Source organism: Lederbergia lenta NBRC 16444, from assembly GCF_001591545.1.
Classification (GTDB): Bacteria; Bacillota; Bacilli; order Bacillales; family Bacillaceae_C; genus Lederbergia; species Lederbergia lenta.
This window is the reverse complement of sequence record NZ_BCVC01000001.1, coordinates 807,396-1,038,081: the sequence shown is the minus strand read 5'-3', so window position 1 is coordinate 1,038,081 and position 230,686 is coordinate 807,396. Positions and strand designations below refer to the sequence as shown.

At 36.4% G+C, this 230,686-nt stretch carries 231 protein-coding genes, 3 pseudogenes and 5 riboswitches (2 of these 239 only partly in view); of the genes and pseudogenes, 42 read left to right on the top strand and 192 right to left on the bottom strand.

Going from position 1 to position 230,686, the window contains the following annotated elements; translation table 11 throughout:
- The 6 genes in view from BLE01S_RS04765 to nikR are tightly spaced (at most 42 nt apart) and all read right to left on the bottom strand, a layout consistent with a single transcriptional unit that may run on beyond the window.
- On the bottom strand, window positions 1-597 hold the 5' portion of the coding sequence (locus BLE01S_RS04765) for an ABC transporter ATP-binding protein (RefSeq protein WP_066137721.1). 12 nt of this gene lie to the left of the window's left edge; 597 of the gene's 609 nt are visible here — the first part of the coding sequence; it begins with the start codon at window positions 595-597; its stop codon lies beyond the left edge, outside the window.
- On the bottom strand, window positions 587-1,510 hold the full coding sequence (locus tag BLE01S_RS04760) for an ABC transporter ATP-binding protein (protein WP_066137719.1): 924 nt from the start codon (window positions 1,508-1,510) through the stop codon (window positions 587-589). Before BLE01S_RS04760 ends, BLE01S_RS04765 begins: the two co-directional genes overlap by 11 nt.
- Window positions 1,511-1,550: 40 nt before the next feature.
- Window positions 1,551-2,402, bottom strand: a complete 852-nt coding sequence (locus BLE01S_RS04755) for an ABC transporter permease (protein ID WP_066137717.1) — start codon at window positions 2,400-2,402, stop codon at window positions 1,551-1,553.
- On the bottom strand, window positions 2,399-3,400 hold the full coding sequence (locus tag BLE01S_RS04750; protein WP_274379896.1) for an ABC transporter permease: 1,002 nt from the start codon (window positions 3,398-3,400) through the stop codon (window positions 2,399-2,401). The genes BLE01S_RS04755 and BLE01S_RS04750 overlap by 4 nt, the downstream gene beginning before the upstream one ends.
- A 1-nt stretch (window position 3,401) precedes the next feature.
- Window positions 3,402-5,021 carry an ABC transporter substrate-binding protein gene (locus BLE01S_RS04745; protein ID WP_066137715.1) on the bottom strand — a complete coding sequence of 540 codons (1,620 nt, stop codon included), beginning with the start codon at window positions 5,019-5,021 and terminating at the stop codon, window positions 3,402-3,404.
- 42 nt (window positions 5,022-5,063) lie between these two features.
- Window positions 5,064-5,483 carry a nickel-responsive transcriptional regulator NikR gene (gene nikR, locus BLE01S_RS04740; protein WP_066137713.1) on the bottom strand — a complete coding sequence of 140 codons (420 nt, stop codon included), beginning with the start codon at window positions 5,481-5,483 and terminating at the stop codon, window positions 5,064-5,066.
- 650 nt (window positions 5,484-6,133) lie between these two features.
- Between nikR and ppc the strand changes: the two genes are divergently transcribed.
- The gene (gene ppc / locus BLE01S_RS04735; RefSeq protein ID WP_066137711.1) at window positions 6,134-8,884 is read left to right on the top strand and encodes a phosphoenolpyruvate carboxylase; all 2,751 of its coding nucleotides are present in this window, start codon (window positions 6,134-6,136) and stop codon (window positions 8,882-8,884) included.
- 83 nt (window positions 8,885-8,967) lie between these two features.
- Here the strand turns inward: ppc and BLE01S_RS04730 are convergent, their stop codons facing one another.
- The 4 genes from BLE01S_RS04730 to BLE01S_RS20700 form a co-directional block, all read right to left on the bottom strand.
- The gene (locus BLE01S_RS04730; RefSeq protein ID WP_066137709.1) at window positions 8,968-9,708 is read right to left on the bottom strand and encodes a prepilin peptidase; all 741 of its coding nucleotides are present in this window, start codon (window positions 9,706-9,708) and stop codon (window positions 8,968-8,970) included.
- 544 nt (window positions 9,709-10,252) lie between these two features.
- Complete coding sequence (locus BLE01S_RS04725) at window positions 10,253-10,804, bottom strand: DJ-1/PfpI family protein (RefSeq protein ID WP_066140897.1); 552 nt, start codon at window positions 10,802-10,804, stop codon at window positions 10,253-10,255.
- A 291-nt stretch (window positions 10,805-11,095) separates the two neighbouring features.
- Entirely contained in the window at window positions 11,096-11,239 is a 144-nt protein-coding gene (locus BLE01S_RS20705) for a hypothetical protein (RefSeq protein ID WP_157419482.1), read from the bottom strand.
- 50 nt (window positions 11,240-11,289) lie between these two features.
- The gene (locus tag BLE01S_RS20700; RefSeq protein ID WP_169800014.1) at window positions 11,290-11,421 is read right to left on the bottom strand and encodes a hypothetical protein; all 132 of its coding nucleotides are present in this window, start codon (window positions 11,419-11,421) and stop codon (window positions 11,290-11,292) included.
- Between the two features lie 308 nt (window positions 11,422-11,729).
- Here BLE01S_RS20700 and gsiB point away from each other — a divergent pair, with 308 nt between their 5' ends.
- Window positions 11,730-12,134, top strand: a complete 405-nt coding sequence (gene gsiB / locus BLE01S_RS04720; RefSeq protein WP_066137707.1) for a glucose starvation-inducible protein GsiB — start codon at window positions 11,730-11,732, stop codon at window positions 12,132-12,134.
- 259 nt (window positions 12,135-12,393) lie between these two features.
- On the opposite strand, the gene BLE01S_RS04715 is transcribed toward gsiB, so the two are convergent.
- The 11 genes and pseudogenes from BLE01S_RS04715 to BLE01S_RS04670 form a co-directional block, all read right to left on the bottom strand.
- Window positions 12,394-13,800, bottom strand: coding sequence for a DHA2 family efflux MFS transporter permease subunit (locus BLE01S_RS04715; protein ID WP_066137705.1), 1,407 nt, complete (start codon window positions 13,798-13,800; stop codon window positions 12,394-12,396).
- A 202-nt stretch (window positions 13,801-14,002) separates the two neighbouring features.
- Window positions 14,003-14,950 carry a bile acid:sodium symporter family protein gene (locus tag BLE01S_RS04710; RefSeq protein WP_066137703.1) on the bottom strand — a complete coding sequence of 316 codons (948 nt, stop codon included), beginning with the start codon at window positions 14,948-14,950 and terminating at the stop codon, window positions 14,003-14,005.
- Window positions 14,951-15,611: 661 nt separating this feature from the next.
- A pseudogene (locus BLE01S_RS21360) lies at window positions 15,612-15,806 on the bottom strand (MetQ/NlpA family ABC transporter substrate-binding protein); the annotation flags it as partial.
- Between the two features lie 12 nt (window positions 15,807-15,818).
- Window positions 15,819-15,995: a hypothetical protein gene (locus BLE01S_RS21025; RefSeq protein ID WP_197713569.1), complete on the bottom strand. Its 177-nt coding sequence runs from the start codon at window positions 15,993-15,995 to the stop codon at window positions 15,819-15,821.
- A 121-nt stretch (window positions 15,996-16,116) separates the two neighbouring features.
- Window positions 16,117-18,405: a 5-methyltetrahydropteroyltriglutamate--homocysteine S-methyltransferase gene (metE, locus tag BLE01S_RS04700; protein ID WP_066137701.1), complete on the bottom strand. Its 2,289-nt coding sequence runs from the start codon at window positions 18,403-18,405 to the stop codon at window positions 16,117-16,119.
- Between the two features lie 40 nt (window positions 18,406-18,445).
- The gene (locus BLE01S_RS04695; RefSeq protein ID WP_066137699.1) at window positions 18,446-20,299 is read right to left on the bottom strand and encodes a bifunctional homocysteine S-methyltransferase/methylenetetrahydrofolate reductase; all 1,854 of its coding nucleotides are present in this window, start codon (window positions 20,297-20,299) and stop codon (window positions 18,446-18,448) included.
- Entirely contained in the window at window positions 20,283-21,458 is a 1,176-nt protein-coding gene (gene metC, locus BLE01S_RS04690; protein ID WP_066137697.1) for a cystathionine beta-lyase, read from the bottom strand. Before metC ends, BLE01S_RS04695 begins: the two co-directional genes overlap by 17 nt.
- Window positions 21,459-21,552: 94 nt before the next feature.
- Window positions 21,553-21,662, bottom strand: a riboswitch (SAM riboswitch).
- A gap of 485 nt (window positions 21,663-22,147) precedes the next feature.
- Entirely contained in the window at window positions 22,148-23,146 is a 999-nt protein-coding gene (pdxA, locus tag BLE01S_RS04685) for a 4-hydroxythreonine-4-phosphate dehydrogenase PdxA (protein ID WP_066140895.1), read from the bottom strand.
- Between the two features lie 20 nt (window positions 23,147-23,166).
- Window positions 23,167-24,456, bottom strand: a complete 1,290-nt coding sequence (locus tag BLE01S_RS04680; protein WP_066137695.1) for a four-carbon acid sugar kinase family protein — start codon at window positions 24,454-24,456, stop codon at window positions 23,167-23,169.
- Between the two features lie 70 nt (window positions 24,457-24,526).
- Window positions 24,527-25,504 (bottom strand): 2-keto-3-deoxygluconate permease, encoded by a 978-nt coding sequence (locus BLE01S_RS04675; RefSeq protein ID WP_066137693.1) that lies wholly within the window; start codon window positions 25,502-25,504, stop codon window positions 24,527-24,529.
- Window positions 25,505-25,658: 154 nt separating this feature from the next.
- Window positions 25,659-27,356, bottom strand: a complete 1,698-nt coding sequence (locus BLE01S_RS04670) for a sigma-54-dependent Fis family transcriptional regulator (protein WP_066137691.1) — start codon at window positions 27,354-27,356, stop codon at window positions 25,659-25,661.
- A gap of 151 nt (window positions 27,357-27,507) precedes the next feature.
- Here BLE01S_RS04670 and BLE01S_RS04665 point away from each other — a divergent pair, with 151 nt between their 5' ends.
- Both BLE01S_RS04665 and BLE01S_RS04660 read left to right on the top strand, forming a co-directional pair.
- Complete coding sequence (locus BLE01S_RS04665) at window positions 27,508-28,764, top strand: YeeE/YedE family protein (protein ID WP_066140892.1); 1,257 nt, start codon at window positions 27,508-27,510, stop codon at window positions 28,762-28,764.
- A gap of 257 nt (window positions 28,765-29,021) precedes the next feature.
- Window positions 29,022-29,738, top strand: a complete 717-nt coding sequence (locus BLE01S_RS04660) for a 3-ketoacyl-ACP reductase (protein ID WP_066137689.1) — start codon at window positions 29,022-29,024, stop codon at window positions 29,736-29,738.
- Window positions 29,739-29,885: 147 nt separating this feature from the next.
- Here the strand turns inward: BLE01S_RS04660 and BLE01S_RS04655 are convergent, their stop codons facing one another.
- The 5 genes from BLE01S_RS04655 to BLE01S_RS04635 form a co-directional block, all read right to left on the bottom strand.
- Window positions 29,886-30,341, bottom strand: a complete 456-nt coding sequence (locus BLE01S_RS04655) for a DUF2663 family protein (RefSeq protein WP_066137688.1) — start codon at window positions 30,339-30,341, stop codon at window positions 29,886-29,888.
- A 76-nt stretch (window positions 30,342-30,417) separates the two neighbouring features.
- Window positions 30,418-31,170 carry a LysM peptidoglycan-binding domain-containing protein gene (locus BLE01S_RS20695; RefSeq protein ID WP_066137686.1) on the bottom strand — a complete coding sequence of 251 codons (753 nt, stop codon included), beginning with the start codon at window positions 31,168-31,170 and terminating at the stop codon, window positions 30,418-30,420.
- Between the two features lie 25 nt (window positions 31,171-31,195).
- Window positions 31,196-31,768: a CPBP family intramembrane glutamic endopeptidase gene (locus tag BLE01S_RS04645; protein ID WP_066137684.1), complete on the bottom strand. Its 573-nt coding sequence runs from the start codon at window positions 31,766-31,768 to the stop codon at window positions 31,196-31,198.
- Window positions 31,761-33,224, bottom strand: coding sequence for a RecQ family ATP-dependent DNA helicase (locus tag BLE01S_RS04640; RefSeq protein WP_066137682.1), 1,464 nt, complete (start codon window positions 33,222-33,224; stop codon window positions 31,761-31,763). Before BLE01S_RS04640 ends, BLE01S_RS04645 begins: the two co-directional genes overlap by 8 nt.
- Entirely contained in the window at window positions 33,221-34,276 is a 1,056-nt protein-coding gene (locus BLE01S_RS04635; protein ID WP_066137680.1) for a YpbB family protein, read from the bottom strand. The genes BLE01S_RS04640 and BLE01S_RS04635 overlap by 4 nt, the downstream gene beginning before the upstream one ends.
- A gap of 267 nt (window positions 34,277-34,543) precedes the next feature.
- Here BLE01S_RS04635 and BLE01S_RS04630 point away from each other — a divergent pair, with 267 nt between their 5' ends.
- Window positions 34,544-34,792: a ferredoxin gene (locus BLE01S_RS04630; protein WP_066137678.1), complete on the top strand. Its 249-nt coding sequence runs from the start codon at window positions 34,544-34,546 to the stop codon at window positions 34,790-34,792.
- A gap of 72 nt (window positions 34,793-34,864) precedes the next feature.
- On the opposite strand, the gene BLE01S_RS04625 is transcribed toward BLE01S_RS04630, so the two are convergent.
- The 14 genes from BLE01S_RS04625 to BLE01S_RS04560 form a co-directional block, all read right to left on the bottom strand.
- Window positions 34,865-35,446, bottom strand: a complete 582-nt coding sequence (locus tag BLE01S_RS04625; RefSeq protein ID WP_066137676.1) for an ECF transporter S component — start codon at window positions 35,444-35,446, stop codon at window positions 34,865-34,867.
- 158 nt (window positions 35,447-35,604) lie between these two features.
- A riboswitch (FMN riboswitch) is annotated at window positions 35,605-35,743 on the bottom strand.
- 107 nt (window positions 35,744-35,850) lie between these two features.
- Window positions 35,851-37,017, bottom strand: a complete 1,167-nt coding sequence (locus tag BLE01S_RS04620) for an RsiX family anti-sigma factor (protein ID WP_066137674.1) — start codon at window positions 37,015-37,017, stop codon at window positions 35,851-35,853.
- Window positions 37,010-37,543 carry an RNA polymerase sigma factor SigX gene (locus BLE01S_RS04615; protein WP_066137672.1) on the bottom strand — a complete coding sequence of 178 codons (534 nt, stop codon included), beginning with the start codon at window positions 37,541-37,543 and terminating at the stop codon, window positions 37,010-37,012. The genes BLE01S_RS04620 and BLE01S_RS04615 overlap by 8 nt, the downstream gene beginning before the upstream one ends.
- 272 nt (window positions 37,544-37,815) lie before the next feature.
- Window positions 37,816-39,594 (bottom strand): ATP-binding protein, encoded by a 1,779-nt coding sequence (locus BLE01S_RS04610; protein ID WP_066137670.1) that lies wholly within the window; start codon window positions 39,592-39,594, stop codon window positions 37,816-37,818.
- Window positions 39,591-40,307 (bottom strand): response regulator transcription factor, encoded by a 717-nt coding sequence (locus BLE01S_RS04605; protein ID WP_066137668.1) that lies wholly within the window; start codon window positions 40,305-40,307, stop codon window positions 39,591-39,593. Before BLE01S_RS04605 ends, BLE01S_RS04610 begins: the two co-directional genes overlap by 4 nt.
- A gap of 89 nt (window positions 40,308-40,396) precedes the next feature.
- Window positions 40,397-41,584, bottom strand: a complete 1,188-nt coding sequence (gene ccsB / locus BLE01S_RS04600; RefSeq protein ID WP_066140889.1) for a c-type cytochrome biogenesis protein CcsB — start codon at window positions 41,582-41,584, stop codon at window positions 40,397-40,399.
- Window positions 41,565-43,241, bottom strand: coding sequence for a cytochrome c biogenesis protein ResB (resB, locus tag BLE01S_RS04595; protein WP_066137666.1), 1,677 nt, complete (start codon window positions 43,239-43,241; stop codon window positions 41,565-41,567). The genes ccsB and resB overlap by 20 nt, the downstream gene beginning before the upstream one ends.
- 15 nt (window positions 43,242-43,256) lie before the next feature.
- Complete coding sequence (resA, locus tag BLE01S_RS04590) at window positions 43,257-43,796, bottom strand: thiol-disulfide oxidoreductase ResA (protein WP_066137664.1); 540 nt, start codon at window positions 43,794-43,796, stop codon at window positions 43,257-43,259.
- 109 nt (window positions 43,797-43,905) lie between these two features.
- A complete protein-coding gene (locus BLE01S_RS04585) occupies window positions 43,906-44,643 on the bottom strand; it encodes a pseudouridine synthase (protein WP_066137662.1) in 738 nt (245 codons plus the stop codon).
- 115 nt (window positions 44,644-44,758) lie between these two features.
- The gene (locus BLE01S_RS04580) at window positions 44,759-45,292 is read right to left on the bottom strand and encodes a spore maturation protein (RefSeq protein ID WP_066137660.1); all 534 of its coding nucleotides are present in this window, start codon (window positions 45,290-45,292) and stop codon (window positions 44,759-44,761) included.
- Between the two features lie 2 nt (window positions 45,293-45,294).
- Complete coding sequence (locus BLE01S_RS04575) at window positions 45,295-45,888, bottom strand: nucleoside recognition domain-containing protein (RefSeq protein ID WP_066137658.1); 594 nt, start codon at window positions 45,886-45,888, stop codon at window positions 45,295-45,297.
- 1 nt (window position 45,889) lies between these two features.
- A complete protein-coding gene (locus tag BLE01S_RS04570; RefSeq protein WP_066137656.1) occupies window positions 45,890-47,014 on the bottom strand; it encodes a D-alanyl-D-alanine carboxypeptidase family protein in 1,125 nt (374 codons plus the stop codon).
- A 569-nt stretch (window positions 47,015-47,583) separates the two neighbouring features.
- Window positions 47,584-48,159 (bottom strand): SMC-Scp complex subunit ScpB, encoded by a 576-nt coding sequence (scpB, locus tag BLE01S_RS04565; RefSeq protein WP_066137654.1) that lies wholly within the window; start codon window positions 48,157-48,159, stop codon window positions 47,584-47,586.
- Window positions 48,140-48,910, bottom strand: a complete 771-nt coding sequence (locus tag BLE01S_RS04560; protein WP_066137651.1) for a segregation/condensation protein A — start codon at window positions 48,908-48,910, stop codon at window positions 48,140-48,142. Before BLE01S_RS04560 ends, scpB begins: the two co-directional genes overlap by 20 nt.
- 167 nt (window positions 48,911-49,077) lie before the next feature.
- On the opposite strand from BLE01S_RS04560, the gene BLE01S_RS04555 reads away from it, so the two are divergent.
- Window positions 49,078-49,617 carry a DUF309 domain-containing protein gene (locus BLE01S_RS04555; RefSeq protein WP_066137649.1) on the top strand — a complete coding sequence of 180 codons (540 nt, stop codon included), beginning with the start codon at window positions 49,078-49,080 and terminating at the stop codon, window positions 49,615-49,617.
- Window positions 49,618-49,676: 59 nt separating this feature from the next.
- Here BLE01S_RS04555 and BLE01S_RS04550 read toward each other — a convergent pair whose 3' ends face one another.
- The 15 genes from BLE01S_RS04550 to BLE01S_RS04480 all read right to left on the bottom strand — a co-directional run bounded on the left by BLE01S_RS04550 (window position 49,677) and on the right by BLE01S_RS04480 (window position 63,587).
- Window positions 49,677-50,048, bottom strand: coding sequence for a GNAT family N-acetyltransferase (locus BLE01S_RS04550; protein WP_066137647.1), 372 nt, complete (start codon window positions 50,046-50,048; stop codon window positions 49,677-49,679).
- Window positions 50,049-50,651: 603 nt separating this feature from the next.
- Window positions 50,652-51,974, bottom strand: coding sequence for a diaminopimelate decarboxylase (lysA, locus tag BLE01S_RS04545; RefSeq protein ID WP_066137645.1), 1,323 nt, complete (start codon window positions 51,972-51,974; stop codon window positions 50,652-50,654).
- Between the two features lie 149 nt (window positions 51,975-52,123).
- Window positions 52,124-53,614, bottom strand: a complete 1,491-nt coding sequence (locus BLE01S_RS04540; protein WP_066137644.1) for a spore germination protein — start codon at window positions 53,612-53,614, stop codon at window positions 52,124-52,126.
- A 99-nt stretch (window positions 53,615-53,713) separates the two neighbouring features.
- On the bottom strand, window positions 53,714-54,472 hold the full coding sequence (gene sigF, locus BLE01S_RS04535; RefSeq protein WP_066137642.1) for an RNA polymerase sporulation sigma factor SigF: 759 nt from the start codon (window positions 54,470-54,472) through the stop codon (window positions 53,714-53,716).
- Window positions 54,473-54,484: 12 nt separating this feature from the next.
- Entirely contained in the window at window positions 54,485-54,925 is a 441-nt protein-coding gene (gene spoIIAB / locus BLE01S_RS04530; RefSeq protein ID WP_066137641.1) for an anti-sigma F factor, read from the bottom strand.
- A gap of 3 nt (window positions 54,926-54,928) precedes the next feature.
- Window positions 54,929-55,279, bottom strand: coding sequence for an anti-sigma F factor antagonist (gene spoIIAA, locus BLE01S_RS04525; RefSeq protein ID WP_066137638.1), 351 nt, complete (start codon window positions 55,277-55,279; stop codon window positions 54,929-54,931).
- Window positions 55,280-55,487: 208 nt separating this feature from the next.
- Window positions 55,488-56,651, bottom strand: a complete 1,164-nt coding sequence (locus tag BLE01S_RS04520) for a D-alanyl-D-alanine carboxypeptidase family protein (RefSeq protein WP_066140886.1) — start codon at window positions 56,649-56,651, stop codon at window positions 55,488-55,490.
- A 134-nt stretch (window positions 56,652-56,785) separates the two neighbouring features.
- Complete coding sequence (locus tag BLE01S_RS04515; protein WP_066137636.1) at window positions 56,786-57,598, bottom strand: purine-nucleoside phosphorylase; 813 nt, start codon at window positions 57,596-57,598, stop codon at window positions 56,786-56,788.
- A 5-nt stretch (window positions 57,599-57,603) separates the two neighbouring features.
- Window positions 57,604-58,797 carry a phosphopentomutase gene (gene deoB, locus BLE01S_RS04510; RefSeq protein WP_066137634.1) on the bottom strand — a complete coding sequence of 398 codons (1,194 nt, stop codon included), beginning with the start codon at window positions 58,795-58,797 and terminating at the stop codon, window positions 57,604-57,606.
- Window positions 58,798-59,155: 358 nt separating this feature from the next.
- Window positions 59,156-60,049, bottom strand: coding sequence for a site-specific tyrosine recombinase XerD (gene xerD, locus BLE01S_RS04505; protein ID WP_066137632.1), 894 nt, complete (start codon window positions 60,047-60,049; stop codon window positions 59,156-59,158).
- A gap of 6 nt (window positions 60,050-60,055) precedes the next feature.
- Window positions 60,056-60,283 carry a YqzK family protein gene (locus BLE01S_RS04500; RefSeq protein WP_066137630.1) on the bottom strand — a complete coding sequence of 76 codons (228 nt, stop codon included), beginning with the start codon at window positions 60,281-60,283 and terminating at the stop codon, window positions 60,056-60,058.
- Window positions 60,284-60,460: 177 nt separating this feature from the next.
- Window positions 60,461-60,934, bottom strand: coding sequence for a ferric iron uptake transcriptional regulator (gene fur, locus BLE01S_RS04495; RefSeq protein ID WP_066137629.1), 474 nt, complete (start codon window positions 60,932-60,934; stop codon window positions 60,461-60,463).
- A gap of 194 nt (window positions 60,935-61,128) precedes the next feature.
- Entirely contained in the window at window positions 61,129-61,776 is a 648-nt protein-coding gene (gene spoIIM, locus BLE01S_RS04490) for a stage II sporulation protein M (RefSeq protein ID WP_066137628.1), read from the bottom strand.
- Window positions 61,777-61,862: 86 nt separating this feature from the next.
- Entirely contained in the window at window positions 61,863-63,038 is a 1,176-nt protein-coding gene (locus tag BLE01S_RS04485) for an endonuclease Q family protein (protein ID WP_066137626.1), read from the bottom strand.
- Complete coding sequence (locus BLE01S_RS04480) at window positions 63,039-63,587, bottom strand: NUDIX hydrolase (RefSeq protein ID WP_066137624.1); 549 nt, start codon at window positions 63,585-63,587, stop codon at window positions 63,039-63,041. It lies immediately after the preceding gene.
- 127 nt (window positions 63,588-63,714) lie between these two features.
- Here BLE01S_RS04480 and BLE01S_RS04475 point away from each other — a divergent pair, with 127 nt between their 5' ends.
- Together BLE01S_RS04475 and BLE01S_RS04470 are read left to right on the top strand one after the other, a co-directional pair.
- Complete coding sequence (locus tag BLE01S_RS04475) at window positions 63,715-64,641, top strand: aldo/keto reductase (RefSeq protein ID WP_066140883.1); 927 nt, start codon at window positions 63,715-63,717, stop codon at window positions 64,639-64,641.
- Between the two features lie 94 nt (window positions 64,642-64,735).
- Entirely contained in the window at window positions 64,736-65,065 is a 330-nt protein-coding gene (locus tag BLE01S_RS04470) for a helix-turn-helix domain-containing protein (RefSeq protein WP_066137622.1), read from the top strand.
- A 111-nt stretch (window positions 65,066-65,176) separates the two neighbouring features.
- On the opposite strand, the gene BLE01S_RS20330 is transcribed toward BLE01S_RS04470, so the two are convergent.
- The 3 genes from BLE01S_RS20330 to BLE01S_RS04460 form a co-directional block, all read right to left on the bottom strand.
- A complete protein-coding gene (locus tag BLE01S_RS20330; protein ID WP_231955916.1) occupies window positions 65,177-65,320 on the bottom strand; it encodes an anti-repressor SinI family protein in 144 nt (47 codons plus the stop codon).
- A 29-nt stretch (window positions 65,321-65,349) separates the two neighbouring features.
- Window positions 65,350-65,442: riboswitch (cyclic di-GMP riboswitch) on the bottom strand.
- Window positions 65,443-65,591: 149 nt separating this feature from the next.
- Entirely contained in the window at window positions 65,592-66,308 is a 717-nt protein-coding gene (locus tag BLE01S_RS04465) for a metallophosphoesterase family protein (RefSeq protein ID WP_066137618.1), read from the bottom strand.
- 124 nt (window positions 66,309-66,432) lie between these two features.
- Window positions 66,433-68,595 (bottom strand): right-handed parallel beta-helix repeat-containing protein, encoded by a 2,163-nt coding sequence (locus tag BLE01S_RS04460; RefSeq protein ID WP_066140880.1) that lies wholly within the window; start codon window positions 68,593-68,595, stop codon window positions 66,433-66,435.
- Window positions 68,596-69,277: 682 nt separating this feature from the next.
- On the opposite strand from BLE01S_RS04460, the gene BLE01S_RS04455 reads away from it, so the two are divergent.
- Window positions 69,278-71,332: a right-handed parallel beta-helix repeat-containing protein gene (locus BLE01S_RS04455; RefSeq protein ID WP_066137613.1), complete on the top strand. Its 2,055-nt coding sequence runs from the start codon at window positions 69,278-69,280 to the stop codon at window positions 71,330-71,332.
- 857 nt (window positions 71,333-72,189) lie between these two features.
- On the opposite strand, the gene BLE01S_RS04450 is transcribed toward BLE01S_RS04455, so the two are convergent.
- The 30 genes from BLE01S_RS04450 to BLE01S_RS04310 all read right to left on the bottom strand — a co-directional run bounded on the left by BLE01S_RS04450 (window position 72,190) and on the right by BLE01S_RS04310 (window position 103,004).
- Window positions 72,190-73,731, bottom strand: coding sequence for a lipopolysaccharide biosynthesis protein (locus tag BLE01S_RS04450; RefSeq protein ID WP_066140877.1), 1,542 nt, complete (start codon window positions 73,729-73,731; stop codon window positions 72,190-72,192).
- A gap of 13 nt (window positions 73,732-73,744) precedes the next feature.
- A complete protein-coding gene (locus BLE01S_RS04445; RefSeq protein WP_066137611.1) occupies window positions 73,745-75,010 on the bottom strand; it encodes a peptidase in 1,266 nt (421 codons plus the stop codon).
- An 18-nt stretch (window positions 75,011-75,028) separates the two neighbouring features.
- Window positions 75,029-76,015 carry a polysaccharide pyruvyl transferase family protein gene (locus BLE01S_RS04440; RefSeq protein WP_066137607.1) on the bottom strand — a complete coding sequence of 329 codons (987 nt, stop codon included), beginning with the start codon at window positions 76,013-76,015 and terminating at the stop codon, window positions 75,029-75,031.
- A 121-nt stretch (window positions 76,016-76,136) separates the two neighbouring features.
- Window positions 76,137-76,475 (bottom strand): helix-turn-helix domain-containing protein, encoded by a 339-nt coding sequence (locus BLE01S_RS04435; protein WP_066137603.1) that lies wholly within the window; start codon window positions 76,473-76,475, stop codon window positions 76,137-76,139.
- 34 nt (window positions 76,476-76,509) lie between these two features.
- Window positions 76,510-77,673, bottom strand: a complete 1,164-nt coding sequence (locus BLE01S_RS04430) for a DegT/DnrJ/EryC1/StrS family aminotransferase (RefSeq protein WP_066137600.1) — start codon at window positions 77,671-77,673, stop codon at window positions 76,510-76,512.
- Window positions 77,674-78,318: an acetyltransferase gene (locus BLE01S_RS04425; protein WP_066137596.1), complete on the bottom strand. Its 645-nt coding sequence runs from the start codon at window positions 78,316-78,318 to the stop codon at window positions 77,674-77,676. It abuts the gene before it with no gap.
- Window positions 78,315-78,929 (bottom strand): sugar transferase, encoded by a 615-nt coding sequence (locus tag BLE01S_RS04420; protein ID WP_066137594.1) that lies wholly within the window; start codon window positions 78,927-78,929, stop codon window positions 78,315-78,317. The genes BLE01S_RS04425 and BLE01S_RS04420 overlap by 4 nt, the downstream gene beginning before the upstream one ends.
- A gap of 18 nt (window positions 78,930-78,947) precedes the next feature.
- A complete protein-coding gene (gene galE, locus BLE01S_RS04415) occupies window positions 78,948-80,066 on the bottom strand; it encodes a UDP-glucose 4-epimerase GalE (RefSeq protein ID WP_066137593.1) in 1,119 nt (372 codons plus the stop codon).
- A gap of 14 nt (window positions 80,067-80,080) precedes the next feature.
- On the bottom strand, window positions 80,081-81,280 hold the full coding sequence (locus BLE01S_RS04410; RefSeq protein WP_066137591.1) for a glycosyltransferase: 1,200 nt from the start codon (window positions 81,278-81,280) through the stop codon (window positions 80,081-80,083).
- Window positions 81,281-81,299: 19 nt separating this feature from the next.
- The gene (locus BLE01S_RS04405) at window positions 81,300-82,445 is read right to left on the bottom strand and encodes a glycosyltransferase family 1 protein (RefSeq protein WP_066137589.1); all 1,146 of its coding nucleotides are present in this window, start codon (window positions 82,443-82,445) and stop codon (window positions 81,300-81,302) included.
- Between the two features lie 186 nt (window positions 82,446-82,631).
- Window positions 82,632-83,711: an EpsG family protein gene (locus BLE01S_RS04400; RefSeq protein ID WP_066137587.1), complete on the bottom strand. Its 1,080-nt coding sequence runs from the start codon at window positions 83,709-83,711 to the stop codon at window positions 82,632-82,634.
- Between the two features lie 43 nt (window positions 83,712-83,754).
- Window positions 83,755-84,645: a glycosyltransferase family 2 protein gene (locus tag BLE01S_RS04395; protein WP_066137585.1), complete on the bottom strand. Its 891-nt coding sequence runs from the start codon at window positions 84,643-84,645 to the stop codon at window positions 83,755-83,757.
- A gap of 4 nt (window positions 84,646-84,649) precedes the next feature.
- Entirely contained in the window at window positions 84,650-85,759 is a 1,110-nt protein-coding gene (locus tag BLE01S_RS04390) for a glycosyltransferase family 1 protein (protein ID WP_066137583.1), read from the bottom strand.
- The gene (locus BLE01S_RS04385) at window positions 85,744-86,895 is read right to left on the bottom strand and encodes a glycosyltransferase family 4 protein (protein ID WP_066137581.1); all 1,152 of its coding nucleotides are present in this window, start codon (window positions 86,893-86,895) and stop codon (window positions 85,744-85,746) included. Before BLE01S_RS04385 ends, BLE01S_RS04390 begins: the two co-directional genes overlap by 16 nt.
- Before the next feature lie 9 nt (window positions 86,896-86,904).
- A complete protein-coding gene (galU, locus tag BLE01S_RS04380) occupies window positions 86,905-87,783 on the bottom strand; it encodes a UTP--glucose-1-phosphate uridylyltransferase GalU (protein WP_066140874.1) in 879 nt (292 codons plus the stop codon).
- Window positions 87,784-87,799: 16 nt separating this feature from the next.
- Window positions 87,800-89,632: a polysaccharide biosynthesis protein gene (locus BLE01S_RS04375; RefSeq protein ID WP_066137579.1), complete on the bottom strand. Its 1,833-nt coding sequence runs from the start codon at window positions 89,630-89,632 to the stop codon at window positions 87,800-87,802.
- A gap of 541 nt (window positions 89,633-90,173) precedes the next feature.
- Window positions 90,174-90,836, bottom strand: a complete 663-nt coding sequence (locus tag BLE01S_RS04370) for a CpsD/CapB family tyrosine-protein kinase (protein WP_066137576.1) — start codon at window positions 90,834-90,836, stop codon at window positions 90,174-90,176.
- A complete protein-coding gene (locus BLE01S_RS04365) occupies window positions 90,823-91,563 on the bottom strand; it encodes a YveK family protein (protein ID WP_066137574.1) in 741 nt (246 codons plus the stop codon). Before BLE01S_RS04365 ends, BLE01S_RS04370 begins: the two co-directional genes overlap by 14 nt.
- Window positions 91,564-91,746: 183 nt before the next feature.
- Window positions 91,747-93,540, bottom strand: a complete 1,794-nt coding sequence (locus tag BLE01S_RS04360) for an ABC transporter ATP-binding protein (RefSeq protein ID WP_066137572.1) — start codon at window positions 93,538-93,540, stop codon at window positions 91,747-91,749.
- A 13-nt stretch (window positions 93,541-93,553) separates the two neighbouring features.
- Complete coding sequence (locus tag BLE01S_RS04355; protein WP_066137571.1) at window positions 93,554-94,729, bottom strand: nucleotidyltransferase domain-containing protein; 1,176 nt, start codon at window positions 94,727-94,729, stop codon at window positions 93,554-93,556.
- Window positions 94,722-95,204, bottom strand: coding sequence for a lasso peptide biosynthesis B2 protein (locus tag BLE01S_RS04350; RefSeq protein WP_066137569.1), 483 nt, complete (start codon window positions 95,202-95,204; stop codon window positions 94,722-94,724). Before BLE01S_RS04350 ends, BLE01S_RS04355 begins: the two co-directional genes overlap by 8 nt.
- Window positions 95,205-95,227: 23 nt before the next feature.
- Window positions 95,228-95,533 carry a lasso peptide biosynthesis PqqD family chaperone gene (locus BLE01S_RS04345; protein WP_066137567.1) on the bottom strand — a complete coding sequence of 102 codons (306 nt, stop codon included), beginning with the start codon at window positions 95,531-95,533 and terminating at the stop codon, window positions 95,228-95,230.
- Between the two features lie 4 nt (window positions 95,534-95,537).
- Window positions 95,538-96,464, bottom strand: coding sequence for a phosphoenolpyruvate carboxykinase (ATP) (locus BLE01S_RS04340; protein WP_066137565.1), 927 nt, complete (start codon window positions 96,462-96,464; stop codon window positions 95,538-95,540).
- A gap of 86 nt (window positions 96,465-96,550) precedes the next feature.
- Complete coding sequence (locus tag BLE01S_RS21255) at window positions 96,551-96,733, bottom strand: paeninodin family lasso peptide (protein ID WP_066137563.1); 183 nt, start codon at window positions 96,731-96,733, stop codon at window positions 96,551-96,553.
- A 14-nt stretch (window positions 96,734-96,747) separates the two neighbouring features.
- A complete protein-coding gene (locus BLE01S_RS04330) occupies window positions 96,748-98,700 on the bottom strand; it encodes an asparagine synthase-related protein (protein ID WP_066137561.1) in 1,953 nt (650 codons plus the stop codon).
- 126 nt (window positions 98,701-98,826) lie between these two features.
- Entirely contained in the window at window positions 98,827-98,961 is a 135-nt protein-coding gene (locus tag BLE01S_RS20690; protein WP_111703442.1) for a paeninodin family lasso peptide, read from the bottom strand.
- A gap of 14 nt (window positions 98,962-98,975) precedes the next feature.
- Window positions 98,976-100,910, bottom strand: a complete 1,935-nt coding sequence (locus tag BLE01S_RS04325; protein WP_066137559.1) for an asparagine synthase-related protein — start codon at window positions 100,908-100,910, stop codon at window positions 98,976-98,978.
- Between the two features lie 444 nt (window positions 100,911-101,354).
- Entirely contained in the window at window positions 101,355-101,600 is a 246-nt protein-coding gene (locus tag BLE01S_RS04320; protein ID WP_066137555.1) for a YqkE family protein, read from the bottom strand.
- Window positions 101,601-101,634: 34 nt separating this feature from the next.
- Complete coding sequence (locus tag BLE01S_RS04315; protein ID WP_066137553.1) at window positions 101,635-102,297, bottom strand: 3-oxoacid CoA-transferase subunit B; 663 nt, start codon at window positions 102,295-102,297, stop codon at window positions 101,635-101,637.
- A gap of 17 nt (window positions 102,298-102,314) precedes the next feature.
- Window positions 102,315-103,004, bottom strand: coding sequence for a CoA transferase subunit A (locus BLE01S_RS04310; RefSeq protein WP_066137551.1), 690 nt, complete (start codon window positions 103,002-103,004; stop codon window positions 102,315-102,317).
- Between the two features lie 231 nt (window positions 103,005-103,235).
- On the opposite strand from BLE01S_RS04310, the gene BLE01S_RS04305 reads away from it, so the two are divergent.
- The 3 genes from BLE01S_RS04305 to BLE01S_RS04295 all read left to right on the top strand — a co-directional run bounded on the left by BLE01S_RS04305 (window position 103,236) and on the right by BLE01S_RS04295 (window position 106,184).
- Window positions 103,236-103,892 (top strand): 5-bromo-4-chloroindolyl phosphate hydrolysis family protein, encoded by a 657-nt coding sequence (locus BLE01S_RS04305; RefSeq protein ID WP_231955915.1) that lies wholly within the window; start codon window positions 103,236-103,238, stop codon window positions 103,890-103,892.
- The gene (locus BLE01S_RS04300) at window positions 103,889-105,067 is read left to right on the top strand and encodes a toxic anion resistance protein (protein WP_066137549.1); all 1,179 of its coding nucleotides are present in this window, start codon (window positions 103,889-103,891) and stop codon (window positions 105,065-105,067) included. Before BLE01S_RS04305 ends, BLE01S_RS04300 begins: the two co-directional genes overlap by 4 nt.
- A 211-nt stretch (window positions 105,068-105,278) precedes the next feature.
- Entirely contained in the window at window positions 105,279-106,184 is a 906-nt protein-coding gene (locus tag BLE01S_RS04295; RefSeq protein WP_174521704.1) for a hydroxymethylglutaryl-CoA lyase, read from the top strand.
- Here BLE01S_RS04295 and BLE01S_RS04290 read toward each other — a convergent pair.
- Window positions 106,176-106,511, bottom strand: a complete 336-nt coding sequence (locus BLE01S_RS04290; RefSeq protein WP_231955914.1) for an iron-sulfur cluster biosynthesis family protein — start codon at window positions 106,509-106,511, stop codon at window positions 106,176-106,178. The two genes, BLE01S_RS04295 and BLE01S_RS04290, sit on opposite strands and share 9 nt — an antisense overlap.
- 125 nt (window positions 106,512-106,636) lie before the next feature.
- Here BLE01S_RS04290 and BLE01S_RS04285 point away from each other — a divergent pair, with 125 nt between their 5' ends.
- The 3 genes from BLE01S_RS04285 (at window position 106,637) to BLE01S_RS04275 (ending at window position 108,759) form a co-directional block, all read left to right on the top strand.
- Window positions 106,637-106,855: a CDGSH iron-sulfur domain-containing protein gene (locus tag BLE01S_RS04285; RefSeq protein WP_066137545.1), complete on the top strand. Its 219-nt coding sequence runs from the start codon at window positions 106,637-106,639 to the stop codon at window positions 106,853-106,855.
- Window positions 106,856-107,069: 214 nt separating this feature from the next.
- A complete protein-coding gene (locus BLE01S_RS04280) occupies window positions 107,070-108,302 on the top strand; it encodes a DNA polymerase IV (protein WP_066137543.1) in 1,233 nt (410 codons plus the stop codon).
- Between the two features lie 112 nt (window positions 108,303-108,414).
- Complete coding sequence (locus tag BLE01S_RS04275) at window positions 108,415-108,759, top strand: YolD-like family protein (protein WP_066137541.1); 345 nt, start codon at window positions 108,415-108,417, stop codon at window positions 108,757-108,759.
- Window positions 108,760-108,820: 61 nt separating this feature from the next.
- On the opposite strand, the gene map is transcribed toward BLE01S_RS04275, so the two are convergent.
- The 3 genes from map to BLE01S_RS04260 form a co-directional block, all read right to left on the bottom strand.
- Window positions 108,821-109,564, bottom strand: a complete 744-nt coding sequence (gene map, locus BLE01S_RS04270; protein WP_066137539.1) for a type I methionyl aminopeptidase — start codon at window positions 109,562-109,564, stop codon at window positions 108,821-108,823.
- A 62-nt stretch (window positions 109,565-109,626) separates the two neighbouring features.
- The gene (locus BLE01S_RS04265) at window positions 109,627-110,424 is read right to left on the bottom strand and encodes an SDR family NAD(P)-dependent oxidoreductase (RefSeq protein ID WP_066137537.1); all 798 of its coding nucleotides are present in this window, start codon (window positions 110,422-110,424) and stop codon (window positions 109,627-109,629) included.
- Window positions 110,421-111,407 carry an MBL fold metallo-hydrolase gene (locus tag BLE01S_RS04260; protein WP_338034366.1) on the bottom strand — a complete coding sequence of 329 codons (987 nt, stop codon included), beginning with the start codon at window positions 111,405-111,407 and terminating at the stop codon, window positions 110,421-110,423. Before BLE01S_RS04260 ends, BLE01S_RS04265 begins: the two co-directional genes overlap by 4 nt.
- A 452-nt stretch (window positions 111,408-111,859) precedes the next feature.
- Here BLE01S_RS04260 and proC point away from each other — a divergent pair, with 452 nt between their 5' ends.
- Window positions 111,860-112,693 (top strand): pyrroline-5-carboxylate reductase, encoded by an 834-nt coding sequence (gene proC, locus BLE01S_RS04255; protein ID WP_082788585.1) that lies wholly within the window; start codon window positions 111,860-111,862, stop codon window positions 112,691-112,693.
- A gap of 78 nt (window positions 112,694-112,771) precedes the next feature.
- Window positions 112,772-113,788, top strand: a complete 1,017-nt coding sequence (gene namA / locus BLE01S_RS04250; protein ID WP_066137533.1) for an NADPH dehydrogenase NamA — start codon at window positions 112,772-112,774, stop codon at window positions 113,786-113,788.
- A 113-nt stretch (window positions 113,789-113,901) separates the two neighbouring features.
- Here namA and rnz read toward each other — a convergent pair whose 3' ends face one another.
- Entirely contained in the window at window positions 113,902-114,849 is a 948-nt protein-coding gene (gene rnz / locus BLE01S_RS04245; protein WP_066137530.1) for a ribonuclease Z, read from the bottom strand.
- A 178-nt stretch (window positions 114,850-115,027) separates the two neighbouring features.
- Here rnz and zwf point away from each other — a divergent pair, with 178 nt between their 5' ends.
- Together zwf and BLE01S_RS04235 are read left to right on the top strand one after the other, a co-directional pair.
- Entirely contained in the window at window positions 115,028-116,530 is a 1,503-nt protein-coding gene (gene zwf / locus BLE01S_RS04240) for a glucose-6-phosphate dehydrogenase (protein ID WP_066137528.1), read from the top strand.
- A 320-nt stretch (window positions 116,531-116,850) separates the two neighbouring features.
- Entirely contained in the window at window positions 116,851-117,294 is a 444-nt protein-coding gene (locus BLE01S_RS04235; RefSeq protein ID WP_066137526.1) for a YueI family protein, read from the top strand.
- A 3-nt stretch (window positions 117,295-117,297) separates the two neighbouring features.
- Here the strand turns inward: BLE01S_RS04235 and BLE01S_RS04230 are convergent, their stop codons facing one another.
- The 5 genes from BLE01S_RS04230 to mce are packed head-to-tail and all read right to left on the bottom strand — an operon-like array spanning window position 117,298 to window position 122,214.
- A complete protein-coding gene (locus BLE01S_RS04230) occupies window positions 117,298-118,512 on the bottom strand; it encodes a DNA polymerase IV (protein ID WP_066137524.1) in 1,215 nt (404 codons plus the stop codon).
- Window positions 118,513-118,566: 54 nt separating this feature from the next.
- The gene (locus tag BLE01S_RS04225; protein ID WP_082788584.1) at window positions 118,567-119,037 is read right to left on the bottom strand and encodes a chemotaxis protein CheW; all 471 of its coding nucleotides are present in this window, start codon (window positions 119,035-119,037) and stop codon (window positions 118,567-118,569) included.
- Window positions 119,038-119,091: 54 nt separating this feature from the next.
- Window positions 119,092-120,213, bottom strand: a complete 1,122-nt coding sequence (locus tag BLE01S_RS04220) for a M20/M25/M40 family metallo-hydrolase (RefSeq protein WP_066137522.1) — start codon at window positions 120,211-120,213, stop codon at window positions 119,092-119,094.
- 35 nt (window positions 120,214-120,248) lie between these two features.
- Complete coding sequence (locus tag BLE01S_RS04215) at window positions 120,249-121,799, bottom strand: acyl-CoA carboxylase subunit beta (protein WP_174521703.1); 1,551 nt, start codon at window positions 121,797-121,799, stop codon at window positions 120,249-120,251.
- Window positions 121,792-122,214, bottom strand: coding sequence for a methylmalonyl-CoA epimerase (gene mce, locus BLE01S_RS04210; RefSeq protein WP_066137517.1), 423 nt, complete (start codon window positions 122,212-122,214; stop codon window positions 121,792-121,794). The genes BLE01S_RS04215 and mce overlap by 8 nt, the downstream gene beginning before the upstream one ends.
- Before the next feature lie 157 nt (window positions 122,215-122,371).
- Between mce and prli42 the strand changes: the two genes are divergently transcribed.
- Window positions 122,372-122,464, top strand: a complete 93-nt coding sequence (prli42, locus tag BLE01S_RS20685; RefSeq protein WP_157419481.1) for a stressosome-associated protein Prli42 — start codon at window positions 122,372-122,374, stop codon at window positions 122,462-122,464.
- A 52-nt stretch (window positions 122,465-122,516) separates the two neighbouring features.
- Here the strand turns inward: prli42 and BLE01S_RS04205 are convergent, their stop codons facing one another.
- From BLE01S_RS04205 to BLE01S_RS04160, 10 genes are all read right to left on the bottom strand, one after another.
- The gene (locus BLE01S_RS04205; protein WP_066137514.1) at window positions 122,517-123,023 is read right to left on the bottom strand and encodes a L,D-transpeptidase; all 507 of its coding nucleotides are present in this window, start codon (window positions 123,021-123,023) and stop codon (window positions 122,517-122,519) included.
- 185 nt (window positions 123,024-123,208) lie between these two features.
- Window positions 123,209-123,646: a BrxA/BrxB family bacilliredoxin gene (locus BLE01S_RS04200; RefSeq protein WP_066137512.1), complete on the bottom strand. Its 438-nt coding sequence runs from the start codon at window positions 123,644-123,646 to the stop codon at window positions 123,209-123,211.
- Window positions 123,647-124,037: 391 nt separating this feature from the next.
- Window positions 124,038-125,066: a methylmalonyl Co-A mutase-associated GTPase MeaB gene (meaB, locus tag BLE01S_RS04195; protein ID WP_066137510.1), complete on the bottom strand. Its 1,029-nt coding sequence runs from the start codon at window positions 125,064-125,066 to the stop codon at window positions 124,038-124,040.
- Window positions 125,059-127,230 (bottom strand): methylmalonyl-CoA mutase, encoded by a 2,172-nt coding sequence (scpA, locus tag BLE01S_RS04190; protein WP_082788582.1) that lies wholly within the window; start codon window positions 127,228-127,230, stop codon window positions 125,059-125,061. The genes meaB and scpA overlap by 8 nt, the downstream gene beginning before the upstream one ends.
- Window positions 127,220-129,082 carry a methylmalonyl-CoA mutase family protein gene (locus tag BLE01S_RS04185; protein ID WP_066137508.1) on the bottom strand — a complete coding sequence of 621 codons (1,863 nt, stop codon included), beginning with the start codon at window positions 129,080-129,082 and terminating at the stop codon, window positions 127,220-127,222. Before BLE01S_RS04185 ends, scpA begins: the two co-directional genes overlap by 11 nt.
- 345 nt (window positions 129,083-129,427) lie before the next feature.
- Window positions 129,428-130,705, bottom strand: a complete 1,278-nt coding sequence (locus tag BLE01S_RS04180) for a dihydrolipoamide acetyltransferase family protein (protein WP_066137505.1) — start codon at window positions 130,703-130,705, stop codon at window positions 129,428-129,430.
- Between the two features lie 34 nt (window positions 130,706-130,739).
- On the bottom strand, window positions 130,740-131,723 hold the full coding sequence (locus BLE01S_RS04175) for an alpha-ketoacid dehydrogenase subunit beta (RefSeq protein WP_066137504.1): 984 nt from the start codon (window positions 131,721-131,723) through the stop codon (window positions 130,740-130,742).
- Window positions 131,724-131,738: 15 nt separating this feature from the next.
- On the bottom strand, window positions 131,739-132,734 hold the full coding sequence (locus BLE01S_RS04170) for a thiamine pyrophosphate-dependent dehydrogenase E1 component subunit alpha (RefSeq protein ID WP_066137502.1): 996 nt from the start codon (window positions 132,732-132,734) through the stop codon (window positions 131,739-131,741).
- Between the two features lie 32 nt (window positions 132,735-132,766).
- Window positions 132,767-134,191: a dihydrolipoyl dehydrogenase gene (gene lpdA, locus BLE01S_RS04165; protein WP_066137501.1), complete on the bottom strand. Its 1,425-nt coding sequence runs from the start codon at window positions 134,189-134,191 to the stop codon at window positions 132,767-132,769.
- Window positions 134,192-134,298: 107 nt separating this feature from the next.
- A complete protein-coding gene (locus BLE01S_RS04160; protein WP_066137499.1) occupies window positions 134,299-135,396 on the bottom strand; it encodes a Glu/Leu/Phe/Val dehydrogenase dimerization domain-containing protein in 1,098 nt (365 codons plus the stop codon).
- Window positions 135,397-135,612: 216 nt separating this feature from the next.
- Here BLE01S_RS04160 and BLE01S_RS04155 point away from each other — a divergent pair, with 216 nt between their 5' ends.
- The gene (locus BLE01S_RS04155) at window positions 135,613-135,849 is read left to right on the top strand and encodes a DUF2627 domain-containing protein (RefSeq protein WP_066137498.1); all 237 of its coding nucleotides are present in this window, start codon (window positions 135,613-135,615) and stop codon (window positions 135,847-135,849) included.
- 55 nt (window positions 135,850-135,904) lie between these two features.
- Here BLE01S_RS04155 and BLE01S_RS04150 read toward each other — a convergent pair whose 3' ends face one another.
- The 28 genes from BLE01S_RS04150 to BLE01S_RS04015 all read right to left on the bottom strand — a co-directional run bounded on the left by BLE01S_RS04150 (window position 135,905) and on the right by BLE01S_RS04015 (window position 160,283).
- Complete coding sequence (locus BLE01S_RS04150; protein WP_066137496.1) at window positions 135,905-136,657, bottom strand: glycerophosphodiester phosphodiesterase; 753 nt, start codon at window positions 136,655-136,657, stop codon at window positions 135,905-135,907.
- A 226-nt stretch (window positions 136,658-136,883) separates the two neighbouring features.
- Window positions 136,884-137,672 carry a sporulation transcription factor Spo0A gene (gene spo0A, locus BLE01S_RS04145; protein WP_066137494.1) on the bottom strand — a complete coding sequence of 263 codons (789 nt, stop codon included), beginning with the start codon at window positions 137,670-137,672 and terminating at the stop codon, window positions 136,884-136,886.
- Window positions 137,673-137,938: 266 nt separating this feature from the next.
- Entirely contained in the window at window positions 137,939-139,228 is a 1,290-nt protein-coding gene (spoIVB, locus tag BLE01S_RS04140) for a SpoIVB peptidase (RefSeq protein WP_066137493.1), read from the bottom strand.
- 109 nt (window positions 139,229-139,337) lie between these two features.
- Entirely contained in the window at window positions 139,338-141,029 is a 1,692-nt protein-coding gene (gene recN / locus BLE01S_RS04135) for a DNA repair protein RecN (RefSeq protein WP_066137491.1), read from the bottom strand.
- Between the two features lie 20 nt (window positions 141,030-141,049).
- Window positions 141,050-141,499 (bottom strand): transcriptional regulator AhrC/ArgR, encoded by a 450-nt coding sequence (gene ahrC / locus BLE01S_RS04130; protein ID WP_066140854.1) that lies wholly within the window; start codon window positions 141,497-141,499, stop codon window positions 141,050-141,052.
- A 108-nt stretch (window positions 141,500-141,607) separates the two neighbouring features.
- Window positions 141,608-142,435 (bottom strand): TlyA family RNA methyltransferase, encoded by an 828-nt coding sequence (locus BLE01S_RS04125; protein WP_066137489.1) that lies wholly within the window; start codon window positions 142,433-142,435, stop codon window positions 141,608-141,610.
- A 3-nt stretch (window positions 142,436-142,438) separates the two neighbouring features.
- Window positions 142,439-144,331, bottom strand: a complete 1,893-nt coding sequence (gene dxs, locus BLE01S_RS04120; protein ID WP_066140851.1) for a 1-deoxy-D-xylulose-5-phosphate synthase — start codon at window positions 144,329-144,331, stop codon at window positions 142,439-142,441.
- A gap of 9 nt (window positions 144,332-144,340) precedes the next feature.
- Window positions 144,341-144,955 carry a hypothetical protein gene (locus BLE01S_RS04115; protein ID WP_066137488.1) on the bottom strand — a complete coding sequence of 205 codons (615 nt, stop codon included), beginning with the start codon at window positions 144,953-144,955 and terminating at the stop codon, window positions 144,341-144,343.
- Between the two features lie 684 nt (window positions 144,956-145,639).
- On the bottom strand, window positions 145,640-146,512 hold the full coding sequence (locus tag BLE01S_RS04110; protein ID WP_066140848.1) for a polyprenyl synthetase family protein: 873 nt from the start codon (window positions 146,510-146,512) through the stop codon (window positions 145,640-145,642).
- 8 nt (window positions 146,513-146,520) lie between these two features.
- Complete coding sequence (gene xseB, locus BLE01S_RS04105) at window positions 146,521-146,751, bottom strand: exodeoxyribonuclease VII small subunit (protein WP_066137487.1); 231 nt, start codon at window positions 146,749-146,751, stop codon at window positions 146,521-146,523.
- Window positions 146,748-148,100, bottom strand: coding sequence for an exodeoxyribonuclease VII large subunit (gene xseA, locus BLE01S_RS04100; RefSeq protein WP_066137486.1), 1,353 nt, complete (start codon window positions 148,098-148,100; stop codon window positions 146,748-146,750). Before xseA ends, xseB begins: the two co-directional genes overlap by 4 nt.
- A gap of 98 nt (window positions 148,101-148,198) precedes the next feature.
- Window positions 148,199-149,065 (bottom strand): bifunctional methylenetetrahydrofolate dehydrogenase/methenyltetrahydrofolate cyclohydrolase FolD, encoded by an 867-nt coding sequence (gene folD, locus BLE01S_RS04095; RefSeq protein WP_066137485.1) that lies wholly within the window; start codon window positions 149,063-149,065, stop codon window positions 148,199-148,201.
- A gap of 14 nt (window positions 149,066-149,079) precedes the next feature.
- Window positions 149,080-149,469, bottom strand: coding sequence for a transcription antitermination factor NusB (gene nusB / locus BLE01S_RS04090; RefSeq protein ID WP_066137484.1), 390 nt, complete (start codon window positions 149,467-149,469; stop codon window positions 149,080-149,082).
- Between the two features lie 377 nt (window positions 149,470-149,846).
- The gene (locus BLE01S_RS04085) at window positions 149,847-150,269 is read right to left on the bottom strand and encodes an Asp23/Gls24 family envelope stress response protein (RefSeq protein WP_066137483.1); all 423 of its coding nucleotides are present in this window, start codon (window positions 150,267-150,269) and stop codon (window positions 149,847-149,849) included.
- A 15-nt stretch (window positions 150,270-150,284) separates the two neighbouring features.
- Window positions 150,285-151,640, bottom strand: a complete 1,356-nt coding sequence (accC, locus tag BLE01S_RS04080; RefSeq protein ID WP_066137482.1) for an acetyl-CoA carboxylase biotin carboxylase subunit — start codon at window positions 151,638-151,640, stop codon at window positions 150,285-150,287.
- A 12-nt stretch (window positions 151,641-151,652) separates the two neighbouring features.
- Window positions 151,653-152,165, bottom strand: coding sequence for an acetyl-CoA carboxylase biotin carboxyl carrier protein (gene accB, locus BLE01S_RS04075; RefSeq protein ID WP_066137481.1), 513 nt, complete (start codon window positions 152,163-152,165; stop codon window positions 151,653-151,655).
- A gap of 141 nt (window positions 152,166-152,306) precedes the next feature.
- Window positions 152,307-152,852 (bottom strand): SpoIIIAH-like family protein, encoded by a 546-nt coding sequence (locus BLE01S_RS04070; RefSeq protein ID WP_066137480.1) that lies wholly within the window; start codon window positions 152,850-152,852, stop codon window positions 152,307-152,309.
- The gene (gene spoIIIAG / locus BLE01S_RS04065) at window positions 152,853-153,512 is read right to left on the bottom strand and encodes a stage III sporulation protein AG (protein ID WP_066140845.1); all 660 of its coding nucleotides are present in this window, start codon (window positions 153,510-153,512) and stop codon (window positions 152,853-152,855) included.
- Window positions 153,487-154,119, bottom strand: coding sequence for a stage III sporulation protein AF (gene spoIIIAF / locus BLE01S_RS04060; protein WP_066137479.1), 633 nt, complete (start codon window positions 154,117-154,119; stop codon window positions 153,487-153,489). The genes spoIIIAG and spoIIIAF overlap by 26 nt, the downstream gene beginning before the upstream one ends.
- A 12-nt stretch (window positions 154,120-154,131) precedes the next feature.
- Window positions 154,132-155,328 (bottom strand): stage III sporulation protein AE, encoded by a 1,197-nt coding sequence (spoIIIAE, locus tag BLE01S_RS04055; RefSeq protein WP_066137478.1) that lies wholly within the window; start codon window positions 155,326-155,328, stop codon window positions 154,132-154,134.
- 27 nt (window positions 155,329-155,355) lie between these two features.
- Complete coding sequence (gene spoIIIAD / locus BLE01S_RS04050; protein WP_082788581.1) at window positions 155,356-155,742, bottom strand: stage III sporulation protein AD; 387 nt, start codon at window positions 155,740-155,742, stop codon at window positions 155,356-155,358.
- 21 nt (window positions 155,743-155,763) lie between these two features.
- Entirely contained in the window at window positions 155,764-155,967 is a 204-nt protein-coding gene (gene spoIIIAC / locus BLE01S_RS04045) for a stage III sporulation protein AC (protein WP_066137476.1), read from the bottom strand.
- A gap of 17 nt (window positions 155,968-155,984) precedes the next feature.
- On the bottom strand, window positions 155,985-156,500 hold the full coding sequence (spoIIIAB, locus tag BLE01S_RS04040; protein ID WP_066137475.1) for a stage III sporulation protein SpoIIIAB: 516 nt from the start codon (window positions 156,498-156,500) through the stop codon (window positions 155,985-155,987).
- Window positions 156,493-157,425: a stage III sporulation protein AA gene (gene spoIIIAA / locus BLE01S_RS04035; RefSeq protein WP_066137474.1), complete on the bottom strand. Its 933-nt coding sequence runs from the start codon at window positions 157,423-157,425 to the stop codon at window positions 156,493-156,495. Before spoIIIAA ends, spoIIIAB begins: the two co-directional genes overlap by 8 nt.
- A gap of 196 nt (window positions 157,426-157,621) precedes the next feature.
- Window positions 157,622-158,179, bottom strand: coding sequence for an elongation factor P (gene efp / locus BLE01S_RS04030; RefSeq protein WP_066137473.1), 558 nt, complete (start codon window positions 158,177-158,179; stop codon window positions 157,622-157,624).
- A gap of 22 nt (window positions 158,180-158,201) precedes the next feature.
- Entirely contained in the window at window positions 158,202-159,263 is a 1,062-nt protein-coding gene (locus tag BLE01S_RS04025) for a M24 family metallopeptidase (protein ID WP_066137472.1), read from the bottom strand.
- 1 nt (window position 159,264) lies between these two features.
- On the bottom strand, window positions 159,265-159,711 hold the full coding sequence (aroQ, locus tag BLE01S_RS04020) for a type II 3-dehydroquinate dehydratase (RefSeq protein WP_066137471.1): 447 nt from the start codon (window positions 159,709-159,711) through the stop codon (window positions 159,265-159,267).
- A gap of 80 nt (window positions 159,712-159,791) precedes the next feature.
- Window positions 159,792-160,283, bottom strand: a complete 492-nt coding sequence (locus BLE01S_RS04015) for a YqhR family membrane protein (RefSeq protein ID WP_066137470.1) — start codon at window positions 160,281-160,283, stop codon at window positions 159,792-159,794.
- Window positions 160,284-160,430: 147 nt separating this feature from the next.
- Between BLE01S_RS04015 and BLE01S_RS04010 the strand changes: the two genes are divergently transcribed.
- Both BLE01S_RS04010 and BLE01S_RS04005 read left to right on the top strand, forming a co-directional pair.
- Window positions 160,431-161,366 carry a DUF1385 domain-containing protein gene (locus BLE01S_RS04010; RefSeq protein ID WP_066137469.1) on the top strand — a complete coding sequence of 312 codons (936 nt, stop codon included), beginning with the start codon at window positions 160,431-160,433 and terminating at the stop codon, window positions 161,364-161,366.
- A gap of 62 nt (window positions 161,367-161,428) precedes the next feature.
- Complete coding sequence (locus BLE01S_RS04005; RefSeq protein WP_066137468.1) at window positions 161,429-161,794, top strand: SA1362 family protein; 366 nt, start codon at window positions 161,429-161,431, stop codon at window positions 161,792-161,794.
- A gap of 303 nt (window positions 161,795-162,097) precedes the next feature.
- Here BLE01S_RS04005 and BLE01S_RS04000 read toward each other — a convergent pair whose 3' ends face one another.
- The 6 genes and pseudogenes from BLE01S_RS04000 to BLE01S_RS03975 all read right to left on the bottom strand — a co-directional run bounded on the left by BLE01S_RS04000 (window position 162,098) and on the right by BLE01S_RS03975 (window position 169,378).
- On the bottom strand, window positions 162,098-162,982 hold the full coding sequence (locus tag BLE01S_RS04000) for a patatin-like phospholipase family protein (RefSeq protein WP_066137467.1): 885 nt from the start codon (window positions 162,980-162,982) through the stop codon (window positions 162,098-162,100).
- A gap of 468 nt (window positions 162,983-163,450) precedes the next feature.
- Window positions 163,451-164,158: a M23 family metallopeptidase gene (locus tag BLE01S_RS03995; protein WP_066137466.1), complete on the bottom strand. Its 708-nt coding sequence runs from the start codon at window positions 164,156-164,158 to the stop codon at window positions 163,451-163,453.
- A gap of 13 nt (window positions 164,159-164,171) precedes the next feature.
- Window positions 164,172-164,465 (bottom strand): annotated as a pseudogene (locus BLE01S_RS03990) (heteromeric transposase endonuclease subunit TnsA); the annotation flags it as partial.
- Window positions 164,466-164,817: 352 nt separating this feature from the next.
- Entirely contained in the window at window positions 164,818-165,450 is a 633-nt protein-coding gene (locus BLE01S_RS03985; protein ID WP_066137465.1) for a type 1 glutamine amidotransferase family protein, read from the bottom strand.
- 76 nt (window positions 165,451-165,526) lie between these two features.
- Complete coding sequence (locus BLE01S_RS03980; RefSeq protein WP_066137464.1) at window positions 165,527-166,489, bottom strand: helix-turn-helix transcriptional regulator; 963 nt, start codon at window positions 166,487-166,489, stop codon at window positions 165,527-165,529.
- Between the two features lie 330 nt (window positions 166,490-166,819).
- On the bottom strand, window positions 166,820-169,378 hold the full coding sequence (locus BLE01S_RS03975; protein WP_066137463.1) for a vitamin B12-dependent ribonucleotide reductase: 2,559 nt from the start codon (window positions 169,376-169,378) through the stop codon (window positions 166,820-166,822).
- Between the two features lie 463 nt (window positions 169,379-169,841).
- Here BLE01S_RS03975 and BLE01S_RS03970 point away from each other — a divergent pair, with 463 nt between their 5' ends.
- From BLE01S_RS03970 to BLE01S_RS03960, 3 genes are all read left to right on the top strand, one after another.
- Entirely contained in the window at window positions 169,842-170,225 is a 384-nt protein-coding gene (locus BLE01S_RS03970; protein ID WP_066137462.1) for a rhodanese-like domain-containing protein, read from the top strand.
- A gap of 209 nt (window positions 170,226-170,434) precedes the next feature.
- A complete protein-coding gene (locus BLE01S_RS03965; protein ID WP_066137461.1) occupies window positions 170,435-172,135 on the top strand; it encodes a DEAD/DEAH box helicase in 1,701 nt (566 codons plus the stop codon).
- Window positions 172,104-172,898, top strand: a complete 795-nt coding sequence (locus tag BLE01S_RS03960) for a YqhG family protein (RefSeq protein ID WP_066137460.1) — start codon at window positions 172,104-172,106, stop codon at window positions 172,896-172,898. The genes BLE01S_RS03965 and BLE01S_RS03960 overlap by 32 nt, the downstream gene beginning before the upstream one ends.
- A gap of 36 nt (window positions 172,899-172,934) precedes the next feature.
- Here the strand turns inward: BLE01S_RS03960 and BLE01S_RS20325 are convergent, their stop codons facing one another.
- From BLE01S_RS20325 to comGA, 8 genes are all read right to left on the bottom strand, one after another.
- Entirely contained in the window at window positions 172,935-173,111 is a 177-nt protein-coding gene (locus BLE01S_RS20325; RefSeq protein ID WP_082788580.1) for a YqzE family protein, read from the bottom strand.
- 40 nt (window positions 173,112-173,151) lie between these two features.
- Window positions 173,152-173,655, bottom strand: a complete 504-nt coding sequence (locus BLE01S_RS03955) for a shikimate kinase (protein ID WP_066137459.1) — start codon at window positions 173,653-173,655, stop codon at window positions 173,152-173,154.
- A 244-nt stretch (window positions 173,656-173,899) separates the two neighbouring features.
- The gene (gene comGF / locus BLE01S_RS03950; RefSeq protein WP_145981925.1) at window positions 173,900-174,382 is read right to left on the bottom strand and encodes a competence type IV pilus minor pilin ComGF; all 483 of its coding nucleotides are present in this window, start codon (window positions 174,380-174,382) and stop codon (window positions 173,900-173,902) included.
- Window positions 174,327-174,638 carry a type II secretion system protein gene (locus BLE01S_RS03945; protein WP_066137457.1) on the bottom strand — a complete coding sequence of 104 codons (312 nt, stop codon included), beginning with the start codon at window positions 174,636-174,638 and terminating at the stop codon, window positions 174,327-174,329. The genes comGF and BLE01S_RS03945 overlap by 56 nt, the downstream gene beginning before the upstream one ends.
- Window positions 174,625-175,080, bottom strand: a complete 456-nt coding sequence (gene comGD / locus BLE01S_RS03940; protein WP_066137456.1) for a competence type IV pilus minor pilin ComGD — start codon at window positions 175,078-175,080, stop codon at window positions 174,625-174,627. The genes BLE01S_RS03945 and comGD overlap by 14 nt, the downstream gene beginning before the upstream one ends.
- 10 nt (window positions 175,081-175,090) lie before the next feature.
- Window positions 175,091-175,405, bottom strand: a complete 315-nt coding sequence (comGC, locus tag BLE01S_RS03935) for a competence type IV pilus major pilin ComGC (RefSeq protein ID WP_066137455.1) — start codon at window positions 175,403-175,405, stop codon at window positions 175,091-175,093.
- Between the two features lie 15 nt (window positions 175,406-175,420).
- Complete coding sequence (comGB, locus tag BLE01S_RS03930; protein ID WP_145981924.1) at window positions 175,421-176,434, bottom strand: competence type IV pilus assembly protein ComGB; 1,014 nt, start codon at window positions 176,432-176,434, stop codon at window positions 175,421-175,423.
- A gap of 1 nt (window position 176,435) precedes the next feature.
- Window positions 176,436-177,494: a competence type IV pilus ATPase ComGA gene (gene comGA / locus BLE01S_RS03925; RefSeq protein WP_066137453.1), complete on the bottom strand. Its 1,059-nt coding sequence runs from the start codon at window positions 177,492-177,494 to the stop codon at window positions 176,436-176,438.
- A gap of 264 nt (window positions 177,495-177,758) precedes the next feature.
- Here comGA and BLE01S_RS03920 point away from each other — a divergent pair, with 264 nt between their 5' ends.
- From BLE01S_RS03920 to BLE01S_RS03910, 3 genes are all read left to right on the top strand, one after another.
- Window positions 177,759-178,001: a DUF2626 domain-containing protein gene (locus BLE01S_RS03920; RefSeq protein ID WP_066137452.1), complete on the top strand. Its 243-nt coding sequence runs from the start codon at window positions 177,759-177,761 to the stop codon at window positions 177,999-178,001.
- Window positions 178,002-178,266: 265 nt separating this feature from the next.
- Entirely contained in the window at window positions 178,267-179,211 is a 945-nt protein-coding gene (locus tag BLE01S_RS03915; protein WP_066137451.1) for an ABC transporter ATP-binding protein, read from the top strand.
- Window positions 179,208-180,026 carry a DUF2705 family protein gene (locus tag BLE01S_RS03910; RefSeq protein ID WP_066137450.1) on the top strand — a complete coding sequence of 273 codons (819 nt, stop codon included), beginning with the start codon at window positions 179,208-179,210 and terminating at the stop codon, window positions 180,024-180,026. Before BLE01S_RS03915 ends, BLE01S_RS03910 begins: the two co-directional genes overlap by 4 nt.
- A 176-nt stretch (window positions 180,027-180,202) precedes the next feature.
- Here the strand turns inward: BLE01S_RS03910 and BLE01S_RS03905 are convergent, their stop codons facing one another.
- Window positions 180,203-180,829, bottom strand: coding sequence for an MBL fold metallo-hydrolase (locus BLE01S_RS03905; protein WP_066137449.1), 627 nt, complete (start codon window positions 180,827-180,829; stop codon window positions 180,203-180,205).
- A 229-nt stretch (window positions 180,830-181,058) separates the two neighbouring features.
- Between BLE01S_RS03905 and BLE01S_RS20320 the strand changes: the two genes are divergently transcribed.
- Window positions 181,059-181,235, top strand: coding sequence for a DUF2759 domain-containing protein (locus tag BLE01S_RS20320; protein WP_082788578.1), 177 nt, complete (start codon window positions 181,059-181,061; stop codon window positions 181,233-181,235).
- A 50-nt stretch (window positions 181,236-181,285) separates the two neighbouring features.
- On the opposite strand, the gene BLE01S_RS03900 is transcribed toward BLE01S_RS20320, so the two are convergent.
- The 5 genes from BLE01S_RS03900 to thiS all read right to left on the bottom strand — a co-directional run bounded on the left by BLE01S_RS03900 (window position 181,286) and on the right by thiS (window position 186,872).
- Complete coding sequence (locus BLE01S_RS03900; protein ID WP_066137448.1) at window positions 181,286-182,419, bottom strand: YqgU-like beta propeller domain-containing protein; 1,134 nt, start codon at window positions 182,417-182,419, stop codon at window positions 181,286-181,288.
- A 196-nt stretch (window positions 182,420-182,615) separates the two neighbouring features.
- A complete protein-coding gene (locus BLE01S_RS03895; protein WP_411825152.1) occupies window positions 182,616-184,505 on the bottom strand; it encodes an LTA synthase family protein in 1,890 nt (629 codons plus the stop codon).
- A 372-nt stretch (window positions 184,506-184,877) separates the two neighbouring features.
- Window positions 184,878-185,903 carry a ThiF family adenylyltransferase gene (locus BLE01S_RS03890; RefSeq protein ID WP_066137447.1) on the bottom strand — a complete coding sequence of 342 codons (1,026 nt, stop codon included), beginning with the start codon at window positions 185,901-185,903 and terminating at the stop codon, window positions 184,878-184,880.
- Window positions 185,903-186,667, bottom strand: coding sequence for a thiazole synthase (locus tag BLE01S_RS03885; protein WP_066137446.1), 765 nt, complete (start codon window positions 186,665-186,667; stop codon window positions 185,903-185,905). The genes BLE01S_RS03890 and BLE01S_RS03885 overlap by 1 nt, the downstream gene beginning before the upstream one ends.
- A 1-nt stretch (window position 186,668) precedes the next feature.
- Window positions 186,669-186,872 carry a sulfur carrier protein ThiS gene (gene thiS, locus BLE01S_RS03880; protein ID WP_066137445.1) on the bottom strand — a complete coding sequence of 68 codons (204 nt, stop codon included), beginning with the start codon at window positions 186,870-186,872 and terminating at the stop codon, window positions 186,669-186,671.
- Window positions 186,873-186,968: 96 nt separating this feature from the next.
- A riboswitch (TPP riboswitch) is annotated at window positions 186,969-187,079 on the bottom strand.
- 150 nt (window positions 187,080-187,229) lie between these two features.
- A riboswitch (TPP riboswitch) is annotated at window positions 187,230-187,338 on the top strand.
- An 85-nt stretch (window positions 187,339-187,423) separates the two neighbouring features.
- Between thiS and BLE01S_RS20315 the strand changes: the two genes are divergently transcribed.
- Window positions 187,424-188,029, top strand: a complete 606-nt coding sequence (locus BLE01S_RS20315; protein ID WP_082788662.1) for a thiamine phosphate synthase — start codon at window positions 187,424-187,426, stop codon at window positions 188,027-188,029.
- Entirely contained in the window at window positions 188,013-189,077 is a 1,065-nt protein-coding gene (locus BLE01S_RS03875; protein WP_066137444.1) for an FAD-dependent oxidoreductase, read from the top strand. Before BLE01S_RS20315 ends, BLE01S_RS03875 begins: the two co-directional genes overlap by 17 nt.
- A gap of 87 nt (window positions 189,078-189,164) precedes the next feature.
- Here BLE01S_RS03875 and BLE01S_RS03870 read toward each other — a convergent pair whose 3' ends face one another.
- From BLE01S_RS03870 to rpmG, 6 genes are all read right to left on the bottom strand, one after another.
- Entirely contained in the window at window positions 189,165-190,136 is a 972-nt protein-coding gene (locus BLE01S_RS03870) for an ROK family glucokinase (RefSeq protein ID WP_066137443.1), read from the bottom strand.
- A 20-nt stretch (window positions 190,137-190,156) separates the two neighbouring features.
- Entirely contained in the window at window positions 190,157-190,354 is a 198-nt protein-coding gene (locus BLE01S_RS03865) for a YqgQ family protein (RefSeq protein WP_066137442.1), read from the bottom strand.
- Window positions 190,355-190,385: 31 nt separating this feature from the next.
- Entirely contained in the window at window positions 190,386-191,900 is a 1,515-nt protein-coding gene (locus BLE01S_RS03860) for a rhomboid family intramembrane serine protease (RefSeq protein WP_066137441.1), read from the bottom strand.
- Window positions 191,901-192,193: 293 nt separating this feature from the next.
- Window positions 192,194-192,373 (bottom strand): protein YqgO, encoded by a 180-nt coding sequence (gene yqgO / locus BLE01S_RS03855; RefSeq protein WP_066137440.1) that lies wholly within the window; start codon window positions 192,371-192,373, stop codon window positions 192,194-192,196.
- A gap of 65 nt (window positions 192,374-192,438) precedes the next feature.
- Window positions 192,439-192,996 carry a 5-formyltetrahydrofolate cyclo-ligase gene (locus BLE01S_RS03850; RefSeq protein WP_082788576.1) on the bottom strand — a complete coding sequence of 186 codons (558 nt, stop codon included), beginning with the start codon at window positions 192,994-192,996 and terminating at the stop codon, window positions 192,439-192,441.
- A gap of 75 nt (window positions 192,997-193,071) precedes the next feature.
- Complete coding sequence (gene rpmG, locus BLE01S_RS20310) at window positions 193,072-193,221, bottom strand: 50S ribosomal protein L33 (protein WP_082788575.1); 150 nt, start codon at window positions 193,219-193,221, stop codon at window positions 193,072-193,074.
- Between the two features lie 186 nt (window positions 193,222-193,407).
- On the opposite strand from rpmG, the gene BLE01S_RS03845 reads away from it, so the two are divergent.
- Both BLE01S_RS03845 and BLE01S_RS03840 read left to right on the top strand, forming a co-directional pair.
- Window positions 193,408-193,755 carry a hypothetical protein gene (locus tag BLE01S_RS03845; protein ID WP_066137439.1) on the top strand — a complete coding sequence of 116 codons (348 nt, stop codon included), beginning with the start codon at window positions 193,408-193,410 and terminating at the stop codon, window positions 193,753-193,755.
- Window positions 193,756-193,757: 2 nt separating this feature from the next.
- Window positions 193,758-194,213 carry an endolytic transglycosylase MltG gene (locus tag BLE01S_RS03840; RefSeq protein WP_066137438.1) on the top strand — a complete coding sequence of 152 codons (456 nt, stop codon included), beginning with the start codon at window positions 193,758-193,760 and terminating at the stop codon, window positions 194,211-194,213.
- A 48-nt stretch (window positions 194,214-194,261) separates the two neighbouring features.
- Here the strand turns inward: BLE01S_RS03840 and BLE01S_RS03835 are convergent, their stop codons facing one another.
- The 9 genes from BLE01S_RS03835 to BLE01S_RS03795 all read right to left on the bottom strand — a co-directional run bounded on the left by BLE01S_RS03835 (window position 194,262) and on the right by BLE01S_RS03795 (window position 203,584).
- On the bottom strand, window positions 194,262-196,313 hold the full coding sequence (locus tag BLE01S_RS03835; RefSeq protein ID WP_082788661.1) for a peptidoglycan D,D-transpeptidase FtsI family protein: 2,052 nt from the start codon (window positions 196,311-196,313) through the stop codon (window positions 194,262-194,264).
- Window positions 196,314-196,431: 118 nt separating this feature from the next.
- Entirely contained in the window at window positions 196,432-197,646 is a 1,215-nt protein-coding gene (locus BLE01S_RS03830) for an MFS transporter (protein WP_066137437.1), read from the bottom strand.
- A 157-nt stretch (window positions 197,647-197,803) separates the two neighbouring features.
- Complete coding sequence (locus BLE01S_RS03825; protein ID WP_066137436.1) at window positions 197,804-198,160, bottom strand: Na+/H+ antiporter subunit G; 357 nt, start codon at window positions 198,158-198,160, stop codon at window positions 197,804-197,806.
- Window positions 198,138-198,422, bottom strand: a complete 285-nt coding sequence (locus tag BLE01S_RS03820; RefSeq protein ID WP_066137435.1) for a Na(+)/H(+) antiporter subunit F1 — start codon at window positions 198,420-198,422, stop codon at window positions 198,138-198,140. The genes BLE01S_RS03825 and BLE01S_RS03820 overlap by 23 nt, the downstream gene beginning before the upstream one ends.
- Entirely contained in the window at window positions 198,422-198,904 is a 483-nt protein-coding gene (locus BLE01S_RS03815; RefSeq protein WP_066137434.1) for a Na+/H+ antiporter subunit E, read from the bottom strand. Before BLE01S_RS03815 ends, BLE01S_RS03820 begins: the two co-directional genes overlap by 1 nt.
- 46 nt (window positions 198,905-198,950) lie before the next feature.
- Window positions 198,951-200,435, bottom strand: a complete 1,485-nt coding sequence (locus BLE01S_RS03810; RefSeq protein ID WP_066137433.1) for a Na+/H+ antiporter subunit D — start codon at window positions 200,433-200,435, stop codon at window positions 198,951-198,953.
- Entirely contained in the window at window positions 200,428-200,763 is a 336-nt protein-coding gene (locus BLE01S_RS03805) for a Na(+)/H(+) antiporter subunit C (RefSeq protein ID WP_066137432.1), read from the bottom strand. The genes BLE01S_RS03810 and BLE01S_RS03805 overlap by 8 nt, the downstream gene beginning before the upstream one ends.
- Window positions 200,764-200,766: 3 nt before the next feature.
- The gene (locus BLE01S_RS03800; RefSeq protein ID WP_066137431.1) at window positions 200,767-201,189 is read right to left on the bottom strand and encodes a Na(+)/H(+) antiporter subunit B; all 423 of its coding nucleotides are present in this window, start codon (window positions 201,187-201,189) and stop codon (window positions 200,767-200,769) included.
- On the bottom strand, window positions 201,176-203,584 hold the full coding sequence (locus BLE01S_RS03795) for a Na+/H+ antiporter subunit A (RefSeq protein WP_066137430.1): 2,409 nt from the start codon (window positions 203,582-203,584) through the stop codon (window positions 201,176-201,178). Before BLE01S_RS03795 ends, BLE01S_RS03800 begins: the two co-directional genes overlap by 14 nt.
- A 465-nt stretch (window positions 203,585-204,049) precedes the next feature.
- Between BLE01S_RS03795 and BLE01S_RS03790 the strand changes: the two genes are divergently transcribed.
- Window positions 204,050-204,739, top strand: a complete 690-nt coding sequence (locus BLE01S_RS03790; protein WP_066137429.1) for an adenine nucleotide alpha hydrolase family protein — start codon at window positions 204,050-204,052, stop codon at window positions 204,737-204,739.
- A 61-nt stretch (window positions 204,740-204,800) separates the two neighbouring features.
- On the opposite strand, the gene sodA is transcribed toward BLE01S_RS03790, so the two are convergent.
- Both sodA and BLE01S_RS03780 read right to left on the bottom strand, forming a co-directional pair.
- Window positions 204,801-205,409: a superoxide dismutase SodA gene (sodA, locus tag BLE01S_RS03785; RefSeq protein ID WP_066137428.1), complete on the bottom strand. Its 609-nt coding sequence runs from the start codon at window positions 205,407-205,409 to the stop codon at window positions 204,801-204,803.
- Between the two features lie 109 nt (window positions 205,410-205,518).
- Complete coding sequence (locus BLE01S_RS03780; RefSeq protein ID WP_066137427.1) at window positions 205,519-206,004, bottom strand: DUF456 domain-containing protein; 486 nt, start codon at window positions 206,002-206,004, stop codon at window positions 205,519-205,521.
- 306 nt (window positions 206,005-206,310) lie between these two features.
- Here BLE01S_RS03780 and BLE01S_RS03775 point away from each other — a divergent pair, with 306 nt between their 5' ends.
- The 4 genes from BLE01S_RS03775 (at window position 206,311) to BLE01S_RS03760 (ending at window position 209,267) form a co-directional block, all read left to right on the top strand.
- Window positions 206,311-206,832 carry a DUF1189 family protein gene (locus BLE01S_RS03775; protein ID WP_066137426.1) on the top strand — a complete coding sequence of 174 codons (522 nt, stop codon included), beginning with the start codon at window positions 206,311-206,313 and terminating at the stop codon, window positions 206,830-206,832.
- Between the two features lie 207 nt (window positions 206,833-207,039).
- Window positions 207,040-207,357, top strand: a complete 318-nt coding sequence (gene yqfZ, locus BLE01S_RS03770) for a protein YqfZ (protein WP_066137425.1) — start codon at window positions 207,040-207,042, stop codon at window positions 207,355-207,357.
- A gap of 105 nt (window positions 207,358-207,462) precedes the next feature.
- Window positions 207,463-208,590, top strand: coding sequence for a flavodoxin-dependent (E)-4-hydroxy-3-methylbut-2-enyl-diphosphate synthase (ispG, locus tag BLE01S_RS03765; protein ID WP_066137424.1), 1,128 nt, complete (start codon window positions 207,463-207,465; stop codon window positions 208,588-208,590).
- 92 nt (window positions 208,591-208,682) lie between these two features.
- On the top strand, window positions 208,683-209,267 hold the full coding sequence (locus tag BLE01S_RS03760; RefSeq protein WP_066137423.1) for a 5' nucleotidase, NT5C type: 585 nt from the start codon (window positions 208,683-208,685) through the stop codon (window positions 209,265-209,267).
- Here the strand turns inward: BLE01S_RS03760 and BLE01S_RS03755 are convergent.
- The 3 genes from BLE01S_RS03755 to BLE01S_RS03745 are packed head-to-tail and all read right to left on the bottom strand — an operon-like array spanning window position 209,264 to window position 211,333.
- The gene (locus tag BLE01S_RS03755) at window positions 209,264-209,686 is read right to left on the bottom strand and encodes a Fur family transcriptional regulator (RefSeq protein WP_066137422.1); all 423 of its coding nucleotides are present in this window, start codon (window positions 209,684-209,686) and stop codon (window positions 209,264-209,266) included. The genes BLE01S_RS03760 and BLE01S_RS03755 overlap by 4 nt on opposite strands.
- A 9-nt stretch (window positions 209,687-209,695) precedes the next feature.
- On the bottom strand, window positions 209,696-210,547 hold the full coding sequence (locus BLE01S_RS03750) for a metal ABC transporter permease (protein ID WP_066137421.1): 852 nt from the start codon (window positions 210,545-210,547) through the stop codon (window positions 209,696-209,698).
- Window positions 210,548-210,565: 18 nt separating this feature from the next.
- The gene (locus tag BLE01S_RS03745; protein ID WP_066137420.1) at window positions 210,566-211,333 is read right to left on the bottom strand and encodes a metal ABC transporter ATP-binding protein; all 768 of its coding nucleotides are present in this window, start codon (window positions 211,331-211,333) and stop codon (window positions 210,566-210,568) included.
- Between the two features lie 184 nt (window positions 211,334-211,517).
- On the opposite strand from BLE01S_RS03745, the gene BLE01S_RS03740 reads away from it, so the two are divergent.
- Window positions 211,518-211,772: a DUF2624 domain-containing protein gene (locus tag BLE01S_RS03740; RefSeq protein ID WP_066137419.1), complete on the top strand. Its 255-nt coding sequence runs from the start codon at window positions 211,518-211,520 to the stop codon at window positions 211,770-211,772.
- A 216-nt stretch (window positions 211,773-211,988) separates the two neighbouring features.
- Here BLE01S_RS03740 and BLE01S_RS03735 read toward each other — a convergent pair whose 3' ends face one another.
- On the bottom strand, window positions 211,989-212,891 hold the full coding sequence (locus tag BLE01S_RS03735; RefSeq protein ID WP_066137418.1) for a deoxyribonuclease IV: 903 nt from the start codon (window positions 212,889-212,891) through the stop codon (window positions 211,989-211,991).
- Between the two features lie 16 nt (window positions 212,892-212,907).
- Window positions 212,908-214,233 (bottom strand): DEAD/DEAH box helicase, encoded by a 1,326-nt coding sequence (locus BLE01S_RS03730; RefSeq protein WP_066137417.1) that lies wholly within the window; start codon window positions 214,231-214,233, stop codon window positions 212,908-212,910.
- A gap of 206 nt (window positions 214,234-214,439) precedes the next feature.
- Here BLE01S_RS03730 and vrrA point away from each other — a divergent pair, with 206 nt between their 5' ends.
- Both vrrA and BLE01S_RS03720 read left to right on the top strand, forming a co-directional pair.
- Window positions 214,440-214,937, top strand: a complete 498-nt coding sequence (vrrA, locus tag BLE01S_RS03725) for a VrrA/YqfQ family protein (protein WP_066137416.1) — start codon at window positions 214,440-214,442, stop codon at window positions 214,935-214,937.
- 111 nt (window positions 214,938-215,048) lie between these two features.
- The gene (locus BLE01S_RS03720; protein ID WP_066137415.1) at window positions 215,049-216,005 is read left to right on the top strand and encodes a 4-hydroxy-3-methylbut-2-enyl diphosphate reductase; all 957 of its coding nucleotides are present in this window, start codon (window positions 215,049-215,051) and stop codon (window positions 216,003-216,005) included.
- A gap of 45 nt (window positions 216,006-216,050) precedes the next feature.
- On the opposite strand, the gene BLE01S_RS03715 is transcribed toward BLE01S_RS03720, so the two are convergent.
- The 14 genes and pseudogenes from BLE01S_RS03715 to era form a co-directional block, all read right to left on the bottom strand.
- Complete coding sequence (locus tag BLE01S_RS03715; RefSeq protein WP_066137414.1) at window positions 216,051-217,169, bottom strand: Nif3-like dinuclear metal center hexameric protein; 1,119 nt, start codon at window positions 217,167-217,169, stop codon at window positions 216,051-216,053.
- Window positions 217,166-217,871, bottom strand: a pseudogene (locus BLE01S_RS03710) (tRNA (adenine(22)-N(1))-methyltransferase). Before BLE01S_RS03710 ends, BLE01S_RS03715 begins: the two are co-directional and overlap by 4 nt.
- An 86-nt stretch (window positions 217,872-217,957) precedes the next feature.
- A complete protein-coding gene (gene cccA / locus BLE01S_RS03705; protein WP_066137413.1) occupies window positions 217,958-218,314 on the bottom strand; it encodes a cytochrome c550 in 357 nt (118 codons plus the stop codon).
- Between the two features lie 146 nt (window positions 218,315-218,460).
- On the bottom strand, window positions 218,461-219,603 hold the full coding sequence (locus BLE01S_RS03700) for an acyl-CoA dehydrogenase family protein (RefSeq protein ID WP_066137412.1): 1,143 nt from the start codon (window positions 219,601-219,603) through the stop codon (window positions 218,461-218,463).
- A gap of 114 nt (window positions 219,604-219,717) precedes the next feature.
- Window positions 219,718-220,260: a hypothetical protein gene (locus BLE01S_RS03695; RefSeq protein ID WP_066137411.1), complete on the bottom strand. Its 543-nt coding sequence runs from the start codon at window positions 220,258-220,260 to the stop codon at window positions 219,718-219,720.
- Window positions 220,261-220,450: 190 nt separating this feature from the next.
- Window positions 220,451-221,581, bottom strand: coding sequence for an RNA polymerase sigma factor RpoD (gene rpoD / locus BLE01S_RS03690; RefSeq protein ID WP_066137410.1), 1,131 nt, complete (start codon window positions 221,579-221,581; stop codon window positions 220,451-220,453).
- A gap of 41 nt (window positions 221,582-221,622) precedes the next feature.
- On the bottom strand, window positions 221,623-223,437 hold the full coding sequence (gene dnaG, locus BLE01S_RS03685; protein ID WP_066137409.1) for a DNA primase: 1,815 nt from the start codon (window positions 223,435-223,437) through the stop codon (window positions 221,623-221,625).
- A 51-nt stretch (window positions 223,438-223,488) separates the two neighbouring features.
- The gene (locus tag BLE01S_RS03680) at window positions 223,489-223,932 is read right to left on the bottom strand and encodes a YaiI/YqxD family protein (protein WP_415783366.1); all 444 of its coding nucleotides are present in this window, start codon (window positions 223,930-223,932) and stop codon (window positions 223,489-223,491) included.
- Window positions 223,933-224,217: 285 nt separating this feature from the next.
- Window positions 224,218-225,024 (bottom strand): pyruvate, water dikinase regulatory protein, encoded by an 807-nt coding sequence (locus BLE01S_RS03675; protein ID WP_326255677.1) that lies wholly within the window; start codon window positions 225,022-225,024, stop codon window positions 224,218-224,220.
- A 322-nt stretch (window positions 225,025-225,346) separates the two neighbouring features.
- A complete protein-coding gene (glyS, locus tag BLE01S_RS03670; protein WP_066137406.1) occupies window positions 225,347-227,410 on the bottom strand; it encodes a glycine--tRNA ligase subunit beta in 2,064 nt (687 codons plus the stop codon).
- Window positions 227,403-228,299, bottom strand: a complete 897-nt coding sequence (gene glyQ / locus BLE01S_RS03665) for a glycine--tRNA ligase subunit alpha (RefSeq protein ID WP_066137405.1) — start codon at window positions 228,297-228,299, stop codon at window positions 227,403-227,405. Before glyQ ends, glyS begins: the two co-directional genes overlap by 8 nt.
- 341 nt (window positions 228,300-228,640) lie before the next feature.
- Complete coding sequence (gene recO, locus BLE01S_RS03660) at window positions 228,641-229,393, bottom strand: DNA repair protein RecO (protein WP_066137404.1); 753 nt, start codon at window positions 229,391-229,393, stop codon at window positions 228,641-228,643.
- Between the two features lie 56 nt (window positions 229,394-229,449).
- Complete coding sequence (locus BLE01S_RS20305) at window positions 229,450-229,593, bottom strand: YqzL family protein (protein WP_082788573.1); 144 nt, start codon at window positions 229,591-229,593, stop codon at window positions 229,450-229,452.
- A 186-nt stretch (window positions 229,594-229,779) separates the two neighbouring features.
- A protein-coding gene (era, locus tag BLE01S_RS03655; RefSeq protein ID WP_066137403.1) for a GTPase Era crosses the window boundary here: on the bottom strand, window positions 229,780-230,686 show its 3' portion. The gene runs 11 nt beyond the window's last position; only the last 907 of its 918 coding nucleotides appear in the window; its start codon lies beyond the right edge, outside the window; the stop codon is at window positions 229,780-229,782.

The following is a 230,686-nucleotide window of genomic DNA, read 5'->3' as shown; positions in this document are numbered from 1 at the left end:
TTGATTAAAATCAATTACGCGTTCACAAAGTCTTTGTATAAGTTTAGCTTCATGACTTACAATAATGACTCCCATCTCTCTCTTTTTTGCGATGTGAAGAACAGCGTGCCAGATTTGTGCTTGGGTGATTGCATCAAGCATCGTTGTCATTTCATCAGCAATTAGAAACCGCGTGTCCGGACCTAACGCACGAGCTAAACAAAATCTTTGTAATTCTCCTCCAGACAGCTCGTTGGGCCAACGCGATAGCCATTCCTTTTCAATTCCTAACGAGGCTAACAACGCTTGATCAGGCTTCCAACCTTCGTTAAGTGTCTTGTGCATTTTCCAACGCGGATTGATTGCTTTTTCCGGATGCTGAAAAACTAATTGAACAGGGTGATAACTGTTTTTCCGTATGGGTTTCCCATTAAAAGTCACGGTCCCTTCCACTGGTTGCTCAAAACCCGCTAATAGCCGACAAAAAGTTGTTTTCCCTTGTCCACTTGGTCCTGTAATGCCAACAATCTCTCCTGGCTTCACTACTACGTTTATCCCGCGAAATAACCATGGACCGTTTCCATATCGAAATCCCATGCCTTTTGCTTCAAGTTGCATGTATACACCTCACCCTTCCACCCCTAAGTTCTCTTATTTCTGGTTGGTTACTCTGACACTCTGGGGTTGCTAGTGGGCATCTCGGTGCAAACAAACATCCCGGCGGTAAGGCGCTTGAGTGAGGTTGCGAACCAGGAATTGGAATAAAGTCATTTTGGGGTAATGCCCTCCACAAAGCCTTACTATATGGATGTCGTAAATCTTCACCTTTACCGGAAAAGTTATTTACTGGAGCAATCTCTACTGTCGTTCCAGCATAAAATACAGCAATTTCATCTGCAATAGTAAGAGCCGATTCAATATCATGGGTAATTAACATGACAGCACAACCCGCGTCAGCCAATTCTCTAAAATTGTTTAACGCTTCCTTCATGACTGTCGGGTCAAGCCCAGGTGTTGGCTCATCTGCAATGATGACCTTAGCTCCACTTACTATAGCTGTTGATAATAATGTTCTTCTAGCCATCCCTCCAGAGAGTTGAAATGGATACATGTTTTCAACCTCTGGCTTTAGACGATATCGTTTAAAAACCATTTTTTGTGCCGTAACTGCAGCTCCGCTTTTTACAGCTGTTCGAACTTGCTTTCCAACTCGCATGAGGGGATCTAAATAATTGACTGATTGTGGTACGAGTGCAATCTCTTTCCCTCTTAATGCCATTTTTCGATCAGGAGTGAGCTCTTCTCCGGCATATTTCATTTTCCCGCTTATACTTGCATTATCGGGGAGTATTCCAAGTATCGCATGTGCGAGTAAACTTTTTCCCGAACCACTCGCACCTACGACAGCAAGAATCTTACCAGCTTTCAATGTAATACTTAAATTTGATATTACCTGATGATTTTTCTGCCGTAATCCACTTGTATATTGCTTAAATGATACCGATAAATTTTCCACTTCAAGAATAGACATTTGTAAACTCCTCTAAAAAAATTAAACAGAATATATCTAGTTAGTCGTGAGCCCTAGTAGGATCTATAAGCATACGCAGGTTTTCTCCAATTTGGTCAAATGCCCGTACGATAATTAGCAAACAAAGCCCTGGAAAAAAGGCGAGCCACCACATACCTGAAGATAAGTACTTCATCGATTCTGAAAGAATGATTCCAATAGCAGGTTCATGAGGCGACAGTCCCAACCCTAAAAATGTAACTGCTGCTTCATGTAAAATAACATGAGGAAATAATAACATAAAGCCAATTAGGATTTGGGGAATTATATGAGGAAAAATGTGGTGTAATGCAATCCACCAACGAGATTTACCCATTTGCTTCGACACTTGGACATATTCTGCCGAACGTATTTGCATTACTTCTGCTCTAATAACACGGGCAAGACTTGGCCAATGTGTGAGCATCAGTCCCATCACAATTCCTTTAAATCCTCCACCTAAGGTAAAAGCAATTAAAATCAGAGTGACCAAATGTGGAACGCTTAGAAATAGGTCGATGAGCCAAGAAATCAAGCGATCTGCCATTTTCCCCATAGAAGCGGCTATGCCAAGAATGAGGGCAATTAATGCACTTCCAGTCGCACCAATTAATCCAACCCCCATACTTAACGAAAGCCCCATGACTGTTCGTGTAAACATATCTCTTCCTAACCAATCCGTACCAAAAAAATGGTCAAGGGATGGAGGTGAGTTTCGATTAGTAAGATTCGTAGTAATCCTACCTTCATCAAGGAAAATACCAGCCAATACAACACTTACTAAAAATATAGTTGCAATAAGAATCGTAATAAGCGTTCGCTTTCTTCTATTTAAGAAAAACTTCTTGTTTTTTTCTTGGAGGGTAGCTTTCATATCGTTCGTCCCTCCTTCATTCTTGGGTCTAATAAGAGATAAATTAGATCAGCTAGTAAATTTCCGACAAAGACAAATAATGTACTAAAAATAACTAATCCTAATAAAAGTGGAACATCTCCTCTTATACCTGCCTCTACCGTTGCCTGTCCTAAACCAGGATAGGAAAAAACTTGCTCTGCGAGGACTGCTCCCCCAAACAATTCACTAAAAGCAGCAAATTGTAAGGTAATCGCAGGCAAAGCAACATTCCGCAATCCATGTCTCCAGAACAAAGTGAACCCACGCTCCCCTCTCGCTCGAGCAAATAAGATATAATCACTAGATAATACATCTATTAATTTTTGGCGTGTATGTAACGCCACATTTGCAACACCAACCATACTAAGCGTTATTGCAGGAAGGATAAGATGTTTCATTTTATCTAGCACGGTTACATCTTCTGCAAGTACCCCAGCTGGAATCGCCATGCCGATTGGGAACCATCTTAACCACACAGCAAAGACAATCAGTACTAAAAGTCCCATCCAAAAAGTTGGAGTGGATGCTAGTGTGTAACAATACCATTTTATCACTCGGTCAAGCCAAGTATCCTTTTTCATTGCTGAGACTACTCCCATAACAAAACCGATGATCCCTGATAATGCCCAAGCAGTCATCATAAGTACAAGCGAGTTTAGGAATCGTTCACCAATAATTTCAGAAACTGGACGCCTGAATATCATCGATGTTCCCAAATCACCTTTAAGTAACGCAGATCCCCAGTTTAAAAACTGAACAGTAACTGGTTGATTGACTCCCCAATATTCAGCTATTTTCTCTCGTTGTTCAGGACCTACTTTCAACATATCCGCGCCAATATACGCCTGAATTGGATCAATCGGAGAATTTTTAATTAATAGAAAGGAAATTAAACAAATGGCGAATAATAATGTAGCCATTCTTACACCTTTCAATAGTAGAAAGATACCAATCTTCCCGAATCTATTTTTGTTCACATTAATTACTCCATTTCCAGTCAACAATATTATCTGTTGCAGGCCAACCATGCCCATGCACATGAATTCGTTGTTCTCCTATATCAAGGCCGTCTTTTACTAAATATAGATGGTCAATATTTACTAACCACGCCCATGCAGCATCGCCTTTCGCACTTAAACCAGTTGTTCCGTCCCACTGTGCTTTTTTCCAAAACTCAATTGCTTCTGTTTCACTTGCAGCGCCAATCGCGTTTTGAAAATATTCATCGACCTTTTTATTTTCATAAAAACCAGTGTTATAATAGTCTATTCCAGCGTTTTCACTACCATAAATATTAAACATTTCATGAGGATCATGGCTTCCCCATCCCATTAGAACAGCACTTGAGTACATATTATTTCCGATGACATCCCAGCTTGCTCCCTCTATTTTGATATTTATTCCAAGTGGTTTCATCATATCTGCAACACTAATAGCAAGGGATTGTCTAATCTCATCATTTGCTAAGTAATAAAGAGTAAACTCGGCTTTCATTGAGTCTTTATCAAGAATGCCGTCACCATCAGTATCTTTCCAACCTGCTTTTTCTAAAAGTTTGCGCGCTCCATCTAAATCTGCATCTTCAATAACTGTATCTGGATTCCACCATGGAAGTCCGTCTACTGAAGTATAAGCAGGTGTCCCGTAGCCCTCCAAAACACCATCGACAAGTGCTTGACGGTCAATTGCGATATTAATCGCATGACGTATAGCTGGATCAGCTGTTATATCATTACCAATTGGTAAGCCATCTTCCGTAAAGTTACCTGATTTTACAAACGGAAAGACAATTCCACGATTATCAACTGTTTCTACTGCTTCTAACCTCATGCCCGGTACTTCTCGATTACTGAATGCAGCTGGTATATAAGCAATATCCACTTCACCTGCTTGAGCAGCTGCAAATGAAGCATCTTCACTTAAAAATAAAAAAGTCACCTGTTTAAAATAAGGCTTTTTACCATAATAATTTGGATTAGCCTTTACAATGAGTTGCTGTCCTTTATCCCATTGAACAAATTGATATGGGCCCGACCCTATCGGATTTTCTGCATAGTCTGCACCATAAGCATGTTTTGGCACAATTCCTGTCGCTGCTAGTGTATTAATAAATGTTGATTGCGGTTCTTTCAATGTGAACTTCACTGTTAACTTATCTAATGCTTCCACTTTTTCCATGACATTAAGATCTACAACTGATCCATTTTTAGTAGCTGTTTCAAATGTGAATACAACATCCTCTGCTGTCAAAGGTTCACCATCTGAAAACTTTATATCATCGCGTAATTTTACAGTCCAAATTTTGCGGTCTTCTTTGTCTACCTCATAACTGACAGCAAGATCATTTACAATTTGAAGCTTATCGTCTCTTTTTAAAAGAGTACTTTGAAATAAAGGTGAGCCATAACGCCCCCATCCTGTCGTTGGATCAAACCCTGTTTCAGGCTCAGAACCAAAAGCCATCATAAGCTCATCTTTTTTACTATCAGCCACATTATCCCCATCATTCTTCTGTTTAGGTTTCGATTGATTACATCCTATTAATATAATAGAGGAAACCATCATGGTTAATAATATGATCCCTAACATTTTTTTCATTTACTTCTCTCCATTATTTATGTTTTACTTGCCCTAAATAAATTATATTTTTTCTACCGGTGCTAATGTGAACTTTCCATAGTCAACACCTTTTATACTCGTTAATTTATTGCTTAGTTGCTGAATTTCTCTTGCTTTTCCCTTTACTATAATGAGCTCCAAACAACTGGCATGATTTAAATGAAAATGCGTAGTCGCCAAAATATTATCATGCATACTATGTTGAATTTGTGTAAGCTCTTCAAGTAGGTTTCTTTGATGATGGTTGTAAAATAAAAGGATGCTACCTGCAACAATTTGATCATCCTTTTCCCATGAATGTTGGATGAGAGCTTCTCGAACGAGGTCACGAACAGCTTCAGAACGGTTTTCATACCCCCTAAGTTGGACTAGATCATCGAACTTTCGAAGCAAATGACCTTCCATTGATATCCCAAATCTTTTTAAAGTAGAATCTTCCATTGCCAGCACTTCCTCTCTTTCATTACATATTTACATATAAGTAACACGTTTATGTGTTTTTGTAACACTGTATGTCGCAGTTATATTTGCATACATAATAAAATGGCATTTCTACTCTATCATGATGAAGTCATCGAATCAATGTATAAACCCAAACTAGATAAGAAAAATTCTAATCAATAAAGATTAGCAGCCAAAAAGGAGTGTTACATTATTTAAAAATCGTAGCATCATCATTCGCAAACTGTTACCATCTTATGTTATTTACAATCCGTTTTAGTTTATTCCTCTATTTTAGATGTAGAATGCTTTCTTTTTAAAACCGATATGCTGATCACAAAATTCTTTATAATTAGTGTTATTTTCATTCTTTTTTTAAGAATGAGATGACTTGAACATATTTAAGAGATGATACTATTTAATACTTGTGATAAAATATTATGTACTTCCATGTGGGACATAATTCTACATTGCATGGACAATTTACACCCCATTTGTCGATTAATCTTGAAATTCCTTATCCTTTTAAGTGAGAATTTTCAATTAATCAGTTAAATTATACACTCGTCCACTTCCTAAATAAAATGGTTACTAATATGCCTTTATGGGGAATAAAGAGATGGAGTAAGTGAGAACAGGAGGAAGACATGATGAACCAAACAGTCGATCATAATGCACTTTTACGAAGTGATGTGAAAAAACTAGGTAATATTTTGGGGGAAATTTTAGTTCATGAAGGTGGACTAGAATTATTTAATACTGTTGAAACCGTCAGGGAAAAAACAAAAGCTTTACGCAAAGAGTACAATGAAACAACTTATCAAGAATTAAAAGATTTAATTAGTAGTCTAGAAGTAACAATGCGTCAACAAGTCATAAGGGCTTTTTCAATCTATTTCCACTTAATCAATATCGCTGAACAAAATCACAGAATTCGTCGCAAAAGACACTATCAGGTTGATGAGCAAGGTGTACAACCTTTCTCACTGGAAATGGGAGTTTCGAAAGTAAAGGATTACCAATTACCAACAGATGTACTGAAGCAAGTAATTGACGATTTATCCATCGAGTTGATTATCACAGCTCACCCAACGGAAGCAACAAAGCGAACTGTATTAGAGATACAAAAAAGAATTTCTAACATTCTCGAGAAAATAAATAACCCATTGGCTACACAAAAAGAGCGATTAGGCTTTGAAGATAGCTTATTTAATGAGGTTATAGCATTATGGCAAACAGATGAATTACGACATCGCAAACCAAAAGTGCTTGATGAAGTGAAGAACGGGCTTTATTATTTTGATCAAACGTTATTCGACACACTCCCTGCTGTTCATCAAGAGTTGGAGTTACAGTTAAACCATCATTTTCCTGAACAAAAATGGGAAGTCCCAAATTTCCTTCATTTTGGATCTTGGATAGGTGGGGATCGAGACGGAAATCCAAATGTCACACCTGAAATTACTTGGGAAACATTACAAATGCAACGCGAGCTTATTCTCAAAAAATACGTAAAATCAATGACTGAACTAATGAAAAGATTTAGCCAATCCATTAACCGAGTTAGTATTAGCCAAGAATTAGTTGATTCTGTAGAGCATGATGAATCAATTTATCTTGAAGAAGATGAAAAATGGCCTATTGAATCTGAATTGTACCGCAGAAAATTCGCAATTATTTTAAAGCGTCTTCGAGATGTTGGTAAATCTGAAGCTGGGTATGTCACTTCTGAAGAATTATTAACCGATTTGATTCAGATAAGAGATAGTGCTGAAAAACATCAGCCTGCTCAAAGGAAATTGAAAGCTATCCGAACAATCATTAGACAAGTGCGACTATTTGGATTCCACCTAGCAACGCTAGACATAAGAAATCACAGTGGTGAACATGAATTTGCAGTGAATGAAATCTTAAAATCCGTCAACGTTGCTGATAACTATTCAAATCTTACAGAAGAAGAAAAAATAAGTATACTTGAAGAAGCTTTAAATGACCCGAGATCCCTATTACTACCTGAAGATGGGTATTCTCAAGAAACACAAGCAATTTTAAAGGTCTTTAAATTAATCAAAGAGGCACATGCAGAGTTCGGAAAACGTTCCATAGAAGTTTATTTGATTAGTATGACCCAATCACCGAGTGATTTACTTGAGGTCCTTCTTCTAGCTAAGGAAGCAGGTATTTATCGTCTTTATTCTGATGGTCATGTAGAAAGTGATTTACATATCGCTCCTTTATTAGAAACAATTGATGATTTACGTGCTGGTCCAAAAATCATGCGAACATTATTTGAATCAGACGTTTATCGCGAGCAAGTGAAGCAACGCGGAAATCATCAGGAAATCATGTTGGGTTATTCAGACGGGAGCAAGGATGGCGGTACGCTTACTGCTAACTGGAAGCTGTTTAAAGCCCAAGAGGAAATTCATAATATGGCTAGAGAATTCAATATTCACTTAAAGTTTTTCCACGGACGAGGCGGATCATTAGGTCGTGGAGGTGGATCTTTAAACACGAGTATCCTCTCACAACCAGTTGAAACCTTAGGTGATGGTGTGAAAATTACGGAACAAGGAGAAGTACTTTCTTCTAGATATTTACTGAAAGACATCGCTTATCGTAATTTAGAACAAGCTGCTTCGGCATTACTTGAAGCATGCTCAAGAGTACAAACTACTTCTAATCACGGATATTCTCGTGAAAAAGAATGGGAACTTGCAATGGAGGAAATTTCTACCCATTCATTAGAAAAATATCAGTCCCTTGTATTCGGTGATCCAGATTTCTTAACTTATTTTAACCAAGCAACCCCATTGAATGAAATTGGTGCCCTTAACATCGGGTCAAGGCCGATGAGTAGAAAAAACAGTCAACGTTTTGAGGATCTACGGGCAATCCCTTGGGTGTTTGCATGGACACAATCAAGGCATATGATCCCTGCTTGGTATGCTGCCGGTTCAGGATTTGAAGCGTATATTAATCAGCATCCAGATAACCTCTTGCTGTTGCAATCAATGTATGAAAAATGGCCGTTCTTTCATGCTACAATAAATAATTTACAAATGGCTTTAATGAAGGCAGATATGAAAACCGCGAAGGAATATTTAACATTAGTGGAGGATCCTGTGATCGCGGAACGAATCTTCCAAGATATTGCAGATGAATACAATCGGACTCGAACTGCGCTCTTGCAAATATCAGGTAATCAAGAATTATTGGACCATTCTCCAAATATTCAAGAATCTGTGCAAAGACGTAATCCATATGTTGATCCTTTAAATTTCTTGCAAGTTGACTTAATTCGCCAATTAAGAGAAACCGAAAATCCATCGGATGAGCTTGTAACCCAAGTTCTTCTCACGATAAACGGCGTCGCAGCAGGATTAGTTAATACCGGTTGATAACGAAAAGGAGCCATTTCTCTGTTTGGGAAATGGCTCCTTTTACTATACAATCATTTTAATAGAGGCCATTTGCTGTTAGTCTAAAAAAATGATATATACCATGATAGGATCGTTTCATCGAAAAAATAAACAATCAATGTACCCACTGCAATAAAAGGGCCGAACGGTATCGGTTTTTTTCTTTCAAAGAAACCAATTGTCATCCCTATCAAACCGTAAGTTGTGCCGATCAAGTTTGCGAGAAAGAAGGCCACAAGTACGGGTTTCAAACCAAGTACGAAACCAATGACAGTATATAGTTTTATATCTCCCCCACCCATCCCACCTTTAGAGACAATTGCAATAATAAGAAGGAGTAGAAAGGCAACAGTGGCACCAATGATTGAGTCCCACCATGGAGCGAGTGGTTGGACAACGCGTAAAATAATAAAGATGCCTGCAAATACAAGCAAGATTTTATCCGGTATGAGCATATAGGTAAAATCAGAAATGGAAATGATCACTAATAAGGAGATTAATGCCCAAGCAACAACTAATTCAAAAGACCAACCGAGTTTAATATAAGCAAAAAAGAATAAACTAGCTGTCAATAATTCTATCATCGGATAGATTGGGGAAATCCTTTTTCCACATTTCCTACATTTTCCCTTTTGAATGATGAATGATAGTACAGGTATGAGTTCTCTAATGGATAGCGCCCAGCCGCATTCCGGACAAGCCGAGCGTGGACGAACAATAGATTGTTTCAATGGAATGCGTAATCCAACGACATTGTAAAATGATCCAAGTAATAGTGCGTAAATAAAGATAATTAGTTTCATCGGCTATTAATAGTAGTGAGACTCATTCCCACAAATTTCAATTAACATAGCGCTTTTTTCATTTTGTATCTTTAGACATACTTTTAATTTTCCCATGCTAATATCGTCTCCTCCCAGGTATCGAGCCATAATTTGTATTTAGATGGATCATTATATGTTTGTTTAATATATGTGGCGTTTGATACATTTTAAGATTGCTTATTAGTTTTAGCAGATTGAGTAAAATAGTTAAGATTGTTACGACAACAATGGAGTATAGTACTTCAAGCAAAGACATTCCGCTTTCTAAATATTCCCCCCAAAACATTAACTAGTATTCTATACACCTATATAGAGAATCGAGCCTTAAGTCCGATTATATTATAACTATATCAAATCGCGAAATATATCTCTGACTATTCCACCATTTCAAAACCTTTCATAAATATTTCAATATTTTTAACATATGAAAGAGAAGACCAAATAAATCATTTAGGATCTATCTTGTCTCCCCTATTCCTCTGTTATACATATAAGACTGTATTTATAACCTTTTTAGCCTTACCTATTTCAACAACTGAATAAATTCACGCATGAACCCTGGTAAATCTGGCCATGCATGACCAGAAACCAGATTTTTATGCACGTGCAATGGATCATCTATATAAGTAGCTCCGCATGCAATCACATCTGGCTTGCATGCAATATATGCAGTTAACTCTCGTCCCTCCATCAAATCCGGTATGATAGACAATACTTGAGTCGCGTGACAAATGGCACCAACTGGTTTATTTTCCTCGAAGAAATGACGGACGATTTTTGGAAGGTCTTCATCTAAACGAATATATTCAGGGGCCCGTCCGCCTGGGATTATTAACCCATCATAATTAAAAGGATCGACATCAGCAAAAGCAGCATGAGAATCAAGGCCATATGCCGGTTTTTCCACATACGTTTCCTTTCCTTCTATAAAGTCGTGAGTTACAGTATACAATTTTTTTACAGAAGGTGATGCAATTGTCACTTCAAATCCTTCTTCGAGACATCGATAATATGGATAAAATATTTCAAGTGCCTCTACGGCGTCTCCCGTAACAATTAATACTTTTTTACTCATGAACATAACCTCCGTAACTATTTTATATTCAGTGATGTGATGTCCACTTTCATGTTGTTCTTCCATCTATATATCTATTTCGACAATCCTTTATGAATTCCTCCCAAAATCATCGTTATTCACGCTTGTAAATTTGCTAATCATCTTTTTGCAAATAAAGCTTGAACAACATAAGCTTTTCCTGTGTGCAAACGACCTTCCATTCTTTTTACTTCCTCAATGTAAAAATGATGAATAAAGAAATCTTTTAAATTATTTAATAGAGTTTCCGGAGCGCAGAGTATTTATATATTATTTAGACCACCAGTTCCATAATGAAGCTGTTTTAATTCCTTCAAAGGTTTTATTGAAAACAGGCTTAGGTAAGTGACCGAATATATGAACAATCGCATTCCACTCTTGCTCCATCCACTCTACTTTTGCTAAATCATGCAATTCCGTTATAACTCCCATACCTCGAACTTTGGCAAGTTTATTTATTTTGTTCAGACCGCAGATGCGTAATCCCAGACAGTCACATTCAATCCTTGCTCCGCAAGGTATACAGAGTTTCTTCCCTGACCTTCTGCAATACAAAAAGCTTTACCTTTTTGTAAAAAGGAACTAAATTCCTTCACAAATATATTCCATATACGTACTCCTCCTGTTGAAAATCGTTCATGCCCATTATAAATTACTCTATCTTTATTATTTTCCTATCCATTTAAAAGTTTGGTAAAACTTCGGTTTTCTTAATTTCCAATCCATTACTACTTTTTTACATTCTCTTAGTCCTAGCATTCCTCATATTAAAATAATATTACAAATATTTCTGTTGTGTTAAATCAAGGGTTATATTTTAAATGTTAGTTTAGTAGTTAGATTTTAAAGGAAGAGTAAGTATGTACAAGACAAAGTAACCAAAACAATAGAGGAGGAATTTTAAATGGCTAACAATAACAAAAACAATAATGGGAAAATGTCATTAGAAGAAGCAGGACGTAAAGGTGGAGAAGCTACAGCAAAAAATCATGACAGAGAATTTTATGAGGAAATCGGCCAAAAAGGCGGAGAAGCTACTTCAGAAAATCACGACAAAGACTTTTATCAGGAAATCGGCCAAAAAGGTGGAGAAGCTACTTCCGAAAATCATGACAAAGACTTTTATCAGGAAATCGGTAAAAAAGGCGGAGAAGCTACTTCCGAAAACCACGACAAAGACTTTTACGAGAAAATCGGCCAAAAAGGTGGAGAAGCTACTTCTAAAAACCACGACAAAGATTTTTATGAGGAAATTGGAGAAAAAGGCGGAGAAGCCCGCGCTAAACAACGTAATAATGATGACGATTGATAAGATAGATACCATCAAAAAATCAAAAAGAACGAAAAGGATGGCCCCCCTTTCGTCCTAATGAAAACTGATTAAATGATACCTTTATTGTACTCCATCTCCCTCCCTTTTGCCTATAGGCAAAAGGGAGGGTTTTTCATATTTGTTTTTTTGCTAACCTACACCTGACCAATGCGTAATTATTACTTAGTGTTATACTTATTTTTAAATCTACATTAACCGTCTGACTTATTTACAGTTTAATCGCATATTATTGTATTTATCCCCGATCGTTTTTATCTCTAAGCATAAAGGAAATTGGCAGTGCCAATATAAGCGGGATGAGCGAATAAAGAAATACATCTCCAGCAGCTAGAGCGGATGCGGCAGATGCATTGTCCCCTGTTTGTATATAGGAAGAAGATCTGAAAGCGAGCAATGCTGAAAAAAGTGCGATCGATAACGATGCAATACACTGACGAGTCCAGTTATTCAAAGCGGATGCGTACCCAGTTATATCCAATGGGATAGAAGACATACCCGCATTGGTGATTGGCATGTTACAAAGCGCAATACCAATATAGCGAATTGATGTCCAGATAATAATGTATAAAGCAGTTGTTTCTATCGATAAGTTTCCCATCATATAAGTCCCTATTATCATAATCGATATTCCTGAGACAATCAGTCGAACTGGGCCAATTTTATCATACAGTTTCCCAGTTACTGGAGTGATTATTGCCATCATAAAGGCTCCCGGCATCATAATCATCCCCGTTTCAAATGCGCCAAGTTGAAGTGATGTTTGCAGAAAGATCGGCACTAAAAAAGCTCCAGCATATAAACCGATCGATAACACGGCGTTTAAGAATAAACTATAAGTGAAACGCCGATGTGATAATACAGTAAAATTTAAGAGTGGAAACTCGACTTTAAGTTCCCTTCTGATAAATAAACATAACAGTAGTATACCAGCACTTATAGTGAATAACGTTTTCCAATCCAACCATCCCCATGACCCTGCTTCCGCAAATGCCGTTAATAATAAAATACTGCCCCCGAATGAAAATAGAAGTCCTGGGAAATCAAATGGTGTTTTGCTTCCCTTTACTGTAATTGGAAGGAATTTTACAGCAGCAACAATCGCTGCTATCGCGATTGGTAAATTCAAATAAAATAACGCGCGCCAGTCGAATAAATCAATTAAAAACCCAGCAAGAACTGGACCAATTGCTGGCGCAAGTACCGCCGACAAACTCCATAGACTCAAACCATATGCTTGCCTACTCTTATCAATTGATTGATATATAAGCGTCATCGTAGTCGGCATTAAAATACCACTACACACTCCTTGCAGCATTCGTGAAACAATTAACACCTCGACTGTCCAAGAAAATATGCAAGCCAGTGAAAAAACAAAAAATCCACATAATGCTCCGATATAAACTTTTTTATACCCAAATCTCGTTCCAAACCAACCAGCAGAAGGAGCGGCTGCACCAGCTGCAAGCATAAATCCCGTAACCGTCCATTGAGCCCTTGGCAGCTCTGCCGAAAATTGTTCCATTAAAGAAGGTATCGCAACATTCACTGTCGATGTGTTCATTACCGCCAAAAAGTTACCGAAAAAAACAGCAAAAATAATCGACCAAAATGCCTTTTCATTGACTTTAGGCTTTTCTGCCATACTGTCACCTGATTTCTATATAATTAATCTTTCTAAGGTAATATAAAGTGAATTACCACAATAAGATTTCCATTTCTATAACTTAATTAAAATTAGTTATTCCCTATCATAAAGAGAATATCTCACATCATAGAATTGTTAATGTATGCAATAGAAAAATATTTCAACCCATTTCAAGAGTTATTTATTTTTTCAAGCTTTTTCACATACCGCTCGAGTCTGCTCCTTCCAACTTATTAAAATAGTTGGCGATATGAGCACCTATCGATAAATTGAATATCATATTTAAAATTGGGGCAATCGCACCAAGCTCTCCTATAAATTTAAAAGCCAAAATAGCAGCAAGTGATGTATTACATAATCCCACATGGAATAATATTGCTCTGCTATCTCCTTCACTAATATGAATTTTTCTAGCAATGAAATAAGCAGCTACCATCGGAAGTATTACTTGTAAGAATGTCGCAACTGCTATTAGAGGAAGTGAGCTTATTTCAGAAGAAATGGTATCTTTCCCACCACCTACAATCGTATGGACGATTAATAATAATGCAATAGAAGAACCAAATTTTGTGGCAGATTTAGAATACACCTCAGAACCTGGCCAAGTCTTTTGAGTAAATAATCCAATACCTAGTGGTAGAACTACGATCAATAGAAATGATTGTAATAAACTAAAAAAGGAAATATTTATATGTTCATTAAACATTCCCATCATAGAAAGTGGTGCAACAATTGGACTAATCACTACATCTAAAAGTGATGCTGCAATGACTAACGATGTATTTCCACCTGCTAAAAAGGTGTAGACTGTTGCTGAAGTGGCACTTGGTAGTGTTCCTGACAAAATCAGCCCAGCAGCAATTTCTGGCTTGGAAGCAAAGAAAATATATGCAAGGCCAATAGAGATAATGACGGAGATCGTCCATTTTAGTATAGTTGCTGCCAGTAACTCTCTTTTTTTTGTTCTCATTTTTTTAAGCGATGCAATATTCATAGATAAACCTGTAAAAAATATCACGACCCCAAGTAAAAAGCTCGGAACCCATGTTGCTACTTTCCAATAAAATGGTGAAAAATAAGTTCCAATAGCTACTAATAAAATGAGGAATGGTAATTTTTTAGAAAGTATATTACTTATTAGCTTCATTTCTCTTACTAGCCTCTTTTCCATCTCTAAAACCTTATTATGTAATAACGTAACACACTAGATAGCCATTTCGAAAAATCTCGTATTTTCTTAGTTTTTATAGTGGCTCTCCCTTTACCTTCTTTACGAATATTCATTATACTCTCTTTTTCTTCAAAATAAAGCAAGTCCCATCGGTCATAAGCTCCTGATGGGACTTGCTAATTTTTATGTCATTTTTAATTCCTCAGGAATAAACCAGTAATTTTCTTCATTATTTTCTTCATTATACATTTTAAATTCATCAGTTTGATATGCGTCTATTACATCTTGGGCCCCTTGGGTATCCTAGTTTGTTTCGTCCACAACACGCAACTAATTCTAATTGTTTTAACACATCCTCTGATACTAAACTAGTTGCAGGATCGGAGTCGGCGGAGTAAACGATACTTCCTGGTATAACTCCGTAGTCCAAGTCAGCTAAACCACGGGTAATTTGTGCGGAGTCTATTTCTATTATATCTAGTTAAAATGGATTTTCTTCCATATCTTTTTTACCTACATTTACCAATTCAATCCCTCCCTTAACTTAATCAAATCTACTTTCTCGAGAAGGGCATAGGCTCGGGCGGCATTTGAAGGATCCTTTGGAATGCCAATTACACATCTTCTGCTATGTCAGCTAAGGCGCTCTTTTCCTCTGGAAAAATCCCGCTGGTACCATTGGAATCGGTGTTAAACTTGTAAGTTTAGCACCTCTTACCTTATTAAATTTACTAAAATAAGCAGTATGCTGATCCATATTAAGATCTATTGATCCTTCATTAATCGCAACATTTACAAGTAGTAACTCGGAGAATTTAACAACTTTAATTGTATAACCTGTTTTCTATGAAGTCGGTTTCACTGCATTTAAAAATAGCTCGCTATACAGACCTGACGATGTTCCAACATTGATTATTTTCTTTTCTGCCCCAGCTGCAGATTTATTATTACTATTACAAGCCGATAAAATAAACATTGTCAAAATTAAGGTGGATAATAATATTATTTTAGGTTTCTTCATTTTTCACCTCTTCTCAAAATATTAACTCTTTTGGAATAGTCGTTTTTAAAACAAAAGCTCTGTGAATGCTCAATAGCACTCACAGAGTTTAAATGGATCTGTTCATTTCCGTATTTCTTAGTTAATTATCTTGAACAGCAGCAAATTGCTCATTTCTTACTTCAATTGCAGCTTCAACCATTAGTTTCAATGCGGCAATCGTTTCTGCTTCTTGTCTTGTTTTCAATCCGCAATCTGGATTGATCCAAAATTGATTTGCCGGTATTGTTTTAAGTGCGCGGTTAATATTTTCTTTGATTTCTTCTTTACTTGGCACCCGCGGACTATGAATATCATATACACCGAGGCCAATTTCTTTGTCGTATGTGTTATCCTCGAACGTTGAAATTAGCTCGCCATGACTTCTAGATGTTTCAATGGAAATGACATCTGCATCTAAACCGCTGATTGCATCGAATATATCTCCGAAACTCGAATAGCACATATGTGTATGAATTTGTGTGCTATTTTCTACTGAAGCTGTCGATAATTTAAATGCATAAACAGCTGCATCCAAATATTCATTCCACTTATTTCGTTTAAGTGGCAGCCCTTCACGAAGTGCAGGCTCATCAACTTGAATGATTTTTATATCATTTTTTTCTAACTCTTCTATTTCACTACGTAACGCAACCGCAATTTGATTCAATACATCATACCTAGAAATATCATCCCTTACAAATGACCAGTTTAAAATGGTTACGGGACCAGTTAGCATTCCTTTTACTCGTCTATCTGTTAAAGATTGGGCGTAGATACTTTCTTTCACTGTCATTGGTTCATCAAAAGATACCTCACCAAAAATAAGTGGTGGTTTTACACAGCGTGAACCATACGATTGCACCCACCCAAACTTTGTTACTTGAAAACCATTCAATTTTTCACCGAAATATTCAACCATATCTGTACGTTCAAATTCACCATGTACTAAAACATCAATTCCGATATCTTCTTGGATCTCAATCCATTTTTTCGTTTCCGCTTCAATATATTGTTCATATTCACGGTCAGTAATGTCACCTTTACGCCATTTCAACCTTTGCTTTCTTACTTCTGTTGTTTGAGGCAAGCTTCCGATTGTTGTTGTTGGCAATAAAGGTAGTTGTAATATTTCCTTTTGAACTGATATTCTTTGTGAAAATGGTAATGCTCGATCAGCACTCAATTCACTTGGATTAATTTGACTAGCTGTTTTTTTACGGTATTTCGAATTATTTAATGTATCGATTGCTTGAACACTATTCTCAAGTTCTTTTACGATGCTTGCTTTTCCATTTTCTAAACCTTTAGCAAGAGCTACAACTTCTTCTAGCTTTTCATCTGCAAAAGACAATGCATCTTTAATAATAGGATCTAGCAATTTTTCCGAACTTTTCGTTACGGGTACATGAAGTAAAGATGAGGAAGGTTGAACAATAATCCGATCTTTATCTACTATTTGCTTAATTGTTTCTAAAAGACCGAGCTTATTTTCCAAGTTTTGACGCCATACGTTTCTTCCATCAATAACTCCGGCAGCAAGAACCTTGTCCTTGGGGAAACCATATTGACGTAGAGCATTAAGTGCATCACCATGGACAAAGTCTAGGCCAATACCCGCAACTGGTAGGCTCACTATATCCTCATAGAAATCAACGGATTCAAAATATGTTTGAATAATAAGATTAATTCCCGGAATAGCCTGAGCAATAGTTTCATACGCTTTTTTAATTTGTTCAAGATCTGAGCTCGTTAAATTTGTACCCAAGATTGGCTCATCCACTTGAACCCACTGTACACCTGCTTCTTTTAGCTCCTGTAAAACTTGGATATACAAAGGCAAAAATGTGTTTAATAGTTTAGGAAAGCTTTCGTCTTTATAACCTTTTCCGAGTTTTAAAAATGTGATCGGGCCTAATATTACCGGTTTACCTTCGATACCTAACGCTTCTTTTGCTTCTTTATAAAAAGTTAATGGTTTATTTTCAGTTAAAATTGGTTTTACATGATCAAATTCAGGAACAATGTAATGATAGTTTGTATTAAACCATTTTGTCATTTCTGATGCGACAGCATCTTTTGTTCCACGCGCAATCGCAAAATATGTTTCCAAAGCTGATGTTGCTCCGCTATTTTGAAATCTTGTTGGAACGACACCAAACATGAGCGATGTATCCAACACATGGTCATACAAGGAGAAATCTCCAACTGGGATGAGGTCGATCTCTTTTTCTTGTTGCTTCTTTAACCCTTGTAAACGCAAGGCTTTCGTTTCTTTTAAAAGCTCATCCTCTGTAATCTTCCCACTCCAATATTTCTCCAATTCCTTTTTCCATTCACGTTGTTCCCCAATTCTTGGATAGCCTAAATTTGAACTAAATACTTTTGTCATTTTATTTCCCCCAACTTCTATCAAATTTTTAAAAAAATTATTAAATCACAAATTGCGATTTTTTACTTTTAGCTAATTCCTTTTCTTTCCTCTGAATATATTTTGTTAATTCAACAGTTAAGTCATAACGGATAAAGGGAGTGATTAGGTAAATTCCATTAAAATGTTCCATCGCTGTATCAATTAGTTCCTTGGCGATTGATAATCCCTCCTGTATTGCTCGATCTGATGACTGTGCAGTTGCTGCCATCCGTAAACGAATTTCATCAGGCAATTTGATACCAGGTACCTCATTATGCAAATATTCTGCATTTCTAGTAGAAACGAGTGGCATAATTCCAATATAAATCGGTGCAGTAATATGTTTGGTAGCCTCACTCACTTCGATAAGTTTTTCCTCACTAAAGACTGGTTGTGTAACAACATAATCTGCCCCATAGCCAATTTTTTTCTCTAATCGCTCCACAGCTCTCCCAACATTCCGAACATTCGGGTTAAAGGCTGTGGCAATATGAAAATTTGTTTTTTCTTTGAGTGATTTACCCGATAAAGAAATTCCTTCATTAAATTGTTTAATTAGCTTAATAAGCTCAAATGATGTGACGTCATATACAGATGTCGCTCCCGGAAAATCACCAATCTTTGTTGGATCCCCTGTGATCGCTAATAAATCTCGAATTCCTAGCGTATGTAAACCCATTAAATGTGATTGTAAGCCAATTAAATTTCTATCACGGCATGTGATATGGACGAGAGCCGGCAAATCAATTTCTCTATTCACAATAGAAGCCATTGTCATATTACATATACGTGGTGAGGCAAGCGAATTATCTGCAAGCGTTAGACCATCAATTCCCACTTCTTTGAGCGCCCTTGCCCCTTCAAAAAATTTCTTTGTATCTAAATGTTTCGGGGTATCTAGCTCTACGATGATCGAACGCTTCGTTTTCACTTTCTCAAATAAAGTTTGGCCATCCTGCTGTGTTATTTTTGCTACCTCTATTGTTCTTTGCTTTTTCACCTCCTTTTCCTTTAGTGGCTTCAATCCTTTTATTCCTTCTGATAAGGCCCTAATATGTTCTGGTGTAGTTCCGCAGCATCCACCGATTAAACGGACTCCCTCATCACGAAAATTGCGTGCGAATTTTTTAAAGTAATCTGGCTCCGTTTTATAGAGAAGTTTTCCATCACGGTATTCAGGTGAGCTCGCATTCGGATAGACGGAAAGATAAGCTTTTTGAGGGATTGGAATAGATTCCAATGCTTTTACCATATGATAAGGACCTAATCTACAATTCACCCCAATTATATTTGCCCCTAAATCTTCTAAGCTTACTATTGCATCTGACAAATGAATCCCATTTTCCAATACACCAGGCTCATGCATCGACACATTTGTAATAATTGGCAGATCTGTTTCTTCCCGAGCAATTTTTAATACAGTCGTTAATTCTTCCAAGTCATAATATGTTTCGAGTAAAAGTCCATCAACACCTCCGAGTAGTAGACAGTAAAGCTGTTCTCTAAAGCTACGTTTTATTTCTTCTGTCTTACCAAAACGTATACCTGAACCGTGAATCCCACCAATCGTACCAAGAACATAAGCATCGTTTCCTACAGTCTCTCTTGCAATGCGAACAGCTTCACTATTGATCCTTTTTACATTTTCCTCCAACCCATATCTTGATAGCTTGATATAATTAGCACCGTAAGTATTCGTTTGAATCACATCGGATCCAGCATCAAGGTATGCCCTATGAACTCGAGCTACCTCTTCTGGATGAGTAAGATTTAACTCTTCAAAACAGCGATCAATTCCATGTGAGTAAAGTAAGGTTCCCATCGCACCATCACCAATTAAAATTTGCTCTTGTAAACTAGATAGTAGCGTCAACAAGTTTACCTCCCTTCTCTATTTTCAATAGTGTCTGCTCAATATCTCTAATTAAATCATTAGGATCTTCCAAACCAACAGACAATCTAAGTAACCCATCTGTAATTCCGCGTTTTTCCCTTTCATCTTTTGGCATTGCTGCATGCGACATTTTAGCAGGATAGGACAGGATCGACTCCACGCCACCGAGACTTACTGCGAATAAAGGGAGTTTAATATTTTCCTTGAATTGCCGTACTGCATTCTCATTTTCCAGCCGAAACGAGAGTACCGCTCCGGCTGAAGATGATTGATATTTATGAATATCGTACCCTGCATGCGTTGATATCCCTGGATAATAGACATGTTCTATTCCTATTTGACTATTTAAATATGTAGCAATTTTTGCTGCTGATTGAGACGATGCTTCCATTCTCACATGTAAAGTTTTGATCCCTCGTAGAAGTAACCATGAATCATATGCGCCTAAAATTCCTCCAAATGAATTTTGTGAAAAAGCTAACTGCTCGGCCAATCCTTCCTCCTTCGCAACAGCTAACCCAGCTATGACATCACTATGGCCAGAGAGAAATTTCGTTGCACTATGGAGAATTAAATCAGCACCTAGTTCAAGCGGTCGTTGGAAAACAGGTGTCATGAACGTGTTGTCAACGAAAGTGAAACAATTATTTGCTTTAGCTAATTTAGAAATACCACGAATATCTGTGATTTTCAGAGTCGGATTTGAAGGTGTTTCAATATAAATCACTTTTGTATTCGATTGAATCGCGGCAGCAACTTGATCAAGATCTGTCGTATCAACAAATGTATGCTCAATACCGTAACGGTCTAATACTTGTGATACTACTCTGTATGTTCCACCGTATACATCTTCCGAGACAATCACATGATCATTTTGTGATAAAAGTAAAAATGCAGTAGATATAGCTGCCATCCCTGACGCAAACGCAAATCCCTGTATACCATTCTCAAGAGAAGCAATCGCATTCTCTAACACTTCACGGGTCGGATTTTGTGAACGACTATAGTCGTATTTTCCATATTGATCAAAATCAAATTGGTGAAATGTAGACGATAGATAGAGTGGTACATTCACGGATCCAGTATTTGGATCAATACTCGTCGAATCTTGAATTATTTTTGTTTGCAAAGTTGTCATTTTCCCATCCCCTTCAGTTCTTATTCATGAGAAGGATTTTCCCAACAAAAAGAGCCTTCTCAACAAGAAGAAGACCCTAAAAATCACAGGTTTCTTCTCATCTCTCAAGTTGTTTCCAACTTGCTGGAATTAGCACCTTTCCGTAATTAAACGGTGGTTGCTGAGGTGTCATAGGGCCATTCCCTCAACCTCTCTCGATAAGAATAAAATTGTACATATTTGGTTTTGTTAATACTTAACAAAGGATTAACACTCGCTTTCGAGTAAATCAAAAGACCATTTTCATACAATAAAAAAACAACCAGAAATACGTCTCTTAATAAAAGGGAGTATTTCCGGTTGTCCGGTCAGTACTGTATATGTGATTCATTCGTTTTTCGTTTGTTAAGTTAATTTGTATTATAAACATGTATTTTTTATAAGTCAAGATCATTTTTAAAAGTAATGCAAATATTTCATGTGAGTCATTTTTCAAGGTTTATAAAAGGCTGCTTTTCGGTGAGCTTCCCCGTCGATGCGCCACAGGATCTCACCCCTGACGATGATCGCCACCTTACATTCGATCAACTTTTTTATCAATCTTTTGCTTCTACAAAAACTTTTTAATGTGCAACAATCTTTTAGAAAGGAGCCCTATAAACGGAAAAGCCTTCCGATTTTTTACAGAAGGCCCTTTGCTATCTATTCTTTTAACGTTTTTTTGGTGCTAATTCAATTGCAGAGTTAATAGCTGCTATCATGCTTTTTGAGTCGGCAATATTTTTTCCCGCGATATCAAATGCAGTACCATGGTCTACTGATGTTCTAATAATGCCACCTTTTAGACCTACTGTAATATTTACACCTTCTTCAATCCCCATTACTTTTATGGGAGCATGGCCCTGGTCGTGATAACAAGCGACAACCATATCAAAATCTCCTCTGCCAGCACGGAAAAACAACGTATCTGCTGGATGAGGACCAGATGCATTCATTCCTTCTTGTTTCGCTCTTTCAATACCTGGTATTAATTTCTCTTCTTCTTCTCCATTTCCGAACAAGCCATTTTCTCCAGCGTGAGGATTAATCCCACAAACAGCAATACTAGGATTGTCAATTCCCGCTTTTGATAGGGTATCATGAGCTAGTTTAATTACTTTATATGTTCGTTCAGGCGTAATACTCTGTATTGCATCAATCAATCCCATATGAGTTGTTAGATGTATAACCCTTAAATTAGGCGTTGTTAACATCATTGAAAAATCTTCTGTCTCCGTTAAAGCAGCTAAGATTTCTGTATGACCTGGATACAGATGTCCGCCTTTATGCATCGCTTCTTTATTTAATGGTGCTGTACAAATAGAATCAATCATTTGATCTTTCGCTAATTCCACTGCTTTAGCTAAATATTGATAGGCGGCATTTCCTGCTTCACTAGATACTTCTCCGAACGGAAGATCGATAGGCAATAAATCTAAATCAAATACATCAATTGTTCCATATTGGTTCTTTGCTTTTGATATATGGTCAATAGAATGAATGGCCAAATCAGCATTTACAATTGGTTTCACACGTTCAAGCATTTTGGCATCACCAATAACAACAGGCTGACATTTATCATAAATAGTAGGATCCATGAGTGATTTAACAATAATTTCAGGGCCTATGCCTGCAGCATCTCCCATTGTAATACCAATAATAGGTTTCACAAAATTTGTTGTATCCATAATTAAATAGCTCCTTTTAATTTATTCATTGCATCTATAAATACTGTTTCTTTTCCGAATCCACCAGCTTTTGTTATGACAAACATATCATCAATACCAATAAAGCTAGAAATTGGTACACCGATTTCTAATTCATCGTATAAGTGGAATCCTTTTACATCCCATAATTCACTTACTTGTTTAGCGGTGTCTCCACCCGTCATAACGATTCCTTTAAATAAATGCTCTTCGATTAATACAGAGATAATTCCACCTAACATATGAACAATTTCATTGCTGGTCTCTGTATGATTAAACCCTCTCGATTCTCCAATCTCGCGAGCTTTTCCTATATCTTCTTGATTACCCGATGTATATATTACTACGTCTAATCCTTTTTCTGCTGCTTTTTTTGCTTCTGAAAAAACCCTAGACATTTCTTGTTTTCGTGTTTCTTGTTCCATAACCGCATAATAGGACGCCATTTCAATACCGACAATATTAGGTTCTTTTAAAAGTAAACGCAACTGTTTACGTGAATTAATATTTACACTCCCTACTATCGTTAAGATTGGATCTTCATGTCGCGGAATCTGCAACGTTTTATCTTTCATTGTTAGGCCATAGTGAGCTGGAAGGTAATTAGCCAAACCTGCGGAACCTACCCATGAGATTGTATAATCCAACATTTTGGTATAATGCAAAATGGACTCTAGGTCTTCTTCCATTTCAGAATCAACGACAATATAAGATATATTCATTTTCTTAAACTCTTCTAGTTTTTTCCGGATCGCTGTTTCCCCTGCTCTTAATGTGTGCAGTTCTATGTTCCCGACATCTTCCCCTAGCTCTTTACTTAATAAAGTAGGGATATGTGACTCTGTAACAGGTGTTTTAGGGTCCCGAGCAATTTCAGTTTGATTTAATAAAATTCCATTTAAATAATGATGACCTTTACTTACAGTACGACCGTTTTTAGGATAACCCGGTACAATAAATAAAAAATCTGTGTTTAACACTTCTTGAAACGCCTTTATCTCAGAAGCGATATTTCCTCTCATCGTAGAATCAATTTTTTTATAAAGATGATTAAACCCATGATTAGTAAAATACTCTGTAACTTCCTTCACTTTTTCATACGCTTCTGATTTACTTATAGAGCGGCTATTCGTATCGAATACAACTGCTTCAGATTCTATTAATGTTTCTTTATCTAATGCCAAGAATACCGATGTTTTCAAACCATATTTAGCTAATTGTACTCCGCTATCATTGGCCCCTGTTAAATCATCGGCAATAATTGCTAATCTCATCTTACACACTCCTCGTTCATAAAAATAGAGAAAAAGCTATTCAAGAATAGCTTCTCTTTTACTAAGCGATTTAAAGGAAATCTGTTTCTGCCTTTTTCCCTTTTCGTTCTAATCTTTTCACTAAGAAGCCGATGAAAAGAGGCAATAATATAGCTGTCGTCACAACGCTTGCAGCCACCTGGACAGTTGCTAAATCTACATTTGTAGCAAAGGCTGGACTTGCAGCAGCAATAACTGCTGGTGTCGCTACAGCATTCCCTGCAGTAGAACCTTCTGAAGCTCCAACAACTGGATTCCATTTAAACATTTTAAATACAAGATACCCTGCTGTTCCTGTCAATAATACTGTAGCAACTCCTAGAAGAACTCCAGATAGTCCACCTTTCAAAATTGCTTGAAAATCGATGTTCATCCCAAGAGCAAAGGCAAAGAATGGAATTAACATATCACTGCCTTTAGTAAAGAATGCTTCCATTTCGCTATCTAAATTTCCAATAACCATCCCAATCACGATTGGTAATAATACCGATATGAATGATGTGATCGAAAATAAACCGTCAACAAATCCCATTGCTCCAAAGATGGATAAAGCGATCATCGTAAGAAATGGTCCATCATTTAAAGCTAAAATAGAATAGGCGGCTTTATCATCTGATTTGCCATATTGACCAACTAATGCAACATACAGTCCGCCATTACTATTAGTCATTGCTGCAATAATTGCAATCGGTGCTAAACCAAGAAATAATCCTTGTGTTCCTGCTACTGCATAAGCAAGTAAACCAACTCCTGCTCCTACAATCCACTTAACTGTTAAAAGCGTAGCCCCTTTTCCTAGAGAAACACCAACATTTCTTAAATTAATTTGTGCGCCTGCACAAAATAGAAATAATGCGATAAGCGTGCTGGCACCGTTTACAAACAGTGCTTCCGTGAAATTACCTATTCTTAATAGATTAGGAGCTATTGTATTAATAGTAGCCGCGATTAATAAAGGTACTACCATCATCCCGCCTGGGATACGATCAAGTGTTGCTTTCATTCTCATCTTGTTTTCCTCTTTTCGTACGTAATAATTGATTGATAATGCTTACATTTATTATTGTACGATCAATAGGTTAAAAATGCAACATAATAATTACATAAAATAATAATAGTTTAATTTTGCAACACTAAGTGCGAAAAAAATACGCAAACTTAAATTATTCTTTAAGTTTGCGCCATAATGTTGCTCTGTTTATTCCTAATCGTTTTGCTGCCCGGGTTTGATTTTGTTGTTCTTCCTCTAATGTCGCTAAAATAATCTGCTTTTCTATTTCTTTTAATGTTCCATTGGTTAACAAGAATCGAAAGTCTTGATTAGCATTATTTAATAAAAGCTTTTTTATTGCTTCCGTTTCAATTACATATCCTCTTTCATTCATTGCGACCGTTTTTATGCATCCTTTTAGCTCACTAACATTCCCTTTCCACTGATGATTTTGCACTAAATCTAATGCTTCTTTTTGTATTCGGACAGGATGAGTTGCTAGAGACTGATTGTAATAAGCAATAAAATGCGTCACTAATTCGGGAATATCCTCTTTACGTTCCGATAAGGAAGGCACGAATAAAATATTTATTTTAGAAAGATTGTCATTCGGTAATTTTTCTATTTGAATAGATTCAGACGACATAACTAAAAATAGATTTCTAACCTTACAAAATTGGATGAGTTGTTCAATATTTCCTAAAGTTAATTCATTCGTCCAATGAATGGAATGAAGATATATTGTTTTAACATCTCTAAAAATGCATGTATTAAGCAAATACAAATCCACATTGCGACAATCGATATAAGCTATATACCCCTTTTTTACATGTAGGTTGTGTATGTAATGTGCTAAAAGCGCCTTACCTGTACCTTTTTCTCCAACTAAAAAAATTGGATGCCGGGCCATATCGTGGTTATTTATATTTTTAAGTAAATGCTGCATTGCTTCACTTTGGTGAATAATATTCTCTGTATTTCCATTTTCCTTAATTTGAAGCCACCCATAATTACTCCATTCTTTTATTCTTTTTTTAATAGATAAAACGGCAACTTTTTGATCATTATCATCTATTAATTTACCTGATACCTCTAAATGATGTTTTTCTTTTGGAATGGTTTTTGATAAAGATCCATCTGTGAATACCTCATTTATTAGCATATCTATATCTTCTCTATTCAATGGTCTTGAATCAAATGAATTCCACTCTTCAAAGATAAATTCCCCAGTCTGACTGATCATACATATGTCTTTTTCATTTTCCATTAAAGTCTGACGCATTAAGCTTATCAAGTGCTGGGCTTTTCTATTAAAATTATAATCTGAAAGGGCTGCTTCGAATGCTGCATAGATCGCTTCTCTTCCGGAATGAATTAATAATCCTTCCACTCCGTATTTAGTTGATGTTTCAACTGTTACTACATCCCCTATAATTTTTTCATATCCTTCATTTTTCAATTTAAGAATAAGTGGCCCTACTTCTTCTGCTGCTTCAATCGTATAAGCTCTCATCGGTAACTCTAACAAATCAATAATAGACTGGGCCCCCATTGTTACGTTAGAAAAACCAACGATTGCTTTTTTTCCGTGAAAATCATTCGCAAGAGTGAGCGCACGGAGCATATCATATCCCGACATATGGACATCAATGACTAGGATAGAAACAGCTTTTCTAATCATTTTAGCAGTCCCACCACGGCTAATTATTACTTGGCATCCTTCTTTTTCTGCTTTTTGAGCGATTTTTACTCCCTTTTCTAGATCGCCAACATCTATATGTATATCCAAATCAGGAAACTTATCAATACATTCTTTAACTAAAGGTACCATTGCTGAATATGGGGTTATTACATGTGTTTTGATCTTCATTATACCCACCTATCTTTTTTCTTCTTCACTTAATTCTTACCATAATGATCATCTACTTTCAATAATCAAAGTGTTTACAGTCTAGCTTCCACATACTATAATAGTATTAGATTTTAATTCATACTAATTTGATAAGAAAAAGGTGATTGAAATAGCACAAACGAATGTATCTCCATTAACAAAATGGAATCAAACGCCAACAACTATTACAACAGAACTCAAACCTGTTCAAAAACCACTTGTTGTTATTGGCATATTTGCAGCCATTATTTTATTTATTTCCATTGTCATTGTCACAAACATGACTCAAGGTCTATTGTTTATTATTGGTCTTCTGCTAGGTATGACCTTATTACATGCACGCTTCGGCTTTACATCTGCTTTTAGACGGTTGATGTCGGTTGGCAATGTACAAGGCTTACAAGCACATATGTTAATGCTTGCGATCGCATCTACTTTATTCGCACTTATACTTGCTAATGGTTTTAGCTTTACAGGAATTACACCTACTGGATATGTGTCTCCTGTGGGGATGAGTGTTTTATTCGGTTCATTTATTTTCGGAATCGGTATGCAGCTTGGTAATGGGTGCGCCTCTGGAACATTATATTCAGTTGGTGGCGGAGCATCATCAATGATTTTAACCTTGATCGCCTTTATTGCAGGGTCTCTGTTAGGGGCCTACCATTTCACATTTTGGATGGAAGATACACCTTCCTTACCACCTATATCACTTGCTGAATCTACTGGGTTAGGCTATTTTGGAGCTTGGTTGCTCCAAATGATATTATTTGGAGCTATATACTGGATCACGACCAAAATTGCAAAAAAGAAAAATCCACCGATGATGAAACCACTTCCTACCGTACAAGGATTTAAAAAAATTATTCGTGGTTCTTGGCCCCTATTTGCAGCAGCGATTATTCTAGCTATATTAAATGCATTAACATTAACAATCAGAGGTAATCCTTGGGGCATTACTTCCGCTTTTGCTTTGTGGGGTGGAAAAGCGCTTATGGCAGTGGGAGTTGATGTCACAAGCTGGGGCTATTTTTCAGGAGCAAATGCGACTGCGCTTAGCCAAACTGTTTTAGCAGACTCCACCAGTGTGATGAACTTCGGAATTATTTTAGGCGCATTTATTTCGGCGGCAGCACAAGGCACATTTAAACCTAAAAAAATAAAGCCGGGGATTGCTGGAGCTTCCATTATCGGTGGAGTTTTAATGGGATATGGCGCTCGACTTGCATTTGGTTGTAATATTGGAGCTTATTTTGGTGGTATTTCTTCCTTTAGTTTACATGGTTGGGTTTGGATGGTTATGGCAATGCTTGGAACATTTCTTGCTTTGTTCATCCGACCACTCTTTGGACTTAAAAATCCAAAACCAACAGATTCAATTTGTTAAAACGAAAATACGTTCGATTTTTTAAAACCTTCCTTATACTGGGAAGGTTTTGCATTTATTAAGATAAGATATCTAAAATTAAAAGAAATTCGGTAAGTAATGGGACTATTTTTGTTTTTTCTAAACAGGAATGATAGTTCCTTACGAAAATGCCAATATATATATATATAAGCTAATTATTTAGGAATCTTATTGTGAATTTGATATACTGACTTATGCATTACAAACAGATGACGCTTATAGAAGGAGAATATATTATGCAAAATTTACAAGGAAAGAACGCATTGATTACCGGAGGCGGAAAAGGTATTGGACGAGCTACTGCCATCGCTTTTGCTAAAGAAGGTGTTAACGTAGGATTGATCGGTAGAACGTTCTCGAATCTTGAGAATGTTGCTAAAGAACTTGAAGAGTATGATGTGAAAGTTACCGTTGCTGTTGCTGATGTGTCCGATAATGATTCTGTTGTCGCTGCAGTCGATCATATCAAATCTGAACTCGGATCTATTGATATTCTAATCAATAATGCCGGTATCGGAAAATTCGGTAAGTTCCTTGAGCTTTCACCAGAAGAATTCAAAAACATTATCGATGTAAATTTAATGGGTGTTTATTACGTTACAAGAGCTGTATTACCTGAGATGATTGAAAAGAATGCTGGAGATATCATTAACATTTCCTCTACCGCTGGACAAAAAGGTGCACCTGTAACAAGTGCATATAGTGCTTCAAAATTCGGTTTACTCGGGCTTACTGAATCACTTATGCTCGAAGTAAGAAAACATAACATCCGTGTGAGTGCACTGACTCCAAGTACAGTCGCTACCGATTTAGCTTACGCTGAAAACCTTACGGATGGCAATCCTGAAAAAGTAATGCAACCGGAAGATTTGGCAGAAGTTATGCTTGCACAGTTGAAATTACACCCTCGAATCCTTGTGAAGTCTGCTGGATTATGGTCAACGAACCCTTAATTTATATCGTAATTTGAATCGCCTGCCAATACTTTTGGCAGGCGATTTGCTTTTATAAGTCTAGCCAGTAGGATTGGATAAGGAAAATTATTTGAATTGAATATAATTACACTTTTCTTATCACAAAAAGCAAGTAACTGCATATCGTCACTTGCTTTCATGGTAAAGGTTTATATCATATGTTGATTTCAGGTACTTATAAACTTTATGGCGCTCTCCCCAACTATCATTTTTCCAGAGATCCTTACTTTTGTCGATAATCTCACATCTTAGTTCATGAAATTCTTTTTCTGCTTTTTCCTTTTTATCAAAATATATTTTTACTGATCCAAATAATAAAAAACCACAAAAAAGAAAAAATAAGATAAATTCATTTGCTAAAAAAACCGAAAATATATCTAATAGTGTATAACTATATGGTTTAATTATTTGTGAATAAAGCACATATAGTGCAATGAATCCATATAACATAGCTATTATAAGCAATGTAAAATGAATGGTTTTATAGCGAGTGTGCTTCACTCTTTTATTAATTAAGCTCTGCAACATTTGCTTTGTTACTACATCCGTGTGTTCGTCCATCATTAGAAGAAATGAATCCATGAATAGCTCCTCCAGACTCGTTTCTTCTATAATTATGAACTAAAAAAAAATTTATGAACTTTATTATTTTTCATTGTTATTTTGGGATGACTAACTTTTGGCCGACGGATATCTCATTACCTGATATTCCATTTGCTTGTCGAATTTTTTCTATTCCACTTTGATTCTGATAGTAGTTCATCGCAATTCGATATAGTGTTTCTCCTTGCTGAACAGTATGATACTCCATTTGTTGTTGCTTATTTTCTTCCTCTTTCGCCCTGCGTTCAGCTTCTTCTTGTGCCTTTTTTTCTGCTTCTGCTTTGTCTTTCGCTATTCTTTCAGCTTCCTCTTTTTCTTTTCTCTCAGATTCTTCCTTAGCTTTTCTTTCTGCCTCTTCTTTTGCTTTTTTGTCCGCTTCTTCTTTCGCTTTCTTTTCTTTTTCTGCCTTTATTTGTTCCTCATCGGCTTTATTCTTGTCGTCTGAATCTTCATCGTCAGACTTTTGTTTTTCCTCTTTATTAGATGAATTATTAGTTGTAAATGAGATCTCTTCCCCTATACTGTTCACTATTCCAGACGCAGTAGAGTTATCTTTTTTTGTAATAATATAATAGCTGATGGAGCTAATAGGCAATAATAATATTATTAGCAACAATATAAATGGTATAGATACTTTTCTTTTTTCTTTTTTAGGTTGTTTATTATTTTCCTTTTTAGGTTGCTCAATAGGCTCTTTTTTACTATTCTTTTTCTTTTTGTATTTATGACCGTGAAGATCCACTCTTGATGTCTGAGAAGCTAGTGAGTGTTTTTGTGTTTCTTGCAGATCATTTTTCTTTTTTGTCATCTAAAATCCCTTCTCCTTGAATGTATTAGGATTTACTTCGCCTAATATACAGGCCAAGAAAAAAATCAATTGTAAAATGCATAGATATTGTTGCCAATAACTGTTGCCCCGACCATATATATATGTAGCCAAGAAAAAAACTTAATATTATTACGTTAGCAAGTAAATACCAATGTTTCCAATAACGGATATGGATGAGTGCAAATATAAGGCTTGCTATAAACACACCAAACTGAGTTTGAATAACACCACGGAACAACATTTCTTCTGCTAGTGCTATAAATAGAGAAACTAAAGCAATTTTCCAAACAGGCATGTTGGAAAATATCTTCTCGTTGAGCCCCCCGTCATCGTAATAACGTTTAGGCAGTGTTTTCATTAATAATAGATCAATGAAAACTACAAATAAACCAGATAAGAAGCCAATTACCATCCAAGTTAAATCGAAATGGAATAATTGTAAAACATCGGATAAACTTGAAAACATAAAGAAACTTAGGATGATAGACATCAATAATAATAGAAACTGTGTTAAATATAAGTGAAATTCTAATTCTTTCCCAGTCATTTTTTTCATTAATTCATCTTGTTTATTCATTTACAGTAGCCGGCAACAGCAATTGCTGAAGAATTTCTTCCCAAGACAATATTTGTTTATCTATTTGTTTGGTTGTATCTCGATAATGTGTAATATCAAATCCACATAGATCACAACATAAATTAGGTGGTTGTTTACTGTCTTCCCCAAATAAAGCTAATATATGACTTCGTCTACAATTTAATTCTTCCAACCAATTTTTCATTTGCTTCAATTTTTTCATTTTATGATCAATACGTAGATCTCTTGCATTTTTAATATGATCTACCATCTCTACTCGATTTTTTATAGATGTAAAATGATGTTCTAAAAAGCGTGTTTGTGTTTCGCTCATATTTACATTTGACATTAATTCTTCTTTTCTATTAGAAGCGATCATAGCAACATACGATTCTATATGGCTATCGTCAGGAAGCTCATAATTCATTAATTGGTAATGTAAGTGTTCATCACCAGGACTATAAAGTAAAATTGCTATACTGGCTTCCCCATCCCTGCCAGCTCTACCGATCTCCTGCACATAAGATTCCATTTGACTAGGCATATGGAAATGAATGATAAAGCGAATATTTTCTTTATTTATCCCCATTCCGAAAGCACTTGTTGCACAAATTATATTTAATTGGTCATGTATAAATTGCTGTTGTATTAAGATCCGTTGTTCTTGATCCATTCCACCGTGATAAGCCGCAACTCCGCCTATTCCCTGGTCACTTAAATAATCAGCAGTTTCCTCCGCAAGGCGTTTACTGGAAAAATAAATGATTCCTGGCTTTTTTAAAGATGTCGCATGCCTTAACAAACTTTTCCTTTTTTCGAAAAAACTATTCGTTTTTTCTACGAGGATACTGATATTATCTCTATCAACGGAATAAATAAATTCATCGGTGTGATGAAGTTGCAAGAATTCTTTAATGTCTTCACGAACTTCTTTCACTGCAGTTGCTGTTAGTGCTAATGCAGGTGGATTTCCAATTTCTGCTCTCACATGACCTAGATTTAAATAATCAGGCCGGAAGTCATGACCCCATTGGGATATACAATGCGCTTCATCAATCACAAATAGGGAGATATTCATCTTCTTTAATTTTTCTCTTACTTGCAAAGACCGAAGCATTTCAGGTGAAACATACAGAAATCTATACTCTTCCAGGTTTCTTATTACATTTCTTTTCTCATCTGATTTGAGAAAAGAATTTAAAGCGACTGCTTTACGCTCTCCCATCATGCGTAGTTGCTCCACCTGATCATGCATTAAAGATATTAATGGAGAAATAATAAGCACTGTACCCCCAAGTAAATATCCTGGCAATTGATAACATAAGGATTTTCCCATTCCAGTTGGTAACATCGCTAAGACGTTTTTTTTATCAAGAACAGCGTCTATCACTTCTTCTTGCCCTGTTCTAAATTCAGAAAAACCAAACATCTTTTTCAACACATCATATTTGTTCATATTCTTTCTCCTAACCTAGCCAATACTAGCCGAATTTGAAAATATGAGACATGTTCAATGTTTTCCATGATCGGTTTTAGCTTTTTCTTACCAAGTAGTTTTACAGCCTCTATAATCTCTTCTCTTTTTTGAGAATCTATCAAATGATCTATTGAAAACTGTTGATCCATTAGTGCTATTTCAATAACATGGTCTTCAATCGTACTTCTTCTTAACCTGCGTACCTTAGCAACCTGATCAATCGTCATATTATTTTGAAGCAGTTCGTATGTCTTTAATGTTGATTTAGTGTACGGAACTGATTGGAATATATCTGAAATAATGATATGTACTAGTGGAAATTTTTCTTTTTGATTGATTGTCTGTTCAATGATGAAATGAAGCGCATTTAGAAATCTAAAATGACATTCGGTTTCTTCCATCCTTAATGTATCTGCAACTTGCTTATTAGTCATTCCTATTAATTGGCGGCCGGTTAGCCTTAATACAACCAATAGTGGGTTATCCGGGAAATTCCCAGAAAAGATTTGATGCAATTCAGCATATAAATCTGCTGATAGGTTTCTTCTTCCACCTTGATACTTTTTCAGAAATTGCTTGATCCATTTATAAACGTCAGGATCTCTCTGAATAGCTTGATAACGATTATCTTGATGATTTAGATGAGAAACCGTTTGAACAAGCAATGTGAGTCTTTTCCACAATAGAATGGCTGTATCTTGATACTTCCACCCATTCAGGTGGGGAAGTTTAGGTCCCTGATACAAAATACTTCTTAACTTTTCCTCTCCCAGTTCTGTTACTTTATATTTTTGCGAATCATCTAATTGAAATATAAAACCGGATTCTGCCAACCATGTAATATTAAAATTATAGTCCATACGATTCATTTGAGGGATCGTTTTAAAATAATGATCAAGTTGAAAAAGATGGGCATCTTGAATAGTTTGGGAGGATTTTTTACCACTTAGCAAATGATAAATAGAATAAATTGTTCTTTCCTCATTAATTTTTCTTAAACATTCCAATATCACAGCTTGCAAAAAAGTCATGATTATCGGTTCCCCTCTTACGTTTCATTGCATTAATTTTATCATGAAAACAGTCTTTCGACTACTTCTATCTTATTTCTCCAGAAATCGCCATAATTTACTTTCTTCATAACTAAATAGAAAAAGTTTTAATTAATTATACTGATTAGGCAATTTTTGTTGAAATGTTCATTGCAGAACATTAATATAATAGATGGGGATACTAATGTTGAATATCCATTTTCCAAAAAAGTAAGGTATAATTGAGTTAGAGTAGGAGGTTATCCCATGCCAAAATACACCATAGTGGACCAGGATACTTGCATCGCATGTGGAGCTTGTGGAGCTGCAGCGCCTGACATATATGATTATGATGATGAAGGAATTGCATATGTTATCCTTGATGATAATAAAGGGACAGAAGAAATCCCAGAGATTCTTGAAGAAGATATGATTGATGCTTTTGAAGGGTGCCCAACAGATTCAATTAAAGTGGCAGATGCACCGTTTGATGGCGACGCTTTGAAATATGAATAGTATAAACTAAAGCCACTCATTTCTTGAGTGGCTTTGTTATAACATAAAAGTAGCGCCACATTGGCGCTACTTTTATGCGTTTTTATATGTTTTCTGTTTATTTAGCCATACTTGAAGCCGACTATATAACAGGAGAAAAATCATCGTTATTAAAAGGCCTTTAATCACATTAAATGGTAGAATTGCCGCCACAACAACTTGACGCATCGCAGACGTGGACATTGGATCCCACCCTAATAAAATAGTGTACGCTGGCAATACCCATAAATAATTCATGATACTCATAATAATTGCCATCACAATTGTTCCGGCAACCATAGACAGCGCTAAGCCTTTTTTCATTTTCAAGTGTTTATGAACATAATATACCGGTAAAACAAATGTAACACCCGCTAGAAAATTAGCCATATTACCTATCGGCAATCCAGCTTCACTTCCAATCATTACGTAATCTAACACATTTTTAAATAATTCTACCAATACAGCAGCAAGTGGACCAAACAATAATGCAGCGATTAATGCAGGTATATCACTGAAATCTACAGTCAACCATGCCGGAAACGGTGGAATAGGAAATTTGATCAGCATTAAAATAAAAGATAGACTGCTCAACATTCCAATTGCAACAAACGATTTCACACTAAATTTCTTCATACTTCCTCTCTCCTTAGAGATTCATCTCTTCTTGAAGAGAGGTTGACCTCTGTTAATACATATCCAAATAAAAACCCTCAAAGAAAGATTCTTTGAGGGAGAATTATCAGGCATGCTTTAACAAGCGTTCAAAACCTGCATTTTGAACACTAGGCAACCTCCATCTTCTCCCATCCAGACTATACTGTCGGCTTTGGAATCTCACCAAATCCTGCCTTAAAAAAGGCTCGCGGGCTTATAAGCAAATACTGCCTCATTACCGCCGGTCGGGAATTTCACCACGCCCCGAAGATGAATCGTATTTTATTGTACATAGAAATTATACACTATTTCTTTACAATTGTGAAGGACTAAGCATCTATTTCTACAAATACCATCTATCCATAGGTTGGTTCTTGCGTTGGCTATCTTATTGTCAGATTAGCGGAGTAAGGAACATCTATAGGCCTATTAAAATCAAAGCCTTGCCAAACCAATGGCTCAATGTTTTCAAATTGGACAGTTTTATATCCATATTCTTTTGCTGTTAATAACATCCCCTCGATCATTCTGATTTTAGCAGCTACATCTCCTTCATCAAGCAATAACCTTTCATTAAATGCTATGAGCGCTTCTCCATTCACATTTTCCCCGGCTGAAAATGTCACTTCTTTCGGAATTAAAGTCTGGTAAAAATCATTAGGCGGTTTTTTCATATTGGCAACTGCGTCAGAAAAATGAGCAGACTCTAATTTGAATGGAACAAGATAGCTACTAGCATTCATTCCTGCTTGTTTATACAGGTAATAAGCTTTTTTAGCTTTATTTCTAAGATCCAAATTAGGTATGATTCCAAAAGCACCAAGCTCAACTGGCTCATTTTCTCCATTAATAAATGCTACTTTTTCAACATCTTGTAAACCCACAGTGTACTCGATCATTTCCATTATTTGCTTTTCATATTTAAGGAAAAACTCCTCGTTATTAGACGTTATTTTGACGTGCAAGATTCTACGATCTTGATCATAGGACATTGCCGATAATAACGGCGATAAATCTTTAAACCCTAATGCCTCCCAATCAATTAGTTGCGCGGATGCTTTAAAAGTAGACAACCAGTCTCTTTGAATCTCTTCTGTCCTAATGCTTATTGGAATGACAATAGCATCAGCTGTAACAACACCTAACGTAACGATAGCGTTTGTTTGTATTTCCTCGTTATAAACAGAAGTAATCATATTCGGCTCTTCAGACGATTGAATTATCTCAGATTCACTTCTATCCATATTCCTTTTCGTCTGAATAGACCTATCGGCCTTCTCCTCAGAAACAATTGAAAAATCCTCCTGCTTCGCTTGTTCCGTATTAAACTTTCCTTTATACTGTTGGATTAACATTGGAGTTGTAAATGCAAAGAGCGATACTACCGCTACCATAGCTAAAGCCGGAAGGACCATTGCTTTCTTTTTCTTTCTTTGCATGCCATTTTTCACTCTTTGGTATACGTCATCCTTAGATCTTTCATCCTCTATATGGGGAAATTTCTCTAGTAGTTTTATTATTTTTTTATCTATTTCATCCTTATTATTCAACTTCATCGCCCTCCTTTCTCCGTACATTCTCCATTAGTATTTTGAGGGAATTTAACGCTCGATGTTGAGTAGTTTTTACTTTGCTCACGGACCAATTCAATACTTCTGCAGTTTCAGCAACCGAAAAACCATTCAAAAACCGCATGACAAGTACAAGACGCTGGTTTGTAGAGCATTTATCTAAACAAGAATATAAATAGCGGATATCTTCATTTTTTAGTACTTCTTCTTCAGGTAGTGCCGCTGTATCTTTCATTTGATGCAGATCCCAGTCAAATTTTTCGTATATTCTTTCTTTCCATCCTTTTTGTTTACGAAAATGATCCATTGCAACATTTTTCGCGATAGAAAATATCCAGGTTTTTTCCGTGCTTTTCCCTTCGAACTTTTGATAAGATCTTATCACCCTAATATATACTTCTTGCACTAAGTCTTCCGTTTCTTCACGACTTTTTAGCATATAAAATAAAAAACGAAATAAATCTTGATGGTACTTTTCATATATATCGTGGAAAACGGAGTCCATGTATTCCCCTCCCCGTCCATAGTTAGTCGTATAATCGATTAATAAAGTTACACTAAAAATAAAATATATTATCACTGATCACTTTACATGACCTTATAAATATATCACCATTTCATACCAGTAACTAAAAAAAAGCAGATGTACCATTCCTATTTCAGGTTGGTCCATCCACTTATAATTATTATTTCATTCGCAGGGAGCAATTGTATAGAAGTATTGCTGTAAAATCTATGTTTCTCATGGAACAAGATTTCGCGTCAAATTTCAACAGTTTATACTCTTCTGTATGGTAGAAAGAAACTAAATGTCGTCCCTTGACCTTTTTTACTCTGCACATTAATAAAGCCATTATGAGCTTCGATAATATTTTTCGCAATAGCAAGACCAAGTCCAGTGCCTGCTCTACCTCTTGTTCTTGCTTTGTCCGCTTTATAGAATCGTTCAAAAACAAAAGGAAGGTCTTCTTCTGGAATTCCTGATCCATTATCTTTCACAGAAATTGTAATACCCTTATCTTCTTTCGTTTGTACAATCATAATTGTACCATTTTCATTCGTGTGCCTCATTGCATTATCAATCAAATTTGTTAACACTTGCTCAATTTTATCGGGATCTAACTTGAATGTTAGATCTTTTGATTCAATTTCGGCATCCAAGATAACATCATTATCACGGGCAACCCCTTTAAATTTATACATGATACGATGTATGTATTCCTCAATATCAACCTCTTCATCATTTAAATGGATATGCCCTGCTTCCATTCTCGCGAGGTCTAATAATTCGTTTACTAATCTACCTATTCGTAAAGATTCATCGTAAATGATTTTCGCTAATTCTTTATTTTCTTCTTCTGACCCTGCAATATCATCTACGATTGCCTCACTATAACCCTGTAGCATGGAAATTGGCGTTCTTAGCTCGTGTGACACATTAGATACAAAGTCAATGCGGAGCTTATCTAGACGGCGTTCTTCTGTCATATCACGAATTACTGCAACTGCACCACGAACACTCTCTTGGTTCTGTGTATAAAGCGGGCTTACAATAATGACATAATACCTACCTTGAAGCATTAATTCACCAGACTGTTCCTTTTCCGTCTTAATTGCCTGCGTTAATAATTTATCCAGTTCAGTCGGAATAGCGCTCTCGTTTTCACTTTCATAATGCCATTGTTGCAAAAACCTTTCCGCTGGTGGATTTGTAATTAATATGGATCCGTCTTGATTAAATGTCATCACACCGTCTGCCATACTACTTAATATACTTGTTAGCTGTTCTTTTTCTTGACTTAACACATTCATATTAAACTTGAGCCTTTTCCCCATTTGGTTAAAAGCAATGGCTAATTCACCAATTTCGTCATGGCTCAAAAAAGGAACTTTCGTATCAAATTTGCCTTTAGAAACCTCAAATGCTGCTTCCTTCATTTTTCGGAGTGGAGCCGTAATTCTTGTAGAAAGAAAAAAGGCAAAAATCGTTGTTAACACAATCGCTATTCCAGCCGCTAGCAAGATTATTCTAGTCGTCTTTCGCGTTGTTTCTTTTAACAGTGCCAAAGATTGATAAGTAAATATCGCACCATTGTCTTCCCCTTCAATTTTTAACGGTACACCCGCCACAATATAATTTTCAAATCTACTTCCATGTCTTTCAACATCTGTTAGTGATAATTCCTTTTTAATAGATATTCTCTCGGAAAAGACCTTTGATAAATCTTCGTCTTCCAAAAGGACTGTTCTAGGTATCCATCCTTCCGTACCTCTTCCAGATGAAAAGATAATATTATCTTTACTATAAGCAACCGCAACGCCAACTGGATCATCTACTATTTCAAACACAATTTCCTCACCCATATTATCATTAGCATGTGATTCAATAATATTTGATATCTTTTTAGCTTGGTCTGATAATGATTGCTCAATTTGGTTCACATGATACTTTTCAAAGAATTCTAGTAGAAACATTGTTAATATAATGAGAACAAATGAAACAAGTAACAGGATTGTCATCCATAGCTTTCCTACAACACTACGCCACAGTCTCATTCATGACCTGCCTCAAATTTATAACCGACTCCCCAAACTGTAACAATCATACCAGCGGCTTTGTCTGAGACGCGATTTAATTTTTCTCGAAGTCTTTTCACATGAGTATCGACTGTTCTTAAATCGCCAAAAAACTCATATTGCCAAACCTCTTTTAAAAGATGCTCACGATCAAACACTTTATCTGGTGATTTAGCAAGGAAATGAAGAAGCTCATATTCCTTAGGTGTTAAGTTCACTTCTTTGCCATCTGCCGAAACTCGATGTGCATCGTGATCAATAGATAAATGTGGAAATACAATTATATCTCTTGCAGTAGCACCCGCTTGCATGTAATTTGTTTGTGTCGCTCTTCTTAATAAAGCTTTCACTCGTAATACTACTTCTCGTGGACTAAATGGCTTAACGATATAATCATCTGTTCCAACCTCAAAACCTTGCACTCTATTTGTTTCTTCCCCTTTTGCCGTTAGCATAATTACCGGTGTTGTTTTTTCCTCGCGAAGTTCCTTACATACTTCAATACCGTCTTTACCCGGCATCATTAAATCGAGAAGAATACAGCTATAATCATTCTGTAGTGCTAGTTCTAACGCTTCTTCACCATCTGCTGCCTCATCTATCACATAATTTTCTCTCTCCAAATACATCTTTAACAATCTTCGAATACGATCTTCATCATCCACTACTAAAATTCTCACTTCTGATTCCATCTTTGAACCCCCTCATAACTTATATATAAGTATATTGTATAGGAAAAAGCCCCGCACCTAAAGAGTGAGGGCTTGTATAACATTTTTTATCAGTTAGCCGCATATGAATGCAGACCGAACAAGATCAAGTTTACTGCCACTAGGTTAAACATGATAATTGCAAAGCCGATAACAGCAAGCCATGCTGATTTTTCTCCATGCCATCCTTTTGATAGTCTTAAATGCAGGAATGCTGCATAGAATAGGAATGTAATAAGCGCCCATACTTCTTTCGGATCCCATCCCCAAAAACGTGTCCATGCAATCTGCGCCCATATCATTGCAAATACTAGGCCACCTAAAGCATAAACAGGGAAACCAATTAATACTGAACGGTAGCCAATTTCATCCACTAAATCAAGATTTACCTTTTTAACGAGTGGTTGTAATAAAGTAATAATTCGATTTCTGAAAATTAGTCTAATCAATAAATATAGCAGTGTACCAATGATCAAACTCCAAATCATTGTATTAAACTTTTGCGCATCAATAATAGCAGGCATGTTGAATAATGGTTGCATTTTACCGTCTGTAATCAATTCTCCATCATGAGGCCCAACTAATGCTGGAAGAGTATATGCCGCAACCTTCTCTTTCCCTTCTTTATCAATCCAGTTTAAATCTGCTTTGTAATCGACAAATGAAAAGGCGGAAGTAATAATAATAAATCCAATCGCAATAACTACAGAATACATAATCGCTTCCAACCAAAAGGCACGTTTATCTTTTGCTTTTGTATCGACAGCTTTGAGTAAATACATAATACCCGCTACGAAACTTATGATAAGAATCGCCTGTCCAATCGCTACTGTCGTTACATGAATATAAAGCCAATGACTTTGCAGCGATGGAATGAGAGGACTAACATTACTTGGAAACATACTTGCAAAAGCAATCATTAACATTGCAAGTGTTAACGCAAATATACCTAATGCATTTAACTTGTATATAAAGTACAAAATAATGAAAGCGCCAACTACCATCATTCCAAAGAATGTGGTAAATTCAAACATATTACTAACTGGTGCATGTCCGCCTGCGATCCATCGAGTAATAAAATACCCAATTTGTGAGGCAAAACCAATCAGCGTTAAGCTAATAGCAATTTTCGACCATTTATTAGGGCCAGCACTTTTTTCCAAACCCCTTTTATCACGTATTCCTCCGCCGAAAAATAAGGTAGCAATCAAATATAAGATAAATGCAGCTTCTAATAAATTACTGCTTATCTGTATCAAACTCGGCATTCTTATTCCCTCTTTCTTTGACATTATTTTTCTTTTCTTGCTGATCAATCGGCTCAGGGATAGAAGTACCTTTTACGATAGTAGCAATTTCATTTCTTAAACTATGCCAGTTTTTGTTTGTATGGCCTGCAATTAAAACTTCATCTTTTTCTTTTTGCAACCATATCCGACGATGATTCCAATAAGAACCTTGAATAACCCCAATCATAAATATCGATCCCCCGAGGATAAGAACCCAGAGAGTCAAATCTTTCCTTACAGTAAGCCCAGTCGCATTACGTGTCGTAACTTCTTTGAATGTCATTTTATAATCTGTTTCTCCAAGTGGTTCAGCCGTTTGTTTAATGGCAGTGAAGCTCATTTCACCATCTGGATGATCAGGTGAAATCATATTGAATAGAAAAGCTGGATTATTTGGTGTCGGCGAATCAGAAACTGGTTCTCCATTTTCAGCAAACCCAGAAAAATCTGGATAATAACCCACTAATTCAACTTTATAACCATCACCAAAATCATACTCGTTCTGTGGATCGAATAAATCAATCGTTACTTCTCCAACAGTTTCTTCACTTTTTTTATTTATTAAATTAAATGACATTGTATTTAACTCATTCAGCTTATAATCCATTTGATACAAAGCGTAATCATCAAATTTCAAAGGTTCATTTACACGAATCTCTGCCTCTGTTATTTCTGTTAAATCGTTTTCTTCTCCAATTGTTTTGTCTAGATCCCGCTTATACAGAACAACATCAGATTGGAAACTCTTAACAACAGATCCAACTCTGTCGAGCGTTGCTTCATATACGGCATTTTCATCGTCTTTATTATAAAGTTCCATGGTGAACTTCTTGTTTTCTAATACATACTCCTTATGTGTTCCAGGAATCGTTGCCGTCTCCCCTTCTCGAATCCATAGAAATTCATCCACATACATTCCAGGAACAAACCTTAACATGCCACCAATTAAAAATATAATAAGACCAATATGATTGACGTAAGGACCCCAACGTGAAAAACGATTTTTTTCAGCTAAGATATTTCCATTTTCCTCACGAATTTTATATTTTTTCTTTTTTAGATTTGCCTTCACTTGTTCAAAATCTGTTTCCATCTGACTGTCAGCAGCAGCTCTTTTAAAAAGTCTTTGTCTTTTTAAGAATCCTTCATGTCTGCTTACTTTCTGATTTTTCAGCGCTCGATATAAAGGAAACACTCTATCAATACTACATATAACTAGGGATACGCCTATTGCTGCAATCATTAACAAATACCACCAAGAACTATACATATCATGTAGTCTCAGAATATAAAATATATCGCCACCTATACCGTACTTTTCACCGTAATACACAGCCGGATCTGCATTTTGCGGAATGTACATTACTTGCGGCAAAAATGTACCAAGCGCGGAGGCAATCAATGTAATGACAATAAGCCATATTCCTACTTTGACCGACGAAAAGAAATTCCATATCTTATCGACAAATGTTCGATTATATGTTTGGGATCTACGTGCACTTCCTTCATAACGCATATCGTGAAGTTTTTCTTTTTTTGCTTCTTCAGTCAATGCACGGCCACATGATTCGCACAATATCGTACCAATCGGGTTAATATGCCCACAAACACACTTTACTTCTTTCATATCTAAACTCCCCTATTAACTATTAGGTTTAATACTTTCCATCATTCCCTTAATTTTGGCTTCTGTTAATTCACCCACTTCAACTTGGGTGATCTTCCCATCCGGATCAACTAAAACTGTGACTGGCATATTTGTTATCCGATACATATCTTTTACATCTTTCGTTTTATCTCGCAAAATCGGAAACGAAAGATCATGGCTGTTCACAAAATTATTTATTTGAAATTCCGTGTCGCCTATATTAACTGCTAAGATTTCAATTCCCTGATCTTTATACACTTGATACTGGCTGTCCATATCAGGCATTTCTCTTTTACAAGGTGGACACCATGTTCCCCAAAAGTTTAAAAAGACGCCTTGTCCTTTATATTCGGATAATTGGTGCTTTTTCCCTTCCATATCAGTTAGTACAAAGTCAGGTGCATCATCGCCTATTTCAAGTTTGGCATGTTTATCTTTCGTGAAATTTGCATAAAGCGTATACGCAACAGCGACTACCATGACAGACAATATAATTGTCCTTATATATAAGCGCCGCTTTTTCTTTTCAACCATTTGTAAATGATTACCTCCTTGCAATTTTGATACTTTAACATATTAATTATACCATTTGGTTAAAGCCTACTAGGCACTGGTATTTTGAAGGTTATGTGAAAGATTGATGTTATCTAGGTAATCCCTTACCTGTTTCAGCTAATGTCCGTAGCTGTTTCACCTCATGTGGCGTTAACTCCCTGCTATCACCTGAGTTTAATCCATATAAATTAAGCGTTCCGTACTGCTCTCTTTTAAGTTTCAAAACTGGATGCCCGATTGCTTCCATCATACGACGTACTTGTCGATTACGTCCTTCATGAATGATAATTTCCACAATTGAATTGCCTTTTCGTTTATCCAATGACTTCATTTTCACTTTGGCTGGTGCAGTCTGACCATCCTCGAGATTTATTCCAGTTTCCAACTTCTTAAGCGCCTCTCTAGATGGGATACCTTGCACTTTTGCAATATATGTTTTTTGGACTTCATAACGCGGATGCGCAAGTAGGTTGGTAAATTCTCCATCATTTGAAAGTAGAAGTAAACCTGATGTATCATAATCTAGTCTGCCGATCGGATAAATCCTTTCCTTCACATGTGGAAAGAAGTCAGTTACTACCTTTCTACCTTTGTCATCCTTTACCGCTGAAATAACCCCTCTTGGTTTATACAAGAGAAAATATCTCTTCCCTTCTTGCTCGAGTGGTACGCCGTTCACTTCAATTCTATCTGAATTAGTTACTTTGGTCCCCAACTCTTTCACAACTTTTCCATTTACTGATACCATGCCTTGTGCGATCATTTCTTCTGCTTTCCTTCTTGATGCGACTCCAGCATGTGCAATTACTTTTTGTAAGCGTTCCATTTCTTCCACCTCTTCATAATTACGGGCTTTTACTGTATGAATTATTACATATGTAAGCCAAAATTCAAAGAAAGTCTACTTTCTAATCCCACAAAATAACAAAAAAATGTCCAGATTAAGAACTGAACATGAAAGAAATGATCATTATAGCTGCTGATATACCGACAAGATCCGCTAGAAGACCTACTTTTAATGCGTCTCCCATCTTTTTAATTCCTACCGCTCCAAAGTAGACAGTTAAAACATAAAATGTAGTATCTGTGCTCCCTTGAATGGTCGAGGCAAGCTTTCCTATATAAGAATCAGGGCCATGCACAGAAAGAATATCACTCATTAATCCTAATGCTGCTGTACCCGATATTGGTCTTATCAATGCCAATGGTACAATTTCTGCTGGGATACCTAACATATATAACATCGGTTGTATTAAATGAATAAAAAAGTCTAAAGCGCCCGAAACTCTAAATACCGATATCGCAACGAGCATTCCAACTAAAAAAGGAATAATAGAAATAGCAATCTTTATTCCTTCTTTCCCCCCCTCAACAAAATGCTCGTACGTAGGGACCTTTTTAAATGTACTGTAGATTAATATGACACCAATAATGATAGGTACAATCCATAGCGAAATAACTGAGATTAATTGCATCGTTATTTCAGATCCTTTCTCCTTCTCCGATGATAGAAATATCGATCAAATAATATTGCAGCGGCAGTGGCAATAATTGTTGCCACTAATGTTGGGCCAACTATATCAGTCGGAGAAGTGGAATTATAACTCATTCTTATCGCAATCACGGTTGTTGGGATTAATGTCAACCCAGAAGTATTCAAAGCCAAAAAAGTAACCATTGATCTACTTGCTGATGATTTTCCGCCATTTAGTGACTTTAACTGTTCCATTGCCTTTATACCTAATGGTGTCGCTGCGTTTCCTAGGCCGAGCATGTTAGCGATCATATTTGATAGTATATATCCAACAGCTGGATGGTCACTAGGCACATCTGGAAATAACTTTAGGATAAGTGGTTTAAAAAGCGTCGAAAGCTTATCTAAAAGTCCTGATTCTTGTGCAATCCTCATAATTCCAAGCCAAAATACAAGAATACTTATAAGACCAATACATAAGGTAACGGCTTCATTAGCGGAAGAAAAGATTGCCTCATTTACTTCCTTCATTTTCCCGTTGATAATCGCAAAAATTAAACCGATAACCGTCATTGCAACCCATATATAGTTAATCATGCTACATCACACTTCCATGATTAAAAAAGAAATCTTTCATTTTTTCCCACCTACTTTTTTCATTATGAACTTTTTCTTTTACAAAAATAGGGACTTTACGAACCGCTTCACTTTGAAAGTATAGAATAGCAAGTCCAACTTCTCCTTTTGTTTTTTTACGTATTTTTTTTTGATCTAACATTTGATATTCAACTTTAATATCCGCTAACTCTTTTTCGGTTAATGGATAGTAAACATTATTTTCAAAAAACAGCTCTTTATTTTCCATCCCTTCTAATTTTATTGATAAAGATCCCTTGTTGAAAATCTTTTTTAATTGAAAATTTTTAAAGCCATACTCATACATTGAAATATGATCATTCCAATCATCTGGTCCATCTAATGTTACTGAGATGAGGTCTAAACCGTCTTTTGAAGCGGTTGTAACAAGTGTTCTACCTGCTCTTTTTGTAAAACCTGTTTTACCGCCTGTACAATACTTATATTTTTCTGTTAACAATCGGTTTTTATTTTTCCATTGCTGTGGTCCTTCTTCACGTTCAAATTTATATACTTTTGTACCGGAAATAGTTTGATATGTTTCATTTTCCATTACATATTTCGTTAAAATCGCCATATCAAAAGGTGTGGAGTAATGTTTTTCATGATCATCTAATCCATGTGGGTTAGAAAACATTGTATTTTCCATCCCTAGTTCTTCTGCTTTTTGATTCATAAGAAAAACAAACCCCTCTTCGCTCCCCCCAACATGCTCTGCTATAGCAGTCGCAGCGTCATTACCAGAGCGGAGCATTAATCCATACACAAGATCTTGTAGCTTGATAGATTCTCCTGGTGTGAGATAGACCGATGAACCTTCCGTGTATACCGCGTTTTTGCTCACTTTTACGGTATCATTCATTTTTCCTGATTCGATTGCAATAATTGCCGTCATGATCTTTGTAATGGAAGCGATTCTTCTAATCTCGTGAGAATTATTTTCATATAACACTCTTCCAGTTTTTTGCTCCATCAAGATTGCACCTGAGGAGCTAACAGAAAAAGCGGCTGCTTTTGTCGGCATAAAAGCCGTTACTAGTAAAACGGCGACAAGACTGATAAATGCCAGCTTTCTCTTTGCTTTCATCGTTTCGCCTCTCATTCTTTGTTGATATAGTTTCAAATGGACAAATATGTCTATTTAGGATTAGAAAACAAAACTAAAAATTACAAAACAACATAAACATTTCATAAAACTAATCGAGTAAAAAAACTCCCCCCACTCCATTTGTACAAGTCTATGCACTTATTTTGAACGATATGATAAGAAAAGTGGAAGACGTCCGTTTAGGGAAGTACAAACTGGACCGACATGATGCGGGCTTCCGAAGTTGCCAAAGTACATGGCGATTTTAGTCGAGGAACTATTTATTTCATACGATATAAAGGAAACACGGCAAGCCATGAAAGGCGAATCGATTGTGACTTATCGTTGGAAGAATTCCGAAGTTTGCTAGTCGTTGAGTGCGGCACTCATTTATAGGTGACAAAGTTTCTTTTTAATGTGTTGGAATCAAGAGATATAACGACAAAGTGTGGTAATGGAATATGGCTCTCATCATTGCGCACAATATATAGGCACTTGTTTCCTTTCAATATTTATCGTTAAACAAGAAAAGAGCTGTCCAATTATAATTGGACAGCTCTTTTCTTTCTTTAATCATCAAAGGAAGAAAAAAACAAATCAGCTTCTTCCTGTATTCCCTCTTCTTGAGTCAAATCTTCCAATTCAGGTAATTCTTGAAGATCTTCTAGTCCGAAATAATCGAGAAATTCTTTTGTAGTACTATAAAGAATTGCTCTCCCTGATCCCTCTACACGTCCAGCCTCATTTATTAATCCTCTAGACATTAACGTTTGCAATGGTCGTTCAGTTTTAACTCCTCTAATCTCCTCAATTTCCATTCTAGTAATTGGCTGTTTATAAGCAATGATTGCGAGTGTTTCTAAGCTAGCCTGTGATATTGATGTATTGGCAGGAGCCTCAGCTAACTTACGCAAAAATTTTGCATGTTTACGCTTTGTAGTTAGCTGGTAAGTTTTAGCAATGTAAATCAGAGTGATGCCTCTTTCATCATCGTTCTCATATTCTGCTCGAAGGCTTTCTATTAACTGTTGTGCATCCTCTACCGTTGTATCCATCGCTTCGCATATTTGTGCAAGCGATAAACCTTCATCTCCTGCGGCAAACAGTAAACTTTCGATGATTCCTTTATGCATGGATTCTCCCATCTACAGAAGCCCCCTTTCTTGCTGCTAGAAAAATATCCTCAAAGTTCCCTTCTTGATCAACGATAATTTCTTTACGTTTCATCAATTCAAGCATAGCTAAAAAAGTTACCACAATATACTGTCTATCTTCAGTTGGAAAGAAGGAGAAAAAGGGTACCCTCGTATGACTCTTAGTTAAATCTGCCAAAACTTCAGCCATTCTGGTTTCTATCGATATTTCTTGTTGAGAAATCTTTGTCGCTAATGGTTTCTTTAACTTTTTTCTTCTCAATAATTTATGATAAGCACCTAACATATCAAAAATAGTTACTCCCAAATCAGTATTACTTTGATTAGCTTTTTCTGCATACGCCGAAAGATCACTAGGCGGTTTCATAAAAATCTCGCCTCTTTCTCTCTCTTTTTCTTTCAAAGCTAATGCCGCTTCTTTGTATTTTTTATACTCGATTAAGCGTTCCACAAGTTCATCCCGCGGATCATCTTCCTCAAAAAACACTTCATCGTCATCAGTTTCTTCTTCATGTTTTGGGAGAAGCATTTTACTTTTAATAGCTAAAAGAGTGGCAGCCATTACTAAATACTCACTAGCATCATCTAATTTCAATTCTGACATCGCATTAATATAAAGTAAATATTGCTCTGATATTTCTGCCATTGGTATATCATAAATATCAATTTCCAATCGGTTTATCAAATGAAGCAATAGATCTAAAGGACCTTCGAACGCTTCAATTTTTACCTCGTATCCCATCTAATCACCAATTCTAAACTCAAATATATTTTGCGCCATCATCTATCATATTACAGTAAAGCAAGAATTTGAAGAAAAAACATTTCTCAATAGGCTACATAAAGAAAAATAAAAATATGTGTTATACTTACGAAAGGTAATATCTAGTTTAAGAAAGGAGCATTTTCTTGCAATTTCCAGCACGTTATTTGGATTTTTTATTTCACTTTCATGGAGATAGGGATTATTTTGAATGTCATGAAGTGCTCGAGGACCATTGGAAGGATAATGGTATGGAGCGTAATTCTATATGGGTAGGGCTTATCCAAGTTGCTGTAACTTTTTATCATTATCGCCGCGGTAATATAAAAGGAGCGTTAAAAATGATAGATAAGGCTCTAATTCAATTAAAAGATAAACAAGAAGAAACATATTCTCTCGGAATACAGTTTTCTGTTTTAATAGATGAACTTGCAAAAATACGATTAAAGATTATAACTAATCAACCATATAAATCTTATCATATTCCGATATATAATCCGACACTATTACATTTATGCCAAGCACGATGCGAAGAGGCTGGATTCCCTTGGGGTGTTACTTCCACCTCTGTTTCTCAAACTATTGTTAATAGGCATTTAACCCGTGATCGTTCTCAAGTTATAGAAGAACGCGAACAAGCACTAGCTACAAAAAATGCTAGTCGTTCATTTTTATTGACCTCTTAATCATCTGTACATTTTCAAACTCGGGTTAAAGTTAGATAGAAAAAACAGTACTGAATGCGTTATGCATCTGTACTGTTTTTTCCTTCGTTCTCATCACATTTTTCAAAAAAAGAAGCGGTATATTCATTCGGAAAAAACTCTTTATCCTCATGCAGGTCTTTCACCGACTGTAACATACACTTCCCAATTCCCTCATGACGATGCGATGGATTAACAGAAATATGTTGAACTTCCACCTTATCTCCATCAATAATCACACCAATGACTCCAACAATGTCATCTTCTTTTTTCCATAAAAAAAGTTGCCATCCAGCCTCTGTTTCATACATCTTCATTGAAATTTGTAATTTTTTTAAATCTTTTTCATTGGGCATAAATGATAGAAGCCCCATCGCAATTTTCTCATAGGCTTTCTTATATCGTATTAACATAAATGATCCCTCGTTATTCTTTTTTCCACACATAGCCTTAAATGAATCTTACTAGCCAGTTGACATACTTATACACACGTCAATCTGTTGGATTAATCATTAACGGTTTGGTGCAATAAAAAGCCAATAACCCATTCCCCAGGCGATCGCTACGATGAAAATTAATGCAAATAAAATAATGTTTTTTTTATTCAATTCCAGATTCCCCTTAATTTGGACAAGAACGACATTAAAAATAATCTTCATTATTATTGTAACATCATTATTAATAATCGCAACTTTACGGGATAAACGTCGAATGAACGATCAAAAATTTTCTTCTGTTTGGATACTTCCGTGTTTCCTTTATCCTCGTATCAATAAGGTTAATAAGGTTTCTCGCCTAAACTCGCCGCATCCTGTGGCAACGTCGAGGGACCCGCATCATGCGGGCCCAGTTTGTACGTCGCTTAACGAGCGCTTACGCTTTTCGTGATGTCCAGCTCCAGCGCTCAACGACTAGCAAACTTCAGGTTTCTTCCTACGATAAGTCAACATCGGCTCGCCTTTTAGGCTTGCCGTGTTTCCTTTATCTCGTCAGAACCCCTCCAGTTTGTACGTCGCTTAACGAGCGCTTACGCTTTTCGTGATTGGAAGGTCTAGTCGGACTAGATCTTCGTATGTTTCTCTTTTAACTACTAATTTATCTTCGCCTTCTTCTACAAATATAACTGGTGGTCTAGGAATACGATTATAATTATTAGCCATTGAATATCCATATGCCCCTGTACAGAAAACAGCGAGTATATCGTTTTTATCCGCTTCTGGCAGCTGAAGATCCCATATAAGCATATCACCTGATTCACAACATTTACCCGCAATAGATACCAGCTCGGAAGGCTGTTCATTTGCTCGGTTTGCGAGAATGGCTTCATATTTAGCGTCATATAAAGCGGGTCGCAAATTATCTGTCATACCGCCATCAACGGCCAAATATTTACGCACATTAGGGACATTTTTACTTGAACCTAATGTATATAAAGTTGTTCCTGCATCGCCAACTAGCGATCTACCAGGCTCTATCCAGATTTCAGGCATTGGTAATTTTAATCGTGCTGTCTCTTTCTGTACCTCGTTGATCATTTCTTGGACATAATTTTCTGGAGCGAGTGGTTCGTCTTCCGCAGTATAACGAATACCAAATCCGCCACCTAAATTCAACACTTGTGGAGTAAATTCAAATGCAGCATGCCATTCAGCCATTTTTTCTAAAATTTTGTTTGCTGCCAATATAAATCCTGTAGTTTCAAATATTTGAGAACCGATATGACAATGTAAACCAAGTACATTTATATATTCACTTTCAAGCGCCTTTAAAAGGGCAGATTCCGCTTGACCATTTTGCAGATCAAAACCAAATTTTGAATCTTCTTGTCCAGTCAAAATATAATCATGCGTATGCGCTTCAATACCGGGAGTTACCCTGATTAGTATATTAACTACTTGCTTTCTCTCAACTGAAAGATCACTTAGTATTTCCAATTCATAAAAATTATCTACAACGATACAACCAACATGATGGTCCAAGGCCATAATTAATTCCGCTTCACTTTTATTGTTTCCGTGAAAATGGATTTTTTCTGCAGGAAATTCAGCTTTTATAGCTGTATATAATTCCCCACCCGATACAACATCGAGCGAGAGCCCTTCTTCCTTAATTAACTGCAACATCGCCACAGTAGAAAAAGCTTTACTTGCATATGCTACTTGGGCTTTAATACCAAGATTATCGAATGTCTGTTTAAATGCACGTGCCCTTTCACGAATCAATGAAGTATCATAAACATATAGAGGTGTCCCGTACTTCTCAACTAGTTTGACTGTATCTATACCACCAATTTCTAAGTTACCAGTAGTATTTATCGTTGCGGTACCATAAAGATGCATTTCTTTTCCTCCAAATCCGAATATATAAAATATTAATAAAGCAATCGGAAAATACCGATTGCTTGCATTTACGTCCATACAGAAAAGTTAGATTATTTAACAATCTATTAAGTAGGATAAACTTTATCATATTTTTCATTTTTCTGCAATTAGTGGTCAGACTTTGGTGGTTGTCGGAATTTATTTCTTGGATGAACGATACTTGGACGAAATATGGAACCCGGAACTGGTCTCCTAATTAGGATATGGGTAAAAGCTGATGGATTAAAAGGCAAAACCGGCCATAAGTAAGGAGCATTTAAAGGTCTAAGCTGAGTTAGGAATAGAATAAATACTGTCGTACCAATAATCAAACCTGGTGCTTTAAATAAGGCTACAGCAATTAATAAAATCATTCTAACCATTTTATTCGCTACACTTAATTCATAACTTGGTGTTGAAAACGTACCAATTGCCACTATTGATATATACAATATGATCTCTGGACCAAACAAACCAACGTCAACGGCAATTTGTCCGATTAAGACTGCAGCAATAAGCCCCATGGCAGTAGATAGTGGTGTCGGTGTATGAATTGCAGCAATCCGTAAAAATTCAACACCTAAATCCGCTGCAAGCAATTGAATGATGATCGGTATTTCCGAAAGTTCATTAGGTCCAATATAGGATAGAGTAGCAGGAAGCATAGAAGGTTCAAGCACAAATAAATACCATAATGGCAATAAAAAGAGTGAAACCCAAATACCTAAAAAGCGTGTCCAACGGACGAACGTCCCTACTGCCGGGGACTGACGATATTCTTCAGCATGCTGCACGTGATGAAAATAAGTAGCTGGGGTAATCATCACACTTGGAGATGTATCGATAAATATTAATACATGCCCTTCAAGTAGATGAATCGATCCAACATCTGCTCTTTCCGTGTAGCGAACAAGAGGAAATGGGTTATACCCTTGCTTCATTATATATTCCTCTATCGTCTTATCAGCCATCGTAATGCCATCCACATCGATATTCGAAATTTCTTTTCTAATTGTCTCTACAAGTCCTGGATTAGCTATATCTTCTATATATCCGATAGCAACATCTGTTTTGGATCGTTCTCCAACTTTAAACATTTCGAACCGTAAGTGCTCATCGCGGATTCTTCTTCTAGTTAATGCTGTATTAATAATAATGTTTTCAACATACCCATCCCTCGAGCCGCGAACTACTTTTTCTGTATCAGGCTCTTCTGGTTGCCTACCTGGATAACTACGCACATCAATGATTAGAGCTGATTCTTCCCCTTCAATGATGATCGCAATTAATCCAGATAAAACTTGATCTACGACTTCATCCATTGTATTAACAGGATCTACCGATTCATGTACCAAGCGATTCTTAATCAAACTACCAATAGCTTTTGTCGGTTTTTCCTTATCATTTAAATTAACTAGTTCTTTTATAATTTCAACGATGTAAAGTGTGTCACATAATCCATTTACATAATATATTTGAATCTCTTTCCCTAACACGTTTAATTTTCGGATGCCCAAATCGAAGCTTGTGCCTAGCCCAACTTTTTCTTTAAAAAATTGTTCTATTGTATCTAACCCTTGGTCTAATATATCTTTTTCTTTATTATTGCGTCTACGCATTCATATCTGCTCCTATTCACATTGGAGTGTAAAGTCTTTTATTCAACTAGTATGTTGCAAATCATTGGTTTTCATACAAAAAAGAACACATGAAAACCGTTAGGTGTCCATGTGTTCTTTCATTTGTTCCAGTATTTTCTTTTCAATCCGCGAGACCTGAACTTGAGAGATACCGAGCCGTTCTGCTACTTCTGTTTGGGTTCGATCTTTATAGTACCTAAGATATACGATTAGACGTTCCCTTTCTCCAAGGCCCCTAATTGCTTCTTTAAGAGCAATGTTATCAAACCACTTTTGCCCGTTTTGATCTGCTATTTGATCCATTAATGTAATGGGATCGCCATCGTTCTCATATACTGTTTCATGAATAGAAGCTGGGGATCGACCCGCATCTTGTGCCATGACAATTTCTTCCCTAGAAACGTCTAAATATGCAGCTATTTCATTCACAGTCGGCGTTTTACCATATTGTTTTGTTAGATCATCTCTAGCTCTTCTAATTCTGTTTCCTAATTCCTTCAAGGAACGACTTACTTTTACCGTTCCGTCATCACGAATGAATCGTTGAATCTCTCCAATGATCATCGGTACTGCATAAGTTGAGAATTTAACATCATATGAAAGATCAAATTTATCTACTGACTTTAACAGCCCGATGCTACCAATCTGGAATAAATCATCGGGTTCGTAGCCCCTGTTAAGAAAGCGTTGAACAACAGACCATACTAGCCTAACATTTCTTTCAACTAATAAATCACGGGCGCCCTGATCTCCCGCCTGACTTCTTTTAATATATTCCTTGACCTCAGCATCTTTTAAAAATCCCTGTTTCGTCTCTTTCTTAAGTTCCACATCCATAGGCGCGGCTCCTTAATTGCATAACGCTTTGTTTTTCGTTAAATATTTTATTAAACGAATTGTTGTGCCTGAACCTTGGTGTGATTCCACTTCCAGATGATCCATGAAATTTTCCATTATCGTAAAACCCATCCCGGATCTTTCCAAATCTGGCTTCGTGGTGAACAAGGGTTGCCTTGCTTCATCAATATCTGTAATGCCAACCCCGTTATCTCGTATGATTAAATCGATCATTCCATCTTCAATTGCCACTGATATATGCACGATACCAGTCGGATTTTGTTCATAGCCATGAATAATTGCATTAGTCACTGCTTCAGATACAACCGTTTTGATTTCTGTTAGCTCATCAAGAGTTGGATCTAACTGGGCAATAAAAGCTGCCACTGTCACACGAGCAAAGGATTCATTCTCGCTGAGAGCACTAAATTGAATCTGCATTTCATTTCTCATCGATTATGCAACCCCCAATCTTTCAAGCGCAAATTGTTCTGAGGTTTCAAGCTTTACAATTTTAAATAGTCCAGACATTTCAAACAAGCGTTTTACTGGTGGGGAAATTGCGCAAACAACCATTTCACCATGCTTTAATTTTATTTGTTTATATCTTCCTAGGATAACCCCCAATCCCGAACTATCCATAAATGTGAGTTTCTCCAAGTTCAAGATAAGATGGATAATTTGGTGTTTTTCAATTGCTGCAGTTACTTTTTCTCTGAGATATTCAGCTGTATGATGATCCAATTCCCCAGCCAAACGAATGCATAACGCTTCTTGCTTCACTTCTAAATCAACTGTAAGACTCACTATCCTAAGCCTCCTTGTTTATTTATGCTTTCGCTTTCCTTGATGCCTAACTTCAGCATCTGCTTAGTATGAACTTAGATTTCACCATTTCTGTTCATATCCCTAAACAGACGCCTCCGTTTATAGGTATAGTGAGTAATTCTATTTAGACCTTCTTGATTCCTTCCACATGACAAAACTAGAAGCAATTCGCTAAAATTTTCACCTTTTATCTAGATTGAGTAAACAAACCAAAAGCACGTTTATAAAGTTCCCACCAAGTTGCTTTTTTTACATCCTTTTCAGCAACTAGTGGTGTTTTAGACAATTCTTTGTCTTCTTTTTTAATAATAATTGTGCCAATCTGCTCGCCTTTCTTTATTGGAGCATTTAATTGTTTATTTATTTTTATTTCTGTTTTTAATCCATCTGTCTTATCGCCTTTTTTCGTTAATACAGAAACTTGATCCCCTGTAATCGCATTTATCTCTTTGTGATTGCCTTTGCTCACTTTTACTTTTTCTATTACTTTTCCTTTTTTATGAATAGAATGCGTAGCATATTGCGCAAAAGCATAGTCTAACATTTTCGTTACTTGGGCATTCCTGCTTTTAGATGTAGTAGCTCCGAAAACTACAGCTACTACACGCATATCGTCTTTTTTAGCGGTAGCAGTTAGACAATACTTGGCCTCTCCTGTAAAACCAGTTTTAAGCCCATCTACACCCGGATAAAACTTCACAAGTTTATTTGTATTTACAAGCCAAAATTTCTTATCCGTATTTTCGCGCAAATATGATTCATATTGCTTTGTGAAATCAGTAATATCTTCATATTTTAATAATTCTTTTGCCATCATAGCCATATCATAAGCAGTACTATAATGATCTTCTACTGGTAACCCTGTTGTATTATTAAATTTGGTGTTCTTGAGTCCTAGTGATTTTACCCGTTTATTCATCATATCGACAAACGCTTCTTCACTTCCTGCAATTTTTTCCGCCATTGCTACAGATGCATCATTTGCTGAAGCAAGCGAAATTGCGAGAAGCATTTCTTTCACTTTCATTTCTTCCCCGGGTTCCAAGAATATTTGTGATCCTCCCATAGATGCTGCATATTCACTTGTTCGCACCTTATCTTCCATGGTCAGTTTCCCACTATCAATTGCTTCCATGATCAAAAGCAACGTCATTATCTTTGTCATAGATGCAGGAGGAAGCTTTTCATGGCTATTTTTATCATATAAAATGGCACCTGTATCTTTTTCAATTAAAATTGCGGATTTCGAATCGTCTGAAAGCTCAGCATGCTTTTCCTCTGCTAATACAGTTTGGGAAAATAAAGTGAATATCATTACTAGGCAAATTATATTACGAACAAAGCTTTTCATTTTAACCCCTCCAATTATGCCGTTCAAAACGGGAATGTTTTCCATAGCCCCATTCTCTCCTTTCGTAATTTTTTTATACCATTACATAGAAAAAAGCCAAAGATCTGAGATCTTCGGCTTTTTCAATACTTTTATTACATCGCTTCAACTAGTGATTTTACAAACCGTAAAAAATCGGCTCTCACTTTTTGAGTAGTCTCTATCACTTCTTCGTGTGTTAAAGGCTGGTCAAGCATCCCGGCGGCAAGGTTGGATATACAGGAGATACCCATGACTTCAATGCCTGTGTGACGTGCTACAACTACCTCTGGTACCGTAGACATACCAACAGCATCTCCACCAAGTTTCCTTATCATTCTTACTTCTGCTGGAGTCTCATATAGCGGTCCAGTATTGCCAAAATATATTCCTTCTTGAACGGATATTCCTTGTTTTTTAGCTGTTTCTTTCGCTAAATCAATTAATTTCTTGCTATACGCCTCTGACATATCAGGAAATCTAGGACCAAGACGTGCATCATTAGAACCAATTAGTGGATTTCCGCCCATATGATTAATATGGTCTGTTATGATCATTAGATCCCCCGGCTGAAAATTCTCATTCACGCCACCAGCGGCATTGGTGACGATCATTTGGTCTACTCCGAGTGATTTCATTACCCGCACAGGAAATGTTACTTCTTGAAAATCATAGCCTTCATAGAAGTGAAATCGTCCCTGCATAGCAATTACCTTTTTGCCATTCAAGTTTCCTAGTACTAGTTGTCCAGTATGTCCTTCCACCGTTGATACTGGAAAATGTGGTATTTCTTCATATGGAATTTTTATCGACTGGTCGATTTCTTCAGCGAGAATACCCAGCCCAGAACCAAGAATCAAACCGATATCAGGACGCTCCCCATATTGATTTTTAATATAAGTTGCTGCCTCTTGAATTTTGTCAAACATTCACATTACTCCTTACTCATTAAGTTCTCTAAAAAGCTTACACCTGCTCCTTGCCATTTTACATTAAAATTATCTGCAATTGTAGCGCCAACATCAGCGAAAGTTTTACGAAGTGGCAATTCGCCACCACTCGAAAAGCTTGGTGAGTATACGAGTAATGGCACAAATTCTCTCGTATGATCTGTTCCATGATGGATTGGATCATTTCCGTGGTCCGCTGTAATAATAAGAAGATCATCTTTTTGCATTTTTTCCATTACCTCAGGTAAGCGTTCGTCGAATTCTTCTAATGCCTTTCCATAGCCTTCTGGATCACGACGGTGACCATATAAAGCGTCAAAATCTACAAGATTAATAAAACTCATACCTGTAAATTCTCTGTCAAGGACATCTATCCATTTATCCATTCCATCCATATTTGAAGTGGTTCTTACAGCATCTGTAATGCCCTCACCATCATAGATATCGTGAATTTTACCAATAGCGATTACGTCTAAATCACTATCTTTTAACTCATTCATCACTGTGTTGCTAAATGGTTTCAGTGCATAATCATGACGATTTGCGGTTCGTTTAAAATCACCCGGTTCACCAATAAATGGTCTTGCAATGACACGCCCTACTTTATACTCATCTACCATTGTTAATTCTCTAGCCTGTTCACATATTTGATACAACTCCTCGATTGGAACAATATCTTCATGTGCAGCTATCTGTAAAACAGAGTCTGCCGATGTGTAGACAATTAATGCGCCTGTTTTCATATGATCTTCACCAAGCCGATCAATAATTTCCGTTCCACTTGCTGGGACATTTCCAATTACAGTACGTCCTGAGGCGCGTTCTAACTGTGTAATTAGTAATTCTGGAAAACCATTTGGAAATACTTTAAATGGATGGCTTGTTATAAGACCCATCAATTCCCAATGTCCCGTCATTGTATCTTTACCCCTAGACGCTTCCTGCATTTTTGTATAATACGCAAGTGGTTTTTCTGCTTTCTTAATCCCTTTAATTTCTTTAATATGTGAAAGACCCAATTTACCCATGTTTGGCATATTTAGTCCATTCATCTTTTCAGCAATATGGCCAAGAGTATCTGCCCCTGAATCACCAAATGCTTCCGCATCCGGCGCCTCCCCAATACCTACTGAATCTAGTACAATTAAATGAATTCTTTTGAATGTTGAATAATGCATCCAACCGCCTCCTCAACTAAATAAATACATTTTGTTATGCTATATGTATATCATACCCACTTTAAGAAAAGCATAAGCGCCCGTTAAGCGACGTACAAACTGGACCCGCATGATGCGGGTCCCTCGACGATGCCACAGGATGTGGCGAGTTTAGTCGAGGAACCTTATTGATACGAGATAAAGGAAACACGGTAAGCCTAAAAGGCGAGCCGATGTTGACTTATCGTAAGAAGAAACCGGAAGTTTGCTAGTCGCTGGGCCCTGAAGCTAGACACTAAAAAAACCGCAGCTTGCGGCTTTGTTTCATCTAACAGTATACAGTATGTTACAGTTTACATCTGCCAACACTTCTTATTTTTCAAGCACGAGGATGATATTTCGTATATACATCCTTTAATCTTGTTTTTGTTACATGTGTATAAATTTGCGTTGTAGAAATATCAGCATGGCCAAGCATTTCCTGCACAGCACGTAAATCCGCACCGTTTTCTAGTAAATGAGTGGCAAATGAATGACGAAGCGTATGTGGGGTCAATTCTTTTTCTATCTTAGCTTCTGCAGCAAGCTTTTTAACAATCTTCCAATAGCCCTGTCTCGTTAATCTATTTCCATGGTGATTAAGAAAAAGTGATTCTGTTTTATATTTAGGGCTTCTTAGTTTTGGTCTTGATTTCTCTAAGTATGCTTCAATCACTTCAGTCGCATATGTGCCGATCGGAATAATTCTCTCCTTATTCCCCTTACCGACACAGCGAATAAACCCCATCGTCAAATGAACAGAATCTAAGTTAAGATTTATGAGTTCGCTCACTCTTATTCCTGTTGCATATAATACTTCAAGCATTGCACGATCTCGTAAACCAATAGACGTTGCCATATTAGGTGCCTCTAACAATGACTCAACTTCCGTAAAACTTAGTACCCTTGGTAAATTTTTTTCCATTTGTGGTGTTTCAATATGAACAGATGGATCTTGGTCCACAGCTTTTTCTCTCAGTAAAAATTGGTGAAAAGAGCGAATTGATGCAATATGGCGTGCGAGCGTCTTCGCCGACTTTCCCTGTTTTTTTAGATGACCTAGAAATTGAACAATATGCACACGTGATACTTCATTAAGAGAATTTAGCTGTTCCACTTTCTGTATATACTGAAGATAATGCTTTAAATCTCGTTCATACGAAATAATCGTATTCTTAGCCAAACCTTTCTCCACTATCATAAAGTGACTAAAATCCTGTAATTGATCATGCATTAAACATTACTCCCCATTTCGATAAAAAAGCAGAAGACGATCAAACCAGCCATTATCTTTATCTCCCATTGGTTGAAAAGCCTTGACCGCCGTTCCTTCCGGCTCATCATAACGCCGGTAATTTTCATATTCCTGATTTATCCACATGATACCATAATAAAAGAGGACTGTGCATCCCGTAAACAACAAAAATAAGCGCATCGACTGTAAGAAAACTTGTACAATTTTCTTCATGTTTTACCATTCCTTTTCGATCATACTAAATTCGGTTGTTAACATCATATGCCCAGTCCTACTTACATTATTCAGTATTTGCGAATTTTTATTAAAGGCCAAGTAAACAATATCCTTGATCGAGTTTGTCATTCTGATTTCAAGAAAAAAAAGCCTTCCTCCTAATAGGAATAGGCTTTAATCACGATCTTCGTCTTCTTTTTTCTCTTTTTGCTTTTCATGACAACGCCAGCAAATACCATGAAAAGTAAGTCTATGATCCTTTATTTTAAAGTTCCAGTCACGTTCCACGATTTTCTCAACATCGCCTAATAAATCGTCTTTAATTTCATCTACAGCACCGCATTCAATACACACTAGATGATGATGAAAATGTGCGGCACCTTCTTGGCGTAAATCATATCGTGATACCCCATCGCCAAAATTAATTTTATCGACTACCTTTAATTCTGTTAAAAGTTCTAAAGTTCGATATACAGTTGCCAAACCAATTTCAGGCGATTTCTCTTTGACTAATAGATATACATCTTCCGCGCTTAAATGATCTTCCTCATGTTCAAGCAACACCCGAACCGTGGCTTCACGCTGGGGAGTAAGCTTATAGCTTGCAGAATGTAATTGTTTTTTTATACGATCAATGCGACTTTCCATACATATGTATCCTCCCTCGCCACTATCCATTTAATTATAGCAGAAGCATGGGTATAATCAAACTAAAATGATTATAATTAGGATGTACATATTTTACCAACCAAAACAGAAAATCTGCTTTTGTATTGACGTACAATCTATGCCATTGGGCTCGATGCTCATAGGCTACTAATTAAAGCTATGATGTTATTTCTTCAATTGGATATGGAAGTAATAATTGTTTTCATTAGTGCCGGAGCGATATACGCTTCAACACTGGCCGCAATCGTAAGAATAGCAACAGCAGCAATGAAAGCCAATATATATTTAGAAAAAATAGGAGTAAGTTGAAAAGTGATGCTTTTTCTGATAAATATCTTTCTGATTAGCATCATCGAAAACCCAACTGAGCATGCTCCAATAAATATGATGACAGGAATGATGAATAAATTTTGCGGAAATAATGATACAAATGAAAGAAGTAATCCATTCCAGCCCATCTGATTTACAAGAAATCCAACTGAGAACCCAACAACGATTCCTTTAATAAATATTAAAATAAAGATAAGTGGAAACCCAATTATTGAAATACCTAATACCCACATTAGCCCAGTAAATTTAATATTATGCAGCAAACTAAGTTTGAACAGCTCTTCTGATGATGCGGTTTCTCCAGCTGATACTTTAGTAAAATATTGGTTTAAATAATAAAATAGATCTTCTTTTTGAGGAGCTGATAAACTATTTACAAGTACCGCCCCAAAAATGATACCCATTAAAAATAAAACCATGATGAATGTATAAATGGAAGAATAATCCCTTATATGACGAGTAATTAAATTAGAAGAGAATCGATTGCGCATTCTTTGCTTCCCCCTGTTCTGCGATTAATACATGTTATGAGGGACAAGCAGTAGATATGACAATAATAAAATTACTCCACACCTATTTATATAGATTTTACTTTTTTAACTTTTCCATATTTACCGCCTCCACCTGCTGCAATGTGGAGAGTGCCAGAACGGGCCTTACTAATCATCAATGCTAATTCTGGTTTAACTGTATCTATGAGCGCTTTTTCAGTAACATGGTGCAAAATATTCATTTCTGTTCCAAAGTGATCGAGAAGCTTGTCTAACGTTTTAGGTCCGAGACCTGGTATAAAATCTAATGGCACTTGATGAATATAGGATGGTCTTTTTGGCAAATCGTCCACCCCGGAGCTTGCCAATTCTCCAATTCGCTCAGATACCCCTTTTGTAAACTTTTTCGATCCGCATTTTTTACACACATCTGCCTCTTGAGGGGTAAAACATTTTGCACATGCTGTTCGATAATACTTCCCTAGAAAAGGATTTAACCCATAGTTTGCTTCAATATAATTTCCATTTCTTCTTTTCAAAGCATCGGCAAGAGCATTAAATGTAGGAGCTTCAAGCCACATCTTTTGATATTCCCTAGCAATTTTCGGTAAGGAATGGGCATCAGAGTTGGAAACAAATGTATAGTGATGTAATTCAGAAATTTGATCTGCCATTTCTGTATTGGAGCTTAGCCCAAGTTCTACTGCGTCAATGAGTTCGGGATTCAAGATTTCTGTAAGTGACTCTTCGACCCCTTTACCATACAAACTTTTAAATGGAGTAAAGATATGGGCAGGAATAAACAACCCGCCAAGCATTTTCACCTGTTCTTGTAACGCTTGAGCATCTTCATACATTCTTTGTGTGCTAAGTTGAATATTCGTCACTCGATTAGATAACCACTGAGAAAATTCCTTTACAGTTATGAAGCTTGGGAAATAAACTAGTAGATGAATTGGGCCATGACAACGCTCATCATATACTTCTATTTCCGTACCAGGAATGAGCGTTACTTCATCTTCAAAACGAAAGCCGCCCTCTTCCATTTCCACCAGTTCTCCTTTTTCTAATAAGCCTTCCATCTCTTCGATTACTTCAGGCGAATGACAATCAATCACACCAATAATATCTAACCCTTTTGGAAACTTTGCTGTTTTTAAAATGTTTGTTAATGTGAGATTACGTGCAGCTGTTATTTTTACCGGTTTATCTTTGTAAGTCCTTCCAATATGCACATGAAGATCTGCAAAATAAGTATTCATCTAATTCATCCCCATTTTCAATTGTAAATAAAGAACCGCATAGACTGTTTTCGCATCATAGATTCGTTTTTCCTCCACATATTTTATTGCTTGTTCCAACGTAACCTCTTCAAGTTCAACAAACTCATCTTCATCTCCACTGAGAGGATGTTCAACCTTTTGTAAATCAGTAGCGATATAAAGGTGGATCAATTCGTCCGCAAAACCTGGTGAGGTATAAAAGGAAATTAAGTGTTCAAGTTTTCCTGCTGCATAGCCAGTTTCCTCCTCTAATTCTCTAACGACTGATAACTCCGGCTTTTCTCCTGGTTCTAGCTTTCCCGCTGGAATTTCGAGTAGCGAACGTTCCAATGGTTTACGGTATTGTTCCACCATGACTATTTTATTTTCTGTTGTCAGAGCAATGACCGCAACTGCCCCGGGATGTTTTACGATTTCACGTTTAGCTATTTTTCCATCTGGAAGTTCTACCTCATCTACTTGTAAGTTAATGATTTTTCCTTCAAAAATTTTGTTTGTATTCAATGTCTTTTCTTCAAATTTCTTCATTTATGTCCAGCTCCCTATTTAATATATTCCCAATAATCATTTATAATATCATACAGATTCTCAAACATTAACTTTGGCTAACTTCTACTAATCCGTTAATATAAAGACAAAGGAAGGCGTGATGGATGTGGAGAAAAGGAAACTAGGACTTTCAAATTTACAAGTTTCAAAATTAGGACTCGGCTGTATGTCACTGGGGACGGATGAGCAAAAAGCCACTAAGATAATCGAAGCAGCATTGGACGAGGGAGTTAATTATTTTGACACAGCTGATTTATACGAATATGGTGTGAATGAAAAACTTGTCGGAAAAACTCTTTCAAGCATACGCGATCAAGTAGTTATTGCTACAAAAGTGGGCAATCGTTGGGGCGAAGATAAAGATGGTTGGGAATGGGACCCTTCTAAAACTTATATAAAAAAAGCTGTCAAAGATAGCCTCCATCGTCTAAACACAGACTATATTGATTTATATCAACTTCACGGAGGTACGATTGATGACCCAATTGAAGAAACAATTGAAGCATTTGAAGAACTGCGTTCAGAGGGGCTAATTAAATATTATGGCATCTCTTCTATTCGCCCTAATGTTATTCGCAAGTTTGTCGAGGATTCATCACTTGTCAGTGTCATGATGCAATATAGTTTGCTCGACCGTCGTCCAGAAGAAACTTTAAAGCTATTAAATAAAAATAATATCAGTGTCGTCACAAGAGGTTCTGTCGCCAAAGGGTTATTAAGTGATAAAATGCTCGAAATCATGGATACAGGTAAATTACTTGAAGAAGATTATCTTGAATATAATGGAGCGGATATAAAAGATTTACTGCAAAGTATTCGATCCAAATTGTTAGTAGGCTCACGAACAATAAACGAAATCGCCTTGCAATTCAATCTGTCTAACAATGCCGTCGCATCTGTTGTAACTGGCGCCAGCTCTGTTGAACAAATACAGGATAATGCGCGTGCAGTAAACGCTTCACCTCTAACGGATGATGAAATTACTTTTTTAAAAATGATTACAAAAGCAACCACATATAATCAACACCAATGATCATGTAATTTTATTATTTAAATTCAAGTGTTCTAAATATGAAACAAGCCTTCGTTATATGGTATAATTTTTCTTAAGGAAGGTGACATTTTGCATGATTGGCGAACGAATACAAGAATATCGAAAACAAAAAAATATGTCCTTATCAGAATTAGCTGATAAAGCAGGGGTTGCAAAATCTTATTTAAGTTCAATTGAACGTAAGATCCAATCAAATCCCTCCATACAATTTTTAGAAAAAATTTCATCGGTATTGGGCATCCCTGTGAACTACTTACTTCACGGTGAAACAGATAATGAAAACAATGAGCAACTTGATCAAGATTGGGAATTACTCGTTCGTGAGGCGATGGCTTCCGGCGTCTCCAAACAAGAATTCCGTGAATTTCTCGAATTTAATAAATGGAAAATAGAAAACAAATAAAAAAACGTTATATGACTTAAGTCATATAACGTTTTTTTATTTGTTTAGAAAATTTATGATACCAGTTGTTTTATATTGCTACAGCCGAACAAATACAAGGTAAGCGTAAGGTTAAAGCAAACCTAGGTCTTTAACACGCTTTTTTTCGAGAAATTGCCTAATTTCTTCCTTAGCAATCCCTAAATTTTTCGCCTCAATTATTAGCCACATCCACTCCTTATCCATCCCCTTCATACTCACCTTTGTCTCAATCACGCTCTTCCCCCCAAAATACAAATCGTATTTAAGGCAATCCAGCCATCTTAGTATTTTACAATCAATACCTTAGACCTGTGACTTTGCGTCCCCATCTTTCAACGAGTTTGCCTTTTTCTATGCCTGGCGAACCACATAATTACTCCCATACATGTATCTTACAGTTTAATTTTGCTTTTCTTGTTATAATTTGTCGGTTCAATAAAAAATTTACACAAGCTTTTTAGGGTAAACACGACATAATCTTATGTATTCTAACTTTATAAAACTGTTATAGTTTTGCATTTTTCAATACATTAGTCATGTTTTCAACATTAGGATAATCAGACTCACTAAATTGATTAATCACTTGATTCACATCATAATCTACTCTTACAATTGACGTTTGTATACCATCACCATTAATGTCAATGATAGAATACGAGGACTTATTCACTCCATCGAATGGTAATCCTACACTACCTATATTGATTAGACATTTACCATTTATATACCTAATATAAGGTTTGTGAATATGAGCATATATGTATACATTAGCTTCACGGGTCATTAATTTCTTGCTCAAACTATCATCACTTTCGAACGGCTGAATGACTTCAAATAAACTATTTGGGGTTGCATGGAAGGTATGAAAATTAACTCCTTCCACTTCAAACGTTAATTCCGTTGGGAGGCTTCCTAAATATTTGATACTATCCTCATCTAAATGCGAAAAAGTCCACTCACGTTCTTCCGTCATTATCCCTAGAGCCTGATCTGGTACCTCTCCTTTTTCTATTCCCCGAACCACCCATTCATCTGCGTTTCCTTTAATAACTTTACAGTTTAGAGATCTAACTAAATTAAGCGAACGCTGTGGTTCAGGCCCACGGAAACTAATGTCACCTAGAACATATATTTTATCCACATTTCTCTCTTTCATATCCCGTATGACTGCATCTAAAGCAATAGCATTGCCATGGATATCTGAGATAAAAGCAAGTTTCATTAAAAAATCCTCCTTTCATTTCTCATAATATAATTTTCGTTTGAATCAAATTGATTAACTCTCTAACCAATGGTAAAATTCTAAAAAACAACACTCCTCCTTTTTTTAGGAGGAAGAATCCTTTTCACTTTTGCATTGTTTTATTATTATTTTTAATGTCTTTTGAAGTCAATTTTAACTTAGCGTTATATAATTTATTATCTTGCACTTGATAAGCTGGTGCATTTGTGCCGGCATTAGAAGTGTCCACACCGATGACAGAGCTTTTAGTATAGAGATCATTCCCTATAATCTTCACCCCAAATACATCAGTAGGTTTCGGCTTCCCGTATGGGCCAATTTTAATAAGTGGAAATTTGCTAACGCTACTTTTTGCTGAAACTATACTATCCAACAGTTCAAAATTTTTGCTCCCTGAAACATAGACGGCAGCCCCATATCCAATGTTTTCTGTAATTTCTAGTTTAGAGTTTTTAACAGAGACATTCGGTTTCCCATATATACTATTGATTGTCAGCAGGTTTTCCTTATCCTTTAAAATACAATCATCTAATACGTATGTACCAACACGATTAATCTCCAGACCACCTGCCTCGAAGGAACATTGGTTATACGTACCTGCAGGTAGAATGGTCCCTTGCCGATCACTGTCTATCACTGTGAGCCGTTCATAGACACTTTGGCTGTTCCCCGTTCCGAGAATGAGACCCTTACCTTTCGTTTTTGCTTTAATTTCCACATCTTTTAAATCTACTGCTTGGTCCCCAATATATAGAATTCCAGGTTGAACACCATTATGTTCAATACTTAAATTAGATATCTTTTGGTCCACTTCATTTCCTGCGCTTAAGCTTACATCTACTAATAAGGAATTACTAAAAATGATATTTTTTCCAAGGAGTTTTACCCTACCATTCTTGAATTGATTACCATCTGCTTTTGCATTCTCCGCATATAAGGTTAATCCTGAGCCAATGAAATTGTTATTGTTTACAACTACTTCTCCCCTAAAACCTTTATGTGCATGTACACCGATGCCTTCTTCCATATTTTGTTCAAATTGGTTATCTTCTATCGTTACATTCTCTCCATAAGCAAGAACAATTTGAATTTTATTGTCAGTAAAAGTATTTCCTGTAATGATTGTGTTTTTCCCTGGAAAAAAACCTGGTTCAATATCAATACCACTTTGTGGGGCAGTTCCATTCGTATGATGAATATGATTGTTAATAATTTGCACCCCATCCGAACCAACCAAGCTAATACCTTGCCTTCGATTGTATCCAATATCAGAGTTCATAATTGTAACATTTTTTGAAACGTCAACAGTCATTCGATTCACTTTAACTTTTTTAATTGACGGAGCTTCAAAAACAGCGTGAAAAAAGTCAGCTTCATTTGGGATTATCGACTCACCCGAATAGAATTTTATTTGTTTATCCGCTTTGATAAAACTTCCATCTTTTCGATAATAATATACATCTACCTTACTTCCATCTGTAATTCCTTCCGGAAGCCAGAAATGAATATTCTTAAATGTTTCGTATGCAGGATCCTCAAAATGGGTGACTTCTCGATTTTTGGTACGAATCTTTCCTTCGGCTTTTACAGGTTGTCCTTTTTCGTTAAAATCCCCTAACTCTAAAGATGTCTCTTCAATAGTTGACCCCGTCACATTGGTTCCGCTCACAAAAATCCCATCACCTGTAAACTCTTTCGTATTCACCCCGTCAATTACTACATTCTCGGCACCAATGATTTCAATGCCATTTCCCCATTCATGTGTCCCTCCAGTATCTGGACCCTTTTTTGAGTAATCATGATGATTACGATCCCCTAGAAAAGTTCCCCCTTTGATCGTAACATTCTTTACATCTGGACCAATATAAAGGACAGAATAAATTTCAAATTCATTGGCCTCTTTTTGCAGGATCGTCTTTTCATTCAAATGTAAATCCATGTCACTAACCATATTGATTCTTGATTCAGAATCTCTTTGTTTTGTCCCTTTGGCAATAAGATATGTCCCGTCCGGAATGTTAAATGTTTTATAACCTTGTTCCTTCGCCCATACAAGCGCGGAATTGATACCTTTAGTCGTTTCTAGCGGATGAGTCCCATCGTTATGTACACCCCATCTACTTAGATCCAGCTCATAGACTGGAGTTTTCATAGTACTTTTTGTATCCGGCATTAATACAGCTGTCGTTTTAAAAGCAGTATTAACCAGAAACACTACTCCGATCATAGACACTAACACTGCCGATATAATAATCCACTTTTTCATCACATCATATCACTCCCTAAATAAAAAGATTTTCATCATCAGTAATGTTTAATCTTTATTTATTAAAATACAGGGGAAATGGGATTTCGGGGTTAAAAACGTATTTAGAATATTCATGATACCTAGGGTTTTGTCGTGTCTTACATAGAACGATATATTGGGCTTAGAATACTATTTTCATTGCATAACCCAACAAATAAATAACTTTCTAAAAATGCTCCTTTTAGATAGAAGGTTATCGTAGGAGGTTTATCACCCCTCACTTAGCTTGTTCTTAAACAACACTTTTATTGTTATTTCATCGTGCATAATATTGTCTGCATCGAGAGTAACTGGTATAAGAGATGTGCTAGTTCGATAAACGATTCACCTTTTTGCATCGTATTTTAAACTTAATAAAGAATCATCCGTTCTTAATAAAGAATTGCACATTGTTAATATATAGTCTTTTTGGTTTAGAGTCAATAAGTGCTTTATTAATATAATTGCATATTCTGGAGGCTAATTTACTTGCATTAATAATTTCTAATCAGAGTATAGCCCTTACTTTCAGATAATTATTGAATATTATTCTAATAAGGGGATTCTTCAAATTAAAAAATGAATGGGGTAATTTAATGATGATAAAGAAAACTATAATTCGGATAACAAAACACTGTTTGTGCACAGGAAGTGATCTTTTATGTCCATAGGTTCTTATTTAGTTGAATTGAGCCGTTGGAATATTAAAAATGACGCAACTGATTCTATTAATACATCGAAAGGATTAAATGATGCCTTAACATGGGCGTCTCTAGAGGGATACTCAGAAGTCATCTTGCCAGATGGCACCTATTTAATTGATGAAAATAACCCAATCCAACCCCAAAGTTATATGACATTCAATTTAGGCGGTGCTACGTTAAGAATTAGGGATAATAACCTGCCTAAATATGCAATTATCTTATTCCACCAAAAACAGCAATATTCAAGAATTACTAACGGTAAGATTGAAGGCGATCGATATACTCATAGTTATACAGGTGATCATGTTCATGCATTCGGTGTTGGCGTGGAGCTAAGATATGGAGTTCAATATATTACTCTTGATAATTTGGAAATATTTAATACAATTGGCGATGCCATTTTAGGTATTACCTCATACGGGAGTATTAGTGGTAATCCTTACAAACTTGCAGGTAATTTAGAATCCGGAGGCATTAATACCTCCAATGGGACATTAACCACTAATAAAAATCGTATTCGCTCAAAAGTAAATATACCGATGGTCAAGCAAATAACAAATCTTGGTTATTTCGGTCTGTACGGTAGTAGTTTCGGAAGCATAGGTAATGACATATCGACAAACACTTTTGATGTAATCTTTTATAAAAGTAATGATACTTTTTTATCTTCAGTGACAGACCTTCATTTCTTTGATGAAATAGAAGTTCCAATAGATGCTAGCTATGCAAAAGTCGTATTACACCAAGCTACCATTCCTTCTTATGCAGGAAATACAATACTGGTCCGAACTCCCGAGTTTCCAAAACATGTATATATAAAACAATGCAATCTACATCATTGTCGGAGATTAGGAATAGCGATTTGTGGAATTAAGCATATCTATGTAAGCGGATGCGAAATACATCATATTAGTGGGGTAGCACCGCAAGGAGCGATAGATATTGAAGATGGGTATGATATCAATCAATATATTTTTATTGATGGGAATAACATTTACGGAAATGAAAATTACAATATTATCGCTGTAGCAGGAAAGCATATTACCATTACGAACAACAAAATTCAATCCGGAATTTTTGCAATTAATGCTGGAGTCGATAAATCGATTGTTGACAAAAATTTTTTTCATGATTCTGTCTCTCTCCTTGCAGGCGATACACTATTTTCTAATAACCACCTATATGACTGCAGAATACGCCTTCTAGGAACTACGCAAGCTTCTATAGATCATTGCATTTTCCATAATAGTCCAATCAACTTTGTTAAGCAAAAGTCCTATGTAGTACAAATTAGCAATTGTAAGTTCTATTATGACAATGATTTTTATACGGCCTCCACAAATCCTGGTGCCCCGCTCATATTTAGCGCTGAACCTCAAAGCATTTCAAACTCTACCTTTGAAGGTAGTGGAGTAGAAGCATTTACTGTAGTGCCAGAGGGAGCACATGATTGGATTTTAAACGGAGTCTCGTTCATTAACATTAAGCATAAAGAAAATCGAATTACAAGATTACCCCCTGGTGTGTATAATGGATGCAGGTTCATTAATAGTGGTAGACTAGGTGATATATTTAAAGGGGTAAATGCTAAATATGATTTCAATAATTGCTATTTTGAATGGGACGATCTAAGTCTATTTTACTTAGGCGAAGGTACAATGGTTGATTTCTTCAAAATAAGCAATAGTTTTTTTAAAAATCCAACTGGCTCAGATTCGGCTCTATTTATAAATGGAAATTGGGGAAGTTTTCACCTTTCTGAAAATACATTCTCCTTTCCAAATGGAAATAAAAATCCAATCATTGATATTCGCAATACCACAGTTGCTGACCTCATTCGTATTAGCGGCAATACCTTTATGTCAAATACCTTGGTAACAGCGGTAAAAGCCGATAAATCTCCAAATATCCCAGTAATTTTTAAAGATAACTACCTACAAAAGGCAAATATAGAACTGAATAATACTCATATAAAGTTCGATAATATAATTAACAATATCCATATACCTTAATACTTTACTAAGGCATACTATCTTATCGATTGTCTTAATAATTGCAAATATTACTTAATTTAACTACCTCCAACAAATCTGTTACTGCCCCGGATCAGAGAGATTTATATGTTATTATTTTAACATGATGACTTTCGTCTGTAACATCAGTTATCCCCAAAACACGATGAAAATATAGATAATTAAATTAAAGTAACACCAATGAAATATCCCTACCTTCAATAAAACTTGGAAAAAGGTCTAAGAAATAAAACGATTCCTCCATTTTTGGTCGAGCCGCTATAATATGCAATATTAAGTAAGCTATTTAATACAAGGTAAAACGGTTAATATATCATACCAAAGATCCTCTATCCTACTCTTATATTAATGTTGGTCAATAAAGTTAAAAAAATTAGCAAAGTACATTAAGGATAATTGATACTTTTCAACCTTATTTGCAATATATATTCCACAAAAAGATATATAACAAATAGAGTTGAATAATGATCAAACCAAATTTCAAAATAATAATATTCCATAAACACATTTTTTAAAACTACGGTCAATATCGATTTTATATCTAAAATGGTAGATGCGGTAGCTTAAAAAATAAGGTTTATCTGAAATATATATTTAATATATTTCAGATAAACCTTATTAGGAGAGGGTTAGTGAAGAAACATCTCATTATATCAAAGCTAAACATTGCAAACTAAATATAATGCCTAAATAAAATTGCTAGGCAAGCTTTAGGCCCTAGATAAATCCATTAAAACTGGATTTTTCTTTTAGATAGTTTCTTTTTTCTATAAGTAACAATCCCTTCCCAATAGATTATCTGAGAAATTTTACGGAGCTATGGTCCCATTGTACATCTACATATTATATGACTTTTTAACAAACAGTTTATTTTTAATCTTTTTCATAATGTCTAATAAATACTTGAATTCTTCAGAATTCCTAAATAAGAAATACACAATTATATTCAGGATGCTTACACACAGAATACATCTTAGTGCAAAATTTACAAACTTCTGATGAAGGAATATATTACTAGCGAGCAAATCAGTAACAAATGAAGCAAAAACCACAATAAATGTAAATAAAATATATTTAACGAAATGTATTCCTACAGACTTTTGAAATACATATTTAAAAATGACGTACGGATCGTACCAAAAATAAGTACAAAGCCTACTGATAACAGTGCCTAAAAAAACACCGGCAATTCCTATTTGTTTCGCAAGAATGATTGAAACAACTATATTTATTCCTGCTGCTAATATAGGTCTGTATTTCCCTTTTTTAAATAAGCCTGTAGTTTCCCTAAAAGTGGTAGAGGCATTCTGCATACCGGCAGTAAAAAAATTTAATACTATCGCAAAAACTACAAATTTATTAAATACATATTGTTCACCAAGCCATATTGTGATAAATGGATTTAACAAATTCCATAGACAAACTGTGCAGAATCCAAAAATCCAAAAATTCAAAAAGTTAATTACTCGAAAAATAAAGTACTTCTTATCAAGACTTTCAGTAACAACCAAATTTCCAACACTTGCAGTAACAGAATAAAACACATATCCCAGTAATGTAGATAATGTAGTAATAATTAATAGATAATTTGAGTAAATCCCTACATATGTAATGCCAATAAATAGAGAGATTACAATATTATCCGTTCCATTAATTACAACACCACTTATTTTATACAAAAATAGGGAATATAGGTTTTCATAAAACAGTTTACTATCCTTTTTAGATAGCTTTGCAGTATTTTTTTCTTTTAAGAATGGATATAATCTGGTAGCTTTTTTTGCAATATAAGCATTTTCAATTATTCTAAACACTAATTGCATACTTAGTACTACTATATAATTTCCTACTGAAAGCAAAATTATAATTTGCACAAAATTCGAGATAATAATAAATACGCTGTGAATTTTTGAAATAATATGATTGCGTTGATCTGCTATTATAATAGACTGTTTGTATACAAAATAATAAGAAGAAGCAGATTGGATCAAGAATAACATATAAATAATGTGTATATGTTCAATATTAGTAGACCCATTCATAATGTAGGGAAGAAACGGTATCAGTAACAAACCTATTAGTAAAACAATGAACCCTATGATTCTATATGCCTTTTTATACAGGTTCATCAGAGCCTGTATTTTGTACTTATCCTTTTCAGCTAAAGGCCTATACAAACTGTAAACCATTGCAGTATCAAACCCTAAGTTAGCAAGTGATAACATAATTAATATACTAGAAAAAAGACCGTCTACTCCCAAATATTCAATACCCAGCGTATAGATAAACACCGTACGGACGATGAAACTCATGATCATACTAATAAATTGTCCTGATAATCCAAAGAACATATTCATTACTGAATTTTGTATTCTCATAGTATTCCCAGCCTTACCTATTTTCAGCAATCATTTTTTTTATTCCTATACTAATCCTTCTTTTTACAATTGGTAGAAACTTAGTTACCCTATATTTTAATAATGATTTTTTTCTCTCTTTGACAAAATTATAATGTAAAAACCATCTTAGCAAATCCTGATATAAGATATTATGTTGATTTTCCTCCATTCTGCTTTTGGCCAAATTCCACTGCATCACCCTAGCTGGAGTAAAGTATTTTACATTTTCCTCCAAAAAGCTTTGCACATGTATTGATAAATCTTCCGGAATATTAAATCCAAAATTACTAGGATTTTTACCTTCAGCGACGATCCCTAAAATAGTCCTTACGCATTTCTCACAGTTACAGCAATTCTCCTCTTTTCGGAAGCACACTCTGAGATTTGCTAATTCTTTCATTTTCGAATAGTAATCGACTACTATTTTTACTTTATCCTGCCTATTAATCTCATATCCATCATGAAATACTTTACCCGATGCAAATCTAATATTATTGTCTACTGTTGGATCTGATGCACATTTTGCTTTATAACCCTCGAAGTAGGAACTTGCTATATAAATACACTCAACCTTAAATTTAAACGCAGTTGGAATAGCAGCAGTAATAATTGCTAAGCCATGATGAAGACCATGCCACCACGAATCTCCTAATTTTCTCTGAAAATCGCTGTCTATTCTTTGCGCTTTTATAAAGGTTCCATAATTTGAATGTATTAAAATATTTTCTAACTCATTCCGAATAGCAAAACCAACAACATTGGTTTTATCCTTTTCCCACACTGCATTCTCTTCCGTCTTTTCTTTATGCCAACCATATTCTGTTATCAATAATGGATTTTTTTCTTTTATTCTAATATATGTAGCAAGCGCATCTAGTCCTCCGCTAAATAACTGTGCGGCTTCATATTGCGGAATATAAGAATTACAAACGATATTTTCAACAATTATTTTCCCTTTAAAAGAAACATTGGGATACATATTTTGGTAAGCCTTTTTTATCTTACTTAGGCAATCATAGAATGATTTATCCAATTCATTAACCTTTATTGTTGAATCAGTAATCCAAGCAAGAGGAGCTATATTGGCAACAAATGGTATGGCTAAAATGCTTTTAGGAAGACTAGAAATATTATGATTATATTCAAAAAACAAATAATTTTTCTTGTTAAAATATTTTTGTATTTTCCCTTCTATACTAAAATAATAGTCTATCTTATTTTTATTTATATTCATTTTATCAAGCACAATACTCCTCATCTTACACCTCTTAAACAATTAATTTTGAACATGACTTTTTGTTCTGAATTGATCAAACCACTTATTTACTGCGTTAAAATCCACTTGAACCTCTGTTTTGATTTCTGAGTTAATCATCACATCAAGATTATCAAGATCTTTTCTATCAATGATATTCAAATTGTATGTTTCATTCATTCCATGTGCTCTCTCATCAATCCCTATAATGATTGATCGTTTTTTTTGTCGCATTGCAAAAATCCCTCCATGCAGGCGGGTTCCAATATAATCAATATCGGTATTTAGTATTGTTTCATAATCATCGATAGTTGGTGGTACAATCTGAATATTTTCTGTATGTTTTAGATTCCTCAAATAAACAAGGTCATCTGAATCTTGGACCCAAAAGTAGACATTTTTATAATTCTTATTTAGTGTATCTATTAAAAGTTGATCGCTTTTAATATCCTTAGCATGATGAGTTAGTGTAAATATAACCGATTCTGATTTATGGACAGGTATTTCCTTACAAAATTCCGGTGTCAAAGACCACATTGTTGCGCACCCAGTATTTATTGATTTAAATCCCATTTCGCTTAAAATTTTTTTTGTTCTCTCATCCCGAACACTGTGGTAATATTCCTGGGATAAAACCTTACGATATAGTATTTTGGTATAAGTATTTACCTTATTCCCTTTTCCAGCCCCAACCCCTACCAAAATACTTCCTTTTAATGGACCATAGTTAAATATATTAATATTCCACTGAGGAAAATGAGTCAGCATATCCATTGTTAATAAGTTGGATCCACCGACAAATTTATATTTTGCCTCACTATAAATTTTAACCCTATTCGATCTTCTTGCTACCTGATACCAGTGAAATGGAGATACATGGGTTGGTAATGTTAAGAGATATGAACTTTTGGTGATTTCCGCTAGTTGATACCTCACACATTTCATTATGATGTCATCCCCTTTGTTGAGGGAACCAACCGATGTATCTAACAACAACATATTTTCCAATATTTGTACCTCCCAAAAAAACATTTAGCATATCTGAATCATTTTATTTTCATGGTGACTATTTTCATTCAAGAGATAAGTTCTGTTTATGTTCATATTTGTTTACGTTAATTGACTCTTACTACTGTTTATTTTGCCACTTAATAAATTCAAGCAACGTTTTAAATTCTTTAATTTCTTCTTTTTTGATCCCTGATTCTTTTAATTCATTTACAAGATCAATCCATTCCGCATCAAGCTGAGGTAGTTTGGTTTCGTTAGCCGATTCTGGATCTATTAGCGTTTTAAGGTCTACTTCTAAAACAGAGGCTATTTTTTCTATCACATTTATAGAAGGATTCTTATTCACATCCCTTTCAATATTACTTACATATGATTTGGCTATACCAGCCCGATTTGCAAGCTCTGTTATTGTCAGTCCCTTTTTTTTTCGTATTTTACATATATTTTTCCCTATCATTTATATACCTCTTTATCCATTTAGGATAGACTCCCTAAACCCTTTGGTTTAATTCATCTTTAATACAATCGATCACCCTCATTAAATTTTCCTCAGTCATATTGCTACCAGAAGGCAGGCATATGCCAGTCATGAATAATTGTTCCGATACATTAAGATGTTCTTGATGTGGAAAGTATTTCATCCCCTTAAATAGTGGCTGCAAATGCAGGGGCTTCCAAACTGGGCGAGCTTCAATATTTGCCTTCACTAGCGCCTGTAATAGAACATCGGTAGATACCCCCGTTTTACTCTCATCAATTGTTAAAGCTGTAAGCCAGCGATTAGACATTGTATTTTTCAATTCAGGCATAAAGTGAATACCGGGCATGTGAGATAATTCCTGATAGTAACGTAAAAAAATGGATCTTCTAGATATAATTCGTTCTTCCAATACTTCAAGCTGTGCTCTTCCCATCCCTGCTAAAATATTACTCATTCGATAATTAAACCCAACCTTACTATGTTGATAATGAGGTGCAGGATCTTTAGATTGCGTGGCTAGAAAGCGTGCCTTTTGTAAAGCGACTGTATCATTTGATACGAGCATTCCACCTCCTGATGTAGTAATAATTTTATTGCCATTAAATGAAAACACACCAAGTTTTCCTAAGCTGCCACTTTGCTTTCCTTTATAACTAGATCCGATTGACTCAGCCGCATCCTCTATTATTGGTACGTCATATTGATTACATATGGAAGTTATTTCATCCATTTTGGCACTTTGACCATATAAATGAACAATGATAACCGCTTTCGGCAAGATTCCTGCAAATGCAGCCTCTTCGAAAGCTTTTGCAAGTGCTTGTGGGGACATATTCCAGGTTTCCGGCTCGGAATCGATAAAAACTGGTTCCGCACCTTGATAGAGGATAGGATTAGCACTTGCTACAAACGTCAAGCTCGAACAAAAAACAATGTCTCCCGTTTTTATTTCTAATAAAGAAAGAGCTAAATGAATTGCCGCAGTACCTGAACTAACTGCGACAGCTCCTTTAGCTCCTACGTAACTTGCTATTTCTACTTCAAAAGCATCTACGTTCGGGCCAAGTGGCGCAATCCAATTCGTATCGATCGCTTCTTGCATATATTTCATTTCATTACCTGATAAATGAGGTGGTGAAAGAAAAATTCTATCTTTCTTAGCTATCTCAATCATTTAAACACCCTCTATCAGTTGATTATTTTTTACTATTGCTGGCACGCCTACCGCGGTACAAAAAGGAGGGATGGAATGAATGACTGTTGCACCTGCTCCGATAACTGACCATTTTCCGATTTTCATTTTAGGGATAATAGTCGCCCCAGCCCCAACCTGCACACCATCCTCAATTTTGACCCCACCAGTTAAAGTTGCATTAGGAGAGATATGAACAAAATCTCCTAATTGGTTATCATGTTCAATAACGGAAGCTGTATTGATAATCGCATGTTCCCCAATCTGGGTATCAGCGTTAATTACTGAATGAGCCATAACAACTGACCCGCCGCCTATTTTTGCGCTTGTACTGATGATTGCGGTTGGGTGTATGAGTGTTACATAACTGACATTGGTAAGTTTTAATTGATTAACAATCAAACTTCTAAGTTTATTATTTCCGATTGCAATAATAAACTTCACTTCATTAAACATGTCATTAATTATTTCTGCAGCAAATATGGGTCCAAAAAATATATCTTCTTTCCTTGATAATTCCTCATATTTATCATCCAAATAAGCAACAATTTTAAGTTTACTATGCAAAGAAATAAGATCTTGAATGACTTTACTATGACCGCCTTTTCCTATGATAGCTATTTTCATCCATGTCCCTCTTTTACTGTAGACTTTGTTCCAGTAAAGCTTTCCATTGTAGTACTTCCCGGTTGATTTATTCCGACTGATAAAATCACCTTTTTTATTGTTAATAATAAAATCTTTAAATCAAGAAGTAGAGATTGATGTTGCACATACCAAATATCTAATTCAAATTTTCGTTCCCAACTTATCGCATTCCGTCCATTCACCTGTGCCCAACCGGTTATTCCTGGTCTAACTAAATGACGTTTGGATTGTTCTTCTGTGTACAGTGGCAAGTAATCCATTAATAAGGGGCGAGGTCCTACTAAACTTAAATCTCCCTTAATCACATTTATTAGTTGAGGCAATTCATCTAAACTACTCTTTCGCAAGAATACCCCAAAAGCAGTAAGACGTAATTTGTCTGGAAGTAGATTTCCTTGCTGATCCCTGTGATCCGTCATTGTGCGAAATTTGTATAAATAAAATGGTCTAGCTAGTAATCCAGGACGTTGTTGCTTAAATAAGATTGGACCACCTAATATTACTTTGATTAATAATCCGGTGATCAACAAAAGTGGGAAAAATAAGATTAATAAAAAGATGGAACAGATAATATCTAAGAGTCTTTTCACTCATTTTCCACTCCTAGGCTAATAGTTTAATTCTTTTGCATTCTCAGCTTCGTTTACCAGTTCAACAGGAAAATCCCCGCTAAATGTAAATAAGCGGGGATTACCTGAACTTAATATATTTGTTTTCTCATCGTAACCATTTGGATTATTGAATTGCCATCTCCAGGAATCTGTACACATTTCTTCAATTCCCTTTTCGGCAGTCCAACCAAGTTCTATTATTGCTTTAGCAGGATCCGCGTAACAAACGGCAATGTCACCAGAACGCGGACCAGTTATTTTATACGGTATATTTCTTTCTGATACCTTCTCAAAAGCAGCGATCATTTCTAATACACTATATCCTTTTCCAGTTCCAAGGTTGTACGCCTCTATACCAGGTTTTTCAGTTACTTTTTCAAGCGCTTTTAAATGTCCCTTAGCCAGATCAACTACATGAATATAGTCTCTTACACCCGTACCATCAAACGTTGGATAACTATTACCATAGACGTTTAATTCTTTTAATTTACCCACAGCCACTTGAGTAATATAGGGCATTAAATTATTAGGGATGCCGTTAGGTGCCTCACCTATAAGACCGGTTTCATGGGCTCCAACTGGATTAAAATACCTTAAAAGCGCAATACTCCAACTTTGATCAGATTCATACAGATCACGTAAGATTTCCTCAATCATCAGTTTAGATCTTCCATACGGACTCATTGCAGTTAAATGTGCGTTTTCATTAATCGGAATGGATTCTGGCACACCATATACAGTAGCTGATGAGCTAAAAACTAAATTTTTCACATTATATTTCTTCATTACATTACATAATCTTACCGTGCTAATAATATTAAACTCATAGTACAAAAGTGGGGTATGAACAGATTCGCCAACCGACTTTAATCCTGCTAAATGAATAACTGCATCAATGGTGTTATCCGTAAATAATTTCTCCAACTTCTCCTCATCTAACAAATCCATTTCGTATACTATAAAACTTTTGCCAGTAATCTCGCTCACGCGCTTTAATGACTGCGGTTTACTATTGATATAATTATCCACGACAATAATTTCAAAACCTGCACTTAATAATTCTACACATGTATGACTGCCAATATAGCCGGCTCCACCCGTAATAAGTATAGCCAAGTAAGATCAACCCCTTAAGCTTCCATTAATTGATATAGTTTTTCTACTTCCAGCTCGTTTCCATAATCTTTTTTACTAATATTAGATATTAAGCCTTCTTTTAACTGCCTATCCTCTATTAATCTCTGAGTACCCGTGACGATACCATCTATACTAAGCGGCGTGATTAGCGCGTCAAATTCATCACATGCTTGGCTTTTTGCAGTTGGAAAATTGGTTATGACGACTGGTTTTTCCAAAATCTGTGCCTCACGAATCGTTACTGCCTTCCCTTCATATCTTGATGGCTGAACATAAATATTACATGCTTTTATATATGGATAGGGGTTCACCTTTTTACCTAGTAGAATAAAGCAATCTTGAAGAGCTAATTCATCGATTAATTTCTTTAAAGTATCTTCAAGAGGACCATATCCAACTACATACCATGCAATATCGTACCCTAGATCAATCAATTTTTTACAAGCCCTTATTGCTAGATCTAAACCTTTTGCATGTGAAAGCCGTCCTACTGTTACTAAAGTGGTTTTTGTGGGCGACTTTTTAATTTCTACTGGCACCTCTAAGTTTGCTTGCTCTTTAATAAAAGTAGGAGATAGAATATTTTCGATTACTAAAGTCTTTTCTTTGAAATCCGGATATTCTTTCAAAAAGGTTTGTGAACACTCATCCGAAACAGCGACGATATGATCTAATTTATTCCACATCCGACTTTCAATGTTCTTATTAACATCAATATTTGAGTAATCTGTATGAATCCAGCCAATTTTTTTCTTCGCTTTTACTTTCCTGCCTATAAAGTGATGCGGCCACAAGAAACCTATGGCCACATCGTATTCTTTATTCAATTTTGGTAAAAAAGGACTTGTCATCTCCCATCCATATTGGATGTTTAAGTATCCAGGTTCATCAATATTTTTTATTTTTCCGTGGAAATAACTAATTGATTTTGCTAATGCCCTTGAAACCCCTAACTGATAATATCCTTCCTTTGTGATCTGACTAATTGATTTTCGAAAAGTAGTGTATTTCGGTACCTCAGCTAACAAATGCGGTTCTAAAGGTAAATATGGGAAAAATTCTCCTTCATGCTTAAAAAGCATTAAATCTACATCGTATTTGCTATAGTCAAACTGATTTAATAAACCAATTAAACTACGCTCCACACCGCCAATTGCCAAATCAAAGGAGGTGATTAATATTTTTTTCTTCATTCCAGAATTACCTCACTATTCAGCTTTGAGTAACTTCAATGTTGCGAATTCCGTATAATCTTAACCAATCGTTCAAATTACTCTGAATATTAAATCCGAGTTGCGATATATTATTTATTATGAAGTGCGTATTTGGCTTATCAATTAATAGGGAGGTTTTAATGCCTTCACACCATAGATCGATATGTTCATTGAGATGAAGGTATTTTACTAACCCTAGCCCCATATCCGTACTTTTAGGAACTGACGTTGCGGCAACACAAGGAGTCCCAGAACTTTGCGCTTCTAGCATGACAATACCGAAGCCTTCAAATAAAGATGGGAATAGAAAAACATCGAAAGCGTTCATCAATCTAGGGATATCAGTTCTCACCCCTAAAAACCTAATATGTCCCAATAGCCCTAACTGTTCAGCTTCTACTTCCATTTTTTCTCTTAAAGGCCCTTCCCCAACTAGGATAGCTACAAATCTTGAATCTTCCTCCACTAGCTTTTTTAAAACCTTTATAATGAACAGTTGATTTTTTGATTCTGAAAAACGGCCGACATGGCCAATGACCTTTGTATCTTCAGATAAATGAAGTTCCTTTAGCACACTTTTTCTATTGTTTGGTTCCGTTTCAATATAATCATTTATATCAATTCCGTTTTTTAGAATACTTACTTTGCTTGTTCCAAATATAAAGTTTGCTGCTTCTTCACTGCAGCTACAAAGCTTTGTTGCTGAATACTTAATTATCGCTTGTAGCCCCTTTAACATGAGCTTATCTTTAAAACCATGCTGTTTTAGCCAATTATTACTATGCGAATGGCAAATTCTATTTTCTATGCCGCACATTTTTGCCGCTAATGCTGGAATACCACTTTGGTAATCCGTATGAGCATGGATTGCAACATATCCACTATCAGACATGATAGCCATCAACTTTTTCATATAATGAAAAGGGCCGATAGTTCCGAGGCTGGGGATATTATATATTTTCCCACCCATTTCCTTAATTTCTTGGTCATAGTCTTCAATGTCATAACTATGAGTAATAAAGTCAAATTGAACTTCTTTACGGTCGATGTTTCGGTAAATATTCATGATTAATGTTTCGGCTCCTCCTCTCCCCATTGAACTTACAATGTGGAGGACCCTTTTAGGAAGATTTACTTTTACCATTTCCTTCCCCCTATTATCAATTAAGCCTTGGCGGGAATTGCCTCCAGATTTTATCGAGTTCTCTCGATAAACTTCCTTTAAGAATCTTTGACAATCGCCGGAGGCTTTCCAGCTTGCACTCCCACTGAATGAGGTAAATCTTATTCATCTTTCCACTTAGAAATGAGGGACCTCTGCTGAATAATGTTAAAATAAATGCTCGAGAAAGTCATTTTTATAAAGAATATTTAATGTAATTACATTTTCGTAAAAGTAATACAATCCATAACAAATAAGTAACGCATAGTATACAAATCTTTGATCTCTTTTACTGAATAGTTTGATGATCCAGGATATGAGAATTAATTGGTATAAACTAAAGTAAATGGCAAATCTTGCGAATATCCAGTTTTGCGTGGAAATGAGCATAAAAATAAAGCCGATAAGAGCCATATTAACGATATAATCACTGCTAGGGAATATTACCCTAAATTTCTCTCTGCCAAGAAAAGCGATTATAAGTGGTACAGCATCTTCAGCAACACGAACAACGCTTGCTCCGCCTTCATTAAAATTTGAATATTGTCCATACTGTGTATCCTCGATAGCAGAAAATAAAAGTGCTGAAAACTGATCAAAACCAATTACTATTGCGATTGAGAAAAAGAGCAAAATATAAGTTGCATTAGACCATGCTTTATATCTAACTAAGAAAAAGATCGGAATCAGAATTAATGCACTTTGATGGAACAAGGAGGCAAAAATAACAACCGTGAAATATTTGGCCCAACTCCCATTCATTAAGTATTTCGTCGCGGTAAAAATAATAGCTGCAGCCAGCACCTGCCTAATACCATTCATTGAAACCAAAAATAGGCCACCTGTAATATAAACATAAGTACTTAGCTCAAACATCCTTGAATATTTAAATAAAACCGAAATGATCAAAATATTAGTGATCAGAGCGGAAGTAAAAATCATGATTTGCGGATCATCTGAATATTTCTTTAAGAGCATTTGTAGCAATCCAAAACCAATATCTTTTTGTGAAATAATAAATTCCCATGTAAATTCATTGATCTCGTATATATGTTTATAAAAATAAGTATCTCCAATATTATTTCTAAAACCAGAAATAATAACTAGTGACAGTAGAGCACCAAATACTAAGGTTTTATTTGGTTTAATTGTAGATATCGAACCCGATGCTAATATCGGAGTGGAAAAATATCTAGCAAAAAAGGATAGTATAAATACAATGAAAAGATTTAACCATAGAAAGGTCATATTATTTCCTCTCCTATAAATAAAGACAACTTATATAATTCGCTTAACCTTGTGAGACTCTTGTTTTTAATAAAATATAAAAATATAGTATTATGCCAAATGGAATAGCTATAATAGTCAATGCTTTACTCGGGTTTTCTTTTAAGAAATTTTTATTATTCATTAATAAGCTACTAGACACAAAATGTATTGCCTGCCTAAATTTATACGCTAGACCTGCAAAAGGTAACTTCATCAATTCTTTTCGATAAAATGCGAAACCTTTTGGATTTTTTCTGTATTGATTAAACATATTTAATGATGAACCATCTTGAAGGTATTCCACGCAACATAATACTTCATTTAAAAGCAACATTTCATATTCTTTATCCAACATATAATATTTGTAGGCCAATCCTACATATTTTTCGTTTTGAAAAATTGGGTATCGATGTTGTTTCGTTAATTCTGATCGATAAACGAGTTTTTTATCACCTGTAACGCCATGTTCGTTATAGAGATGGAACAATGTTGAACTTTTCAATGTCTCCGGTAATCTTGTGCCGATCACTTCATTATTCGTGTTTGCATCTAATCCAATTAAACCACTCACTTTTTCACTACCGTATTTTCTCCAAAAATGATTGATCTTTTCTACAGCATCCTTTGGCATATAATCATCAGAATCGATACAAACATTTAACTCAGTATCAATTAATTCATACGCGGTGTTGTGCGCACCATGCATACCAACATTTTCTTGCCAAACATATCTGATTTCAATCTTCTTTTCTTGGAGCCACTCATCCACTAATTGTTTTGTGCTATCTGTTGAACCATCATCAACTATAAGCCAGACAAAATCTTTACTTGTTTGGCGTATTAAACTTTGGTAACAATTATCCAAGCAAAAGGCTCGATTATAAGTTGGAGTAAATATCGTTAATAACTTCATTATTTCACCCCGAAATAGTTAAGTAAAAATCTTCTATTTTATTTGCGGTAGCTGCAATATCATACCCTTTGTTAGAAAAAGCAACTTGTTCACTTTTTCTTTCCATTTGACTGGCTGTTATTCTTTTCATCTTATTTATCCATGCTTCTGTATTATTAAGAGGCGCATAATTAACTAGGTTCATTCCTAAATCGACTTCTGTGGATACACAATCTGATATGAGACAAGGTAAGCCCGCTCCCTGTGCCTCTATTAATGCTACCGGTAACCCCTCGTGCAAGGATGGAAATACAAATATATCTAGCCCTTGAAGGATGCGATTTATATCACTGCGTACCCCTAGAAATCTAATCTTCTTTTCTAAGCCTAGTTTTCGTACCTTTTCTTCTATTGTAGGGCGCAACGGACCATCACCTATTAATAATAAAACAGCATTTTCTCTCACTTTATTAAATTCCGCGAATAAATCAATGAGATAGGTATGATTCTTTTGATGTGCAAATCTACCAACATGCCCAAGAATGAAGGTTTGATCATCTAGCATTAACTCTGCTCTTATCTGTTTTCTAACTTCATTGGAAAAGGAAAACCTATCATATTCAATGCCATTTTTTAAAATATGGCTGGTGCTTGATTTCTTTTGAAAAAGCCATATGGCAGCATCATTCGAACACGCAAATAAAGTCGTAGAATTGGGAATAATAAATTTTCCTACTAACCACTTGTATATTCTTGCAGCTAATCCTCCTTCACTTTGCGTATTATGACTATGTGATATTCGAACTGGAATACCTGCCTTTCTAGCCGATCTAAGCACCATTCCACTCATCTTATCTAAATGGGAGTGAATAATTGGATAGCTTTTATGGGTATCAAAAAATTGATTTAATGCTTTTAAATACTTTATATGCCCTACATCTGAAACATAAGGAATTCGATGAATCTTTCCTCCCTTATTTAGTATTTCTTCATCAAAAGCTCCAGCTTTACATGTTAAGAAATCGAATTGAACCTTCCTGCGATCGATATTCCGATACAAGTTCATAATAAGTGTCTCGGCTCCACCACGATTCATATTGACAACAACATGTAATATTCTTAATGGATTGCCCACTGATTTTCCTCCATCTCATCCATTACTTCTTTATACATAATGCTTTTTTCTTCTAGAATCTTTAATAAGCTATATTTGCTTACAATGATATGTCTACTTTGTGAACCAAACTGATCTCTTAAAGCTTTATTTACTGCAAGAATAGCAATCTTTTCAGAAAGCTGGATCGAATCATTGCTAATAAGCCAGCCATTATTACTATCAGAAATAAGTTCCCTATGACCTCTATTATCAGTAGCTATAACTGGTAAACCACATGCCATAGCTTCCATGATGTTTACCGGTAATCCTTCACGTAAACTCGATGCCACAGCAAGATCACTCATCTTTAATAATAATTCTACATCTTTACGATAGCCTAAAAAATCGATCATTTCTGCGACTTTTAGCTTGATTGCTAGTTTTTTGCTATCTTCCAATAACGGACCATCCCCTGCAAAAATTAGCTTCGTATTAGGTATTTGCTCTTTGATTAAAGCTAATGCCTCAATGATCATTTGTTGGTTTTTATTTTTATTAAATTCAGCTGCATAAAACAGTAAAAAAGCATCATTATCATAATGATACTTGACCCTTAATTTTAATTTGTCTTCTTTATTTACAGGCGTAAATTGCTCCGTATTTACTCCTACTCCATGGATATGTGCAATTTTATTTGCTTTAAATTGATGGTTTACCGCTAGCACAAAGTCCTCTTCATTAATCGTAATTAAACAGTCAGTATATTTTGCCAGCCACTTTTCGATCGGATAATAAATCAGCCAATTTAGAATTGGTGCATTTTTACAAAAATGAAATCCGTGTGCAGTATAGATTACTTTCGTCCCTTCATTCCTTGCCTTTCGAGCTGCTAATCTAGTTAAAACACCCCCTATTGGTGTATGACAATGAATAATATTATATTGATTCTTTTCTATAATTGTTTTCAATTCATTATAGGCATCCAAGTTTTTCCTTTTAAAAGGTGATCTGTGGATAGGTATGTCATATTTTCTATTTACATATGGTAATTCCATCTTTCCTGATGCAGCTACATGTACTTCCCAACCTTGCTCCTTAAACCATTTTAAATACGGTAAGTGAAAAGCATTAAAATGATAATCAACCGTTGCACAAAACAACACCTTTTTTCTCATCGCTCTCACCTATCTGATTAGTTCTCTCTCAAGTACAGAGGATAGATAATCTAGTAAGTCTTTCCTTAACTCATCTCTTTGTAAAGCGAATTCAATCGTCGTTTGAATAAAGCCCATTTTTTCACCAACATCATGGCGAACTCCTTCAAAATCATAAGCATAAACAGCTTCATAAAGATTTAGTCGAGCGATTGCATCTGTTAGCTGGATTTCTCCTCCAGCTCCTGGCTTTTGCTCATTCAATATCTCAAATATTCTAGAATTAAGAATATATCTGCCCATAATAGCTAGATTGGAAGGTGCTTCTGCTTGTATTGGTTTTTCTACGAGATGATTGACACTATACAATCGATTTCCAATTGCATTTCCGTCAATAATTCCATATCTTGACACATCGCTTTCCGGAACAGATTGAACTCCAAGTATCGATGCATTGTATCTCTCATACTGCTCTATCATTTGCTTTAGACAAGGCTTTTTGGCTTGAACAATATCGTCACCAAGTAGAACAGCAAATGGTTCATCGCCAATAAATTTACGTGCACACCAAACCGCATGCCCCAAGCCTTTTGGTTCTTTTTGACGAATATAATGGATATCAACCATCTTTGATGACTTTTGTACTTTATCTAATAAATCATACTTCCCTTTTTCCATTAAGCTTTGCTCTAATTCAAAAGAATGATCAAAATGATCTTCAATCGCTCTCTTTCCTTTTCCTGTCACAATAATAATATCTTCGATTCCTGATTCAATCGCTTCTTCCACAATGTATTGAATCGTCGGTTTATCAACAATCGGTAACATTTCTTTTGGCATCGCTTTGGTCGCTGGGAGAAATCTCGTTCCTAAACCCGCAGCTGGAATAATTGCTTTTCTTACGTTCATCACTTTTCCACCTCCTTTATCCCGAAACTGACATTGCTCGTTCTGGTATCAAATTTCCTTTATTATTCGCCAAATGGAGAAGTGTTTCCCTTAATACTTTCCTATCTATAATCGAGAATGTTAATAAAAGCTCTTCTATTTCACGTAAATAAAGCTCCGATGCTTTTCCGATATAAATGTTTGGAAATACATGTTGTTTATGAACTTCATTTTGATTGAGTAATTCTTCAAATAGCTTTTCGCCTTGCCTAATCCCAGTAAATTCAATTCCAATATCATCAATAGAATGGCCTGATAACTTGATTAAATTTCTAGCCAAGTCAACAATTTTTACCGGGTCACCCATATCTAATACAAAGATTTCTCCCCCTCTAGCTAGTGCTCCAGCTTGAATGACTAATCTGGAAGCTTCAGGAATAGTCATAAAATAGCGAAGCATGTCTGGATGGGTAACTGTAAGTGGCCCGCCTTTTTTTATTTGTTTTTTAAATAATGGGATGACACTGCCTTGACTACCTAAAACATTGCCAAACCTAACTGCAACAAATTTTGTTCTGCTTTTTTTGTTCATATGTTGAATAATCATTTCAGCCAGCCTCTTGGTTGCCCCCATGACGCTTGTGGGATTCACAGCTTTATCCGTTGAGATCATGACAAATGTTTCTACCCCATGCCAACTTGCGGCTTCTGCGACATTTTTCGTTCCGATTACATTATTTTTAACGGCTTCTTCTGGATTGTACTCCATCAACGGTACATGTTTATGAGCTGCAGCGTGGTACACGACATGAGGATGATGCCGATTCATTACATCCATCATTTTCTTAGCATCTTGAATATCCGCAATTTCAGTTGGGAATTCCATGTCTGCATGCCCGAACTTTTCATGTAATTCCATTTCAATCTCATAAATGTCATTCTCACTATGGCCTAATAACACTAGTTTCTGTGGGTGAAATTTAGATATTTGGCGGCAAATTTCTGAACCTATGGAACCTCCTGCACCTGTTACCAATACAATTTTATTCGTTATAGAATCTGAAATACTTTCAATATCTAATTCTATTGGCTTCCTTCCTAAAAGATCTTCTACTTGCACATCACGGAATTGGGTAACAGCGATCTTTCCAGTGATGAGATCCTCTAACATGGGAAGAATTTGCGTCTTTGCTTTGGTTTTTGCACATTCCCGAAAAATGGTGTTTAATTTCTTTTGAGATAATGAAGGAATAGCAATAATTACATTTTCGATGTTATAATTTTGAATGGCATTTTCTATCCGATTTACCCCTCCATACACGGGAAGACCTAGTATATCCAGTTGATGTTTTCTACTATCATCATCAATAAATGCCACCGGCAAAAGGTCTGCATCATTGTTTTTCAGTAATTGTCTGGCTACCATCGTCCCGGCAGATCCCGCCCCAATAATGAGTGTACGTTTTTTATTATCGGTTTTATTCAAAAAGTTATCTCGATATATACGCCAACAAAACCTTGACCCTCCTATGAACAACATATGTAGTAACCAGGTTACTGCAAGCAGTCTAAAGTAAATTTCATTTATTATTAGTAGTTGGGCAAAAACAGCGATTATTATTGATAAAGTGACAACTTTAAAAATAATAATTAATTCTCCTATACTCGCATACTCCCAGGCCTTTTTATAGATTTTAAACATGAATGAAAATATGTGATGACTTATTAAGATAGAGGTAGAAGTAATCATAACTGGTAAAGCAAGGACATGAAAATTAGCGTTTACTAGAAAAAGGCTCAAAAAAATAGCCATTAATATAATACAGGAATCTAAAAAAATAAATAAGTTCAACCTTTGTCGATAAGACATAAAATCCACTCCTCTTTAAAATACCTTGATGAATTAGACAATACGAAAGATCTTAATTATACTGTTTCTATGTCTGGCTTCGACATAGAGGAAGTACTGTTCCATCTGTAATGAACCTGGGTGACTAGCGCCTTCACTTTTTGTGGCTAACATATTTTTCTATATTCGAAGAAGGTTCGTTGATAAAAGAATGCCACATCCTGTGGGCGCAATTTGTACATCGCTATACTTTCTTAGAAACAGCATAATTAAGATCTCTAAAATACATTAGGGCATTTAACCCCTCCTCACATCACACTACTGACGACTTGCGTCTAAGGTTTTTCAACCCACAGCATGATCGAGTGCCCCCATTGATAATGGAAAGGAGACATCACCATTTGAACAGCAAAAGCGCCTTGCTCATTGATCTGATGAGTATGCACGGAGCATCAGCTAATTCATCAGATACTACTGTCCTCAAGAAATATATTCACGTACACTTTTTAAAGAATGTTTAATTCTTAATAACGAACATCACGGTAAAAAAATATATTTGTTTTTAACTATTCTTTTCATTCAATATCACACCGACAATTTGAGCCTTTGCATACTCTAACACTTTTTTCGATTCAAATGCACTGTCAATATTCGTTTTATCTTGGCGGACTACTAGGACAACGCCATCGCATAAGTTTGCGATAATTTTTGTATCAGTCACTTCCAGGGCTGGTGGTGAATCAATTAGTACAATATCGTAATAAGGAGTTACTTTTTGAAGTAATTGCGTCATCGTATGAGATGCTAATAATTCTGCTGGATTAAACAAAATTGCCCCACTTGTTAATATATCCAAACTGCCAATTTTCGAAGAATAAACAGCGTCTTCAAATATTGCCTTTCCTGTCAAAACATCTGTTAATCCAACCTCATTTGAAGTTTTGAATATACTGTGAAGACTTGGATTTCTTAAATTTCCGTCAATAAGAAGTATTTTTTCCTTCTGTTGCGCCATTGACACAGCTATATTAGCGGCAGTCGTCGACTTTCCTTCCTTTTTCCCTGGTGAAGTTATTAATAAAATTTTGTTTTTGCTCTTTCCATTTATAAAGTGGAGATTTGTTCGTATTGTTCGAAATTGCTCTGAAATGATGGAGTCTGGATTAGTGAAGGTGACTAAATTTCTTTTTTCGGTAGCTGATCGTTTTCTTTTACTTATAACCAATTGTCTCACCTCTTAACTCTAATTCTCTTTTCTTTCTTTTTCTTTTCTTGACATTTCTTTTATTCATGACGGAAATACTACCTAAAACTTGCACACCCAATATCATTTCAATTTCAAGCTCTGATTTAATGGAGTCATCCAAGGAATCAATTAAGAATACTAACCCAAGTCCCAACATCATTCCGAAAATAAACGCGGCAATAACAATCTTATTTTGATTGCTTTCATTAATTGGAATGCTGTTTACCTTCGCTTCTGATAGGATGCTAACGTCCTCAAATTCAAGGATATTCGGGATCTCCTCTTTAAATACTCTTGCAGTCGTATTAGCTATGTGCGCTGCTCTTTCCGGATCTGTATCTGTTACACGAATCTCTACCACTTGTGATAAATCAATACTCTCAACATTGATCTGCGAAGCTAATGCTTTCGATGATTTTTCTAGTCCCAAATCTTCAATTACATTTTCTAATACAATCGTGTCTTTAATTATTACTTGTAGTGTTTTTCTGTATTCCGAATCTGCATTGATAATGATATTTGTTGATGATTCATATAGAAGTTCCGTTTTGTTTAGGTTACTATAAAACCAGCCAGCAACGGTCACCAATATGGTTATTAATAGTACTAGCCAAAATCGCTTCTTTATTACTCTATATAGGTCCTTTAAATTAATTTCTTTTACCATTCTATTATCTTCACCATACATTCGGTATAAACGACTCATAAAACCACCTTAATTATCCGACTTAAATTCTTAATAAAGAACGAATAGTTTAAAAAAATAAACATATCGATAAAAATCAAGTAATTAATAATTTGCTTCTTCTTATATTATTCATTTTAGTTCTTTATAAAGAACAAGTCAACTCTTTTCCCATTAAACCTTCCTATCTCAATTTATAATGTATTAAACAGCTCCCATTTGTTTCTTAAGAAGATTTTTGAACACGCCATTTTTATCACTCGCTAACTGTCCGAACTCACCCTTTTGAATAATTTCCCCTTTATCTAGCACGACTACTTGATCTGCATTTCGAATGGTAGAGAGACGATGAGCAATCACAATAATCGTCATTTTCCCTTTTAACCTTTCCAGTGCTTCTTGAATTTTTGATTCATTCTCTGTATCGAGTGAACTTGTCGCCTCATCTAAAATAAGGATGGACGGTTTCCTTAAAATAGCTCGTGCAAGCACAAGGCGTTGCCTTTCTCCTCCAGATAATCTGATTCCCCTATCACCAATAATCGTATCTAATTGCTGAGGAAGCTTTTCTACAAAATCATCGGCGGCTGCGAACTGTAACGCCTCCCACATCTGTTGCTCAGTGGCTTCAGGATGAATTAGCATGAGATTTTCCCTTATAGTTGTATGGAATAGAAAGGGATCCTGTGATACATAGCTTATTGAACGTCTTAGCGACAAGAGATTTTTTTTTGTTAATGGGTTGCCATCTAAAAGAATGTCTCCTCTTTCAGGCTGATTTAACCCCATCAAGAGATCGATCAACGTACTCTTACCAGCACCAGATTTACCAACTACAGCTGACATACGATTAGAAGGAAAAAATACATCGATATCATTCAATGCATATACATTTTGATTTTGATTATACCGAAAAAATACATGATTACATTCAATACCCTCTTTTATATCGATAGGCTTTATTGTTTGATCATCTAAATCATCTATTTCTTTGGCTAGCTTAGATTCTTTTTTTAAATTTATCACTGCTTTTAACGCTGGAATTGTAGTCGCTATTTGTTCCAAACTCGCCTGAATTCCTGTCACCCTGGGCCATAATCTTGCGAAAATAATAATGATTAACATCAACTGAGCTGCTTGGGAATTAAATAAGTTCACAGCTAAAAATATAAATATAGAGATTAATACAGCAGAAGCAATTTTATAATAGAATTGGGAAGCAGTTTTTAATGTGATATACCCCATTTGTTCATCATACATGCGTTGTGATATAGACCGAAACCAATTCATTCGCGATTGTTCTAATGTATTACTTTTTATATCCTTTATACCATTAAAGTTATCTGTAATACCCGCCAAAAAGCTTTGCGCTATTTCAGATGTTCTCCCACCTAGTTCCCGGGATCTTTTAATAAACCCACGAGAAAACACAGATAAAACCAAACCACTTAATAAGACAAAGATCGTAATTTTAGGAGATAATAAAAAGGCAATTCCAATTTGGATACATGTAAAAATTATCCCTGTTATGAACTGTAAAAATGTATTTGTCCCAGCGCTTACACGTGCTAATTCCATTGTGATCGTATTAATAAGGTCGGATTTTCTTCTTTTTATATAAAAGCCCCAATTAGCACTAAGCAGATCTCGATAGATTTCTAATCTTAAATATCTGGCAAAACCATGCTGAATCTTAACGTTTTCAATCGTTACGTAACGAGATATTAAATTTTGAATGATATTCACAATTAAAAAAATGATAAGTATAAATGTAAGACCCAATGTGCTAGGAATTTGTTGAAGAAACTCCAAAGCCCTTGTTGCAAAGGAATTACCTGACTCGAAGTTTACAATTCCGCTGTAACTAATCACCGGAATTAACAATAATAATGCTACTCCATCAAGTAGACTAATAAGTACCATTCCAAGAAGGTTCAAATATAGTTTTTTACCTGAATAAGCGTATAACTGTTTAAAAAAATATATAACTGGTTTCAATATTAAAAGCCCCCTAAGATAGCGCGTGTTTCCTCGTTTTTCTCCACATCCATAAAAATGGTCGTAGTGGGAAGTAAAGGAAATGGAGTTTTTTCGGTAAAGATAATGTTTCGACATCCGTATGATATGGATGTAACACACTTAATAAATAAATGAATTTTTGTTGAGAGGACATTAATGAAAATAAGTGCTTTGTATGGTATTTTGCTATCTCTACTGGAACTGGTTCCATATGCAAGTTTACCATTCGTTCTAAATAAAATATCACATCTTGAGCTAGACTTTTCGAGCGATTCCCTTTAATGATAGGTATCATATCTGTTGTAATTGTTGTATTTAACAATTGTGCCGAAAGAATTAGTGACTGTCCTCCGATATAACGACTTTGATATTTTTTAAATAAATGATAAAGAGCATTCCAGTTTAGGTCTTTTTTTACGATTTGATGGATATCTACCAACCAACGCAAGCGTGACCATCCGTGACGTGCTCCATGTGTGACAAGAAAATAGAATAAGTCTTCATTGCCCATAAAATAAATAGGATAGCTTGTTATCAAACTTTTCCTTTTTCTCACCCATAATTCATTAAACGTTGGCTCTTTGCTAGGTGCAGGATTAAGCCTCCAATGGATCTCAATTTTAGTATCTTGAATTGGATGATAGTAAGTAAAGTGGTGATGTCTCCATTTCCAATCATTCAAAACGGAGTGTATATATTCGTCCTTTTCATATCCAAGATCGATGAGTAGCGCGTTTGCTTTATCCAAATTTTCTATAGAAATAAGAATATCAAGATCTCCCGATGTTCGTTTGGAAATGTCTCCATAAAGATCATCAGCGAGAATAGGTCCTTTTAGAAAGAGGAGAAGTATTTCATTTTCATTAAACAATTTACCCAACTTCTCCATTTCCCCACATAAATGTAGCATTCGAAAGGTATTTTTTTGATAGTACTTGTATAAGGTCTGGGAAATATATGATGGGATTCGACTGCCTTCCATTTTCATTATCTTTGTATATATTAATGGGTATAGACGATGGTGGAGCGCTAATTGTAGAAATAAGTCCCAGTCGATATCAACATACCAATCCTTAGAAATATCGTCATTTTCACTTTTAACTATTTCGAGAATGAGCTTTAGTTCTTTCGAAATGTTAGTCAGGTTCAGATCAATATGTTTATTCATAACTTTCCCCTTCAATTTGTGTTTTGCTTTTCTTCTTAGCAAACATACTAACGACAGTAAATTTTCCCATTCCTTCTGCACCTGAAATATAGTAAGGGCCGCTCCGAAGCCATGCATGTGCAATCATTTTCCCATCTTCATCTCTTGCTGTTCCCAAATAGAGAGTACTATCGATCCCGCGTCTTTCTAACATCTTCATTCCAGCAATGGCTTTGACAAGGCACTGGCTTTCCCAGGGGGTATACTTACTCATAATATGGATGGCATGCGAGATATTCTTTACTCTTTCATTGTTCTGCTCCATATATCGGAGAGATGTTTCGTGCATATGATCACCTAATGAAGGTGCCACTTTTGCGAAAGGCATTTTTTTAAGTATGCGTGCCCACCCTAGAAATAAAAATGCTTCAATGAAAAGGAAGATCGTTTTTGGATGTAGTGTTAAAACAAACTTTAGCTTTGATATCAATTTCATCCTATTTCCACCTTAGTAAACGATTAAATACTCTCTTTAACAATTTCCACTAAACCTTCGTCAAATAAGTGATTTAAAAAAGCGACGACTTGCTCCTCGCACTCTTTTCGCTCTACTTGAAAACTTGCTAATAAGCTATTAACCACTTGTTTTACCTCCAGCGGTTCCTTCATTAAATCCCAAATTTCTCCACCCATCTCACCCAAGTTGTAGTATTTCCCATTGTTAATGCTTAGCATCACTTTCTCATCGCCCATATCGCTAACAATATTTCCCTCACCTTGTTTCACCTTATGGTCTATTGAAATATGTTGATTAATGATCATCAATCCATCATTCCTTTTCGATTGTATTTATTATCAATGATGTTATGTCCTTTGCAGTAAATCGATTGATTGGCCGTTGTACACGATAAACCTTAATTTTATTAGCAATACTTGCTGTTATCTTAAAATGCCAATCCATTAAACCTAAACGAGCAATAAAAAAATTACGATACGTATGATAAAAAAAAGTATGCAAGCGTTCAAGATTTACAATAGGCTCGATCAGAACCTCGTTCCTATCTGTTTTAATTAATTCAAACACTCCTGCTAATGGTAATGCTGTAGATACAAACTTTGATGTAACTGGTACGGCGAATTTCATTTCTCTATCAAATATCGGTCGATATTTATCAGAATCCATGCCGAAAGCATCTAAACTTTCTTGCCAAAGTTTTTGTTGTGGATAAGCGGGAGTTACGATCGGAATATCATGATTGGAAAGAGATACAGGTATGACGTCATCGCTTATTAATTGATAACCTTCACTTAAAAAAGCGGAAGCAAGCGTCGATTTTCCAGCCCCTGAATCACCTACAATCGCATACGCTTTCCCATCGATAGCAATGGCACTTCCGTGTAAAGGCAAAACTTTTCTTTGCTGTAAAAGGGCACCCATGCACGTACCTAGCACGTAAAGCCGTACATGATCCTCCTCTGCGCCATGCTGGGGTGAAACAATAATCCTTTCCCCTCCCTCAATCAAGTAAATAGCTGTTTTCGGAATTTGAAACAATACGATATCTTCTTTTACAACGAAATGACGATTAGGTTCAGCTAATTCATTCCATAGATTTGTTAAATCTGCTAATTCTATTACAATATCGATTTCATCCCGCTGTTTATCAATTATCTTAGGTAATTCTGGCAAGCGTATATCACTCATCATATTTAATCCGAAAGCTTTATAAACACTCTTGTTTAAGGTAGTTACCATATTAACCTCCGGTCTTTCATTTTATATTGTATGGAGCCCTTATACATGGAGGTGATATAAGGGCATTCCAAACGGGTAACTAAAAGTTAACTATCTAAGCTCGGTCCAGCGCCCGGTCTGTCTTTACAACTAGCATTTGATTGACCCGGATGAGTTTCATTTTTCCCTTCCGATACATCGAAACAATCAGCGTTTGCATTTCCAGGGCCATTCATTGTCATATTAATATCAAGAATATCCAGTACCGGTACTTTCCATTGTCGCTTCATCCAATCACCCCCTCTCAGCTAAAACCTTTTATAAACCTAGAAACGATTAAACTACGAGTCAATATCTTGAATTCATTACTCCATACGTGTTCAGGACTAGGTTGGTCCCCTATATGTGATAAGGCAGCCCCAATTGCCTTTACATCCAGTATTTCAGACATTAAAGAATCATTCTTTAACTGGTGTAGTTCTTCCATAAAAGCTTTCCAACTACTTTTCATTCGGTGAATCGTATCCGCTGCCTGAATTCCACGCACATAATGATTTAGCCTGATGCTGTCCGGAAGAATGTCTTTCGTTGCACTTCTTAAAAATGATCGTTCCATCCCATTTTTGACATATTGCTCTTCTGGAATAGATAAACAATATCGAATGACACGTAAATCATTTGTTGGATCACGATCCCATAATGAATATCGTAACGACAACTTCGTTGTGGCTGTTCCGCTTTTATTCCAATAATATAGTTGGTCATAATGCTTTCTTCGATATTCATTAAGATCCCCACGGAAACTCCCCGAAATATCCATGTCATACCGATCGAGCCGATTATAAACATCGGTTTTCTGGGCAAATACCGGATTGATGAAGGACGGAATTGGATAGTCAAACCCCTTATTTTTTGTAAAAAGTTGGGCGAAGTTGGGTAATGCATTCCTTGCTACGATCGGTAACATTACTCGTTTTCCAGTCCTAAAGTTCCGGCAATATACATTTAACTCTTGATTTAAATGTATTAGCTTTAACTTTTTTAATAATGAAGCATAATACTCTATATTTAATCTCTCAGATCCCCATGAAATGGAGTGATTACCTCTTGCGCCATTTAATACTATTTTCACCCCTTCGTTATGAGCTTTTTCACTAATCCCTTTTAGCCAGTATGCATTTTCAAAGAATTTATATGGCATTTCCATCAATGCGAGGAAATCATCCACATCCGCTAGCGGACTTCTCCCTTCAAAACTCAAGTAATGATCGCTAATATTCCCAACATGTCTTACAGTCTCTTTTATAAAAGGTCTTTCATCTGCAGCATAATATTTAGGTGTCCAATCATTAAAATTGTCTTCTGGAATGGAGCTAAAGGTATGTAATTGTTTATTCTCTTTCTGAAGTGCCTTTGTAGCAAAACTGACAACTGATCCTGAATCAAGTCCACCACTTAAATGTGCACCAACTTGCCCATATGTACGCAGTTTTTCAGTAACCGCTAAATCGAAAACTTCGCGAAATGCTTCATGGTATTCCTCATCAGACTTTAATCTTAAAGTCGCAGTTGGTGGCAAATGCCAATACCTTTCAAGTGAAGATTTACCGTTTACCACTGTAATTGTATGTGCAGGAGGAAGTTGATAAATATTTTTATAAACAGTATTATGTACATCTGCACTCTCGACAATGGTTGGAATAACGATAAATTCAGCGAGCCATTCTTCATTAAGTTCTTTTTTAAAATTTGGGAGTTTGAATAAAGGGTCAATTATCGTGCAAAAAGCAAAACTGAAATGATCTTTGCAATAATAAAGGGTACGTGCTCCAGAAAAGTCTCTTGCGCCAAAAAGAGTTTGATTTCTTTCATCCCAAATCATATATGCAAAATCACCGATTAAATATTTAGGAGATTCCTTGCCCCATTTTAAGTATGCGAGTAGAATCAATTCACTATCAGTGATCGTTTTTTTCTGGGATTGTTTAACTTGTAATCTTTCAAATAATTCTGTTCGATTGTCTATTATTGCATCGGATGTGATAGCTAACTTCTGTTCATTATCATAAAAGGGTAATCGTTCATTAACTGACTCAGGAGTGATCCATTGAGCATGGCAGCCGAAAAAAACATCCTCATTTCTCCATGTTCGAATATCATCAGAAGGAAACTGTTCCAAGGACTTCATTAGGTTATTGCCATGTTCAAGATGGATTGGGGCATTATTTAACTGGTAAATTCCTGTTATTGCGCTCATTTTCCATACCCCCGTTAGAAAGCTATTAATACGCAAAAGTTTGATATGTAATTTCCATACACTTTTAAAAAAAGCCCTTATACTCATAGTTTTGTATAAGGGCAGTAACCTAAGTACTTCTAATAATTAACTATCATGATGGACCGTGTCCGGCTCATCCGGATCGGGTTGAACCGCATCAGCAATCGTTAATCCCGGCCCTGCCATAGTCATCCTAACATTAAGTACTTCTAATTCCGGCCTTTTCCATACTTTTTTCATTTTGTCACCTCCTTTCAAATCAAGGTTTTCATAAAACGAGTCAAAATCAAACTTCTCATTAAAACCTTAAATTCAAAACTAAATGCAAACTCCGATTTTAGATTGCCCTTAATCATAGAAAGGCACTTTTCTATGACACTAAGATCCAAATACTCTTGTATTAATGATTCACCTTTTAATTGTTCTATTTCAACGATAAAATTATCCCAATTTGACCTCATACGATGTACGCCATCAGCACCTTGCACACCTTTTGTACGTAAATTCAAACGTATATTGTCTGGTAGATATCCTTCTGTTGATCTTCTTACCAAAGATCTACCCATACCATTTTGCACATATTGTTCTTCTGGAAGTGATAAACAAAATTTAATAACCCTTAAATCATTTGTTGGATCTCGGTCTACAACTCCATAATTTAAGGATAACTTTGTTCCGTATGTTCCAATTGTGTTCCAGTAATACAATTGTTGAAACTGCTGGTTTCTTATTTTATATGAGTTTGAATCAATTCTTCCTCTAGGATCAATACCATGTTCAGATAATTTTTCTATTACTTTAGTGCTTAAAGCGAACTCCTTGTTTATGAAAATCGGAAAATCATCATCTTTTGAATATTGTCCTTGATATAAAAAAGGAAATGCTTTTTTAGTAACTACCGATAATATTCTTTTCCTACCAGATCCTATATTTTTAGCATATTGATACATTTCTTGATTAAGCCGCAACCATTTCATTCTTTTCAGTAATAAAGCATAGTAGTCAAAGATAGGACCCCAAGATATCGACCAATTGCCCCTTTGCCCATTCAGAAGGACACCTATCCCCTTTTTACTTGCTTCTTCATAAATCCCCTTTAACCAGAATGTATTTTCGAAGAATTTATAAGGCATCTCTAACTTTTCAATCCAATCGTCTATCTCTGTATATGGATTTCTATCCTCAAAGCTTAAATAGTTCGGTAATATATTGCCTACATGTTGGACAATAGATTCGATTTGGGGCCTTTCATTTGCAACTCTACTTCTATGTGTCCAATCCACAAAATCATCTACAGGAACATAGCTAAATGTATGTAACTTTTTATTTTCCTTCAATAGAGATTTTGCTGCAAAACTAACGACCGATGAAGAATCCAATCCACCGCTCAAGTGAGAAGCAACAGGAAGATGAGTACGTAGTCTCTCGTTGACTGCCTTTTGAAATACTTCTTGAAAGGCTTCTTTATAATCATCATCCGATTTTAGTATTAATTTATTCCCCTCAGGTAAAGTATTATATCTTTTTAGAGTTACTTTATTTGCTATAACTGTTATTGAATGCGAAGGTGGAACATGTTCAATATCGTTATATACGGTCGAAGATGGATCAAGCGAATCAAACATTAATGGGTTAGCAATAAATTCAGCAATCCACTGTTCATTCAACTTTTTCGTCACATATGGTAATGTGAGCAACGGCTTAATTACAGTACAAAAAGCAAATCGTTGTTGACTATGAAAGTAGTATAGTGTTCTGCTTCCTGAAAAATCTCTTGCACCAAACAATTTCCGCTCTTTCTCATCCCAAATCATAAAGGAAAAGTCTCCCACTAAAAACTTCGGTGACTCTTCCCCCCACTTATGGTAAGAGAGTAAAATCAATTGGCTATCAGTGATTTTTTTCCTATCTTCACGGTCCACTTGTAATCTCTCAAACAATTCATCTCTGTTATCAATAATTGCATCAGCAGTAATCGCTAACCTTCTTTCATAGTCGTAGAAAGGTAATTGTTCTCCTATAGATTCAGGTGTAATCCACTGAGCATGACAACCTAAGAAAACATTTTCCTTATGCCAAGTTTGAACATCATTTGCAGGAAACTTTTCTAATGCCTTCATCATTCCGCTAATATGCTCAACAGATATTGGCTTCGTATCCTGGTGATAAATTCCAGCTATTGCACTCATAGTTCTCCTCCAAATGATAATCATCTATATTTACTATTCATAACGTTCTTATTAGAGAACATTAAATCAACACTGAACACACAGGGTTTTACGCTGCATATTTAGGAATATTCTCACTCAAGTTTAGTTTGAATTTAATATTACTTTAAGAAAAACACCATTCTTTAAAAAGATTTCATCATTCTATATAAAGAACGATTATAACTTTAAATTACCATCTCCCACACCTGATGTCAATAACATATAATTTATATTTTTTAATCATGTTACCACCCATTCCTAATTGTAGTAACTTTACTATCCGATTACTTAGCTCTAAATTTTCCTTTACATAAAATCATTATTAGATTTGTTGAATATCCAGTTCTTTTTGATGTAGATTGCGCCATTAAAAAAGGCTTGATTTCCAATTGGAGATCAAACCCTTTTCTACATGTTTAGAATTCATTTATAGTCCTTCCAATTTAAAGATGTTTCGTTTAATAGTTCTTCAAAGGATTTGTTTTTTTCTCGTTGTTTTCTTTCTTCAGCTAGTTGTTTTTTCACTGCGACTTTCTCTTGCTCTTCGTTCTCTTGTAGCTCACGTTGCTTTTCCTGTAATTTTTGAAGTATGTCATTGTTTAGTCCATCTTTTAGCTTTAAATGGCTCGTCTCTTTTTCCTGTCTTTTGGATTGCCTTTTTTTTGTCATCTTATTCTACTCCTTCATAGATATCTCAGTGCTTTCAATAAGCATCCATTATAATAGTTTTAGCCACCTCGAGCTTTGGCTCTGTCGATGAGATAATATCCTCCACAGTAAAGCCTTTTGCTACTTCTTGTAAACAAAGTCCGGATGCTGTTATATCAATAACAGCCCGATCTGTAATTACCCGATGAACAATCTTCTTACCTGTAAGCGGCAAACTACATTCATTTAAAATCTTGGGGGCTCCGTTTTTATTTATATGTTCCATTATAACAATAACTTTTCTTGCTCCATGGATTAGATCCATTGCCCCGCCCATGCCTTTAATCATTTTACCCGGTATCGTCCAATTAGCCAAATCACCTTTTCTCGATACTTCCATCCCACCTAAAATAGCAACATCAACATGCCCCCCGCGTATCATAGCAAATGATTCTGCGCTATCAAAGTAAGCCGCACCAGGAATGGCGGTTACCGTCTCCTTGCCTGCGTTGATTAAGTCTGCGTCTATCGTAGATTTATCAGGATATGGACCGATCCCAAGCAAGCCATTTTCCGATTGAAGAACCACTTGTTTATGGGGGGAAATATAGTTTGCGACAAGCGTTGGCATACCAATTCCTAGATTCACATAAAAACCATTTTCAATCTCTCTTTCTGCTCGTTGGGCAATTCTTTTGCGATGTAATATTTTCCCCAATTTCCCTCCTCCTTTCTTTACGTACAGGTTGTTTCGCGCTCCATTCTTTTTTCTTGTTTACCTTGAATAAGTCTTTGTACATAAATACTTGGAGTATGAATATGATTAGGATCGATTTCTCCTGTTTCACACAGTGTTTCTACCTCCGCAATCGTAATATTGCCTGCAGTGGCCATTAGCGGGTTAAAGTTGCGCGCTGTTTTACGATAGATCAGATTCCCTATTTTATCACCTTTCCACGCTCTAATAAGACTGAAATCTGCCATAAGTGCTTTTTCAAGTACATACTCTTTACCATTAAACACACGCATTTCTTTTCCTTCAGCAATTTGTGTCCCCACCCCAGCTGGTGTATAAAATGCCGAAATTCCAGCTCCTCCCGCGCGAATTTTTTCCGCAAGAGTTCCTTGTGGTGTCAATTCCACTTCCAGTTCACCAGATAGCACTTGTCTTTCAAACTCTTTATTTTCACCGACATAAGAAGCGATCATTTTTTTTATTTGTTTTTGTTCCAATAACAAACCAAGGCCCCATCCATCGATTCCACAGTTATTTGAAATAACAACTAAATCCTTAACTCCTTTATCAACGAGAGCTAAAATTAGATTTTCAGGAATACCGCAAATCCCAAATCCACCAACCATCAATGTAGCACCATCATCAATATCTGCCACAGCATCTTTAAAGGATGTAAATATCGGCTTCATTTACGCATCCCCCTAATTAATGAAATTGTATTGATTGCTATTACCCCGTTTTTGTTCATTTTCTATGCTTCAAGATGCCCCTCATAAAATTCCCTTTTTCCCAAAGATTTCCGTTGCCTATTACTTCTCCCTTTCAAAAGCAATTTTTATTCTTTATAATAGAGATATATGAAACTTTTCCTATAGAAAACCGTAGTAATATAGTGAATAGCACTGGATAGGAGTCGATGCATGTTGAAATCTTTTTTATCATTTCTTCTCGGTATGTTTACTGCGGGCGAAACAATCTTAATATGGCTTATTTTATATTTCGGTTTTAATCTGTCCTTTCTTAGTTCGTCTGGCATCGCAGTACTAGCCGGAGTGGTTACATTCTTTGGCGTCAAGTCGATTGCCCAATATCAGTTTTTAAAGAAAAATAATTTAACTAGGAAAGACTATATCTATATTCAGAAAAACTTATCGGAAACGAAGAAAAAAATAAACCGTCTACAAAAAGCTTTTTTCTCTGTTCGCTCGATGGGTGCATTCAAGCAGCTATATGAACTGAATAAATTGGTAAAAAGAATGTATACAATCGTTAATAAAGATCCTCGGCGTTTTTATCAATCGGAGCGCTTCTTTTTTTACCATCTTGATTCTGTTGTGGAGCTTTCTGAGCGCTATGCCGAGTTGGCAGCACAACCTGTTAAAAATGAAACAATGTATATATCGTTAAAGGAAACACAAAGCACATTAGAAGATTTAAGCGAATCTATAAAAAAGGATATTTATCACGTCCTTTCTACAGATGTCGATGATTTAAAATTCGAACTCGATGTTGCCAAGCATTCTTTAAAAAAACTTGAGTACCATCCCCTTGATGATGAAAGGAGCACAAAAGAATGAGTGAACAAAATAAAGATACGGTATTAAAAACGGATTTTTCCAGCGGTGTAGATGATCTTCTTGCCAATCCATTTGGAGATCAAGAGCTCACCCCTTTAAAACAAGAGGATCAAAAAATTGTTGAGAAACCGGTGAAGTTAGTAGACAGTTTACCGGAGGAAAGTAAAAAAAGAGCACTTGAGCTTGCTAAACAAATTGACCCTGCCAACCATCAAGCGATTATTGCTTATGGAACGCAAGCACAGTCTCAACTATTAAATTTCTCAAGTTCCATGTTAGAACATGTACAGAATAAAGATATTGGTCCTATCGGTGGCATATTGAGTGAACTGATGAGTAAGCTTAAGGATGTTAATCCAGACGAACTTTCACCAGAGAAAAAGAATTTCTTTTCTAAGATGTTTGGAAAAATTTCGGGATCCATGCAAGAGGTAATGTCAAAATATCAAAAAACCGGCGCACAGATTGATCGAATTAGTGTAAAGCTAAATCAATCCAAACAAGTGTTGCTTTCAGACTTACAAACCTTAGAACAATTATATGAGAAGAATAAAGAATACTTTCATGCTTTGAACATTTATATTGCCGCAGGAGAACTTAAAATTGAGGAACTTCGAACAAAAGTGATTCCTGAAGCGAAGCAAAAAGCTGAAGCTTCTGGTGATCAAATGGCGTATCAAGAAGTAAACGATATGGTTCAATTTGCAGATCGCTTGGAAAAGCGTTTATATGACTTAAAATTAAGTAGACAAATTACCATCCAAAGCGCTCCACAAATTCGGATGATCCAAAATACAAACCAAGCTTTAGCTGAAAAAATCCAAACATCGATAATGACAGCCATCCCACTTTGGAAAAATCAAATTGCTATTGCATTAACACTCATTCGCCAGCGACAGGCTGTTCAAGCACAAAAACAAGTTTCACAAACAACCAATGAGCTCTTACTCAAAAATGCGGATATGCTCAAAACAAATACGATTGAAACAGCTCGGGAAAATGAACGTGGCCTTGTCGACATCGAAACGTTGAAAAAGACACAATCCAATCTGATTGAGACATTAGAAGAAACAATCAAAATTCAACAAGAAGGCCGAACGAAACGTGCTCAAGCTGAACATGAACTTGTTTCAATGGAAAATGAGCTGAAAGAAAAACTTCTAAAACTAACATAAATTTCACATGTAAACCGGACACAATTGTTGTCCGGTTTTATTATCAATTTAAATCTATTTTTTAGCTTTCAGAAATGAAGTTAATGTTTTATTATGTTCTTGAGGCGGCTAAAGAACTCTCCCATATTCCTGACTCCATGATGTTAATATACACATAGGAATCCTCCTTTTCTTCATAAGCCCCTCCATCTTTCTATTAGGAGGAATCGAGATGAATCTGCCGAAAAGTGTAAGTATTATTGAAGTAGGTCCTCGAGATGGATTGCAAAATGAAGCAAATTTCATTACAACTGAAATAAAAAAAGAATTTATCCAACATTTAGTGTGTGCCGAGATAAAAGAGATGGAAGTTACCTCTTTCGTTTCTCCAAAATGGATACCGCAAATGCAGGATGCTGCAGAGCTTATCCAATCTTGCTATTCCTCCATACGCAGTATCGTTCTTGTGCCAAATAAAAAAGGTGCGGAACGCCTGCTTGCTACAAACTGTAAATCTGCAGCCGTATTTGTCGGTGTAAGCAACAGATTTAATCAAAAAAACATTAATAAGTCCACACGGGAAAGCATAGTGGAAATAAGGCCTATCATTGCGGATTTAAAGTCAAAAGGTTTTTTCGTGCGCGCATGTATATCTACCGCTTTTTATTGCCATTACGAAGGTGCAATTGCTACAGCGGATACATTGGCACTTTGTCAGGAGTTTGCAGATGCAGGAGTGGATGAATTAAGCGTGGCCGATACGATTGGTATGGCAACGCCCGCCGAATCCTTCTCTCTCTTTTCTACCTTGAAACAACAGCTCCCAAATATAATGATTGCTGCACATTTCCATGATACGAGAAAAATGGCGCTAGCTAATATATATGCCGCACTCCAAGCTGGAATTGATCGCTTTGACACATCAGCTGGTGGTCTAGGAGGTTGTCCATTTGTTCCAGGGGCTACGGGAAATGTAGCTACGGAAGATGTTGTTTATATGTTAGAACGTATGAATATCAAGACAGGAGTTAAGCTCGACAAACTTGTAAAAGCCATTGATATTATCGCACCCCATCTTTCGAGAAAGATTGATTCGGGCTATTATCAACTTACAAAAAAACGTGATATCTCAGTTTGATATCACGTTGCAACTCATACGACCGTTTAAAATCTGGCTTGGGCTTACAAGTCGGAATGATTGAGAGTCATTTGAAAAGTCAATTTTCAATTGATCATCGAAAAAAATGATTTTCGACTCCTCCATAATAATAGGCATGATATTTGTTTCTACTTGAATTTCATCCTGATCAAGCGCTCGTTTCTCTATCAATTCCAATGTTGGTACACCACTGAGCACACAACCGCACCCTTCTGTTTTATATTTCAGTTTGAGCATAAGATCTTGTCTACCCATCTTCTGTTCAATTCTCTCCGCTGCTTTTGGGGTAATGGTGAATTTGATCATAAAATGCACACCTTTCTAATCCGTATCGTATCTTAATCATAACATAGCTAACAAACGATAGTCGTTGGATTTACCTCCATTCCTTTCTAGCGTAGGTAGATTCATTTTATAATGGAGATGATTATATGAAAAAAGTTCAAATTAAAATATTGGATAACGGATCATATCGAGTAACCGGCGATGTCGAACTCATCGATGTCGATGGTAATGTTTTTCAAACGAAGAAGGCATTTTCACTCTGCCGTTGTGGACTCTCAAGTAGAAAGCCCTTTTGCGACGGAAGTCACAAAGGTAAATTTGCTTCCTGTGTCAGAGCTGAAAAAACAATTGAAAATGGAGATTAATTAGAGATGTGGAGCCCTTCGTAGTCGGGCTTCTTTTCATTTCTTAGATGTATATTCTAATTGGAAAGTTCCTCTATCTTGTCACATATCAATCATTTCAATCTCTTATCCCGCCCCTCTTTTATTCAAATGCACTATTTTCCAGTATTAAACGAACATACTTTCGTATATACTATAAGAAAATATGTTCTGTATGTAGAAAGGAGATATCGCGATGAGCGATAAAGTGATTTTCCTTGTTGATATCCAATCGTTTTATGCTTCGATAGAAAAAGTAGACCATCCAGAGTTCAATGATAAGCCGGTCATCGTATCCGGAGATCCTGAACGACGGAGTGGCGTTGTACTTGCTGCTTGTCCATTGGCCAAAAAATGGGGAGTAAATAATGCCGAAAGATTATGGGAAGCACAGCAAAAATGTCCGCACGCTATAATCGTTCGGCCTCGCATGCAGCGTTATCTTGATGTGTCTATTCAAATTACGAATATTTTGAATCAGTTTACGGATTTGGTGGAGATTTTTTCTATCGATGAACAATTTTTGGATGTAACAGCTAGCGTTCGGCTGTTCGGAGATCCTCTCTCTATTGCCCAGAACATCAGAAATACAGTGATGAATACAATTGGAATTAGTGCCCGTGTCGGAATCGGTTCGAACAAAGTTCTTGCAAAAATGGCTTGCGATAATTTTGCAAAAACAAACAAAAATGGTGTATTTCAATTAGACGTCGAGAATATACAACAAGATTTATGGCCATTGCCAGTTGGAAAAATGTTCGGAGTTGGCAGCAAAATGAATCACCATTTAAGGCGTATGGGTATACGAACAATCGGCCATTTAGCTAATTTTCCCTTGGATCTTCTTGAAAAACGTTGGGGAATGAATGGGCAGGTACTATGGCAAACAGCTAATGGCATTGATTATTCACCCGTTACGGTAAAAACGCTCGATCAGCAAAAAGCAATCGGTCATCATATGACATTACCTAAAGATTATGAAAGAATTCAAGATATTAAAGTCGTACTATTGGAATTGAGTGAAGAGGTTGCTCGCCGCTCGCGCTTAAAGCTTTATATGGGAAGCACTATTTCCGTCGGAGTTCGCGGAGCAAGTTTTAATTTTCCAAATGGGTTTCATCGCCAACTAAAGTTAGACTCCCCGACAAATTATGGAATGGATATCTTTTATTCTGCCTATCAATTATTTCAAAAGCATTGGGATGGCTCACCGATTCGCAGCATAGGAATTACACTTTCACAATTGCAGCCAGCAAATAACTATCAACTAAACTTATTTGATTCTCAACTCAAAAAGGAAAATTTAAATAAAGCCTTAGACTTTGTTTATGCCAAATATGGGCCGGCTGCCCTTATCCACGCTTCTTCCTTAACAAATGCAGGGCAAGCCTTCCATCGTGCAGAAAAAATTGGTGGACATTATAAATAAACAGCATCAGCCTCCTATATTAGAATCTTATCAGTGTCCACAAGCGAACTATACGATTTTTGTGGGACGGATAGGTCTATGAAAAAACAGATAAAGGTGGAGATAAATTTCAATGATCCCTAACAAATTAACACCTGGATATAATGTTAGATGGGAATCTAGCCGAATGATGTTACCTGAGCATAGAGAACAGCTATTAAAGGAACGCAGTAAGCAAGAGGAATTTACTCCTCCTATACTTGACAATGACCAACTTGAGGAAATCAACCGTATCATTATTATATCTATGGAACAAAAACAGGAAGTGATAATTACATTCATAGAAAAATATGGGCCCGCACAGTTTTCGGGGTGGATCCAAAATGTAGATAGATATGAAAGGTGGATCAGACTGGATAATGATCAAGATACACTCCTTCTCTTTTTTAAAGAAATCTTACAAATTGATTTTCTTTAGTATTCAAGATACAAAAACACCCTTTATTCCCGTTCAGGAATAAAGGATGTTTTTTTTTGCTTTAGCCTGTAATTATAATTGGTCCTTCTTTTGTAACGATAACTGTGTGTTCAATTTGAGCGACAAAGCTTTTATTTCTAGTTGAAAAGGTCCAACCATCTTCCTTTTCATATACCTCTTCCGCTCCAGTGGAAATAAACGGTTCGAAGGCAATAACCACTCCTTCAGGCAATAGCTCATTGTCCCACGGGTCATAATAATTTAGTATATGATCTGGAGATTCATGTAATGAGAAACCAATTCCATGACCAGTAAGATTTTTTATCACAGTGAAGCCGTGTTTTTTTGCAGTGCTGTATACGGCTTTACCAATCCCACTTTTTTTAGAGCCTACTTTCAGTTTACTCAATCCCACCTCAAATGCTTTCTTTGCTACTTCACAAAGATTGAATAAAACGGGATCCCCTTCCCCAACAACAAAAGAAAGACCAGTATCCGCAAAATAACCGTTCTTGGAACCTGATACATCAATATTTACTAAATCCCCTTCTTGAATCACGCGCTTGCCTGGAATCCCATGTGCCACTTCCTCATTTACGCTAATACATGTAAAGCCAGGAAAATCATATTCTCCTTTCGGTCCCGAAACCGCACCATGCTTTTCAAAAAGTTCTCCTGCAAAATCATCAAGTTCTTTTGTAGTAATACCTGGTTGTGTTTTTTGAATCATTTCATCCCGAATCTGTCCAACTATTTTACCAATTTCTTTAAGTTTAAATAAATCCTGTTCTGTTTTTACAATCACTGCTTTCCCTTCTCCCTATCAATTTTTCTTCCTATTATCTCACAGTTATCATACCCGATTGCTTACTTTTTAAAAAATGCCTTTCTGCCAACACGTTCAACCACTCTGGGCATTAAAGTATGGAGCGTCCCTGCTATATCCATCCAGCGAGGCATATTGATTTCTCGACGGTTAGTAAGCATAGATGCAATAATATTTGCTGCTACCTTCTCAGTATCTAACATATAACGGCCTAAATTCTCTAAATAAGAACCACTTGGATCAGCCTTATCAAAAAAGGTCGTTCGTATGGGTCCTGGATTTACTGACATCACTTGAACACCATATATTGACATTTCCATCCGAAGGCTATTTGTAAATCCTAGGACAGCATGCTTTGACGCAGAATACACGCTAGACTTTGGAGTAGCTAATTTTCCAGCTTGAGAAGCAATATTAATGATCTGGCCTGATTGTTGCTTACACATAGACGGGATCACTTCTTTTGTGCAAGCAATTAATCCGATCACATTGACTGCAAACATACCTTCTACATCAGCAATCTTAATATTTTCTGCCTCCGCAAAAATTCCATATCCAGAATTATTTACTAACACATCGATTTTCCCCGCCTCTTCATAAATACGTTGGAAAACAGATGGAATTTGTTCATATTGCGTGATATCTAATCTTATCGTAGTACACTTTACTTTATATTGTTCACGAATAGAGGTGGAAATTTGCTCTAGACGCCCCTGACTTCTGGCAAGTAAATATAAATTCGCACCATTTCGGGCACATTGCCGAGCAATTTGTTCACCTAGCCCGCCAGATGCCCCGGTGATAACAACTATTTTACCATTTAGTCGTTCATTTTTCATGCACCTTCGCCTCCTGACTGCTTCGTAAAGTAAGCAATCCCTTTAGCGTCCATTCTTTTTTCAATTATTCCAAGTGATAATAAATAATCAAGCTGTGCTGTTGTTTCAGATAATGTTAATCCAAGCTCTTTTTGATACACGGCTGGGAATAAACTTTTGGTAATTGTATATGTTGTTAACTGACGACCTTGCAACATCTCAGCTACTTGCAAAGCTTTTTCATGCTGACGTTTCAATCGACGTTTTACAAGCTCATGTACCTTCATCACTTCCGGTCCATGTCCTGTGTATGCCATACTGATTTCTATTTTGAGAAGTTTTTTCAATGAATCATTGTATTGTAGCTGAGGCTTAGGACGTTCAACATTAGGGTTCAATGCTGGTTCAAGCAACGGATTAGAAGAAATCGTAGCAAGCACATGATCACCTGAAAGTAGGATACCATCTTCTTCCCGATAAAATGATAGATGGCTTTGCGCGTGACCAGGTGTATTAATAATAGACCAAGTTTCCAACCCTGGAACACTATCACCCTCTTCTATCTCATATGTAAGTAAACGATTGGCGGAGTAGCGAAGTGGTTCCTTCATTCTTTCTAACATTTGGTCAAAATTACCTTCAACCCCAAATTCGGTGAGTAGACCTTTATAGAACGTATCATAGCTTGAGAAAAACTTGTCATCCATCTCTATCCACGGACGCACATATTTATGCCCGTATACCGGTATATCTTCTGGTAGCCATTCAAGGAGGCCAACGTGATCTGGATGATGATGAGTCAAAACGACTTGATCAATGTCCTTAGGTGCGATTCCAATTTCTGTTAGTTGAAATTGAAAAGCTTCCCATGCTTCATTCGTCTTTATCCCAGCATCAATGAGCGTTAAAGCATCCCCCTTTACAATATAAACATTAACATCACCAACAACAAAAGGTGTAGGCAAAGTAAGTTTAATTATTTCATCAAAAGAATTAACCATCATTATCCCTCAACTTTACTATAATTATATAGTTATTTAACAATCAAAATTTCTTAATTATTTACAAGTAATTATAGTGTAGCGATTCCTATCAAGCTTGTCATTATATTTGAATAATGCTGTTTGTTTTTCCCGAAAATATTCTTGACAATTTCTTGTCTTGACAGCATAATCATAATTAAACTTTAAGCGAAAGTAGCAATGACCGGGACGAGTAAATAGAAAATGGTGCCAGAGATTGAGGTCCATGGCTGCAAGACTTCATCATCCACTTTTCGATTGAACCTGCCTAGCGAGCTGTCAATAATTCTGACCGTATTCCTTGCGTTATAAGGACTGAAGATAGCTGCTTTATTTGTACGCAGTTAATAAAGGTGGTACAACGGAAACTAACCCTTTCGTCCTTTAATTAGGATGAGAGGGATTTTTTTTAGAAAAACATCGGAGGGAAACATGTGAAAATCTCATTTATCGGAGCCGGAAATATGGCTGAAGCGATCATCACAGGATTAATTGAAAAAGAAATTTGTCAAAATGATCAGATTTATGTAACAAACCGAAACAACAAAGAAAAAATGGAAGAGCTTGAACACCGACATGGTCTTCATACTACCTACAATATGAAGGAATTATTACAAAGCACTGACATCATTATTTTTGCAGTGAAACCTAAAGATGCCGATGCTGTTTTGCAAAAAATCTTCCCATATATAGAAAAAAATACTGTATTCGTTTCTGTTTTAGCGGGGATTTCGATTCATTTTATGGAAGAAAGACTTCATAAAAAGAGCCCTATTGTAAGAGCGATGCCTAATACATCTGCAAGTGTCGGAAAGTCAGCAACAGCAATCACTTTTAATCAAAATGTAACATTAAAACAGAAACAGCTTACTTTAGATATATTTTCCGCCATTGGTATGACAGCAGTGGTAGAAGAAACGCAGCTAGATGCAATTACAGGTCTTGCAGGAAGTGGGCCAGCTTACATATATTATTTAGTCGAAGCGATGGAACAATCTGCTAAAGACATGGGTTTAGAAGCGGAATTAGCGAAACAGCTTATTCTACAAACATTGTCGGGGGCTACAGAAATGCTTATGTCTTCAGATAAAGAAGCAGCCGAGCTACGCCGCGAAGTGACCAGTCCAGGTGGAACAACTGAAGCTGGTATTACAATTCTTCAACAAAGAGCAGTCAAAGAAGCAGTCATCGAATGTGTAAAAACAGCAGCAAAACAATCGGAGAAACTTGGATTTTCCCATGAATCACAGCATATTAACTCTTTATAAGAGCAAGCTACTGTCATTCTTCTCCCTATGATTGCTATAATATAGTTTAGCGTTAAAAAGCATTTTAGGAGGTTGCATATGACTGTAAAATTGTTTGAACCTTTCACAATAAAGAATGTAACATTGAAAAACCGAATCGTGATGTCTCCGATGTGCATGTATTCGTCGAAATATGAAAATGGAATGGTCGAGGATTGGCATTATACTCATTATACAAGCCGAGCTGTTGGCCAAGTTGGTCTTATTATGGTGGAAGCAACAGCAGTGACACCGCAAGGAAGGATTAGTCCTCAAGATTTAGGAATTTGGAGCGATGACCATGTTGATGGGTTAGCCAAATTAGTGAGTATGGTCAAGCAGCATGGGGCAGTCGCTGGAATTCAAATTGCTCATGCTGGACGCAAGGCGGAACTAGAAGGAGAGATCGTTGCGCCATCACCGCTACCTTTTAACGCAAAAATGAAAACACCTAAAGAAATGAGCAAGATGGATATAGATGACACAATTGAAGCATTCAAACAAGCAGCAAGACGCGCGAAAGTTGCCGGGTTTGATGTGATTGAAATACATGGTGCGCACGGCTACTTAATAAATGAATTCCTTTCGCCGCTAGCAAATAAACGTACAGATGAATACGGAGGATCACAGGAAAAGCGATATCTATTTCTTCGTAAAATAATTGAGGCAGTTAAATTAGTCTGGACTGGGCCGCTTTTCGTTCGTATATCAGCAAAGGATTATCTGGATGACGGATTAGATGTGGATGACTATTCTACAATGGCAGGTTGGATGAAGGAACAAGGTGTCGATCTTATTGATGTAAGTTCCGGTGCCGTGGCGCCCGCCAAAATTTCTCCCTTCCCTGGCTATCAAGTTCCTTTCGCGGATCAAATTCGCAAAGAGGCAACTATTCCAACAGGTGCAGTTGGTTTGATTACTACAGGGATTCAAGCGGAAGAGATTTTGCAAAATAATCGTGCTGATTTAATTTTTCTAGCGCGCGCTCTCTTACGTGATCCTTATTGGGCAAAAAATGCTGCTAAAGAACTTGGTTATGATATCGAGGCACCGGAGCAATACAAACGAGGATGGTAAAAGAAGTGTAAGCGTCCGTTTAGCAACGGACACAATATAGGTGCGTCAAAGCTTTCCACAGATCGCGAATTTTATTATTTCTTTAACTAGAAAAAGACCCGCATCATGCGGGCCTAATATGTTTTTTCGTCTTCCTCCCTGTTATATGGGATAGAGATTTCTTTAAAATCATAAGCGATTGTTGTTGAAGGAAATAAGCTTCTTGCTTCTGCTACAAGTTCATTCCATTTATCTTTCCCGTATCGGGAACTAATATGGGTAAGACAAAGCGCACGCACTTCTGCTGCAATTGCAAGTTCCGCAGCTTGGGTTGTTGTTGAATGAAAATAATCATATGCCATATCTTCGCTTCCACTGGCAAAGGTTGCTTCATGTACGAGCAAGTCTGCATTTTTTGCAAGCATCTGTGCATTTTCACAAGGTCTTGTATCACCAAGAATACAAATAACTTTCCCTTTTTGATCTGGACCTAAATAATCACGGCCATGTAATACCCTACCATCTTCTAGCGTTACTGTTTCACCATCTTTTAGTCGCTTATACAAAGGACCTGGCGGTATTCCTTCGGTTAAAAGGCGCGGGGCATCAAGTGTCCCCTGTTTATCTTTTTCGATGATACGAAATCCGTAACTTGGAACAGCATGATCAAGAAGTAAGGTCTCAACTAGAAATTGTTCATCTTCAAAGATGGTTCCTTCTTCTATTTCAATGATTTCTAATGGGTATTTTACATGTGTCTGACTCACTTGCAGAGAAACTTCTATGTATTGACGGATTCCTTTTGGTCCGTAGACAGTAAGTGCAGATGTGCCCCCTTGAAACGATCGGCTTCCTAATAATCCAGGTAAGCCAAAAATATGATCGCCATGAAGATGGGTAATAAATATTTTTTCGATTTTTCTAGGTTTGATAGTAGTATGGATAATTTGATGTTGAGTCGCCTCACCACAATCGAATAACCAAATGGCGTTTCTTTCTTCTAATAACTTAAGAGCCATCGCGGTAACATTTCGCAACTTTGCAGGTACTCCTGCACCTGTACCAAGAAACATAAGTTCCACTTTTAAATCACCTCCAAGGCTATGTTTTATATATTAACATATATGCTTGGAATAATAATATGGATATTTTTTTGTAAATTCGATATAACATGTCGTCTTTTTTCAGAATACTTGATAAGATAGTAAAGAAGTTTTAAATTGCGGAAAAAAGTTTATGAAAAAAAGAGAGGTTTTCATTATGATTCAATCAGAAACACCAGCATCATTAATTATGATTTTTGGAGCGACAGGTGATTTAGCTAAAAGAAAGCTTTACCCTTCCCTTTATCATCTTTTTAGAAAAGGTAAACTTGCAGAACATTTTGCAGTTGTGGGTGTGGCAAGACGCCCTTGGACAAATGAAGTTTTAAGAGAACATGTAAAAGACTCTGTTCTCTCATCTATACATGATGCTGAAGATATCGAAAAGTTTATTTCTCATTTTTATTATCAATCTCATGATGTGACTGATTCGCAATCTTACATACAATTGAAAGATCTTGCAAACCAACTGGATCAAAAATATTCATTAGAAGGAAACCGGATTTTTTATTTAGCCATGGCGCCGGAATTTTTTGGCACGATCGCGGAACATTTAAAAATAGATGGTTTAACAGATACAGATGGTTTTCATCGTTTAGTTATTGAAAAGCCATTTGGACATGATCTCGACTCGGCGATCCAGCTAAATAAACAAATTCGTAATGTTTTTTCTGAAAATGATATATACCGAATTGACCATTATCTCGGTAAAGAAATGGTCCAAAATATTGAGGTTATTCGATTTGCCAACGCAATTTTTGAACCGCAATGGAACAACCGCTTCATCTCGAATATTCAAATCACTTCTAGTGAAATGTTAGGTGTAGAGGAACGTGGGGGATATTACGAAACAAGCGGTGCGTTACGGGATATGTTTCAAAATCATATGTTGCAGATGGTCGCATTGCTCGCAATGGAACCACCAATTCGGTTAACCCCGAAAGAAATTCGCAGTGAGAAAGTAAAAGTACTCAGCGCACTCCGTTCAATTGAAAATGAAGAAATAAAAGATTATTTTGTACGTGGCCAATACGGACCAGGTGAAGACAATGGACAACAGCTTCTTGGGTACCGGGAAGAGATGAATGTAAATCCTGACTCCAATACAGCTACTTTTGTAGCTGGTAAATTAATGATTGATAATTTCCGGTGGGCTGGCGTTCCTTTCTATATCAGAACTGGAAAGAGAATGACGGAGAAATCAACGAAAATTATTATTCAATTTAAAGATGTTCCAATGAATCTTTACTATAATTCCGAAAAGAAACTGGCGCCTAATTTACTCGTCATTCACATTCAGCCAGAAGAAGGTATTACTTTGCATTTGAATGCAAAGCAATCCGGTCAAACGATGGAGACTACACCAGTTAAACTCAACTTTGCAAATAATGATGTCGCAGGGTTAAACACACCCGAAGCATACGAAAAATTATTATTTGATTGCCTTCGTGGAGATGCTACTAATTTTACCCACTGGGACGAAGTTGCACTATCTTGGAATTTCGTTGATAAAATCAGCAATTTTTGGGAAAATAAAAAAGCGGAGTTTCCAAACTATCCAGCAGGTTCTATGGGACCAGAAGCAGCAGATCAACTTTTAGAAAAAGACGGCTTCTCCTGGTGGCCCGTCTCAAATTATGATATAGATGATTGTAAATAAGAAATGCGAAAATACCCTTTTAGTGACGTGAGGAAGCTCTTTCGCACGAGATAAAGGACACGGTAAGCAGTGTAATAGAATGGCAATCGTTTAATTACATGATGGATTGACTGGACCTAGAGTACCTAGCGTCTCAGTATGGTCTTAGAGTAATTTATGACGTACTTAAAGAAAGATATCCATACCTCAGTTGGTGAGGCATGGATATCTCGTCGTTTATTAAGTTCGCAGTCTTTGTTAGCTTCAAGGGGAAAACTCCATAGAGATTATTTTCACTTTATTAAATCGGAAGAATATAGTATCGCGGAGGTGTAAAAGCCGTGAAAAATTCCAATGTGGATGAATATTTACAAAATGGCATATATGGTACAAAGCAAATAAAGCCTGAAGAGCGAAAAAAGTTTCTTGGTACTCTCAGAGAAAGAATCGTTAGTGTCTTAACGAAAAGCCAAGTGATGGAACACGGCGTTTATCCGGAAGTAGAAACGTTAATGGATGAACATCCAGAAGCCACAATGTTGTTAAATGGTGATCTGGATTACTCTTTCTTATCAGATTACATTCATCTTGCACGTAAAAAAAATATTCCTTTTTCCATCGTGGCAAATCAGAATACTAAAACAGATATTGGGCTTGTTCTAGCTTATGATTACGCAATAAACAAAGAGGAAATTTATATCACAAAGAATAAAAATAAAAATATTGTTATGAAAAAACCAAAGAAAAGTTTAGCTTCTCGAATCTTTAACTATTTAAAAAAATAAGGACTATGGTTTTTTCCTATTCAAAAAGGTATGAACATCCATACCTTTTTGTACAATATCATCACCATATTTACTTTTGATGCTCGCTATTGCCTTATATAAGGGCTCTTTGCGGGCTTCTTTTTCATATGAAAATAGATCAAGCTGTTCAATTGCACTATCTTCTTCTACAAGGTCTTGCCCAGTAATTCCCAGCAGACGAATCGCATCCCCATTCCAATTCTCAATAAATAACGTTTTAGCGGCTATTAAAATATCCTCGGCCTTATTAATTGGGTTAATCAATTTTCTACTTCTTGAAATAGTTCTGCGATCTTTATAACGGATCGTAACTGAAACGTTTTTTGTCAGATAACCTTTCCGCTTTAACCGTTGGCAGACACTTTCAGCAAGCTTCTCTAAGATAACGTTGAGCTCAGATTGAATCGTTATATCACGGGGTAAAGTGGTAGAACTTCCTATACTTTTATTCTCCTCAGCTGCCGCTGGATCAACGGCGCGCAAATCAAGACCATCAGCTCGCTCTTTTAGTTTTATTCCCCGAATTCCTAGAATAGTTTTTAACTGATGATCCTTTAACTGAACTAAATCCCCGATCGTGTAAACGTTAACTCCAGCTAGTTTTTCAGCTGTTTTTGCACCAACCCCATGCATTTCTATAATTGGGAGTGGCCATATGATATGCGGTATATCCCTTTTTCGTAAAACAGTTATGCCTAGTGGCTTTTTCATATCTGAGGCCATTTTTGCTAAAAATTTATTCGGTGCTATGCCAATGCTACACGGCAAATCAAGTTTACGTAATAAATTTTGTTGAATAGTAAAAGCTATGTCCATAGGTGTTCCAAGCTCATGACAATTAGTAATATCTAAGTAACCTTCATCAATGGATACCGGCTCTACCCACTCTGTAATTTGCCGAAATTCCTCAAAAATTGCCTGTGATACTTCCCGATAACGATGATGATTAGGCTTTTTAACGATGAGATGTGAACAAAGCTTTTTGGCCTCCCATAGTGGCATTGTTGTTTTGATGCCATACTTCCGCGCCTCATAACTACATGTAACGACAATACCCCTTCGTTGTTCCACATCCCCTGCGATTGCAAGTGGCTTTCCCTTCAATGAAGGATCATGCGCCATTTCCACAGATGCAAAAAAGCTGTTCATATCAACATGAAGTATTACGCGGCCTTTTTTAGGATAAAATGCTTTCACCCATATCACCTTCACAGAAAATCTAATTTATATAGACAATTATTTTTTTCATTTTTATGCCTCTTGCTTTTGTTCGATTAAATAGTCTTTAATTTCTTTAACCCCTTCTGAAACTTCAAGCATTGCCACCGGATCAATCATCGTTATCAATCTGTCTCCCATATTGGCAATGGAAGAAAAATATTTTGTTTTTTTGTAAGCAACTAGACCAACTTGTTTTTGTGCCTCCATTGGGATCTCTATTATTTCTTTCGCTTCTTTAACAAGCAGTCCAAATGAAAATTCCTTTGTATAAATAACAATCATTCGTACCTCATCATCTATAACAGTATGTGAATGATATAAAATGTGACCTAAATCCAAAACCGGAATCAATGTATCCCGTGATTTTGTTATCCCTCTCATATATACCGGCAAATGTGGAACGGGGTTAATATACTCCACTTTTTCTATCGAAATAACATATGGAATAGGAATTGCATACTCCTCATGACCAGCATGAAAAACAACCACTTTTTCTGACAATATTATCACTCCAAATTCATTACTTGCAGGCTGCTAAGCAGCCTGCATCATTCATTATTGTTTAGCTACTTCCTTCACAACTGCAACTACCATTTCAGCAAGTTTATTTAATTCTTCTATCGGCATTCTTTCATTCGTTGTATGAATTTCTTCATAACCAACAGCAAGATTCACAGTAGGGATATTAAAACCCGCGATAATATTCGCATCACTACCTCCACCGCTTGTTAACAATTTAGGCTCACGTCCAATTTCCTTTGCAGCTTTTTTAGCTATTTCAACAACTAAGTCTCCATCACCATATTTGAAACCAGGGTACATGATTTCTACATTAACGAATGCCTTTCCTCCCATTTGCTCCGCAACTTCTTCAAAAGCTATTTTCATTGTTTCTACTTGTGCTTCCATTTTTTCCGGTATTAATGATCTTGCTTCAGCAAGTACAAAAGCTTGGTCTGCTACAATATTCGTAGCTTGTCCACCTTCAAAGCGACCAATATTTGCAGTAGTTTCCTCATCGATTCTACCAAGCGGCATTTTAGCAACTGCTTTTGCGGCAATGGTAATTGCAGACACACCTTTTTCAGGAGCCACTCCAGCATGTGCTGTTTTACCATGGATTTCTGCTGTAATCTTTGCTTGAGTAGGAGCTGCAATAATGATATTTCCTACTGTCCCATCACTATCTAGTGCAAAACCATATTTAGCTTTTACGAGAGATGAATCAAGTGCTTTGGCACCTACAAGGCCTGATTCCTCACCAACTGTAATAATAAACTGAATACTGCCATGTGAAACCTTTTCTTCTTTCAGTACACGAATCGCTTCTAACATTGCGGCAAGGCCTGCTTTATCATCCGCCCCAAGAATCGTCGTTCCATCCGTAATAACATGTCCATTTTCAATGGAGGGTTTGATACCATTTCCTGGAACGACAGTATCCATATGGGATGTAAAATAGATCGTATCTGCATTTTCTTTTGTTCCTTCTAATGTACAGATTAAATTTCCAGCCCCATGTCCAGTTTCTTCTTTTGTATCATCTTCAAAAACATGCACACCAAGTGCTTCAAATTTTTGTTTTAATACTTTAGCAATTTCTGTTTCATATTTCGTTTCCGAATCAATTTGTACTAATTCTAGAAATTCATTTAGTAGGCGTTCTTCATTGATCATACATATGACCTCCATAAATATATTTAATTTCGTCATTACAGTGGGATATTCCCATGCTTTTTCTTCGGTCTTTCTTCTTGTTTATTACGTAGCATTTCTAGCGCTTGTATAATTTTTATTCTCGTTTCCCGTGGATCGATCACATCATCTACCATCCCTCTTGCTGCCGCAATATAAGGGTTGGAAAATTTCTCGCGGTACTCTTCAATCTTGTGTGCACGCGTTTCTTCTGGGGTTTCGCTATTTTGGATATCACGAGCAAAAATGATATTTGCGGCTCCATGAGGACCCATCACACCAATTTCCGCATTTGGCCACGCATACACAAGATCTGCTCCGATTGCTTTACTATTGAGTGCTACATACGCTCCACCATAGGCTTTACGCAAAATCACCGTTATTTTCGGCACTGTTGCTTCTGAATAAGCATACAAAATCTTCGCTCCATGTCTAATAATACCACCATGCTCTTGTTTAATTCCCGGAAAAAAACCTGTTACATCCTCAAACGTAATCAAAGGAATATTAAAGGAATCACAAAGACGGATAAATCTCGCTGCTTTATCGGAAGAGTTTATATCAAGACTTCCTGCCATGACCTTTGGTTGGTTGCATACAAGACCAACTACTTCACCACGAATTCTTGCAAAACCGATCACGATATTTTTAGCAAATTCTTTCTGAACCTCGAAAAAGGATTGTTCATCCATTATTTCTTTTATTACGGTTCTTACATCATAGGGTCTTACTGCATCGAACGGAACAAGATCTGTTAAATCAGGTCTCAAATCTTCTTTGGATTGCCATTCCTTTATGCAAGGTTTTTCTTGATTATTTTGCGGTAAATATTCAAGTAGTCTACGAACCATTTCCAATATCTCATTCTCATTTTTAGCTCGAAAATGCGCATTGCCGCTAATATTATTATGTACTTTAGAGCCACCTAAATCTTCTGAAGAAATACTTTCACCCGTAACGGTTTCAATAACTTTTGGTCCAGTAATAAACATTTGGCTGGTTCGGTCAACCATAAACACAAAATCGGTAATCGCCGGAGAATAAACCGCTCCGCCGGCACATGGTCCCATTATAACGGATATTTGTGGGATAACACCTGAATAAATGGCATTTCGATAAAAAACGTGGCCATAACCGTCTAATGATACAACACCTTCTTGTATTCTTGCGCCACCAGAGTCGTTTAGTCCGATAAACGGCGCTCCATTTTTTACAGCTAAATCCATTGCCTTTACAATTTTTTCAGCATGCATTTCTCCTAGTGCTCCACCGAATACAGTAAAATCTTGAGAAAAAAGAAAGATCTGCCGCCCGTTTACTTTACCATAACCCGTGACAACCCCATCGCCAGGGTATTTAGTATTTTCTAGCCCAAAATCCGTTGATCGATGTTCAATGAATGGATTTAATTCTATAAATGAACCTGGATCCACAAGTAAATCGATTCGCTCTCTTGCTGTCAGTTTACCTTTATCATGCTGTTTTTGAATTCGCTTATCCCCGCCACCTAATTCAGCTTCCCTTCGGCGATCGTATAGACTATTTATTTTTTTATAAATATCAGTCACTATCCATCTCCCCCAATGGCTTTTTTTCGCAGAACTCATACAAAACTCCATGACTAGATTTTGGATGCATGAAAGCTACCATCGCTCCACCGGCACCTTTTTTTGGAAAATCATTTAACATGTGGATCCCTTGCTCTTTCATCTCATTGATTCGGCTATCAATGGATTGGACATTAAAGGCAACATGGTGTATTCCTTCCCCGCGCTTTGCAATAAATTTGGAAATAGCACTCCTTGAGTTTGTTGGCTCTAAGAGTTCGATTTTCACATTTCCTGCGTCAAGAAAGGCTATCTTTACTTGTTCGGCTTGCACCACTTCAATTGCTATACATTTCAATCCTAAAACATTTGTATAAAAAGGCAGTGTAGCTTCCAATGACTTGACTGCTATTCCAATGTGATTGACACTCTGCACGAATAACACCCCTCTTTATCATATAAAAACATCTTGAAATTATCTATATAATTAGAGTTAAAATTAAATAGCCATAATTCCTAATAATGATGGGTTGTCTCAAATGCCATTTGGATATAAAATAGAGATAATATCATGTGGCAAGGAGTGCTTCTGGATGTCAAATAAAAAAATGCAGAAAATCATTATTTATGTCATGCTTTTTTCTATGATCGCCACAACGGTCATGGCAGGGCTCTCGTTCTTGTAAAATAACTGTAAGGCTCTATGCTAAAGGCAAGAGCCTTTTTGTTCGGTTACATCTACATTCTAGCTCCGAATTCTAATGCTAACTCTTCAAATGATTTTGATGAATTTGTTATTATTATTTTTGTTCCGATTATTACTTGATCATAAAGTTCTTCAAGATGAATTGTTGACAGCCTGATACATCCTTGGGATATATATTTCCCTATCGATGATGGGTCGTTCGTGCCATGTAAACCGTAAATCCGTCCATCTGTTCCTTTTGCATCAAACCCAATCCATCTGGAACCAAGTGGATTGCGTCGATCTCCCCCTGGAATGTTTTTTTTTCGATAGTAGGGATTCTCCGCTTTTACTGTAATTGTAAATAACCCTTCCGGAGTTAAATCATTGGTTTTCCCTGTAGCTATACTTGTTTCCATTATTATTTTACCATCATTAATCCATGCTAGCTCATTTGTCTTTTTATTAACGATAATTAAAGGATCACCAGGTAATATTGAAGCCCCCAACGGCCAAAACGGTGAGCCAATTATTAATATTACTACTAAAAATAATCGCAAAGTAATCACCCTTTTTAAGATAGCTAGAAAGAAAAAGTAAAACGGTATGATGCAGAATTTCTCTATGCCTCTCATTTTTACTTTTCTTTAAGCGCCTTTCTTCACTATTGTGCTTCAAATAGGGCGATTCATTCCAGATAAGAAAAAACCTCAACATGTGTTTTACACAGATTGAGGCATCTTGATCAAACTTCTTCGCAATATTGTTCGAAATATTGTTGAAGTTTATTTACTACCGACATTGGATCATGACCTTCAATTTCATGTCGTTCGACCATCGTACAAACCTTACCATCTTTTAAAAGTGCAAATGATGGAGAGGATGGTGGATAATCTGTAAAGTAGCTGCGTGCTTTAGCCGTAGCTTCTTTGTCTTGTCCTGCAAATACCGTAACCAAATGATCTGGACGCTTATCATAATGAAGCGAATGTGCTGCAGCTGGGCGAGCAATGCCTCCAGCACAACCACATACTGAATTTATCATGACAAGAGTTGTCCCTTTATTATCAAAAGCCTGTTCCACATCCTCAATAGTAGTTAGTTGTTTATAGCCAGCTTGCTCCATATCTTGACGTGCCTGGCTAACGACATCATTCATGTAAAGATTAAAATCTAATTCCATTTATATTCGCTCCCTTTATTTTAACTTAATGGTATGATTCTCCTGCAATTATAGCATAACTGAAATTGTATAAGCATCTAATTCGTGCCCGATTACATGACATAAAAGGTAAAGATTATTATTTTATAGGTATCGACATAAACCTGTTCAAATAACAAAGAAAGAAAAATATATTTTTAGGTTTAATTATCATAAATTCGGGTATGTTATAAATACATCTAGATCCATACCCCTAAACTCCCTAGATGCCTTTGGACAGCTTTTCACAAGCTGTCCTTTTTTTTATTTCTACATCATGCAATCACACACCGACTAACAAAAAGCTCTAATTAGATCCGGTTATCCTCAGTAGAATGTAAATAGTTATAACTCATCGAATGACTGGCTTCTCTCATTTCTTGTTATCTTGGTATGCACGAAAGAGTTGATCTGTAGCTTTTGTCACTGTCAATTTCCCTTGTATCACATCTGCTTCTATTGAATTTCTTATTTCTCCTACCTTTTCATGTTGATAGAAGGATAATTCTAATCGATCCTTTATCATAGCATGTAACCATTCACTCACTTGGGCATTTCTCCGATCATAAAATACACTTGATGTTTTTCCTAGCTCTGTAAAGTTTTGTATCATACTCCAAATAGACTCAATGCCATCACCTGTCAATGATGAACAGGTGACTGCCTTCGTTTCCCAACCGATTGTTGCGGGCCTTAGAAGATGTAAAATTTGTGCATATTCTCTCCTCGTTTTTATAGCAAGCTTGAGATTATCACCGTCTGCTTTATTAACAGCAATAGCATCTACTAATTCCAAAACTCCTTTTTTCATCCCCTGTAATTCATCACCTGCACCTGTTAGTACAAGCATTAAGAAGAAATCAACCATACCTCTGACGACTGATTCACTTTGGCCAATCCCAACTGTTTCTATAATTATTAGATCGAAGCCTGCTGCTTCACAAGCAATGATCGTTTCTCGCGTTTTTTTGTGCACACCACCGAGTGTACCACTCGATGGTGAAGGACGTATAAAAGCATTTTCATGTTTCGCAAGCTCTTCCATTCTCGTTTTATCCCCAAGAATACTACCACCATTAACTGTCGAACTTGGATCTACTGCTAAAACCGCCACACGATAACCTTGATCACAAAGTAATTTCCCAAAAGCTTCAATAAATGTACTCTTACCAGCACCAGGTACACCTGTAATCCCAATTCTAATGGATCTACCTGCATAGGCTAATAGTGGTTGTAACATCTCCTGCGCTCTTTCTTGATGATGTTGAGCATTACTTTCGATTAGTGTAATTGCTTTAAATAGTGCCTTTCGGTTCCCGTTTAAAATGGCTTTGGTTAGTTGCTTTGCTGACTGCTCGCTTCGCTCCTTTTTAATAAACTTTTTTCGAGCATGTTTAGTCATTTTCTTCCTTCACTTCCTCATACCCTAGCCTCAGGTATATCTCTTCAATGACCTTTTGGGCAGCTACGGGAATTACCGTACCGGGACCAAAAATAGCTGCTGCCCCATTTTCCCGTAAAAAGTCGTAATCTTGGACAGGAATTACGCCACCAATTACAACTAAAATATCCTCTCTGTCAATTTGTTTCAACTCTTTCATTAATTTCGGTAAGAGCGTCCGATGCCCTGCTGCAAGTGAACTTACGCCTATGACGTGAACGTCATTTTCTGCAGCTTGTTTGGCGGTTTCTTCTGGAGTTTGAAATAATGGCCCGATATCCACATCGAAACCTAGGTCTGCAAATGCGGTTGCTATTACTTTTGCGCCTCGATCATGCCCATCCTGTCCCATCTTCGCAATTAAAATTCGTGGGCGTCGTCCTTCATTCTCAAGAAAATCCTCTGCCATCCCTATTACAACTTCTATTTCCTCTTCATCCGAAAAATGAGAACCATACACCCCGCTTATCGATCTAATCACTGCTTTATGTCTTCCAGCTATTTTTTCAATCGCATTCGATATTTCACCTAGGGTTGCTCGAGCACGAGCTGCTTCTACAGCTAACTTTAATAAGTTTGCTTTCGCTGTTTTCGCCCCTTCACTTAACGCTGCCAGCGCATGATCTACTTCTTTATTATTTCTATCTTTTTTAAGTTGAGCAAGGCGTTCAACCTGCATCTGGCGAACTGCCTCATTATCGATATTTAATATATCCATCGTTTCTTCCTGATCTAAACGATATTTATTAACGCCAATAATTGTTTCTTTCTTCGAATCAATCAATGCCTGTCTTCTAGCGGCTGCTTCTTCAATCCTCATTTTAGGAAGCCCTGTTTCAATTGCTTTGGTCATTCCACCAAGCTCTTCAATTTCCTCTATATGTGTCCATGCCCGCTCCATGAGCTGATTTGTCAAGGCTTCCACATAATAAGAGCCTCCCCAAGGATCTATCACATCTGTCAACCCTGTTTCTTCCTGTAGAAATAATTGCGTATTTCTAGCGATTCGAGCAGAAAAATCTGTTGGCAAAGCAATCGCTTCATCTAACGCGTTTGTATGGAGTGACTGTGTATGGCCCATCACTGCAGCATGTGCTTCAATTAAAGTTCTCATTACATTATTATACGGATCTTGCTCTGTCAAACTCCATCCTGAAGTCTGGCTATGTGTTCGTAATGAGAGCGACTTAGGATTTTTCGGATGAAATGGACTTATAATCTGCGCCCACATTCTTCTAGCAGCCCGCAATTTAGCTACTTCCATAAAATAATTCATGCCTATCCCCCAAAAAAAGGATAGCCTTGGCGCAAATGCGTCAATATTGATTCCTGCACCCAGACCTGTTCTCACATATTCCAAGCCATCTGCCAGTGTATAAGCAAGCTCAATGTCCGCAGGTGCACCTGCTTCTTGCAAATGGTAACCAGAAATGGAAATACTATTGAATTTCGGCATAAATGCAGATGTATAGTCAAAAATATCGCCAATGATTCTCATCGATAGTTCGGGTGGATAGATATATGTGTTTCGCACCATATATTCTTTTAAAATATCATTTTGAATTGTGCCAGATAATTTTTCCTTACTTACTCCTTGCTCTTCTGCTGCTACAATATAAAAAGCCATAATTGGGATAACTGCTCCGTTCATCGTCATCGATACAGACATTTGATCTAGCGGAATACCATTAAATAAGATTTTCATATCAAGAACAGAATCAATTGCTACACCCGCTTTACCTACATCACCTTCCACCCTAGGATGATCTGAGTCGTATCCTCGATGTGTTGCTAAATCAAAGGCAACGGACAGCCCCTTTTGCCCCATCTCCAAATTTCGGCGATAAAATGCATTGCTTTCTTCAGCAGTGGAAAAACCAGCATATTGTCTTACTGTCCAAGGCTTATTTACATACATTGTTGGATAGGGACCACGAGTGAAAGGAGCAATTCCTGGCAAATCATCTAGATGCTCCAGTCCAGATAAATCTTTTTCTGTATATAAGGATTTAACGGCTATTTGCTCATTCGTATTAAATGTTGAGCAACTGAAATGGTTAAGATTTTCATTTACTTTAGGTGCATGTGTAGGATATATCTCTTGAAAATTAGGTTTAATCCTCATTTTCGGACACCTCCCAAATTGCTATTAAAGAGTCTAGTTTTTCTTTTAGGTTCTGCCCTGAATAAATAGTTCCTTGTACACCAAACTCGGTCAATTTCTTTTGATCATATTTCCCTGCAATATCAACCACGCTAGTACAATTTTTCTCTTCTAGCAATTTCATTAATTGAATTATCAACTCGTTGTACTTTTCATCAGTCACACAAATACAATAATATTCTCTTGGATTATTCATGATAAAATTTTTGACATCATCGATACTTTCACAATTTCCACTCCACTCTGTATGTATCCCTCCTGCAGATAACACACTAGAAACAAAATCTGCCCGTGGTTTATAGTCTTTTAATAATCCTAGGCAGATTAAGCCAGCGATCGGAGTTCCTAGTTCGGCAGATCGATGGCGAAGATTTTCAAATCCCCCCCCAATTCTTTCAGCAATTAACGGTGTCACTTCCAATGTATCTTCTTCTATTTGCCTCTGGAACATAGTAATCGGTTTATCTTGATTAAAAACTTGTTCATCAAGCTTGGCATATATATTTACACCAATTAGCTTATTTACTCTTGTTTCCGCATCACTTTTCCGCTGCCGCATCGTATTCTTTAATTCTTGTTGCAACCAACCAGATCGGAGCACTTCATATACTCCTTCTTTTCTATCAATCTTCTGAAAAAAACTCCATGCTTTTTCAATAAGCTCCCTTGTCACTGATTCGATATAATAAGAACCACCGCCTGGATCCACAACTCTACTTAAATGTGCTTCTTCTCGGAGTAGCAAATGAGTGTTTCTCGAAACTCTATTAGAAAAGGAGCTTGATTGTCCTTTGACTCCATCAAAGGGTGTTACATGCAGAAAATCAATACCTCCTACCACCGCAGCAAACGCTTGATTTCCACTTCGTAACATGTTCACATAAGGGTCTAATTTAGAGTGGGTTAAACTGGATGTCTGCACACTGATCAATGCACAATTTTGTTCATTTGGAACATCGTATGCATCTGCAATTGTTTTCCATAAATTTTTAAATGCACGTAATTTCGCTATCTCTAAAAAAAATCGTCCGCCAATTGAAAACTGGAATACTATTTTCTGCATTGTTTTAACTGGTTCCCATCCATATTCCTGCATTGTTTCTATATAAAAAACCGCCTCACTAATAGCGATTCCCAATTCCTGTACGGCGTTCGCTCCACTTAAGTGATACGGTGTTACATCTATTACAATCGTGCGTAAATGATTGAATTGCCTATCTAACTTATTTACAGTTTCCATCCATTTATCTAATTTCTTACTAGGTCGCTTAAACAAAAACCCATTATTTAATCCAGCTGATAGTAAATCCGTTCCTATCACTCCAGAAAAATCTCCACTCCCACTTTGCAGCAATTTTTTTGCAGTTGCTTGAAAATTTTCTTTACATATTAAAAAGGGCGGATATCTATTAAAATCAATCATTTCTCTTAGTTCTTTAAAACTTAGCTTATCAACGTCTGACAGTTTATCTACATCAAAAGAAATTGTTTCTTGTCCACTTTTGATCTCAGTTAATAATGCATTTTTAATGAAATCCCAATTATTGTTTTCGAGTACCTGGGCAATCTTCCATGTATTTTCATTCTTATCATGATCAATACCTCTAATATTGGATCCGATGCCTGGAAATTGATCGACTTTATTCAACTCGAGATGTTTTTTAGTATATAGTGGCGATAATTTAATTCCTTCATACGTTTCTTTACTTAAAGAATCAATAGATTTTTCACGTAAAGTTTTTTTCACTACTGATTCCCAGTGATTAAGACTAGACGGCATAAAAGAGACTTTTCTTGCTTTTTCAATCGACATGGGACACACCCTCCTTGGTATGTAACCGCTCTCTTTTCAAGAGAAAATTTTTACATGTATATTCTTATACTATTATACTTATGTATCCCAAGCAATGCTCAAAAAATTATCCCTTCGCACACGAACAAAATGCCGCTATCTGAAGCAAGGGCTCTGAAATATAAGGTGCCATGGCTATATTTATAATAAATCTCGAAAGGATAAAGAAAAAGACGACTTAAATTCTGGTTTAGAATTGTAGAGTCGTCTTTTTGGTTTCCTATCATTCGGTATTAATGAGCTGAATATTGTGATTAAAAACCTTGCCTTTTTTCAGTGTCCTCCAACATAGCAGCTTCTATTTACTTAATATATTGAAGTAGTTTCTTTAGAAATATTTTCAAGGATATTTTTAATGCGTTGCAAAAATTTCCCACAAATGACACCATCTAAAACACGATGATCGAGTGATAGACAAATATTTACCATATCACGAACTGCAATCATATCGTTAATGATGACAGGTCTTTTAACTATTGATTCGATTTGTAATATAGCAGCTTGGGGATGGTTGATAATTCCCATTGACTGAATGGAACCGAACGAACCTGTATTGTTGACAGTAAAGGTTCCACCTTGTATATCTTCATTCGTCAAAGAACCATTTCTTGTTTTTTGAGCAAGTTCTGCAATTTCTTTTGCAATGCCTTTTATCGATTTTTCGTCGGCATTCTTAATGACTGGTACAAATAAAGCATCGTCTGTGGCAACAGCAATTGAAATATTAATATCTTTCTTTTGGATTATTTTATCACCGGCCCACATTGAATTAATCATCGGAATATCTTTGAGTGCCTGTGCTACTGCTTTAATAAAGAATGCAAAATAAGTTAAATTATACCCTTCTTGCTTTTTAAATTCTGTTTTCAAAGAATCACGATATTTCACGAGACTCGTTACATCTACCTCCGTCATTGTCCAAGCATGGGGTACTTCTTGTTTGCTTCTAAGCATCTTGTCTGCAATTGCTCTCCTTACCCCTGTAATGGGTATTTCGACATCTCCAGGAAGCGTTAAAAGCGTTTCAGGCACTTTCGGAACTGGAGATATAGGAGGACTCACTTCATTTTGCTGATTTATAGCATCTTCTGTTGGAATGGATCCAGAATCTATAAGCTTCTTTAAATCTTTCCTCGTAATCCGCCCCTCTTTCCCACTGCCCTCAACTTGAGATAAATCAATTCCATGTTCTTGCGACATTTTTAAGACTGCAGGTGAGTAACGTGTTTTCCCAGAACGATTTTCCTCGCTTTGTTCTTGTTGATTTACTATCGCCTTTTCCATATTAGCATTTTTCGAATTCCCTTTAATGGGTTCTTTATTTACATTCGCATTAGCTGTATCTGTCGTTTCAATCGTACAAATAGTTTCACCTACAGCAAGTGTGTCTCCATCCTTTGCAAGTAACTCCGCAATCGTACCAGTGAAAGAAGATGGAATTTCCGCATTTACTTTATCTGTCATTACTTCTGCAATTGGGTCATACTTATTTACACGAACCCCAGGTTGAACGAGCCAATTAGTAATTGTACCCTCTGTTACACTTTCGCCGAGCTGAGGCATAATGATGTTTTCTATCGCCAATTGGATAACCTCCTTTTTGCGTTAATGTTTATGTTTAATACTCTGCCAGCTCACGCATTGCTTTTTCTACTTTATCGGGATTGATTAGAAAATATTTTTCCAAGGTTGGAGAAAAAGGCATTGCCGGAGTATCTGGACCTGCCAATCTCATAATCGGAGCATCAAGCTCGAACAAACAATGCTCAGCAATGATTGCTGCTACTTCACCTATAATACTTCCCTCTTTATTATCTTCTGTAATGAGTAAAACCTTCCCAGTTTTAGATGCTGCTTCAATTATTGCTTCTTGATCCAATGGATAAACTGTTCTTAAATCAAGTAAATGGGTCTCTACACCATCCTCAGCAAGTCGTTCTGCAGCTTGAAGAGCGAAATGAACGCATAAGCCATATGTAATTACTGTAATATCTTCGCCTTCTCGCTTTACATCCGCCTTACCGATTGGTAGAACATAATCTTCATCAGGTACTTCCCCTTTGATTAAGCGATACGCACGTTTATGTTCCAAGAATAGGACAGGGTCCTCATCACGAACAGCTGCTTTTAAAAGGCCTTTTACATCATATGGAGTGGAAGGCATAACAACTTTTAAACCTGGTTGATTGGCAAAAATCGACTCTATTGATTGGGAATGATACAGTCCACCGTGTACACCACCGCCATAGGGAGCCCTGATAACCATCGGACAGCTCCAATCATTATTGGAACGATAGCGAATTTTAGCAGCTTCAGAAATAATTTGATTGACAGCTGGCAAAATAAAATCTGCAAACTGCATCTCTGCGATTGGACGATAACCGTACATAGCCGCTCCAATTCCGACACCTGCTATTGCAGACTCCGCTAATGGTGTATCAATGACTCTTTCTTCTCCAAATTGATCATAAAGCCCTTGAGTGGCTTTAAACACGCCACCTTTTTTACCGACATCTTCTCCAAGAATGAATACTTTTTCATCACGTTCCATTTCTTCATGCATCGCCAAAGTGATTGCTTCAATATAAGAAATTACTGCCATTACTCATTCTCCCCCTTACTCCGCCGCATAAACAAATTTCAAAGTATCTTCAGGTTCAGGATAAGGTGCCTTTTCAGCATATTCGGTAGCTTCATTCACCTTTATCATTACGCGATCGTTTATTTCTTTTTCTATGTTAGCATCTAACAAATTATTTTTTTGTAAATAAGTAGCAAATAAAACAAGTGGATCTTCTGTTTTCATCTTATCAAGTTCCTCTGAAGGACGATAAAAACGATCATTATCGTCAGATGAATGTGCAGTTAAACGATGTGTTATTGCCTCAATAAGTGATGGCCCTTCACCACGTCGCCCTCTATCCGCAGCTTCTTTAACCGCTTTGTACACTTCAAGTGGATCATTGCCATCTACCGTTATCCCCGGCATACCATATCCAATCGCTCTATCCGAAACTTTTTCACAAGCTAATTGTTTTTCAAGTGGGACGGAAATGGCATAGTGGTTATTTTCGCACATGAAGATAACAGGTAGTTTGTGGACGCCCGCAAAGTTTAATCCTTCATGAAAATCTCCCTGGTTAGAAGATCCTTCTCCAAATGTAACAAATGTAACTAGATTCTTCCTTTCCATTCTAGCTGCCAACGCAATGCCAACTGCATGTGGTACTTGGGTTGTAACTGGTGAAGAGCCTGTTACAATCCGATTGCTCTTTTGCCCAAAATGACCCGGCATTTGTCGACCACCTGAATTAGGATCCTCCGCTTTACCAAATCCTGACAACATAAGATCTTTAGCAGTCATCCCAAATTCCAATACGACACCCAAATCACGATAATATGGTAAAACATAGTCTTCCTCACGATTAAGTGCAAATGCAGCACCAACTTGTGCCGCTTCTTGACCTTGACACGAAACGACGAACGGGATTTTCCCCGAGCGGTTTAAAAGCCACATACGCTCATCAATTCGACGTGCCAATAACATTGTCTCATACATATTCAACACTTGTTCATCACTGAGACCTAGCTCAGCATGACGATTTTTTTCCATTATGAATCCCCCTAGCTAGATTATTCCTTCGACTATTTGTGGATGGCTATTCCATCAACAGCTAGCGCAGCTTCTCCAATGACTTCACTTAAGGTGGGGTGAGGATGTATCGTATTAGCGATTTCCCAAGGTGTAGCGTCCAATACATGTGCAAGACCCGCTTCTGAAATCATATCCGTTACATGAGGTCCAATCATGTGCACACCTAAAACATCATTTGTTTCCTCATCGGCAATAATTTTCACAAACCCTGTTGAATCTCCATAAACAAGTGCTTTACCATTTGACTGAAAAGAAAATTTTCCTGTTTTAATGGTATAACCTTTTTTCAGCGCTTCTGTTTCCGTCAAACCTACACTAGCAGCTTCTGGATTACTATAAATACATTTTGAAACAGTCGTATAATCGATAGCCTCAGGTGTCAGACCTGCTATATGCTCGACTGCCTTAATACCCTCATGTGATGCAACATGCGCTAATTGCAAGCCACCAATTACGTCTCCAATAGCATATATATGTGTTTCCTTCGTCTGAAAGTGATCATTTACCTGTATGAATCCATTCTTCACAATAATTTCGGTATTTTGCAAACCAATATTTTCAGTATTACCTTCTCTTCCTACTGATACTAAGATCTTTTCTGCAGTAATTATTTTTTCTTCGCCATTAACTTCAACAGAGATGCTGGCTATTCCTGTTTCTTTCGTCAAAGTATCAGCTAAAGCTTTTGCATTTGTAATAATTTTAACCCCTTTTTTCTGCAACGCACGCTGCATCTCTAAAGATAGCTCCCTATCTTCAGTCGGGATAATTGTCTCTGCATATTCTAACACTGTTACAGCGACTCCAAAGTCTGCTAGCATAGAAGCCCATTCGATTCCAATGACTCCACCACCAATAATGATAATAGATGTAGGAAGACCACTCATTTGCAGAGCATCATCCGATGTCATTACGATCGATCCATCTATCTCCGTTCCAGGTAAACTCCTTGGGCTTGAACCTGTTGCAATAATAACATTTTTCGGTATTAACATCTCGTTTTCCTCACCGTTCGCCATTTCAACTGAAATAGTTCCTGGAGTTGGAGAAAATATCGATGGCCCTAAAATTCTACCAAATCCATCAAAAACGTCAATTTTTCCTTTTTTCATTAAGGATTGTACACCTTTGTACAACTGATTTACAATACCATCTTTTCTTTCTTGTACCTTTTTAAAATCTAATCCTACCTCTTTCATTGTTACACCAAATTCTTCACTACGTTTAGCAGTAGTATATACCTCTGCACTTCTAAGAAGTGATTTGCTTGGAATACATCCTTTATGTAAACAAGTTCCGCCAATCTTATTTTTCTCCACAATTGCGGTTTTCAAACCAAGCTGTGAAGCGCGGATTGCTGCCACATATCCACCAGTTCCACCGCCAAGAATGACAACATCATATTCTTGTGTCAATATTTTCCCTCCAAATCGTTAACCAATACACTCAAATGCTATTGCAATAGTATTACTGGGCTTGTATACACGGAAAAACGCCCGTAGGCGCTCCCGTTGTCCATGCTTTAAATCCGGTTAGACAAAATATGTTTATTGTTTAACGAAAACTGGCTCCTTGACTTTTGAATCTTTTGTATTCTCTCTTCGGCCATACGGTCTGCCGCTAAATAAGTAGGAATACCATCACGTTTAGAGATCTCAAGCACTTTAGCAACATTATTATAGATCGTTTCCACTCTTTTCAATGCCCGTTCTTTATTATATCCATTTAATTCATCCGCAACATTTATTACTCCACCAGCGTTGATCACATAGTCAGGAGCATAAACAATTCCCATTTCGTGAATTCGATCACCATGTTTGGTATCTTTTAATTGATTATTAGCTGAACCTGCAATTACTTTTGCTTTCAGTTGTGGGATCGTTTCGTCATTCACAACAGCCCCAAGTGCACAAGGAGAAAATATATCTGCATCAACTCCATAAATCTCATCTGGATCGACTGCTTTTGCATTAAATGCTTCCACTGCTCGATCGACCGCCGCCTTGTTAATATCCGTTACTATTAGCTGTGCTCCCTCTTTATGTAAATAATTGCAAAGTTCAAAGGCTACATTTCCTACCCCTTGAACAGCAACCGTTTTTCCTTCTAAGGAATCTGATCCAAAAGCCTCTACCGCAGCGGCTTTCATCCCAACATATAAGCCATATGCAGTTACAGGTGAAGGATTACCCGAAGAACCAAATGCCGGAGATATGCCTGTAACAAAGTCTGTTTCCAAATGAATAAGATCCATATCTTCGACAGTCGTTCCTACATCTTCCGCTGTAATATATCGGCCGTTCAACCCTTGTACAAAGCGGCCAAAGGCGCGAAACATTTCTTCGCTTTTATCTTTTCTAGGATCACCGATAATGACGGCTTTCCCCCCTCCCAGATTCAATCCTGCTGCCGCATTCTTATAAGTCATTCCCCTCGCAAGACGAAGCGCATCCTCAATAGCTGCATCTTCACTAGCATATGGCCACATTCTAGTACCACCAAGTGCTGGACCAATAGTTGTATCATGTATAGCAATAATTGCCTTTAAACCCGAATTTTCATCTTGGCAAAATACTAATTGTTCGTAATCATAATTCGTCATATAATCAAATATCTTCATTTGCAAAATCCCCTTTATGTCTATTATTAATGTTATGTCTTTCCTTTTACATCAGCAGAAATGATTAAAGGTATATATAACTAACTGCTGTCTTTCAATGGAACATCTCATTTATGTAATTTCTTCTCCACTTCATTGTAGCTAAAAGCGGGTTTCTTGACAAATAATTCCGTTAGTATATGATTTTTTTAGGACGCTATTTTTAAGGAGAGTACGATGGGTAGACTTATTGCACTTACCATGTTATTGATTCCCGGAATCCTAGCTGGTTATGGTATAAAACTTATGAGAGATATGTTATTTGCTAAATTACAAAGCCCTTTCCCTTATTTATGGATGCAATTTCTTTCAGGACTTATCTTTTTCATTATTGGATTAGGATTTATCGCTGGATTTGTTTTGCATCGTGATCGGAAAGGTAATAAAGTCCAGGATCGCTTTCGTAAACGCTAGATCTGCCTACTTGGGCAGATCTTTTTATTTCCAATTATAAATGTTTATACGTCACTTATTGGACACTTACGTTTTTATTATTTAGAGTATCTCTCACTTTAAAAGCCTTTTCCGGGAAATCCGTAATAATAGCTGTACAATTTAATTCCATTAACTTCTTCATCTCACGTTCTTTATTGACTGTATATGGTCTAACCGCCATATTGTTTTTTAAAGTATCGCTGATTAAAGCAGGCGTCATTACTGTAAATTTGGGGTGAATGCCACTCGCTTGAATAGATTCCGCATATTCCCATGGTTTATATATTAAATTTTTATATAAAGGAGCAGTTTCAATATTTTCAGCTAATTGTTTTACATTCTTAAGAGATTTGTGATTAAAAGATGAGATAATTATTCTGTCCTCTAATTTAAATTCTTTAATTAGATCAATTACCTTTTTTTCCATTCCTTCATACGGAATACTATTATTTTTTAGTTCGATATTACAAATTAACTTATTTTTATCCAACCACTCAAAAACCTCCCTAAGTGATGGGATCTTCGATGCTTTCTTAAAAAAATGCTTATAATGGTAATTTGCTTTTAATTTTTTTAATTCCTCAAGAGTAAAATCCTTCACATTTCCTGTCCCATTTGTCGTCCGATCGATAGTCTCATCATGAATGACTACTATTTGATCATCTAATGTTAAATGAACGTCAAACTCTATGCCATCTGCTCCAAACTTTTTTGCTGCTATAAAAGCATCCATCGTATTTTCAGGATGAGTACCAGCTGAACCTCGATGCGCAATGATAAGTGTCATTTTTTCACCACCAATAAAAAGTTATTATCATCATACCCTTTTTTCCCTTCCTATGTGAAAATAAAAGCTTTATTTTCTGTAAAGTAGAATACAAAAATTAGCGCTTTTTAAACATAAAAAAAGACCAACGAATAATAAATTCATCGGTTTTGAAGTGATATTTTTTTATGATGGATAATATAAATGCTGGAATTTCCATTTAGTGAAGGCGCTATTATAAGGTGGTTTAGGACGCTCTATGCTCCAATCTTAGCTTGTCTGCCACCATCGCAATAAACTCTGAATTAGTAGGTTTTGCTTTAGACATGCTGATTGTATAACCGAATAAAGATGATATGGATTCTACATTGCCACGGCTCCAAGCCACTTCAATTGCATGGCGAATTGCCCTTTCTACTCTGCTTGCAGTCGTGTTGAACTTTTTAGCGATATCTGGATAAAGTACTTTAGTAATGGAGCCGAGTAATTCGATATCGTTATAGACCATAGAAATCGCTTCTCTTAAATATAAATATCCTTTAATATGAGCTGGAACCCCAATTTCATGAATCACTGAAGTAATATTCGCTTCAAGATTAAGTGGCTTTTTCTCATCTGATGATGTTTTAGTTTGGGATGTTTTTCGTGGAGTTGGTACTCCTTTTCCACTTACTTGGCGTATATGATTTGCCAGATGTTCCATATCGAATGGCTTAAGTATAAAATATGAAGCACCTAACTCAACAGCTTTTGTCGTTACATCCTCTTGCCCAAATGCTGTTAGCATAATTACATTTGGATATGCGATTGTTTGTGATTGGCGCAGACGTTCAAGCACACCAAGACCATCTAAATGAGGCATGATGATATCTAAAATTAATACATCTGGTGAAACTTCCTCAAGTAGTTGCAAGCAATCTTGGCCATTGTGTGCGGCGCCAATAACCTCCATATCTTCTTGCGAAGATATGAATTCATCTAATAATCCTACCAATTCACGATTATCATCGACAATACATACTTTAATTTTTTTCAATTTCACTTTCCTCCTCGGGTTCCCTATAAAAAGTTATTTTATGATCTTTTGTTATTCTATCAGACAATTTCGCCAAATAGGGTGAAATCCCTTTATTTTTTTAATTTTTATATAATTTTTCTTTAATTATCTTCTGCATACTCAATATATCTCCGTTTTTCGACTTTATTAGCTAAAATTAGCGTTTTTGTCGAATTTCCTTTAGTTATTATAACACAATTTTCTGATATATCCTTGTAAAAAAAAGAGGGCTAGACTGCCCCTCTTCAGCTCGCTTTTTGCGGTTCTTTTTCATATATATTAATTCCCGCTTCATGAAGCATCCATTCAATATGGACTCCATATCCAGACGTAGGATCATTTACGAATACATGCGTAACCGCACCCACTACTTTTCCATCTTGGATAATGGGACTTCCACTCATACCTTGTACAATACCACCAGTTTTTTTCAATAAAGCTGGATCAGTTACTTTTACTACCATTCCCTTTGTTGCGGGAAATTTTTGGGGAATGGTACTCATTATTTCAATATCATATTCCTCTACCTCATTACCATCGACAACAGTTAATATTTTGGCGGGGCCTTCTTTTACTTGATGTGATAATGCAATCGGCATCGGTTTATCGAAAAGCCCATTTTTCACAGATTGATTAAGTTTCCCAAAAACACCAAACGGGCTATTTATCGTTATATTTCCAATGATTTCTCGATCGGCAGAAAATCTTGCCAGCTTTTCGCCAGGAACCCCATTTTTCCCTTTTTCTATGGCTGTTACAGTTGACTTCACTATTTGACCATCTTCCACTACTATTGGTTTTTTTGTATCCATATCGGATATTACATGGCCAAGTGCACCGTATTTTTTTGTATTCGGTTCATAAAAAGTCATTGTTCCTATACCTGCTGCTGAATCACGAATATATAGACCTAATTTATACGATTTGGCTTTATGGTCTAAAATCGGTTTAATCGATGTTTCAATTTTTTCCTTTCCCCTTTGAATAATAAACTGAAGAGACTCTCCCTTTTTTCCAGCTTCATCCACAAAAGGTGCAACATCGGACATTGTTTCAATTTTTTTACCGTCAATCATGGTAATAATATCCCCAACTTTAATATTCGCATCTTCACCAGGTGATATTTTTTCATTTGCTGTAGCGACGAGGTGATGTCCTACAACTAACACACCTAATGTGTTTAATTTTACACCAATAGATTGTCCTCCAGGAAGGACTTTAAAATCTTTTAACACGTTTACATCCACTTTTTTTACTGGAAAGCCTGCGAGTTCAAGAATGACTTCATCTTCCCCAGCATTCTTTCCTTGTATTGACATTGCTTGTTCACTTTCTATAACATCCGCCGTATTTATATTTGTGGAAGCTGCGGAAACTGATACAGTTCCACTCTTGGAAATCGTTTCTTCCTCCCCTTCGAACATGGTAATACTGGAAGGAATGTTGATATATTGTTGAAATGGCTCGTAAAAAGCCAACATGATAAGTGAAACAAGGAGAATTCCACCAGTTATTTTTCTTATGCGCTCATACATTAATCATGTTCACTCTCCTCGCGTTCTGCCCACACCTATAATTTAGCCTGCAACGCGTCCATTTATAACATGTAAAAAGGAAAAAAGCTGTCCAATATAGGATAGCTTTTCAAGTATTTTTTTTCGTATAGGCAATATCTAACAATTCTTTTGCATGTTCTTTCGTGACATCAGTGATTTCTACTCCAGAAATCATTCTGCCAATTTCCTTTATTTTTTCTTCTTTATTTAAAATATGAAGACTTGTTTTTGTTCTTCCAGCAATAATATCTTTAGAAATGAATAAATGTGTATCAGCCATCGCAGCCACTTGAGGTAAATGAGAAATACAAAGTACTTGAGAATGGGCAGATACTTGATGAATCTTCTCTGCAATAGATTGTGCTACCCTACCGCTCACTCCTGTATCTACTTCATCAAAAATAATAGAGGTGATACCTTGATGTTTTGAAAAAATTGTTTTCAAAGCGAGCATCATTCGTGATAACTCCCCTCCTGAAGCAACTTTTGATAAAGGTTTTAACGGTTCTCCTGGATTTGTAGTAATATAAAAGGCGATTTCATCTAAGCCATCTTGTCTTAGACCTTCTACATCAGAGGAAGAAATAAACACAGGTTCAAATATTGTTTTGTCCATATAAAGCTGTTTCAATTCATAATGAATCGCTTTTGTTAATTTTTTTGACCACTTTTTTCTAAGATCACTTAATTGTCGTCCTTCTAACATTAAATCCTCTTTAAGAGAAGTAAGTTTTGCTTCAAGTTGATTTAATCTAACATCACGATTTGTGATTAATTCTATTTCTTCTTCAATTTTTGCACTGTATTCGATAATCTCTTCAACTGACGATCCATATTTTCGTTTCAATTGATTGATTTCATTTAAGCGAGATTCCACCTCATTTAAACGCATTGGATCGAACTCCAATTTGTCCAATTCAGTTCTTAAAGTACCAACTACATCTTCGAGAGCATAATAAGTTGTGGTAACAGCATCTAATACTTCGACATAATTGTTATCTAGTTCAGCGGCGGTTTCTAAATGTCCCATTGCATGTCCAATATAATCCATGCCTCTTTGCTCACCTTGTAAACCTTCGTAACCAGATTTAATTGCATCAAATATTTTTTCAAAATTAGTTAGACGACTTTTTTCTTCTATTAGCTCATCATCTTCATTCACTTTTAAATTTGCCGCTTGAATCTCTTGTAGTTGAAATCGAAGAAGATCTAATCTATGTGCCATTTGTTGTTCATTTTCAGTCAATTGCTTCATTTGCTTTGCTGTATGATCATACTGAACATAAATTTCCTGATAATTATTTAAAGTCTTACCAATTTCTTCTTTTCCATACTGATCTAGTAAATGAAGATGCATGGATTCATCCATTAATTCCTGGTGTTCATGTTGTCCATGGATATCAATTATTGTACTTCCAATTTCACGTAAAATTGAGATAGTAACAAGTTTCCCATTAATGCGACAAACACTTTTACCTGTTTGAGCTATATCGCGGCGTAAAATTAGCATACCTTCTTCAATTTCAATGCCAAATTCAGCAGATTTTCTAAAACAAGGATGGTCTTTTTCTAAATAAAATAAACCTTCAATTTCTGCTTTTTTTTCTCCATGACGAACAAATTCTGAAGAACCACGTCCACCAACGAGTAAATGAACAGCATCGATAATAATCGATTTTCCTGCACCTGTTTCCCCCGTTAATACAGTTAATCCCTTATTAAATGAAACTGAAATTTCATCTATAATTGCAAAGTTTTTAATCGATAGTTCTTGCAACAATGATATTCCACCTCACTTTCTTACAGCATTTGAATAAACTTATCACTTATCACACTTGCGTCTTCGCCTGTTCTACAAATTATAAGGCATGTATCATCTCCACAGATCGTTCCCATGATTTCTTCCCAATCTAAATGGTCGATAAGTGCACCTACAGCTTGTGCATTTCCCGGCAATGTTTTCATCACAAGTAAATTTTGTGAGTAATCTATCCCTACAAAGGAATCAGTTAGTGCACGTTTTAACTTTTGAAGCGGATTGAACCTTTGATCCGCAGGCAAACTATATTTATAACGACCATCTGATAATGGAACTTTCACAAGATGAAGTTCTTTAATATCTCTTGATACAGTTGCTTGCGTGACATTAAATCCTTCATTTCTTAATTGTTCAACAAGCTCATCTTGGGTTTCGATTTCTTTCGTACCGATCAGCTCTCTGATCTTTATATGTCTTTGACCTTTTGTCAATGTATACCCACCTTTTAAAACATGCATTTTTATACTCTTTTATACATCATTATAATTAGTCATGGAGAAAAGAGCAATCCCTAAGGAATTGCCCCTTTTCTCTATAATTTATTTTTTGAAATTCTCATGGGCTTCTTCTACGATATCGGTAATCGAAACACCTGATTTGTCATCACCAGGCTGATCTAATTTGCTTTCCCAACCAAGATGGATTAAAAATTCTATATTACCTTCCCCACCGGTGATTGGGGAATATGAGAGATGTAAAATATCGTAACCTTGTGCTAAAGAAAATTCTTTAATCTTACTGATTACTTCTTCATGGATATTCTTTTCACGCACAATCCCTTTTTTACCCACCTGGCCTTTTCCAGCTTCAAACTGTGGTTTGATTAGAGCGATAACGTCGCTTCCATTAGCTAATAATTTCCTTAAGACTGGTAATATAAGTGTAAGTGAAATAAATGACACATCAATGGTAGCAATATTCGGCACTTCCTTTTTCAAATCAGAAGGCTCCACATAACGGAAATTAGTTCTTTCCATGACGATCACTCGTTCATCTTGACGAAGTTTCCATGCTAATTGATTGTAACCGACATCGATCGCGTATGACATTGTTGCTCCGTTTTGTAAAGCACAGTCCGTAAATCCGCCTGTTGAAGCTCCAATGTCAATCATTATCCTATTGTTCATATCTATATGAAAGGTTTGTAATGCCTTTTCAAGCTTCAATCCACCTCGGCTCACATACGGCATTGTTTTACCCTTAATAGCTAGTTCAATATCTTCATTTACCTTTTCACCAGGCTTGTCAAGTCTCATTTCATTAGAATAAACAATACCAGCCATAATAGCTCGCTTAGCTTTTTCTCGTGTTTCACTGAGGCCTCGTTCCACTAATAATAGATCAAGTCTTTGTTTTTTTGCTTTCATTCGCTACGCCCTTTTTATCTTTTGTGGTAATATCGCATTAATTTTGGAGACGACATGATCAGAAGTCATATCAATTTCATTTAATAATTCTTTTACAGAACCATGTTCTATAAATCTGTCAGGTATTCCCATGCGGTCAATAGTAGCATGATGATACCCTTGATCATGGGCAAATTCCATAACAGCACTGCCGAAGCCACCTTGCAGCACCGCTTCTTCAATTGTTAAAATGGGCATATTTTTTTCTAAGATATGATGAAGCATGGCTTCATCCATCGGCTTAATAAATCTAGCATTAACCACTCGTACCGAGATGCCTTGCTTCTCTAATCTATTGGCTGCTTCCAACGCCATCGGAATTGTCGTACCGAAAGTAAGGATTGCTGCATCATGTCCGGTTTTCAATATTTCCCAAGTGCCAATTGGGATTGTTTGTAACTGATCATCCATTGGAACACCATAGCCATTTCCACGGGGGAACCTTAATGCAATTGGTCCGTCATTATACTGAACAGCAGTCTTGACCATATGTTGACCTTCATTTTCATCTTTTGGCATCATGAGAACTATATTTGGCAGGCTTCTTAAAAAGGCAATATCAAACACACCTTGATGTGTTTCACCGTCTGCTCCTACTAAACCTGCTCTATCGACCCCTAAAAATACATTTAAGTTTTGCCTACAAATATCATGTAGAACCTGGTCATAGGCTCTTTGTAAGAAGGTCGAGTAAATAGCAAGAAATGGCTTCATTTTCTGCGTAGCCAATCCCGCTGCCATCGTCGTCGCGTGTTGTTCTGCAATTCCAACATCAAACATTCGGTCAGGAAACTCTTCTGCAAATTTCTCTAATTTTGATCCTACAGGCATCGCCGGTGTGATCGCCACAATCCGCTCATCTTCTCGAGCAAGCTTGCGAACTGTTTCACTTATTACGGCACTCCATGCTGGAGCAATATTAACTGCTTTGATTAAATCACCGGTCTCAATTTTATATTGCCCAGTACCGTGCCAAGTACCAGTTTTATCTGCTTCTGCTGGACTATAGCCTTTTCCTTTTTTAGTTAACACATGCAATAATACAGGACCCTTTGTCTTCTTGGCATACTGGAGATTTTCAAATAAATCATCATAATCGTGACCATCAACTGGACCTAAATAAGTAAATCCAAGCTCTTCGAAAAATACACCAGAGACAAGTAAATACTTAAGACTATCTTTTACTCTTTCTGCCGTTGAAGCAAGCTTACCTCCAACCGCTGGAATTTTCTTCAACAAGTATTCGAGTTCATCTTTCGCCCATTGGTATTTTCCAGCTGTTCTTAATTTCCCGAGAACATTATGCAGTGCACCAACATTAGGAGCAATAGACATTTCATTATCATTTAACACAACAATTATATCTTTTTGTTCATGCCCAATATGGTTCAATGCTTCTAATGCCATCCCACCAGTTAATGCACCGTCCCCAATTACTGGAATAACATAGGATGATTCACCTTTAATATCACGAGCAATTGCCATGCCCATTGCCGCGGATAATGATGTAGAGCTATGCCCGGCTTCCCAGACATCATGCTCGCTTTCAGACATTTTTGGAAAGCCACATAGTCCTTGGTATTGGCGTAATGTATCGAATTGATCTGCTCTTCCGGTTAATATTTTATGAACGTATGATTGATGTCCTACATCCCAAAGAAATTTATCTTGTGGACTGTCAAAACATTTATGGAGAGCAAGTGTTAATTCAACTACTCCCAGATTCGGGCCTATATGCCCACCAGTCATAGAAAGTCTTTCTATTAAAAAATTTCGGATTTCCAAACTAAGCGCTTCTAATTCTTCTTTATTCATTTTTTTCAGAAATGAAGGGTCTTTTATAGTCAATAGATCCAACGGGACCACTCACTTTCGTTTCTTTGATTTTTGCTTCGTCTTTTTCTTCCTGTTGTCTTTTATTATCGTAATATGAAAGTTATCCTCAAGGAATTGTAGCACTTTTCCTACTTTAAAAATGATATCCCTTGAATATTTAATGGCAAATGTTTTACCAAAAGCCTTTCCACCGACTGTAAGCGCCGCAATCAAACTTGTCAAGCCTATATTAACTCCATACTCTAATAGAGAGTGTCCAGAAGTATCGATACTTTGTACAAGTTGTATAATTACTAATGCCATTGCCGTACCACTGATAATACCAGAAATATCACCGATCACATCGTTACAAAAACTGGCAAACCGATCTGCATTTCGGACAATTCTAATCGAATGCTTAGCCCCGTACACTTTTCTAGCTGCCATAGAATGGAACGGTGTTTCGTCAGCGGCAGTGGAAGCAATCCCTATCATATCAAAAAGTATACCAATCAATACAATAAAAAGTACAACAAGAAGCCCAAGTGACCATGGAACTTCATTTAATATCCCGTTGGAAGCAATTGAAAAAATAGCCGCTAACACAAATGTGATAACGGCGATACTAATACTCCATTTAATTGAGTTTTTAAATATATCTCTCATAATTTTATTTATTCACCATTCATTATAATAAATTGGATGGTCATCAAACGAGTAAAAATTACGGCTTAGGTCCAGTAGGATTTCCCAAACAGGTACCGTATGTCGCCATCCCGGCGGTTTCCCTTTAAACCTATCTTAACAGTGTCACCATCTGTCAGACTGGATTACCACTTAGTCCGCACTATAATCCCCGTTTCACGTCATACGAACAGTCTAGGAGATTTCCTCAGCAACCTTTAACCAAGTCCCTAGCCTCTTTTGCAAAGTTGATTTCATATGGACGGAAAAGAACAGAACGATGGCCAACCGAACGATTCTCATATAACCATAATCCCCTCAAACTTCACTCAAGGCAGGCTACACTGCTATTGATGCCCAGCATCAACTCACAGGTCTATACTTCCATTTTCGAGTATACGCCTTGAAGGCCTACCGAAAAATGGGAAGCCTCCACGGTAAAGGGTCAACGCCCACATGCCTTTGTGGATCGCCCTTACACCTTTACTCCCAGCTACGACCCAAGGCTGGGCGCCTCAAGCCGAAACAAGGAACTTCATCGATGTGCCCTTTAGTGGATTTTTAGGCCCACCTTCAAGACTGGTAGATTGACTAGAATACTGCACCATCCAATAATCTTAAGAAATTGTATCATAAATTTGCTTTTTTTTCAATTTTAGCTGGATTTCAATGATCTCTCGTTTCAATAAGATCAGTCATTTTTTCCAATATAGACGTATGTAAATCTATTTCTTTTAAGGTATTTTTTGCTTCTTCAATATGGTACGATAAATGTTCTCTTGCACCTTGTATCGTTAAGATAGCTGGATAGGTACTTTTCGTTTTCCCTGTATCACTACCAACTGGCTTTCCGATCACTTGCTCACTGCCTTCTATGTCCAATATGTCATCGCTAATTTGGAATGCGAGTCCTAAATGTTGGGAAAATTTTTCAAACAAAGCTAATTGCTTATCATTTGCTCCAGCAATTATCGCACCTGCTAAGACGCTAAACGAAAGCAATTTTCCAGTTTTATGACGATGAATATACTCTAACTCTACAATGTCCATTTTTTTATTTTCGCCTTGAATATCTAAAATTTGTCCGCTAACCATCCCTTCAGGTCCTGCACATTTGGCGAGTAAACTAATAATTTTTACCTTTATTTGATCGCTTAAATGATTGTCATCAGCGATCAATTGAAAACCATGCGTTAACAATCCGTCTCCTGCCAAAATAGCGATCGCTTCACCAAAAACCATATGATTTGTTGGCTTTCCACGCCTTAGATCGTCGTCATCCATACTTGGTAGATCATCATGGACGAGTGAATATGTATGAATCATCTCCAAAGATACAGCAGCTGCAAGCCCCCTTTCCGGGTCTTTTTCAAATGCCGTAATTGTAGAAAATAGCAATAATGGTCTAATTCGTTTTCCACCAGCTTTTAAAGAATAGATCATTGCTTCTTTAAGCACATCAGGCGCTTCTAGCTTACTGATAGCAGATAATAAGCTACGATCTAACAAAGTTTTATAACGGTTTGAGAATTCCTCCATACTGATTGTCAATCGCTCTCCTCCTCTTTAAGACGAAACTCTTCTTCCCCATTATCTGTAAGAACTGTAGTGAGTTGCTCTTCCGCATGTTTTAATTTATCATGACATAATTTAGATAACTCCATACCTTTTTGATAATTAGTTAACGCTTCTTCTAATGGAATATCGCCTTCTTCCAGTTTTTGGACAATAATATCTAATTGTTCCATTGCTTCTTCAAATGTTAATTTATCATTCATTTTTTATCACCTTTTTCAATATGATCGATCGTACAGTACACACTACCATCCGTAACACTTACCTCTATTTTTTTTCCTTCTTCCGCCTGCTCTACACTTTTTAAAATATGGTTTTCATCTATATAAGCGATACTAAAGCCACGTTGCAATATGCTTAACGGGCTTAATGCCTCCAATGTAGCTAATTTCCCTGTAAACTCTCTTGCTTTGTGTTTAAATATATTGCGAGCTTCATTTGTAAGCCGACGTTTCGTTGCATTATACCTATCTATGCTAACTACTAATTTCCTAGCTGGATGATTGCGTTGTAATAGATTTTCTAACTGTACAAACCTATCTCTTTTGCGACTATAATCATTTCTTTGAGCAGTGTGTAGCCTTTCCGTTAATCTGTCCAGTTGCTCCCACTTTTGTTCATATAATTTTTGCGGATTTTTCATCATATAAGAACGCGTAATCGCTTCTAATTGACTATTTTTAAATCGGATATGCTGACCCATACTACTAAATAGTCTGCTTTTTCGATTCATCAACCGCTCTAATAATTCTTCTATGTGGGGAACAGCAAGTTCTGCAGCAGCAGTTGGTGTTGCTGCTCTCACATCAGCAACGAAATCAGCAATCGTAAAGTCTGTTTCATGACCAACCGCTGATATGATGGGAATTTTCGATTGGTAAATAGCATGGGCAACAACTTCTTCGTTAAAAGCCCAAAGCTCTTCTATCGAACCTCCACCTCTTCCTATGATTAAAACATCAATCTCAGATTTTTCATTTGCCTTGTTTATTGCCTCCGCAATAGAACGTGATGCATTTTGCCCTTGCACAAGCGCAGGGATGAGCAAAATCTTTCCAATTGGATAGCGACGCTTAATTGTTGTGATGACATCTCTCACTGCTGCCCCTGTTGGTGAAGTTATAATTCCTATTGTTTGAGGATAAAGCGGAAGATTTTTTTTAAGACTAGCATCAAACAAACCTGATTTTTCTAATTTCTCTTTTAGTTGTTCATAAGCTAGAAATAATTCACCAATGCCATCTGGCTGCATTTCTTTAATGTACAGTTGATATTGACCTGACGACTCATAAACAGTGACACTTGCTTTCACTAACACATTCATCCCGTTCTCTGGAATGAACTTCATTGTACGCGCGGCACCAGAGAACATAACAGCCATGATCCTTGATTTGTCATCTTTTAAAGTAAAATACATATGCCCACTAGAATGCTTTTTAAAATTTGAGATTTCGCCTTTAACAAATACATCAGAAAGATAAGGATCTGCATCAAATTTTCTCTTTATATATTTAGTTAAGGATTTAACTGTTAAATACTGCGGAGTTTGCATTTTCCACATCCTTTTTGAAGATAAAAGTCCCGATAAATTTTATACTTAAAGAAAAGCTGGATCCGCAATGGACCAGCTTTTCTTTATTTTACTATTAACTAGTTGTTATTGCGATTATTTTGCCAGTTTTTCGCCGACTTTACTGTGTTATACAGAAGCATAGTGATGGTCATCGGGCCAACGCCTCCAGGGACAGGGGTAATATAGCCCACTTTCTCCTTGACGTCTTCAAAATCGACATCTCCACATAATTTCCCGTTTTCATCTCGGTTCATACCGACATCAATCACCACGGCGCCCTCTTTAATATCATCCGATTTAATCATTTTCGCTCTTCCAACTGCAGCTATCAATATATCTGCCTCTTTTGTAAAAGCGGTGAGATCTGGCGTTTTTGAATGACAGTATGTAACGGTAGCATGTTCGTTAAGTAACAGTTGCCCAGCTGGCTTGCCGACTATATTACTTCTACCTACTATTACTGCATGCTTTCCAGCAATCGATATTTGCATATATTGGAGCATTTTTAAAACACCGAATGGTGTACATGGCAAAAATGTCTCCTGACCCGTCATCATTTTCCCAATATTTATAGGATGGAAACCATCTACATCCTTAGCTGGTGAGATCGTTTCAATAACTTTTTCATCTGAAATGTGAGCAGGTAGTGGAAGCTGCACTAATATGCCATGAATGTTTTTTTGTTCATTTAATTCTTCTATTTTTTCTAGAAGAACATGTTCCTCTACATCTTCAGGAAATTCGATAAGCAAGGATTCCATACCGATTGCCTTACAGCTTTTTTGTTTTGAAGTAACATATGTTCTTGAAGCTGAATTATTCCCAACTAATATAACCGCAAGTCCCGGCTTAATTCCCGCTTCCGTGAGTGCCGCTACTTCTTTCTCTAGGTCTTTGCGTATGAGCGCTGAAATCTCTTTTCCATCAATGATTGTTGCTGCCATGAAAATTCCCCCTGTTATTTCTCTTCTCCTTTTACTTTCGATAAAATGCCATTAACAAATTTACCTGACTTTTCATCTCCATAGATCTTAGCAATTTCTATTGCTTCATTAATTACAACATTTTGTGGCACATCTTCATTGAAAAGTAATTCATAAACACCAAGCCTTAATATATTTACGTCCACCTTTGCTAACCTATCGATGGACCAACGTTCTAAGTGTTTACTAATTTCTTGATCAATTTGCTGCAGATTTGCCGTTGTTCCTTCTACTAGTCCCTGTAAAAACTCATCAGGTTTTTCGTCTTCTAACACATTCTCAAGCGCTTCAGCTGGATTTGCCTCACTTATATCAATTTGATACATTGCTTGCAATGCCTTTTCGCGCGCTATTCTTCTTTTCATTTTATAGAAAACTCCTTTAAATTTAAAATCCAACATACATATAGCCTTAATACCGGCCAGTTTATGTAACTAGTGTAACACGAGAATCTGCGAAACACACAGTTGGAAGAAAAAAACATGAAAAGCGTAAGCGCCCAGTAAGCGAAGTACAAACTGCGCTCACAATATATAGAACTTCGACATGGCCACTTCTTCTGGCAATCTTAGTCGACGATCCTCATAAGTACTAAAAGTAAGGCGACTCGGATACTGTAGCTTGCTATCGATTGGGCGCTCTGGCTAAACTTAAGAAAACTTTTGTTCATATTGGTTCTATATACTTCCAATCACTTCTGGACCTTTATGAAAAGCCAAAGGATTTACCTCTGGCTCATGTATTACTGCTCTTCTAATTCATCTTCATGTTCTTGTTCTTGACGTTGGTTTTCAAACGCAACTCCGACGATGTGAACATTTACTTCTTCTGCTTCTAGTGCTGTCATGTTTTGAAGTGTTTGGCGAATGTTATCTTGTACTTTTTGAGCTATTGTTGGAATGGAAACTCCAAAGTTCATTAAACAATAAACATCCACCTTAATTCCTTCCTCAGAAAGTTCAACCCTAATCCCTTTTCCGTGATTCTTCTTTCCAAGACGTTCTACTACACCCGAGGCAAAATTACCTCGCATTTGTGCTACACCTTCAATTTCAGATGCGGCAATACCTGCGATCACTTCAATTACTTCTGGAGCAATCTCAATTTTACCATGATTTTGTTCATTGTCTTGTGTCATTTCAAGCATGTTCATACTTTCTTCCATTTAAAACACCTCCACTTATTTTTGGTTCATAACATCGTGAATTTCTAAAAATTTCGTATTAAAATTCCCCGTAATAAATGCTTCATTTTCTAATAAATTCAAATGAAATGGAATGGTTGTCTTAACGCCTTCAATGACAAACTCTTCTAATGCGCGTTTCATTCTTGCAATTGCTTCTTCTCTCGTTTCTCCATAAGAGATTAGTTTAGCAATCATTGAATCATAATAAGGTGGGATCGTATATCCTGGGTATGCACCTGAATCAACCCTTATACCAAATCCACCAGGAGGAAGATACATATCAATTTTCCCAGCAGACGGCATGAAGTTCTTCTCTGGATTTTCGGCGTTAATTCTGCATTCAATAGACCAACCTTTAAAAGTTACTTCTTCTTGCTTGATTGATAAAATCTCGCCTGCAGCAACTTGAATTTGTTCTTTAATGAGATCCACACCTGTCACCATTTCAGTAATTGTGTGTTCCACTTGTATGCGAGTATTCATTTCCATAAAATAGAAGTTTCTATTTTGATAATCATAAATAAATTCTATTGTGCCCGCGCCTGTATAATTAACAGCTTTTGCAGCTTTTACGGCAGCCGCTCCCATTTGTTCGCGCATTTCTGAATCGATAACTGGAGACGGCGTTTCCTCTAAAAGTTTTTGCAGTCTTCTTTGAATACTACAATCCCTCTCACCTAGATGAATAACATTTCCATGATTATCTGCCATAACTTGAATTTCTACATGGCGAAAATCCTCAATGTATTTCTCTATGTATACCCCAGAATTACCAAAAGCAGTCAATGCTTCTTGTTGTGTGATATTAATACCTTTCACTAATTCTTCTTTGTTTTTTGCGACTCTAATTCCCTTACCTCCACCACCAGCGGTGGCTTTAATAATAACAGGAAAGCCAATTTCTTCAGCCAACTGTAATGCTTCATCTTCAGTTTCAATAATCCCTTGCGATCCTGGGACAATTGGCACACCAGCCATTTTCATTGTTTCTCTAGCAACATCTTTTGTTCCCATTTTAGAAATGGCTTCAGGGCTTGGCCCAACAAATATGATATTACAATCACGACATAATTCTGCAAAATCAGCATTTTCTGCTAGGAATCCGTAACCTGGGTGAATAGCATCACAATCTGTTAATTTAGCTACACTTACGACGTTTGCTGTATTTAAATAGCTATCTTTTGAAGCAGTTGGTCCGATGCAATATGCTTCATCAGCTAGTTGGACATGTAAAGCTTCTTTATCCGCTTCCGAATATACAGCGACCGTTTCTATATTCATTTCTTTGCAAGCCCGTATAATTCTGACCGCAATTTCTCCTCTATTTGCAATTAATAACTTTTTTATCATGGATTTCGCTCCTTATCTTGGCTTTACTAAGTATAATGGTTGTCCATACTCTACAAGTTGGCCATTTTCAACAAGGACTTCCACAATCTCACCTTCAACTTCAGCTTCAATTTCATTAAATAATTTCATCGCTTCAACAATACAAACGACAGAGTCCTCTTTAACCTGAGATCCGACCTGAACATATGGTGGAGTTTCCGGTGATGAAGATTGATAATATGTACCGACCATTGGAGAAGTTACGGTGTGAAGATTACTAGTATCGACATCTGATTGTTGTGATGCAGCTTCTACTTGACTCGTTGTAACCGTCGCTACAGAGTCTATGTTCATTGGTTGACTAACTGCTGCTTGAATTGTTGGTGCTTGTGCAACAGATGCTGCTGGTAATACTGATTGTACTTGTGCAGCACCTACATTTTTTTTCATTTCAATTTTCGATCCATCATGTTCAAATACAAATTCCTCGATATCAGATTGATCAATAAGTTTTATAAGTTCACGAATTTCTTGAATTTTTAACATTCATGACACTCCTTTTCATTTATGAGTAGCTGCTAATATCATATTATAAAACAGCACAACAATTCAATGCTAGATACTAAAGAGTTGATTTTTTTATTTAAAAAGTGACGGAGGGGGTCTTAATTCTCCCCTCCGTCAAAGTCATTTTACCTTATCAAATTGTACAGTCGCTACAATTTCCGTACCAATTTCCTCCCTGACAACATTTAATATTTTCGCAGCCTCTGCTCGGCTATGCTCATCTGCTGTTTTTACTGTCACTTTCACTTCACTACCATCCGCTCTCACTAAAGCATCTTCATATCCTAATCCTTTAATGACACTTTCCAAAGTATTTTCCTTCACTCCATATTCTTTTATTTCTTGCATTTCAGCGTATAACTCCTCTTTTTCATCCGCGCTCAGTTCTGCTGAACTCATTTGGACCGTTAAATCTTCTACTTCCTTGCTACGCTTGTCTTGAAGATCTAATCGTGCCGTCTCAAACACTTCATCTCCAGCGGCTTCTGTAATAATATTCATATCTTGATCTTCAGCAGATGTTTTGCTATTAGCCTCTGATGCATCTTCTTTTCCAATGGTTGCTATATTACTTCCACTTGGATCTGATGTCACATAATAAACAGATAAAACCACCACTAAACTTAACATTGTCAAGAGCCAAACTGTTTGTTTTTTTAATAGCATTTAAGAATCCCCCTTTGATTTTTTAGGCATAACTGCTACCTTATGACTAGGTACGTCAAGTGATCTCGTTACAGCTTCAATAATCCAACTCTTCACTTGAATATTTTCTGCTCCTCCCGCCACAACAAGTACACCTTTAATATTTGGTTTTCGTGTTTCAGAAATAAGCGGCACCTCTTTTTCACCTTCTCGAATAGTTACGAGCTGTTCATCATGTGATTGATCTTCTACCTGCCTTTTACCACCCTTATCATCCTCTTCACTCGTTGTTTGATTTTTCAAAGTGGAGTTTTTTTCATATACCTGACTTTCAGTTGAATCGACATTGACTACTACTGTAACGGAATGCACTCCCACAATTTGTTCCAAAGCTTCTTTCAATTGATTTTCATACTGATCTTCATATATCTTCATTCCATTATTTTTTCCAGTTTCTTTCTGTTTGAATACCTCCGTGCTGCTATCATCACTTGGTTCCTCATTTAAAGCAGTCACTGGTGTTGATACGGGATTCTTCCCCCAAATATTTCCCATTAACATAAAGGCCGCACCTATTAAAAGCACGATAAGCAAATAATAATGTTTTCCTGGTTTTTTACCTGTTGTATTTTCTCCTAGTTTGTCCTTTATCCAATCAAGAGGCCCGTTTTTGTTGTCCATCTTCTTCATCGGTTCCTCCTTTCGGGACAATTTCGATAATCGAAACTGGTATTTCCCAGCTTGCAGAAAGTGTTTCAAGGATGCTTGTGTGATCTACTGGCGTGTGCTTATTGCTGCTTTCTTTGATGTTAATGTTCACAGGAGTGACATGAGATATTTTCTCTTCATTTTCCACAATCACAACTTTCACACTTTTTAAGTGTTCCATCGTCGGTTCTTCTGCGCCATCTGCTAATATTTGTATGTTCGTAATAGTTACATCAAATTTTTCCATCAACTCCTTCTCCACTTCTGTTTTCATGAGGACAGCCAGTTGCTCTAATGTATATGCATCCTGTGAAGCTTGTATTTCTCTTTTTTTCATTTCTATTAAACTTTCTTGCGTTTGAACATTTGCATTTATTTCTGGAGATATCGATTTTAATACAGAATCAAAATCGGTTGACAATATTTTGAAAACAGGTGACAAAATAATCCCTATTAAAAGTAAACCCGTCACAAGCTTTGCGTATTTTTTCATATTTGAATCAGGAAGTAGCATATCGATAACCATTGCGAGTAATAAAAATATAATGATATTTAAAATCCATTCACTTAAAAGAGCCATGCTACTCCCTCCTTATCGGACCATCATTGTAATATTACCTGAAGCAATAAGGATCGTAATACTAAGAAAGAACATGAATGATACGATCGCAAGCGAAGCAAATATATATAACATATTTTTACTAACAATATTCAAACATTCGATGACGGGCCCATCTCCAAGCGGCTGCATGAAAGCTGCAGCAAGTTTATAAATGAAAGAAATCGCTAATATTTTTATCGCTGGAAAAACGGCAATTAATAATACAATTGCTGCACCTGCAATCCCAACGGTATTTTTCAAAAGTAATGAAGCTGTAATAACAGTATCCGCGGCATCCGTAAACATGCGTCCTACTACGGGAATTGCATTGCCCGCCACAAACTTGGCAGTTTTTATTGCTACACCATCCGCTACTGCTGTAGCTGCACCTTGTACCGATATAACCCCTAGTAATATTGTCACGAATATGCCAAGAATACCTACGCTTAATTTTTGCAATAATCCGGAAAGTTGTGTGACTTTAAACTGGCCACTTAATGCACTTGTAATGCTAAGCAATGTGGAGAGAAACAATAGAGGAAGTACAATATTTTTAATGACTATTCCGCTCATATTAATAAGAAAAATTAATACTGGATGAAAGAAAGCCGAAGATGCCACACCTCCTGATGAAGCAATTAACGCAAGAACTAATGGCAGTAAAGCAAAAATAAATTGGCTCATTGCGTCAATAGCCTCCATTGCATAATCAGCCGCTATTCGAAAACTGTTTAATGTCATAATAATCAGTACCATAAAAATGACAGAATAAGCGACTTTACTTACTGCTCCATTTTCAAAGGCATTGTGCAAAGATTGCAAAATCGCACTAAAAATAGACAACATAATAATAGATCCAAGCAACTTTGCATTCATTAATACTTCTTGAAAGGTAAATGCAAGTAAGCCTTTGAACCAACCTTCTATCGAAAATACTTTATCACCTTTTACAAATTCAAGTAATGACCCCCTTTGACTTTCCGGCAAATAACTACCATATTCTGAGACTATCGCATCCCAGTACTCTGTTAATTCTTCAAGACCTAGATTGTTTATCTGTTGAGAGACATAATCTGTATTTGGATCAATTACTTCATTTTCATCCTCGATAGCTTGTACATTTTCTGAGTCGATGAAAAATAAGAAGCAGGCCAATAGCAAAAGTATGAGCTTCATATTTTTTCTCATTAGGTCCACTCCGTTCATACACTCGCTTTACCTTGCGGGCATCATTTGAATAATTGTTTCAATCATTGCGGTTAAGATGGGAACAGCCATTGCTAATATTAATATTTTTCCGGCTAATTCCACCTTTGCTGCTATTGCTCCAAGTCCAGCATCCTTACTGATATGGGCTGCAAATTCTGCAATATATGCGATGCCGATAATTTTCAAAATCGTTTTTACATACATCATATTTATATTCGCATTAGCTGCTAACTGCTCAATCATCGTAAGTATGACTTGTATTTGATCAACTAGAAAAATAAATATCCCACTACCAACAAATAAAACAAGCAAAAATGCGAAATTCGGTTTTTGATCTTTAATAGCTAAGGCAAGAAATGTCGTAATTAAAGCAATACCCGCTATTTGTAGGATGGCAATCGTGTTCCCCTCCCCTCACTGAAATAAAAATACTGATCTTATTTTTTGAAACAAATCGTCCACTATTGTTACAACCATAAATAAAATATAAATAAATCCAAATAATGTAACCCATTGCGCATATTCTTTTTTCCCTACTTGATCGAGAATCGTGTGAAGAAAAGCAACGACGATCCCTACTCCAGCTATTTTAAATATGACGTCAACATCTATGCCCATTTCTCTTCCTCCCATCACTACATAAGCAGAATAATTATTAATACACCTGTCAATACGCCTAGACTTTTCGCCATTTTCTCATAACTTTTCTGCTTTTCTCTTGCATTTTCTTCTTCTCTTTCAAGATGTGATAGGGCTAGCATGATTTGTTTTTGCTGGGTTTGCCTGTCATGCTTGCCAAGATTTTCTCCAAATTGTAGGAGGATTTCAAACTCACTCCGTTGTAATGCTGTTAAATTCCATGTTTCATTCAAGCTTTCCTCCCATGCAGACATAACCGTTGCTCCTGCTACTGCTAATTTTTCTGCGAACGATTGATAATGTACAGAAACAGGCTTTGGCAGCTGTGAAGCAATTCGCAATGCAGCCTCTCCTAATGGCGCATGACCAAACATTATTTCCGCTTCTAACGTTTGTAGTGAGTTTCTAAATAACCTAAGTTGTTTTGTCCGTTGACTTAATCGCTTGGAAAATTCGAATCCTGCCCATGATGTTGCAACAATAATAAAAATAGCTCCAATCAGTTTAAGCATGATGCAACAGCGTTGTTTTATTAATAATGGGATGACCTTCTGCATCTGTAATCACCGTTACAGTCCCGGGCCCTTTTTCTCGAGACAGGCCAATCACTCGTTCAAAAACACTTTGTTCAAAAATTTCTTTCAACATTGGTCTATTTTTTACTTCTGTTATATTTCGTCCATGTGTAGTCATAATTAATTTAATCCCTGCATTCACAGCTTCTAAAATAGCAGCACTGTCCTCCTGTCGCCCTATTTCGTCTACAATCAATATATCTGGGCTCATAGAACGAATCATCATCATCATCCCTTCTGCCTTAGGACAGGCGTCTAGCACGTCCACCCTTGGTCCTAAATGCAATTGTGGTTCTCCATGAACACAACCCGCAATTTCGGATCTCTCATCGACTATTCCAACTTTTAATGATGGAATCCGATTCTTTTTCATGCCTCCAGATGCAATTCTTGCGAGATCTCTTAATAATGTTGTTTTTCCCGCCTGAGGGGCACCAATAATCATTGTATTCTTCCAATTTTGATCAAATAAATATGGTACATACTTTTCAGCGACCCCAATTTTTTCACGTGCGATTCTAATATTAAATGACGCTAAGTGTCTAATCGCTTTTACATATCCATTTTCTAAGATTACTTTTCCAGCTAGCCCAACGCGATGACCGCCTGCTATAGTTATATAGCCTTTTTTTAATTCTTCATCAAGTGTATAAAAAGAGTGATTAGCCAATTTACTAATAAATTGATCTGCATCTTCCTTCGTAAAAATATAATGGAGGAAGTGAGGCAGCCCACTAGCAGATACTTCCACTGGTCTTCCGATTCTTAATCTAATTTCTTCGATTTTCTCTATCAAATCATGAGGTAGATTGCGAATCATTTTTCTAATTTCCTCTGGTATATATTGCAATACGATTTCCATCTGGCTCCTCCTCCGCACATCGTCCACTATCTAATATGTATTCGGCCAAGCCTGAAATATGAAGAATGAACAAACAAAAAAAGCCAAGGAATGATTCCTTGACCTTTAAAAGTTAAAAACACATGGCGGGCGTTCAATTGAACTAGCCTCCATCATGTTTAATATTTTTTTAGGAAAAAAGCCTTCATTTTAAAACTCATGCTCTTGAAACATATGAACCATCTGTAGTATTAACGACTAATTTATCGCCAACGTTTACGAAAAATGGAACTTGAACGATTAGTCCTGTCTCCATTGTTGCCGGTTTATGGCCACCAGATGCTGTATCGCCTTTAATACCAGGATCCGTTTCTGTTACTTCTAGCTCCACGCTGTTTGGCAATTCCACACCTAATGTTTCACCATTATACATCATTACATGAACTTCCATATTTTCTTGTAAGAATTTCAATTCATATTCAATTTGAGCTTCCGGAAGTTCTAGCTGCTCATATGTGTTACTATCCATAAACACATGCATGTCTCCAGATGCATATAAATATTGCATCGTTTTATTATCAATTTGCGCTCGTTCTACTTTTTCTCCCGCACGGAAAGTTTTTTCCTGAATAGCACCGTTTCGTAAGTTTCTCAATTTAGAGCGTACGAATGCCGCCCCTTTACCTGGCTTTACGTGTTGAAAGTCCATCACACGCCAAATACTGCCATCCACCTCTATCGTTAATCCTGTTCTAAATTCGTTTACTGAAATCATCTAATTTCCTCCTTCTGCTCACTTATAAAATAATTAAGTCTTTCGTTGAATGCGTAAGTGTTTCATTACCTGTTTCTGTGATGACTGTATCATCTTCAATTCTTACTCCACCGATTCCTGGCAAATAAATACCGGGCTCGACTGTGACAACCATTCCAGGTTCAAGTTTCGTTTCGGAACGCTTAGACAGCCCAGGTCCTTCGTGCACTTCCAATCCAATTCCATGTCCTAAGGAATGACCAAAATATTCTCCATAACCTTTTTCGGTGATATAATCTCTAGCAATTGCATCTGCTTCTATTCCTGTCATTCCAGGTCTAATTTGCTCCATCGCTCTCAGCTGAGATTCAAGCACAACCTCGTAAATTTCTTTTAATTTCCCTGAAGGGTCGCCAACGGCAATTGTTCTCGTTATATCTGATATATACCCTTTATGTAACGCCCCGTAATCCATCGTAACGAAATCGCCTTTTTCAATTATTTTCTCACTTGCAACTCCATGAGGTAACGCAGACCTTACACCTGACGCAACAATAATATCAAAAGAGGAAGATTCCGCTCCACTTTTTCTCATAAAAAACTCTAGTTCATTTGCTACTTCTAACTCGGTTAATCCTGGCTTAATGAAATCTAGGATATGTTTAAATGCAGCATCGGCAATGTCAGCCGCCTCTTTAATCACACTCAACTCATGGTTGGTTTTAATTAGGCGCATATCTTCTAATAGATTAGAAACAGGGACAAGTTCAGATTCCACGGCTTCTTTATATTCATTCCAGAGCGCATAAGACATATGATCTTGTTCAAAGCCGAGTTTCCTGATACCAAGTGTTTTTGCGTGTTCAGCCACTTCTTTAACTATCGACCCTGTATGTTGAACAATATCAAAGTTAGTAGCTTGCTTCGCCGCTTGCTCCGTATAACGAAAATCGGTAATAAACAATGCTTTATCACTATTAATTAGTGCGATACCAGCAGTGCCCGTAAAATTCGTCACATAACGGCGATTATATGTACTAGTAATTAATAAACCGTCGATGCCATGTTTCTTCATTTGTTCTCGCAATTTATTCAGTTTACCCATTTTATCCTCTCCCCTGTATATAATCTTTCATTGCTCGCAATGCCAGTTCATAGCCATAAAAACCAAAACCGACAATTTGCCCAATCGTTACAGGGGCAGTTACGGAGTGGCTTCTAAATTCCTCTCTTTTATGGACATTGGATATATGAATTTCAATAACAGGAAGAGCATTTCCAGCTATGGCATCCCGTAATGCGATACTATAATGCGTCAACGCTCCCGGATTAATAAGAATGCCTTGAAAACCATTCGCTTCTCCCTGTTGAATTTCATCAATCAATAAACCTTCATAATTTGATTGTATGCAAACAACTTCCATACCAAGTTTGGTCCCAATTTTTATTACATTTTCTTCAAGCTGTTCCAGTGTGCCTGCTCCATAAATTTCAGGCTCACGCTTGCCGAGCATATTTAAGTTTGGACCATTTAGCAAAAGTATTTTCAACATCCTCACACCCTAAATAAGACTGTTCATCATGCATATTCTATCATAAATGATGAAATCAGTCCTAACCAACAGCAAAATTTTTATTGATTTATATTTGTTTTTTTCAATTGTTGCTGTTCATTATACTCATAGGAAATAGAAAAGCCGATAAAAGTGCCATAAATAATGAAAAAACATAACTCGGTAAGCATCGTAATAAAATCATATTTGTAAATGGGCTTCATTCCAGCAATCAAAGCCGGTAATCCGATGAATAATACAAGGTAAATGGCAATTCCATAAGCTAATCCCCAGTATAAAGATGTTTTCTTCCTTAATAACAAATAATAAAAAAGCGCGACTGCAATCGAGATTAACCCATATAAAATAATAGTAATGGTGACTCCTAACCATTCTTGTTTCCATACTCCATTTATCGGCGCTAAGATTATCGCTGGACTAATGGATGTAAAGTGAAAATAATGAGCAAGATAACAAAATGCACTTCCAAGTATACCCGCTATAAAGCCTGTTATCACAGTTAGCATCATGAGTGGAACTTGATATGAACCTATGGCTTTTTCATTTTCCATTTTAAACACCTCCAGTATTTAGCATGTCCATACAAAATAGATTTTTTCATAAAAAATATTCTTTTGTGGTTATAAATTCATTTTTACAGTAAAATGAAAGTGATACATTATTTCATTTATCTAAATTCAAAATAAGTTGGTGTCTATATGAAACAAACGCAAAAAGCCGCCTACGGTGGGCAAGCTGTTGTAGAAGGCGTAATGTTTGGTGGTAAACACCACACAGTTACTGCAATTCGCAGAAAAGACAGTTCCATCGACTTTTTTCATCTACCTAGAAAAACACGCCCGATCATGCAAAAGTTAAAGAAAATTTCTTTTATTCGTGGTATTGTCGCAATTATTGAAGCAAGTGCGAATGGTTCTCAACATTTAACCTATTCTACTGATCGATATGATGTATACCCTGCAGACGATGAACAAATAAAAGAAGAAAAAACATCTAAAACTACTTTAATACTAAGTGTGGCAGCAATTGGTGTACTTTCTTTTCTTTTTTCAAAGTTTATCTTTACACTCATCCCTGTCTTTTTAGCGGCATTAACAAAGCCGATCTTTCCTAGTGATATTGCTCAGGTTTTAATTGAAGGTCTGTTTAAACTCATTCTTTTACTCGGCTATATTTACTTTATTTCAATGACACCTATGATTAAGCGAGTATTTCAATATCATGGTGCTGAGCATAAAGTGATCAATGCATATGAAAATAATTTGGAATTAACAGTAGAAAATGTCCAAGCAATGTCCAGACTCCATTACAGATGTGGTAGTAGCTTTATGCTTTTCACAGTAATTGTTGGTGTGTTTATTTATATGCTTGTCCCAACAGATCCACTTTGGGTGAGGGTATTAAATAGAATTGCATTAATTCCAGTTGTTTTAGGGGTTTCTTTTGAAGTGTTGCAATTAACGAATAAAGTTCGTCATATACCTGTTCTACGTTTTCTTGGCTATCCGGGATTATGGCTTCAATTGCTAACTACAAAAGAACCTGATAATGAACAAGTAGAAGTTGCTCTTGCCTCGTTTAATGAATTGCTAAAAGTGGAAAAGGAAAAAGAAGAACAATTAAAAATCGTTTGATAGAAGTATAAAGATAGGTCTTATTGGGGAAAATGCACATGAATCCTGAGGAGGTGGCGCTCTTGAATATACGGAAATGGTTTGTAGGTGGCATTCTTCTGTTGGCAGTGATTGGTGTCGTTACACGTTTATGGGTTAATCCTGTAGGGCTCTTAAAACAAATCATGTTCACTGGTATTATGGTAGCTGCTATTTATGTTATCTATCGGATTTGGGTTGGTAGAAAAGAAGGAACAGATGGAAAAAGATCGTATGCGATGGCTGTAAAACAATCAAAAAAGCGAACGAAAAAACAGCAGACTGCTAGTAAGTTTAGCAGCCCGCCCCGACAAAGACCTTTAAGAAAAAAGTCTACTGCTCATTTAACAGTTATTGAAGGCAAAAAGAATAAGCCTAAAAGTAAGAAAAAAGACAGAGCCGTATTTTAGGCCCACAAAAGCTTTAGTGCCTGTGAATTTGTCTCCTTTCTGAAATAGTAAGTGTTAATAACAAGGAGTTTTCGCTTTTCTGGCTATCTAGCTTCAGCTGCCCAACGATTAGCAAACTTCAGGATTCTTCCTGTGATAAGCAAACATCGGTTCAACTTACAGGCGCTTACCGTGTTTCCTTTATCTCGTCAGAATGAAAGGATCCTTGACTCTAAGAACGCTGCATCTTGCGGCAACATCGACGCACCCACGTCCTGTGGGCGCAGTTTGTACATCGCTTATCGGGCACCTTCCGCTTTTCTATTAATACGTCCATTTTTTTAGAAATAATTTAGCTCTTGTGCGTCCTCTTTCCATGAGGGCTTCTTTTTTTTCTTCTGTTAATGAAAATTCAGTTGTCACCCCTTCTTCCATAGGAATGAAAATGATATCCTTTTCATGTTTCCTAGAAATATACCTTGCATCATGTGCTTCTTTCATTGTACTGAACAATCGTTCAAATAAATGTAAAGCATTTTTAATTTCCTTTTTTGGTTGTTCTTCCTGTTTATAACTCAATTTTATGCCAATTATTGGTCTTGTTCTTTGTTGCTTTTCATTCTCAAACAACCAAATAGGAAAATTACTGAGCAAGCCCCCATCGACAATAATATTAGTTCCAGAAAGGGAGCGGAGTTTGATAGGCTCAAAAAAGAAAGGTAGCCCACTGCTCATTCTTATGGCCCTCGCAACAGGAAAAGTTTCTTTTGGTATACCATACGTATCTAGATCATCTGGTAAGACGAGAAGGCTACCTGTTGATAAATCAGATGCGATGACCCGTAATTTATCTTTTGGCAAATCGGAAAAAGTATATATACCTTTGATAGCTAATTTTTTTCCAATCCATTCCTCTAATGCATTGCCTCGGTATAATCCCATTCTCCAGTAAACTAATAACCATTTGGCTAAAGGAAAAGGCAATAATGTCCGGCGAAAGTCTAGAAATTCTTTTATTTCTGTTTCCTTCATTAGCTCCATCATTTCTTTACTCGTATATCCTGCCGCAATAAATGCTGCCATTATTGCTCCAGCACTTGTTCCCGCGAGTCTATTAAATACAAAACCTTTAGATTCTAATACTTCATATGCTCCAATGATCGCAAAACCTTTAATTCCCCCTCCTGAAAATACACCATCAATTTCCATCCCCCCACACACCCTTCCCTTAAAAAGACTCTATATTATCTTTAGGGAAAAACCCTTACAAATAGAACAAAAACAGGCGACCTTTTGAGGGGTCGCCTGTACATATTTTTATTGGCTATGATTTTCGAATAAAAGCGGGTCTAATTATCACTTTTTACGTTGCTGAACATGTAACTTTAAAATAAAGTTTGCTCAAAAGTACCTCATAAATCCAAATTTTGCGTGAAATTAAAAGAACCTATTCTGAAAAAAGATTGATCAAAACGGATACTTTATTTGTGATGTATTGTACAATTTTTATAAAAAAGTTTGATCATTTTCTGAGGCCCGATCTTCAAGAAAAGCGCCCGATTGCCACATACTTCCAAGTAATATCACTGTATGCTTTTATTCAATCTATCAGCTGACCACTTTATAAAAGATACCCATGAGTTTTGTAACAGATATTTAAACTTCTACAAAATTAATTTATTCCCATTCATCAGATATATGAAATCTAATTCTATCCTTATTTGTTGGAATCCCATTATTTATTTTTTCCCATATGCCATTTTCAAATAGTTCGTATTGTTCAAAGGCAAAAGGCAATCCGTTTGCAGTAGCTATGTCACTACTATCCATAAGTTGAAAATGCAAATGCGGAGCAAAGGAGTTACCTGAATGACCAACTCTACCAATAACTTCACCTTTTTTCACACGCTGACCAACTGAAACCTGAATTGACCCTGTTTGAAGATGGACTAATCCAGCATATACATTGTCGGCACATTCTATAATAATGTAGTTGCCAGCAACTGATTGTATGTCGTCTTTTTTCGGATCGAAATAATGGGCATTTTTAAAAGCCTTAGACATATCTGAAAGCATTTTTGTTTTTTCTCGTTCTTTATAACCATCCTCTGCTTGGACAATGATTCCGTCACAAGGAGCAAATACTTCTTGCCCCCAACAATAATATTCATCTAAGGGAACCCCAAAAAGTAGATATTGCGCCAAACTAGTGCGATAGGCGGGCCAGCCCTTTCTTTCCCAATCCACTTGAATAAAGTCATAAGCATATCTTGATCCTAATTGGTTTGTGCCGTGACTCGGAATTTTTGTTCCCGGCGTGTTAGGAGAATACCATTCACCTCTCAAAGGAAACTCTACAATTATCGGCTTACGTGCGTCAATCATCTCATATCCCTCCAGTAGGATGCTTTATACCTAACTCATCTGCAATTACAATTGTTTCTTCCAACGTCAATAAGGAAATTGTCCTCGAATATCGATAAATAAATCTAAATATTCAGTTATATTAAGGTGGTTTTGTTCTAGATCTGATAAAAACTCATGCTGCCTATTTATTTTTATTCCTTTTAAGCGTGTAAGCGACCTTTTGAGGATACATCTTAAATCTTTATCCACAGTTTGCACCAATGCCTGAACCTCGTCCTTCTTTAATCCATTTCTCCATTCTAGATGTTCTTGTTCTATTTGACACAAAAACACCCCTTTAGATAATGATACCCAAAGGGAAGAAACGGTACAACTTTATTCAAAACGGTTAAACTTTATTTCAGAGCCATAGAACATGTAGCTTTAAAATAAAGTTTGCTCAAAAATACTTCACAAACCCAAATTTTACGTGAAATTAAAAGAACCCATTTTGAAAAAAAGATTGATCAAAACGGATTCTTTATTTGTGAAATATTGTACATTTTTTATAAAAAAGTTTGATCATTTTCTGAAATCCGATCTTTAACAAAAGCAACTGATGCTTGATGATCGTTCCATCATAATTACCAAAGAAATTATTTACCAGATCTGTTTTTTAACAAAGTTGATTTTATTGCTCATCCATTTATTGAATTCATTAACTGGAAGAAGTATTCAGGTTTATGAGTCTTATTCAGGTTATACCATGAAGGTAATGTATCTGGTGCAAATACATCTAATTTTTTCAGTACTTCCATCGCAAATTCCAAAGGAGCTATTCCTGATGCAGTAACTAAATTCGCATCAGATACCGCAGGTCCCACCTCATAGAACTTTTCTCCTTTATAGTTAGGGCATACCATTTTAGTGTATTCTAAATTATTACTTGTATGCTTTCTAGTATCTAAGTATCCCATATTCGCAAGGGCCTCAGTTGCACCACAAATTGCAGCAACAATAGTGCCAAGCTCTAAAGCTTGGCCAATTCTTTCCAAGATAGGTTGATGAATTTCTTCACTCCAAGTAGTCCCTCCTGGTAAAATTAAAAGATCTTTACTCTCAAGGGTACATTCATCAAGGGAAATATCTGGTTTTATGCTCAGTCCTCCCATAGTAGTAATCATTTCTTTATTAGCTCCTACTGTAATTACTTTTAAAGGCATTAAATCCTTTTTGAAATATCTTCCCGAGTTTAGTTCAGCAATTAAATATCCATATTCCCAGTCCGACATTGTATTAAATACATATAGAAAAGCTTTTTTTGTTTGCATCCAATAACACTCCAATCACAATTGATATAGCCTAATTATAATAAAACTTCCCTGACAGCTACCGTCAGGGAAGTTTTCATACTTGATAAAATTTTATTAAATCAGACAAAACTTCAACAAGTCTTTTCTTAAGATTTATTGGCTCAATAACTTTAATAGATTTATTGTACGGTAAAAGTAAATAAGGTACATATGTATATAGCATATCTTTTTCAAGAAGAAAAACTGCTTGATTTGAAGTCCGTTCTTGTAAATAATGTCCTAAAAACCAATGTTGGCAAATATCAGCCAATACACTTTTATCCCCATTAATAACCAAAGAAATAATCCCTTGCTTATCTTCTAAAGTTGGAAGAAGATTTTTCATAAAAAAGTCACGTGCTGAAAAATTTTCTGGCCGGTTAAACTTATTTTCGGTTAGCATTAGACTTTCCATTCGATCTACTCTAAAACTACGGATATTATTCCTAAGATGACAAAATCCAATCATATACCACTTATTATTCCAATAGATAATTCTATACGGATCGACCAATCTATAATTTAATTGCTTTTTGCCACTCTTAGAGTAAAGAATTTTTACTGAGTACCCGTCAGTAACGGACATCTCCAACTCCTTCAAAAGGGATTCCAGAGAGAGAGAACTTAATCTACTTATTACTTCAAGACTAGTTAAATGTTGGTTTATCTTTGTTTCCTGCTCTTGATTTGAGTATTTACTTAGTTTTGAAATGGCTCTATTTAGTGCTTCCCCTCCATAATATCCGGCTTCTTCTGCAAAAACAGCAGCGTGAAATAGTGAAGTTTGCTCCTCAAAATCAAAAAAAAGAGGAGCCTCAATAAAATTGTTCAATAAAGTGTATCCACCGTTATGTCCTGGTTCTGAAATTATAGGTACGCCACTTGTTGAAAGTGTATCAATATAACGATACACAGTCCTTATATTCATTTCTAACTTTTCTGAAATTTGTTCGGCAGTAATTTTTTCACCTGAACGAAGCATCCATAAAATTGCTAACATATTGTCAATTTTAGGCATATCATTCCACCTCTATAGTAATAAGGAAACTTTACTGTATTCACATTTAATTATAACTTATTTCCTTATTTTATCTCTTGTTAGGTTTAAGTATAATTCTTCACAATTGATGAAGAGACATTTTGAATATTCAACCACGTTTCTAATCTGAGCCAATCCTAAAGCCACGCCCGCCCTTCTTTAATCCATTTATCTATTTTAGATGTTCTAGTTCTTTCAGACATTAAAAAACACCTCTTTAGATAATAAATCCAAAGAGGTATTTCTTCGCACCCTTTTTATAAACATCGCAACTTTATTTCAAAGCCACAAACGGGCCTATACACTTTTTTATAGTCCACATTTGAGTTGTGCGTTGCAGTTGTCACATGTATTGCAACCGCCGATTTCCATTACTTGGCCTTTTCGGCATACGGGGCATGTGTTTCCAAGTTCAGAACCAATTGTTACGCTTGTTGAGCGTAGATCTTGAATAGTATCAACTAAAACAACTGGTTGCTGCTGCTTAAACTCAAGCTGTTCACTAACTTCCATGCTATTGTCTTCAGCTTTTAATGTCAGTACCTGTGAATCACGACTGCCATCCACATACACTGTACCACCTTTTGCCCCACCTTTGTATAGACGCTCATATACTTGTTCAACTTGTTCAACAGCATAGCCTTTAGGCGCATTTACAGTTTTTGAAATGGAACTATCGATCCAGCGCTGGATAACACATTGCACATCAGCGTGTGCTTCAGGTGCAAGTGACATAGCTGTAACAAACCAGTTCGGTAATTGATCAGCATCTGCATCTGGATTTGCTTGTAAATAATCTTCTACGATATCCGCCTTTACTTCAATAAACTTGCCTAGACGACCACTGCGGTAATATGTGAAAGAGAAATAAGGCTCTAAACCTGTAGAAACGCCAACCATTGTTCCAGTAGATCCCGTTGGGGCAACAGTTAACAGATGCGAATTTCTAATTCCTGTTTCCAGAATCGATTCACGAACATCATCCGGCATTTGCTTCATGTATCCAGTGTTAATAAATGCTTCACGTAATCTAATTGTTTCTTCCTGTGAATTTCCTGTTAAGAATGGGAAGCTACCCTTCTCTTGAGCAAGTTCCACCGATTCACGGTAAGCTGTCGTAGCCATTGCTTCGAATACTTGATCGACAAGCTCATTTCCTTCAGGCGATCCGTATTCTTTCTCACAATAGATTAATAAATCTGCGAGGCCCATAACGCCAAGGCCGACACGTCGTTCACCAAGTGCCTGTTTCTTATTATCTTCTAGGAAGTACGGTGTAGCATCAATGACATTATCCTGCATTCGTACGCCGATTTTTACTGTTTCTTTTAACTTCTCAAAATCAACTGTTTTATTTTCTCTATCTACCATTTGAGCAAGATTCACAGCTGCAAGGTTGCAGACTGAATACGGGGCAAGTGGTTGTTCCCCACACGGGTTTGTTGCTACTACCTTTTGACCATACGCTTTTGCATTTGTCATTTCGTTCGCATTGTCAATAAAGAAAATGCCCGGTTCTGCAGAGTATGTCGCACAAATATTGATCAAGTTCCATAATTCTTTTGCCTTGATTTTTCGGTATGAGCGAATTTTATATCCCATCTCTTCCCACTCGCGCACATCTCCAACTTTTTGCCACTCTTCGTTATAGGCTTTCATCTCTTCCGCATCATAATTTTCAACATCAGGGAAGCGTAAATCGTATGCCTCATCATTTTCAACAGCATCCATAAATTCTTTTGTGAGACAGACAGAAATATTAGCACCTGTCAAAAACTCGGGATTATGAACAGAATATGTACCACCCTCAGTCAATTTACCCTCAGCCTCACGGAAGATTCTTTCATCAAAACCACCAAAACCAGGTATATTTCGATAATTGAGCACACCTTGATACATCGCTTCCTCGGAATCAGTAAGAGGCGTAAATTTCAACTTATCCTTGGCATGTTTCTTAATAACCGGATCAGTCGTATTTTCAATTAAGAATTTTAAAATACGCGGGTTTTGCATTTTAGAAATAATAAATTCAACAATATCAGGATGCCAATCCGCAAGCATAATCATTTGCGCACCACGTCTTGACCCGCCTTGTTCCACAAGATGCGTTAGTTTAGCAATATCATCAAGCCAAGATACTGAACCGGAAGATTTTCCGTTTACTCCCCTTGCTAATGTATTACGTGGTCTTAATGTTGAACCGTTCGTTCCAACTCCACCGCCACGGCTCATTATTTCCATCACCTGTTTACGGTGCTCCGAAATGCCTTCACGTGAATCTGCGACAAATGGCATGACGTAACAATTGAAAAAAGTTACTTCTGTTTCCGATCCTGCTCCGTAAAGTACACGGCCAGCCGGCACAAAGTTAAGGCTCGAAAGTTCGTTATAAAACTTTTCGAACCACTCTTGTCGTTTTTCTTCTGTTTTTTCTACTGAGGCAAGTCCCGTAGCATTTCGCTTGGCAATCTGTTCGTAGAAAACTTCAAGGGGTTTTTCAATTATATCAATTGGACGGATAATAATTCCTGATTCTCTTTCTTCTGGTTCGTCAAGTGCACTTCGGAATTCTTCTTCTACAATAACAGTTGCAGTTTTTGCTTCCCAGTCAATTGATTGAAGGAATCCTAAACCTCTAGCAGGGAATTTAGGGTCTTCCTTAATTGTTAATACGACAAAGTCACCAGCCGTTAATGTGAGTTTTTCTGTATCCTTAAAAGCATAGCGGTCAAGCATTACAAGCCGCGATACCCCTTTATGAGTAATCTTCATATCTGCTGTAATTGGATGAACCTGTGTAAATAATTGAATGTCTTCATTCAGCCTATCGACATTTAAACTGATTTTTTTTATGTCTACTGTAGACATTACAACAACTCCTTTATATAATCGATCTCAGTGATGCCTTATTTAAATGCATAACTTCTTAAGTTAAGTTACCATACTTGTACCACTTAAATCAATCATTAAACACAATATATTGTATTATTTTATAGAGCAACCACACTACATATAGTAAAATAGAAAGAGTCGAGATAAATTTGTCAAATTTAAAAAGAGGAGATTTCTTAAGTAAACAACTGATTATATTGGGAAAATGAACTAAAACCCTCTTTTTTCGACATTCTTTACATTTGCACTTTTATATTTGCGATACATACTAGTTAAGACTTGGCTTTAGCATACCTTAGTCTTAATAAAAAAATAAAAAAATTCTTTTTGCCACAATAATGTCGAATAATGTATAAACAAACGAATTAATTTTGATTCATAAGCCAATCACGAATATAATAGATATTAGAGTCATTTAGTAGAAAGGGGTAGGAACAAATTGACAGCAGTTTATACGTTGCTAGTTTTACTGGGAGCAATTATCGCTTTTTCTCTATATAATTACTTCCGCCAAAAGAAAATATTGAAAACTCTTAATGAAGAGGAATTTCGGGCTGGTTACCGCAAAGCACAACTTATTGATGTGAGGGAACCTAACGAATATGAAGGCGGGCATATCCTTGGTGCTCGTAACATTCCTATGTCTCAATTAAAAACGCGTATGAAGGAAATTCGACCTGATAAACCAGTCTATCTTTATTGCCAGAGTGGTATGCGCAGCGGTAGAGCAGCACAAATGCTAAAAAAGAAAGGCTATAACGATCTCTATCATTTAGAGGGCGGCTTCAAAAAATGGTCTGGAAAAGTGAAATCAAAAAAGTAAAATATATGCAAATGCAAAACCCGCAGAATAAGTTTTCTGCGGGTTTTTTGAGCCAATCAAAGATTAAATTCTCCACATTATTACTTGCTTCTTCCTATTAATTCAGGCAGTGTCTCTCCTTCAACCTATATTTTAAAATTAATTAGGGCATACTAATACATACATTGGATATAAGAGTAGTTTCCCCTCTACCTGTTAGGAGGTTAAATATGTCTATTAAAATTGAATTTGATCATAATTGGAAAAATGAGTTTCTGGATAGGATAAAAAAAGATGGACCTTGGGCTTCTCAAGAGATGGTACGCTTAGCTTTACAAGCAGAAAATCATTTATGTATTTCTGAATTTGAAGGATTATTAGCTACTAAGTTTCTGCCAAATCTTACTCCATTACCTCACCAACTCGAAACAGCTCAACAAGTGGTAGAAAGGATGAACGGTAAAGCAATTTTGGCAGATGAAGTTGGACTAGGAAAAACGATTGAGGCTGGATTAATTTTAAAAGAATATATGATTCGTGGACTCGTGAAAAAAGTGTTAATTCTTGTACCAGCGTCACTCGTTTCCCAATGGGTCATGGAACTGAACAAGAAATTCTACATACCTGCAATCGCTCAGCGAAAAAGTTATGTGTGGGAACAGTATGATTGTGTGGTTTCATCCATTGATACAGCCAAACGTAGCCCTCACAGAGAGATTATTGCGGAACAACAATATGATCTAATCATTATTGACGAAGCACATAAACTTAAAAATCACAAAACGAAAAACTATGAATTTGTCCAATCACTGAAAAAAAAGTTTTGTTTACTATTAACAGCTACACCTATACAAAATCGAATCGAAGAAATATTTTACCTCGTTTCATTATTAAAACCGGGCCACTTAGGCAGCCAAAGTGTTTTTTTGGAAAAATACAAAAATAAACGATTAAGCATGCAAGAAGACCAATATTTAAAAGACTTAGTGAATAAGGTAATGATTCGTAATAGAAGAGCTACAACTGGTATTGAGTGGACGGAACGTAAAGTTGAAACAATCCCTATTCAGTTTACACCTGAAGAGCGCGATTTATATGATTCGCTGGAGAATCTAAAGAATGGTGATTCTGATTTCGTTCCCCATGGCTTTTCTTTACTTACCTTAAAAAGAGAAGCTTGTAGTAGTAGAGAAGCTGTCTTTTATACATTAAAAAATATGATGAATAAATTTGAAGAACCATCAGAAAGTTATTTACAATCCATTCAAACTATCCAGTCAAAGATTGAAAAAATTACGCAAAACTCTAAAGCCGAAAAAACATTAGAATTAATCAAATCTATCGATGATAAAGTGATCATTTTCACTGAGTATCGTGCTACTCAATTATATTTACAGTGGTTCCTTCAACAACATGGAATCCGTTCTGTACCTTTTAGAGGTGGCTTTAAACGTGGAAAGAAAGATTGGATGCGAGATTTATTTAAAAATCATGTTCAAGTACTTATCGCTACTGAAGCAGGCGGAGAAGGAATCAACTTACAGTTTTGTAGTCATGTGATTAATTTTGACTTACCATGGAATCCAATGAGACTAGAACAAAGAATCGGACGTGTACATCGACTCGGACAAGAAAATGATGTCCATATTTATAACTTTGCCATTAAAGACACGATTGAAGAACATATCCTGCAACTATTATACGAAAAAATTAAGCTATTTGAACGAGTCGTTGGGGAACTTGATGAGATTTTAATGAATCTTGATTGCGGTAATATGGAAGATTATTTTAAAGATATTTTTCAACAATCACAATCAGAAGGAGAAATGAAAGTAAAGATGGAAAATCTCTCCTCATTAATTCAATTTGCGGATACTATACGAAAGGAAGACACAGCAGATGCTTCAGAAAGAAATTCATCAATATCTTGAACATTTTTTCCAAGCCAATGATTGCCAAATACTAGAGAATGGGGATGGGTTTCTAACAGTTCAATTAACGATTGATATGGATAAGGAATTGATGAATAGGCCTTTTTATTGGGTATATTTAGAAAAGACGAATGGTATTCCGAACCCGATGAGGGTAACATATATTACCGACCAGGCACGTGCACCAGATGACCTAAAAGGAGAATTAATTCATTTCGGTGCACCTCGATTACACCAATTATTTAGCACTGCAAAAAAACTAGCCGGCTTTATGAGAGTATACGAGAAGCCCAAGCTTATAAATGATTCGAAGCAAACTCCATTACACCCATGGCTCGGATTGAATGTAAAAATATCATATCAATCCGACCGAAAACGAGACATCATTAAATCCATCGGATTAAATTTACTTAATGGTGCATTACTTGATTCATTCCAAGAAAAGCTTGATCGCCTAACATTTCACTCAAAAATATCAGATTATTGCTTTACGATCTCTCCAATTATAAAGCCGGAAAGCGGATTAAACAGGATTGAAAAATACTTAATCAAAGAGCTATCTGAAGAACCTCATTTATGGGCTGAGGCTGCAATCGAAAGATGGGATGAGGATTTACAATTATTAAAACATTTCTATGCGGATTATGAGGAAAAGCCAGAAACATATGAAACGGAAAAGCAAGGGCTTAAGGAACAGTATGAGCCGATGATAAATATCGAAGTGATCAATGGCGGCATGTTTTATATAGCTACTAGGATATAAATATGTGGTTGATTCAAAAGCGACTAAGCTTTTGAATCAACTTCTACGAAAAAACATTTTCAATGATACTGGCAAAAGTCCAAATAACTGAAAATGAACAGGCAGCTTTGCTTCTCTTCTCTCCAATTTCAACTTTACTCTATCGGCTTTCGGTTGCTCAAAATGAGTCAAAAATGTTTCTGTCATATACTTCAAGTAATCATTAACTGACATAATTATTCTCCTCCCTATTTGTATAGGAAGTATTGCCTTGTTAAGTTATATTTATCCGTTCTATTATCAATTCAGTTGCTTCTTCTATCGTTAAATTTGTCGTATCTATAACAATATCTGCACATTCCAAATATATCGGAAGCCGAGCATGATACATGTCAACGATCTCACTGAGTGATTTCTCCTTGATCAATGGCCTTGTTAAATCACCTTTTAATCTATTTACAATTACTTCTGGTTCACATTGTAAAAAAACAACCGTGCCATTTTCTTTTAAAAATTGCCGATTTTCGTCTTTAAGAATCACACCCCCTCCAGTCGTCACTATAGAAGAAGCAACGCCAATCTCTTTTAGGATTTCAGTTTCCTTCATTCTAAAGTAGATTTCTCCAAACTGATTAAATATATCTTTAATCTGCATGTTTTCTGCCTTTTCTATTTGATCATCCATATCGATGACATCATATCCACTTTTTACCCCAAGTACTTTTCCAATCTCAGTTTTTCCCGCGCCCATAAAACCAATTAAGTATATAGTTGCCAACCTTTTCACTCCCAATATCCAGTTCTAATTGTTCTAAATTATTATTATATAGTAATTGGTCCCTTTCAGCATCTTCATAGTGTATGAAATTGCATTAATAAAAATTGAATCTCTTCTTGATAATACTTTTTTATCTCAGTAAGATAACCATACTCCGACATATAGATATATGATGCTTCCGTAAGTACTAATAGTGCGATTAAAGTAACGATTAACGTAATCGGATAAACGACGCCTTTTTCATTTAATATCGTACTTCCTCCTTCATTAAAGGAATAGAAAACCTAGCTTCCTCACTTGTACCATTCACAAATTCTACTGTTAATACTAATCTTTCTTCCTGCTCAACAAAAGTTGCTTTCCTCAGTTGTTGAAGCACTATCTCATGTCCAGCATTATTTACCCTCCTCCTAATCGATTGGCCATACTGCTCATAATAAATAGAGCGATTGTTTTTATCGATAAAGATTCGATTACTATATATCCATAATTTATCCGCATCTTCCACTTCCTTTCTAAATTGAATAAGGAAAAGATTCCATTCAAAATCATCCTCTACATTTATTGAGCGATCCAATGCCGAAAATGTGTGAAAAATCAGTGGAAGTATCATCATAATAATACTAAGCATTAGCATAGATAGGATTGCTTCAATTAATGTAAAGCCCCTTTCATTGTTGCAAGCAATGTTCCCGCTCCTCATAATAGACACAAGCAATCCAATCACCTTCCCTCCCCTCTTTTAACGTCAGCTCGTAATCAATATTTCTTATCGTTCTAGACTCTCGTCCACCTTCCTTCCATTTTATTTGCTTTTCCATATGTTCATATAAAAGCCTATATGCTATCAGTTCTTTTTTCTCTTCGTTTAATTGGTGTAGCATATTAAAAAGTAGTGGAAATAATGTAATGGATAGGAGAATCATAAAACTTAAAGAAAGCATACCTTCCAAAAAGGTAAAGCCCGATTCATTCTTGCACACTAAACCGCCCCCTCCCGATATAAAAAGTTAGCTTAATGCTTTCATTGTGTACCCTAAATAAAATAGTCCCGAAGTTTGAAACAGTACCATCTCGTGTAATCGTAAATTTCGTCAGATTACTTTGCTGCAAATAAATAGATATGGGCAGCTTTCGTTGAAATAATAATTTATTATTACTAATTACAGTTGCTTGATACTTATTTTCAGTTATGGAGAAATTCACGAGGATAGGCTCTTTTTGATGAATGGCATAAGCATGAGCGTAGTACAAATCTGACTGAAGTTGCGTAATAAATAGCCTTTTTTGCATCGTTTCAGCAAAATTCCCAAGGCTTAATACACTAAATGATAGTATTACCATCAATATAGTTAGAACGATTAAAAGTTCTAATATAGTAAATCCTTGCTCTCTTCGACAATAATTAGATAGGAGCTTACTCATATTTTTCCTTCTATTCTTTTCTTTCTGTGACATTACCTTTTGAATCAATCTCTATTACATTCCCATTTGGACAAACGAGTTCATCCGATTTGATGTATTTCTTTAAATCTTCAACACTCGGGGTAACATTATTCTCCATTCTATATGCTTCTACTTGTCCACGCAGCATTTGTACATATGCTTTACAGCCTTTTTCGTTAATAGTCGAACTATGGTTCGTTACATTCGGCAAGGCAACAAGCAAAATAATCGTAATTACTAGTAAAACAATCATCATTTCGACTAACGTAAAACCTTTTTGATTATTTATTAATTTTTTGAACATTGTTTTAATCTCCTTTTATATAGATTCAATCATTTGAAACATAGGTAAAAAAATTGACATATATACTGTGATCACTATCAAACCAATTAAAACGAAAATGATCGGTTGGATGATTTGAAACACTTTAATCGTTTTTTCTTCTAATGTTTGTAAACATATTTGACTAAAATATTGTAATTCACTATCAAGCCTTCCATTTTGTTCACCGTGCGCAATTATTACTTTCAGTTCTTCCTCTATATAAGGAAGCTCAGAAATAGCATCAGAAAAGGAATAACCAAGCATGAGTAAATCTTTTATCTCTTCTGCTGTTTCTCTTAATAAAGGTCTAAAGTTTTGTGCTTCCATAATTTTAATCACTTCGTTCATAGAGAAGCCGCTTTTCAGAAGAAAACTCCATTCTCTGGAAAGAAAAACAGTCTGGTACAATGTATAAAAGGAATGAATTAGTGGGACACGAGAATAAAACGAGGCTTTCTCTATCGCAGTTTTTTTATTTATTACAGTTTTAATGACTATAAAAACAGCACTAATTGCTAAGATCAATGATGTAAAATAGATGGAGATATTTTGCGTAAGATGGAGGATTAGGGTGATGCCCACACCGGGCTGAAAATCCATAGAACTATAAAGCGTTTTAAAACGTGGAAGTAAGAGCCATTGCATTAAAATACCAATGATCACCAATACAAAGAGGAGAATAAGTGGATATTGCATTAAGTTGAATAACTTTTTTCTTTCTGATGTTTTTCGTAATAAATACTCTCCGCTTTCTTTTAATGCTTCAGCTATATATCCATGTTTATCCGCAAAAAACAGCTGTGCACAAGCTTGATTATCAAAATGACATTCGGATAAAACTTCATAAGGTGGCTTACCTCCTTGAATCCCATCAATCATACGCATATATAAGTCCTCATGTTTACGATTAAGGCGGCTTTGAAATACCAAAGCTTCATTTAATGTAAAACCGTTGATCAGCATATCACTAATTCTTATTAGCGCTCCCCCTTGCTCTTTCAGGGTCAACCTATTCTTCAAGTACCCAGTGTTTATATTCTTCGACAGGAACGTAGCCAAGCGCAATCCCCTTTCTAATCAAATCTTTGATCAATGGATAATGATATACCTCTTTTCCTCCCTTCGATTCTTCTAGTGCACCTACTAATGCTTGCCCATAAAGAATTTCATACACACCAGTTCTTTTCGCTACCCTACGCGTACAAAATTTCGAACAGCTTTCCCCACATAAAGGGCATAAAAGCGCTATTAAACGCTGTGCCATAATTCCAATTAAGGTTTGTTCAATATCTTGCAGTTTTACACCAAATTCAAGTAACCGATAGATTGCTCCTTTGGCATCACGGGTGTGTAAGCTTGTCAATACGAGATGTCCGGTTAATGCAGCTCTTATAGCAATATGAGCAGTTTCCGCATCACGAATCTCTCCGATGATAATAACATCTGGGTCATGCCGTAAGATTGCTTTTAACCCAGTACTGTAGGTAATACCAGCTTTATCATTTAACTGTACCTGTAATAACATATCACTTTGTTTCTCTACAGGGTCTTCTAACGTTACTACCCGGCGATTTAACGTACCTGCGCAATGCTCTGCAACTGCGTACATTGTCGTCGATTTACCGCTGCCGGTTGGACCTGTGAAAATTAGCATTCCATGAGCGTGTAACATAAAGGATTTAAGTATAGGAGAAGTAGACGGAAATAGAGACATCTTTTCTAGGATAAAGGAGTGATCTTGGGGCAAGATACGAATGACAAGACTTTCTTTTGCCAATGTAGTTGGAAGTGTAGAAATTCTTAGTGCGATTAACTGATTATTGAGATTTAGTTCGAAGGATCCACTTTGAGGCTTTCTTTTTTCACTTATGTCGATTGATGACATAAACTTCAAATGTGAAATTAGTCTCTCCCCTGCTTGGAAAGGAATGGATTGAATTGTCGTTAGTAAACCATGGAGTCTAAACTGAATGTGATAGTTATGTTTCCGAGGAGTAATATGGATATCTGTTGCCGTGAGTTGTATTGCTTGTTTAAGAAGGAGATCTGCTATTTTTTCAATAGACATTTTTCATAAAACACCACCTATTCTTTTTCGTTATTTTACATTATTCGACGCTAGTTCCCTATCTCCTGCTAAAAAAGGAAAATAATTATTTTCTTTTTTCATTTTTACTTTAATGAGGTATACTAAAGGGGAAGGATCAGCGGATGCAAAGGTATTTTAATCACGCATTCGTCACAAACACAGCTACTCATATATTTACATTATCAGCATATTTCCTTTATAATGAGTAATTGATGGATAAATGGCTGTAAAGGAGGGATACATATGGATCGTATGTACAGAGGGTTAGCATTCTGGACTGGTATTTTTGCAATTATGTTTTATTTAGGTGGCATGGACAAAACCGCACTGCTCTTTCTTGGGCAAACGGGATTCTTTGTACTTCTTAGCTATTTAAGATTATCTGAGCGGATGTATATGTATGTATTTGGCGCATACTTAACTGTATTCTTTGCCGGATTTACATACTATACATTATTCCTAATGCCTCCAGGTGGCGGACTATAAGAATAACGTAATCTTCTTAAAACAGCATGTGCTTTGAATCAAGCTAAAACCAAATATTATATGCTTAATCTAAGTGCATAAAGACTTTTAACAAAAGAGCTTCTGATTTCAATCGGAAGCTCTTTTGTTATGCAAACAAACTCTTGGCAACCCTTGATATGCTGTTCTAGCCTTTTAGAAAATGTATCGATTCTTTCCATTAATTTGGAACCTATTTTGTGTATATTCGTATTACAAGAGAGATACATAAGAAAAGAGGGAGAAAATGAATGACTACGGTTTAACGGTCCAAGGCTTAACTAAAAAAATCGGATCAAAAACAATTGTTAATGATGTAAGTTTTGATGTAAAAAAAGGTGAAATATTTGGATTGCTCGGTCCGAATGGTGCAGGTAAAACCACAATCATCCGAATGATTGTAGGCTTGATTAATCGAACTGCGGGTAAGGTTATCGTCAATGGTCATGATTTGGATGTCCATTTCACAGAAGCATTAAATGAAATTGGCGCAATTGTAGAAAACCCAGAATTTTACGGCTATATGACGGGATATAAAAACCTTATTCATTACAAACGCATGTCTCAAAAAGATATTACAGATGAGAAGCTACAAGATACGATCAAATTGGTAAAGTTAGATCACGCTGTTAATCAAAAAGTAAAGACATATTCGCTCGGAATGAGACAAAGACTTGGAGTAGCTCAAGCAATTTTGCATACACCATCTTTATTGATTTTAGATGAACCTACAAATGGTCTGGATCCATCAGGAATCCGCGAATTTCGAGATCATCTTAGAATGTTAGCGAACAATGGCATCTCAGTATTAGTTTCTTCCCATTTATTATCCGAAATGCAATTAATGTGTGATCGCTTTGCAATTATAGATAAAGGGAAATTAATACATATTGAATCTATGCAAGAAACAACAAATATGGAAAACGATTTATTACGTGAAGTTACTTTCACGACAAATAACAGCGAATCGGCCTCCCTAGCGCTTGCATCCAAAACCAAAACAGGGTTAACATTGGAAATTTTGAATGATACACAGTTCAAAGCTACTATTGACTACCAATCAATAAGTGAAATAAATAAGCTTCTCGTTCAATCAGACATACACGTGTACGAAATTTCTAGTGTCAAAAAGACCTTAGAAGATCGATTTATGGAGTTAACAAATAGTGAAAGAGAGGTAAGCCTTCGATGATGTCACTTGTTCGTAACGAATTAATGAAAATATTTTCCAAAAAGAGTTCATGGATTTACATGATTGCTATCTTTACTGTATTGTTGGGTGGTGCTACCATCTATTATATTTTACTGAAGAAATTTCCTGAAATGAGCAACGGCTCACCGACTACTTGGACTTATATGAATACAGTTATGCTCGGTGTCAGCACGCTTGTTACGTTGTTTACAGTTATCGTATGTAGTGCCAATGTTTCAGCAGAGTTTGCGAGTGGGACGATTAAACAATTATTAATTCGCCCATATCCACGATGGAAAATTTTATTATCCAAATATATTGCTGTAACTATATACTCTATGTTGCTTCTGCTTACCCTTGTAATTTCCGGATATTTAATCGGCTTAATCTTCTTTGGGGCCGGAGGCTATAATGCTACATTTGAGGAGTTCTCATTAACTGGTACATTCGAAGGAGTAATAGGCACACAAGTCATGAAGAAAATTTTGCTTTTCTTGCCTAGCCTTTTTATTATCACTACCATTTCTTTCATGCTTTCTACCCTATTCAAAAGTCAAGCATTAGCTGTTGGTGTTGGAGTATTTGTCCTATTTTTCAACAGTACAATTGGGGGTATTCTCTATTTCCTAATGGAAAAGTTTACATGGACAAAGTATCTGATCTTCTCCCATCTTGATTTATCTATATACGCGATACAAGATACAATTGCGCCTGGGGTTACACTTGGTTTTTCAAGTATATTATTAGTTGCATATTATATTGTCTTTATGGCCATAACTTTTATCTTCTTTCAAAAACGAGATATTTCCTTTTAACAGCAAAAGGTTGTCCAAGAAGTAGTAGTTGACTTTTTGGACAACCTTTTTATTTATTCATGTTAATCTGGGTGTTGATTTCAGCTCAAGCGCTCGTTGTGTTTTCCCGACTCGTTTTTGCCCGCACATTCACTATATTAATGCCAAATAATGAGCGACTGCTCCTTATTGTTTTATTACAAAAAAGGGTTGCTGCTTCTTTCTCTCTCTACAGTTGTAGCAGGACCATGACCAGGAAGCACAGCTGTTGCTTCAGGTAACGTGAGTAGCTTGTTTTTGATACTTAGGATCAATTGTTCATGACTCCCTTCTGTTAAGTCTGTACGGCCTATACTACCCGAGAACAGGGTGTCTCCTGCGAAAACAATATTCATATCATTCACATAAAACGAAAGACTGCCAGGAGAATGTCCTGGAGTATGTAATAATTTAAATGAAAATGGACCAATTTGAAGATCCTTTTCATTCGACAATAGTTTGTCAGCATCTCGTGCTTTTATTAAATCACCTACTGGAAAACGTCCTGATCCATTCAATGATGGATTTGCCAACCAATCTTTTTCCAACTCATGAATATAAACAGGTATATTCCATTTGTCGCGCACAATATCAACTGCCCCAATATGATCAAAATGAGCATGGGTCAATACAATTGCAAGTGGCTTATACTCTTCTTGGCTAATAAACGTATTCAACGCATCACCTTCAGAACCTGGATCAAAAATAATACACTGCTTATCAGCGTTGTATAGGATGTAACAATTTGTTTGATATGCACCTAAGGGAATTTGTTTCCAATTCATTTTAATTCCTCACTTTATTCGTTTCTATAATTTTATCATGTTAGGGTATAATACGAAAAGAATTGATTCTTTGCTCCGTTTTTTATTCTTGTGTATACTAATAGTAGGCTTTCATAGAAGTGTCACTATTACTACTCGACAAAATTGAAAAAAAGCTATAAAATATGTAGGGACGTAATCATTTATTAATAAGTACTAATGGAAGTATTTGCAGAAGGAGGCTTTTAATATGGGAACGGTTATTATTTTTCTTTTAGTTGCTATACTTGCTGTATTTGGAACGATCAGCGCATTGAAAAACAAAAATCTTCTTGGAATCATTTTTGGACTCGGTACTGTTTCAGTATTTGGCTTTTTCGCCATCGCATCATTATTGAAAATTTCCGAATCGCTTCCCCAAGGCTAAAACAAATTCAATCATAAAGCGAAGCATCGTATAACGATGCTTCGCTTTTCTCATTCTGCTTTATTGTCCTTCATTATCTTTTCTATTTTACCAGTCTTTAAATTCAACAAATTCTCCAATTGATACCCATATAAACACTGATTTCCGCTAGCGGCACATGATATTGGTTGATTGTCAATATCTACGATCAATTCCTTTTCTTTGCCATCGTCTAAATCAAGTTCAATTAACTTAAATCCATCATTATATGTATCAACGCTAGCATGTGTTTCGGGGGCAAACGTAATAAACTTATTCTCTGCCACATTATAATCATAATAAGGGATAAGCCAATCAGCATACTGCGTTAAGTTAGGCTTTTCTAATAAATTCTTACGCTTCATTGACAGATCAAAGAATTGGTATTCAAAGACTGTCTGATTATTCTTTGGAATAGTAATGACCATCAAGTAATCGGAAAACACATCAAAACGATATACTTCATCCTTTAATAATTCGGTCTTTTTATCCCTATCAATAAAAGTTTTCCAAAGCGGGGCAAAAAATGCTTCATCATTTTCATTCCATCTTTGTTCAATTACAGAGTTTCCCAACCATTTCATAAATGGTTCAAGATGCGGAACTTTGTTCATGTTATTAGTACTCAGATCGAGATGGTGTATATCATATGTCCAATCCTCGTAAAAAGCTGTAATGAACATTTGGGTTGCATCTTTTTTATTCCATTCTATCGCTAATTCGTAAGACTCGATTTCGGTTGAAAAAGAAATATCCCCTTGTGCATCTGTAATAAATACTTCTGCTCCATGGGTAGATGGAGAAGTATGTATAAGTAATTTTTCTTGCATTGGGTGGATAATTACATTAACGATGGGTGTGGAAGAGGCAAAAATAATTTCTGAATCACCTTTATAAAGTTCATATGAGGATACATAATACTTCCCTTTATCCACATAAGAATATAGTATCGTTTGATCATCAAGCCAACCATAACTTTTTTCAAATTTCCCCGAACCAACATCCAATGGGACCACGGGTAAATTTACAGAATTGCTCTCATTGCTCTCACTTTTATTGAGGGGCTCTGGTGAGGGACTTGCATCCATAGATTTTTCTATACATCCACTAAGTAATAGAATGATTATTACGTTCATTAAAATACAAAACTTTACCGTTAGCCGCACATACACTCCCCTCCCCTATTAATCCATCATACTACTAATTACCGTATTCTAAAAGAAATTATGTTACGAAACTATTACAAAAAGCTGATACAATAAAGATTTGCTCGGCCTTCCGTATGCAAGCATAGTAAACAAAAACTATACTCGATAAAATTCAGACTGCCGAGCATGTAAGAAAGTCTATGTTTATTTCCCATTAATGGGTAGTATTACTCGTGTAATCTGGATCTTCATAAAACCGTAGAAGGTCGCCATAAATAATTTTGTCGGAGTAATTAAGTTCCTTACTCGCTTTCTCTTTAAATGGTTCACAATAGGAAGCTTCAACTTGTTCTTCGGTATCTTTGGAATAACATGTATTATCGGCATAGACATAATCCTTTGTAACGAAACGTCCATCTCTAAATACTGTAAAGTCTCGGTGATCCGGAGAAAATAAATCTTCTCCAAACTGGATATCCTTTTTCGTATTAATGCCTAAGAGATGAAGGAGAGTAGGTTTTAAATCAATTTGCCCGCCTATTTTGGAAATGGTTTTTCCTTTTCCATTGTCGGTGACACTAGGGATATGAACGATTAGTGGTACGCGTTGGAGCTGAGTATTTACAAATGGCGTCACTTCTTTCCCTAAATACTGTGACATTGCTTCATTATGATTCTCAGAAATTCCATAATGGTCTCCATACATGACAATAATTGATTCTTCATAAATACCCTCGTCTTTCAGCCTTTGAATAAAGTCTTTCACTGCTTCATCCATGTATCTTACCGTAGTAAAATATCGATTCAATGTACCGCTCTTAGAATCATATTCATCAATTAATTTATCTTCACCTTCGACTCTAAACGGGTGATGATTCGTCAAAGTGATCATCTTTGTATAAAAAGGCTTTGGAATTGTTTTCATTATGTCCACCGATTGTTCAAAAAATGGGATATCCTTCATCCCCCACCCTACAGAATTTTCAGGTGTGATGCTGTAATCTGTGGCTGAATAAAAATAATCATAGCCTAGTGCTTGATACATAATATCCCGGTTCCAGAAACTTTTATTATTCGCATGCATCGTGGAAGAATGATATCCATTATTCGCTAGTTTTTGAGCCATAGCATCGTACTTATTTCCTGAATGCGTAAAGAAAACGGCCCCGCGGTTTAAAGGATATAAAGAGTTTTCAAGTAAAAATTCGGAATCGGAAGTTTTCCCTTGGCCTGTTTGATGATAAAATTCATCGAAATAATAACTGTCTTTAATGAATTCATTAAGAAAAGGTGTAACTTCTTGACCATATACATCGTTATTCATTACAAAGCTTTGCATGGATTCCAATGAAATGACAATTAAGTTTTTCCCTTCAGCGACACCAAACATATCTTTGTCAGGTTTAACAAAACTTGCACTTATATAATTATCAATATCTACTAATTCACTACCATTTGCCATGGCTCGTTGCGCCGATGATTTTGATTGTAGAAAAATATCATACAAATGATAATTATATGTTCCGAGATTTTTCACAAGCATTTCTCTGTCAAATGTTCGTGTTAATAATTGGGGACGTTCAGTCTCAGCAAGACCTAAGTTTAAAAAGAGCATGGCAGTTGCCACTAGGAAATATGCACGTCTATTTGTCTTTTTAACTGGGGTGATCTTGATCGCCGTTGATTTAAACTTCATGATAATGAATAAAATGGCTATATCAATGAAATAAACAAAATCATACCAATGAATTTCTGTTATAGCGCTATCACCAAGGTCAGCAAAGTTACTCGTTTGGAATAGTACTGGTAAAGTTAAGAAATCGGTAAAAAAACGATAAAACACTACATTACCATATAACACAAATCCTAATATGAAACTAGTAATAATAATATATCGATTACGAACCTTTTCCGAATTTAAAAAAAGAGAGATACCCAATACAAAAAGTAAAAAGCTTAAAGGGTTAATAAATAATATCAGCTCTTGCATAAAATTTTCTAGTTTTATATTAAAGCTTGTTTTATAGACAATATAAGTTTTGCCCCATAACATAAGTGTGGCTACGATCGGAAGTGAAATACTAAACTTTTTAAGCTTACTCAAAACATTTACCTCCTACTGAATATGTAAAAGTACTTCCCATTCATTAATTGAAAACAATGAATGGACTAACGAATATCATAATATGTTTATAAAAAAATTAATTCCTTCGTTTATTAAGCCAAGCAATGAACCTCCAAAGGAATCCTATTCATGTTCTTATATATATAGACGTTTTAAACATCAAAAAGTTTCAGGATTGTCTTTGTAAATTGTTTTTATAACTTAAGACCTAGGAAGGAATAGAAATTATATTTACAATCCATCAGCACAAAAAAAACAAGAACCACTGGCTCCTGTTTAACTTCCATCTATTCAACTTTCGCCTAAACAAACAGATCTATTCTGAATTGCTTACCCTCTCATTTCAAGATTTTATGAAAATAATTGATAATAGAGTTTCTTTGCTTCCCTTATATCCTTCATTCCGTGAATGAATAGTCGTCCATCTTTAAACAAAACGAATGCACGTTTCTTTATAGAGAAACTCAGTAAAAATTCGTTTCTTTTTATTTTCTCTACATATGAGGGCAATTGCTCCGCTACTTCTTTTAATTCTATTGCTAATTGCCTAGGCGGCCGAATTTGTACTGTATTGCGACCGCAAAGTACTGCAAACTTAGTTCTATTTTCATCATTTAAAAATGGATAATCTCGGTCTGCACCACACGAAGGACATTCCTCTTTCTTTAATGAATCTATTTTCATTTGCGTCATTTGATTATTCCAAAGATCAAAATACACAAGCTTTGTACGCAATGAATTATTATCATTAACTAGAATCTTAAGCGCCTCCGTCGTTTGAAAAGCGGCCACCATTTGTGCAGCCGGGCTAATGATTCCAACCGTATCACATGTTAGATTCGTTTCCGGTAAAGTGTCTAACATACAATATAAACAAGGTGACTTCCCAGCGTGAATAGTTAAACTAACTCCTGTTGCTCCAACACAAGCGCCATAAATCCAAGGGATCTTCCACTTTTGCGAAATATCATTCAGAATTAGGCGCGTTTCAAAGTTATCCGTCGCATCTAAAATAAGATTCGGTGTTTCATCTGTTAAATATTGTTCTAACCAAGTGGGATCCGCCTCTTCCACATATGTTTCTAGTTCGATGGTTGAGTTTATTTTTTTTAGTTCTTCACCTATTGCAATAGCTTTTGGCCATTTTTCATAAGCATGTTTCTCTTTATACATTTGCTGACGCTGCAGATTAGATATTTCCACATAATCGCGATCAACAATAGTTAACTTACCAACACCCGCTCTTGCAAGCATCTCCCCATTTGCTGTGCCTAGAGCACCCGCTCCAATCATTAAAATATGTGCAGCTTTTAATCTTATTTGTCCTTCTTTACCTATCGGGGTAAACATCTCTTGGCGAGAATACCGGCTATTCATTATATGCTTATCCCTGTTAATGGACTCGAAGCTTCAGCATATTTTTTCTTTGCAATTCTTCCAGCTTTATATCCCTGTCTACCTGCCTTCACGGCCCATTTCATTGCTTCAGCCATTTGAACAGGATTTCCCGCTCCAGATACTGCGCTATTTAATAGCACTCCATCTGCTCCTAACTCCATCGCAAATGCAGCATCACTTGGGGAGCCAATCCCCGCATCCACAATCACCGGGACTTTAGCATCTTTGATAATTAATTCAAGATTTATTGGATTAACGATACCTAATCCAGAACCAATAGGTGAAGCTGCCGGCATAACTGCGTGAACCCCGAGCTCTTGGAGTCGTTTTGCTAAAACAACATCGTCTGATATATACGGCAAAACAATAAATCCTTCCTCGAGTAGTTGTTCACTCGCTTTTAGTGTCTCAATAGGATCAGGTAATAACGTTTTATCACAACCAAATACCTCCACTTTCACCATATGACAAAGCCCCGAGGCTTTTGCTAAACGAGCAATTCGAACTGCTTCTTCAGCCGATTTTGCCCCTGCTGTATTTGGTAAAAAGCAAAATTTCTTTAGATTAATTTTTTCTAATAGGTTGGGTTGTTGTTCATCGAAAATATTCATTCTTCTAACTGCAAAGGTCAGTACCTCTGTATCAGAAACAGCGACCGATTCCTTCTGGATATCAACGGATGAAAATTTCCCTGTCCCTAAAAATAAACGTGATTGGAAAGTATAAGGTCCTATTTTTAACATGTTATCCTCCTCCTACAAATTGAACGATTTCAAAATGATCATTGTCTGTGATTTCCATTTCGCTCCATTCACTTCTCCCTAAGATCCTACCGTTCTGCTCTACTATTGCTAAGTCCTTATTTAAGGATAAAAAATGAATTAATTCTTTTACCCTTGTTACTTCTATTGGTATTTCTTGCATTTTGCCATTTAGGACAATTTGCATGTCATCACCTCCTAGACAAACTAAAAACCACTATCTCAGCAAAGATAGTGGTTATACATCAATAAAAAAGGTTTACACCTCTAAACAGAGGCTCAAAAACCTATTTCCCCACTTCCCTTCGCTGGTATTAACCAGATCAGGTTCCAAGAGTCCCGAAGTCGATCGCTTCAATCTCAGCCTTCTTAAAAGGCACCTCTAGTAGTTTAATAAAATTGAATATAAAGTTTACACAAAATATCCTATCATGTCTATCTAGACCTTGTCAAACTATTTAGAAACATCGATATATTTTGGATTATCCTTTCATTTTATTTAAGAGAATGATATGCTTTCCATTAAGAAATCCATTCTAAATTAAAGAAACACTAGGGGAATCCTTTTTTAGGACTGAGAGAAGAGTATAACTCTGATACCCTTATTACCTGAACAGGTTCGTACCTGCGGAGGAAAGTGACAAGTCTATTTTCACGCGTATTTTTTTACGCGGCGATACATCAGACCACTTTCCATTTCAGGAAAGTGGTCTTTTTACTTACAAAGGAGATATCAATATGAAATTAATTACTGTCACTGACGATCGCATGACAGAAAATAAGCTCGTTCACACCCTACTTCATATCGAACCATATGTATCAGCAATTATATTACGAGAAAAATCCAAATCCGAAGAAACATTAAAAATGATTATCGAAACACTTTACAAGAATAAATTTGATTTGCGCAAATTAATTATTCACGGGAATAGACATTTAGCGATATCAACGGGAATTAACCGTGTACAATTACCCAATAATGCTCCCCCTATAAATGGTATAAAATTGGAGTATCCACAACTTTCCTTAGGACGATCCATACACTCCATCGACAATGTTGCCGAACCTGTTGACTGGCTACTATATGGCCATATTTACAAAACAGCTTGCAAAAAGGGGATTATGCCACGCGGTCTTAAAGCGCTGCGAGAAATAACGTTTCATGCACATTGCCCTGTGTATGCAATTGGAGGCATTAAGCCCGAACACGTCCAATCAATCCGTGATGCTGGAGCTGCGGGTATCGCCGTAATGTCCTCTATATTCGGCGTAGCCAAACCAGAGAAAGCTGCAAAAGAATATGCAAAAGCTTGCGAGGTGTCCATCCATGACTCAATCTGTTGATGTAGCTATTATTGGTGGAGGAATTATCGGAAATACTGTTGCTTATTTCTTGGCAAAAGAGGGGCTATCTGTAGCAATTTTGGAAGCCGCTAAAATTGCCTCGGGCTCAACAAAAGCAGCAGCGGGAATGCTCGGGGCTCATTCAGAGTTTACTGGTAACAGCGCCTTCTATTCTTTTGCTAAAGAAAGTCAGTACTTATATGAACGGATCAGATCTGAAGTAGAAAAACTGTCAGGGATTGCCTTTGAACATACTAAAGGAGGAATCTTACAATTTAACCATCAAAAAGGAGAACCAATTCACTTTAAAGGAAAGCATATATTACCCGAAGTTATTCGTAGGTCAATCCCAAATGTGAATGTGCCTCAAGATGGCGGATTTTTATTTACTGAAGATATCCACATTCATCCAATTAAGACTTGCTATGCATTTTCTTACGCTGCAAGAGCACTTGGAGTATCTATTTATGAGAATACACCAGTGTTTTCTATAGACGAAGATGTAATTCAAACGCCTTCATTTGAATTACAGGCGAATCACATCGTTATTACTGCTGGAATTGAAAGTAGATCACTTTTACCTCTTCATTTATCTGGAGTGAAAGGGCAATGCATGAAACTTGAGGCTCCTGGGGTTACACTACCATACACACTATTTTATGAAGGAACATACATGCTTCAACGGGTAGATGGAACGCTCGTTGTTGGCGCAACGATGGAATTAGATGATAGTGAGGGTATTACGGCTGACGGTCAAGAAAGCTTAGCACTTATCGCAGAAAGTTTTTTACATGGCTCATCACAATTTAAAGTGCTGGATCGGTGGTATGGCTTTCGTCCGAAAACAATAGACGATCTTCCGTACATAGGACTTATCCCTAATTCAACCAATGTGTACGTTGCAACAGGTCATTTTCGCAATGGGATTCTTCTAGCACCCGCCACCGCAAAATTGATTAAGGACTTCATTCTTAAAAATGATATTTCCGAGGAGTTTTTGACTGCTTTTAACCCTGGTAGAGGGATAGCTACATATCAATATAACTGAAACTTTAAAAGGCCGCCGAGACTTTTGTCTCGACAGCCTTCATATTAAAGTCTGCTCTATTTTACGAACTGACAATACTATAAGCTTTTAACCAATTTTATTAGCGGCTAACCATGCTGCGCCGACGATTCCAGCGTCATTTCCTAATTCCGCTAACAAAATTTCTGTATTTTCAGCAATTGGTTTAAATGCATATTTTTTATATTTAGCTCTTAATGGTGTTAATAAAATATCGCCTGCTTTGGATACTCCTCCACCAATTACAATTTTCTCTGGATTTAGAATTGCAGAGGAATTCGCCAAGGCAATTCCTAAATAATCGGCAAGAAGTTCTACAATCTCATTTGCTAATTTATCACCTTTTGCGGCTGCATCAAAAACATCTTTCGCAGTTACTGTACCACTACTTTCTACAATCGGTTTCAATAATGATTCCCCATCATAAACTTTGAGTTTATCAAGTGCAGTTCTAACAACACCAGTGGCAGATGCCACTGTTTCTAGACATCCTGTTTTACCACAATTGCACATGTATCCACCATTTGAAACCGAGGTAATATGACCGACTTCACCAGCTGCACCTTTGCTACCATGAACAATATCACCTTTATAAATGATTCCCCCGCCGACCCCCGTACCAAGTGTAATGCAAATCAAATCTTTTGATCCTTTTCCTGCGCCTTTCCACATTTCACCAAGTGCAGCAACATTCGCATCATTATCAATTGCTACAGGTACATTTAATGCTGATTGCATTAAATCTCTTAACGGAAAATTATCTTGCCATCCAATGTTTACAGCTTCAAATAATAGTCCTTTATCTGTATCTACTGGACCAGGAGCACCAACTCCTGCAGCAACTAATGGACTGACATCGCCATGTAATTCAATTAATTTAGATTGAACCGAATCGCCAACCTCACTAATAATTGCCATTCCCCTATTATCTTTATTCGTTGGTATTTCCCATTTATGCACAAGTTCACCTGTTTCGGTAAAGAATGCTAGTTTTATAGAAGTACCCCCAATATCGATACCTGCCAGCCATTTTTCACTCATCTCATTTTCCCCACTATTCATTATTTTTTTTGTTCTTTAGTTATTTCATTTCTTAAAATTAAAAGAGCCTGTTGAAATTGTTCTTTTGGAATTAAATTAGCAAAATATAAATCTTTTATTTCGGCTTCCATCAATTCTAAATCAGCAATGCGCTCTCCCACATATACAAATATACCAAATTTTTTTAATAATTGTTGCACATCATAAACAGTATTCATAATTGCCTCACTTATAAACAAATTAAGTTAACTATTGTGTTTCAAGTTTCTTAAGAAGCGCTTCATACTTTTCATCCTCATACAATGATAGAGCTTTTTGTACATGTTTTGCCTGTTCCAAGTCTTCCGCTTCATAATATAAAAGTGCTAAATTAAATTGCGCCTCATGAAAATCGGGATTCAATCTAATTGCTTGTTGCAAGTGTTCTTTTGCCGCTGCATATTGTTCTCGATATATTTCTAATAAAGAAAGATGGAAATAAGTAATTTCATTCCCTTTATCTGTCGCAACATAATCACTAAGCAAACGATAGGCTTCTTCCATTTCACCCTTTTTCATTTGCTTCTCAGCTAGATTATTTACGACTTCTGGTCGATCGCTATGATAACCAAAATAAAGCATCGTTGACACAACTGCGGCAGTAATGATGACAAAACCCGCTTGCTGAAGAGATCGGCGTTTCTTCGGAAAGTGAACAATGCCTGTGGCAAGAAATCCACCCAGTAAACCACCAATATGTCCAGCATTATCAATCCCAGATACTGAAAATCCAAAAACTAAGTTTATCCCTATTAAAACAATTACGTTCATGCCCATCGTTCTGAAAAAAACTTGAGGATACACAACGCCAAGATATAGAAGTGCACCAAAACAACCAAAAATAGCACCACTAGCACCCGCTGATAAGTTTCCAGTAAAAACAAAACTTGCAAGTGTCCCAGTAAACCCAGAAAATAAATAAATCCATAAAAATCTTGCGCGCCCGAACATTTTCTCAACGGCAATTCCTAAATAATACAGCGCTAATGTATTCATAACGAGATGCAATATCCCGATATGTAAAAAAACAGGCGTAATAAAGCGCCACCATTCCCCCTCAAGAATAAGTGGATTATACTTAGCACCAAATTTGATTAATGTTTCGGTATTTGTGCTACCTCCATTGACCTCTAGCAATAGGAATACAATCACTTGAATAGCCATAAAAGCGTATGCAAAAAAAGGTTTACTGTACTCAAATAATTGTCTTTCCTCTTTCAATTGTTGTGAGGCCTTCTTATGTATGCTTGTTTTTAGCGAAACAATTTCTGATTCATCATAATCCGAATCGATTTGAAAATCAAGCTGATTATCAAGTATTTGACCAACTGCTTTTAATGCTTCATATGTATTTTCATTAGCCATTACAACTGTTTCTATTGTGACTTTCTCATTACTTAACTCATTATTCTCTATTAAGTATTCATAGTCATCTACAGGTAGATAGGTTGATATGTATAAATTAAGGACTGTTAACTTTTTGACAAATAAATGCTTCCTAATTTTTTCAGATTGAACGGACAGTATTTGAATATCACGTTTTATCTTGTTGGCCCAGTCCAAATCAAATCTAACTAGACGGATTAATCTTGCATTTTTATTTTTCTTATTTTCAAACCATAATTCAGTTTGGTTTTCATTTGCTCTTATTAATCGATAGCCACCTTCATTTGACAAAAAGTGGGCCAATCTCCAAAATAAATAATCTTCGCGTCGTCCAGACAATATGCAAGCCTCTCTTTCATACTCAAAACAAAGCTCGTCTCACTTCTATTCTAACTATAACCAAAATAAGCATTAGATGCAAAAACAATGTACAAACAAATACCAGCTAGCTAACAGCAATAGCAGAAAGCGCTCGTTCAGAGGCAACAAGCATAAGGCAAGTTGTATAGAAGTTCGATTTGTACCTTCTCAACAGATTAACTTATGCTTGTTGGTCCTAGCGCTTAAAGCGAGACGGAGGTCATCATTTACAAAAGTTATCCCCAAAAAGTGAATGTTAGATCTCTTTAAACCTATTTTCGAAAAGCGCTACTGATAAATTTTTCCCGAACGCCAGGCATCTTCATAGCTGTGCTAACGCTCATTTTTCTCAACCATCTATTACTAAGAATGCAATTAAGCAATTGATAGCGTCCCTTATACACAGCCACTGATAAAATGGCAAGCATGAGTAATTTACCAAACTGTTTCATTTGCCATCCCTCCTTCCACTATTGTGTGAAGAAGTGATAAATATATTCATTTTTACATCGATCTATCAGCAAATGATTATTTCCTGATCAGTTATAATCTTTTCTACCGGTAAATCATGGTTTTCATACGGCAAACCCTCCATTACCTGTTCAGAAAAAGCCAGTGAAATTGTTTCTCCTTGAAATCTTTCAAGATAACGATCATAATATCCCCCGCCAAAGCCAACTCTATATCCTCGATGGTTAAATGCTAAACCTGGAACAATTAATAGATCGATCTCTTTACTATGTATGTCTTTTTGCTCTCTTATTGGTTCAAATAAATTCATATATACTATTTCTAATTGATCAAAAGAAGTAATTTCTTTAAATTTCATCTCTTTTGTCACGGCCATACATTTTGGGATAACCATTCGTTTCCCCATCGCCCATCCTGCTCTAATCAATTGCCACGTATCTACCTCAGGAAAGTGTGACATCGTGATACCGATAGTTGTAGCATTCTTCCACTCCGAAGTCGCTGTTAAACAACTTGCGATAAGATACGAACGGTGCTCATAGGCAATTCTGTCCATTGACTGAAGTTGATCGCTCATCTTACGGCGCAATGTTTTTTTATCCACGCTGCCACTCCTTTTTCAAGTAATAAAAAAAGCCAGATCACTGGTGCGTACAGTGGTTTGGCTTTTTTCTTGTATTTATTTTGTTTCACGGTGCAAAGTAACCCGTTTTTCTCTAGGGCAGTATTTTTTAAGCTCAAGACGGTCAGTATTATTACGTTTGTTTTTTGTTGAAATATAATTACGCTCATTGCATTCCGTGCAAGCTAATGTAATATTTACGCGCATGTCTTTCCCTCCAAACTTCATTGCATTCTTCACTATTCATACGACTTTTCTATAATATCACTTTTTTTTTAGAAATGCTAGTCCAAATTACAGATATATCGCCTCTCCCCTATATAAAATCACTTACATTAGAGGAATTGTTCACTTTATGCTATAACTAGGATAAAATATTTATTGAGGTGAATTATGTATACAATGATTATTATTTTATTAAGTGCTTCGATTTTGTTATTTATTATATCCTTTTTTCAAAAAGATAGCGTGAAAATAATCGAAAAAGAAGTCGAACAACTTTCAATGAACATGCTTCAAGAGCAATATATGATGAAGAAAAGAATGAAGGTGCTTGAAGAAGAGCTACTTTTGGAAGATGATATTCTTCCGAACCAGCCGAAGAAAATCAATACACCTAATGAAATTTTAAAAAGTCATGTATTAGCTTTATATAACCAAGGCCTTGATATGAAGCAAATTTCCCAGCAATCCTCTCTTTCGATAGACGCTGTTAGAGATATCATTAATGGGAGGTTATAAACATGGATAAACGGAGTACGAGAGCTTTTTCCTTTGGTTTACTTCTTTCCGCAATACTCCTTCTCATCTTCCAGCAATTTTTCAATGGAGAAGTTGTACAAAAAGAACCTACCATTTCTAATCAACTCGAAGAAAAAAATGTTGAGATTACTAAATTAAAAGCAGAAGTGGCTCAGTGGCAAACTGATTATGAAGATTTAGTGGCAGAAAAAGCAAAAGAAAGTGACAAAAATACGAAATCAAAAACAAAAAAATATACTTTAACGATTAGTGAAGGCATGTCATCTAAAGAAATCAGCAGTGAGTTAGAAAAAGCGGAAATCATCTCTGATGCAAAAGCTTTTAATGATTTTCTAGGTGAACGCAAATTACAACGTTATATTCAGATTGGCAAGTATGAATTAGATAACGAAATGAACTTTGAACAAATGGCGGAAGCTATTACGAAAGAATCTTAAATACCAAAAAAGCAGTGCTTTTAAAAGCCTGCTTTTTTGGTATTTCTATTAATCTTCTACATTATCTTCGTTCTTATCTTCTTTGCCACGATTAGCTTTTAAATCAAAATAAGCCTGTAATACTTTATCCCCAATTTCCGAATTTATTTGATTTTCCGCTCCCCCCCTAACATTAAGATAAGCAGATGGTACGACAACAGACATCGCAACTTCCGGATTTTCATATGGAGCATAAGCAACGAGCGTTAAGTTCCACACATCTGTCCCTTGCTCTCTCGTTTCTGCTGTTCCTGTTTTTCCAGCTGCCCGATATGGTTTATCTTTAAAAAACTTTCCAGTCCCTCTCGGACTATGGAAAACTTCCCAAAAACCTTGTTGTACCCTTTCCACTATTTCCTTTGATGTCTCTACTTTATTCAATACCTTTGGTTCCATTGCTTGAGCTAAAGGCCCGATGCCACCGTCCTTGTCACCAGGTTCTCTGATCTCCTTCACAATCTGCGGTTGCATTCTGTATCCGCCATTGGCGATCGTTGACACATATTGAGCTAGTTGGAGGGGGGTAAACGTATCAAATTGCCCGATAGAAAAATCCAATACCTTTCCTGGTTCAGCAGTTTCAACATTTCCTTGATACCCTATTTGTTCCCCTGGTAAGTCAATTCCTGTTCTCACACCTAGTCCTAATTGTCCGAAATGATTACGCATCTCAGAGAAGGCTAGTTCTTTGTCAATGCCAAGCGGTTGGTTTCTTCTATATTGTCCACCACCAATTGCGATTGCTGTCTTAAACATATATACGTTAGAGGATCTAGCTAAAGCTTGTCGGTCCGTAAGATAGACATTATTCCCGCCCCTATTAAACCAGGAGCTTTTGACTGGAGTTTTTAGAATATGAAGCGGTTCATCTAATATACTTGTATTATTCGGATTAATTGCACCCGTCATATAACCGGTCAATACTGTTGCCCCTTTAACAGAAGAACCTACAACATAACTCGTCGTAAAATTACCCGCCGCAAAATCAGTAAATTCATATTTTCCTTTTTCTTCATTATATAAATACTGTTTTCCAGAAAGGGATAAGATTTCACCGGTATTCGGATCCATTAATACAACAAACGCGCGATCAAGTAGGCCAGTACCTCCTTTTCTTTTTGTATTTATAAGCGCCTCTTCGATAATTTTATCTACGGCCTGTTGCAACTCTATATCAATCGTTAACACAAGGTCTTTACCGCGCATCCCTTCTTGCAGCAACACTGTTTCCAATACATTTCCAGAACGGGTTACATTTTTTACTTTTTCCTTTTGTCCACGTAACACATCTTCATATTGAAGTTCAAGATAGCTTTTGCCAACACGATCATTACGGCTATATCCACGTGAAAGATAATAGTCAATGTTTTCCGCTGGTAGTCCTGATGTGATACCTCCTAAAATCGAACGTAACGTATCTTTGAACACATATTGACGTTCCCAATCCGTTGTCGTATCAACACCAGGTAGCAGACTTAAGTGCTCGCTAACGAACGCGAGCTCCTCTTTTGTCACATTATCATTTTTTACAATTTGTGGAACAAGTGCATATCCACTTGTAAACTCGCGATAAATTGCTAAGACTTCAAGATCTTCTTGTGAAAGTGAAGCAAGTTCCTCTTCTGTCACCCGTTCACGTTGTAATTTATACATTTCACTTTCATTTTCTTTACCTTCATATTTTTCTTTTTCTTCCTTTGTTATTTTCGCTTCCGCTTCCTTAGGATTTTTTAATATCCAAAAATCAATCTTGTCCCTTTCGGTTATTTTATCCGTATCTTGTTTGATAATTTTAGCAAGAGCTTCAGCGGTTTCTAATGTTTCTTTTTGGTTTGGTGTTTTCGCTGGTGTGTATGTAATGGCTTTGCGAGGCTTATTATCAACAAGTAATTTAAGATTTTTATCGTATATCAGACCACGTGGTGTTGATGTACTTACTGTCACATCATCTGTACGCTCAATCTCCCTTTTGGCGTCTTCTCCGTACACTATCTGAATGACCCCTAATCGAAGAATCAATATCGCAAACAATAAAAAAACAATAAAAAACAACATGTTCATTCTAATTGGAACATGAGACTTTTTCTTTTTATCTTTATTTTTCAAGCCGTACAGTCCTTTCTTCCCCAACTGCTTTTCTTCTATTGTAAAAGAAAAGACGAGTCAATACAACTACCTATCACATATCTACTCGCACTTTTGTCAGAATAAAAGCAGCAAGCGTATGACCTATCCCTACTACCAAAAGAAAAATTGGTATACTGTCGGTAGTGCCAAAATATGTAATTGTAGCAATGAAAGCAATGATAGATATAACGCGCCCCATATTTAAAAATAGTTCCTTCACTACAATATACTCAATCCTCATTTCAGCCGCTTTCCAGCCCTTCCCGATTACATCAAGTGTCATAGAAGAATATGGCACAAGCATCAATGGATAAGCAATACCCAGTAAACCTCCATATATAAGCAGCTTAGCATAGGTAATGTCAAACACAATGAGGAAGATCGCTACATATAGCAAGATCCCTCCTGCTACCATTACTACCTTTCTCTTCTCCTTTTTTATTAGGCGCGTTGCTAATGTGTACATAATAAACGCTATGCTAGAATTTATAAGTCCGAACGTACCAAGGGCGAATTCATCTTGCGTCACAAGAAATATAAACACAGAAATAACGAAGACGAACGTCCCTTCCCTAAGCCCTTGTAAGAAATGTGCGTTTGTGACGAAGCGCCAATTAGCATTATTTTTCCTTTCAGTGAAAATTCTTAAAAACATATATTGTCCGGATGCTGGCCGTCTTTTAATAAAAAAGCTAGTTATTACAGCACCCAAAAATAGAAGCAATGAAATAGCAAAAATGACTGTGTAACCTATATTTGAAACAAAACGAGTAATAATAAATCCAGCTGAAATCGGCCCTATAATCCCACCTATCGATGTGAGCGCACCCATAAATCCGTTAAAAAAGTCCCTTGTCTCTGGTTCTGTAATCTCGAAAGTTAATACGTTAAAAGCGAGCCAATAAAACCCATAGCCAATCCCCAAAAGACCACCAAGAAGAATGAGATGCTCCGATGACTTTTCTCCAAAAGACAAAACCGCTATAAAAAATAACGCAAGGGAAATAACACCATATCTCAGCACGATCACTCTGTCTACCTTTTTCGCCCATCTACCAGCTAAGATAAAAGTAATCGGTTGAAAAATAACAATTGCTAAATTGTATATAGCAAGATCAATAAAATCTTTGGATTGTTTCCATAAATAAATATTCACAAATGTATTAGATAATGAAATACTAATCGAGTACAAACCACCAATTAGTAAAAGTAAAAATAAATCTTTCGAAACATCCATATTACCGAACACTTTTTTAATTACATGCATAACAAAAACTCCCCTTTTCATCTTATCTATTTTAAGTGAAAAGAAGAGTTTTATACGTCAAAAGTGAAAGTGTCTAAATTTATTATATTATGCCATTATGGCTTTAATATCTAAAACTGGACAGAGCGCCCTATTTCAGCGTTCGAATGCATCTATACTATTCTTTATCATCAAGCGCACTTTTCAGCTCATCTTCGATCGATGATTCTGCTAATTTAACTTTAGACCGATATGCCGCCCTGATAATAAGATGACCAGCTACTGGCGCGGTTAGAAAAACGAATATAATGCCAAGAATAAGACGCACACTTATAAATGATTCAGCTGCCCAAAAGTAAACGAATGCTCCTGTAAGGGTTAATAGTACAGCTAATGTTGTGCTTTTCGTTGCGGCGTGGATACGTGTATAAACATCTGGAAAACGTATAATACCTAATGCGCTGATCACACTGACTACACTACTTATAAAAATAAGGAATACAGCAGCATATTTAACGATCTCGCTTATATTCAACAATTACACCCCTCTCAATAAATTTAGAGAGCGCAATCGTACTAATAAAAGCTAGTATTCCAATGATAAGAATAACTTCTAGAAATGCTCTCGTTTTTAGTAAAATGGATATAACAGCTATACCTGAAATGAGATTAACACCTATTGTATCCATTGCAATCACACGATCAGGCATCGATGGCCCACGAATAATTCGGTATAGAACAATAGCTATAGACAATGCAAATAAAGAAAGTGATATACCCAGGATGAATTCGATCATTATCGAGTCACCTCCATAATTGCTTTCTCAAATTTCGCAAGAGAGCGTAAAAGACTGTCTTTCGATTGTTCCAAATCCATTCCATGTATATAAAAGACATTGCCCTCAGGAGATACTTCCATAACTACTGATCCAGGCGTCAATGTCAAGAGCATGGCTAGTGCTGTTACTTCCCAATCACTTTTCAATGCTGTTTCATACGTAAAAATGCCTGGTTTAATATCAAGTGTTGGGCTTAATATCTGCTTAAGTACAACAAAACTTGATTGTAATAGCTCTGAAATAAAAATGATAATGAGTTTAATAATCGAATAGACACGACGTAAATAAAATTGCTGGCCGAAAAAACGATGCATAAGGAAAACAATGACAATACCGACAAGGAAGCCTGCGAAGAAGGTGGAAAATCTTAGCACATCTTCATCACGTAATAGCATCCATAGCAATGCTATAAATAAATTTAATAAAAATTGAGCTGGCATCGATATCCCCCCCTCCTCTCAAGTCTAACTTTATACCCTACATGATTCATTTTTGATCACCCAAAATCGCTTGAATATAAATATTTGGATTTACCAACGTATTAGCTGCATCATTTACATAAGTTGATATTGATTCGGCTCCAACTCCGAGAAGTGCAGTACCGACTCCAAGTAATACACATGGGATTAATAAGCCTCGCTTTAGCGGCACTTCGTCTTCTTCACTGATGATTGTTTCTCCCCAGAAACAGTTCATAAAGACACGAAGAAGAGAATACAACACAAAAATACTAGAAATAAAGGCCAGCGCTAGCAAAACATAAGATCCAGTTTCAATAGCACCTTCCCCTACTAATATCTTTCCAATAAATCCACTAAGAGGTGGAATACCTGCAAGTGAAAGAGTGGCAATAAAGAATAGCCATCCTAATAGAGGATAATTCCGAATAAGACCACTCATCTTATCTATTTTCCCCGTACCAGTTAAGGCAATGATTGTTCCAGCTAATAAGAATAGTAGAGCTTTTACAATCATGTCATGTACTAAATAATAGATCGATCCTTCCATGGCAGTCTTGGTAGAAATAGCAAGTCCAACAAGAATAAATCCAACAGCAATAACAACATTATAAGAAACAACTTGGCGTATATCCTTATAAGCAATTGCGCCTAGACTTCCGCCAATCATTGTAATACCCGCCATCACTCCGATAATCGTATGAGTTATGGTAGGTTCATGGTAAAAGAGCAATGTAAACACACGGAGCATCGCATAAATGCCAACCTTTGTTAACAACGCCCCAAATAATGCGGCTATCGCTGGTGGCGGCGCACTATATGAACCTGGCAGCCAAAAATATAGTAGTAATCCCGCTTTTAAGCTAAAGACAAGCAAAAATAAAATGCTGATCGTTGTCAATAGTGGGCCTTGTCCTACTTCTGCAATACGTTGAGATAAATGTGCAAAGTTTAATGTTCCAACTGTTCCGTATAAATACGCAATCGCCACAAGAAAAAACCAAGACGATAGTACATTAATTGCCACGTATTTGATTGCTGCTTTCAGTTGAAGCTTTTTTCCTCCGAGTGAAATAAGTACATAAGATGCTACCAACATTACTTCAAAACATACAAATAGATTGAAAAGGTCACCTGTCATAAATGAACCATTCACACCTGCAACTAAGAAGTGAACAAAGGGATAAAAAAACATATTTTCGCGTTCTTTGCTAATAGATGAAAAGGCATAAAGAAGACAAATTGCAGTAATGATGCTAGTCGTCAAAACTAACAACATAGAAAACGAATCTGCTACAAAAAGAATGCCATAAGGCGGTTCCCAGCCTCCAAAATTAAGATGCAATATCCCTTCTGCCTGAATCTGATTTAATATATATAAACTAAGTCCAGCTATTCCAATCATCGCTGCAAAACTAATCCACCGCTGAATACGGACGAAGGAGCGGAGGAAAACAAGAATGATTCCTGTCAACACTGGTATAACCATTGGTAGTACAAGTATATTATTCATTATTAGAACCTCTTAATGGATCAAGATCTTCCGTCCTAGATTCTTGATACGAGCGATATACTAACACAAGAAAAAAAGCTGTAACTCCAAAACTAATCACAATCGCCGTTAAAATAAGCGCTTGTGGTAATGCATCTACATATGGTCCCTCTCCTCCTAGTAATGGAACCTTACCAGTTTTCAATCCTCCCATGGTCATAATGAGCAAATGAACTGCATGAGAAAGTAATGATGTCCCCAAAATGACACGAATTAAGTTACGGGAAAGGATTAAATATGTCGCTACAGTTACCAAAACCCCTACAAGGATGGTAATTAAAGTTTCCATAGACTACTCATCCTCACTTATACTCAATATTATTGTTACTACTACACCCACAACCGCTAAAGCAACACCGGCCTCAAAAATAGTCACAGTTGCTAATTCTGTTTCTCCGAAAACAGGTAAATGAAAATGAGAAAATGTTTGAGTTAAAAAATGGGAGTCAAATAAAATTGCACCGAAGCCACTTGTCACTGCAATTAAAACACCTAAAGCAGCAACCCGTTTAAAATCAAATGGAATCCCTTTATGGACTGTTTCAATATCATAAGCAAGATAAAGCAGCACAATGGCAGAAGCGAGAACAAGACCACCGATAAAACCGCCACCTGGATTGTTGTGTCCCGATAAAAATAAATATACTCCCAAAGTCAAGATGATAAAAACAACCATCCTTGTAACTGTTTGTAAAATAACATCATTTATTTTCAATGTCCTGCCCCCCCCTACTAGCCTTTAGCTTAATTAATGTAAATACACCAATTCCGGCAATGAATAACACGACGACTTCAAGCATTGTATCAAATGCACGAAAATCACCTAAAATTGCATTGACAATATTATTGCCTCCCGCAAGTTCATATGCATTTTCAAAGTAAACAGAAATCGATTCAAACATTTTACCACTTTGAACGGAAAGCCCGATAAGCGTTACGATAGTACCCGTTGCAATCGCAATAAATGCATGAACCATTTTTGTTTTGGGTTTGTATGTCTCCCTGTCCCACTCTGGTAAGAAACGAAAGCATAATAAAAATAAAGCGGTCGTAACTGTTTCTACCACAAGTTGAGTGAGAGCCAAGTCCGGTGCACGAAATAATACAAAGAAAATAGCGATGGAGTAGCCAAGCACACCATTCAATAAAGTAGCTGTCAGGCGAGATTTTGCAAATAAAATTGAAATCCCTGCAATCATCATGACTAAGACTAGAATCCATTCATAAATCCTAATTGGAGCATTTCCTGAGCTATCAAACGAAAATGCGCCTAAGAAAAACAGTCCCCCTCCAACAGCAGTAAAAAAGAATAGATATACATAAAGAGCATAATCTCGAAGATTCCCGGTCATATATGATCTAGTGATCTCTGAGGAGCGAATTTCTGCTTGCATTAGCATCATGTTGTATAGTGAATTTAAACTCCAATGTGGTGGAAACAATCGATAGATCGGCTTCCAATGACGCAGAATACTGAATAATAATACCCCAACAATGATCACACCAATTGTCATCATTAACGGCGTGTTCCATCCATGCCAAGCAGAAATATGCGGTGCAAGTTCTGTCGCCTCGAAGGTTGGAAAAATACTCATCATCGCTGGTTTTAACAAATAAACACCGACTAAATTAGGAAAAAAGAAAATACTTACGACAAGAACCGCTAAAACACTAGGAGCAATTAACATACCTACAGGAGCTTCTTGACCTATATGCTCCAACTTTTCTGGCTGATATGGACCAAGAAAGGTTTTAAAAACAATAATCATACAGTAAACAAATGTTAAAACACTTGCTATCCAAGCAACAACAGGAAAAAGCACACCAATATTTCCTATTGCTAAGATATCAAGTTCATTTATCCTAACGACAGCGTCAAAAAACATTTCTTTACTTAAGAAGCCATTAAAAGGAGGTAATCCGGCCATTGAAAAACTACCAATTATTGCTATAGTAAAAGTAATCGGCATCAAGGCCATTAAGCCTCCAAGTTTACGGATATCCCGCGTACCGAGTTCATGGTCGATAATACCGACAACCATGAATAAAGCTCCTTTAAATGTAGAATGATTGATAAGATGAAAGAGCGCAGCAAATGTCGCTTGTGTGTATATAACCGATTCTGAGCTATATCCTAAGTGGAGAGCTGCAGAACCAAGGCCAAACAAGCTCATAATTAAACCCAGTTGACTAATAGTAGAGTAGGCAAGTAACGCCTTAAGGTCAACCTGCCGTACAGCATTGAAAGAGCCCCAAAATAGAGTGAATATACCGACACTACCAACAACCCAAAACCAAACTTGATCGCCACCAAAGACAGGGGTAAAACGGGCAACAAGATAGATACCTGCTTTAACCATCGTTGCTGAGTGTAAGTAAGCACTAACTGGTGTCGGAGCCTCCATCGCATCAGGCAACCAAATATGAAAAGGAAATTGCGCAGATTTTGTGAATGCGCCTAAAAGTATCAAAAGCATTGCAGGAAGAAATAATAAGTGATTAGTATAGTCACTCATTGACATAACAATCTCCCGGACACTTAATGTATCCGTCATTGTATAAACCATAATAAAACCTGCAAGCATGGCTACCCCGCCACTGACTGTTATTAATAATGACTTTTGCGCACCATACCTTGAATTTTTCCGATGGTACCAAAAGGCAATTAATAAGAAAGATGAGATACTCGTTAATTCCCAAAACACATATAACACAAAAATATTATCTGAGAATACGACTCCAAGCATTGCTCCCATGAATAAAAGCAAGTAAATATAAAAATGATGTAGAGATTCCCTTGCAGATAAATAGTAAATGGAGTAAAGTATGACCAGACTACCAACACCAGTAATTAACAGTCCAAAAATCATACTAAGACCGTCTAGATAGGTAGAAAAGTTGATACCATATGTAGGAATCCATTCAATTGTTTTTAAATAAGTATCCCCTGATGCTACGGATGGGATATAACGGGCAAGCAAAATAAAAAGAATTACTGGAACAGCAAGTACAAACCAACCTATATGTAAACGTGGTATTCGCTTATAAAAGAATGGAATAAGTGCTGCAACTAAAAAAGGAAGCATAATCGCGATGATGACAGTAAACAAAACCAAACCTCCATTTCAATATCATTGTGAGATACAAACCATACTCTAAGGTATGCTGTCCTTAATTCCCGGTATTTATAATAGAAGAAGAGATGGAGTATTTTTTGTAGGAAATCAAGATTATTACAAATACTTAAAGTAAAAAATGTATCAAATTCTTATTTCTTCAATAGTTAGCCTAAGGGGAGTAATTCAATCCGACGATTTGGATTGGTTGGAATAGTAGACTAAGTGGGCATATTTAAGACAAATTATACACTAATATTATTTATCATGCACGATTTGAAGTTTCCTTTTGATAATAGATTTGTAATAAAACGTGTTTTTTCACAAATTCCCCACATAATAGAATAAATTAAAGCTTGCAATATTATCTCTAATCGTCTATGATGATTAAGTTTTAATTCTATCATTAGAGTGTGACATTATGGGTGATTAATAAGAAATAAAGAGGTGACTATCGCCGTGAAAAAAGTAAAAGGGCGTATGGATGAGTGTATTCTTGTTTGTGTGTATTATGGTCCAAATGGAGAACGTCTGATTAGACGTGGTCATAAAATGGCGAGTATAATGGATTGCCCTTTATATGTATTGACGGTCGATCCACTTCCGTATGACGAGTTTGACGCGGAAAAGTCTGGGTATGTTGATAGTTGGAAAGAATTAGTAACGGAATTAGATATTGATGAATTTATCCTCAAAGATAATGAGAAGCGACCTTCTAGTAAAGTGATTGCTGAAGTAGCCCATCATTTTAATATCACACAAATTATTATCGGTCAGACCGCACAAAGTAGATGGGAAGAAATCACAAAGGGATCGTTCCTGAATGTATTATTAAGAGATATCCCATTCGTTGATTTTCATGTCGTATCGATCGATCGGTCCATAAAAAGTGAAGAGGAAGAATATTACGAAAAGGGCGTTCGTGGTTATTTGGTGAAAGATGGAGATAATTATCAACTTAGTTTTTCTAGTTCTAAACAAGTAAACCATGAGGGAATCTTCTACAAAGAAATTGGTACAGATTTTAATAATGGTGTTTTTAAATTCATGAAAGATAATAAAACATGTCAAGTTCATATTACAGACGATAAAGTTACTGAACCCATCCATTTCTGTCCATATATTAAAGAAGAAGTCCTAAAAAAATGAAACATATAAAAATAAAAAGGGTGTTCATGAGTTTGGCTCATGAACACCCTTTTATTTACCATTATTTTGCTGCATCATATAATTTTTGAACTTCGTCCCAATTAACGACATTCCAGAACGCATTCATATACTCTGGACGACGATTTTGGTATTTCAAATAATATGCATGCTCCCATACGTCAAGTCCTAATAAAGGCGTTTTACCTTCCATTAGTGGGCTATCTTGATTCGGAGTACTTGTAATTTCAACTTCTCCGTTATTTAGAATTAACCAAGCCCAGCCAGAACCAAAACGTCCAGCTCCTGCTGCAGCAAATGCTTCTTTGAATTTATCAAAGCTGCCAAATTTGCTGTTGATCGCTTCTGCTAATGAACCAGCAGGTTCTCCGCCACCTTCAGGTGAAAGTAGTTTCCAAAACAATGAGTGGTTTGCATGTCCCCCACCGTTATTGCGGACTGCTGTACGGATAGATTCAGGAACAGAATCAAGATCCGAAATCAACTCTTCTACTGACTTGCTTGCAAGCTCGGAATTTCCTTCCAAAGCTTTGTTCAAGTTTGTTACGTATGTGTTGTGATGTTTTGTGTGGTGAATATTCATTGTCTCCTTGTCAATATGAGGCTCAAGAGCATCGTATCCATAAGGAAGTTGCGGTAATTCGTATGCCATTTAATATTCCTCCTATGTAATTATTTTGAATCATTAAACGATTCAAGCGGTTACACCTTAAGATTATCAAAATTGGACACTTCATTCAAACTTTATGCCTGATTAATTATTATTTAAAAATAAGAAAGAGAAAATAAGCGACCATTATGATTTGAATGATTCCCTTCACTGCCACACTACTAATAAAGCCAACGACAGAACCTATACCTATTTTTATAGCTAAAGTAAACTTTGTTCTGTTCATAATTAATTCTCCAATTACTGCTCCAAGAAACGGACCTATTAAAATACCAAAGACTGGAATAATAAACGGTCCAACCAAAATACCAATGGTACTCCCCCACATTCCAGCTTTTGATCCGTCGAATTTTCTCACTCCTATTATGTTAGCAAGATGATCAGCAATAAAAAGTAAAAGGAGGAATAATGATTGAACAAGCCAAAACAACCAGTTTAATGGCTCAAATGAAAACAACAAACCATAAAGTATAAAAGCCCCTGCCAAAAATAATACACTTGGGATAATAGGATACACAAGCCCTACAAATGCAATTATAATGAGAATAATAACTAGTAACCAATATACTATTTCCATACGACACTTCCTTTTTATTCATTTTCCTTACAATTGAGTTAATTTCTCATTGCTTAATCTGAACATTCACAAGAAAGTGCGTTCATTAATTCCCTAATAGAAGGTTTTAACCTTAAAGGCTGCAGTGAAAATCAACTCTGTTCAGATTTCCATTTGAGTTTCTCTATTGTTAAATTGATGCAATTAAATAATATTGAAGAAAACAAATTTCCGAACAATTAAGCACTTTTATCAAAAATGCTTGAATTATAAAGTTGATCACATCTACACTATAAAGGATTGATTATGCAAATAGGAAGTGATCCAGTGAAAAATATATCTATTTTTACAATGTTTTTTAAAAGCCTTTATTCAGGGATGAGTATTGCAAAATACAGATTTATCGGTATAGGTAAAACGCTGCAATATGTTTTTTCCCTCGCTATACTATACTTTTTACCCGGTTTCTATCGTATATTAATTTCTAATAAAGACTCTTCCATCTTAGTGCCAGGTTTCGATTTAGATACAGGGAGCCTAATGATCATTTTACCAATTTATATTCTCTTTATGTATATTTTTAACGCTGGGGTAATCGTATGTAAAATAACAATATTAGCTGCCATTGCTTTGTTACTAGCTAAACTACTGAATCGCACATTACCATACAGACAAGGTTGGCGACTAACCACGTTCAGTATCACATTCTCCACCTTACTGTTCAGCCTGATGACTTTGTTTAATCTGGAAATACCTGGTGCATTCATTATTGATCTATTGGCATCTTCAATTTATATACTCATAAGCATTTCAAAAATACCAAAACAAAAGCTTAAAAAGCTTGTTTAGAATCTGTGATAAGCATATGCCAATCCATTAAGAAGATTGATATTTACTTCTTAGTAGATTGGCTTATAATCATTAGCGACTGTATTTAGACAACAAGCTCAATTGAATAACTACTTATACTTACTTTATAAAATAAAATTTTTAGGAATAATACTGCTTTCACTCTCATATAGATGTCACATCTATATAATGAGGCGGGGATTTATAATGAAAAGCATCGCAGCTTTAATCGTAGGAATAATCGTAATCTATAGTATGTATCATGATTTGACCGTTGGTACGCTTCCAAATAACGAGATACATTCCATCTCAACATCTGATGAAATGATAAAGGGAAATAACACTTATACACTTATCGAAATTAAACAAGGTGATACAGTGTTATCTGTTCTTGAACAGTTAACTCAAGGCTCTTTACCTGTTTCAATCGAACAAGCTGTGGACGACTTTACGGATTTTAATAATGGTGTGAAGCCTGAGCAAATCCAAACTGGAGAAACGTACAAATTCCCATTATATCGCTAATTCACCTTCATAAAATAATAGCTGAATGTTGTCAATATAGGTATAAAATTGTTACAATGAGTACGCAACTATAATTCTTCGTTAATTAAAAGGAGAGAAAAACCCTTGGGTGAAATAATACATCGTTCGAAAACGCGTCCCGTTAAGGTTGGTAACTTAACGATCGGCGGAAGTGACGAACTCATTATTCAAAGTATGACTATGTCTAAAACACATGACGTAAAAGCAACGGTTGATGAAATTAATCGTTTAACAGAGGCAGGTTGCCAAATCGTTAGAGTTGCATGTCCTGACGAAAGAGCAGCAAGAGCCATCTCAGAAATCAAAAAAAGAATTACCATACCGCTCGTAGTAGATATTCATTTCGATTATAAACTTGCTCTAATTGCAATCGAGGGCGGCGCAGATAAAATTCGGATCAATCCAGGAAATATTGGACGCCGAGAAAAAGTAGAGGCAGTTGTTAAAGCAGCTAAAGCGAAAGGCATTCCGATTCGTATCGGAGTAAACGCAGGAAGCTTAGAAAGGCATATCGTTAATAAATACGGTTATCCGACTGCTGATGGCATGGTGGAAAGCGCGCTTCATCACATCAAAATTCTTGAAGACTTAGATTTTCATGACATCATTGTTTCAATGAAAGCATCGGATGTCAATTTAGCAATTGAAGCTTATGAAAAAGCAGCAAGAGCATTTGACTATCCTCTCCATCTTGGCATCACAGAAAGTGGAACGCTTTTTGCTGGGACAATCAAAAGTGCAGCAGGGCTAGGCGCTATCTTAAGCAAAGGTATTGGAAATACATTACGTATTTCTTTAAGTGCAGACCCAGTAGAAGAAGTAAAAGTAGCCCGTGAACTACTTAAATCATTCGGTCTCATCTCTAATGCCGCTACACTTGTCTCTTGCCCTACATGTGGAAGAATTGAAATTGACTTAATCAGCATTGCTAATGAAGTCGAAGAATATATTCAACATATTAAAGCACCACTGAAAATATCCGTTTTAGGATGTGCCGTAAATGGACCAGGTGAAGCTCGTGAAGCTGATATTGGTATTGCAGGTGCTCGTGGTGAAGGATTATTATTCAAAAAAGGAAAAACAGTTAGGAAAGTTCCAGAAGAGACAATGGTTGAGGAATTGAAAAAGGAAATTGATATAATGGCTGAAGAATATTTCAAAAAACAAGAAGAAGAAAAACTAGAAAAAGAAAAAGAAAATATTGTAAATTAATGAAAACAGCACGGCAATAAAACCGTGCTGTTTTATTAAAATTGATCGTTCACTAAATATGAGATTAGATGCTGTAAAGGAGATTATTTAAATTGCAGAAAAGATTTGGCATTGATATCGATGGAACAGTCACATGTCCGACATCCCTCGTACCACATATAAATAAAGCATTTCAATTAGACATTACTTTGGAGGATTTAACAGAGTATGAAATTACAGAGTGTTTGAATATCCCGAAAGATTCCTTTTATGAATGGTTTGTAACTGCAGAACCGGAGATTTATTCTCAATCTCCACTTGCTGTTGGAGCAAAACCAGTATTATCTAAATGGATTAACGAGCATGATTTATACTTTATTAGCGCCAGAGCAAATACTCTAAGGGATGTTACAGAAGCTTGGTTTCATACCCATGCTATCGATTATCATCACATTGAATTAATCGGCTCCCACGATAAAGTTTCAACAGCAAAAAAACACCAAATCGATTTATTTTTTGAAGATAAACATGATAATGCCGTAGCAATCTCAGAGGAATTGAATATACCAGTTATCCTTTTTGACACTCCTTATAACAGAAAACCTTCACCAGAAAATGTAATTCGCGTTTATAATTGGCAAGAGGCAGAAAATTGGGTTGAAAATTGGCTTAACATTGAAAATAAACAAGAAGCCTAACTGGCTTCTTGTTTACATTTTGGACATCTCCCATATATTTCAAACTTATGATCAACCACATCATACGCCCCCAAGTCCTCTGTAACAAATTCCATCGGACAAGCCTTGATCGCTTTTGACCCACCGCAATCTAAGCAGATAAAATGGTGATGATGATCATGAGTAGTACATGTATAACGAAAATGCTTTTCACCTGCAAGGTCTGTCGCCTCTAGTATTTCTAAATCATAAAAAAGCGATAGATTTCGATAGATTGTATCGAAACTTAACCCAGGGTAATCGACTTGCATCTCCTCAAACACGTCTTTAGCGGTTAAATATTTATTATTGGTTGCGAAAATTTCAAGCATCTGCTCCCGCTTTCCAGTAACTTTATATCCTTTATTTTTTACTGTCTGAATCGCTTCAGCAATATGCATGTCCTCACCTCAATTTATATTTATCGGTCTATTACTTTGAATCTTTTTATAACCTATCACAATAAGTAATATGGCAATTGCTATCATTACGATGGTTCCACCAGGTGCAAGGTCTAAATAATAGGCACTAATAAGTCCTCCAATTACCGCAGTCTCTCCAAATAATATCGACAAATAAATCGTTTGTTTAAACCCACGTGCAATTCTCATACTTGCAGCTACCGGGAGTGTCATTAAAGCAGAGACAAGCAGTATACCAACTATTCGCATAGATGCTGCAATTACTAGAGCAATCATAACCATGAATAAGAAATGAATCCCTTTAGCTGGAATTCCAGATGTTTTTGCATGTTCTTCATCAAAAGACAATAAAAATAGTTCTTTGTATAACATGATCACTGCGAGAATAACAAACGCACTGATTGCTAAAATAACATATAAATCTGTTTTACTCACTGCACTAACGCTTCCGAATAAATAGTTAAGTAAATCAGTATTAAATCCATCTGCTAGTGAAATAAATATAACACCAATCCCTATCCCTCCTGATAAAATGATCGGAATTGCGAGCTCTTGATAATGTTTATACACACTTCTCAATCGTTCAATAAATATCGAACCCAGTACAGAAAAGGCCATACCTAAATATAATGGATTCATTCCTGCAAACAACAATGTTTTTTTACTCAAAAACAAGCTTGCTGCGATACCCGAAAGTGTAACATGGCTTAACGCATCCGCTATTAATGAAAGCCTCCTAACAACTATAAACGTGCCAAGTAGTGGAGCTATTAATCCAATTAATATGCCGGTTAAAAATGTGTTTTTTAAAAAATCGTACTGAAAAATCGCTGTAATCATTTAATTGTATCCACCTTCTTAATGAGACTCGTGATCATGTGATAAGACATGCACATCATGGTGATAAAAAGAAGACAAATCCTCGGGATTTAACTTCTCAAATTCTTCTGTAACTCCATGGAAATGTAAATGTTTATTTAAGCAAGCTACATGTGTTACTTTATTTGTAATGGTGCCGATATCGTGGGTAACTAAAAGCAAAGTAATTCCCAATTCTTTATTCAATATATCTAGCATCTCATAAAAAGATTTTACATTTCTCGCGTCCACCCCAACTGTTGGCTCATCAAGAATAAGAATGTCCGGTTTTGAAACAATAGCTCGAGCAATAAAAACCCTTTGTTGCTGCCCGCCCGAAAGTTCTCCGATATTCCTATTGGTAAATTTTTCTAATCCGACAGATTTTATTGCTTCCATAATATCATTTTTTCTACCTTGACCAATGAAACGAAATAACCCAATTTTCCCAGTTAACCCACTTGCGACTACTTCAAATACAGTTGCTGGAAAACCACTATTAAAAGAATTAGCTTTTTGGGAAACAAAACCAATTCGATTCCATTCCTTAAATTTGCTTTGCGGTTGACCGAATAATGATATTTCCCCTTCTTGAGGCTTTAATAACCCAAGAATTAGTTTAAGTAATGTTGACTTTCCAGATCCATTCGGCCCGACAAGACCAAGGAATGACCCAGATGGGATTGTTAAGTTTATATGTTCAAGCACATTTTCTCGATCATAACGAAAACTCGCATTTTTTATTTCAATAATTGCTTTTTGCGTCATTTGTATACATCCTCTTATAATCAGAATCATTCCGATTTACTCATAAAAAAATTATACACAACCTTGCTTGACTTGTAAATAGATAAGCATCAGTATACTTCAGTGATATAAATTAGGCATATATTAATTTTACTGTCACAAATTCCTTCTCTCAAACATACATATTGATGAGGAGTGATGCCTAATGAAGCTATTAAAAAATATGGTCAATTACAAAATTAACAGTATAACCACAGAGGATTTATTAAAGTATGCTAGCCAGGTTAATATTCAAATCGCAAAACCACAGGCAGAAAAAATAGCTAACTACTTACATGGAAAAAATTTAGATATTTTCGATGATCGAACACGTTCTCAGGTAATTAAAGAGGTCGCAAAAGTGGCGGGACCAGAAACGGCTCGAGAATTGAATAAACTTTTCATACAATTTACAAGCTAATTAGAACACGAATGACATAAACCAAAAACGATATGAAAAGACTAAAGTAAGTAGCCATTCGAGAACTTCCTATATTTATACAATTTTAGAGGACTTGTCCGATAGCACTACAGCGAAAATAATATATGCCAAAACATCCGGCTCTTCCGTTTCACTTACCAGACAGAAAAAGCAAAATGAACTCCATACACATAGTGGAGTTCATTTTGCTTTACCTTATTTAACAGCAAGCTCCATTACTTTTCCACGAAGTTGCTCATCAAATACTTTGTTTTTGATCATTTCAATTTCATATTTATAAGGCGCCTTTTTATTTTTTTTATCTTCTCCAATAAAAGGTGTTTCCAAGATTTTCGGTATATGTGTCAATTGCGGATGATGGATAATATAACTTAAGGCATCAAATCCAATATATCCAAAACCAATATTTTCGTGTCGGTCTTTTTTAGCTCCACATTCATTTTTACTATCATTAATGTGAAGTACTTTTATCCGATCTATACCAATCGTTTTATCAAAAGTCTCTAGCACGCCATCAAAATCATTAACTATATCATAGCCCGCGTCATGTATATGACAAGTATCCATACAGATAGAGAGCTTATCTTTATGATGAACACCATCAATAATTTTCGCTAATTCCTCAAATGTTCTCCCACACTCTGATCCTTTTCCTGCCATTGTTTCAAGCGCAATTTGTACTTCTTGGTCTTCTGTCAATACTTCGTTAAGACCTTCAATGATTTTCTGAATCCCCTTCTCAGCACCTTCACCTACATGTGCACCAGGATGGAGGACAATTTGTTTGGAACCAATCGCAGCTGTTCTTTCAATTTCAGAGCGGAGAAAGTTTACACCGAGTTCAAATGTGGCTGGATTTACTGTATTGGCGATATTAATGATGTATGGAGCATGCACGATAAACTCCTCAATGCCATTTTCCTTCATATGCAAAAGCCCTGCCTCAATGTTTAAATCCTCAATACTTTTTCGGCGTGTGTTTTGTGGTGCTCCTGTATAAACCATTAATGTGTTTGCACCATAAGACACAGCTTCTTCACTCGCTCCAAGTAGCATTTTCTTTCCGCTCATCGATACGTGTGAACCAATTTTTAACATATCCTAAACAACCCCTTTATTTCCCTTGATTTTTAGATCGCTTATTCACTCGACGTTCCCGCTTCTTAATTTGCTCTATTTCTTCTTTCATTTTCTTTTTATATCCCGGCTTTACTTTGGATGGCTTTCTGACAAATTTCCGCGCTTTTATTTCCACTTCATCCACGGTCTTTTTGCGATTTTTACGGCGATTACGATCTTTTATCTCCACCCATTCATGCTTAACTAAATCAAGATGAGTGAATTCAATTCCCATTTTCTCTAATTGAACCAAAGCATCTTCGTCTGCTTGCCCATATATTGTAACCGCTAATCCTTTATTTCCCGCTCGTGCAGTACGACCTGATCGGTGAATATAAAAGTCCAAATCTCTAGGTAGCTCATAATTGATGACGTGACTAATTCCTTGAATATCGATACCTCTTGCAGCCAAATCTGTTGCAACAATGTATTGATACTCCAAATCACGAATTTGCTTCATCATTTTCCTACGATCTCTAGACGTTAAATCACCATGTATTTTTCCAACTTTTAACCCACGTTCACTTAGTTGTTCCGCCACTTTGTCGGCCATTTGTTTAGTATTTACAAATACAATGGCCAAATAGGGATTATAAGAAACCAACATCTCTTTGAGCAGATCTACCTTTTCCCTACTTCTTTGTGGTACGAGGATATGTTCGATATTTTCAGCAAAAACTTGCTTCGGTTGTACATGCTCAAAAGCAGGGTTTTCCATATACTTCTTTAAAAAGGGCTTTAATTTTTCTGGTATCGTGGCAGAAAATACGAGCATTTGTAGCTCTTTAGGCATTTTCCCGGCAATTTTATCCACATCATGCAGGAAACCCATATCAAGCATTAAATCAGCCTCATCTACTACCAATACAGAAGCAGTATGCACAAACAACGCCTGTTCTTTTACAAGATCATTGATGCGTCCTGGTGTTCCTACGACAATTTGCGGTTGTTGTTTTAACTTGTTTATTGTTCGCTGTTTATCCGTTCCACCGATATAACAACGTGTAGTAATCGTTTCATTTTCTAAGTGCTCTGTAATTTTTAGAATCTCATGATAAATTTGGTTTGCTAATTCTCTTGTCGGTGCAGTAATGACAGCTTGAACTTCCTGGCGATGCGGGTCAATTGCTTCAATCATTGGCAGTATATAGGCATGCGTCTTGCCAGTACCTGTTTGTGACTGTCCAATGGCACTTTTACCTTTTAAAAATAATGGAATCATCTTATTTTGGATTTCAGTAGGTTCTCTAAAGCCCAGTTCTTCGATTGCTTTATTTATAAATGATTTAAATTCGAATCGATCAAATGTATGTTCAGTCATATCCGTTCACTCCTTTAATAGGGACAACCCCTCAATCCATTATTATAAACCATAAAGAAAGCATGCACAATGAGGGCTATCTATTTTGCAAATATATTAAGGTGTTTTCATGAAACTATATCATGGCGCAAGGCATTTAACTAATCCTTTTATTAAAAGTTGCATAATGTATACACTATAGAGTCTCAGAAAGGAGGATGTAAATTTTGCAACGTAATATGATGAGATCCATGCAAAGACAAATGCCACAGCAATACGGCCCAATGCGTAATTCTCAGCCAGCAGCTGGTAAAGGTGGCATACTATCGAATTTATTTCAAAGAAATACAGGTACATCTGTAGGTAACGCAGCTGCAAACGGCTTTAGTCGAGCTGGAACAAATACTTCCCTCATCCAAAGTTTGGCTAATCCGCAAAAAATCAGCTCTTTTTTAAATCAAACTCAACAAGTATTAAACACTGCCCAGAAATTTGGTCCTGTGGTTCAACAATATGGACCTATGGTCAAGAACCTACCATCTATGTGGAAGTTGTACAGGGCTTTTAAAGACAATCCAATGGAAACAGAGGAAACAGAGAAACCAGTAGAAACAAAAATAATTGAAAATGATCTCCAAGAAAACAGTACGAACAAGATCAAAACGATTAAACCTCCGCCAAAGGATAAGCAAGGGAAATCTGTTCCCAAATTGTATATATCTTAATCTGTCTACTATTCTAAACTCCATCTATTTGGCTTTTCTATTAGATTTATATATAATATAGATGTGAGTTCAATAGATTTCAGGCCTTAGCCTGCGGTCAGGAGGATTTGAATGCAAATAATAAAGATTTCACCACGAGGTTATTGCTATGGAGTAGTTGATGCCATGGTCATTGCCCGTAATGCGGCACTAGACAAATCATTACCACGCCCTATTTATATTTTGGGAATGATTGTTCACAATAAACATGTAACAGATGCTTTCGCTGAAGATGGTATTATCACACTTGATGGACCGAATCGTAAAGAGATTCTTGAACAAGTTGATAGCGGAACTGTTATTTTCACAGCTCATGGCGTCTCACCAGAAGTTCGAGAGCTCGCCGAGAAAAAAGGACTTACCGCAATTGATGCGACATGCCCAGATGTAACAATCACTCACGATCTCATTCGTGAGAAAAAGGCAGAGGGTTATGACGTAATCTACATTGGTAAAAAAGGACATCCTGAACCAGAAGGAGCAGTTGGAGTTGCTCCTGATATTGTTCACCTCGTTGAAACACTTGAGGATCTTGATGAGTTAAACGTCAAGAACGAGAAAATTATCGTGACGAATCAAACAACGATGAGTCAATGGGATGTCAAGGCAATCATGGAAAAAGTGAAAGAAAAATATCCTCAAGCTGAGAAGCATGAAGAAATTTGTCTCGCCACCCAGGTTCGCCAAGAGGCAGTTGCAGAACAAGCTGGTGAAGCTGATGTCTTGATTGTTGTCGGCGATCCAATGAGTAATAACTCAAACCGATTAACACAAGTATCTGAAGAGATTGCCGACACGAAAGCCTACCGTGTTGGAGATGTAAGTGAAATAGAAATCGACTGGTTAAAAAGCGCTAAAACTGTTGCAGTGACAGCGGGTGCATCTACTCCAACCCCTATTGTTCGTGAAGTCGTTGCATTTTTAGAACAATTTAACCCGTTTGATCAATCAACATGGATCCGCGAAAATAAAGTTCCATTAACTAAAATTTTGCCAAAGGTAAGAAAGCCGAAATTACCTGCCAATTAAATAAGTGTTTCCATAAGAAAAACCGGGCAAACAGCCCGGTTTTTCTTATATGAATGTAAATGGATTTGTATTAATTTCTGAAGATATTATTTTTACTTCATAACATTTCTCTTCACTCATCTTTTGGAGTACTTCTGTTAAGCCCTTTTTCATGACTTTCTCTACATTATGTCCAGGATCAACGATATTTAATCCTATATTCATTGCATCATGTGCTGTGTGATAATATATATCACCTGTCACATATACATCTGCACCATGAAACTTCGCATGCTTCATATATTTATTGCCGTCTCCCCCAAGTACTGCCACCTTTTTTACACGTTGCTGGAGATTTCCAACCACACGCACACCGTTTGAATCAAGCGCTGCTTTTACATACAATGCGAATTCTTCCAAAGACATCTCTTCAGTTAATTCACCGATTCTTCCGAGTCCAAGCTCTTCTGCTTTTAAATCGAGTGTATATAAATCATATGCCGGTTCTTCATATGGATGTGCTTTAAGCATAGCTGATATCACTTTCTTTTCTATTTCTTCTGGATAAACTGTTTCAATCCTTACTTCTCTTACACTCGCTAGACTTCCTTGGTTACCAATATGTGGGTTTGCATTTTCTCCAGGTAAAAAGCGACCCGTACCGACAGATGAGAATGAGCATTCCCTATACTCACCGATTGCTCCTGCCCCTGCATTTCCTAATGCTTGCAGAACCATCGCTTCATCATTTTCTGGTACGAATACTGCGAGCTTCTTAAGTTGTTGTGCGTATGTAGGAGCTAGCACAGAAGTATCATTCAGTTTTAACGCGGCCGCCAACATGTCGTTGACTCCTCCAGTTGATACATCTAGGTTCGTATGTGCAGCATAGACAGCAATATCATGTTTGATTAGCTGCTGTATTAATTTTCCAGAAGGGTCTTCCGATGATATATTTTTCAGTGGACGAAAAATAAGTGGATGATGCGCGATAATTAAGTCTACTTCATTTTCTATTGCTTCTTCTACTACGTCTGGCATGACATCTAGAGCAATCATCACTGTTTTTATCTGCTTATTAAGCGTACCGATTTGCAAACCAATTGGATCCCCTTCGAGTGCATGTTTTTTTGGAGAAAATGTTTCGAACAATTGAATGAATTCATGGCCATTTATTGTTTTCATGATAATGCCTCCTTCACCATATCAATTTTCTCTAATAATTCATTTTGCTTTCTTCTATTTGCCTCATTTTCTTCAGAGCTTTTAAGATGTTGAAGAATTTTTTCCCACTGTTGTATTTCTTGAAGCCATTTATGTTGAAATATCTCATTTTTCTCTTGTAATAAATACGGACCTAATAGAATTTCCTTTTTTTCATCAGTATATGGAAGATAAGGATTTCCTTTTTCTGCAACTAAAACTTCATAGCTTTTATTATCTTCGCAAAGAATATTTTCATGAATTAGTTGCCATTCATTTTCTAGCATCCAACGTCTAATATTATTAGCTGCTAAATTAGGTTGTAAGATTAACCGCTTCACCCCTTCGAGCTTTTCCTTCCCAGTTTCCAATATTTCCGTTATTAGTGCCCCACCCATTCCAGCAATTACAATACAATCTACTTCCCCAGCTTCGATTACGGCAAGCCCATTTCCTTTTCTGACGTCAATTAAATCCTTTAGCCCCGGAACTGTTCACTTGCTGTATTGCAGCTTGATACGGCCCCTCTACGACTTCCCCAGCTACCGCACGTGAGGCTACACCATGTTTTATTGCATAGCAAGGTAAATAAGCATGATCTGATCCGATATCGGCGATCTTTGATCCAGGAATGACATAGGAAACTACCCGATCTAGCCTCTTAGATAATTTATTAACATTCATTATTTATACACCTCTTTAGTAAAGATAAAAAAGTTCTTCGCAAATAGCAAAGAACTTCTTTATTTATTGCTTTATGCAATTTCGTCTTATTTTAGTTCAGCTATCCATGCAGCCATTTCTTCGACATTCTCAGGATTTACTAAACCGCCTGGCATTCCACCATCTGTACCATTCACTAAAATATCAGCGATTTCGTCTTCGGAAAGACCTGTACCATGTAATGAAGGAGCACCTGCACCTTCAAGATTTTCACCGTGACAGGTAATACAAGTTGTATTAGCAAATTCTTCTGGTTCAAATGCAACCGTTTCTTCCTGTGTACCACCGTCTTGCTCTTTTGCTATTTCTTTCGAATCTCCAATGCCTTTAATTCCCAGGAAAAAGATAAGTCCTAAGCCCAATACCATAATTAAAATATATGGAACGATAGCATTTCTCTTCATACTAAACCCTCCTTATGTAATAACCGCCTGTGAAAAATAATTATTGCAAACATCTACATTTTACTCGAAAAACATCAGAAGGGAAAGCCTTAGGCATGAAGATTCATTCTTTTTTCGATAATTAGACATATATATCGATTTATTTTTTATTGGCAGCCTATTTCACGAGCAATAATTAAACGCTGAATTTCAGAAGTACCTTCCCCTATTTCCAACAATTTAGCATCGCGCATCATTCTTTCCACTTCATATTCCCGCATATAGCCGTATCCTCCATGAATTTGTACTGCTTCATTTGTGATCTCCATACATATTTGTGATGCAAAGAGTTTACACATTGATGCCTCTTTAGAAAAAGGTTTCCCTTGATCTTTTAACCAAGCTGCTTTATAAACCATTGTTCTAGCTAACTCAATTTTCATAGCCATATCAGCAAGTTTAAATTGAATTGCTTGGAATGCTGATAATTTTTTTCCAAATTGTTGACGTTCTTTAGAATACTGTAATGCTTTCTCAAATGCACCTTGCGCTATTCCTACTGCCATTGCACCGATTCCTATCCTACCCCCGCTTAATGTCTGTAAAAACTGTTTGAAGCCTTCTCCTTCCTTACCGAGTAGGTTTGCTTTGTTCACTCTAACATTTTCTAAAATAAGTTCTGTTGTATCGGAAGCATGTAAACCCATTTTTTCGTATTCATCTACTATTTTAAATCCGGCACTATCCGTAGGTACAATAATCGAACTAATTTTTTTATGCTTTTTTTCGTCTCCTGTAATCGCAGTAATAGCAAGAAACTTTGCAAACGAAGCATTTGTTATAAAACACTTATTTCCATTTATGACATAGGTACTATCATCCGTTACCGCAGTCGTTTTTGTTCCAGCAGCATCTGAGCCAGCATTTGGTTCCGTTAGTCCAAATGCACCTAAAGATGTACCCGAACAAATAGGTGGTAAATATCGTTCCTTTTGCGCTTTCGTCCCAAACATATGAATTGGCGCTCCCCCCAGAGATATATGGGCTGAATACGTAATTCCAGTAGAACCACATGCTTTACTTAGTTCTTCTGTAACGATAGCAAAACTAAGCGTATCACTGCCTGCACCTCCATATTCCTCTGGAAATGGTAATCCCATCATCCCTAAATCACCTAGTTGTTTCATGATCTTTAGCGGAAATGCTTTAGTACGATCTCGTTCCACTGCACCTGGCGCTACCTCTTCACGAGCAAATCTACTGATGGCCTTCTTAATCATTTCCTGTTCAGAAGTCAGCGTAAAATCCATCTCGTTCCCTCCAATTTAGTATGCGCTCTCACTATTAATATTAGTATTAATATTATATAATTAATAGTACTGATGGAAAATCGCGTCTTTAGGGATATGTAGGATCAAAGTTATTTATGTTAATATGTAAAATAGTAACACTGCTACTGCTATAAAACCTGTAATGGTAAAAAAATGAACTTTACGCCATATTCCGAAGACAATCCACAAGGAACAATTAATAAGAAGTAGCAAATATAAATTGGTCATTTTACTTTGAAAAAAGGTTTCATTGATTTGCACCATATATAAGAGCAGTAAAAAAGCAGTTGTGATATAAATAATTAATTTGTTTTTATGCCTTTTTAAGTAGTAAACAAAAGATCCAAACAAAAAAGCAAAAAAAGTTGTCAATATTACCGTTTGCAAAGAGAATGAAAAATGAGTAAAATAAGTCAATACAAGAGATAAAATAATAATGAGTAAAAATGAACTATTAAAGATCAACTCGTCTGTAATCCAAGTATTCGCCTTTTTTGATTGAGTCTTTGGTTCTTGGTTATTTTCTCCTTCTGTATAAAGGGTGAGTAAATAATCGCAATAATGTTCAGGTAACATATTGTTTTGTTTCCAAAAATTAATCTCAGATATAATTATTTTTTTCCGATTAGCTTCCATGCCCAACCACATCCTGTTTAATTGAATAATCGAAATACGATTTCAAGAGGCTCCCACCAAAAATGGAAGCGTTTCAATAGACTGAGTGCGCCACCCATGTCAACGGTGACGTGATGACCATATATTCCCTTATACTAAAAAAGGTTTACTCCCGTGACCAGAAGTAAACCGAAGTAACGACATTTTTTTATTATTCTAGAAAATCTTTTAAACGTTTGCTTCTACTTGGGTGACGAAGTTTTCTTAAAGCTTTCGCTTCGATTTGGCGAATTCGCTCACGTGTTACACCGAATACTTTGCCTACTTCCTCAAGCGTTCGAGTTCTACCGTCATCCAAACCGAAACGCAGACGAAGAACATTTTCTTCTCGATCAGTCAAAGTATCAAGTACATCTTCAAGTTGTTCTTTTAACAACTCATATGCAGCATGATCAGAAGGTGATGTCGCTTCCTGATCTTCAATAAAATCGCCTAGATGAGAATCATCTTCTTCCCCTATAGGTGTTTCTAGCGAAACGGGCTCTTGAGCAATTTTTAATATTTCACGAACTTTGTCCGGTGTTAAATCCATCTCTTCTGCAATTTCTTCAGGAGTAGGTTCCCGCCCGAGATCTTGAAGTAATTGTCTTTGCACGCGTATAAGTTTGTTAATTGTTTCAACCATATGAACGGGAATACGAATAGTACGCGCTTGGTCAGCAATTGCTCTAGTAATCGCTTGACGAATCCACCAAGTTGCATACGTACTAAACTTAAAGCCTTTTTCAAAATCAAATTTTTCAACCGCTTTTATTAAGCCCATATTTCCTTCTTGAATTAAGTCAAGAAAAAGCATACCTCGGCCTACATAACGTTTAGCAATACTAACAACTAGACGAAGGTTTGCTTCAGCAAGTCGTTTCTTTGCTTCTTCATCACCTTGCTCAATCCTTTTTGCTAGCGCTACTTCTTCTGCAGCTGACAATAGATTAACACGGCCAATTTCTTTTAAATACATTCTGACTGGGTCATTAATTTTCACACCAGGTGGTACGCTTAAATCATTTAAATCAAATTCTTCACTTTCTTTTTGAACTTGGGCTAATGGTGGATTACTCCCGTCCTCTTCACTTTCTTCGAGTATTTCCACACCTTGGTCACCTAACGCTTCATAGAACTCATCCATTTGATCTGAATCTAATTCAAAATGTGCGAGTTTACCTGCAATATGCTCATATGTTAAGGTACCCTGTTTTTTTCCTTGCTCAAGTATTTGTTCTTTCACTTGATCCAGGGTAATTTCAATTTCTGTTTCATTGGAACGTGCTGATTTTTCAGCCATGCGTCCCCCTCCTTCCAGCATTTGCACACCATAATGTATTTTCACAACGACTTGCGAATTTCAATAATTTCCATTGCAATTTTAATTGCTGTTTCATGATCGTTTTTCCGTTCTGCTGCTTTTTGTTCTACCTGCTTTTCTTTTATCATTAACATTTTCGGGTATTTCAACACATGATTAACGTAATCTCTTAATTCTTGCTCACTAAATTCGGTGTCAATCGACAGCATTTCAATTTCTGACACAATCATACGCAACTTTTTATCAGGTAGAAAATGGAGGAAATTACTTGGATCAGGATGATTTCCCTCTTCATAATAACCACATAAATAAGTGAGTATCGCCTGATGCTCGTCATAATAAAATGAAGTTTCTCCAAGCATTTCTATCACGCGATAGGCAACTGCTTCATCTCGAAGCATTCTTGCGATCAATTGCCTCTCCGCCGCTATGTTAGCTGGGTATATTTTTTTTGCGGTTTTTGTTGCGACAGGTGGATTATTCTGTATAGGTTGCTGAGTTTGCGTTTTGTTTTGATGCGTTTTGTTTAATTGTTTTAGCTGCTCTGTTAAGGCATCTAGCGACAAAGAGAACTCTTCGGCCAATTGCCTTATATATAAATCCCGCTCTACCGGATTCGTTAGCTTGCTAATTTCCGTGATTACTTCTTCGATATACTGAAGCTTTTCTCCTTCATTTTGAAGATTCTTGCCTTGACGGAAATAGTATAATTTATAAGCCATCCAAGTATAGCCATTCCCTATTACATCAGTGCGGAATTTTTCTGTTCCGTATTTGCGAATGTAGTCATCAGGATCTAGACCATTCGGTAAGATGGCAACTGTTATTGTAAACCCTTGGTCTACAAGCAAGTTACCCGCTTTGTAAGCCGCTTCAGCACCAGCTTGATCCGAATCAAAACATAAAGTGACTGCATCAATTAATCTTCGTAACTCTTGAGCATGTTTTTGAGTAAATGATGTACCCATGACGGCCAACCCATTTTTAATCCCTGCTGCATCTGCAGAAATAACATCTGCAAAGCCTTCAAATAAGACGGCAAAGCTTTGTTTACGAATATGACTCCTTGCTGCATGAAAATTATATAAAAGTGAACTTTTATTAAAAACTTCAGTTTCGGAAGTATTTAAGTACTTCGGCTGATCATCTGGTTCTATCGCACGTGCAGAAAATCCTACAATTTTCCCCTTGGAATTTTGAAGGGGAAACATAATTCTATTACGAAATCGATCAAAATACGAATCGTCATTATCACGTGCACCTATCAGTCCAGCTCTTTTCATTAATTCTAAAGAATATCCACGTTTCTCCAAAAACTTAACTGAAAAGTCCCATTCTGGTAAAGAATAACCAATTTGAAATTTACTAATACTCTCTCTCGTAAATCCTCTATTCAGTAAATACTCAAGTGCGGCTGTCCCTTCATCCGTATTCAAAAGCAAATGGTGATAAAATTTTGCAATTAATTCATGTGCTTCAATCATTTTTGCATGGTCATTAGGTATCTGCTTAGTGTAGTTTACGGGCTCAGAAGTGTCGATATCAATTTGAATATTTCCCTTTTCCGCTATTCTTTCTACCGATTCACGAAATGTAATCCCATCGATGTCCATTAGAAAGGTAAATACATTCCCACCTACACCACATCCAAAGCAATGAAATATTTGTTTTTCTGGAGAAACGGAAAATGACGGTGTATTTTCTCCGTGAAAAGGACATAAACCAATATAATTTCGCCCTTGTTTTTTTATTTGAACGTAATCACTTACGACATCAACAATATCAACTGCTTGCCTTAACTCATTGATCTTTTCTTCAGGTATTTTTACCGCCACAAAAACATCCCCATCAAAATTAATATACAGTATCTTATTCGACGAAAATTTCTAAACTCCTTCAATTTCCGACAATAATCTACGCAATGAGTGCTGAAAATTCAAGCGGTCTTCCTTTGTAAAAGGACTAGGCCCCTTTCCATATACTCCTTGTTGTCTTGCTTTTGCAGATAAAAAGCGAAAATCCAACATGGTATTTATCGTTTCCTCTTTGTAATCCGTTCCCCTGGGAGAAAGTGCATAAACTCCTTTTGGCAGTACAAGACTAGCTAGACCAATATCCTGTGTGATTAATATGTCACCTTTCCTTATCTCGTTTAAGATGTATAAATCCACAGAATCTCTGCCAGGGTCAACAAAAGACCATTCATTATTTTTATCCTGCTCATTCGGTATATGGTCAAAAGAAGCGATGAAACGTGCGTACCAATTTTCTTCTTTTGCGATCATTGAAATCTCTGTTTTAACGGGACACGCATCAGCATCTACATAGATAATTGAATTTTTCTTAGTACGGTTATTAATTCTACATCACTCCGTAGATTCCTTCTTTTTTCGAAAAAATTTAAGGAAAAGTGAAATTGTTTGTCGATTTTTCCTCAGAATTTTATTTATGAGAACACAATAATTAGTTTATTCACTCATACACAGCTCTAAACCTAAATTATGTACTTTCAACACAATTTTTTATTATATCTTATATTAGAGTATTTGACTATTAATATGCACCACTTACATTTATTTATTAGAATATGATAAAAACACAACTTAGTTGTGTTTTTATATTCTTTTCTGTATGTAATTAATAATAATATTCGCTGTTTCCTCAACTGCTTTATTAGTCACATCGATGATTGTACAGCCTAACTTTGTAGATATTTTATCAAAGTACTCCATTTCCCGTTCTATTCTTTCTATATTTGCATAATTTGCTTTATCATCTAAACCAAGAGATAAAAGTCTTTCACGCCTAATATGATTAAGCTTTTCTGGACTAATTTTTAATCCGATACATCTACTAGGATCTATCGTAAATAATTCATTAGGCGGATCTACTTCAGGAACAATGGGCACATTTGCAACTTTATACCGTTTATGAGCAAGATATTGCGAAAGGGGCGTTTTAGATGTTCTGGATACACCAATCAAAATAATATCTGCTTTTAATAACCCTCGCGGATCTCGTCCATCATCGTATTTAACTGCGAATTCTACTGCTTCGACCTTCTTAAAATAGTCTTCATCCAGTAGCCGAACAAGGCCTGGTTCATTTAATGGAGCTTTATCAAAATTTCTTTCAAACATATCCATGATTGGTCCCATTACGTCAACCGCATTAATTTGTTGCTCTTTCGCTTGCTCTTTCATATATTCTCGAATATCAGGTTTCACTAAAGTATAGACAATCATTCCTTGATCATTTCTCGCCATGGCTAGGACTTCATTGATATTATCTATATCTTCTACAAATGGATAGCGTTTTAATATTGCATTACTACCATTAAATTGACTGATTGCCGCTTTTGTTACTAATTCCGCTGTTTCACCTACGGAATCCGAAACAACATAAATAATATGAGCTACCAAATAAACAACCTCCCAAGGTTTATAAAGAGGGATCAATGTCATAAGTGAGCAATATTCTATCCATTTTTCCTTAACTCAGTTGTCCCTCCGAACAAGTTCTTACTATTTATTATCTAGCTTCAGCGCCTATCGACTAGGCAAACTTCAAGGCTCCTCCCTACGATACGTCAACATCGGTTCGCCTTTCAGGCTTTACCGTGTTTCCTTTATCTCGCAACAAAAAGTTCCTCAACTAAAACCGCCACTTCCTATGGCAACGTCGAGGGACCCGCATCATGCGGGCCCAGTTTGTAGGTCGATGATCAGACGCTTCCGCTATTCTTTATTTAACTTGTATTTCGTTCATTGCTGCATAGGCACCAATTAGCTTGGCTAGGTGTGTCATTTGTGATAGTCTGTTTTCTTTTAATTTTTCTTGTTCAGCCATTACCATTGTGTGGTCGAAATAGGCTGAGATGGCCGGTTGCAACGATGCTAATGCCTCAAGACGTTCTGCCGGTTTCAATTTTGATACGGATGTTTCTTGAAGTGTTTGCCATTTTTGGTATAGTGTCTCTTCATATTCATTTTCAAATAATGACGTATCCACTATGATTCCTTCTCGCCCTTTACTTGCAATGTTTAACACGCGAGAAAATGATTCAATCGTTTCTTTAAACGTTTCATCATTTTTCATTGTTTCCAATGCTTTGGCTCTTCCAACTATATCAGGAACACTATTAAATTCGCCCTCAAGCACAGATTCGACTATATCATGTCTAATTCCTTCAGCTTGCAACATAAATTTTAATCTTAGCTTGATAAACTGGCGCAGTTGTTGAAAAAGATCTTCCTTAACTTCCAAACTATTACGTGCAATTGTAATAGCTTTTTTAAGCAAATCAGTTAATGAGACATTCCAATCTTTCTCTAATAAAATGTGAATAATCCCAGTTGCCTGTCTCCGCAATGCGTAAGGATCTTGAGAACCAGTAGGAATTAAACCAATCGCAAAAGATGTGACAATAGAATCTAACTTATCCGCAATACTTACTAGAGAACCAATTGTAGCAGTTGGTACTGCATCATCTGCATGACGTGGTTGATAATGCTCATTCACTGCTTTAGCTACTTCAGGATGTTCCCCCTGCTGCAAAGCATACTTCTCGCCCATAATTCCTTGTAATTCCGGAAATTCATTTACCATGTTTGTAACAAGGTCGAATTTACTTATCTCTGCCGCTCTATCTGTTTGTTGCCTTAATTCATCAGGCATGTCGATCATTATTGCAAGTTCTGCTGCAATCTTGCGAATTCTTTTTACTTTTTCTGCCAGTGTACCAATTTTCTCATGATAAATAATCGCCTCTAATTTCGGCAACACTTGTTCAATTTGCATTTTTTGATCTTCTTTATAAAAGAAATCAGCATCTGCTAATCTTGCTTTTAACACTTTTTCATTTCCTCTAGTGACTGTTTCAAGATGATACTCATTACCATTTCGCACACCAATAAAATTAGGCAATAATGCACCTGTCTCATCTTTTACTGGAAAATATCGTTGATGTGCTTTCATTGAAGTAATAAGTACTTCTTCAGGTAAATGAAGAAATTCTTCATTAAAAGTTCCAGCAAAAACTGTTGGATATTCAACTAAGTTCGTCACTTCAGACATAAGTTCATCATCTTCAGGAATGACCCATTTTTTATTATTGCTTAAATCTTCTATTTGATCTTTAATCATTTGCATTCTTTTTTGATAATCAACTATAACGTATTGATTTTGCAATAATTTTTCGTAATCTATTGGTTCAGATATTTCTATTTCTTCTCCAAGAAAACGATGCCCATCTGTTTTTGCACTAGCCTGGATATTCGCTACCGAAAAAGGAATGATTTCATGGCCAAATAATGCAACTATCCACCTAATTGGACGAAGAAAGCGAAGATCCTTATTCCCCCAACGCATACTGTTCGGAAAATGAAGAGTTTTAATCATATCGGCCAACTCTGGCAATAGGGCGATTGTATCTTCCCCTTTAGTAAACTTTTTCACATAAGCATATTCTACACCCTTTAATTCTTTAAAAAAGATCTCTTCTGCTGATACACCTTGAGAACGACTAAAGCCAATGGCAGCCTTTGACCATTCCCCTTCTTGATCGAGTGCTACCTTCTTCGCTGGACCCTTTGCCTCTTCCTCGACATCCTTTTGGGACACCGCCACATCCTGAACCAATACGGCTAGCCTTCTTGGAGTGGAAAAAACTTTGATATCCCCGTGTTCAATTCTTTTCCCCTCTAACCATGTCAGCATCTTTTTTTCAAGATTCTCAATAGCATCAAGAATAAATCTTGCAGGCATTTCTTCTATTCCGATCTCAAGTAATAAATCTTGATTATTCATGATCGTTTTCCTCCTTCGCTTGCGCTTTTAAAATTGGAAAACCAAGCTTTTCCCTTTCATCGTAAAATGTTTTTGCCACTTGACGAGCCATTTTTCTCATTCTACCTATATAAGCAGTTCTTTCTGTTACAGAGACAGCTCCTTTTGCATCAAGCAAATTGAATACATGCGAACATTTTAAAATATAATCATAAGCAGGGTGAACTAATCCTGCTTCCATTTGTTTTTTTGATTCTGCTTCATATGTATTAAACAGATTTAATAGCATATCTTGATCAGAGGTCTCAAAAGCATATTTAGAATGCTCATATTCAGGTTGATAAAAAATATCTCTAATAGTAAACCCTTCTGTCCATTCCAAATCAAACACATTCTCTTTATCTTGAATATAAGATGCTAACCTTTCAATCCCGTATGTTAATTCCACTGAAACTGGCTTACACTCAAGGCCCCCCACTTGCTGAAAATAAGTGAATTGTGTTACTTCCATGCCGTCAAGCCATACTTCCCATCCTAAACCTGCACATCCAAGTGATGGGTTCTCCCAGTTATCTTCGACGAAACGAATATCATGCTCAAGCGGATCGATTCCAATCACACGCAGAGAATCTAAATACATTTCTTGAATGTTTTCAGGAGAAGGTTTCATAATCACTTGAAATTGATGATGCTGATATAACCGATTAGGGTTTTCTCCATATCGTCCGTCCGCAGGTCGCCGCGACGGTTCAACATAAGCAACATTCCACGGCTCAGGACCAATTGCTCGTAGAAATGTAAAAGGACTCATAGTTCCTGCACCTTTTTCTACATCATACGCTTGCATTAGAATACATCCATAGTCTGACCAATGCTTCTGTAACGCCAAAATCATTTCTTGAATATTCATTACTGACCACCCTTTCCTTTGTATGTTCGATAAGCCCTAACGCCTTTTTCTAAAAAATCGGTTATGGCAACAAAAAAACTCTCGTCCCTATGCCTATTATAATAAGCATAGGGACGAGAGTTTACCCGCGGTTCCACCCTATTTGCCGTATATGAACGGCCGACTTTCATTCATATTGCTCCAGAATGCCTTCCTTGTCCTTCCATCCTCCGGCTCTCACTACCCCGGGGTCGCTTTGCATGGTATTGAACGAGTACTTTTTTCCTTCTTCACAATGTATTTGATTTGTGTTCCTATACAAAAAAATAGCCGATCTAAGATGATTTGTCAATACCAATCATCTACAGCTTACCTTTGAGATTATCTAATTGATCTAGGAAACGCTTCGATTTAAGTTGTAAACCTGAGAATTCATCATAATATAAAGAGATAATATTCTTCAATTCTTTCTTCGTTTCAGGCTTGACTGAAATAGTTCCTAACCTTTGAATATCAAAGAAATAGAAAAGCCTTAATAATTTTACCGCTCTTTGTGACAGCGGCATAAAATGCGGATCTTTGTCAAAACATTGATGGCAAATTAGACCATTTTCTTTTATCGAAAACCCAAATTCAGCTTCCGTATTTCCACATATGACACACTTCTGCATTTCCGGATATAGACCTAAAACACTCAACATCTTCATTTCAAAAATGTGCGTAACAATATCTGGGTCATGCCCCTCATTTATATATTGTAATGTTTGAGAAAGAAGCTCAAATAAAAATGGATTGCTTTCTTTTTCATCTGTACTTTTATCAAGTAAATCCACTATATAAGCAGCATAAGCAGTCTTAAAGATATCTTCTCTTATTGCTCTTAAGGACGCAATCATTTCCGCTTGCTGTATAGTTCCTAATCCACGCCCAGATTGAATGAGAAAAAAACCATATGTAAAGAGCTGGGAAGCTCCAGCAAGACGGCTACTTGGCTTTTTGGCTCCTCTAGCCATACCTGCAATTTTCCCAGCTTCTCTAGTATAAATAACAACAATTTTATGTGATTCACCATAATCGGTTGTTCTAATAACGATACCCTCATATTTTTGTAACATCTTAGCGCCTCCCCCTTTTTAAGCGTGTTCGCAATTTGGGGTAGAAAGGAATGATTTTAAGTAACAGGATAATCTATTTCACTTGCATTATCCATATACGGCAGAATACTTATATGCTCCTCTTTTTCAAGTTCCTTCAGAAGTAAGTAGGTATCTACATTACCCGTTTCTTTAAAAACTTTCCATGTGAATTCATACATTTTAATCCCGCCTTTCCATGTGTTTGAACTATTTCATCTTACATGTTTACTTTTTCCTTAAGGACAGGGACAATACAACGTAAAATTTGGTTAATTATATAAAATTCAATAGTGTTTTAACTGAAGGTGTAGCAATGAAGCCGTTTGGAGATACTAATGAACGATTACTTTTCTGTAATTACCTATTTAATACTCATCTTCTTTAAAGCCAAAGTCTCTTATGTGGGATGCTTTATTTCTCCAATCTTTTTGCACCTTTACCCACAGCTCTAGATAGACTTTTGTGCCAAGTAAATTTTCAATATCTAATCGTGCACGTTGACCTATTTCTTTCAGCATTTTACCTTGTTTACCAATTACAATTCCTTTTTGGGAATTACGTTCAACAATAATTGTTGCCATTACGTGGACCATATCTTTATCTGTTTTTTGTTCCATTTTATCTATTAAGACTGCGATAGAATGTGGTATTTCTTCCCTCGTCAGATGTAAAGCCTTTTCCCTAATTAATTCAGAAACAATAAATCGTTCAGGGTGGTCAGTAATCTGATCTGCTGGATAATATTGAGGGCCCTTCGGTAATTGTACTAGAATTTGTTCGAGTAACCGATCCACATTATTCCCTTCCAACGCCGAGATCGGGATCACTTCCGTAAAATTATATTTTTCTTTATATTGTTCGATTAACGGAAACAATTCATCGGGCTGAATCTGATCGATTTTATTAATTACAAGATAGACAGGTGTAGAAAGTCCCTGCATTTTTTCAATAATAAACTCATCGCCACGGCCAAAACCTTCTGTTGCATTGATCATAAAAAGAACTAAATCCACCTCTTTTAAGGTGTTGATAGCAATTTTCATCATAAAATCGCCTAATTTATGTTTTGGTTTGTGAATACCAGGTGTATCAATAAATATCATTTGTGCTTCATTCGTTGTAAGCACGCCTTGAACCTTGTTTCTTGTTGTTTGCGGTTTATCACTCATAATCGCGATCTTTTGACCAATCACTCGATTCAAAAACGTAGATTTCCCTACATTCGGTCTCCCGATAATGGAAATAAAACCTGATTTAAATGGTTGTTCATTT

Bases quoted from the DNA above. Each gene is read 5' to 3' on its own strand.
- BLE01S_RS04760 (WP_066137719.1), bottom strand. From the start codon at position 1,510: ATGTCTATTCTTGAAGTGGAAAATTTATCGGTATCATTTAAGCAATAT.
- BLE01S_RS04755 (WP_066137717.1), bottom strand. From the start codon at position 2,402: ATGAAAGCTACCCTCCAAGAAAAAAACAAGAAGTTTTTCTTAAATAGA.
- BLE01S_RS04745 (WP_066137715.1), bottom strand. From the start codon at position 5,021: ATGAAAAAAATGTTAGGGATCATATTATTAACCATGATGGTTTCCTCT.
- nikR (WP_066137713.1), bottom strand. From the start codon at position 5,483: ATGGAAGATTCTACTTTAAAAAGATTTGGGATATCAATGGAAGGTCAT.
- ppc (WP_066137711.1), top strand. From the start codon at position 6,134: ATGAACCAAACAGTCGATCATAATGCACTTTTACGAAGTGATGTGAAA.
- BLE01S_RS04730 (WP_066137709.1), bottom strand. From the start codon at position 9,708: ATGAAACTAATTATCTTTATTTACGCACTATTACTTGGATCATTTTAC.
- BLE01S_RS04725 (WP_066140897.1), bottom strand. From the start codon at position 10,804: ATGAGTAAAAAAGTATTAATTGTTACGGGAGACGCCGTAGAGGCACTT.
- gsiB (WP_066137707.1), top strand. From the start codon at position 11,730: ATGGCTAACAATAACAAAAACAATAATGGGAAAATGTCATTAGAAGAA.
- BLE01S_RS04715 (WP_066137705.1), bottom strand. From the start codon at position 13,800: ATGGCAGAAAAGCCTAAAGTCAATGAAAAGGCATTTTGGTCGATTATT.
- BLE01S_RS04710 (WP_066137703.1), bottom strand. From the start codon at position 14,950: ATGAAGCTAATAAGTAATATACTTTCTAAAAAATTACCATTCCTCATT.
- BLE01S_RS21025 (WP_197713569.1), bottom strand. From the start codon at position 15,995: ATGAAGAAACCTAAAATAATATTATTATCCACCTTAATTTTGACAATG.
- metE (WP_066137701.1), bottom strand. From the start codon at position 18,405: ATGACAAAAGTATTTAGTTCAAATTTAGGCTATCCAAGAATTGGGGAA.
- metC (WP_066137697.1), bottom strand. From the start codon at position 21,458: ATGACAACTTTGCAAACAAAAATAATTCAAGATTCGACGAGTATTGAT.
- BLE01S_RS04680 (WP_066137695.1), bottom strand. From the start codon at position 24,456: ATGAGATTAGCAATTATTGCCGATGATTTAACAGGGGCCAATGATAGC.
- BLE01S_RS04675 (WP_066137693.1), bottom strand. From the start codon at position 25,504: ATGAGAATGAAAGCAACACTTGATCGTATCCCAGGCGGGATGATGGTA.
- BLE01S_RS04670 (WP_066137691.1), bottom strand. From the start codon at position 27,356: ATGAAGATCAAAACACATGTAATAACCCCATATTCAGCAATGGTACCT.
- BLE01S_RS04660 (WP_066137689.1), top strand. From the start codon at position 29,022: ATGCAAAATTTACAAGGAAAGAACGCATTGATTACCGGAGGCGGAAAA.
- BLE01S_RS04655 (WP_066137688.1), bottom strand. From the start codon at position 30,341: ATGGATTCATTTCTTCTAATGATGGACGAACACACGGATGTAGTAACA.
- BLE01S_RS20695 (WP_066137686.1), bottom strand. From the start codon at position 31,170: ATGACAAAAAAGAAAAATGATCTGCAAGAAACACAAAAACACTCACTA.
- BLE01S_RS04645 (WP_066137684.1), bottom strand. From the start codon at position 31,768: ATGAATAAACAAGATGAATTAATGAAAAAAATGACTGGGAAAGAATTA.
- BLE01S_RS04640 (WP_066137682.1), bottom strand. From the start codon at position 33,224: ATGAACAAATATGATGTGTTGAAAAAGATGTTTGGTTTTTCTGAATTT.
- BLE01S_RS04635 (WP_066137680.1), bottom strand. From the start codon at position 34,276: ATGACTTTTTTGCAAGCTGTGATATTGGAATGTTTAAGAAAAATTAAT.
- BLE01S_RS04630 (WP_066137678.1), top strand. From the start codon at position 34,544: ATGCCAAAATACACCATAGTGGACCAGGATACTTGCATCGCATGTGGA.
- BLE01S_RS04625 (WP_066137676.1), bottom strand. From the start codon at position 35,446: ATGAAGAAATTTAGTGTGAAATCGTTTGTTGCAATTGGAATGTTGAGC.
- BLE01S_RS04615 (WP_066137672.1), bottom strand. From the start codon at position 37,543: ATGGACTCCGTTTTCCACGATATATATGAAAAGTACCATCAAGATTTA.
- BLE01S_RS04610 (WP_066137670.1), bottom strand. From the start codon at position 39,594: ATGAGACTGTGGCGTAGTGTTGTAGGAAAGCTATGGATGACAATCCTG.
- BLE01S_RS04605 (WP_066137668.1), bottom strand. From the start codon at position 40,307: ATGGAATCAGAAGTGAGAATTTTAGTAGTGGATGATGAAGATCGTATT.
- resB (WP_066137666.1), bottom strand. From the start codon at position 43,241: ATGAAAGAAGTAAAGTGTGTTTGTGGGCATATTAACCCGATTGGTACG.
- resA (WP_066137664.1), bottom strand. From the start codon at position 43,796: ATGGTTGAAAAGAAAAAGCGGCGCTTATATATAAGGACAATTATATTG.
- BLE01S_RS04585 (WP_066137662.1), bottom strand. From the start codon at position 44,643: ATGGAACGCTTACAAAAAGTAATTGCACATGCTGGAGTCGCATCAAGA.
- BLE01S_RS04580 (WP_066137660.1), bottom strand. From the start codon at position 45,292: ATGCAATTAATCTCAGTTATTTCGCTATGGATTGTACCTATCATTATT.
- BLE01S_RS04575 (WP_066137658.1), bottom strand. From the start codon at position 45,888: ATGATTAACTATATATGGGTTGCAATGACGGTTATCGGTTTAATTTTT.
- BLE01S_RS04570 (WP_066137656.1), bottom strand. From the start codon at position 47,014: ATGAAAGCAAAGAGAAAGCTGGCATTTATCAGTCTTGTCGCCGTTTTA.
- scpB (WP_066137654.1), bottom strand. From the start codon at position 48,159: ATGGGAGAATCCATGCATAAAGGAATCATCGAAAGTTTACTGTTTGCC.
- BLE01S_RS04560 (WP_066137651.1), bottom strand. From the start codon at position 48,910: ATGGGATACGAGGTAAAAATTGAAGCGTTCGAAGGTCCTTTAGATCTA.
- BLE01S_RS04550 (WP_066137647.1), bottom strand. From the start codon at position 50,048: ATGTTAATACGATATAAGAAAGCCTATGAGAAAATTGCGATGGGGCTT.
- lysA (WP_066137645.1), bottom strand. From the start codon at position 51,974: ATGCATCTTTATGGTACCGCAACGATAAATACTACTGGTAACTTAGAA.
- BLE01S_RS04540 (WP_066137644.1), bottom strand. From the start codon at position 53,614: ATGCGTAGACGCAATAATAAAGAAAAAGATATATTAGACCAAGGGTTA.
- sigF (WP_066137642.1), bottom strand. From the start codon at position 54,472: ATGGATGTGGAACTTAAGAAAGAGACGAAACAGGGATTTTTAAAAGAT.
- spoIIAB (WP_066137641.1), bottom strand. From the start codon at position 54,925: ATGAGAAATGAAATGCAGATTCAATTTAGTGCTCTCAGCGAGAATGAA.
- BLE01S_RS04520 (WP_066140886.1), bottom strand. From the start codon at position 56,651: ATGAAAAGCTTTGTTCGTAATATAATTTGCCTAGTAATGATATTCACT.
- BLE01S_RS04515 (WP_066137636.1), bottom strand. From the start codon at position 57,598: ATGTTTGACAAAATTCAAGAGGCAGCAACTTATATTAAAAATCAATAT.
- deoB (WP_066137634.1), bottom strand. From the start codon at position 58,797: ATGCATTATTCAACATTCAAAAGAATTCATTTAATTGTACTAGATTCA.
- xerD (WP_066137632.1), bottom strand. From the start codon at position 60,049: ATGCATGATCAATTACAGGATTTTAGTCACTTTATGATAGTGGAGAAA.
- BLE01S_RS04500 (WP_066137630.1), bottom strand. From the start codon at position 60,283: ATGAAGAAAATTGTACAAGTTTTCTTACAGTCGATGCGCTTATTTTTG.
- fur (WP_066137629.1), bottom strand. From the start codon at position 60,934: ATGGAAAGTCGCATTGATCGTATAAAAAAACAATTACATTCTGCAAGC.
- spoIIM (WP_066137628.1), bottom strand. From the start codon at position 61,776: ATGCGCAATCGATTCTCTTCTAATTTAATTACTCGTCATATAAGGGAT.
- BLE01S_RS04485 (WP_066137626.1), bottom strand. From the start codon at position 63,038: ATGAATACTTATTTTGCAGATCTTCATGTGCATATTGGAAGGACTTAC.
- BLE01S_RS04480 (WP_066137624.1), bottom strand. From the start codon at position 63,587: ATGAAGAAATTTGAAGAAAAGACATTGAATACAAACAAAATTTTTGAA.
- BLE01S_RS04470 (WP_066137622.1), top strand. From the start codon at position 64,736: ATGATTGGCGAACGAATACAAGAATATCGAAAACAAAAAAATATGTCC.
- BLE01S_RS04465 (WP_066137618.1), bottom strand. From the start codon at position 66,308: ATGAAACTTGCTTTTATCTCAGATATCCATGGCAATGCTATTGCTTTA.
- BLE01S_RS04460 (WP_066140880.1), bottom strand. From the start codon at position 68,595: ATGAAAAAGTGGATTATTATATCGGCAGTGTTAGTGTCTATGATCGGA.
- BLE01S_RS04455 (WP_066137613.1), top strand. From the start codon at position 69,278: ATGTCCATAGGTTCTTATTTAGTTGAATTGAGCCGTTGGAATATTAAA.
- BLE01S_RS04450 (WP_066140877.1), bottom strand. From the start codon at position 73,731: ATGAGAATACAAAATTCAGTAATGAATATGTTCTTTGGATTATCAGGA.
- BLE01S_RS04445 (WP_066137611.1), bottom strand. From the start codon at position 75,010: ATGAGGAGTATTGTGCTTGATAAAATGAATATAAATAAAAATAAGATA.
- BLE01S_RS04435 (WP_066137603.1), bottom strand. From the start codon at position 76,475: ATGATAGGGAAAAATATATGTAAAATACGAAAAAAAAAGGGACTGACA.
- BLE01S_RS04430 (WP_066137600.1), bottom strand. From the start codon at position 77,673: ATGATTGAGATAGCTAAGAAAGATAGAATTTTTCTTTCACCACCTCAT.
- BLE01S_RS04425 (WP_066137596.1), bottom strand. From the start codon at position 78,318: ATGAAAATAGCTATCATAGGAAAAGGCGGTCATAGTAAAGTCATTCAA.
- BLE01S_RS04410 (WP_066137591.1), bottom strand. From the start codon at position 81,280: ATGAAGAAAAAAATATTAATCACCTCCTTTGATTTGGCAATTGGCGGT.
- BLE01S_RS04405 (WP_066137589.1), bottom strand. From the start codon at position 82,445: ATGGTAAAAGTAAATCTTCCTAAAAGGGTCCTCCACATTGTAAGTTCA.
- BLE01S_RS04400 (WP_066137587.1), bottom strand. From the start codon at position 83,711: ATGACCTTTCTATGGTTAAATCTTTTCATTGTATTTATACTATCCTTT.
- BLE01S_RS04395 (WP_066137585.1), bottom strand. From the start codon at position 84,645: ATGAAGTTATTAACGATATTTACTCCAACTTATAATCGAGCCTTTTGC.
- BLE01S_RS04385 (WP_066137581.1), bottom strand. From the start codon at position 86,895: ATGAGAAAAAAGGTGTTGTTTTGTGCAACGGTTGATTATCATTTTAAT.
- galU (WP_066140874.1), bottom strand. From the start codon at position 87,783: ATGAACGTAAGAAAAGCAATTATTCCAGCTGCGGGTTTAGGAACGAGA.
- BLE01S_RS04375 (WP_066137579.1), bottom strand. From the start codon at position 89,632: ATGTCTTATCGACAAAGGTTGAACTTATTTATTTTTTTAGATTCCTGT.
- BLE01S_RS04365 (WP_066137574.1), bottom strand. From the start codon at position 91,563: ATGAGTCGTTTATACCGAATGTATGGTGAAGATAATAGAATGGTAAAA.
- BLE01S_RS04355 (WP_066137571.1), bottom strand. From the start codon at position 94,729: ATGAATAAACATATTGATCTGAACCTGACTAACATTTCGAAAGAACTA.
- BLE01S_RS04350 (WP_066137569.1), bottom strand. From the start codon at position 95,204: ATGAAATTGATATCAAAGCTAAAGTTTGTTTTAACACTACATCCAAAA.
- BLE01S_RS04340 (WP_066137565.1), bottom strand. From the start codon at position 96,464: ATGGTAACTACCTTAAACAAGAGTGTTTATAAAGCTTTCGGATTAAAT.
- BLE01S_RS21255 (WP_066137563.1), bottom strand. From the start codon at position 96,733: ATGAAGCGACAATGGAAAGTACCGGTACTGGATATTCTTGATATTAAT.
- BLE01S_RS04330 (WP_066137561.1), bottom strand. From the start codon at position 98,700: ATGAGCGCAATAACAGGAATTTACCAGTTAAATAATGCCCCAATCCAT.
- BLE01S_RS20690 (WP_111703442.1), bottom strand. From the start codon at position 98,961: ATGAAAAAAGTATGGAAAAGGCCGGAATTAGAAGTACTTAATGTTAGG.
- BLE01S_RS04325 (WP_066137559.1), bottom strand. From the start codon at position 100,910: ATGAGTGCAATAGCTGGAATTTATCACCAGGATACGAAGCCAATATCT.
- BLE01S_RS04320 (WP_066137555.1), bottom strand. From the start codon at position 101,600: ATGACAAAAAAAAGGCAATCCAAAAGACAGGAAAAAGAGACGAGCCAT.
- BLE01S_RS04310 (WP_066137551.1), bottom strand. From the start codon at position 103,004: ATGAAGCCGATATTTACATCCTTTAAAGATGCTGTGGCAGATATTGAT.
- BLE01S_RS04305 (WP_231955915.1), top strand. From the start codon at position 103,236: ATGTTGAAATCTTTTTTATCATTTCTTCTCGGTATGTTTACTGCGGGC.
- BLE01S_RS04300 (WP_066137549.1), top strand. From the start codon at position 103,889: ATGAGTGAACAAAATAAAGATACGGTATTAAAAACGGATTTTTCCAGC.
- BLE01S_RS04295 (WP_174521704.1), top strand. From the start codon at position 105,279: ATGAATCTGCCGAAAAGTGTAAGTATTATTGAAGTAGGTCCTCGAGAT.
- BLE01S_RS04290 (WP_231955914.1), bottom strand. From the start codon at position 106,511: ATGATCAAATTCACCATTACCCCAAAAGCAGCGGAGAGAATTGAACAG.
- BLE01S_RS04285 (WP_066137545.1), top strand. From the start codon at position 106,637: ATGAAAAAAGTTCAAATTAAAATATTGGATAACGGATCATATCGAGTA.
- BLE01S_RS04280 (WP_066137543.1), top strand. From the start codon at position 107,070: ATGAGCGATAAAGTGATTTTCCTTGTTGATATCCAATCGTTTTATGCT.
- BLE01S_RS04275 (WP_066137541.1), top strand. From the start codon at position 108,415: ATGATCCCTAACAAATTAACACCTGGATATAATGTTAGATGGGAATCT.
- BLE01S_RS04265 (WP_066137537.1), bottom strand. From the start codon at position 110,424: ATGAAAAATGAACGACTAAATGGTAAAATAGTTGTTATCACCGGGGCA.
- BLE01S_RS04260 (WP_338034366.1), bottom strand. From the start codon at position 111,407: ATGATGGTTAATTCTTTTGATGAAATAATTAAACTTACTTTGCCTACA.
- namA (WP_066137533.1), top strand. From the start codon at position 112,772: ATGACTGTAAAATTGTTTGAACCTTTCACAATAAAGAATGTAACATTG.
- zwf (WP_066137528.1), top strand. From the start codon at position 115,028: ATGATTCAATCAGAAACACCAGCATCATTAATTATGATTTTTGGAGCG.
- BLE01S_RS04220 (WP_066137522.1), bottom strand. From the start codon at position 120,213: ATGATCAATGAAGAACGCCTACTAAATGAATTTCTAGAATTAGTACAA.
- prli42 (WP_157419481.1), top strand. From the start codon at position 122,372: ATGTCAAATAAAAAAATGCAGAAAATCATTATTTATGTCATGCTTTTT.
- BLE01S_RS04200 (WP_066137512.1), bottom strand. From the start codon at position 123,646: ATGGAATTAGATTTTAATCTTTACATGAATGATGTCGTTAGCCAGGCA.
- meaB (WP_066137510.1), bottom strand. From the start codon at position 125,066: ATGACTAAACATGCTCGAAAAAAGTTTATTAAAAAGGAGCGAAGCGAG.
- scpA (WP_082788582.1), bottom strand. From the start codon at position 127,230: ATGAGGATTAAACCTAATTTTCAAGAGATATATCCTACACATGCACCT.
- BLE01S_RS04185 (WP_066137508.1), bottom strand. From the start codon at position 129,082: ATGTCGATTGAAAAAGCAAGAAAAGTCTCTTTTATGCCGTCTAGTCTT.
- BLE01S_RS04175 (WP_066137504.1), bottom strand. From the start codon at position 131,723: ATGGCAGTAATTTCTTATATTGAAGCAATCACTTTGGCGATGCATGAA.
- BLE01S_RS04170 (WP_066137502.1), bottom strand. From the start codon at position 132,734: ATGGAAAAAAATCGTCATGCTGAGCTAGGTCTCAGTGATGAACAAGTG.
- BLE01S_RS04160 (WP_066137499.1), bottom strand. From the start codon at position 135,396: ATGAAGATATTTGATTATATGACGAATTATGATTACGAACAATTAGTA.
- BLE01S_RS04155 (WP_066137498.1), top strand. From the start codon at position 135,613: ATGGGTAGACTTATTGCACTTACCATGTTATTGATTCCCGGAATCCTA.
- BLE01S_RS04150 (WP_066137496.1), bottom strand. From the start codon at position 136,657: ATGACACTTATCATTGCGCATCGAGGTTCAGCTGGTACTCATCCTGAA.
- spoIVB (WP_066137493.1), bottom strand. From the start codon at position 139,228: ATGTATGAGCGCATAAGAAAAATAACTGGTGGAATTCTCCTTGTTTCA.
- BLE01S_RS04125 (WP_066137489.1), bottom strand. From the start codon at position 142,435: ATGAAAGCAAAAAAACAAAGACTTGATCTATTATTAGTGGAACGAGGC.
- BLE01S_RS04115 (WP_066137488.1), bottom strand. From the start codon at position 144,955: ATGAGAGATATATTTAAAAACTCAATTAAATGGAGTATTAGTATCGCC.
- BLE01S_RS04110 (WP_066140848.1), bottom strand. From the start codon at position 146,512: ATGGAGGAATTCTCAAACCGTTATAAAACTTTGTTAGATCGTAGCTTA.
- xseB (WP_066137487.1), bottom strand. From the start codon at position 146,751: ATGAATGATAAATTAACATTTGAAGAAGCAATGGAACAATTAGATATT.
- xseA (WP_066137486.1), bottom strand. From the start codon at position 148,100: ATGCAAACTCCGCAGTATTTAACAGTTAAATCCTTAACTAAATATATA.
- folD (WP_066137485.1), bottom strand. From the start codon at position 149,065: ATGGCAGCAACAATCATTGATGGAAAAGAGATTTCAGCGCTCATACGC.
- nusB (WP_066137484.1), bottom strand. From the start codon at position 149,469: ATGAAAAGAAGAATAGCGCGCGAAAAGGCATTGCAAGCAATGTATCAA.
- BLE01S_RS04085 (WP_066137483.1), bottom strand. From the start codon at position 150,269: ATGGAAGAAAGTATGAACATGCTTGAAATGACACAAGACAATGAACAA.
- accC (WP_066137482.1), bottom strand. From the start codon at position 151,640: ATGATAAAAAAGTTATTAATTGCAAATAGAGGAGAAATTGCGGTCAGA.
- accB (WP_066137481.1), bottom strand. From the start codon at position 152,165: ATGTTAAAAATTCAAGAAATTCGTGAACTTATAAAACTTATTGATCAA.
- BLE01S_RS04070 (WP_066137480.1), bottom strand. From the start codon at position 152,852: ATGCTATTAAAAAAACAAACAGTTTGGCTCTTGACAATGTTAAGTTTA.
- spoIIIAG (WP_066140845.1), bottom strand. From the start codon at position 153,512: ATGGACAACAAAAACGGGCCTCTTGATTGGATAAAGGACAAACTAGGA.
- spoIIIAF (WP_066137479.1), bottom strand. From the start codon at position 154,119: ATGGCTCTTTTAAGTGAATGGATTTTAAATATCATTATATTTTTATTA.
- spoIIIAE (WP_066137478.1), bottom strand. From the start codon at position 155,328: ATGAGAAAAAATATGAAGCTCATACTTTTGCTATTGGCCTGCTTCTTA.
- spoIIIAC (WP_066137476.1), bottom strand. From the start codon at position 155,967: ATGGGCATAGATGTTGACGTCATATTTAAAATAGCTGGAGTAGGGATC.
- spoIIIAB (WP_066137475.1), bottom strand. From the start codon at position 156,500: ATGCTTAAACTGATTGGAGCTATTTTTATTATTGTTGCAACATCATGG.
- spoIIIAA (WP_066137474.1), bottom strand. From the start codon at position 157,425: ATGGAAATCGTATTGCAATATATACCAGAGGAAATTAGAAAAATGATT.
- efp (WP_066137473.1), bottom strand. From the start codon at position 158,179: ATGATTTCAGTAAACGAATTTAGAACAGGATTAACGATAGAGGTGGAT.
- BLE01S_RS04025 (WP_066137472.1), bottom strand. From the start codon at position 159,263: ATGGGTAAACTGAATAAATTGCGAGAACAAATGAAGAAACATGGCATC.
- aroQ (WP_066137471.1), bottom strand. From the start codon at position 159,711: ATGTTGAAAATACTTTTGCTAAATGGTCCAAACTTAAATATGCTCGGC.
- BLE01S_RS04015 (WP_066137470.1), bottom strand. From the start codon at position 160,283: ATGGAAAATGAAAAAGCCATAGGTTCATATCAAGTTCCACTCATGATG.
- BLE01S_RS04010 (WP_066137469.1), top strand. From the start codon at position 160,431: ATGAAACAAACGCAAAAAGCCGCCTACGGTGGGCAAGCTGTTGTAGAA.
- BLE01S_RS04000 (WP_066137467.1), bottom strand. From the start codon at position 162,982: ATGGAAATTGATGGTGTATTTTCAGGAGGGGGAATTAAAGGTTTTGCG.
- BLE01S_RS03995 (WP_066137466.1), bottom strand. From the start codon at position 164,158: ATGATTGACGCACGTAAGCCGATAATTGTAGAGTTTCCTTTGAGAGGT.
- BLE01S_RS03985 (WP_066137465.1), bottom strand. From the start codon at position 165,450: ATGCAAACAAAAAAAGCTTTTCTATATGTATTTAATACAATGTCGGAC.
- BLE01S_RS03980 (WP_066137464.1), bottom strand. From the start codon at position 166,489: ATGCCTAAAATTGACAATATGTTAGCAATTTTATGGATGCTTCGTTCA.
- BLE01S_RS03975 (WP_066137463.1), bottom strand. From the start codon at position 169,378: ATGTCTACAGTAGACATAAAAAAAATCAGTTTAAATGTCGATAGGCTG.
- BLE01S_RS03965 (WP_066137461.1), top strand. From the start codon at position 170,435: ATGTCTATTAAAATTGAATTTGATCATAATTGGAAAAATGAGTTTCTG.
- BLE01S_RS03960 (WP_066137460.1), top strand. From the start codon at position 172,104: ATGCTTCAGAAAGAAATTCATCAATATCTTGAACATTTTTTCCAAGCC.
- BLE01S_RS20325 (WP_082788580.1), bottom strand. From the start codon at position 173,111: ATGTCAGTTAATGATTACTTGAAGTATATGACAGAAACATTTTTGACT.
- comGD (WP_066137456.1), bottom strand. From the start codon at position 175,080: ATGAGTAAGCTCCTATCTAATTATTGTCGAAGAGAGCAAGGATTTACT.
- comGC (WP_066137455.1), bottom strand. From the start codon at position 175,405: ATGTTCAAAAAATTAATAAATAATCAAAAAGGTTTTACGTTAGTCGAA.
- comGA (WP_066137453.1), bottom strand. From the start codon at position 177,494: ATGTCTATTGAAAAAATAGCAGATCTCCTTCTTAAACAAGCAATACAA.
- BLE01S_RS03920 (WP_066137452.1), top strand. From the start codon at position 177,759: ATGGATCGTATGTACAGAGGGTTAGCATTCTGGACTGGTATTTTTGCA.
- BLE01S_RS03915 (WP_066137451.1), top strand. From the start codon at position 178,267: ATGAATGACTACGGTTTAACGGTCCAAGGCTTAACTAAAAAAATCGGA.
- BLE01S_RS03910 (WP_066137450.1), top strand. From the start codon at position 179,208: ATGATGTCACTTGTTCGTAACGAATTAATGAAAATATTTTCCAAAAAG.
- BLE01S_RS03905 (WP_066137449.1), bottom strand. From the start codon at position 180,829: ATGAATTGGAAACAAATTCCCTTAGGTGCATATCAAACAAATTGTTAC.
- BLE01S_RS20320 (WP_082788578.1), top strand. From the start codon at position 181,059: ATGGGAACGGTTATTATTTTTCTTTTAGTTGCTATACTTGCTGTATTT.
- BLE01S_RS03890 (WP_066137447.1), bottom strand. From the start codon at position 185,903: ATGAATAGCCGGTATTCTCGCCAAGAGATGTTTACCCCGATAGGTAAA.
- BLE01S_RS03885 (WP_066137446.1), bottom strand. From the start codon at position 186,667: ATGTTAAAAATAGGACCTTATACTTTCCAATCACGTTTATTTTTAGGG.
- thiS (WP_066137445.1), bottom strand. From the start codon at position 186,872: ATGCAAATTGTCCTAAATGGCAAAATGCAAGAAATACCAATAGAAGTA.
- BLE01S_RS20315 (WP_082788662.1), top strand. From the start codon at position 187,424: ATGAAATTAATTACTGTCACTGACGATCGCATGACAGAAAATAAGCTC.
- BLE01S_RS03875 (WP_066137444.1), top strand. From the start codon at position 188,013: ATGACTCAATCTGTTGATGTAGCTATTATTGGTGGAGGAATTATCGGA.
- BLE01S_RS03870 (WP_066137443.1), bottom strand. From the start codon at position 190,136: ATGAGTGAAAAATGGCTGGCAGGTATCGATATTGGGGGTACTTCTATA.
- BLE01S_RS03865 (WP_066137442.1), bottom strand. From the start codon at position 190,354: ATGAATACTGTTTATGATGTGCAACAATTATTAAAAAAATTTGGTATA.
- yqgO (WP_066137440.1), bottom strand. From the start codon at position 192,373: ATGAAACAGTTTGGTAAATTACTCATGCTTGCCATTTTATCAGTGGCT.
- rpmG (WP_082788575.1), bottom strand. From the start codon at position 193,221: ATGCGCGTAAATATTACATTAGCTTGCACGGAATGCAATGAGCGTAAT.
- BLE01S_RS03845 (WP_066137439.1), top strand. From the start codon at position 193,408: ATGTATACAATGATTATTATTTTATTAAGTGCTTCGATTTTGTTATTT.
- BLE01S_RS03840 (WP_066137438.1), top strand. From the start codon at position 193,758: ATGGATAAACGGAGTACGAGAGCTTTTTCCTTTGGTTTACTTCTTTCC.
- BLE01S_RS03835 (WP_082788661.1), bottom strand. From the start codon at position 196,313: ATGAACATGTTGTTTTTTATTGTTTTTTTATTGTTTGCGATATTGATT.
- BLE01S_RS03830 (WP_066137437.1), bottom strand. From the start codon at position 197,646: ATGCATGTAATTAAAAAAGTGTTCGGTAATATGGATGTTTCGAAAGAT.
- BLE01S_RS03820 (WP_066137435.1), bottom strand. From the start codon at position 198,422: ATGATCGAATTCATCCTGGGTATATCACTTTCTTTATTTGCATTGTCT.
- BLE01S_RS03815 (WP_066137434.1), bottom strand. From the start codon at position 198,904: ATGCCAGCTCAATTTTTATTAAATTTATTTATAGCATTGCTATGGATG.
- BLE01S_RS03810 (WP_066137433.1), bottom strand. From the start codon at position 200,435: ATGAATAATATACTTGTACTACCAATGGTTATACCAGTGTTGACAGGA.
- BLE01S_RS03805 (WP_066137432.1), bottom strand. From the start codon at position 200,763: ATGGAAACTTTAATTACCATCCTTGTAGGGGTTTTGGTAACTGTAGCG.
- sodA (WP_066137428.1), bottom strand. From the start codon at position 205,409: ATGGCATACGAATTACCGCAACTTCCTTATGGATACGATGCTCTTGAG.
- BLE01S_RS03780 (WP_066137427.1), bottom strand. From the start codon at position 206,004: ATGGAAATAGTATATTGGTTACTAGTTATTATTCTCATTATAATTGCA.
- yqfZ (WP_066137425.1), top strand. From the start codon at position 207,040: ATGAAAAGCATCGCAGCTTTAATCGTAGGAATAATCGTAATCTATAGT.
- BLE01S_RS03755 (WP_066137422.1), bottom strand. From the start codon at position 209,686: ATGCATATTGCTGAAGCGATTCAGACAGTAAAAAATAAAGGATATAAA.
- BLE01S_RS03750 (WP_066137421.1), bottom strand. From the start codon at position 210,547: ATGATTACAGCGATTTTTCAGTACGATTTTTTAAAAAACACATTTTTA.
- BLE01S_RS03745 (WP_066137420.1), bottom strand. From the start codon at position 211,333: ATGACGCAAAAAGCAATTATTGAAATAAAAAATGCGAGTTTTCGTTAT.
- BLE01S_RS03740 (WP_066137419.1), top strand. From the start codon at position 211,518: ATGAAGCTATTAAAAAATATGGTCAATTACAAAATTAACAGTATAACC.
- BLE01S_RS03735 (WP_066137418.1), bottom strand. From the start codon at position 212,891: ATGTTAAAAATTGGTTCACACGTATCGATGAGCGGAAAGAAAATGCTA.
- BLE01S_RS03730 (WP_066137417.1), bottom strand. From the start codon at position 214,233: ATGACTGAACATACATTTGATCGATTCGAATTTAAATCATTTATAAAT.
- BLE01S_RS03720 (WP_066137415.1), top strand. From the start codon at position 215,049: ATGCAAATAATAAAGATTTCACCACGAGGTTATTGCTATGGAGTAGTT.
- BLE01S_RS03715 (WP_066137414.1), bottom strand. From the start codon at position 217,169: ATGAAAACAATAAATGGCCATGAATTCATTCAATTGTTCGAAACATTT.
- cccA (WP_066137413.1), bottom strand. From the start codon at position 218,314: ATGAAGAGAAATGCTATCGTTCCATATATTTTAATTATGGTATTGGGC.
- BLE01S_RS03700 (WP_066137412.1), bottom strand. From the start codon at position 219,603: ATGGATTTTACGCTGACTTCTGAACAGGAAATGATTAAGAAGGCCATC.
- BLE01S_RS03695 (WP_066137411.1), bottom strand. From the start codon at position 220,260: ATGGAAGCTAATCGGAAAAAAATAATTATATCTGAGATTAATTTTTGG.
- rpoD (WP_066137410.1), bottom strand. From the start codon at position 221,581: ATGGCTGAAAAATCAGCACGTTCCAATGAAACAGAAATTGAAATTACC.
- glyS (WP_066137406.1), bottom strand. From the start codon at position 227,410: ATGAATAATCAAGATTTATTACTTGAGATCGGAATAGAAGAAATGCCT.
- glyQ (WP_066137405.1), bottom strand. From the start codon at position 228,299: ATGAATATTCAAGAAATGATTTTGGCGTTACAGAAGCATTGGTCAGAC.
- recO (WP_066137404.1), bottom strand. From the start codon at position 229,393: ATGTTACAAAAATATGAGGGTATCGTTATTAGAACAACCGATTATGGT.
- BLE01S_RS20305 (WP_082788573.1), bottom strand. From the start codon at position 229,593: ATGTATGAATTCACATGGAAAGTTTTTAAAGAAACGGGTAATGTAGAT.